The organism is Arthrobacter sp. HY1533 (assembly GCF_027568515.1).
Classification (GTDB): Bacteria; Actinomycetota; Actinomycetes; order Actinomycetales; family Micrococcaceae; genus Specibacter.
In genome coordinates this window covers 1-189,883 of record NZ_JANKZF010000013.1, presented here as the reverse complement: position 1 = coordinate 189,883, position 189,883 = coordinate 1, and the positions used below count along the sequence as shown (strand labels likewise).

173 protein-coding genes, 2 pseudogenes and 1 riboswitch are annotated in these 189,883 nt (G+C 65.7%); of the genes and pseudogenes, 94 read left to right on the top strand and 81 right to left on the bottom strand.

Features of this window, described 5'->3' with window-relative positions; all coding sequences use genetic code 11:
- Positions 1-171: 171 nt before the first annotated feature.
- Complete coding sequence (locus PCK14_RS11825) at positions 172-849, bottom strand: Crp/Fnr family transcriptional regulator (protein ID WP_038465875.1); 678 nt, start codon at positions 847-849, stop codon at positions 172-174.
- A gap of 241 nt (positions 850-1,090) precedes the next feature.
- Here PCK14_RS11825 and PCK14_RS11820 point away from each other — a divergent pair, with 241 nt between their 5' ends.
- Complete coding sequence (locus tag PCK14_RS11820; RefSeq protein ID WP_269938685.1) at positions 1,091-2,275, top strand: MarP family serine protease; 1,185 nt, start codon at positions 1,091-1,093, stop codon at positions 2,273-2,275.
- Here the strand turns inward: PCK14_RS11820 and aroQ are convergent.
- Entirely contained in the window at positions 2,272-2,730 is a 459-nt protein-coding gene (aroQ, locus tag PCK14_RS11815) for a type II 3-dehydroquinate dehydratase (RefSeq protein WP_269938684.1), read from the bottom strand. The two genes, PCK14_RS11820 and aroQ, sit on opposite strands and share 4 nt — an antisense overlap.
- A gap of 92 nt (positions 2,731-2,822) precedes the next feature.
- Positions 2,823-4,799, bottom strand: a complete 1,977-nt coding sequence (gene acs, locus PCK14_RS11810) for an acetate--CoA ligase (RefSeq protein WP_269938683.1) — start codon at positions 4,797-4,799, stop codon at positions 2,823-2,825.
- Between the two features lie 350 nt (positions 4,800-5,149).
- On the opposite strand from acs, the gene PCK14_RS11805 reads away from it, so the two are divergent.
- Genes PCK14_RS11805 through PCK14_RS11795 form a run of 3 tightly spaced genes read left to right on the top strand, consistent with a single transcriptional unit; the run spans position 5,150 to position 8,010 of the window.
- Complete coding sequence (locus PCK14_RS11805; protein WP_269938682.1) at positions 5,150-6,502, top strand: hypothetical protein; 1,353 nt, start codon at positions 5,150-5,152, stop codon at positions 6,500-6,502.
- Positions 6,503-6,505: 3 nt separating this feature from the next.
- On the top strand, positions 6,506-7,312 hold the full coding sequence (gene nth / locus PCK14_RS11800) for an endonuclease III (RefSeq protein WP_269938681.1): 807 nt from the start codon (positions 6,506-6,508) through the stop codon (positions 7,310-7,312).
- Positions 7,313-7,314: 2 nt separating this feature from the next.
- Positions 7,315-8,010, top strand: coding sequence for an NUDIX hydrolase (locus tag PCK14_RS11795; protein ID WP_269938680.1), 696 nt, complete (start codon positions 7,315-7,317; stop codon positions 8,008-8,010).
- A 34-nt stretch (positions 8,011-8,044) separates the two neighbouring features.
- Here the strand turns inward: PCK14_RS11795 and PCK14_RS11790 are convergent, their stop codons facing one another.
- The 3 genes and pseudogenes from PCK14_RS11790 to PCK14_RS11780 all read right to left on the bottom strand — a co-directional run bounded on the left by PCK14_RS11790 (position 8,045) and on the right by PCK14_RS11780 (position 11,522).
- Positions 8,045-8,698 (bottom strand): amidohydrolase, encoded by a 654-nt coding sequence (locus PCK14_RS11790; RefSeq protein WP_269938679.1) that lies wholly within the window; start codon positions 8,696-8,698, stop codon positions 8,045-8,047.
- A 44-nt stretch (positions 8,699-8,742) separates the two neighbouring features.
- Positions 8,743-9,630 (bottom strand): annotated as a pseudogene (locus PCK14_RS11785) (amidohydrolase); the annotation flags it as partial.
- A gap of 170 nt (positions 9,631-9,800) precedes the next feature.
- The gene (locus PCK14_RS11780) at positions 9,801-11,522 is read right to left on the bottom strand and encodes a bifunctional 3'-5' exonuclease/DNA polymerase (RefSeq protein WP_269938678.1); all 1,722 of its coding nucleotides are present in this window, start codon (positions 11,520-11,522) and stop codon (positions 9,801-9,803) included.
- A 119-nt stretch (positions 11,523-11,641) separates the two neighbouring features.
- Here PCK14_RS11780 and ssd point away from each other — a divergent pair, with 119 nt between their 5' ends.
- From ssd to PCK14_RS11745, 7 genes are all read left to right on the top strand, one after another.
- Complete coding sequence (gene ssd / locus PCK14_RS11775; protein WP_269938677.1) at positions 11,642-12,910, top strand: septum site-determining protein Ssd; 1,269 nt, start codon at positions 11,642-11,644, stop codon at positions 12,908-12,910.
- Complete coding sequence (locus PCK14_RS11770) at positions 12,907-14,229, top strand: TadA family conjugal transfer-associated ATPase (protein ID WP_269938676.1); 1,323 nt, start codon at positions 12,907-12,909, stop codon at positions 14,227-14,229. Before ssd ends, PCK14_RS11770 begins: the two co-directional genes overlap by 4 nt.
- Positions 14,226-15,095: a type II secretion system F family protein gene (locus tag PCK14_RS11765; RefSeq protein WP_269938675.1), complete on the top strand. Its 870-nt coding sequence runs from the start codon at positions 14,226-14,228 to the stop codon at positions 15,093-15,095. Before PCK14_RS11770 ends, PCK14_RS11765 begins: the two co-directional genes overlap by 4 nt.
- 179 nt (positions 15,096-15,274) lie before the next feature.
- Positions 15,275-15,691 carry a type II secretion system F family protein gene (locus PCK14_RS11760; protein WP_269938674.1) on the top strand — a complete coding sequence of 139 codons (417 nt, stop codon included), beginning with the start codon at positions 15,275-15,277 and terminating at the stop codon, positions 15,689-15,691.
- A gap of 166 nt (positions 15,692-15,857) precedes the next feature.
- Entirely contained in the window at positions 15,858-16,157 is a 300-nt protein-coding gene (locus PCK14_RS11755; protein ID WP_269938673.1) for a DUF4244 domain-containing protein, read from the top strand.
- Between the two features lie 8 nt (positions 16,158-16,165).
- Positions 16,166-16,651, top strand: coding sequence for a TadE family type IV pilus minor pilin (locus PCK14_RS11750; RefSeq protein WP_269938672.1), 486 nt, complete (start codon positions 16,166-16,168; stop codon positions 16,649-16,651).
- Positions 16,638-17,003 carry an Rv3654c family TadE-like protein gene (locus PCK14_RS11745; protein ID WP_269938671.1) on the top strand — a complete coding sequence of 122 codons (366 nt, stop codon included), beginning with the start codon at positions 16,638-16,640 and terminating at the stop codon, positions 17,001-17,003. The genes PCK14_RS11750 and PCK14_RS11745 overlap by 14 nt, the downstream gene beginning before the upstream one ends.
- A gap of 19 nt (positions 17,004-17,022) precedes the next feature.
- Here PCK14_RS11745 and PCK14_RS11740 read toward each other — a convergent pair whose 3' ends face one another.
- Complete coding sequence (locus PCK14_RS11740; protein WP_269938670.1) at positions 17,023-19,353, bottom strand: DEAD/DEAH box helicase; 2,331 nt, start codon at positions 19,351-19,353, stop codon at positions 17,023-17,025.
- Positions 19,354-19,431: 78 nt separating this feature from the next.
- The gene (locus PCK14_RS11735; RefSeq protein WP_269938669.1) at positions 19,432-20,142 is read right to left on the bottom strand and encodes a GNAT family N-acetyltransferase; all 711 of its coding nucleotides are present in this window, start codon (positions 20,140-20,142) and stop codon (positions 19,432-19,434) included.
- 76 nt (positions 20,143-20,218) lie between these two features.
- On the opposite strand from PCK14_RS11735, the gene trhO reads away from it, so the two are divergent.
- From trhO to proC, 7 genes are all read left to right on the top strand, one after another.
- On the top strand, positions 20,219-21,112 hold the full coding sequence (gene trhO / locus PCK14_RS11730) for an oxygen-dependent tRNA uridine(34) hydroxylase TrhO (protein WP_269938668.1): 894 nt from the start codon (positions 20,219-20,221) through the stop codon (positions 21,110-21,112).
- A gap of 77 nt (positions 21,113-21,189) precedes the next feature.
- Positions 21,190-22,857: a DUF7059 domain-containing protein gene (locus tag PCK14_RS11725; protein WP_269938667.1), complete on the top strand. Its 1,668-nt coding sequence runs from the start codon at positions 21,190-21,192 to the stop codon at positions 22,855-22,857.
- Positions 22,858-23,055: 198 nt separating this feature from the next.
- Positions 23,056-25,830 carry a type I DNA topoisomerase gene (topA, locus tag PCK14_RS11720; RefSeq protein ID WP_269938666.1) on the top strand — a complete coding sequence of 925 codons (2,775 nt, stop codon included), beginning with the start codon at positions 23,056-23,058 and terminating at the stop codon, positions 25,828-25,830.
- A 317-nt stretch (positions 25,831-26,147) separates the two neighbouring features.
- Positions 26,148-29,582 (top strand): family 20 glycosylhydrolase, encoded by a 3,435-nt coding sequence (locus tag PCK14_RS11715; RefSeq protein WP_269938665.1) that lies wholly within the window; start codon positions 26,148-26,150, stop codon positions 29,580-29,582.
- Between the two features lie 112 nt (positions 29,583-29,694).
- Entirely contained in the window at positions 29,695-30,681 is a 987-nt protein-coding gene (locus tag PCK14_RS11710) for a Ppx/GppA phosphatase family protein (protein ID WP_269938664.1), read from the top strand.
- A 6-nt stretch (positions 30,682-30,687) separates the two neighbouring features.
- Positions 30,688-31,545 carry a sugar phosphate isomerase/epimerase family protein gene (locus PCK14_RS11705; protein ID WP_269938663.1) on the top strand — a complete coding sequence of 286 codons (858 nt, stop codon included), beginning with the start codon at positions 30,688-30,690 and terminating at the stop codon, positions 31,543-31,545.
- Positions 31,546-31,882: 337 nt separating this feature from the next.
- The gene (proC, locus tag PCK14_RS11700) at positions 31,883-32,719 is read left to right on the top strand and encodes a pyrroline-5-carboxylate reductase (protein WP_269938662.1); all 837 of its coding nucleotides are present in this window, start codon (positions 31,883-31,885) and stop codon (positions 32,717-32,719) included.
- Positions 32,720-32,866: 147 nt separating this feature from the next.
- Here the strand turns inward: proC and PCK14_RS11695 are convergent, their stop codons facing one another.
- The 5 genes from PCK14_RS11695 to PCK14_RS11675 form a co-directional block, all read right to left on the bottom strand.
- Entirely contained in the window at positions 32,867-33,481 is a 615-nt protein-coding gene (locus PCK14_RS11695; protein WP_442864710.1) for a methylated-DNA--[protein]-cysteine S-methyltransferase, read from the bottom strand.
- Complete coding sequence (locus PCK14_RS11690; protein ID WP_269938660.1) at positions 33,481-34,062, bottom strand: RNA polymerase sigma factor; 582 nt, start codon at positions 34,060-34,062, stop codon at positions 33,481-33,483. Before PCK14_RS11690 ends, PCK14_RS11695 begins: the two co-directional genes overlap by 1 nt.
- Complete coding sequence (locus tag PCK14_RS11685; protein WP_269938659.1) at positions 34,035-34,526, bottom strand: methylated-DNA--[protein]-cysteine S-methyltransferase; 492 nt, start codon at positions 34,524-34,526, stop codon at positions 34,035-34,037. The genes PCK14_RS11690 and PCK14_RS11685 overlap by 28 nt, the downstream gene beginning before the upstream one ends.
- 63 nt (positions 34,527-34,589) lie before the next feature.
- Entirely contained in the window at positions 34,590-35,228 is a 639-nt protein-coding gene (locus PCK14_RS11680; protein WP_442864709.1) for a potassium channel family protein, read from the bottom strand.
- A 40-nt stretch (positions 35,229-35,268) separates the two neighbouring features.
- A complete protein-coding gene (locus tag PCK14_RS11675; RefSeq protein ID WP_269938700.1) occupies positions 35,269-36,645 on the bottom strand; it encodes a TrkH family potassium uptake protein in 1,377 nt (458 codons plus the stop codon).
- A gap of 175 nt (positions 36,646-36,820) precedes the next feature.
- Here PCK14_RS11675 and PCK14_RS11670 point away from each other — a divergent pair, with 175 nt between their 5' ends.
- The 3 genes from PCK14_RS11670 to gdhA all read left to right on the top strand — a co-directional run bounded on the left by PCK14_RS11670 (position 36,821) and on the right by gdhA (position 40,339).
- Entirely contained in the window at positions 36,821-37,969 is a 1,149-nt protein-coding gene (locus PCK14_RS11670) for an acetoin utilization protein AcuC (RefSeq protein ID WP_269938657.1), read from the top strand.
- A gap of 61 nt (positions 37,970-38,030) precedes the next feature.
- Complete coding sequence (locus PCK14_RS11665) at positions 38,031-38,837, top strand: ArsR/SmtB family transcription factor (protein ID WP_269938656.1); 807 nt, start codon at positions 38,031-38,033, stop codon at positions 38,835-38,837.
- A gap of 161 nt (positions 38,838-38,998) precedes the next feature.
- A complete protein-coding gene (gene gdhA / locus PCK14_RS11660) occupies positions 38,999-40,339 on the top strand; it encodes an NADP-specific glutamate dehydrogenase (RefSeq protein WP_269938655.1) in 1,341 nt (446 codons plus the stop codon).
- A gap of 98 nt (positions 40,340-40,437) precedes the next feature.
- Here gdhA and PCK14_RS11655 read toward each other — a convergent pair whose 3' ends face one another.
- From PCK14_RS11655 to PCK14_RS11625, 7 genes are all read right to left on the bottom strand, one after another.
- Complete coding sequence (locus tag PCK14_RS11655) at positions 40,438-41,484, bottom strand: LacI family DNA-binding transcriptional regulator (RefSeq protein WP_269938654.1); 1,047 nt, start codon at positions 41,482-41,484, stop codon at positions 40,438-40,440.
- Positions 41,485-41,652: 168 nt separating this feature from the next.
- Positions 41,653-43,419 (bottom strand): glycoside hydrolase family 3 protein, encoded by a 1,767-nt coding sequence (locus PCK14_RS11650; RefSeq protein WP_269938653.1) that lies wholly within the window; start codon positions 43,417-43,419, stop codon positions 41,653-41,655.
- Positions 43,416-45,740 carry an alpha-L-rhamnosidase gene (locus PCK14_RS11645; RefSeq protein WP_269938699.1) on the bottom strand — a complete coding sequence of 775 codons (2,325 nt, stop codon included), beginning with the start codon at positions 45,738-45,740 and terminating at the stop codon, positions 43,416-43,418. Before PCK14_RS11645 ends, PCK14_RS11650 begins: the two co-directional genes overlap by 4 nt.
- A 44-nt stretch (positions 45,741-45,784) precedes the next feature.
- Positions 45,785-46,669, bottom strand: coding sequence for an ABC transporter ATP-binding protein (locus PCK14_RS11640; protein ID WP_269938652.1), 885 nt, complete (start codon positions 46,667-46,669; stop codon positions 45,785-45,787).
- Positions 46,670-46,672: 3 nt separating this feature from the next.
- Positions 46,673-48,502 carry a dipeptide/oligopeptide/nickel ABC transporter permease/ATP-binding protein gene (locus PCK14_RS11635; protein WP_269938651.1) on the bottom strand — a complete coding sequence of 610 codons (1,830 nt, stop codon included), beginning with the start codon at positions 48,500-48,502 and terminating at the stop codon, positions 46,673-46,675.
- Positions 48,499-49,440, bottom strand: coding sequence for an ABC transporter permease (locus tag PCK14_RS11630; protein ID WP_269938650.1), 942 nt, complete (start codon positions 49,438-49,440; stop codon positions 48,499-48,501). The genes PCK14_RS11635 and PCK14_RS11630 overlap by 4 nt, the downstream gene beginning before the upstream one ends.
- 117 nt (positions 49,441-49,557) lie before the next feature.
- Positions 49,558-51,102: an ABC transporter substrate-binding protein gene (locus tag PCK14_RS11625; protein ID WP_269938649.1), complete on the bottom strand. Its 1,545-nt coding sequence runs from the start codon at positions 51,100-51,102 to the stop codon at positions 49,558-49,560.
- 312 nt (positions 51,103-51,414) lie between these two features.
- Between PCK14_RS11625 and rhaI the strand changes: the two genes are divergently transcribed.
- The 7 genes from rhaI (at position 51,415) to PCK14_RS11590 (ending at position 59,329) form a co-directional block, all read left to right on the top strand.
- Complete coding sequence (gene rhaI, locus PCK14_RS11620; protein WP_269938648.1) at positions 51,415-52,581, top strand: L-rhamnose isomerase; 1,167 nt, start codon at positions 51,415-51,417, stop codon at positions 52,579-52,581.
- Between the two features lie 3 nt (positions 52,582-52,584).
- Positions 52,585-54,720, top strand: coding sequence for a bifunctional aldolase/short-chain dehydrogenase (locus PCK14_RS11615; protein WP_269938647.1), 2,136 nt, complete (start codon positions 52,585-52,587; stop codon positions 54,718-54,720).
- On the top strand, positions 54,717-56,177 hold the full coding sequence (locus PCK14_RS11610; RefSeq protein ID WP_269938646.1) for a rhamnulokinase: 1,461 nt from the start codon (positions 54,717-54,719) through the stop codon (positions 56,175-56,177). The genes PCK14_RS11615 and PCK14_RS11610 overlap by 4 nt, the downstream gene beginning before the upstream one ends.
- Before the next feature lie 227 nt (positions 56,178-56,404).
- On the top strand, positions 56,405-57,415 hold the full coding sequence (locus PCK14_RS11605; protein WP_269938645.1) for an acetylxylan esterase: 1,011 nt from the start codon (positions 56,405-56,407) through the stop codon (positions 57,413-57,415).
- 199 nt (positions 57,416-57,614) lie between these two features.
- Positions 57,615-58,733 (top strand): 3-deoxy-7-phosphoheptulonate synthase, encoded by a 1,119-nt coding sequence (locus PCK14_RS11600; protein WP_269938644.1) that lies wholly within the window; start codon positions 57,615-57,617, stop codon positions 58,731-58,733.
- A 146-nt stretch (positions 58,734-58,879) separates the two neighbouring features.
- On the top strand, positions 58,880-59,116 hold the full coding sequence (locus PCK14_RS11595; RefSeq protein ID WP_269938643.1) for a helix-turn-helix domain-containing protein: 237 nt from the start codon (positions 58,880-58,882) through the stop codon (positions 59,114-59,116).
- Between the two features lie 114 nt (positions 59,117-59,230).
- A complete protein-coding gene (locus PCK14_RS11590; RefSeq protein ID WP_074712200.1) occupies positions 59,231-59,329 on the top strand; it encodes a 30S ribosomal protein bS22 in 99 nt (32 codons plus the stop codon).
- A gap of 103 nt (positions 59,330-59,432) precedes the next feature.
- Here the strand turns inward: PCK14_RS11590 and PCK14_RS11585 are convergent, their stop codons facing one another.
- Positions 59,433-60,245, bottom strand: a complete 813-nt coding sequence (locus PCK14_RS11585; RefSeq protein ID WP_269938642.1) for an HAD family hydrolase — start codon at positions 60,243-60,245, stop codon at positions 59,433-59,435.
- 130 nt (positions 60,246-60,375) lie between these two features.
- Between PCK14_RS11585 and PCK14_RS11580 the strand changes: the two genes are divergently transcribed.
- Positions 60,376-60,705: a glutaredoxin family protein gene (locus tag PCK14_RS11580; protein ID WP_269938641.1), complete on the top strand. Its 330-nt coding sequence runs from the start codon at positions 60,376-60,378 to the stop codon at positions 60,703-60,705.
- Between the two features lie 75 nt (positions 60,706-60,780).
- Complete coding sequence (locus tag PCK14_RS11575; RefSeq protein WP_269938640.1) at positions 60,781-61,485, top strand: redox-sensing transcriptional repressor Rex; 705 nt, start codon at positions 60,781-60,783, stop codon at positions 61,483-61,485.
- A gap of 21 nt (positions 61,486-61,506) precedes the next feature.
- Here PCK14_RS11575 and PCK14_RS11570 read toward each other — a convergent pair whose 3' ends face one another.
- From PCK14_RS11570 to PCK14_RS11560, 3 genes are all read right to left on the bottom strand, one after another.
- On the bottom strand, positions 61,507-62,208 hold the full coding sequence (locus tag PCK14_RS11570; protein WP_269938639.1) for a hypothetical protein: 702 nt from the start codon (positions 62,206-62,208) through the stop codon (positions 61,507-61,509).
- A gap of 157 nt (positions 62,209-62,365) precedes the next feature.
- Positions 62,366-63,049 (bottom strand): hypothetical protein, encoded by a 684-nt coding sequence (locus PCK14_RS11565; protein ID WP_269938638.1) that lies wholly within the window; start codon positions 63,047-63,049, stop codon positions 62,366-62,368.
- A 132-nt stretch (positions 63,050-63,181) separates the two neighbouring features.
- Positions 63,182-63,739, bottom strand: a complete 558-nt coding sequence (locus PCK14_RS11560; RefSeq protein ID WP_269938637.1) for a YceI family protein — start codon at positions 63,737-63,739, stop codon at positions 63,182-63,184.
- A 164-nt stretch (positions 63,740-63,903) separates the two neighbouring features.
- On the opposite strand from PCK14_RS11560, the gene PCK14_RS11555 reads away from it, so the two are divergent.
- The 6 genes from PCK14_RS11555 to PCK14_RS11530 all read left to right on the top strand — a co-directional run bounded on the left by PCK14_RS11555 (position 63,904) and on the right by PCK14_RS11530 (position 70,222).
- Positions 63,904-64,566 (top strand): histidine phosphatase family protein, encoded by a 663-nt coding sequence (locus tag PCK14_RS11555; RefSeq protein WP_269938636.1) that lies wholly within the window; start codon positions 63,904-63,906, stop codon positions 64,564-64,566.
- A 116-nt stretch (positions 64,567-64,682) separates the two neighbouring features.
- On the top strand, positions 64,683-65,270 hold the full coding sequence (locus PCK14_RS11550) for a TlpA family protein disulfide reductase (protein WP_269938698.1): 588 nt from the start codon (positions 64,683-64,685) through the stop codon (positions 65,268-65,270).
- A gap of 16 nt (positions 65,271-65,286) precedes the next feature.
- The gene (locus PCK14_RS11545; RefSeq protein ID WP_269938635.1) at positions 65,287-66,042 is read left to right on the top strand and encodes a cytochrome c biogenesis CcdA family protein; all 756 of its coding nucleotides are present in this window, start codon (positions 65,287-65,289) and stop codon (positions 66,040-66,042) included.
- Positions 66,042-67,763 (top strand): cytochrome c biogenesis protein ResB, encoded by a 1,722-nt coding sequence (gene resB, locus PCK14_RS11540; protein ID WP_442864706.1) that lies wholly within the window; start codon positions 66,042-66,044, stop codon positions 67,761-67,763. Before PCK14_RS11545 ends, resB begins: the two co-directional genes overlap by 1 nt.
- Positions 67,763-68,836: a c-type cytochrome biogenesis protein CcsB gene (gene ccsB, locus PCK14_RS11535; RefSeq protein WP_269938634.1), complete on the top strand. Its 1,074-nt coding sequence runs from the start codon at positions 67,763-67,765 to the stop codon at positions 68,834-68,836. The genes resB and ccsB overlap by 1 nt, the downstream gene beginning before the upstream one ends.
- Positions 68,837-68,968: 132 nt before the next feature.
- Positions 68,969-70,222: an alpha-L-fucosidase gene (locus PCK14_RS11530; protein ID WP_269938633.1), complete on the top strand. Its 1,254-nt coding sequence runs from the start codon at positions 68,969-68,971 to the stop codon at positions 70,220-70,222.
- A 14-nt stretch (positions 70,223-70,236) separates the two neighbouring features.
- Here PCK14_RS11530 and PCK14_RS11525 read toward each other — a convergent pair whose 3' ends face one another.
- The 4 genes from PCK14_RS11525 to PCK14_RS11510 form a co-directional block, all read right to left on the bottom strand.
- Positions 70,237-70,698: a hypothetical protein gene (locus PCK14_RS11525; protein ID WP_269938632.1), complete on the bottom strand. Its 462-nt coding sequence runs from the start codon at positions 70,696-70,698 to the stop codon at positions 70,237-70,239.
- Positions 70,699-70,798: 100 nt separating this feature from the next.
- Positions 70,799-72,436 (bottom strand): ABC-F family ATP-binding cassette domain-containing protein, encoded by a 1,638-nt coding sequence (locus PCK14_RS11520; RefSeq protein WP_269938631.1) that lies wholly within the window; start codon positions 72,434-72,436, stop codon positions 70,799-70,801.
- A gap of 238 nt (positions 72,437-72,674) precedes the next feature.
- Positions 72,675-72,793: riboswitch (SAM riboswitch) on the top strand.
- A gap of 127 nt (positions 72,794-72,920) precedes the next feature.
- Positions 72,921-73,589, bottom strand: coding sequence for an NADPH-dependent F420 reductase (locus PCK14_RS11515; protein ID WP_269938630.1), 669 nt, complete (start codon positions 73,587-73,589; stop codon positions 72,921-72,923).
- Positions 73,586-74,644: an LLM class flavin-dependent oxidoreductase gene (locus tag PCK14_RS11510; RefSeq protein ID WP_269938629.1), complete on the bottom strand. Its 1,059-nt coding sequence runs from the start codon at positions 74,642-74,644 to the stop codon at positions 73,586-73,588. The genes PCK14_RS11515 and PCK14_RS11510 overlap by 4 nt, the downstream gene beginning before the upstream one ends.
- 141 nt (positions 74,645-74,785) lie before the next feature.
- Here PCK14_RS11510 and PCK14_RS11505 point away from each other — a divergent pair, with 141 nt between their 5' ends.
- Positions 74,786-75,301 (top strand): MarR family winged helix-turn-helix transcriptional regulator, encoded by a 516-nt coding sequence (locus PCK14_RS11505; protein ID WP_269938628.1) that lies wholly within the window; start codon positions 74,786-74,788, stop codon positions 75,299-75,301.
- Between the two features lie 10 nt (positions 75,302-75,311).
- Here the strand turns inward: PCK14_RS11505 and PCK14_RS11500 are convergent, their stop codons facing one another.
- The gene (locus PCK14_RS11500) at positions 75,312-76,328 is read right to left on the bottom strand and encodes a LacI family DNA-binding transcriptional regulator (protein ID WP_269938696.1); all 1,017 of its coding nucleotides are present in this window, start codon (positions 76,326-76,328) and stop codon (positions 75,312-75,314) included.
- Between the two features lie 261 nt (positions 76,329-76,589).
- Here PCK14_RS11500 and PCK14_RS11495 point away from each other — a divergent pair, with 261 nt between their 5' ends.
- From PCK14_RS11495 to PCK14_RS11475, 5 genes are all read left to right on the top strand, one after another.
- On the top strand, positions 76,590-77,819 hold the full coding sequence (locus tag PCK14_RS11495; protein WP_269938627.1) for a sugar ABC transporter substrate-binding protein: 1,230 nt from the start codon (positions 76,590-76,592) through the stop codon (positions 77,817-77,819).
- Between the two features lie 64 nt (positions 77,820-77,883).
- On the top strand, positions 77,884-78,852 hold the full coding sequence (locus PCK14_RS11490; RefSeq protein ID WP_269938626.1) for a carbohydrate ABC transporter permease: 969 nt from the start codon (positions 77,884-77,886) through the stop codon (positions 78,850-78,852).
- Positions 78,853-78,861: 9 nt separating this feature from the next.
- Positions 78,862-79,722, top strand: a complete 861-nt coding sequence (locus tag PCK14_RS11485) for a carbohydrate ABC transporter permease (RefSeq protein ID WP_442864705.1) — start codon at positions 78,862-78,864, stop codon at positions 79,720-79,722.
- 52 nt (positions 79,723-79,774) lie between these two features.
- Positions 79,775-80,563, top strand: a complete 789-nt coding sequence (locus tag PCK14_RS11480; protein ID WP_269938625.1) for a ThuA domain-containing protein — start codon at positions 79,775-79,777, stop codon at positions 80,561-80,563.
- The gene (locus PCK14_RS11475) at positions 80,560-81,708 is read left to right on the top strand and encodes a Gfo/Idh/MocA family protein (protein ID WP_269938624.1); all 1,149 of its coding nucleotides are present in this window, start codon (positions 80,560-80,562) and stop codon (positions 81,706-81,708) included. The genes PCK14_RS11480 and PCK14_RS11475 overlap by 4 nt, the downstream gene beginning before the upstream one ends.
- Positions 81,709-81,775: 67 nt before the next feature.
- Here PCK14_RS11475 and PCK14_RS11470 read toward each other — a convergent pair whose 3' ends face one another.
- From PCK14_RS11470 to PCK14_RS11460, 3 genes are all read right to left on the bottom strand, one after another.
- Positions 81,776-82,429, bottom strand: coding sequence for a GntR family transcriptional regulator (locus tag PCK14_RS11470; RefSeq protein ID WP_269938623.1), 654 nt, complete (start codon positions 82,427-82,429; stop codon positions 81,776-81,778).
- A 147-nt stretch (positions 82,430-82,576) separates the two neighbouring features.
- Positions 82,577-83,236 carry an NAD(P)-binding oxidoreductase gene (locus tag PCK14_RS11465; protein WP_269938622.1) on the bottom strand — a complete coding sequence of 220 codons (660 nt, stop codon included), beginning with the start codon at positions 83,234-83,236 and terminating at the stop codon, positions 82,577-82,579.
- 31 nt (positions 83,237-83,267) lie between these two features.
- Positions 83,268-84,359, bottom strand: coding sequence for an NADH:flavin oxidoreductase/NADH oxidase (locus tag PCK14_RS11460; RefSeq protein ID WP_269938621.1), 1,092 nt, complete (start codon positions 84,357-84,359; stop codon positions 83,268-83,270).
- A 106-nt stretch (positions 84,360-84,465) separates the two neighbouring features.
- Here PCK14_RS11460 and PCK14_RS11455 point away from each other — a divergent pair, with 106 nt between their 5' ends.
- The gene (locus PCK14_RS11455; RefSeq protein WP_269938620.1) at positions 84,466-84,804 is read left to right on the top strand and encodes an ArsR/SmtB family transcription factor; all 339 of its coding nucleotides are present in this window, start codon (positions 84,466-84,468) and stop codon (positions 84,802-84,804) included.
- A 93-nt stretch (positions 84,805-84,897) separates the two neighbouring features.
- Positions 84,898-85,905, top strand: coding sequence for a 1-aminocyclopropane-1-carboxylate deaminase (locus tag PCK14_RS11450; RefSeq protein ID WP_269938619.1), 1,008 nt, complete (start codon positions 84,898-84,900; stop codon positions 85,903-85,905).
- Positions 85,906-86,110: 205 nt separating this feature from the next.
- Here PCK14_RS11450 and PCK14_RS11445 read toward each other — a convergent pair whose 3' ends face one another.
- Entirely contained in the window at positions 86,111-87,310 is a 1,200-nt protein-coding gene (locus PCK14_RS11445; RefSeq protein WP_269938618.1) for a hypothetical protein, read from the bottom strand.
- Between the two features lie 362 nt (positions 87,311-87,672).
- On the opposite strand from PCK14_RS11445, the gene PCK14_RS11440 reads away from it, so the two are divergent.
- From PCK14_RS11440 to PCK14_RS11415, 6 genes are all read left to right on the top strand, one after another.
- Positions 87,673-89,397 (top strand): ABC transporter ATP-binding protein, encoded by a 1,725-nt coding sequence (locus tag PCK14_RS11440; RefSeq protein WP_269938617.1) that lies wholly within the window; start codon positions 87,673-87,675, stop codon positions 89,395-89,397.
- Entirely contained in the window at positions 89,397-91,142 is a 1,746-nt protein-coding gene (locus PCK14_RS11435; RefSeq protein ID WP_269938616.1) for an ABC transporter ATP-binding protein, read from the top strand. The genes PCK14_RS11440 and PCK14_RS11435 overlap by 1 nt, the downstream gene beginning before the upstream one ends.
- Before the next feature lie 132 nt (positions 91,143-91,274).
- On the top strand, positions 91,275-91,424 hold the full coding sequence (locus tag PCK14_RS11430; protein WP_269938615.1) for a hypothetical protein: 150 nt from the start codon (positions 91,275-91,277) through the stop codon (positions 91,422-91,424).
- Positions 91,425-91,498: 74 nt separating this feature from the next.
- Positions 91,499-92,548 (top strand): LLM class flavin-dependent oxidoreductase, encoded by a 1,050-nt coding sequence (locus PCK14_RS11425; protein ID WP_269938614.1) that lies wholly within the window; start codon positions 91,499-91,501, stop codon positions 92,546-92,548.
- A 255-nt stretch (positions 92,549-92,803) separates the two neighbouring features.
- A complete protein-coding gene (locus tag PCK14_RS11420; RefSeq protein WP_269938613.1) occupies positions 92,804-93,265 on the top strand; it encodes a hypothetical protein in 462 nt (153 codons plus the stop codon).
- Between the two features lie 22 nt (positions 93,266-93,287).
- A complete protein-coding gene (locus PCK14_RS11415) occupies positions 93,288-94,895 on the top strand; it encodes a DUF5671 domain-containing protein (RefSeq protein ID WP_269938612.1) in 1,608 nt (535 codons plus the stop codon).
- Between the two features lie 20 nt (positions 94,896-94,915).
- Here PCK14_RS11415 and PCK14_RS11410 read toward each other — a convergent pair whose 3' ends face one another.
- Positions 94,916-95,323 carry a RidA family protein gene (locus PCK14_RS11410; RefSeq protein WP_269938611.1) on the bottom strand — a complete coding sequence of 136 codons (408 nt, stop codon included), beginning with the start codon at positions 95,321-95,323 and terminating at the stop codon, positions 94,916-94,918.
- 239 nt (positions 95,324-95,562) lie between these two features.
- Between PCK14_RS11410 and PCK14_RS11405 the strand changes: the two genes are divergently transcribed.
- Positions 95,563-97,236: a ribonuclease J gene (locus tag PCK14_RS11405; RefSeq protein ID WP_269938610.1), complete on the top strand. Its 1,674-nt coding sequence runs from the start codon at positions 95,563-95,565 to the stop codon at positions 97,234-97,236.
- A gap of 313 nt (positions 97,237-97,549) precedes the next feature.
- Positions 97,550-98,515 carry a sugar-binding transcriptional regulator gene (locus PCK14_RS11400; protein WP_269938609.1) on the top strand — a complete coding sequence of 322 codons (966 nt, stop codon included), beginning with the start codon at positions 97,550-97,552 and terminating at the stop codon, positions 98,513-98,515.
- On the opposite strand, the gene PCK14_RS11395 is transcribed toward PCK14_RS11400, so the two are convergent.
- Entirely contained in the window at positions 98,505-99,041 is a 537-nt protein-coding gene (locus PCK14_RS11395; protein WP_269938608.1) for a VOC family protein, read from the bottom strand. The genes PCK14_RS11400 and PCK14_RS11395 overlap by 11 nt on opposite strands.
- 548 nt (positions 99,042-99,589) lie before the next feature.
- Here PCK14_RS11395 and PCK14_RS11390 point away from each other — a divergent pair.
- The 5 genes from PCK14_RS11390 to PCK14_RS11370 are packed head-to-tail and all read left to right on the top strand — an operon-like array spanning position 99,590 to position 104,330.
- Positions 99,590-100,453 (top strand): ABC transporter substrate-binding protein, encoded by an 864-nt coding sequence (locus PCK14_RS11390; RefSeq protein ID WP_269938607.1) that lies wholly within the window; start codon positions 99,590-99,592, stop codon positions 100,451-100,453.
- Positions 100,408-101,253, top strand: coding sequence for an ABC transporter permease (locus PCK14_RS11385; RefSeq protein WP_269938606.1), 846 nt, complete (start codon positions 100,408-100,410; stop codon positions 101,251-101,253). The genes PCK14_RS11390 and PCK14_RS11385 overlap by 46 nt, the downstream gene beginning before the upstream one ends.
- On the top strand, positions 101,250-102,041 hold the full coding sequence (locus PCK14_RS11380; protein ID WP_269938605.1) for an ABC transporter permease: 792 nt from the start codon (positions 101,250-101,252) through the stop codon (positions 102,039-102,041). Before PCK14_RS11385 ends, PCK14_RS11380 begins: the two co-directional genes overlap by 4 nt.
- A gap of 38 nt (positions 102,042-102,079) precedes the next feature.
- On the top strand, positions 102,080-102,883 hold the full coding sequence (locus PCK14_RS11375; RefSeq protein ID WP_269938604.1) for an ABC transporter ATP-binding protein: 804 nt from the start codon (positions 102,080-102,082) through the stop codon (positions 102,881-102,883).
- A 19-nt stretch (positions 102,884-102,902) separates the two neighbouring features.
- Positions 102,903-104,330, top strand: coding sequence for a sulfatase-like hydrolase/transferase (locus PCK14_RS11370; protein WP_269938603.1), 1,428 nt, complete (start codon positions 102,903-102,905; stop codon positions 104,328-104,330).
- A gap of 197 nt (positions 104,331-104,527) precedes the next feature.
- Here PCK14_RS11370 and PCK14_RS11365 read toward each other — a convergent pair whose 3' ends face one another.
- From PCK14_RS11365 to PCK14_RS11335, 7 genes are all read right to left on the bottom strand, one after another.
- Entirely contained in the window at positions 104,528-105,568 is a 1,041-nt protein-coding gene (locus PCK14_RS11365; protein WP_269938602.1) for an NAD(P)-dependent oxidoreductase, read from the bottom strand.
- Entirely contained in the window at positions 105,568-106,536 is a 969-nt protein-coding gene (locus PCK14_RS11360) for a cyclase family protein (protein ID WP_269938601.1), read from the bottom strand. The genes PCK14_RS11365 and PCK14_RS11360 overlap by 1 nt, the downstream gene beginning before the upstream one ends.
- 216 nt (positions 106,537-106,752) lie before the next feature.
- A complete protein-coding gene (locus tag PCK14_RS11355) occupies positions 106,753-107,136 on the bottom strand; it encodes an RNA-binding S4 domain-containing protein (protein ID WP_269938600.1) in 384 nt (127 codons plus the stop codon).
- A 108-nt stretch (positions 107,137-107,244) separates the two neighbouring features.
- Positions 107,245-108,246, bottom strand: coding sequence for a sugar phosphate isomerase/epimerase family protein (locus PCK14_RS11350; RefSeq protein WP_269938599.1), 1,002 nt, complete (start codon positions 108,244-108,246; stop codon positions 107,245-107,247).
- A 3-nt stretch (positions 108,247-108,249) separates the two neighbouring features.
- Positions 108,250-109,476 (bottom strand): Gfo/Idh/MocA family protein, encoded by a 1,227-nt coding sequence (locus PCK14_RS11345; protein ID WP_269938598.1) that lies wholly within the window; start codon positions 109,474-109,476, stop codon positions 108,250-108,252.
- Positions 109,477-109,487: 11 nt separating this feature from the next.
- On the bottom strand, positions 109,488-110,594 hold the full coding sequence (locus tag PCK14_RS11340) for a Gfo/Idh/MocA family protein (RefSeq protein WP_269938597.1): 1,107 nt from the start codon (positions 110,592-110,594) through the stop codon (positions 109,488-109,490).
- A gap of 6 nt (positions 110,595-110,600) precedes the next feature.
- Positions 110,601-111,335, bottom strand: coding sequence for a sugar phosphate isomerase/epimerase family protein (locus PCK14_RS11335; protein WP_269938596.1), 735 nt, complete (start codon positions 111,333-111,335; stop codon positions 110,601-110,603).
- Positions 111,336-111,474: 139 nt separating this feature from the next.
- Here PCK14_RS11335 and PCK14_RS11330 point away from each other — a divergent pair, with 139 nt between their 5' ends.
- The 8 genes from PCK14_RS11330 (at position 111,475) to PCK14_RS11295 (ending at position 120,541) form a co-directional block, all read left to right on the top strand.
- Positions 111,475-112,722 carry an ROK family transcriptional regulator gene (locus PCK14_RS11330; RefSeq protein ID WP_269938595.1) on the top strand — a complete coding sequence of 416 codons (1,248 nt, stop codon included), beginning with the start codon at positions 111,475-111,477 and terminating at the stop codon, positions 112,720-112,722.
- A gap of 5 nt (positions 112,723-112,727) precedes the next feature.
- Positions 112,728-113,801 carry a LacI family DNA-binding transcriptional regulator gene (locus PCK14_RS11325; protein ID WP_269938594.1) on the top strand — a complete coding sequence of 358 codons (1,074 nt, stop codon included), beginning with the start codon at positions 112,728-112,730 and terminating at the stop codon, positions 113,799-113,801.
- 346 nt (positions 113,802-114,147) lie between these two features.
- Positions 114,148-115,452 (top strand): ABC transporter substrate-binding protein, encoded by a 1,305-nt coding sequence (locus PCK14_RS11320; protein WP_269938593.1) that lies wholly within the window; start codon positions 114,148-114,150, stop codon positions 115,450-115,452.
- A gap of 100 nt (positions 115,453-115,552) precedes the next feature.
- Positions 115,553-116,527, top strand: coding sequence for a carbohydrate ABC transporter permease (locus tag PCK14_RS11315; RefSeq protein ID WP_269938592.1), 975 nt, complete (start codon positions 115,553-115,555; stop codon positions 116,525-116,527).
- Positions 116,520-117,359 (top strand): carbohydrate ABC transporter permease, encoded by an 840-nt coding sequence (locus tag PCK14_RS11310; RefSeq protein WP_269938591.1) that lies wholly within the window; start codon positions 116,520-116,522, stop codon positions 117,357-117,359. The genes PCK14_RS11315 and PCK14_RS11310 overlap by 8 nt, the downstream gene beginning before the upstream one ends.
- Positions 117,360-117,786: 427 nt before the next feature.
- The gene (locus PCK14_RS11305; protein WP_269938694.1) at positions 117,787-118,875 is read left to right on the top strand and encodes a Gfo/Idh/MocA family protein; all 1,089 of its coding nucleotides are present in this window, start codon (positions 117,787-117,789) and stop codon (positions 118,873-118,875) included.
- Positions 118,876-118,877: 2 nt separating this feature from the next.
- Entirely contained in the window at positions 118,878-119,621 is a 744-nt protein-coding gene (locus tag PCK14_RS11300; RefSeq protein ID WP_269938590.1) for a ThuA domain-containing protein, read from the top strand.
- The gene (locus tag PCK14_RS11295; RefSeq protein WP_269938589.1) at positions 119,618-120,541 is read left to right on the top strand and encodes a TolB family protein; all 924 of its coding nucleotides are present in this window, start codon (positions 119,618-119,620) and stop codon (positions 120,539-120,541) included. Before PCK14_RS11300 ends, PCK14_RS11295 begins: the two co-directional genes overlap by 4 nt.
- Here the strand turns inward: PCK14_RS11295 and PCK14_RS11290 are convergent.
- From PCK14_RS11290 to aceA, 5 genes and pseudogenes are all read right to left on the bottom strand, one after another.
- Positions 120,519-120,719 (bottom strand): PDZ domain-containing protein, encoded by a 201-nt coding sequence (locus tag PCK14_RS11290; RefSeq protein WP_333474357.1) that lies wholly within the window; start codon positions 120,717-120,719, stop codon positions 120,519-120,521. The two genes, PCK14_RS11295 and PCK14_RS11290, sit on opposite strands and share 23 nt — an antisense overlap.
- Before the next feature lie 264 nt (positions 120,720-120,983).
- Positions 120,984-121,609: pseudogene (locus PCK14_RS19315) on the bottom strand (S1C family serine protease); the annotation flags it as partial.
- A 167-nt stretch (positions 121,610-121,776) separates the two neighbouring features.
- Positions 121,777-122,481, bottom strand: a complete 705-nt coding sequence (locus PCK14_RS11280) for a DsbA family oxidoreductase (protein ID WP_269938588.1) — start codon at positions 122,479-122,481, stop codon at positions 121,777-121,779.
- A 198-nt stretch (positions 122,482-122,679) separates the two neighbouring features.
- A complete protein-coding gene (aceB, locus tag PCK14_RS11275) occupies positions 122,680-124,335 on the bottom strand; it encodes a malate synthase A (protein ID WP_269938587.1) in 1,656 nt (551 codons plus the stop codon).
- Positions 124,336-124,446: 111 nt separating this feature from the next.
- Positions 124,447-125,769, bottom strand: a complete 1,323-nt coding sequence (gene aceA / locus PCK14_RS11270; RefSeq protein ID WP_269938586.1) for an isocitrate lyase — start codon at positions 125,767-125,769, stop codon at positions 124,447-124,449.
- Between the two features lie 192 nt (positions 125,770-125,961).
- Here aceA and PCK14_RS11265 point away from each other — a divergent pair, with 192 nt between their 5' ends.
- The 6 genes from PCK14_RS11265 to PCK14_RS11240 all read left to right on the top strand — a co-directional run bounded on the left by PCK14_RS11265 (position 125,962) and on the right by PCK14_RS11240 (position 131,677).
- Positions 125,962-127,458: a helix-turn-helix domain-containing protein gene (locus PCK14_RS11265; protein WP_442864703.1), complete on the top strand. Its 1,497-nt coding sequence runs from the start codon at positions 125,962-125,964 to the stop codon at positions 127,456-127,458.
- 120 nt (positions 127,459-127,578) lie between these two features.
- A complete protein-coding gene (locus PCK14_RS11260; protein ID WP_269938585.1) occupies positions 127,579-128,178 on the top strand; it encodes a DMP19 family protein in 600 nt (199 codons plus the stop codon).
- 10 nt (positions 128,179-128,188) lie between these two features.
- Positions 128,189-128,707 carry a GIY-YIG nuclease family protein gene (locus PCK14_RS11255; RefSeq protein ID WP_269938584.1) on the top strand — a complete coding sequence of 173 codons (519 nt, stop codon included), beginning with the start codon at positions 128,189-128,191 and terminating at the stop codon, positions 128,705-128,707.
- Positions 128,708-128,853: 146 nt separating this feature from the next.
- Complete coding sequence (locus PCK14_RS11250; protein WP_269938691.1) at positions 128,854-130,746, top strand: FAD-binding monooxygenase; 1,893 nt, start codon at positions 128,854-128,856, stop codon at positions 130,744-130,746.
- Between the two features lie 60 nt (positions 130,747-130,806).
- The gene (locus tag PCK14_RS11245; RefSeq protein ID WP_269938583.1) at positions 130,807-131,157 is read left to right on the top strand and encodes a PadR family transcriptional regulator; all 351 of its coding nucleotides are present in this window, start codon (positions 130,807-130,809) and stop codon (positions 131,155-131,157) included.
- Positions 131,150-131,677 (top strand): hypothetical protein, encoded by a 528-nt coding sequence (locus PCK14_RS11240; RefSeq protein WP_269938582.1) that lies wholly within the window; start codon positions 131,150-131,152, stop codon positions 131,675-131,677. Before PCK14_RS11245 ends, PCK14_RS11240 begins: the two co-directional genes overlap by 8 nt.
- A 21-nt stretch (positions 131,678-131,698) precedes the next feature.
- Here the strand turns inward: PCK14_RS11240 and PCK14_RS11235 are convergent, their stop codons facing one another.
- On the bottom strand, positions 131,699-132,580 hold the full coding sequence (locus PCK14_RS11235; protein WP_269938581.1) for an alpha/beta fold hydrolase: 882 nt from the start codon (positions 132,578-132,580) through the stop codon (positions 131,699-131,701).
- A 62-nt stretch (positions 132,581-132,642) separates the two neighbouring features.
- Between PCK14_RS11235 and PCK14_RS11230 the strand changes: the two genes are divergently transcribed.
- The 7 genes from PCK14_RS11230 (at position 132,643) to PCK14_RS11200 (ending at position 137,462) form a co-directional block, all read left to right on the top strand.
- A complete protein-coding gene (locus tag PCK14_RS11230; RefSeq protein ID WP_269938580.1) occupies positions 132,643-133,197 on the top strand; it encodes a TetR/AcrR family transcriptional regulator in 555 nt (184 codons plus the stop codon).
- A gap of 200 nt (positions 133,198-133,397) precedes the next feature.
- Positions 133,398-133,835, top strand: coding sequence for a VOC family protein (locus PCK14_RS11225; protein WP_269938579.1), 438 nt, complete (start codon positions 133,398-133,400; stop codon positions 133,833-133,835).
- A 58-nt stretch (positions 133,836-133,893) separates the two neighbouring features.
- A complete protein-coding gene (locus tag PCK14_RS11220; protein WP_269938578.1) occupies positions 133,894-134,556 on the top strand; it encodes a uridine kinase in 663 nt (220 codons plus the stop codon).
- Positions 134,557-134,595: 39 nt separating this feature from the next.
- A complete protein-coding gene (locus PCK14_RS11215; RefSeq protein WP_269938577.1) occupies positions 134,596-135,081 on the top strand; it encodes a GNAT family N-acetyltransferase in 486 nt (161 codons plus the stop codon).
- A 50-nt stretch (positions 135,082-135,131) separates the two neighbouring features.
- Positions 135,132-135,647 carry a putative immunity protein gene (locus PCK14_RS11210; protein WP_269938576.1) on the top strand — a complete coding sequence of 172 codons (516 nt, stop codon included), beginning with the start codon at positions 135,132-135,134 and terminating at the stop codon, positions 135,645-135,647.
- 89 nt (positions 135,648-135,736) lie between these two features.
- Positions 135,737-135,988, top strand: a complete 252-nt coding sequence (locus PCK14_RS11205) for a hypothetical protein (protein ID WP_269938575.1) — start codon at positions 135,737-135,739, stop codon at positions 135,986-135,988.
- Between the two features lie 178 nt (positions 135,989-136,166).
- Positions 136,167-137,462: an amidohydrolase family protein gene (locus tag PCK14_RS11200; RefSeq protein WP_269938574.1), complete on the top strand. Its 1,296-nt coding sequence runs from the start codon at positions 136,167-136,169 to the stop codon at positions 137,460-137,462.
- Between the two features lie 3 nt (positions 137,463-137,465).
- Here the strand turns inward: PCK14_RS11200 and PCK14_RS11195 are convergent, their stop codons facing one another.
- Positions 137,466-137,672 carry a hypothetical protein gene (locus tag PCK14_RS11195; protein ID WP_269938573.1) on the bottom strand — a complete coding sequence of 69 codons (207 nt, stop codon included), beginning with the start codon at positions 137,670-137,672 and terminating at the stop codon, positions 137,466-137,468.
- 308 nt (positions 137,673-137,980) lie between these two features.
- Here PCK14_RS11195 and PCK14_RS11190 point away from each other — a divergent pair, with 308 nt between their 5' ends.
- Positions 137,981-138,805: a VOC family protein gene (locus PCK14_RS11190; protein WP_269938572.1), complete on the top strand. Its 825-nt coding sequence runs from the start codon at positions 137,981-137,983 to the stop codon at positions 138,803-138,805.
- Here the strand turns inward: PCK14_RS11190 and PCK14_RS11185 are convergent.
- The 11 genes from PCK14_RS11185 to PCK14_RS11135 form a co-directional block, all read right to left on the bottom strand.
- Positions 138,802-141,576: an AAA domain-containing protein gene (locus PCK14_RS11185; protein ID WP_269938571.1), complete on the bottom strand. Its 2,775-nt coding sequence runs from the start codon at positions 141,574-141,576 to the stop codon at positions 138,802-138,804. The genes PCK14_RS11190 and PCK14_RS11185 overlap by 4 nt on opposite strands.
- A gap of 72 nt (positions 141,577-141,648) precedes the next feature.
- Positions 141,649-142,410, bottom strand: a complete 762-nt coding sequence (locus PCK14_RS11180) for a peptidase M56 family protein (protein WP_269938570.1) — start codon at positions 142,408-142,410, stop codon at positions 141,649-141,651.
- Positions 142,407-143,006, bottom strand: coding sequence for an RNA polymerase sigma factor (locus tag PCK14_RS11175; RefSeq protein WP_269938569.1), 600 nt, complete (start codon positions 143,004-143,006; stop codon positions 142,407-142,409). The genes PCK14_RS11180 and PCK14_RS11175 overlap by 4 nt, the downstream gene beginning before the upstream one ends.
- Before the next feature lie 170 nt (positions 143,007-143,176).
- The gene (locus PCK14_RS11170) at positions 143,177-144,247 is read right to left on the bottom strand and encodes an endonuclease/exonuclease/phosphatase family protein (protein ID WP_269938568.1); all 1,071 of its coding nucleotides are present in this window, start codon (positions 144,245-144,247) and stop codon (positions 143,177-143,179) included.
- 114 nt (positions 144,248-144,361) lie between these two features.
- Positions 144,362-145,144: an HpcH/HpaI aldolase family protein gene (locus PCK14_RS11165; protein ID WP_269938567.1), complete on the bottom strand. Its 783-nt coding sequence runs from the start codon at positions 145,142-145,144 to the stop codon at positions 144,362-144,364.
- Positions 145,129-145,914: a 2-oxo-hept-4-ene-1,7-dioate hydratase gene (hpaH, locus tag PCK14_RS11160; protein WP_269938566.1), complete on the bottom strand. Its 786-nt coding sequence runs from the start codon at positions 145,912-145,914 to the stop codon at positions 145,129-145,131. Before hpaH ends, PCK14_RS11165 begins: the two co-directional genes overlap by 16 nt.
- 11 nt (positions 145,915-145,925) lie before the next feature.
- Positions 145,926-147,017 (bottom strand): 3,4-dihydroxyphenylacetate 2,3-dioxygenase, encoded by a 1,092-nt coding sequence (hpaD, locus tag PCK14_RS11155; protein ID WP_269938565.1) that lies wholly within the window; start codon positions 147,015-147,017, stop codon positions 145,926-145,928.
- Positions 147,014-148,513 (bottom strand): 5-carboxymethyl-2-hydroxymuconate semialdehyde dehydrogenase, encoded by a 1,500-nt coding sequence (gene hpaE, locus PCK14_RS11150; RefSeq protein WP_269938564.1) that lies wholly within the window; start codon positions 148,511-148,513, stop codon positions 147,014-147,016. The genes hpaD and hpaE overlap by 4 nt, the downstream gene beginning before the upstream one ends.
- The gene (locus tag PCK14_RS11145) at positions 148,510-150,021 is read right to left on the bottom strand and encodes a fumarylacetoacetate hydrolase family protein (RefSeq protein WP_269938563.1); all 1,512 of its coding nucleotides are present in this window, start codon (positions 150,019-150,021) and stop codon (positions 148,510-148,512) included. Before PCK14_RS11145 ends, hpaE begins: the two co-directional genes overlap by 4 nt.
- A gap of 159 nt (positions 150,022-150,180) precedes the next feature.
- Complete coding sequence (locus PCK14_RS11140; RefSeq protein WP_269938562.1) at positions 150,181-151,398, bottom strand: aminotransferase-like domain-containing protein; 1,218 nt, start codon at positions 151,396-151,398, stop codon at positions 150,181-150,183.
- A gap of 44 nt (positions 151,399-151,442) precedes the next feature.
- Positions 151,443-152,120: a TetR/AcrR family transcriptional regulator gene (locus tag PCK14_RS11135; protein ID WP_269938561.1), complete on the bottom strand. Its 678-nt coding sequence runs from the start codon at positions 152,118-152,120 to the stop codon at positions 151,443-151,445.
- A gap of 227 nt (positions 152,121-152,347) precedes the next feature.
- Between PCK14_RS11135 and PCK14_RS11130 the strand changes: the two genes are divergently transcribed.
- From PCK14_RS11130 to PCK14_RS11115, 4 genes are read left to right on the top strand one after another with little or no spacing between them, the layout of a single operon-like run.
- On the top strand, positions 152,348-153,313 hold the full coding sequence (locus PCK14_RS11130; RefSeq protein ID WP_269938560.1) for an ABC transporter substrate-binding protein: 966 nt from the start codon (positions 152,348-152,350) through the stop codon (positions 153,311-153,313).
- Positions 153,314-154,216 (top strand): amino acid ABC transporter permease, encoded by a 903-nt coding sequence (locus tag PCK14_RS11125; protein ID WP_269938559.1) that lies wholly within the window; start codon positions 153,314-153,316, stop codon positions 154,214-154,216.
- Complete coding sequence (locus tag PCK14_RS11120; protein ID WP_269938558.1) at positions 154,216-154,974, top strand: amino acid ABC transporter ATP-binding protein; 759 nt, start codon at positions 154,216-154,218, stop codon at positions 154,972-154,974. Before PCK14_RS11125 ends, PCK14_RS11120 begins: the two co-directional genes overlap by 1 nt.
- On the top strand, positions 154,971-156,116 hold the full coding sequence (locus tag PCK14_RS11115; protein ID WP_269938557.1) for an amidohydrolase: 1,146 nt from the start codon (positions 154,971-154,973) through the stop codon (positions 156,114-156,116). Before PCK14_RS11120 ends, PCK14_RS11115 begins: the two co-directional genes overlap by 4 nt.
- A 74-nt stretch (positions 156,117-156,190) precedes the next feature.
- Here the strand turns inward: PCK14_RS11115 and PCK14_RS11110 are convergent, their stop codons facing one another.
- The 8 genes from PCK14_RS11110 to PCK14_RS11075 form a co-directional block, all read right to left on the bottom strand.
- Entirely contained in the window at positions 156,191-157,624 is a 1,434-nt protein-coding gene (locus tag PCK14_RS11110; protein WP_442864702.1) for an NAD-dependent succinate-semialdehyde dehydrogenase, read from the bottom strand.
- Positions 157,625-157,721: 97 nt separating this feature from the next.
- Positions 157,722-159,344 (bottom strand): amidohydrolase, encoded by a 1,623-nt coding sequence (locus PCK14_RS11105; RefSeq protein WP_269938555.1) that lies wholly within the window; start codon positions 159,342-159,344, stop codon positions 157,722-157,724.
- Between the two features lie 9 nt (positions 159,345-159,353).
- Positions 159,354-161,021 carry a thiamine pyrophosphate-binding protein gene (locus PCK14_RS11100; RefSeq protein ID WP_269938554.1) on the bottom strand — a complete coding sequence of 556 codons (1,668 nt, stop codon included), beginning with the start codon at positions 161,019-161,021 and terminating at the stop codon, positions 159,354-159,356.
- A gap of 10 nt (positions 161,022-161,031) precedes the next feature.
- Positions 161,032-162,762 carry an amidohydrolase gene (locus tag PCK14_RS11095; RefSeq protein WP_269938553.1) on the bottom strand — a complete coding sequence of 577 codons (1,731 nt, stop codon included), beginning with the start codon at positions 162,760-162,762 and terminating at the stop codon, positions 161,032-161,034.
- Positions 162,755-163,825, bottom strand: a complete 1,071-nt coding sequence (locus PCK14_RS11090; protein ID WP_269938552.1) for a C-terminal binding protein — start codon at positions 163,823-163,825, stop codon at positions 162,755-162,757. The genes PCK14_RS11095 and PCK14_RS11090 overlap by 8 nt, the downstream gene beginning before the upstream one ends.
- Positions 163,815-164,618, bottom strand: coding sequence for an amino acid ABC transporter ATP-binding protein (locus PCK14_RS11085; protein WP_269938551.1), 804 nt, complete (start codon positions 164,616-164,618; stop codon positions 163,815-163,817). The genes PCK14_RS11090 and PCK14_RS11085 overlap by 11 nt, the downstream gene beginning before the upstream one ends.
- The gene (locus PCK14_RS11080) at positions 164,615-165,349 is read right to left on the bottom strand and encodes an amino acid ABC transporter permease (protein ID WP_269938550.1); all 735 of its coding nucleotides are present in this window, start codon (positions 165,347-165,349) and stop codon (positions 164,615-164,617) included. The genes PCK14_RS11085 and PCK14_RS11080 overlap by 4 nt, the downstream gene beginning before the upstream one ends.
- A 44-nt stretch (positions 165,350-165,393) precedes the next feature.
- A complete protein-coding gene (locus tag PCK14_RS11075; RefSeq protein WP_269938549.1) occupies positions 165,394-166,239 on the bottom strand; it encodes a transporter substrate-binding domain-containing protein in 846 nt (281 codons plus the stop codon).
- 225 nt (positions 166,240-166,464) lie between these two features.
- Between PCK14_RS11075 and PCK14_RS11070 the strand changes: the two genes are divergently transcribed.
- Positions 166,465-167,382 (top strand): Lrp/AsnC family transcriptional regulator, encoded by a 918-nt coding sequence (locus PCK14_RS11070; protein WP_269938548.1) that lies wholly within the window; start codon positions 166,465-166,467, stop codon positions 167,380-167,382.
- Positions 167,383-167,460: 78 nt separating this feature from the next.
- Here the strand turns inward: PCK14_RS11070 and PCK14_RS11065 are convergent, their stop codons facing one another.
- Together PCK14_RS11065 and PCK14_RS11060 are read right to left on the bottom strand one after the other, a co-directional pair.
- Positions 167,461-168,657 carry a hypothetical protein gene (locus tag PCK14_RS11065; protein ID WP_269938547.1) on the bottom strand — a complete coding sequence of 399 codons (1,197 nt, stop codon included), beginning with the start codon at positions 168,655-168,657 and terminating at the stop codon, positions 167,461-167,463.
- Positions 168,658-168,930: 273 nt separating this feature from the next.
- The gene (locus tag PCK14_RS11060) at positions 168,931-169,869 is read right to left on the bottom strand and encodes an NADP-dependent oxidoreductase (RefSeq protein WP_333474356.1); all 939 of its coding nucleotides are present in this window, start codon (positions 169,867-169,869) and stop codon (positions 168,931-168,933) included.
- Positions 169,870-170,066: 197 nt separating this feature from the next.
- Between PCK14_RS11060 and PCK14_RS11055 the strand changes: the two genes are divergently transcribed.
- Positions 170,067-170,816, top strand: coding sequence for an alpha/beta hydrolase (locus tag PCK14_RS11055; RefSeq protein WP_269938689.1), 750 nt, complete (start codon positions 170,067-170,069; stop codon positions 170,814-170,816).
- 36 nt (positions 170,817-170,852) lie between these two features.
- Positions 170,853-171,701 (top strand): tryptophan 2,3-dioxygenase, encoded by an 849-nt coding sequence (gene kynA / locus PCK14_RS11050; protein ID WP_269938546.1) that lies wholly within the window; start codon positions 170,853-170,855, stop codon positions 171,699-171,701.
- Positions 171,702-171,703: 2 nt separating this feature from the next.
- On the opposite strand, the gene PCK14_RS11045 is transcribed toward kynA, so the two are convergent.
- The 4 genes from PCK14_RS11045 to PCK14_RS11030 all read right to left on the bottom strand — a co-directional run bounded on the left by PCK14_RS11045 (position 171,704) and on the right by PCK14_RS11030 (position 176,454).
- A complete protein-coding gene (locus PCK14_RS11045; protein WP_269938545.1) occupies positions 171,704-172,879 on the bottom strand; it encodes an alpha/beta hydrolase in 1,176 nt (391 codons plus the stop codon).
- A gap of 16 nt (positions 172,880-172,895) precedes the next feature.
- Positions 172,896-174,284, bottom strand: a complete 1,389-nt coding sequence (locus PCK14_RS11040) for a DUF3100 domain-containing protein (protein WP_269938544.1) — start codon at positions 174,282-174,284, stop codon at positions 172,896-172,898.
- Positions 174,281-175,531: an amidohydrolase gene (locus PCK14_RS11035; RefSeq protein ID WP_269938543.1), complete on the bottom strand. Its 1,251-nt coding sequence runs from the start codon at positions 175,529-175,531 to the stop codon at positions 174,281-174,283. Before PCK14_RS11035 ends, PCK14_RS11040 begins: the two co-directional genes overlap by 4 nt.
- 68 nt (positions 175,532-175,599) lie before the next feature.
- Positions 175,600-176,454, bottom strand: a complete 855-nt coding sequence (locus PCK14_RS11030) for a MurR/RpiR family transcriptional regulator (RefSeq protein ID WP_442864708.1) — start codon at positions 176,452-176,454, stop codon at positions 175,600-175,602.
- 277 nt (positions 176,455-176,731) lie between these two features.
- Between PCK14_RS11030 and PCK14_RS11025 the strand changes: the two genes are divergently transcribed.
- Positions 176,732-177,337 (top strand): hypothetical protein, encoded by a 606-nt coding sequence (locus PCK14_RS11025; protein WP_269938542.1) that lies wholly within the window; start codon positions 176,732-176,734, stop codon positions 177,335-177,337.
- 79 nt (positions 177,338-177,416) lie between these two features.
- On the opposite strand, the gene PCK14_RS11020 is transcribed toward PCK14_RS11025, so the two are convergent.
- Positions 177,417-178,334 (bottom strand): hypothetical protein, encoded by a 918-nt coding sequence (locus PCK14_RS11020; protein ID WP_269938541.1) that lies wholly within the window; start codon positions 178,332-178,334, stop codon positions 177,417-177,419.
- A gap of 228 nt (positions 178,335-178,562) precedes the next feature.
- Here PCK14_RS11020 and PCK14_RS11015 point away from each other — a divergent pair, with 228 nt between their 5' ends.
- The gene (locus PCK14_RS11015) at positions 178,563-179,297 is read left to right on the top strand and encodes a queuosine precursor transporter (RefSeq protein ID WP_269938687.1); all 735 of its coding nucleotides are present in this window, start codon (positions 178,563-178,565) and stop codon (positions 179,295-179,297) included.
- A gap of 108 nt (positions 179,298-179,405) precedes the next feature.
- Here PCK14_RS11015 and PCK14_RS11010 read toward each other — a convergent pair whose 3' ends face one another.
- A complete protein-coding gene (locus tag PCK14_RS11010; RefSeq protein ID WP_269938540.1) occupies positions 179,406-180,095 on the bottom strand; it encodes a hypothetical protein in 690 nt (229 codons plus the stop codon).
- Positions 180,096-180,246: 151 nt separating this feature from the next.
- Here PCK14_RS11010 and PCK14_RS11005 point away from each other — a divergent pair, with 151 nt between their 5' ends.
- Positions 180,247-181,404: a sensor histidine kinase gene (locus PCK14_RS11005; RefSeq protein ID WP_269938539.1), complete on the top strand. Its 1,158-nt coding sequence runs from the start codon at positions 180,247-180,249 to the stop codon at positions 181,402-181,404.
- Positions 181,401-182,054, top strand: coding sequence for a response regulator (locus PCK14_RS11000; protein WP_269938538.1), 654 nt, complete (start codon positions 181,401-181,403; stop codon positions 182,052-182,054). Before PCK14_RS11005 ends, PCK14_RS11000 begins: the two co-directional genes overlap by 4 nt.
- Here PCK14_RS11000 and tgt read toward each other — a convergent pair.
- Both tgt and PCK14_RS10990 read right to left on the bottom strand, forming a co-directional pair.
- Positions 182,051-183,367, bottom strand: coding sequence for a tRNA guanosine(34) transglycosylase Tgt (gene tgt / locus PCK14_RS10995; RefSeq protein WP_269938686.1), 1,317 nt, complete (start codon positions 183,365-183,367; stop codon positions 182,051-182,053). The genes PCK14_RS11000 and tgt overlap by 4 nt on opposite strands.
- Positions 183,368-183,554: 187 nt before the next feature.
- Positions 183,555-185,006, bottom strand: a complete 1,452-nt coding sequence (locus PCK14_RS10990; protein ID WP_269938537.1) for an MFS transporter — start codon at positions 185,004-185,006, stop codon at positions 183,555-183,557.
- Between the two features lie 137 nt (positions 185,007-185,143).
- On the opposite strand from PCK14_RS10990, the gene PCK14_RS10985 reads away from it, so the two are divergent.
- Entirely contained in the window at positions 185,144-185,632 is a 489-nt protein-coding gene (locus PCK14_RS10985; protein WP_269938536.1) for a MarR family winged helix-turn-helix transcriptional regulator, read from the top strand.
- A 15-nt stretch (positions 185,633-185,647) separates the two neighbouring features.
- Here PCK14_RS10985 and PCK14_RS10980 read toward each other — a convergent pair whose 3' ends face one another.
- From PCK14_RS10980 to PCK14_RS10970, 3 genes are all read right to left on the bottom strand, one after another.
- Positions 185,648-186,364 carry an SRPBCC family protein gene (locus PCK14_RS10980; protein ID WP_269938535.1) on the bottom strand — a complete coding sequence of 239 codons (717 nt, stop codon included), beginning with the start codon at positions 186,362-186,364 and terminating at the stop codon, positions 185,648-185,650.
- A gap of 224 nt (positions 186,365-186,588) precedes the next feature.
- Positions 186,589-187,128, bottom strand: a complete 540-nt coding sequence (locus PCK14_RS10975) for an NUDIX hydrolase family protein (RefSeq protein WP_269938534.1) — start codon at positions 187,126-187,128, stop codon at positions 186,589-186,591.
- A gap of 67 nt (positions 187,129-187,195) precedes the next feature.
- Positions 187,196-187,762 (bottom strand): VOC family protein, encoded by a 567-nt coding sequence (locus tag PCK14_RS10970; protein WP_269938533.1) that lies wholly within the window; start codon positions 187,760-187,762, stop codon positions 187,196-187,198.
- Between the two features lie 48 nt (positions 187,763-187,810).
- Between PCK14_RS10970 and PCK14_RS10965 the strand changes: the two genes are divergently transcribed.
- From PCK14_RS10965 to PCK14_RS10955, 3 genes are all read left to right on the top strand, one after another.
- Positions 187,811-188,410: a YdeI/OmpD-associated family protein gene (locus tag PCK14_RS10965; RefSeq protein ID WP_269938532.1), complete on the top strand. Its 600-nt coding sequence runs from the start codon at positions 187,811-187,813 to the stop codon at positions 188,408-188,410.
- A gap of 67 nt (positions 188,411-188,477) precedes the next feature.
- Complete coding sequence (locus PCK14_RS10960; RefSeq protein ID WP_269938531.1) at positions 188,478-189,077, top strand: YdeI/OmpD-associated family protein; 600 nt, start codon at positions 188,478-188,480, stop codon at positions 189,075-189,077.
- 78 nt (positions 189,078-189,155) lie between these two features.
- Positions 189,156-189,773 carry a YdeI/OmpD-associated family protein gene (locus tag PCK14_RS10955; protein WP_269938530.1) on the top strand — a complete coding sequence of 206 codons (618 nt, stop codon included), beginning with the start codon at positions 189,156-189,158 and terminating at the stop codon, positions 189,771-189,773.
- The last annotated feature ends 110 nt before the right edge of the window (positions 189,774-189,883 follow it).

Sequence of the window (189,883 nt, the reverse complement as noted above, 5' to 3'; positions counted from 1 at the left end):
CGGCGAGGACCGCCGCCATTTCCGCGGCAACTCTGGATCCCCCACCAGATCCAACTTTTTCGTTAAAGACGACACGGTCGTTGCAACTCCTAAAACTAGGTGTTGCAACGACCGCTAGAACTCGCCCCTTCGCAGTGAAGGTGACGGCCCGCCGTCGTAGTGTTGCAGAGGCTAGCGCGAGCGCTGGCGCAGGCGGTTGACGTCCAGGATGACCACCGCGCGGGCTTCCAGGCGCAGCCAGCCACGCTGGACGAACTCGGCCAGGGCCTTGTTGACGGTTTCGCGTGAAGCGCCGACCAGCTGGGCCAGCTCTTCCTGGGTGAGCTCGTGTGCCACCAGGATGCCATCCGTTGCGGGACGGCCAAAGCGGTCTGCCAGGTCCAGGATTGCCTTGGCAACGCGGCCGGGAACGTCCGAGAAGACCAGGTCGGACAGGTTGTCGTTGGTGCGGCGCAGGCGGCGGGCCAGGGCCTGCAGCAGCTGCATCGAGACCTCGGGGCGGTTGCGCAGCAGCGCGTTGAGGGACTCGTTCTTCAGGCCGGCCAGGCGCGTCTCGGAGACGGCGGTGGCGGTGGTGCTGCGCGGTGCCGGGTCGAAGAGTGCCATTTCGCCGAACAGCTCGCCCGGGCCGAGGATGGCAACGAGTGACTCGCGGCCGTCGGAGGACGTGCGGCCCAGCTTCACCTTGCCGGAAACGATGAAGTAGAGCTGGTCGCCCTGGTCGCCTTCACGGAAGACCGAAGCGCCGCGGGACAGATCAACCTCTGCCAGTTCGTCCGTCAAAAGGCGGAACGCCTCGTCGTCGAGCGTGGCAAAAAGTGGGGCCCGGCGCAGTACCTCGATGTCCATGAAAACTCCTTACAGTATGTAGCTAATCAGTTCTGACCTAACACTGATTGTTTCAGAACTTTTCAGTTTTTGTGACCAATTTGGCATTGCAGGCGTTCGTTGTCAGCATATTGGCAGTTTGGCCCCCTGAAAAGCCCAGCCAACGCCCTGCCAGCACCGGTACCATGGGCATCCGGGGTGCGGCTTGCGTCCCGGGGCGAAATATATTCGGGCGTGGGCCCGGGAGGAGCTGTGCGCATCGGTGTTTGGTTTCTCGTGGCTTGATGCGATTTTGCTCGTGTGGCTGCTCTGGCAGCTGATCTACGGCCTGAATTCAGGGCTTGTGGCGGGTTTGGCGGGTCTGGCCGGATTTGTGGCCGGCGCCGTGGGCGCCTTTTTTGCTGCGCCGTTTGTGAGCCAGTTTGCCCCGAGTCCGGGCTGGCGGACCACAATGGTCATTGGCTCAACCATCCTGCTGATCGCCCTGGGCCACGGCCTGGGCATCAAGCTCGGGCGGTCCATCGGCCGTGGTGTGAAATCCGACTCCATTCGCGCGGTGAACCGGATTTTGGGCGGCGCCCTGAACCTTGCGGTCGGTGCATTGGTGATTTCCATGCTGGCCTTTGGCGTGTCAAACCTTGGCATCCCGGCAGTCTCAAAGCAGCTGGGCGAATCGCAGGTCATCTCCCGGATTGACGCGCTGACCCCGGATCCCGTCAAGTCGGCCGTGGCTCAGTTGCGGTCCCTGGTTCTTCAGGAGGGCATCCCGGCCCTGCTGAACCCGGACGGCAGCAACGTTGATGTGGCCGCCCCGGACGCCGACACCAACACGGCAGCATGGAACAATGCGGCAAAGTCCGTCATGAAGATTTCCGGGACGGCGTTCCAGTGCGGACAAAACCAGACCGGCACCGGGTTCGTGGTCTCGCCGGGCCGCGTGTTGACCAATGCGCATGTTGTGGCCGGGGTGGCCATGCCCGTGGTGCAGACCCAGGAACAAGGCGCCCTGCCTGCCCGCGTGGTGTACTTCGACCCCGTGCAGGACCTGGCCATCCTGGCCGTGGACGCGCTCAATGCCGCGCCGCTGCCCACCTCCGGGACGGTTCCGGCCAACACCGCCACGGCCTTTGCCGGGTACCCGCTTGGCGGCCCGCTGCAGCTGCGGCCGGCAACGGTGCTGTCTTCCGGGCCCATGATGGTCCCGGACATCACCGGCGGCAACAAGTCGCTGCTGCAGGTTTACCAGCTGGCCGGCAATGTGCAGTCCGGCAACTCGGGTGGCCCGCTGTTGGATGCCGCAGGGCGTGTCGTGGGCGTCGTCTTTGCCAAGGCAACCTCCACCGACAACGTTGGCTTCGCGCTGACCATGGAGGAGGCTGGGCCCGTCATTTCCGCCGCGCCCATGCTCAACAGCGCGGTCGGTTCGGGCACCTGCAAGGTGGGCTAGGGCAGCACCTTGTCCAGGTAGTTCACGGCAAGTTCGTAGCCGTGAATGCCCGCGCCAACAATGACCGCGTTGCAGACGGCCGACAGGTACGAGTGGTGCCGGAATTCCTCACGCTGGTGCACATTGGAAATGTGGACCTCCACGGCCGGCAGCTCCGCGGCCACCAGAGCGTCGCGCAGCGCCACCGAGGTGTGCGTGTAGGCTCCGGCGTTGATGATGATCCCCACTGCCGTGCCGCGCGCGGCGTGGATTGCGTCCAGCAGGGCGCCCTCATGGTTTGACTGCAGGCAGCTGGCACTGAAGCCGGCAGCCTCGGCAGCTGCGGTGGTGAGGCGTTCGACGTCGGACAGGCTGGCCGAGCCGTAAATGGCAGGTTCGCGCGTGCCCAGGAGGTTCAGGTTGGGGCCGTTGAGGATGAGCAGGGCGCCGCGGCCCGCGCTGGTGGTTGAGGTCATGGCTTAATAATGCCCTTAAACCACGCTGCCCGGGTCTCGACGGGCTCGACCACCGGTGGTCGAGCCCGGGACCCGGGCAGCGCTTCGTTGAACTAGGCCTTCAGGGACGCCGCGATCTGGTTCATGACCGTGTTGTCGGCCAGGGTCGAGGAGTCGCCCACCTCGCGGCCCTCGGCCACATCCTTGAGCAGTCGGCGCATGATCTTGCCGGAGCGGGTCTTGGGCAGTTCCGGCACCACCAGGATGGTCTTCGGCTTGGCGATGGGGCCGATCTCGCGTCCCACGTGGTTGCGCAGGGTGGTGACGATGTCGGCGTCCTCCACGGCTGAGCCGCGCAGGATCACGAACGCCACAACGGCCTGGCCGGTGGTCTCATCGGCTGCACCCACCACGGCTGCCTCGGCCACCGAGGGGTGGCTGACCAGGGCGGACTCGATCTCCGTAGTGGAGAGGCGGTGGCCGGAGACGTTCATGACGTCATCCACGCGGCCCAGGAGCCAGACGTCGCCGTCCTCGTCCCACTTGGCGCCGTCGCCGGCGAAGTACATGCCGTCGAAGCGGGACCAGTAGGTGTCCTTGTAGCGGTCGTTGTCGCCCCAGATGCCGCGCAGCATGGACGGCCAGGGTTCGCGGATCACCAGGTAGCCGCCGTGCCCGTGCGGGACGGATGCACCGAGCTCATCCACCACGTCCACGGCGATGCCGGGCATGGGCACCTGGGCCGAGCCGGGCTTGGTGCTGGTGACGCCGGGCAGCGGGGCGATCATGATGGCGCCGGTTTCGGTCTGCCACCAGGTGTCCACGATGGGCGCGTTGTTCCCGCCAATGACGCGGCGGTACCACATCCACGCCTCCGGGTTGATGGGTTCGCCCACCGAGCCCAGCAGGCGGATCGAGGAGAGGTCGTACTTGGCGGGGATGTCCTCGCCCCACTTCATGAACGTGCGGATGGCCGTGGGAGCCGTGTACAGGATGGAGACCTTGTACTTCTCCACGATTTCCCAGAAGCGGCCCTGGTGCGGGGAGTCCGGGGTGCCCTCGTACATGACCTGCGTGGCGCCGTTGATGAGCGGGGCGTAGGTGACGTAGGAGTGGCCGGTGACCCATCCGACGTCGGCCGTGCACCAGAAGACATCCGTCTCGGGGTGCAGGTCAAATACGGCGCGGTGCGTGTACGCGGCCTGTGTCAGGTAGCCGCCGGTGGTGTGCAGGATGCCCTTGGGCTTGCCCGTGGTGCCTGAGGTGTACAGGATGAACAGCGGGTGTTCGGAGGCGTGGCCCACGGCGGTGTGCTCGGCCGACGCCGTGCCAACCGTGTCGTCCCACCAGACGTCGCGGCCCTCAACCCAGTTGACGTCCTCGCCGTTGCGCTTGACCACAACCACGTTCGTCACGGAGTGTCCCGGATTTGCCAGGGCCTCGTCGACGGCGGGCTTGAGTGAGCTGGGCTTGCCGCGGCGGAACGTGCCGTCCGCGGTGACAACCAGCTTGGCCTCGGCGTCGTCAATGCGCGAGCGCAGGGCGTCGGCGGAGAAGCCGCCGAAGACCACGGAGTGGATGGCGCCAATGCGGGCACAGGCCAGCAGCGTGATGACGGCCTCGGGGATCATGGGCAGGTAGACGGCCACGCGGTCGCCCTTGGCCAGGCCCAGGGATTCGAAGGCGTTGGCGGCCTTCTTGACCTCTTCGGTCAGCTGCGCATACGTGTACGTGCGGGTGTCGCCGGGCTCGCCCTCGAAGTGGATGGCCACGCGGTCGCCGTTGCCGGCCTCCACATGGCGGTCCAGTGCGTTGTAGGCTGCGTTGATTTCGCCGTCCTCGAACCAGGTGGCGAAGGGCGGGTTGGACCAGTCAAGGCTCTTGGTGAACGGCTTGGACCAGGAGAGCAGTTCGCGGGACTTCTCGGCCCAGAAGGCGGGGCGGTCGGCATTGGCTTTGGCGTACTCGCCGGCCTGCACAATCGCATTGGCCGCGAATTCGGCGCTTGGCTCAAAGTGGCGGTTCTCCGTCAACAGGTTTTCCAGTGCGTCACCGGACTGGTTGTCCGCTCCGGTTGTGTCGAAAGACATCTACTATCCCTTCAATTCCATCTTGGCTGGTCCCACCCGTTGCGCATCCGCGCGGCACACTTCACTTCATCTTTTCGTAGAAGGGGTGGCACTGCGCGGAATGGTTGCCGGGGACAACGTCTGTTCCAGCTTTAACTGTAGCGCGTCCCACACTGCGGCGTGTCCGCCGTCACAGGCGGCGGGGCCAGTGGTTGCGAATCTGCGCCCAAACGCCAATTTTGGGTTCGGGGAGGCGATGGGCAGTTCTGCCCATTGCCGTCATTTTGCCCCCAAATGGCTGTGGCTCGCTAGTGTTGCCTGCCTGCGGTAACTAGGCTGGGAAGCAATCGTGACAACTGAGGAGTAAGACCATGACAGAGCAACACACGCCTTCTACCCAGGCCGCCACTGGCCCTGTGGCAGTCAGCAACGCTGCTGTTGGCCCCCTGACCATCCGGGACTTGGCCGTCCTTGGCTCCGTTGCCATCATCTTCGTCGCCTCGCTGGTGCCGATGGTTGTGACGCTTGTCGGCAGCCTGAACCTGTGGAACCTGGCCAGCCTGTTCTACATCGGCATCGGCGTCATCCTGCCGCTGTCCGTGGGCGGCTTGTTCCTGGCCCGCCGGCTCAGCCCCGAGGTCAAGGTGCGCATCGGCTCGCTCTCGATTGACCAGTTTGCCTCCGTGGTTGCCTCCATCGCCACGTTCTTCTTCTTCACCGGCACCGTGAGCAGCTTCGGTGTTGCCTACCTGGTGGGCCTGGTGGGCTCGTTGCTGCTGCTCGCCTCCACCGTGTGCGCGCGCTGGATTCCGTCCCTGGCCTCCGACTTTGCCGGCCGCGCCGAAATCCCCGCCCATGTGGTGGCGCGCGACGCCGTTCCTGCGCTCAAGCGCCCCGCAGCAGCCAAGCCCGTGCCCGCCCCGGGTGCGCCCGGTGCATTGGGTGTGCCGGCGGTTCCCGGCGCACCCAACGGAGCCGGCGTTCCGGCGGCCCAGGGCGCGCAGGCCCATTGGGCCACCCCGCAGGCCAACACCAGCCACACGGCGGCCGGCCAGATCTTCACCCCGGCTCGGGAGAATGCCCCCGTTGTGGGCACCCAGGGCACGGCAGCAGCCCTCGCGGCCGCCGCCGGAGTTGCCGCAGCCGGTGCAAACTCGGCTCCCGCCGCCTCTGCCGCCCAGCAGTCCGCCACCCAGGCGGCAACGGCTGCCGGCCCCGCGGCAACCGCGTCCGCACCGGCGGAACAGCAGCCGGCCGCGGCAGCAGGCAACATTGCCGCCACGAGCGCCATCAACACCGCGCCGGCAGCCAGCCAAACCGCGCCCGCCCCGTCGGCCGTGAACGCAGGCGCCAACGCCTCCGCGGCAGCTGTGCCGGCCGCCGTCGCCCGTCCCCAGGAAGGCGCCGTTGCCGAGAGCATGGCGACCACGCTGAACCCGCAGGTGGCCGAGCCCGCCCCGGCCCCGGCCCCGGCCCGCGAGAGCATCGCCGCCACCGTGGACCCTGCGCCGGCCGTCGTGGCCGAACCGTTCTGGTTCGCCGTGGACCGCCCGCAGAACACGATTGATGAAAAGACGCGCCAGTTCGCGTTCAAGCTCATGCCCGGCGCATGGATCCTGGCGCTGGAGGACCGCGGCAACAGCTTCCTGGTCCAGGACAGCCATGGCAAGACAGGCCTGCTGCTGGACCTGGTGGGGATCGAGCGGGCCTCGGACAGCCAGTAGGCCATGCCCGTCCCGGCCGACGAATCGGTCCTGGCACTCAAGCGCAGGGCCCGGAAGATCAACCGCGAGCTGGCGGAGCTGTACCCGTACGCGCACGCGGAACTGGATTTCCGGAACCCCTTTGAGCTGCTCGTGGCCACAGTGCTGTCGGCGCAGACCACCGACATCCGCGTCAATGCGGTGACCCCTGCGCTGTTTGCGCGCTTCCCCACCCCGCTGGCCATGGCCCAGGCACCCGTCATGGAGCTTGAGGAGCTGATCCGGCCCACCGGGTTCTTCCGGGCCAAGGCCGCGAACTTGCTGGCCCTGGCCAACCGGATTGTCGATGAGTACGACGGCGTGGTCCCCGGTTCCCTCGAAGCACTCGTCACGCTCCCGGGAGTGGGGCGGAAAACGGCCAATGTGGTGCTGGGCAATGCCTTCGGGGTCCCCGGCATCACCGTGGACACGCATTTCATGCGCCTGGCCCGGCGCTTTGGCTGGACTGAATCCACTGACCCCGTGCGCATCGAGGCCGACGTTGCCGCCCTGTTTGAGCGCCGCGACTGGACCATGCTCTCGCACCGGGTGGTGTTCCACGGAAGGCGCATCTGCCACGCCCGCAAGCCGGCCTGCGGCGCCTGCCCCATCGCGCACCTGTGCCCCGCGTACGGGGAGGGCGAGGTGGACCCCGCGAAGGCCACCAAGCTGCTCAAGTACGAGCTGGCGCCCGGCCAGGAGGAGCTGCTTGCCCGGATGCTGGCCGACGTGGACAGGGCCGCCGAGTACCGGCAAGAGTCCCAGCGCGCCGCCCGGAACCCGGAATCCTAGCCATGGACGCGCGTGCGGACCTGGCGGCCCTGGTGGGGAAGGCAGCAACGGCCACGGCCCTCCTTGACAGCCTGGGGCGGGGCCGGCCGGGGCCGTGGCAGGTGCCGATGGACCCCGCCAGGAGCCGGGCCGCCGCCGTGCTGATGCTGTTTGGCGTGCTCGACGGGGTGCTGGCCGCCTCGGACCGGCCGCTTGCCCCGGCAGACCTGGACATCCTGCTCATTGAGCGGGCCGCGACCCTGAGCAACCACCCCGGCCAGGTGGCCTTCCCCGGCGGGGGAGTGGACCCCGGGGATGAATCCGAGGTGGCCGCCGCGCTGCGGGAGGCCCGGGAGGAGACGGGGCTGGACCCGCTCGGCGTCGACGTGCTGGGAACCCTGCCGGCGCTGCCGCTGCCCGTCAGCAACTTCATGGTGACCCCCGTGCTCGGCTGGTGGGCGCGGCAGACTCCCGTGGACGTTGTGGACTACGGCGAATCCGCCCAGGTGTTCAGGGTCCCCGTCCATGACCTGCTGGACCCCGCAAACCGCGTCATGACAGTGCTGTCGCGCGGCGGGTACACGTACCGTGGCCCCGCCTTCACCGTCAAAGGTGTGGTGGTGTGGGGGTTCACGGCGGGGATCCTGAACTACGTTTTCCAGGAATTGGGCTGGGCCGTGCCCTGGGACGAAGGCCGCGAGATCCCCGCCCCCATCTGAGCATCCGGCTGGCCTGGTTCCGCTTCAGCCGGGCTCAAGGCCGGCGGTAGACCGTGACACCTTCCTTGATGGTTTCCAGGACCTTGATGTCCTGGACCGTGCCCGGGGCCGCCGTGAGGGGATCGGCGTCGAGCACCACAAGGTCCGCCAGCAAGCCAACCTTGATCATGCCCTTGCGGTCCTCCTCAAACAGCTGGTGGGCCGGGCCCGTGGTCAGTGCCTGCAGGGCCTGGTAGGCGCCGACGCGTTCACCGGGACCCAGGGTGTGGCCGGTCCGGGTGGTGCGGTTCATGGCCGTTGACGCCATGAACAGCGGGTCCAGCGCCGTCACGGGGAAGTCGCTGTGGTTGGACACCCGGAGGCCGGCCTCCAGTGCTGACTTCATGGGGCTGATGAAGGCCGCCTTCTCCTCGCCCACATTGGCCCGGTGGACGTCGCCCCAAAAATACGTGTGGTTGGTGAAGTAGCTGGGCGTGATGCCCAGGCGCAGGTAGGCCGGCAGGTGGTCCGGGCGCTGGAACTGGGAGTGGATTGCGACGGTGCGGGCGTCGCCGGCCGCCGTGGCCCCGGCCCGTTCGACGGCGTCGATGAGCTGGTCAATTGCGGCGTCGCCGTTGACGTGGGCATACAGCTGGACGCCGTGCGCCAGGGTGGTGGCGACAATCTGCGCGAAAACCTCAAAGGGCATGGTGGGTTCGCCGCGCCAGTCGGGGTTCCCACCAGGCCGCCGGTCAGGTAGGGCTCGCCCATGAACGCAGTGCGGCCCTGCGGCGAGCCGTCCTGCAGCACCTTCAGCCCGGCGATCTTGAAGCCGTTGCGGTAGCTGCCCGTGGGGTAGGCCGGATTGCCCAGCCATTGCGGGGCTTCGACGAACGAGCCCAGTGCCGCAATGTCAAGGTAGAGGAGCCCCGCATCTGCGGCTTCCTGGAAGAGGTCCAAGTCGGCGACGCCGGAAAAGCCCTCCTGGGCGTGGGTGTAGCCGTGGGAGGCGTAGTCCTGCTGCACGGCATCCAGCAGGGCCAACTTGTCCTGTGCGCCCAGGACGGGGAGCTTGGGGGCCACGAGTTCCAGGTAGGCCGTCTCCATGAGCAGCCCGGCCGGGCGTTGCGTTCCGGGCACCCGGGCAATGACGCCGCCGGCAGGTGTGGGCGTGTTCTGATCGATGCCGACCCAGGCCAGCGCCGCGGAATTCAGCACGATCCCGTGGCTGGAGACGTGGACCAGCATGAGCCGGTGGTCCGGGAATCGGGCGTCGAGGTCGGCCGCCGTGATGTGCCGGTTCTCGGCCAGGGCCTCCTGGTCGTAGCCGTAGCCGACGATCCACCCGCCCGGTGCCGTTCCCTGGGTTTTGCCGAACGCCTCCAGGGTGTCAAGGACCGATTCAATGTCGGAGCATCCGCCCAGGGGTGGCGGGCCCACATTGACCCGGTCCGCAAGGTCGAACGCGGCGGACAGGTGGCTGTGGGCGTCAACGAAACCCGGCAGCAGGGCTGCCCCCGCGAGGTCGCGGACCTCGGCCGAAGGGAACAGCCGCCGGGCCTCCTCGACGCCTCCCGTGAAGGCAATCCTGCCGGAGCTCGTGACGACGCACTCCACATAGCTGGGCTCAGGACCGTCCATGGTCAGGATGCTGCCATTGAAAAACAGCTGCTCCGGATGGACGCCGCGCGGCCCCCTGGCAGCTTTCACTTCCAGGTTGACTGCGGCAAGGCCAGGGTTGGGCGTCGTCATGCAGGGGAGCCTTTCGTTGATTTCCACGGGACCCGGGCGCCGGCCGGATCAGGCGCGCCCTACTTGGCGTCAGCGTAGCACTGCACCACTGTGACGTTGACGGGAAACTCCAGGGGGATCTTCCCGAAAATGAGGTCGGTGGCGGCCCGGGAGGATTCGTGGAGAATCCGGGTCACTTCCTCCACCATGCCCAGGGGGCAGTGCACCACCACTTCGTCGTGCAGGAACGCCACCAGTTGCGGCGTTCCGCCACCGGGCGTGCTTGCGGCGGGTTCTGCGCCCGGCAGGGCACGCAGCCGCCGCCGCAGTTCGGCGAGCCAGCAGCAGGCCCATTCGGCGGCCGTCCCCTGAACCACAAAATTTCGGGTGAAGCGGCCCCTGCTGCGCGCGATGGACTCGGCGCGGCGCTCTTCCTGGGCGGATTCGCTGCGCTGCCCGTCCCACCACTCCTGGGTGACGGCAGGGGTGCTGCGGCCCAGGTGTGTTGAGACGCTGGCCCCGCGCTCCCCGGCCCGGGCCGCCTGCTCCACAAAGCCCAGTGCGCGCGGGTACATGCGGGCCAGCTGGGGCACCAGCCTCCCGGACTCGCCCGTGGTGGAACCGTAGATGGCACCCAGGAGGGCAATCTTGGCCATGCTGCGGTCGCCGCCGAAGCCCTGGGCGGCAATGCCCGCGTACAGGTCCTTGTTGTGGCCCGCGGAGTCACTGCCTGCAGCAGCCATGGCGGTGTCTTGTGCCAGTGCGGCCAGGACCCGGGGCTCCAGCTGGGCGGCGTCGGCGACAATGAAGGTGTATCCGGGATCTGCCACCGCGGCGCCCCTGATTTGGGCAGGGATCTGCATGGCGCCGCCGCCCCGTGAGGCCCACCGCCCGGAGACCACGCCGCCCACCACGTACTCGGAGTGGAAGCGGCCGTCGCGGACCCATTGCCGCAGCCAGTTCCAGCCGTTGGTGGTGAAGAGCCGGCTGAGCTTTCGGTAGGCCAGGAGCGGTTCGATGGCCGGGTGGGTGAATTCCTGCAGTTCCCAGCTGCGCGTTGACTTGGCGTCGATTCCGGCGCGGTGCAGGGCCTTGATGAGGTCCTGGGGGGAATCCGGGTTCAGCGACGGGGCGTTCAGGGCGGTGCGCAGCACCCCCGCCAGGTCCTCCAGCTTGTCGGGGCGCGAGTGGCCGGCAGGTTCCGGGCCGAGCAGTTCATCGAGCAGCCTCCTGTGCAGGTCTTCTCTCCAGGGGATGCCTTCATACTGCATCTCCGCGGCCACCAGCGCACCTGCGGATTCCGCACTGAGCAAAAGTGAGAGCCTGGCCGGGTGTGTGGAGGAATTGACGGCGCCCCTTTGGGTGCCGAGTTCCTGCACAACATTGTCCAGGTCCCAACCACGCGGGCCGGCCTGCGTTCCGGGCGCGTCAAACAGGCTTTCCTGGCCGGACACGCCCCCGAACAGGCCGGCACGGGGAGGCTCCAGTTCAGGGGGCACGGGGAGCGCGTTGGCAGCGTAGCCGGTGGTGGCGGCGTATTCGGAGTTGCGCAGGATGTTCTGGCACAGGGCAAGGTCAAGGCATTTTTCCACCCGGACCTGTGCTGCGAGCAGCTCGGGGTACCAGTTGGCGGCCCGGTCCCACACCCAGCGGGGATGGTGCTCGGCTTCCAAGTCCCGCACGGCATCGGCCAGGCCGGGGCGCGCAACGGTCAGGGCGGCAGAGGCGGGCGTCCCGTCGTCGTTCCTGAGCTGGATCCCCGCAGTGGACGGGGCGGGGCCCGTGGCCAGCAATGCGTACATAAGTTCTATTCTCCACTGGAAGGCGCCTTTGTTCCTCCACAGGCGCAGGCGCGCGGCGACTCATCCACATTTCGGCCGGAACGGCGGACAGTTTCCGCCGTTGGAGGCAGGGTTGGCCCATGAGACAACGCCACAAGCCCCCCGGCAGCCGGTCCTCGGATCCCTGGCTGCCACAGCGGGGCACCACTGTCCTTTTGTTGTCGGCGTCCGCCGATTTGCAGGGCGCGGTGGGCCGGGTGAGTGCCGCGGCGTCGGTGGAACTCATTGTTGGCGGACTGGAGCACGCTGCGGGGCGCTGGTCCGACGTCGCGGCAGTGCTCGTTGATGCACACGAGCCTGTGGATGCGGCCGTGGGAGCCGGACTCGCTGCGTGGCGCGGCCCCACCGCCGTGGTTGGTTTTGCCCGGGACTCCCAACGGGTGTGGCAGCAGGCCGAGCGGCTCGGGGCGGACCGGGTCGCGATACTGCCCGATTCTGCCCCGTGGCTGGCCAATTTCCTGGGGTGCCTGCGAAACCCCGACGTGGGGGCCGGGGTGGTTGGCGTGGTGGGCGCCTGCGGAGGGGCAGGCGCCTCCACCCTGGCCATCCTCGTGGCGGCGGAGGCCGCCAGGCGCGGCAGCCGCACCTTGCTGGTGGACGGTGACCCATGGGGTGGCGGCCTGTGCACGGCGCTTTCCGCCGGGGACGTGCCGGGTTTGCGCTGGCCTGAACTGCTGCACGCCTCGGGATCGATCAACCCGGAGCAGCTGGCAGCCTCGCTCCCGCAACTTGCCGGGGTGTCCCTGCTGTCGTGGGGTGGGCCCCGGCAGGATTCCCTGGCCCGTGCGGCAGCTCCCGGCATGCAGCCTCAGGACAATGCGGTGCCGGATCCAGCCGGCTGCCGGACCGCCGAGGGGGAGGTCATGCGCGCGGCACGGGGGGCGTACGGGCTCGTGGTGGTGGATGTGGGGCGGAACCCCGGGGCCCTCATCTCCATGGCGCGGCAATGCAGCGGATTGCTGGTGGTGGTGCCGGCCCAGCTTCGTGCCGCCTCGGCGGCACTGCAGATGATGGACTCGCTGCCGCCCATGCCGCTGGGGGCCGTGGTCCGCGATCCTCTCGGTGAGGGGCTGGACGCCGCCATGGTTGCCGCGGCCGTGGATCTTCCGCTCGTGGGCAGGCTGCCCCGGCTCAGGGGCGTTGCCGAGGCGCTGGAAGCCAGGCGCCTGCCCGAATTGCTGCGCCGCCGGCGGGTGGGTGCCCTGCTGGGCGGCATCCTCGGGTGGATGTCCGGGGACGGTCTGAACAACCCCCGCAAGGACCGTTCCGCCGTTGTCCACGGGCCGTCCGCTGGTCCACGGTTGGCACCCCTCGGGCCGGCTCCCCTGCGAGGGGGCGCGGGACCATGAGTGCGCAGCCCAACCCGGAGCTTTCCGCGCAGGGCCCGTGGGACGGTGGCATCGATGCGCAACTGCTGGAGGTGGTCCGCCGCCGGGTCCTGGCCCAGGCCGGGCCCGTGACGGAGCTGCAGGTTGCCGCTGCCGTCAGGGAAAGCGGCCGACTGCTCGGGGCTGCGGGGTCGCTGGTGGCCATGGAGCGCATCTCGGCGGAACTCAATGGCCTGGGACCGTTGCAGGGACTGGCCAACGATCCTTCCGTGACGGACATCTTTGTCAATGCCCCTGACTCGGTGTGGCGGGACAGGGGCGCAGGGCCCGAACGGGTCGAAGCCGTTTTTTCCGGCGAGGCAGAGCTTCGGGCGCTCGCCGTCCGGCTGGTGGCCAGCGGCGGGCGAAGGCTCGACGAAGGCAGCCCTTGCGTGGATGTCAACCTTGCGGCCGGCTACCGCGTCCATGCCGTGCTGCCGCCCATCTCGGCCACGGGCACCCTGCTGTCCATCCGGATCAAGCGCCGGAAGCACCTGTCGCTGGCGCGCATGGTTGACGCCGGGAGCGTGGACCGGCTGACCGGGAGGGTCCTGGATGCCATGGTGCGAGGGCGACTGAACTTTCTCATCAGTGGCGCAACAGGTGCCGGCAAGACCACCCTGCTTTCTGCGCTGCTGGGGCTTTGCCCCGCCAACGAGCGGCTGGTTCTCATTGAGGACGCAGCCGAACTCGAACCCGCCCATCCGCATGCCGTGACCATGGAGGCGCGGCACGACAATGCTGAAGGGGCGGGTGCCGTGGACCTTGCCGAACTGGTGCGCCAGGCGTTGCGCATGAATCCCGGACGGCTCATTGTGGGCGAATGCCGGGGCCGGGAAGTCCAGGAACTGCTCATGGCCATGAACACCGGGCACAGCGGGGGCGGCGGAACCATCCACGCCAACAGTGCCGAAGACGTCCCCGCCCGGCTTGCTGCACTGGGGGCGCTCGCCGGCATGGCACCCGAGGCCGTGTTCCTGCAGGCGGCCAGCGCCCTGGACGTCGTCATCCACATGGCCCGTGTCGAAGGCATGCGGACGGTTGCCGAGGTTGGCGTGGTGGAGCTGAGCCAGGGACGCCTGTTGGTGGTGCCGGCGCTTTCCCTGCCCGGAATCCCTGGAAGCGGGGGACATGCCGCACACGGGAGCGCCGCGCAGCGGGATGCGGACGGCCAAGGGGCACCGGCAATGTTGCGGGGGCCCGGATGGAAGGCGTTGGCGGAACGGCTGGGCTTGGACGCGGAATCCCCTGTGGCCGCCAGGGCCGGCAGGGTGGCACACCGCGCCGGCGGCGGGTCATGAATGTCTCCTTGGCCCTGGTGCTGATGGGCGCAGCCTGCGCTCTCACCGTCGTGCGGCGGCAGGGCTGGCACTCGGACCGGCGGCACCCGCCCCGCTCCCGCCGACGGCTGTGGCCCAGGCCGGGGGTGCCCGCGCCGGAGTCGCTGCCGAGGCTGGTGCGGCAAATTGCCTCGCTTCTTGCCGCAGGGCGCACGGGCCCCGCCTTGTGGAGCGACCTCGCACAAGTCCTCATGGTGGAGCAGGGCCGGGTGCGCAATCCCGGACCCCGCGGTTCGCCGGGCATGGCCGGTCACGCGTTTCCCCGTGGACGGTTCGACACTGGACAGCAGGGCCCGGACGCGACCCTGGCCCTGGTGCTGGCTGTTGAACGGGCGTGCAGCCTGGGCCTTCCCGTGGCGCCGGCCCTGCGCAATGCCTGCACCGCGGCAAGCACAGGGCGGGCACCGCAACCGTGGCCGGTGATGCCACAGGAACAGCAACGGATGTGGCTGGATGTGGCTGCGTGCTTTGACGTCTGTGCGGCCAGCGGGGCACCCGTCGCCGAAGTCCTGGGGAGGCTGGCCGCAACGATCGAGGCCGAGCATGATGCCGCGGCGTTGCGTGAGACGGCGCTCGCAGGCCCCCGTGCCACAGTTCGCCTGCTGAACTGGCTTCCGTTCATGGGGTTGGGACTGGGCATGGTGATGGGAGTTGACCCCGTGGCCGTGCTGCTTGGCAGTCCTGCCGGTTGGTTGCTTCTTGCCGCAGGACTGGGGCTTGCCGCCGCTGGAAAGGCGTGGTCCTCGGCCCTCATTGCGGCCGCAGCCCGGCCGGCGGAAAGCCACGCCAGGACCGCAGCGGTGACGTCCTCCGGGCGGCGGCGTTGAGCATGGGGCCCGCCGCCATCCTTGGTCTCGCAGCGCTGGCCTGCGTGCTGCTGTGGGGACCGGAACCTGCCGGCCACGACAAGCCAAGGGCATGGCCCGCCGGGGGTGGCCGGCGAAGGGCCTCGTCCGACGATGCAGCGGGCGGGGCGGGGAATACCCGCGTTGGGGGAGTGGCCTCCGTGCCGCTCCTGTTGGAGCTCCTGGGCGCGGCGCTGGACTCCGGACTCACTGTCCAGGGGGCATTGCGCGTTGTTGCCAATGTTGCGGACCTAGGGATCCGGGAGGGCTTGTTGCGGGTCGTGGCCGGGCTGGAGATCGGGGCCTCGTGGCAGAGCTCGTGGGAGGGAAGCCTGGGGCGCGGCGACATTGCCCGCATCCACGAGGCCCTGAGTTTTGGCGCCTTGACGGGTGCCCCCGCCGCTCCGATCCTGTACGCCGAGGCCCAGCAGCACCGGACGGCTGCCGGCCGTCTCGCGGAAAAGCGCGCCGCAGCACTCGGGGTCAAGCTGGTCCTCCCCCTGGGGCTCTGTTCCCTGCCGGCCTTCATTGCGCTGGGGATTGTGCCCGTCGTGGTGGCCATGGTTCCTGCGTTCTAAAACCGTGGCGAACCGCGATTCATCCACAGGCAGGGCTGGCTGCCGTTTCATCCCCCATCTGCCGCAGGTGCCTTTTGCGCCCGGCCCCAGCCCGCAAGAGTTGTTGCAGGAGACCTGGCCATTGAGCCGGCTCCGCCAATGAGGCAACTGGAAGCAAGGAGCTGAAATGAACAGCAATGAAGCTTTGCACGGAACGGTCCCTGCGAACGCCGCCGCCGGGGACAATGTCAGGGAGATCTTTCCCGGCGCCAGCAGCAGCCGGCCGGTGGCCAACCACCCACGGCACATGCCGCGGATAGGGAGCCGGCGGCTCGGGGGCACCCTGGATGCGGGAATGGCCACGGCCGAGTACGCCATCGCAACATTGGCTGCCGTGGGATTTGCGGGCCTGCTCGTGGTGATCCTCAAGAGCGATGAGGTGCGCGGCTTTCTCATGAACATCATCCGCACCGCATTGAGCATGTAGCTGCGGGCATGAAAACGATGGCGGCCAAGTGCTGCAGCGGGCTGCGGAGGACGGCGACGGGCCAGCGCGGCTCGGCGACCGCCGAGCTTGCCATCGCCCTGCCGGCCGTCACGGCGCTGCTGGCCCTGCTGTTGCTGGGTGTTTCCGCCGGACTGCTGCAGCTTCGCCTGGAGGAAGGTGCCCGTGCCGGGGCCCGGGCACTGGCCAGGGGGGATGCCCCGGCGCAGGTGGTGGAAATTGTTGCACGGGTAGCAGGGCACGGGGCCAGCGTCACGCTCGGCAACGACGGCGGCTATGCCACGGTGATCGTCCTGGGCCGGGTCGGAGGCGTGTTGTCGGGGCTGGTCCCCTGGGAGCAGGAGGCCCGGGCCAGCACGCGCTCGGAGCCGACGTCGAGTCCTAAGCCGGGTGTGCGGACTCTTCCCGGCAGCAATGCCGCAGCGGGCCAACGGCCGGGCCGGGGAGCGGCAGGAACCCTCCGTGAACCGGGATGAAGCTGGGGCAGGCACGGTCCTCATGGCCGGACTGGCACTGGCCATGCTGCTGCTTCTGGCAGTGGTCCTGGGGTTGGGGCAGGCCGCGGTGGCCGCGGCCAAGGCAGCCAAGGCCGCCGATCTCGCCGCGTTGTCGGCGGCCGATGCATACCGGGGCCTGACCCCCGGAGACCCGTGCGATGCCGCCGCCGATGTCGCGGCGCGCAACGGCGCGGTGCTGACGGCCTGTTCCCTTGGCGGCGACCTTTCCGTCCTGGTGGAAGTGTCTGTGGGATCGCCCCTGCCGTGGCCGGCGACGGGTCTGGCCAGGGCCGGCCCCCCACCCGACACCGTCCAACCGGGCAGCCACTGACGGGCTCCGCCCCGCCCGTCTATGCGGGGGCGTTGTTGAGCAGGATCTTCAGCAGCAGCACAGCGCCAGCTTTGTCCAGGGGGTTGTTCTTGTTGCCGCACTTGGGCGACTGCACACACGACGGGCACCCGGAGGGGCATTCGCAGGCCTCGATTGCCTCCATCGTCGCCCGCAGCCAGACACGGGCCATCTCGAATCCGCGCTCCGCGAATCCGGCACCTCCCGGATGGCCGTCGTAGACAAACACGGTGGGCTGCCCGGTGTCCGCGTGGATGGCCGTGGACACCCCGCCGACGTCCCAACGGTCGCTGGAGGCCACGAGTGGGAGTAGCCCGATGGCCGCATGCTCGGCCGCATGCAGGGCTCCGGGGAACTGCGGTTCCACCAGGCCGCCGGCCAGCATGGTGGCGTTGTCGAGGGTGAACCAAACGGCCTTCGTGAACAGGTCCCGGGCCTCCAGCTCCAGCGGCTCCTCACCCAGGACCTCGTTGGAGATCAGGGCCTTGCGCTGGAACGACACCACCTGGGTGCGCACCTGGACCTGCCCGAAATGCATCTCCACGGGCCCCCAGAGTTCGTGCCGTTCCGATTCCACGACCTCGATCTGGGTGACGTCGCGGGCCGTGGTGTAGAAATCCGGGGTGCCCCGGCGCACCAGGGCGCAGTGCTCGGCCTCGTTGAGCTCCAGCACCACATAGCTGGTCCCCTGGTGGACATAAATGGCGCCCGTGTGGGCCTGGTAGTGCGACTGGGGGGACCCCATGGTCCCCAGCAGGGCCCCGGTGTCGGCCTCAATGATGTTGATCGGCCCGCCGCCGTCCTCGCGCAGGTTGACCATGGCGGCGGCGCTTTGCGGATGCGTCCAGAACCAGCCGGCCGGGCGCCGCCGCAGGTATCCCTGGGCCACGAGCTTGTCCAGCAGGGCCGGGGTGCTGGCATCGAAGATGGCCAGGTCCTGGTGCGTGATGGGCATTTCGGCGGCAGCCGCGCACAGGTGCGGGCCCAGCACGTAGGGGTTGGCCGGGTCGAAGACGGTGGCCTCGACCGAGCGGTCGAATATGGCTTCCGGGTGGTGGACAAGGAACGTGTCGAGCGGATCGTCGCTGGCCACGAAGGCCGCCAGCGCGTCCTGGCCTGCCCGCCCGGCCCGGCCGATCTGCTGGAAGAACGACGCGCGGGTGCCCGGCCAGCCTGCCACCAGAACGGCGTCGAGGCCTGAAATATCGATGCCCAATTCGAGTGCGGAGGTGCTGGACACACCCAGCAGGTCCCCGGCGCGGAGGGCCTTCTCAAGCTCCCGCCGCTCCTCCGGAAGGTATCCGGATCGGTAGGCGGCCACCCGTTGCGGCAGGCTGGCGTCCACGTTCTCAAGGAGCCTCTTGGTGACGGAGGAAATGGTTTCCGCACCTCGCCGGGACTTGATGAACGCGATGGTGCGCACGTGCGAGGAGACAAGGTTCGCCAGCAGGTCAGAGGTTTCGGCGATGGCTGTGCGCCGGGACTTGGCCCCGTTTTCGCCCTTGAACTCGGTCAGCTCCGGTTCCCACAGGGCCACGGTCGTGGCTCCGTGCGGGGAACAGTCGCGGTCCACGGTGGTGGCAGGCGCCCCGATGAGCCGGGAAAAGGAGGCCCCGGGATCGGCCGAGGTGGCCGAGGCGCCAATGAACACAGGGTTGGCCCCGTAGTGCGCGCAGATTCGGCGCAACCGGCGCAGCAGCACGGCCACGTGGGAGCCGAACACGCCGCGATAGCTGTGGGCCTCGTCGATGATGACAAATTGCAGGCGTTTGAAGAAGCGCGCCCACCAGGTGTGGTTGGGGAGGACGCCAAAGTGCAGCATGTCGGGGTTGCACAGGATGAAGTTGCTGTGGTCGCGGATCCAGCGCCGGTCGGCCGGGGCGGTGTCCCCGTCATAGGTGGCTGCGCGCAGGGTGGGCAGCTTCAGGGAATTCAAAGCGGACAACTGGTCGGCGGCAAGTGCCTTGGTGGGGGAGAGGTACAGGGCCACAGCCCCCTCGCCCTCCAAGAGACCCGGGTTGGCGGCCAGGCGCAGCGCCGCCCGGTGGATGGCGTCGAGCGCGGGCAGCTGGTAGGCCAGGGACTTTCCTGACGCCGTGCCGGTGGCGATGACTGTGTGTTCGCCCCGGTGCGCGGCCTCGGCACCCTCGATCTGGTGCTGCCACGGCTGGTCCACGCCCACAAAGGAGTATGCGCCGACGATGTCCGGGTGCACCCAGCCGGGCCAGGGCACGTGCACGGCCTGGCGCGCGGGTATCCGGTGGACATGCTGCAGCTGGGGAGGGGCTGTGCCGCCGCCCAGCAGCGAGATCAGCGAATCATTCGTGGACACCCCCTCATTGTGCCACCGGGGGCCGGGTGTGCAGGCGGAGAGGCCCGGTGGCCGTGACGGCCTGGCCCCCAACAGCTGTTACGGCGCCATCTCCGCCAGCCGCTCGCGGGGAACCAGGACTGTCATGGTGCCCAGGCTGCGCCAGCCAAGCTTGCCGTACAACCGTTGGCCATCGGTGCTGGCCAGCACCACTCCCGTGGTGACCGGATGGGCCTTGGCCCGGGCGGCCAGGGTCTTCATCATCAACATGCCGTAGCCGCGCCGGCGGTGGTGGGCCTGGGTCTGAAGGGAGTCAAAGACGGCAAAGTCGCCGTAGATGCCGACGCTTCCGCTGGCCAGCACAGTTGGCCCGCGCATGATGGCGGCGAAGAACCTCACCTGGGCCGCCGAGGCATTGTGCCGCCCGCCGATCCTCTTGACCACCAGCGACAGCTCCGGATCGCCAAGAAAGGGGTCCTGGTTGTCCTGGGTGTCCATGGAACAGGCCATGAGCTTTTCCGAGGTGGAGACCATGCCGAGCCCGGCCGCATGTGCCATTTTCACGTAGGCATGGACGTTGGGGCCTATGACGCACAGTGTCCGCCTGGGCAGTGCGGACACTTTGGCGGCCAGGGTGGCGAAGTCGAGCGGGGCGGGGTCGCAACTGAAGTACTCCCACTCACCGCCCCGGTCCGGGCGCATGGCCGCCCAGTATCCGGGGCCGGCTGTGGTTTGGTAGCTCCGCAGCGCGCTCCAACCGGCAAACCAGGCTGCTGCATGGTCCTCAAGCTCCGTGGAAGCAACCGTCATGTTTAAAGCCTATGCCCGCCGAGACCACGGTCGGTGCGAAGACCCCCGTTTGGTCGCGCAAAGTAGGCTTTAATACGTGGCTTTGAACAAAATTGTGCTCTTTTACGGCTTTACCCCCCTTTCAGACCCGGACGCGATCCGGCTGTGGCAGCGCGCGCTGTGCGAAAAACTGCGGCTCAAGGGACGCATCATCATCTCCAAGGACGGCATCAACGCAACCGTCGGCGGAGACATCAATGACCTCAAGCAGTACCTGAAGACCACGCGGGAATACCCCGGCTTCAAGAACATGGACATCAAGTGGTCCGACGGGACCGGTGACGACTTCCCCCGGCTGAGTGTCAAGGCCCGCGATGAAATTGTCAGCTTCGGCGCCCCCGGCGAACTCAAGGTTGATGAAAACGGCGTGGTGGGCGGTGGCACCCACCTCAAGCCGGAGGAACTGCACGAACTGGTTGCCGAGAAGGAATCCAAGGGTGAGGAAGTCGTCTTCTTCGACGGGCGCAACGCCTTCGAGGCCCAGATCGGCAAATTCAAGAACGCCATAGTCCCCGACGTCGACACCACCCATGACTTCATCAAGGAACTCGACTCCGGCAAGTACGACGACCTCAAGGACAAACCCGTTGTCACGTACTGCACCGGAGGCATCCGCTGCGAGGTCCTCAGCTCACTCATGGTCAACCGCGGCTTCAAAGAGGTCTACCAGATGGACGGCGGCATTGTCCGGTACGGCGAAACCTTCAAGGACAAGGGCCTGTGGGAAGGCTCCCTCTACGTCTTTGACAAGCGCATGCACATGGAATTCAGCGACGAAGCCAAGGAGATTGGCCACTGCATCCGCTGCGAGCAGCCCAGCAACAAGTTTGAGAACTGCTCCAACCCGAGCTGCCGCAACTTGAACCTGTACTGCGCGGAGTGCGCCAGCGCCCCGGAAACACTGCTCTGCCCGCAGGGCTGCACCGACTGATCCCCACCCCGGTGATCGAGCCTGTCGAGATCTGGGTCTGGACAAGCCCAGCCACCGGAACTCGTTAGGCTGGATGCATGACTGACTTCGCCACCGTGCCCGACGCCCCGCGCAGCGACAACCTTCCCGTCCTGCAGGCCCTGGCCGCAGACCTGGCCGCCATCAGCTACACGGTCGACGGCGTGGCGCAGCTCCTTGGCGAGGACGCGAACCAGGCGCTGGGCCGGGACCAAACGGTGCCCGCGGCCTTGGCCTTGCGCGGCAACACCAGCCCCTTGGCCACGGCCGTGCGGTTTTGGCTGCTGGCGGAGTCGGTTTCCGCCAATGACCTGGGACTTGCCGTTCCAGGCACTGGCGTGGCCGCGCTGATTTCGCTGGGCCTGGCCGAAGCCGATTTTGATGCGGCAGACCAACTGGGCGACGCACACGACGAGAGCCGCCCGCTTGTGGTGCGGGCCGCCGTCGACCTGCGGCCCTACGGCTGGCCGGCCAGCGAGGAGGGCGGCAACGACACCAACCTCTGGGTGGCCAGCGATCTCGGCGCCCACCAACGGCCCGGCGTCCTGCGCAAGGACCACGTCCTGGGCATTGGCCAGGCATCGCTCACCTTGGCCCAGGGCACCATGCGCCGCAATGTGGAACGCGCACTTGACCTCGGCACGGGCTGCGGAATCCAGCTGTTCCACCTGCTGCACCACGCCAGTACAGTGGTCGCCACCGACATTTCCGAACGCGCACTCGCTTTCACCCGGTTCAACCTCCTGCTCAACGCCCCGGCGCTGGGCCTGGACGCAACCGACCTGGACGCGGACAACCCCGACGCCCGCGTCTCCCTGCGCCTGGGCAGCCTGCTCGAACCCCTTGAAGGGGAGCGCTTTGACTTGGTGGTGTCCAACCCGCCGTTCGTCATCACCCCCCGCCACCGCGGCGAACAGAGCTCGGAGCAGTTCACCTACCGCGACGGCGGCATGGCCGGAGACGCCATTGTGGAGTCACTGGTGCGTGGGCTTCCGGGCATCCTGAACCCGGGCGGAACGGCGCAGATGCTGGGCAACTGGGAGATCTCCGGCGCCACGGCGGACGACGGCGGCACCCCCGTTGAGTGGCACGGCCGCCCCTCGCAGTGGCTGGCACCGGGCACGGAAGCCTGGTTCATCCAGCGCGAGCAGGTTTCCCCCGGCGGCTACGCCGAGACCTGGCTGCAAGATGCGTCACAGGGCCGCGACTCGGTGGCCTACGCCAACGCCTTTGAGGACTACCTGCTCGATTTTGCCTCACGGGACGTTTCCGGGATCGGATTCGGCTACATCCTGCTGCGCCGTCCGGCCGCCGGCGAGGCCGCCGGGGCGCCGCGCTTTGAAGAGATCCTGTACCCGATTGAGCAGCCTGTTGGACCGCACCTGGCCGACGCCCTCGAAAGGGGGCAGTGGCTCAAGGCCCACCCCGAGCTGACCTTCGAGTACCTTTTGGTGGCCCCCGACGTCACAGAGGAACGCCACCAAAAACCTGGTGCAGAGCACCCCGGGGTGATTCTGCTGCGCCAAGGTGCAGGGCTGCGCCGCACCAACCTGCTCAGCACCGAGCTGGCCGGGTTTGTGTCCGCCTGCGACGGGGAGCTCACCGCCGGGCAAATCATCGGCGCCCTCGCGGTGCTGCTGGAACGTGCGGACGGTGAGTTTGCCGACAACCTCACCGCCGAGGTCCGCAACCTGGTGCGGGACGGTTTCCTGCTGCCCGCCAACTGACGCGCAGGGGCGGAATCCGCCGGCCCGCCGGGCCGTTTCCAGGGGTGGCCGGCCGGTGGAATGGCCGCATGGAGTCCGCCTGTGGCTGGTGGGTTTTTTCTGCGGGTTTCCCAAGCAATGCGCGTTCGCGGTAAAAATATGGTGAACTAAGCTCTTGGGGACGCCGTTCGTCCACCTTTCATTCCCTGTAGGAGTACCGTGCCCAGCAAGGCAGCAGCCAGCAAGCCCAAGACCGGCAAAAAGCTCGTAATTGTAGAGTCCCCTGCCAAGAGCAAGACCATCGCCAAGTACCTGGGCGAGGGTTTCGTCGTCGAAGCCTCCATTGGGCACATCCGCGACCTGCCACAGCCTTCCGAGCTGCCTGCGGAACTGAAGAAGTCCTCGATCGGCAAGTTCGCCGTCGACCTTGAAAACAACTTCAAGCCTTACTACGTGGTCTCCCCGGACAAGAAGAAGAAGGTGGCAGAGCTCAAGGCGCAGCTCAAGGACGCCGACGAACTTTACCTCGCAACTGATGGGGATCGCGAGGGCGAGGCCATCGCGTGGCACCTGCTTGAGGTGCTCAAGCCCAAGGTGCCCGTGCACCGCATGACATTTGCGGAAATCACCAAGGAGTCGCTTCAGCGTGCCATGGGCAACCTGCGCGAGCTCGACACCGACCTGGTGGACGCCCAGGAAACCCGCCGCGTGGTGGACCGCCTGTTCGGCTACGAGCTCTCTCCCGTGCTGTGGCGCAAGGTGGCGCCCAAGCTTTCCGCCGGACGTGTGCAGTCCGTGGTGACGCGCATGGTGGTTGAGCGCGAACGTGAGCGCATGGCCTTCCGCTCGGCCAGCTACTGGGACCTGGCCGGCACCTTCACCCCGGAAACGGGCGAGTCGTTCGGCGCCAAGCTGGCCGCCGTCGACGGCAAGCGCGTTGCCTCCGGCCGTGACTTCAATGACAAGGGTGAGCTCACCGGCAAGAATGTGGCGCACCTTGATGAGGTCGCCGCCCGCGCCCTCGCCTCCGCCCTGCAGGATGTTGAATTCTCCGTCCGCTCGGTTGAGCACAAGCCGTACACCCGCCGCCCGGCCCCGCCGTTTACGACGTCGACCCTCCAGCAGGAGGCCGGCCGCAAGCTGCGCTTCTCCTCCAAGTCGACCATGTCGACCGCCCAGCGCCTGTACGAAAACGGTTACATCACGTATATGCGTACCGACTCCTCCTCACTGAGTGACGAGGCCGTCAACGCTGCCCGCAGGCAGGCATCCGAGCTGTACGGCCCGGAGTTCATCCCTTCATCCAAGCGCGTCTACGCGAACAAGAGCTCCAACGCGCAGGAGGCCCACGAGGCCATCCGCCCCGCCGGCGACTCCTTCCGCACCCCTGCCCAGGTGGCCAGCGCCCTGCGCGGCGACGAATTCAAGCTCTACGAGCTCATCTGGAAGCGAACCGTCGCCTCCCAGATGGCTGACGCCAAGGGTTCCACGGCCACCATCAAGCTGGGTGCCACGGCCGCCGGCGGCACCGCCGACGGCCAGGACGCCGAGTTCTCGGCCTCCGGCACCGTCATCACCTTCCGCGGCTTCCTGGCCGCCTATGAGGAAGGCCGCGACGAGTCCCGCAACGACTCCGACGATTCGGACCGCCGCCTGCCCAACGTCAAGGAAAACGACGCCCTGACCGCCGCGGACGTCAACGCCAACGGCCACGAGACGTCCCCTCCGCCGCGCTTCACTGAAGCGTCGCTGACCAAGGAAATGGAAGAGCGCGACATCGGACGCCCGTCCACCTACGCCTCCACGCTGTCCACCATCATGGACCGCGGCTATGTGCGCAAGCAGGGTTCCGCCCTGGTGCCCAGCTGGATTGCGTTCTCCGTGGTCCGCCTGCTCGAGCTGCACTTCACCGACTATGTGGACTACGAGTTCACGGCCGGCATGGAAACCGGTTTGGACAAGATCGCCAATGGCCAAGACAAGGGCTCGGACTGGCTCAAGCGCTTCTACTTCGGCGACGACCACGATGCCGGCCTGCAGAGCATTGTGAACAACCTGGGTGAGATCGATGCCCGCGACATCAACTCCATGCCCATCACCGACACCCTGGTGCTGCGCGTGGGCAAGTTTGGCCCGTACCTTGAAAGCACGGTTCCCACCGTGGACCCCAAGACGGGTGAAATCATCGAGGCCGCCCGCGCCAATGTTCCCGAGGACCTGGCGCCGGACGAGCTCACGCCCGCCAAGGCGCAGGAACTCATGGACACTGCTGCCCCGGAGGAGCGTGTGCTCGGCGTCGACCCCGAATCGGGGCACACCGTTGTGGCCAAGAATGGCCGTTACGGCCCGTACGTCACGGAGGTCATCCCCGAGATGACGGCCGAGGACATTGCGAACCAGCCCGTTGAGTACTACAAGAACGGCAAGCCCAAGCCGCCGAAGAAGCCCGTCAAGGCCAAGCCGCGCACGGGCTCACTGTTCAAGGCGATGAGCGTTGACACCGTCACCCTGGATGAGGCGCTGGCCATCATGAGCCTGCCGCGCGTCCTGGGCGCCGATGCCGAGGGTGAGGAGATCACCGTCCAGAACGGGCGCTTCGGACCGTACCTGAAGAAGGGTTCGGATTCCCGCTCCATCGGCACGGAGGAGGAGATCTTCACCATCACGCTGGAGCAGGCGCTGGAAATTTACTCCCAGCCCAAGCAGCGCGGCACCCGTGCGGCTGTCCCGCCTCTGGCCGAGTTCGGCGACGATCCGGTTTCTGAGAAGAAGATCGTTGTGAAGGAGGGCCGCTTCGGACCCTACATCACCGACGGCGTCACCAACATCACCGTTCCCCGCGGCACCGAGGTGGAGGACCTGACCCGGGAAACCGCCATCGAGCTGCTCGCCGACAAGCGTGCCCGCGGACCGGTGAAGCGCACGGCAAAGGCCCCCGCCAAGAAGCCGGCCGCCAAGGCACCGGCAAAGAAGAAGGCACCGGCCAAGAAGTAGTTCCGGCTCCGCCAGCATCCCAAAGAGCCCCGCACACCACGTGCGGGGCTCTTTTGTGCCCGGAGATGGCGCGTCGAAGCCCTTCACCGTCCCCGGGGGCGTCCCCGGCCGGGCGGAAGCAAGCAGTGACGAAGTGAGAAAATGTTTGAAGATGTTCGGTTTGCCGCAAATGAGATCGGTAACATCTGGATTAAATTCGATGATACCCGTAACATAGCTCACGAAGTCTCGATCTGTGGTGCGCATCACTCCTGGGGTGTTCGGCCGTTTGAAGGGGACTCAAGTCCAAACGACAAATCCAGCTTTCACGGGGAGATATGAAAAATCGCCAACGAAGAGGCCGCCATGCGGTTGTCGCGGCACTGACCGCTGCAGCCCTGGCCCTGGCCTCCACCGCCGTCGCCCTTCCAGCCGCCAACGCAGCGCCCGCCCCGGCACTGGCCCCGGCCGTGCTGGCCGTTGCCGCGCCGTCCGGTTCGGTGCCGCTGACGCCCCAGGGGGCTCCGCAGACAATTCCCGGCCTCTCCTCATGGACCGCGGCCGCAGGTGAGTTCACCCTCGGTGCGGGCGCCAAGGTGATCGGGGCAGATGCCACCCTGACGGGCGATCTCGCCACTGCCCTGTCCAGCGTCCTGGGCCGCACGGTCGCAAGGGCCGCCACCGGCGCCATTGCAGGTGACCTGGAAGTGGCCGTTGACCCGGCCCGCACGGCAGCCCTGGGCAAGGAAGGCTACGAACTGGTAGTTGGTGACACCATCAAGGTCACGGGTGCCACCGCCACGGGAGCCTTCTACGGCACCCAGACCATCCTGCAGCTGCTGGCCCAGGGCAACAAGGTCAACAAGGGCACCTCGATCGACGTTCCGCAATATGCCGAGCGCGGCGTGGGCCTGTGTGCCTGCCAGCTCACCATCTCCATGGAGTCGCTGGAGCGCACCATGAAGGACATGGCGTACAACAAGCTCAACCAGCTGTGGCTGGAGACCAAGCTCAAGTCCGATGCGTACCCGAAGGCCAACTTCTGGGCCTACTACACCAAGGCCGAGGCCGCCCAGATCACGGCGTGGGCCAAGAAGTACCACATTGAGCTGGTCCTGGAAGTGAACTCACCCGGGCACATGCGCCCCTGGCTCTACGACTACCCCGAACTGCAGCTGGTCAACAACGCCGGCAACAAGAAGGTCGAGCAGCTGGACATCAGCAAGCCCGAGGCCTTCACCATGGTCACCAAGCTCGCCGACGAATATGCCGCAGCCTTCCCGGACCAGCCCTACTGGCACATGGGCGGCGACGAGTACATGATGGGTGACAGTTACGCCAACTACCCGCAGTTCGCGGCCTTCGTGGCTGCCAACCCCGCCATCTTCCCGGCCGGCTCCGGCCCCGGCGACGTCTTCATCTGGTTCATGAACAAGGTCAACGCCCACGTCAAGGCCACAGGCAAAAAGCTGCGCATCTGGAACGACGGCGTGCCGTCCACCAGCACCATTCCCCTCGACAAGGACATTGTGGTGGAGCACTGGCTGAACTCCGGCCCCACGCCCCAGGCACTGCTCAACTCCGGCCATGACGTGCAGAACTCCGCCCAGGCCCTGTACTTCAACCGGCCCGGCAACTACACGGTGAACCTGACAGGCCTGTGGAACTCCGGCTGGACGCCGCGCACCTTCGACGGCGGCACTACAGTCACCGACGTCGCCGGCGGAGGCAAGGTCATCGGAGCCAAGCTCTCGGCGTGGCCCGACAACACTCCGGCAGCCACCGAATCCCAGGTGGAGGAGCAGATCTTCGCAACCACCCGGTTCCTGGCGCAGGCAACATGGGGCGGCCCCAAGCCCACCGCCGATTTCGCCAAGTTCACCGCACTGAGCACCACCTTGGGCCGTGTACCCGGCTACGAGAGCTACAACAGGACCCCTGTGGGCAACGGCGGCTACACCATTTCCACGGCCGGAAAGTCCGTCAATGGCAGCGGCTTGGGCGTCTCGGTTTCCGCCGCGGCCAACGAAACCTGGACGCTGGCAGCCACCAGCGACCACTACTACAAGTTGACCGCAGCCAATGGAAAATGCCTGGCGATGGCCGGCGGCGTTCTCTGGCTGCAGGCCCCCATGCAGCAGGACCTGGCCCCGTCGCTGTCCAATTGCACCACCAGCGACCGCGAGGTCAACAACCTGCAAAAGTGGGAGATCCTCAAGGTTGGCAACGGCTTCAAGATCCGCAACGCCATCACCCAGCTCCCGCTCAGCGTCAACACCGCCGGCGCCCTGACCCAGCAAGCCCACGACATTGTCCCGGCGAGTGTCTTCACCCTGACAGGCGAGGTGTCCACAAGCGTCACGGCCCCCGCCCGTGTGGTGGCTGGCGCCCCCGCCACCATCACAGTTGCCGTGGACAACCGGACGTCCACCGGCATTACCGCAGCGGTGGTCACCCCGGCAGCTCCTGCCGGTTGGACCATTTCCCCGGCGTCGGCCACCGTTGGCGACGTTGCCGCAGGCACGGCCAAGACGGCCACATTCACGGCGACGCCGTCAGACAGCGCTGCCTACGGAACCTTCACCGTCACCGCAGCCACCGCCTACATGGCTGGCGCCGAAGTGAGGGTCAGCAACTCAAGTGCCTCGGGACTGCTGTCCTGCTCTGTTGCACCCCTGCGCCCCGTGGCTGCAGTGGTGGACAGCTTCAACAATGGCGGGGGCGAGGTAACCCCGGGCACCAACGCCATTGACGGCAACCCCAACACCTTCTGGGGAACCCCATGGACGCCGTCCAACGTTCCCCTGCCGCACACCATCACGGTGGACCTGGGCAAGGAAGCGAACATTTGCGCCGTCAACGAGCTGCCCCGCCAAGGCACCTCATCGGGTGCCGCAAACGGCCGCATCAAGGGCTATGAGATCTACATCAGCAAGACCGCGGGCGAACAGGGCACCAAGGTCGCCGAAGGCGTCTTCCCGAACGCCGCTGCCCTGCAGACGGTTGTGCTGCCCGCTCCTGTCGCAGGCCGCTATGTCACCCTGAAGGCCCTGTCGGAGCAGTCGGGCCAGCCCTGGACCACCATCGCCGAACTCACGGTTGATGCCGCCGATGCCAAGGTTGAACCGACCCCGACGCCGACCGTTGTTCCGACGGTTGAGCCCACCGCGACAGCCACCGCCACCCCTTCGGTCGAACCGACGGTTGAGCCGACGGTCGAGCCGACGGTTGAGCCGACTGTCGACCCGACTGTGGAACCGACGGTTGAGCCGACTGCCACGGCCACGGTGGAGCCGACCGTGGATCCGACGGTTGCGCCCACCACGGCCACCACGTCACCGACCGCGAGCAAGACGGCCGGCGCCTCGGTGTCGTCGAAGGAAATCCAGCAGGGCCAGGTGCTGACGTTCACCGGTTCCGGCTTCCAGCCGGGTGAGAACGTCCGCGGCACCGTGCACAGCGAACCCGTGGACCTGGGCGTGGCCCTGGCTGACAAGGACGGCAATGTGACCTTCACGTGGAAGGTTCCGGCCAACTTTGCCGCCGGTGCGCACACGGTGACCCTGTCCGGGGAAACCTCCAAGCGCACCGTTGAGGCACGCTTCACGGTGGTGGCTTCCGGCAGCATTCCTGCCAGCAGCCCGGCCACCAGCGATGAGCTGGCCAGCACGGGCTCTGCCACCACGGCACTGTGGGGCGCGGCCCTGCTGATGGCCCTGCTTGGAGCAGGAATTGTCATGGGCAACCGCCGCCGGGCAGGCCTGCACAAGTAGACCGCCAGGCAACCAGCAACAGGGGCCGCCCTGCGGTGAAGACACAAAAATTGTTTCTTCACCGCAGGGCGGCCTTTGCCATGGAACGGGCCGGAGGGAGAATAATGGCCCTATGAGATTAGGCGTGCTAGACATTGGCTCCAACACCGTCCACCTGCTGCTTGTTGATGCCCGCCCCGGTGCCAACCCGGTGCCGTTCGCCTCACACAAGCGGGCGCTGAGCCTGGTGAAGTACCTGGACGCCGAAGGTAACATCACCGACGAGGGCCAGCACGAGCTCATCGAGTTCATCCTCGAGGCCTGGGAATTCGCGGCCAAGCACAAGGCTAAGGACCTTCTGGCCTTTTGCACCTCCGCCATCAGGGAATCCACCAACGGCGCCGAGGTGCTGGCCCGCGTGCAGCACGAAACCACCATCCGCCTCACCGAACTCACCGGCGAGGAAGAATCGGCCATGACATTCTTCGCCGTCCGCCGCTGGCACGGCTGGGGTGCCGGGACCATCCTGAACCTGGACATTGGCGGCGGATCCTTTGAAATCTCCCAGGGATCCAACGAACTTCCCGACCTGGCCCACTCCGTGCCGCTTGGGGCCGGGCGGCTCACCCGCGAATGGCTGGCGGAAGACCCGCCCACGGCCAAGAGCATCAAGGCGCTGCGCAAGTACATCAAGGCAACCTTGAAGGAGCCCATCGCGGCCACGAAGGCACTGGGCACGCCCAACATCGTCACGGGCTCCTCCAAGACGTTCCGGGCGCTGGCGCGCATCACCGGGGCGGCGCCGTCGTCCATGGGGCCCTATGTGCGCCGCGAACTGCACCTGAGTGACCTTGGCCTGTGGTCCCAGCGGTTGTCGGCCATGTCCTCGGCGGACAGGATGTACCTGCCCGGCGTTTCCGAGGCCCGCGCACAGCAGGTGCTCGCCGGTGCCATGGTGGCCCAGAGCGCCCTGGAGCTGTTCGGCGTCACCCACATGCAGATCAGCCCCTGGGCGCTGCGCGAGGGCCTGATCCTGCGGCGCCTGGACCAGCTGGTGCTGGATGGCCCGCTCGAGCCGCCGGCCCATGTTGCCAAGCTGCGGAACTCGGAAGCAAGGTAGCCGGACATGAGCCAATCACCCGATCACCAGCCCAGCAGCGCTGCCCCGGATCCGTCAGCGCCGGAGCCTGCGCGCAAGCCCATCCCCGTGGCGCTCTCCACAGCCTCCGTGTACCCGCTCTCGGTCCATGACGGCTTTGCGGTGGCCGCAGACATCGGGTACGACGGCGTCGAGGTCCTGGTCACGCACAACGGCGACAGCCAGGACGCGTCGGCCCTGAACCGGCTTGCCGAACGCTACGACCAGCCCATCCTGGCGATCCATGCGCCCACGCTGCTGCTCACGCAGCAGGTGTGGGGGAGTGCCTGGAACAAGATCCAGCGTTCCGCGCAGATGGCTGTCGATGTCGGCGCCGAGGTTGTTGTGGTGCACCCGCCGTTCCGGTGGCAGAACGACTACGCCGAAACATTTGCGCACGGCGTCCGGGACGTGGCCGAGGCCTTTGGCATCCGGATCGCCGTGGAAAACATGTATCCGTGGCGGGTCCGCGGCCGCGAGGCCATGGCCTACCTGCCGCACTGGGATCCCGTTCCCCTGGACTATGCGGATGTCACCTGGGACTTCTCCCACGCGGCCTCGGCCGGTGCCTCGAGCCTGGATGCGGTGCGCGCCCTGGGCAGCAGGCTGCGGCACATTCACCTAACCGACGGCATCTCGCCGTCCACCAAGGACCAGCACCTGATCCCCGGCCACGGCACGCAGCAGTGCGTTGAGGTGCTCCAGCACATTGCCGCCAACGGGTTCGACGGCGCCGTGGTCGCAGAGATCTCCACCCGCAAGGCCAAGGGGGCGGGGCAGCGTGAGGAATGGCTGGCGGAGACGCTGGAATTTGCCCGCGTGCACCTGGGGCAAAACGCGCCGTAGGGCGCCGGTGGTCGAGCTTGTCGAGACCCGCGAGCCCGGTGGTCGAGCCTGTCGAGACCCGCGTTAAATGCGAAATCGCCGGAGATGCTGCCAGTGGATGGGGGAAACACTGGCGAGTTCTCCGGCGATTTGACTGGTCTTCAGGACAAGACCAGTCCGATCATCACTCGCACCCTTATGAGGTAATTAAGAGACTACGGTTGGCAATTGAGAATAGCCGGGGCGCCAGCTGTGCGTTTGCCATTAAGCCGTACGGGAGTGGCGGCAGGGGGTTGCGCGTGCGGTCCGAGGCTGCCGGCCGGTTGCATGCGGTGCCGCGGCAAACAATGATGGAGGCATGATGACAAAGATTGTGTTTCTTGGCTGCGGTTCCATGGGTGAGGCCATTCTGGCCGGAATGCTGGCGGCCGGGACCTCCCCGCAGTCCGTGGTGGTGACGGTCCGGCGCCCCGAGCGGGCGCACGAACTGGCCACCCGGCACGGTGTCACGGCCCTGGCCTCCAACGAGGAAGCCGAGGCCAACGCCGAAGCCGTGGTGGGTGCCAACGTGGTGATCCTGGGCGTGAAACCCGTGGGGATCGTGGATCTTTGCCGTGAAATCGCCGGAGCGCTCGACTCCAATGCCGTGGTCATCAGTGTGGCTGCCGCCGTGTCGCTGGCCCAGCTGGAAGGCGCCCTGAACCCCGGCCAGCCCGTGGTCCGTTCCATGCCCAACACGCCCCTGCAGGTGGGCCGCGGCGTCGTGGCACTGTCCGCCGGGTCCTCCGCCGACGAGCACCACCTCGCGGCCGCACATTCCGTTTTTGACGGTTCCGGCGTGGTCCTGGACATCCCCGAAGACCAGCAGAACGCCGTCTCTGCCATCAGCGGATCCGGCCCGGCCTACGCTTTCTACCTCGCCGAGGCCATGGCCGCGGCGGCAGCCGAATTCGGCCTGTCACCGGAGATCGCCCAGATCCTTGCCCGCGAAACCGTGGCCGGTGCCGGCATCATGCTGGCCGAGCCCGGCGCCAACGCCACCGCCCTGCGCCGAGCCGTGACCAGCCCCAATGGCACCACGGAGCAGGCCATCGCCAGCTTCGACCGCGACGGGCTGCCTGCCATCATCAGCACCGGCGCGCAGGCCGCAGCCGCCCGGGCGGCAGCAATCACCGAAGAGCTCGCCGCCAAGTAACCCTCCCTCACTTTCCGGCGTGTTTTCCCGGACGCTCCCTCACTTTCCGGCGTGTTCTGCCGGACGCTCCCTCATTTCCCGAAAAGAAGTGAGGGAGCGTCCCTGAAAACACCCCATGTTCTGAGGGAGCGTCCTGGCGGGGTGGGGCTAGGCTGCTGCTGCCTCCATGGCCAGCAGCAGCGCCTTTGCCTCCGTGCCGCCCAGGTAGGCGCCCTGGCTGCCGTCGGAGCGAACCACGCGGTGGCACGGCACCACCAGCGGCAGCGGATTGCGCGCACACGCCGTCCCCACGGCCCGCACGGCCCGCGGGCTGGACGTCATGGCCGCCACCGCCGCGTAGCTCGCCGTGTGCCCGTAGCCAATCTCCGGCAGGTGCGCCAGCACCTCGCGCCGGAAGCCCTTGGCAAGCCGGAAGTCCAGCGGCAGGTCAAATACCCGCCGCCGCCCGGCAAAGTACTCTTCGAGCTCCCGGGCCGCCGCATCCAGCCGGCCCGGTGCCCGCAGAACGCGGGGGCTGACGGAGGTGGCCAGCTGTTCCAACACGGCATCCAGGCCCTCGCTGGCGAACGCCACGCGCAGCAGTCCCTCCGGCGTCCCGGCCAGCAGCAGTTCCCCCACAGGGGAATCGACCGTCCGGTACGCCACGTCCACGAGCCCGTCCGCAGTGGCGGCCTCCCGGAACGCGGCACCGAGGCGCTCAAGTGCCGCACCCTCGGCGGCGGCGAATCCCTCAAGCCCGGCCGGCAATTCCTTTTCCAGCATCATGTCCAGTCCTTGTCCTCATGCGCCAGCAACACGCGCAGCGCCTTCATTCCGTCGGCCGCGGCCCGGCGTGCGGCCACCTCCGAATTTCCCAGCAGCCCCGCCACGTCCGCATGGCGCAGCCCGGCCAGGTGGTGGTAGACCACAGCCTCGCGCTGCGTCCGCGGCAGCCGGGCCAGGGCCGCCCACACGGTGCCGGCGGTTTCGCCGGCCTCCACGGAGCGCACGACGGCGTCCCCGTCTCCCGGCCCTTCGTCACCCATGCGGTCCACGGGTTCCGGGACACGGGCGTTGCGGCGGTGGTGGTCCACGGCCTTGTTGCGGGCGATCGTGACGATCCACGCCTCGCGGTTCCGGACATCTCCTGATGACGGATACACCCTAAGGGCCGCAAGGAAGGTTTCCTGCCAGACGTCGTCCGCGTCGACCGCGCCAACCAGAGCCCGGCATACCCGCAACACGGCCGCCCCGTGCCGCGACACGAGCGTCTCAAAAGGAGGCAACGCCGACCCGGGCGGCGCCGGATGCACGGCATCGGCGGCGGTGGAGTCCACTAGAACAGTGCCTCGGTGTGCGTCCATGCGGGGTTCTCCAGCTCCAGCAGGAACTGTTTGCTGTCCAGGCCGCCGGCGTAGCCCACGAGCGATCCGTCGGCGCCCACCACCCGGTGGCAGGGCACGATGATGCTGATGGGGTTGCGGCCGTTCGCCGAACCCACGGCCTGGGCCATGGACGGATCGCCCAGCATCGCCGCCAGTTCACCGTACGTGCGCAGCTCCCCGAAGGGGATCTCCCGCAGGGCGGCCCAGACCCGGTGCTGGAACTCGCTGCCGGCAGGCGCCAACGGAACAGAAAATTCCCTGCGCTGCCCGGCAAAGTACTCGCCCAGCTGTTCCGCTGCGGCGTCCAGGACGGGCGAACCGGAAACCCGTTCACCGAACGTCTCCAAAGCCGGGCGGCGCTTGTGCACCGCCATGTACACAGCCGCCAGCCCGGCGTCGTTCTCCACCGCCGTCAGCGGGCCCAAGGGGGAATCAAAAACCATGTGTTGCATCATCAAAAAAACACCTCCTGCCCGGTAGACGCAGCGCGGCCCAAAAACGTGAGGTCAGGGCCGCGCGGCGAAGCGTTCCAGCAGGTCGACGTAGCCGGACACAATGAGCATGTCGCGGCTGGAGACGCGGGTGTGCGGCTGGGCGTAGGTGAAGTCCTCGCCCGGCGACTTCACGCCAACCACCGTCACGCCGTACTTGGAACGCACCTTGGACTCCTCCAGCGTGAAGCCCTGGGTCTCCTTTGGCGGGTACATTTTCACGATGGCGAAGTCGTCGTCGAACTCGATGAAGTCCAGCATGCGCCCGCCCACCAGGTGTGCGGCGCGGACGCCGGCGTCGGCCTCGGGGTAGATGACGTGGTTGGCGCCGATGCGGGTGAGGATCTTGCCGTGCGACTGCGTGATGGCCTTGACCCACAGGTGGTCGATCCCCAAATCCACCAGGTTCACGGTGATGAGCACGCTGGATTCAATGGACGTTCCCACACCCACGACGGCGGAGCTGAAGTCCTGTGCCCCGAGCTGGCGCAGCGCGTCAATGTTGGTGGCGTCGGCCTCCACCACGTGGGTGAGCACGCCGGCCCACTTCTGCACCAGGGCAGGGTCGCGCTCAATCGCGAGCACCTCGCGGCCCTGCTTGACCAGCTGGTGCGCGGTGGCGGCGCCAAAGCGGCCCAGGCCGATGACCAGCACGGGGGCATTGTGCGGCGGGCGGTTGTTGGAGTCTGTTTTCTCAGCCAATGATGGGCCTCTCTTCCGGGTAGTGGAACAGCTGGCGTCGCTGGCGCAGGGCCAGGGCAGCTGCAAGCGTGATGGAACCAACGCGGCCAAAGAACATCAGGGCGCTCAAGATATAGGCGCCCGACGGCGGGAGCTCGGCGCTGAGCCCCGTGCTCAGTCCCACGGTGGCGAACGCCGAGATGGTTTCAAAGAGCACCCTGTCCAGGCTTTCGCCGCTGATCGCCAGGAGCAGGCCGGTGGCGATCATGACAAACGTTGCGCCCATCATGATGACCGAGATGGCCACGCGCATGGTGCCCTGGGGAATGGTGCGCCCGTAGATCTTCACGTCGTTGTCGCCGCGGGCCTCGGCCACGATGGCCAGGAACATCACGGCCAGCGTGGTGACCTTGATGCCGCCTGCCGTGGAGGCCGAGCCGCCGCCCACAAACATCAGCGCGTCCGTGAGCAGCATGGTGGAGGAATTCATGGCGTTCATGTCCACCAGGTTGAAGCCCAGGGACCGGGTCATGATCGAGGCGAAAATGGAGTGTGTGACCTTGTCCCCGGTGCTCATGTTGCCAATCGTGGCGGGGTTGGTCCATTCCATGGCGCCCCAGAGCAATGCACCGGCCACGAGCAGCATGATGGACACCTGGACGGTGAGCTTGGCGTGGAGCGTCCACTTCTTGAAGCGGAAGCCCGTGGCAAGCAGGACCATCATGACGGGGAAGCCCAGGCTGCCGATGAAGCCGCCGATCATCAGCGGGGTAAGGATCCACAGATCGGCCTCGTAGGGCACCACGCCGTCGGAATGGGGCGTGAAGCCGGCGTTGTTGAAGGCGGAGATGGAGTAGAAGGTGGCATGCCAGATCGATTGGGGGAGGGACTCGCCCAGGATCAGGAAGCGCGGTGCCAGCGCCAGGGCCAGGATGATTTCGACGGCCACGGAGGTGCTGATGACAATGCGCAGCAGCGTGCCCACCTCGCCCAAGCGCCCGGCGTTCATGGCCTCCTGCGCGATGAGCTTGCCGCGCACGCCCAGGCGCTTGCTCACCATGAGGGACATGAGGGAGGCAAGGGTCAGGATGCCCAGGCCGCCCACAAAAATGCCGATCAGGATGACCAGCTGGCCAAAGAAGGACCAGTGCAGGGCCGTGGAAACTGTGGTCAGGCCCGTCACGCACACGGCCGAGACGGCCGTAAACAAGGCGTCATGAAATTCCGTGGCCTGCCCGTCGCGGGCGGCCACAGGCAGGCACAGCGTCAAGGTGAAGGCAAGGATGACGAGCGCAAAGACAATCAAGGCCAGGCGTGCGGGGGAGCTGTTGGCGACGCGGTCCACGAAGTCGCGGACGCCCACCACCACCCTCAGCGGCCAGCGGGGCATCCCGGTGGTAAGTGTTGAATTGGAAGCCACCGCTGTCCTGCCCCTCCTGCCGTAAAGTGCTGCCATGCCGCGGATACGGCAATCGTGGCCGGACTTCGATAGCCTGTGGTGGATGTCATCCATTGCCAGCTCAGGGCCAGCGGCCGTCCCGACCAGCATAGTCTGCGATGCGGCCATGTCTGCGTACAATTTTGGCCCCAACCACCCCATGTCGCCAAAGCGCCTCGACCTTACGGCCACGCTGGCGCGCGAGCTGGGAATCCTCGACCTGCCCCAGGTGGACGTTGTGCCTGCCTATGTGGCCTCCGACGACGAGCTGGCCGCCGTGCACGACCGCGACTACATTGCCGCCGTGCGCCGCGTGGGGGAGGACCCCACACGCAGCGATCCGGACCGTGGGCTCGGCACCGAGGACGACCCCGCCTTTGCCGGGATGCACGAGGCCAGCGCCCGCCTGGCCGGCGGATCGCTGGTGGCCGCCAGCGCCGTCGCCAGCGGTGCCGTGACGCGGGCCGTGAACTTCGGCGGCGGGATGCACCACGCCTTCGCCGGGCGGGCGGCCGGCTTCTGCATCTACAACGACGCCGCCATGGCCGTGCAGCGGCTCCTGGACTCGGGTACCTCCAAGGTTGCCTACATAGACATTGACGCGCACCACGGCGACGGCACCGAGAGCATGTTCTGGAATGATCCCCGCGTGCTGACCATTTCGCTGCACGAATCCGGCGTGACGTTGTTCCCCGGAACGGGATTTTCCAACGACATTGGCGGCCCGCAGGCACAGGGTTCGGCGGTCAACGTTGCCCTCCCCGCCGGGACCTCTGATGCAGGCTGGCTGCGGGCCTTCCACGCGGTGGTTCCGCAACTTGTGGAGGCGTTTGGGCCCGAGGTCATTGTGAGCCAGCACGGCTGCGACTCACACCGCAGCGACGAGCTGACACACCTGAACACCTCAGTGGACGGGCAGCGGGAGGCGGCCCTGAGCATCGCGGCGCTGGCCGACAAGGTCTGCGGCGGGCGCTGGATAGCCATGGGCGGTGGCGGCTACAGCATTGTCAGCGTGGTGCCACGCGTCTGGAGCCACCTCATGGCGATTGTGGCGGGGCGGCCGATTCCGCTGCGGACCGCCGTGCCGGAGACCTGGCGCAGCTACGTGGCGGAGAAGTACGGAATGGTGGCCCCGCTGCTCATGGGCGAGGACGCCGACACCTGGTGGCGCTCTTGGGAGGTGGGCTACAACCCCTCCGATGCCCTGGACCGGACAGTCATGGCCACACGTAAGTCGGTGTTCCCGCTGTACGGGCTCGACCCGTGGTTTGACTGAAAGGACCGCGCGCCGCGGCCCTCAAGATGCCGTGGCGGGCATATGTCGCTAGGGTAGTGGGATGGTTGCAGAAAAAGTCTTTGCGGTTATTGCCGAAAGCACCCGACGGGACATCCTCGAAGCACTGGCACAGGAGAGCAAGGCTGTGGGCCAGCTGGTCGATGAACTGGGGGTTTCACAGCCAACAGTTTCCAAGCATTTGCGCGTGCTGCGTGAAGCCGGCGTGGTGACCATGCGGGCCCAGGGCCAAAAGCGCTTCTACGGCATCAACACCGAACCCCTTGAACTGGTTTCGGCATGGCTTGACTCACTCGGGGCAGCCGCAGTCCCTGCCGCCGTAGCCCCCGCAGTAGCGGCGCCCGCGGCCCAGGCACCCGCGGCGCAGGCCGTGCGTCCCGCAGCCAAGGCAGCCGAAGCGGGCAAGGGCAGTGCGCCCGCACAGTCGAACGGCCATGAGCGCGCCGGTGCCGCCCACGTTGGCGTCGCAACAACCGTCGCAGCAGTGCCCGGAGCTGCCGCACAGGCCAGCAGGCCCGCCACGGCCGGCGTTCCCACGCAGGCATCCCGCCCCGCAGCCGCCACCGCAACCCCGGCACTGCCCCGTGTGGGAGCAGTGCAAACCGCAGCATCGGCCCCTGCCGCGGGCACACGCCCTGCTGCCGTGGCGCCTGCTGCCGTGGGGCCTTCCGCCGGCGGCACGGCGACCGGGACTGTCACGCGTCTGGCTCCAGCCATTGTGCAGTCGAACGACGTCGACGGTGGCATGCAGGGACAGATCAGCCGCAGCGTGGGCCGCGCGGCGAACAAGGCAGTGGATTTGCTGGCCAACCTGCCCGCACTGCCCAAGCTGAGGCGCAAAAAGGACTGAAAATCACTCCCCTTGGGGGCCTGCTCGGGATGATTCGGAACGATCATGCATATAGTTTCGATTTGTGAGAATAATTAGCTGAAGCGGCACGGTGACTGGAAAATTGTTGGTGAGCATATTTATGCGCCAACTTTCGGCGCCTCACCCTTTTCAGGAGACTCATGGATACCAGGCTGGAAGCCATCCGGGAGCAAGTTTTGGCCCGCAACCCCGGGGAAAAAGAATTCCACCAGGCGGTTTTGGAAGTATTTGAAAGCCTCGGCCCGGTTCTGGATAAGCATCCAGAATTCGTCGACGCAGCCGTGCTCCAGCGCCTGTGCGAGCCAGAGCGCCAGATCATCTTCCGCGTGCCGTGGATGGACGATTCCGGCCGCGTCCAGATCAACCGCGGTTTCCGCGTTGAGTTCAACTCGGCCCTCGGCCCGTACAAGGGCGGCCTGCGCTTCCACCCCTCGGTGTACCTGGGCATTGTGAAGTTCCTCGGCTTCGAGCAGATCTTCAAGAACGCACTGACCGGCATGCCCATCGGCGGCGGCAAGGGCGGTTCCGACTTTGACCCCCGCGGCAAGTCCGACGGCGAAGTCATGCGCTTCTGCCAGTCCTTCATGACCGAGCTGTACCGCCACATCGGCGAGTACACCGACGTCCCCGCAGGCGACATTGGTGTTGGCGGCCGCGAAATCGGTTACCTGTTCGGCCAGTACAAGCGCATCACCAACCGCTACGAGTCGGGTGTTCTGACCGGCAAGGGTGTTGGTTGGGGCGGATCCCTGGTGCGTCCGGAAGCCACCGGCTTCGGCACCGTCATGTTCACCCAGGAAATGCTCAAGACCCGCGGCTCCTCGCTGGACGGCCAGCGCGTGGTTGTCTCCGGTTCCGGCAACGTGGCCACCTTCGCCATTGCCAAGGCCCAGCAGCTCGGCGCCAAGGTTGTTGCTTGCTCGGATTCCTCCGGCTACATCGTGGACGAGAACGGCATTGACGTGCCGTTGCTGCGCCAGATCAAGGAAAAGGAACGCGGACGCCTGAAGGAATACGCCGTTCGCCGGGGCGCAGCCGTCAGCTACGTCGAGGGCGGCTCCGTCTGGGACGTCAACGCTGCCGTGGCCCTGCCCTGTGCAACGCAGAACGAACTCAACACCGAAGCGGCAACCCGCATGGTGAAGAACGGCCTCGTCGCCGTCGCCGAAGGCGCCAACATGCCTTCCACCAGCGGCGCCGTTGCCGTCTTCCAGGAAGCCGGCATCCTGTTCGGACCGGGCAAGGCAGCCAACGCCGGCGGCGTGGCCACCTCCGCACTGGAAATGCAGCAGAACGCCAGCCGCGACGCCTGGACGTTCGAACACACCGAGGCCCGCCTGCAGCAGATCATGGTCGGCATCCACGACCGCTGCGCAGAGACCGCGGACACCTACGGCTCTCCCGGCAACTACGTGGTCGGCGCCAACATCGCCGGCTTCGTCAAGGTTGCCGACGCCATGCTGGCACAGGGCTTGATCTAAGCTCAGCCATCTAGGCTCCGCCTAAAAACTGACCCGCAGAAAACGGCGAGAATCACTGTAAAATCGTGTATTTTCGCCGTTTTCTGCGGGTTTGTTTTTTAATGTGTTGGTGTCTGGGCTACAGAGCTGCCACGAACTACCAGTTCCGGCTTGAAAACCACCTGTCGGTGCGCGCCAGGCGTATCGACTTCCTCGCAGAGCAGTTCGACGGCTGTCCGGCCAAGGAGTTCTGTCGGCTGCCGCACCGATGTCAGGGGAACTACTGCGGATGAAGCGAAGTCGATGTCGTCATAGCCGACCAGGGCCACGTCTTCCGGTACCCGGATTGTGCGAAGCATTGTGAGTGCCTGCAGAACGCCGAGCGCCAGCAGGTCATTTGCACAGAATATGCCGTCGGGCATCTGGGCGCGTCCTCGTTCGACAAGGTGTTCGCCAGCCGCCCGGCCCTGAATTACCGTCAGCGCGTCACGCTCCAACACTTCAAGTGTCACTCCGGGGAATTCCGCGACGGCTGCCTGGGCACCTGCCAGTCGGTCAGCGACCTGGTGGATGCCCACGGGGCCGCTCACATACGCCAGACGCCGTCGGCCCTGATCGATCAGATGCCGTGCCGCCAGATAGCCTCCGGCCACGTCGTCGACAGCAACAGAGCTGTACTTTTCCGGGTCCTCCTTCCGATCCACCAAGATGGGAACCACACCTCTGTTCCGGAGGGCGTCCAGCCGGTCAAGGTTCGCATCGACAGGGGAAATGAGCAGTCCCAAGACCCGTTGCTGCTCAAAGGAATCGATGTGCCGGGCTTCCCTGGCGGCGTCGTGCCCGCTGTTGCCCAGGAGCACCAGGTTGCCCCGTTTCATGGCTTCGTCCTCGGCGCCCCGGGCGACGTCCATGAAGAAGGGGTTTCCGGCATCCAGGACGATCTGTCCGATCGTCCTGCTCTGGCCGGCACGCAACTGACGGGCAGCATCGTTGCGAACGAAGCCCACCTCGCGAATAATCTTCAGGACCATCTCCCGCTTGGCTGGTGCCACGCGTTCCGGGTGGTTCAGGACATTGGAGACGGTTCCCACTGCGACTCCGGCACGCCGGGCCACTTCGGTGATGCTGACGGCACGGGCCGCGACGGGAGAATGCTGTTGAGCCATGGTTCGTTCCTCGCCAGGGGTAGGAGTGCAAGACTTCAATACCCCACCATACTTTGAAACGTGCGAAAACATGTCCGCTGGGCCGTGGGGCCGGCCATGTCCGGGCCCCACGACACAACAGGTGACGCTACGCGAGCGGGTGAGACCGCCCGTGCGTTGCCCGCCGGATCAGCCTTTCCCGAGCGGTTGGGAGTGGCCATAGGCATAGAGTGGATTGGCCGTGTCAGATGGGACGTCCGTCCGTGAGGCGAGGACGGCGTCCATGCTGCTGGGCAGTTCGAAGGGCAGCGTGCCCTCCGGCCGGGTGTGTCCTGACAGTACTCGGGCAAGTGCCGCGTCGGAGACACCAAAGACGCCCAGGATGGCTTCGCAGAGCGGTTCGATGGGAGTCAGCACCGCAGGCCGGTCCAGGTTCACCACCAGCACGACCTTCGTCTGGGAGGCCAGCTCCGTGATTCTGGAAATCACATCGTCGGCAAAGTCCAGGCTGCCCGCGTGGAAGGCTGCTTCAAGGAAGAGTTCATCGCGTGGGGTGAACGGTGCGTTGAGCCTGACGATTGCCAGATCTGCCGCCGAGGGTTCGGATACCAGCTGGGCCGATCCAACCAGGCTTTGGCCGTCCATGTTCTCAACGAACACCCTCATGTCCGGGTCAAGGGGCAATAGGTCTTGGCTGGGCGCCTTCAGCACCACCACTGAGCGGGCTTGTGCTTGCAGTCCTGCCTCTTGGAAGAGTGGATTCCCCGCGATGGAAACGGCTGCGTCCTCGTCCACGAAGGGGTTCTCGAACAGTCCCAGCTCGAACTTGACCCGCAGCAGCCGAGTGACGGATTCGTCGATCCGGCTTTCGCTGATTTTGCCCTCGGCCACCAGCCGAACCAATGCTTCCGGGCATTCTTCGCCGCCGAATTGGTCGCATCCGGCGTCAACAACCTTGATCATGCGGTCTTCCATGGAGAGGTGTTCCACACCCCATGCGCGGGCAGGCAGGAATTTTCCATAGATCGTGCTGTCGTTCAGGAGGCCCCAATCTGTGCAGACGACCCCGTCGTAGCCGAGCTCCTTGCGGAGGAGCCCGGTAATTATTTGACGGTTGAAGCCGAACCCCACCTCTTCAACGGCCTCGCCGCGTCTCTTGAGCCCGACAGGCATCCCGTAGTAGGGCATGACGGCGCTTGTTCCGGCTGCCAGCGTGGCACGGAAAGGATACAGGTGATAGTCGAAGTTCTCGCCCGGATACACCTGTTCGCGGCCATAGGGAAAGTGCGGATCCTCGCCGTCGCGCTGCGGCCCCCCGCCGGGGAAATGCTTGGTCATGCAGGCAACGCTCGACGGGCCCACGGTCTTGCCCTGGAATCCTTCCAAATAGGCCACGGCCAAGCGGGCGGACGTTTCCGCGTCCTGCCCGAAGCCGCCGTACTGGCGCGCCCACCGGGGCTCGGTGGCCAGGTCAATGCTGGGATGAAGGGCCGCACGGATGCCAACCGCCAGATACTCCTGGCGGGCGATGTCAGCGAACCCGCGCACTGTCTCCTCGTCGCCAAGGGCGGCAAAGCCAATGGCCTCGGGCCAGGCTGAGAAAAAGCCGGCCGCGAAGGAAGCGCCCATGTTTTCCGCTGAGGCGTGGCGTGGATCGGTGGAGACTGTGACGGGAATGCCAAGCCGCGTCGATGCCGCCAGCTCCTGCATGCGGTTGTGCCAGCGGGCAGCAAGCCGGGCTGAGGGCAGCTGGTGCACATTGAAATGGCTCAGGAAGCCTTGGGTGATGAGCGCCTCCGTCCCGTGGTCCACGAGGTCTGCGGACTCCTCGCCGGGCTGAACCATGCTGATGGAATGAAACATCAGGCCGGCCTTTTCGGCCAGCGTCATACGGCCCAGCAGGTCCGCCACGCGTTCCTGGACCGGGCGGTCCGGGTTCAGATAGATTGCCTTCACGCTTCTGTCCTGGAGCTGGGTGCGGCTTCGAGCAACTCTGCCTCAGCAGCCGGACCTGTAAAGGCATGGGTTCCGGATCCCACTGTGACAGAGTCCAAGCCGGGCAGATCAACGTCGGCCGTGACGCCGTCGGGGACTGTCGCCTGGACCTGGAGGTTCCCGTCTTCATCGAGGTGCCATTCCACAGCAACAACTCCGTGCGGGGACTGCAGCGACACACTCGCTGACGTCAGGCCCGGTCCGGGACGCGGCGCAATACGGACTTTGGCGTAGCCCGGTTCCAGCGGGCTCAGCCCACCCACAACCTTGTGCAGCCAGTCTGCGACGGCGCCCAGCGCATAGTGGTTGAAGCTGGTCATTTCGCCAGGATTGATGGTGCCGTCGGGCAGCATGGAATCCCAGCGCTCCCAGACAGTGGTTGCCCCCATCTTCACCGGGTAGAGCCAGGACGGGCACTCCTCTTCCAGCAGGAGCCCGTAGGCATCCTCGATGTGGCCAGTGTCCGACAACGCGCCAGTAATGTAGGGAGTTCCAGCGAAGCCCGTGGAAACACGGTAGCCGTTGGCGCGAACCAGTTGGGAGAGCCGGGTTCCTGCCGCGGCGACCTTTTCGGGGCTGTCCAGAACGTCAAAGGAGATGGCCAAAGCATAGACAGTGGTGCTGTCGCTGTGGATGATCCCGTCCCCGTCCACATAGTGGGTGTTGAATGCCTGCTTGACCCGGTCGGCCAGTGCCTGAAAGTGTTCGGCATCGGCAGGGCGCCCCACGATGGCCGCAGCCTTGGCGGTCAGGATCGCGGTGTGATACATGCATGCGGTGGCCACCACACCCTTGTCGGCCTTGGCGGCTATGGGGTTTTCCGGCGGGGCATCGGGATCGAGCCAGTCTCCGAATTGGAAGCCAGTGTCCCACAGGCCGCTCTCCGACAGCAGCCCTTCGACGCGACGGGTGTGCGCCGCCATGGAATCGAACTGTAGTTTCAGGACCGAGGGATCTCCATAGGCTTCCCAGAGCGCCCACGGTACCCAGACTGCGGCCTCGCTCCACAATGCGGTGGATTCCGGGGCAGGGAAATGTTCCGGGTGGACGTCGTACTTGAGAATGTCAGGGACTGTGAAGGGAACCAGCCCGTTCTGTGCCTTCTGTTCAGCGGCCAGGTCCAGCAGCCAGTCCTGCAGGAAGTCCTTCACGTCGAAGAGGAAGGCGGCGGTCGGGGCGAAGACGGCGATGTCGCCAGTCCAGCCAAGGCGCTCGTTGCGCTGGGGGCAGTCAGTGGGAACATCGAGGAAGTTTCCGCGAAGTCCCCACACCACGTTGCGGTGCAGCTGATTGACCAATTCGTTGGAGCTCTCGAAATGGCCTGTGCGTTGCAGCTTGGTGTGGACCACAACGGCGTCAACGGCGCCGGCGGCCGAGTCGGTGGTCAGCTCGCCAGGCCAACCATCGATTTCTGCGTATCGGAAGCCGTGGAAGGTCTTGGTCGGTTCAAAAACATCCCGTCCGCCGGACAGGATGAATCTGTCGGTGGCTTCGGCCGTCCGCAGCAGGCGCGTGCCCAGCTCACTGTCCTCGAGCACCTCCGCGTGCCTGACGGTGATGGTGGTGCCGGCTGGGCCCTGGACGGTGAGCTTGATCCAGCCCACAAGGTTCTGCCCGAAATCGAGCAGGGTTTTGCCTGTGGGGGAGGAGAAGACGTTGACGGGCGTGAGTTCCTCCTGCCGGGTGACGGGAGGGGAAACGGGATCTGCCAAGCGGTTCACATCAAAGTCCAGAACGTGCGTACCTGTCCAGGATGAACCTGCAAAGCCAGGCCGGGCCCAGTCGTCGTCGATCAACCGGGCGTCTATGGTCTGCCCGTTGTAGAGATCGTTGGCCAGGGTCGCCGACGGGCCGGCCCGCCACGAGGAGTCGCTGGCAACCGTGTGGACAAATCCATCGGCGAATTCGATGTCCAGCTGGCCGAGGAAGCCCAATTCCTCCCCGTAGAAGCGGCTGCCGCCGTTGAAGCCGAGGAAACCGCGGTACCAGCCATTGCCCAGTGACACGCCCAAGGTGTTCTCCGCCTGCAGCAGTGGCGTGACGTCATAGCTGCCGTAGCGCAGACGCCACTCGTAGGAACTCCAGCCCGGGCTCAAGACCTCATCGGTGACTGGCTGGCCGTTAATAAACGCCTCGAAAATGCCCAATGCGGTGGCACGAAGCTTTGCCGACACGATGTCGCCATGGCCCTTCGGCAGGCTGAAGTCCTTGCGCAGGAGCGGGGCGCCTGCGAAGTCATCGTCGGAGGCGATCATGGTGGCGGTCCACGGGGTTTGGCTCATGGTGGGCAATTTTTCCTTTGTATCGAGGATGGTCTGGTTGTTCGTCATGCGACCCACATGTCCTTGTTGCCGCCGCCTTGTTCGATCTGTTGATCCTGAAGGTCCAGGAGACGACGGCGTTCGGCGCGCCGGCGTTCCTGTTCGAGCGGATTGGCGACAGGGGCGGCCATCAGCAGGCGCTGGGTGTAGGGGTGCTCGGGCTGCTCGGAGATCTGGCGGGCGGTGCCAATCTCGGCGACCGCGCCGTGGAAAAGCACTGCAATGCGGTGGCTCATGCGCCGCACCACGGCCAGGTCGTGGGTGATGAAAAGATAGGCCACGCCTGTGCGCTCCTGGATTTCAAGGAACAAATCCAGGACACGGGCCTGTGTGGACAGGTCCAGGGCGCTGGTGGGTTCATCGCAGATGATGAGTTTCGGGGACAGGGCCAACGCGCGGGCAATGGCGATGCGCTGGCGCTGACCTCCAGAGAATTCCCTGGCCAAACGCTGGCCCGCGTTGCCTGGCAAGTTCACGCTCTCCAGGAGGCTGCGGACTTTCTCGCGGCCCTGCCTCCGATCAACCCCCTGCAGGGGCTCGGACAAAATGTCCTCGATCGTCATGGCCGGATTCAAGGATGAGTAAGGGTCCTGGAAGACGGCCTGAATGTCCTTCGCGGAGCGTCGCCGCTCCCTGGGCGACATTTGGCCAAGATCCTTTCCCTGAAAGGTGATCGAACCCGAGGTCACAGGTGCGAGCCCCAAGACAGCGCGGCCTATTGTGGTTTTGCCCGATCCGGATTCTCCGACCAAGCCGACAGTTTCTCCCGGGGCGATGTCCAGGGAAACACCGCGGATGACCCGAATTGGCTCCTTTCGGAAGCCGCGAACGGGAAAACTGACGTGTAGATCCCTGATCTGAAGGATGGCGGAACTAGGTGATGATGACATGGATCAGGCTCCTTGGGCTGGAGAAGAGGTCAGGGGATCGCGCAATGTGGAGCCGTCGAGCGTGGCACCTAAAAGCATCCGCGTGTATTCGTGCTGTGGGGAGGCGAACAGTTCGGCCGCGGAGTTGGACTCCACGATCCGGCCGTGCTGCATGACGCTGACTCGATCGCAAATGTCAGCGACCACGCCGAGGTTGTGGGTTACCAGGATCATGCCGATCTGCCGTTCACGCTGCAGCTCGCGCAACAGCTCCAGTACCTCGGCCTGGACAGTCACATCGAGGGCTGTGGTGGGTTCGTCGGCGATGATGAATTCCGGGTCCCCTGCAATGGCGCCGGCAATGAGTACGCGTTGCGCCATGCCCCCGGAAATCTGGTGTGGATAGGAATTAAAGGTTCGCTCCGGATCGTTGATGCCCACCCGCGCCAGGAGCTTGAGCAGATCTGCCTTGGCCTGCTGACGGCTGATGTCCTTGACCGCCCGGAGTCCGTAAACCAGCTGCTTGCCGATGGTGAACGTCGGGTCAAGGTTCGACATGGGTTCCTGCGGGATGTAGCCAATCTTTTTCCCCAGCAGGCTCTTCTGCAGGCCCGGATCGGTGAGCAGGTTTTTCCCGTGGTACAGGACCTGGCCGCGCAGGACCAGGGCCTGTTTCGGAAGGATGCCCAGCACAGAAAAAGCGGTTTGTGACTTTCCGGATCCGGATTCGCCCACCAGTCCGTGAATTTCGCCCCTCTGAACGTCAAGGTTGACCCCGCGGACCACCTCCGTGATGGTCGTCGCGGAACTTGGGTAGCCGATCACCAGATCGGTGATGGACAGGTGTGGATCTGCGCCACCGCCCTGTGCCGCCGTGGTGACTGCGTCCCGGCTCGGAGCCGGCGTCGAAGAGGTGTAATCCCTTTGGATCTGGTGGAGCGCCTGCGCCTTAAGGGTGTGGCTGCGGGACCCGGCCGCATGCAATCCGTCTCGAATCGAGTTCCCCAACAGCGCAAAGACGAGGATGGTCACCGTCACCAGCAGGGCTGGCCACAGGACGTTGATTCCGGCGAGGTAGATGTTGTTGAAGGCTTCGCGCAGCATTCCGCCCCACGAAGGCCTGGTGGGATCGCCCAGCCCGAGGAACTCCAGGCCGGCTTGAATGCCGATACCAGCCCCAAGGACAAACGAGCTTTGAATGATGATCGGTGCGCGCACCGCCCGGAGCACGTGCCGGGAAATGATTCGAAAGTCCGACAAGCCCGAAACTTTGGCAGCATCGACGTAAAGCTCGTTGCGGACATTCACCACCAGGGCACGGACCAGCCGGAAGTAGGAGGGGGCAATCAAGACGCCGAAAACGGCCATGGCAACAAGGATGTTCGGGCCGATAACGGCGTACAAGGCGATCAGCAGCGCGAATCCTGGCAAGGCCAGGATCACATCGGCAACCCAGCTGGCGACTGAGTCAAACCAGCCGCCGTAATATCCCGCGACGAGCCCGGCGGATGCGCCAAGGAGCAGGGAGACCACCAGTACAACACAAGCGGCGATCAAGGTGCTTCCCGTGGCGAACATCAGTCGGGAGAGAATGTCCCGGCCGGATGCGTCGCCACCCAGGGGGAAGCTGCCGCTGAACGGGGGCGCATTGGTCTGGGCAAGATCAGTGAAACCCGGATCAAAGGGTGCGAGCCAGGGCGCCGAGGCACCGAAAATGACGATGGCGAGCAGAACGATTGAGCTGGCCAATCCGACAGGGGTCTTCAGGATCAGGCGAAGCACTGACTTCTTGTCGGTTGAAGCTTCCTCGGCAGCCACCGCGGCCGCGGGTGTGGTGAGATTTTCGACGCTCATGAGATCCGCGCTTTCGGGTTGACCCAGCCATTGACAAGGTCAACGATGATGTTCACTACTACAACGACAATGACGATGAACAGGACGTCCCCCATGACGGCCGGTATGTCCCCCTGAAGGGCGGCGCTGCCAATGAGTACGCCCATGCCGGGCAGCGCAAAGACCTGCTCAATCACGATGACGCCTCCCATCAGCGCGATGGTCTGAAGCGACAGGATGGTCAGGCCGGGGCTGGCGGCGTTTCGCAGCGCATGGCGGAAGATGATGTGACGGTCGGGGATGCCCCGCGTGCGAAGGGTGCGGATATAGTCCTGGCCCAGAACGTCAAGCATGGCCCCGCGGAATTGCTGGGCGGAGTTCGCCACGGCCCCGATGAGGACAGCAAGCACGGGCAGAACCAGGGACCGCGCCCAAGCAGCAGTGTCATAGTCAAAGGCCACGTATCCCGTTGCCGGGAACAGGGGGATGGTCAGTGCGAACATGAAAACAAGGCCGATCGCAATGACGAAGTTGGGGATCGCGGCACCAGCCACGGAGACAAACTGCAAGGTGCTGTCCAGCCATCCGCCACGCACGGCTGCGGCAACACCGACGATGACGCTGATCAGCATGGTGAAGAACAGCGAAACGAGAACAAGGGACAGCGTCACCGGTATGCGGGTGGCGAGCACGCTTGTCACTGCTTCATTGGTGAAGTAACTGACCCCGAGATCGCCCTGAAGGAGATTGCCCAGCCACTTGAAGTACTGAAGCAGCACCGGTTGGTCCAGCCCCAGCTGTTGGACCTTTGCCGCCACCTGTTCTGCGGTGGCGTTCTGCCCAAGAACCTGGCGGGCAATGGCTGTCCCGTTGTTGAAAATCAGCATGAAGGTCACCGCCGTCACGACGATGGTAAGCACCAGGCCGGAGAGGATTTTTCTTAGTAGAAACTGCAGCATGTGTGTTCCTTTGGCGCACCGGGTGTTACCGGGCAGCTGGAGTTGTTGATTATTTGGCCCGGCCGCAGGGCCGGGCCAAACCGTATTCGGGCCGGGATGACCCCGTGCCGTTGCTGCCTACTTGGCGGTGAACGTGAAGAGGTACGGGACCACGCTGCCGAGAACAGGGCTCGCGGCGGTGGCCTTGTCCGTGGCGTAGAAAGCTGTCGGCAGGGCCCACGGTGAAAACCATGCGTTGTCGATCAAGAACTTGTTGATGGCCTGGGCGTTGGCCTTGGCTTCTGCGCCCTTGAGCGTCTGGGCCTTGTTGATCAGCGGGGTGAGTGCCGGGTCCTGGTCCTTGGTGATGTTCCACACTGCATCGGGGGCGAGGGCCTGGACGATGTCCCACAGGGCCGTTCGGGATTCCAGGGTGAAGAAGAAAACGGGGTACTTGCCACTGAGAATTTCCAGGATTGCGGTTCCCCCGGACAGCTTCTTTTCTGTCACCCGGATGTTGAGCAGGCCAAGCTGCTGGGTGATGATCGGGTTGGCGTAGTCCAAGCCGTTGAGCGAAGGAATGGTCAGGTCGAAGCCGTCACCGAAGCCGGCCTCAGCCATGAGCGACTTGGCCTTTTCAACGTCAAACGGGTATTGGTTGATGGCGTCCGGGAGGAAAGCCTCACTTTTGTCGTTGAAGATTTGATTTGTGACTGAACCGTTCCCCTGGAACAAGGCCTTGATGATCCCTGCCCGGTCGAAGACCATGTTCATGGCCTGGCGAACCTTCACCTGGCCCAGTGCGGGGATCGTCTTGCCATTCCGGTCGCCCAGGAACAAACCGGCCCAGTTGACCTTGTTCTCCACCAGGTTTAGTCCGGATCCCTTGAGCTCGGCCGACGTTTGCGAGGTTGCCGGCGCGGCGTTGACCTGGCCAGACTTCAGGGCACTGACACGGGCTGTGATGTCCAGGAGGATCTTGAAGGCAACCTTCTCAAACGGGAATGCGTCCTTGTTCCAATAGTTGGGGTTTCGCACGAACGAGTATGTTGCGCCAGTTGTGGTTGCCGCCGCATCCAGTGTGTACGGGCCGGAGCCGACGGGCATTTGATCCCGGTTGGCGGCAGTCAAGGACGCCGTGCTGGCAACGATGCCGGTGGACAGGCACATGAACGTGGGCATCAGGCCGTTTGGCTCGGGCGAAGTCAGCACCAATGTTGTGGCATCTGGTGCCTCGACGGTCAACTTGGCAACGCGGCTGGCGTCGGAACCGCCTCCGGTCTTCATGTGCTCGATGGACGCCTTGGCCGCAGCGGCGTCGACGGCGGTGCCGTCCGTGAACTTGACCCCGGCGCGCAGCTTCATGGTGAGGACAGTGTTGTCATCATTCATCTCGAACGATTCCGCCAAGTTGGGAACGATTTCGCCGTCCGGGTTGTACTTCAACAGGGTGTCCCAGACTGCTTGCCAGATCTGGACAACTGTGCCGCCACTTTGCTGCTTTGCGGGATCGAAGCCGATGTAGTCGGCATCCACGGCCAGTGTCAGGGTCTTGTTGCTGGCGCCACCATTGGCACCCCCGGAGGCGTCCTTGGGCGAGCACGCGGCCGCCGACAGCATCACAGCGCTCAGCCCCGTGAAGAGGATCGTCTTACTAAAATTGCGCCGGCTTAGCTCGGTCATGTTCTCTCCTATGGCTGTTCCCGGGGGACTTCATTGTCCGGGAGAAGGTCAAATTGTGGGCCCCCGAGGGTTCGGGAGGGGGAAATGTTTGAAACGTTGCAAAATCAAGCAAACATGATGCCTGTCACAAAGTCAACTCTAAATTTCACATGGGAGGCCTGCCCTTGGAGGGTGGCCCATTGGCTTCCTGTCCACACCTTGACAGGGTCGCGAAGGCCGGGCTACATTTCCAATGAAACGATTCAAGAAGGGTGGCCGGAGATTGAACCGACACCATCAGCGGCAGCAGCCAAACGTATGGAAGCGAAAAACATGACTAATTTGACGGCCGAATTGGGCCGCTTGGATGACTTGGCCATTGAAGTGCCTTCGTGGGCATACGGCAATTCCGGCACGCGTTTCAAGGTGTTCGGCACGCCGGGCACGCCCCGCACCGTGCAGGAAAAGATTGCTGACGCGGCTCAAGTCCACAAGCTGACGGGTCTTGCCCCCAGCGTTGCCCTGCACATCCCGTGGGACAAGGTCGAGGACTACGACGCCCTCAGTGCCTATGCCGCGGACCTGGGAATCGGCCTGGGCACCATCAATTCCAACACGTTCCAGGACGACGACTACAAGTTCGGTTCCCTCACCCATGTGGACGCGGCAGTCCGGCGCAAGGCCATTGACCACCACTTTGAATGCATCGATGTCATGGATGCCACGGGATCACGGGACCTGAAGATCTGGCTTGCCGACGGCACCAACTACCCCGGGCAGGGGGACATGCGCGGCCGCCAGGACCGGCTGGCTGAATCCCTGCAGCAGATCTATGCCCGCCTGGGTGATGACCAGCGTTTGGTGCTGGAATACAAATTTTTTGAACCGGCGTTTTATCACACGGATGTCCCGGACTGGGGCACGTCCTACGCGCATACCTTGGCCTTGGGCGAGAAGGCGAAGGTCTGCCTGGACACTGGCCACCATGCCCCAGGCACCAACATCGAGTTCATCGTGGCGCAGTTGTTGCGCCTGGGCAAGCTTGGCTCCTTTGACTTCAATTCCCGCTTCTATGCCGACGACGATCTCATTGTGGGTGCGGCTGACCCGTACCAGCTGTTCCGTGTCATGTATGAAGTGATTCGTGGGGACGGACTGGGCGGCGACTCCGAGGTGGCCCTCATGCTGGACCAGTGCCACAACCTGGAGGAAAAGATTCCCGGCCAGATCCGCTCGGTGCTCAACGTCCAGGAAATGACAGCCCGCGCCCTGCTCGTGGATCGGGTTGCCCTTGCCGAGGCGCAGAACGCAGGTGACGTGCTGGGTGCCAATGCCATCTTCTCCGACGCCTTCTACACCGATGTCCGCCCTCTCCTGGCTGACTGGCGTGAATCCCGCGGACTGCCCGCAGACCCGATGGCCGCTTTTGCCGCCAGCGGCTACCAAAAGAAAATCAACGACGAGCGCGTGGGCGGCACCCAGGCCGGATGGGGTGCCTAAGAAATGACCAACGCAACAAGTACGACGCCGGCGCCGGCCGCCGCGGAGCAGGGCGCCGACACTGTGGCCGCCTTGATTGCCCGTTCCAACCGCCTGGGCGCCGACAAGCGAAACACCAACTACGCCGGCGGCAACACCTCCGCCAAGGGCACAACGACTGACCCCGTCACGGGCGAGCCGGTGGAGCTTTTGTGGGTCAAGGGTTCCGGCGGGGATCTTGGCACGCTGACGGAGCCGGGTTTGGCCGTGCTGCGCCTTGACCGCCTGCGCGCCCTGGTCAACACGTACCCCGGGGAAGACCGCGAGGACGAAATGGTCGCGGCCTTTGACTACTGCCTGCATGGCAAGGGCGGGGCTGCGCCGTCGATCGACACGGCCATGCACGGATTGGTTGATGCCGCACACGTTGACCACCTGCATCCGGATTCCGGCATTGCGATTGCCACTGCGGCCGACGGCGAGGAGCTGACGGCGAAGATTTTTGGCCCCAAGGTGGCGTGGGTGCCGTGGCGCCGTCCCGGCTTCCAGCTGGGCCTGGACATTGCCGCCATCAAGGCCGCCAATCCGGAGGCCGTGGGAGTGATTTTGGGCGGACATGGCATCACAGCCTGGGGCAACACCAGCGGTGAGGCCGAAGCCAACTCCCTGTGGATCATTGGGACGGCCGAGGCGTACATCAATGCGAATGGCCGCAAGGACCCGTTCGGTGGGGCGTTGCCCGGCTACGGTGCCTTGCCCGAGGCTGAGCGAAAAGCGAAGGCTGCCGCCCTGGCGCCGACCATTCGCGGCTTGGCGTCCACGGACAAGGCGGCCGTGGGGCACTTCAGCGACGACGTGGCGGTGCTGGAGTTCCTGGCCTCGTCAGAGCACCCGCGCCTGGGTGCCTTGGGCACCAGCTGCCCCGACCATTTCCTGCGCACCAAGGTCAAGCCGCTCATCCTGGATTTGCCGGCGGATGCGTCAGTGGAGGATTCCCTGGCCCGGCTGAAGGAGCTTCACGCCGAGTACCGTGCGGACTATGCCGCCTACTACCAGCGCAACGCGGCAGGTCCGGTGATCGAGCCTGTCGAGATCCAATCCGAGGATTCGGCCAGCGCAACCACCCAGTGGCCGGCCATGCGCGGCGCGGATCCGGCCATTGTTTTGGTGCCGGGCGTGGGCATGTTTTCCTTTGGGGCCAACAAGCAAACGGCCCGGGTTGCCGGGGAGTTCTATCTCAACGCCATCAACGTCATGCGCGGTGCCGAGGCACTTTCGCGCTATGCGCCCATTGACGAATCGGAGAAGTTCCGGATCGAGTACTGGTCCCTGGAAGAGGCCAAGCTGGCACGCCTGCCCAAGCCGAAGTCCCACGCGAGCCGCATCGCCTTGGTGACGGGTTCGGCGTCGGGCATTGGAAAAGCCATCGCCACCCGCCTCGCCGCGGAAGGAGCCTGCGTTGTCATCGCGGACCTGGACCTTGAAGCGGCGCAGGCAGTGGCCCTGGAGCTCGGAGGCCCCGACGTGGCCATTGGCATCCGTGCCGATGTCACCGACGACGCCGCCGTGCAGCAGGCAGTGGACGCCGCGGTGCTGGCGTTCGGCGGGCTGGACCTGGTGGTCAACAACGCCGGGCTGTCCATCTCCAAGCCGTTGCTGGAAACCACTGAAATGGACTGGGACCTGCAGCACAACGTCATGTCCAAGGGCTCCTTCCTGGTCTCCAAGGCCGCTGCGAAGGTCTTGATCGAGCAGGACATGGGTGGGGACATCATCTACATTTCCTCAAAAAACTCCGTGTTTGCCGGACCCAACAACATCGCCTACTCCGCTACCAAGGCCGACCAGGCCCACCAGGTGCGCCTGCTCGCGGCCGAACTGGGCGAATACGGGATCCGCGTCAACGGCATCAACCCCGACGGTGTGGTCCGCGGCTCCGGAATTTTTGCCGGCGGCTGGGGCGCCAAACGCGCAGCCGTCTATGGCGTGGATGAGGAGAAACTGGGTGAATACTACGCCCAGCGGACACTGCTCAAGCGCGAGGTTCTGCCGGAGAATGTGGCCAACGCGGCCGCCGTGCTCACCAGTGCCGAGCTCTCCCACACCACGGGCCTGCACATCCCGGTCGACGCCGGCGTGGCAGCAGCCTTCCTGCGATGATCGCGTTGTTCGCCGCCGTCGACATTGGGGCGTCCTCCGGCCGCGTCATTGTCGGCAGCATCGGCGGCGGCGCGGTGCAGCTGGAGGTGGTGCACCGCTTCCCCAACGGCGTCATTGAGGTTGCGGGAAGGTTGCACTGGGACCTGGCCGGGCTCATGGCCCAGGTCCTGGAGGGGCTTGCGGCGGCCGCGGACCATGCCGCCGCCGTGGGTGGGAGGATCGCCAGCATTGGGATCGACACCTGGGCCGTGGACTACGGGCTCGTCGATGCCCGCGGCGCACTGGCAGGGCCTCCGTTCAGCTACCGCGACGGGCGCGGCGCCAGGCACGTCGCCGGTGTTCATGCGTGCATCAGCCCGGAACGGCTCTATGAAACCACCGGCCTGCAGCACCTGCCCTTCAACACCATCTACCAGCTGGCCTCCGAACAGGACCTGGCTGGTAGGCAGGCGTTGCTGATCCCTGACCTCATCGCCTTCACGCTGACAGGTGTCCGGCGCAGCGAGGCCACCAACGCCTCCGCCACGGGGCTCTTTGACGCCGTGGCGGGGGAATGGGCCACGGAGTTCCTCGCCGCCCTGGAGCTGCCCGCGGACTTGTTCCCGCCGTTGATCCAGCCAGGGGAGACCATCGGCACCCTCCGTGCGGACATTGCCGCACGCACGGGGCTGCCGGCAACAACGGCCGTGGTGGCCGTGGGCAGCCATGACACCGCCTCAGCCGTGGCAGCCGTTCCCGCCAACGGCAGGAATTTCGCCTACATCTCATCCGGAACGTGGTCGCTGGTAGGGGTGGAACTCGATTCACCCGTGCTCTCCGAAGCGAGCCGGCTGGCGAACTTCACCAACGAACGCGGGGTGGATGGAACCATCCGCTACCTGCGCAATGTTGGTGGCTTGTGGCTGCTCAGCGAGTCCATGCGCGAATGGGCGCAGGAGGCGGCCGACGCCGGGTCCCCGGCATCGGCGCCCGGCCTCCTTGAGCTGTTGGCGCGGGCGGCGGCGGAGCCCGCCGGCGGCCCGCTCATCGACGTGGATTCGCAAGAGTTCATCGCCCCGGGCGGCATGCCCGGGCGCATCAACGCCGCGGTGCACGCCAGGGGAGGGACGTTGGAAACCCGGCCCGCCGCCGTCGTGCGGTGCATCCTGGACAGTCTTGCCGCAGCCTACGCAACAACCGTCCGGGACGCCGTTCAGCTGTCGGGGCAGCCCGTGGAGGTTGTCCACATTGTGGGCGGCGGATCTCAAAACGAGCTGCTATGCCAACTCACGGCCAACGCCACGGGCCTGCCCGTCATCGCCGGGCCCGTGGAAGCCACTGCCCTGGGCAATGTCCTCATCCAGGCCCGCGCGGCTGGAGTGGCCCCCGAAACGCTGGCGGGACTGCGCGGCCTTGTTGCGGCCAGCCATCCGGGCATCCACTACGAGCCGCTCGCCGTCGGGGAACTCTCCGGTTGACCGGCCTCCTGGCCGCACAACCGCACCTTTCCCGCTCACACGTGGGGTCCTGACCGCCTATGAGCGGGAAAGGTGCGGCCAGGCGCGAAAGGTGCGGCCATGGCCGGGGGCAGCTGCGGGAAATTCCGCGCTCATTTCAGCCACAAAACAAGAGCTGGGACGTAGGATGTCTAGGTAAGTGTTTGTCCGGCGCCGGAGCCGGGCCCGACTGAAACGGAAGCTGCACCATGCCCCAATTCGACCTGCCCCTCGAAAAACTTCAGGCATACCAGTCCGCGGCCGTTGAGCCTGCCGACTTTGACGCCTTCTGGGATGCCACGATCTCCGAGGCCCGCGGGTTGCCGCTGGACGCAAGCTTCACCGCCGTGGACAACCTGCTGACTGTCATTGACAGCTTTGACGTGAGCTTTGCAGGCTTTGGCGGGGACCGGGTCTTGGGCTGGCTGCACCTGCCGGCCAACCGCACCCCCGGCGAGAAACTGCCCGTCGTGGTCCAGTACATTGGCTACTCCGGCGGCCGTGGCATGGTCCAGCAGGACACCGCCTGGGCGCAGGCCGGCTACGCGCACTTCATCATGGACACCCGCGGCCAGGGCTACGGCGGGCTGCTCGGCGACACTCCCGACCCCCACGTTTCCGCCGGCGACGTGGCCCACCCGGGCCTCATGACCCGCGGCATCGCCAGCCGCGACAGCTACTACTACCGCCGCACCTACGTGGACGCCTTCCGTGCCATCGAAGCGGCGCAGTCACACCCGGACGTCGACGCGGCCAGGGTGATCCTGACCGGCATCAGCCAGGGCGGCGGGCTGGCCATTGCCGCCGCGGGCCTGGCAGCTGGCCGGCTCGACGGCGTTATCGCCACCATGCCCGACGTCCCGTTCCTGCAGGACTTCCCGCGCTCCATCGACCTGGCCGTCCGCGGGCCGTACCCGGAAATTGCCGCGTTCCTCAAGCGCCACCGCGCCTCTTACGCGGACTGCCTCGAGGTATTGAACTACTTTGACGGCGTCCACCTGGCCCGCCGCTGCACCGCCCCGGCGCTGTACTCCGCGGCCGGCCAGGACGATGTCTGCCCCGCATCCACCGTCTACGGATCCTTCAACGGCTACGGCACTCAAACGCCCCAAAAGCCCGCAAAGGACATGGTCTACTACCGCTTCAACAACCACGAAGGCGGGCAGGAACACCAGTGGCTTGCGCAGCTGCGTTACGTGGCCGATTTGCTGGCGGGATAATTTCCGGCGTATGGTGTGGGCATGACAAACCGTTGGTATGCGTATTTTTCGTTGGCTCTGGAGGGGCCCGCGTCTAACTGACACGCATCCAACTTCCTTCAGAGCCAACAGGACAGAGAAAACTTTTCTCTGTCCTTCGCCATTTCCGGCGGGCATCTGAAAAGGGGCTCGCTGACAGCCCAACCTAGGAATTCTTCCCATGAGCATCACAGCAGCAGAAACAACCGGCCAGCCCGCCACCGCAAACCTGCGCGTCAGCCACTTCACCGAACTGCCGTCGCCGGCCCAACTGGCAGAGAAGCTGCCGCTGGATGCGCACACGGGCAACGTCGTCGAACGCGGCCGCGACCAGGTCCGGGCCATCATGGACGGCGTGGACGACCGCCTCCTGGTGGTGGTGGGCCCGTGCTCCATCCACGACCCGAAGGCCGGCCTGGAATACGCCCGCCGCCTGGCCGCCACGGCCAAGGAGCACGAGGAAGACCTGCTGATCGTGATGCGCGCCTACTTCGAAAAGCCGCGCACCACAGTGGGCTGGAAGGGCCTCATCAACGATCCCGCCCTGGACGGCAGCCACGACGTCGCCACAGGGCTGGGCATGGCACGGGACTTCCTGCTCGAGGTGGCCAAGCTGGGGCTGCCCACGGGCACGGAGTTCCTGGAACCCATCAGCCCCCAGTACACGGCCGACCTCATCTCCTGGGGCGCCATCGGGGCCCGCACCACCGAGAGCCAGATCCACCGCCAGCTCACCTCGGGCCTGTCCATGCCGGTCGGCTTCAAGAACGGCACCGACGGCGACCTGCAGGTTTCCCTCGACGCCTGCAACGCAGCCAGTGCAGCGCAGTCTTTCCTCGGGATCGACGGCAGCGGCCGCGCCTCGCTGGTCAGCACGGCCGGCAACCAGGACACTCACGTGATCCTGCGCGGCGGACGCAAGGGCCCCAACTACAAGGCCGCCGACGTTGCGGATGCCTCTGCGAAGGCTGCCGCGGCAGGGGTCAACCCGCGCCTGATCGTCGATGCCAGCCACGCCAACTCCGGCAAGAGCCACCACCGCCAGGCCGAGGTGGCCCTGGAAATTGCCGCCCAGTTGGAGACCGGCGACGATTCCGCACACACCATCGCCGGCATCATGCTGGAAAGCTTCCTGGTTGGCGGGGCCCAAAGCCTGAACGTCGAGGAAGTCGCCGCCGGCACGGCCAGCCTGGTCTACGGCCAGTCCGTCACCGACGCCTGCATGGACTGGGATGTCACAGCGGACGTGCTGGCCCAGCTGGCCGGCGCCTCGCGCACCCGCCGCGGCGCCGCAGCCTAGCCGGCCGAGCGGTTCCGCTGGCGGCCATTTGAAAGAACATCTTTCACACTGGCACCTTCTGCCCCTAGAGTTGGACACGAGGGGCGGAAGGGGCCGCATCCGCCAGCCGAATTTGGATCCACCGAAAATGAATACCGAGGGCAGCCATGGCGCAGGAGCAGGATTTCTCCAATGTGAACTTCTTGACGGTTCAAGAGGTGGCCGGCCTCATGCGCGTCTCAAAAATGACCGTGTACCGCATGGTGCACGCCGGCGAGCTGCCCGCCGTGCGCTTCGGGCGCTCCTACCGGGTCCCGGCCAACGCCGTCGAACACTACCTGCAATCGGCAGTGGTGGATGGCACAGGGACGCATGGAACCCCCGGTTCGGCGCATACAGGGTAAAGGCGGTACCCTAGGAAAGATCCATTTTCGGCTTTGACCGATTCCTGAGATCGGTCGACCTAATCGTTTACGGCCTCAATCGAGGTTGTTCTATGCAGTTTGTGAGGAACTTTCATGGGTTCAGTAGTTAAGAAGCGCCGCAAGCGGATGTCCAAGAAGAAGCACCGCAAGCAGCTGCGCAAGACGCGTCACCAGCGTCGCAACAAGAAGTAAATCTTCTTTCATAGCGCAAAACACTCGTTCACCCCTGCAGTGGGCGGGTGTTTTTTGCATTCCAGGCACGACGGCGGCTGCCGTCTCGGGTGCCCGGCGCAGCTCAGCGCTTGCGGACCATCGAGATGCCCTTCCACAGGCCGTAGACAACGCCCACGCCGGTGGCTGCCTTCAGGCCCAGCGTGGCGGCGCGGCGGCCGGAGCGGAAGTCGTAGATGGGCCAGTTGTTCTCCCGGGCGTGCCGGCGCAGCTTGGCGTCCGGGTTGATGGCCACGGGGTTGCCCACGGCGGTCAGCAGGGGAATGTCATTGAAGGAGTCGCTGTAGGCCCAGCAGCGGGCCAGGTCCAGGCTCTCGCGCTCGGCCAGGGCGGTGACGGCGCGGCCCTTGGCCGGGCCGTGCAGGATGTCACCGACGATCCGGCCCGTGTAAAGGCCGTCCTCAACCTCCGCCACGGTGCCCAGCGCGCCCGTGAGGTTCAGCCGTTCGGCAATGACGCCGGCCACCTCCACGGGGGTTGCCGTCACGAGCCACACCTGGCGGCCGGACTTCAGGTGTTCCTGCGCCAGGGCCTTGGTGCCGGGCCAGATCTTCGAGACGATCATCTCGTCATAGACCTCTTCGCCCAGCTGGCGGACAAAGTCGGAGCTGATGCCGGCGGCCAGTTTCTGTGCGGAGTCCTGCACGGAATGGACGTCGTCCATGTTCTCCCCGCGCATGATGAACTTGGCCTGCTTCCAGGCGAAACCGGCGGCGTCACGGAGCGTGAAGGCGCGTTTTTGGTACATCTTGCGGGCAACATGGAACAGGCTGGCACCCTGCATCATGGTGTTGTCCACGTCGAAGAAGGCTGCCTCGCCCTGGTGCTGCACAGCAGTCGAGGAGGCCTCGGCACTGTTGGGGGTCACGTCGGGCATGGAACGAGTCTAGTCAATCCTGCCCCGGTGGGCCCCACCGCCACCGGCCTGTTTCGGTTAACTGTGGTGAAACTTTCATTTCCGGCGCCGCGCTGTGACCGCTGCGCCGGGGTTGGGTACCGTTGTTGGCATGGAGAATCCCGCAACAAGCCCCGCCCCGCCCGCCTCCGCTGTTCCGCTGGTGGAATTGCTCACGAGGTCCGGCTGCCACCTGTGCGAGGACGCACGCACCGTGGTGGCAGGGGTGGCCGGCGGGCTGGGCCTGCCCTGGCGCGAGGTGGACATCGAGGCCGACGCCGGCCTCACGGCCCGCTACGGGGAGGAAATCCCTGTGGTCCTGGTCGACGGCGTGCCGCGGGACTTCTGGCAGATCGACCCCGTGCGGCTGCACACCATCCTGGCCCGGGCCACGGGCGCAACCCAGCCTCCCGCTTTTGGCTCTGGCGGGGCCACGTCCTAGAGTTGTTGAAGGCCACGGCAGGCGTTGCAGGCACCCGTCCAGCAACCGCGCCCGGCCCGCCTGAGAATGTGGAGAGTGGTCTTGATCCCAGCGCAGAACCCGCAGGAGCGCCCGGCCGAACCGGCCCGTGAGCTCCCGCCTGCCACGGTGTCCAGGCTGACGCTGTACCTGCGAACCTTGAACACCCTGCTTGCCGAAGGGGCCGAAAGCGTCTCATCGGAGGCGTTGGCCGAGTCTGCCGGCGTGGGGTCCGCCAACGTCCGCAAGGACCTCTCCCACCTCGGTTCCTATGGCACCCGAGGGGTGGGCTACGACGTCGCCAACCTCAGCAGCCGCATTGCCCAGGCACTGGGCCTGACACACGAATGGCGCGTTGCCATTGTCGGCGCCGGAAACCTGGGCCGCGCCCTGGCGCGCTACGCCGGCTTTGAATCCCGCGGCTTCCACGTTGCGGCCCTGCTCGACGCGGACCAGATGGTCATTGGCACGGAGATCGGCTGGCTGCGCGTCAGCGACGTGGCGAACCTGGAGCCCGTGCTCGCATCGACCCGCGCCAACATGGTGGTGCTGGCACTGCCGGCGGCCGTGGCGCAGGGGATCTGCGACCGTGTGGTGGCTGCCGGCGTGCACAGCATCCTCAGCTTTGCCCCCGTGGCCCTGAGCGTCCCGGAACATGTGAACCTGCGCAAGGTGGACATGGCCACGGAACTGCAGATCCTGGCCTACCACGCCCAGCGCCTGCAGGATCCGGGGCTGGATGCGGACCGCCCCGGCGCCTAGGCTGCCCAGGGCGGGAACGCGTCAGCGCTTGAGTGCTTCCCTGCGGCCCTTGTGCTCAAGGAAAAATTCCTTGGCGGGCGTGCGGTAGAGCAGGAACACGCCCACCAGGCCCAGCGCCACCTGCACGATGACAAGCGGGTTTGCCTGCGCCAGGAAAACCAGGGACAGCCCGCCCAGCACCAGGGCAGTGGTCCTTGCCCAGCCGCTTCCGCGGCGGATTTCCCGGGCCAGCCAAAAGTAGGTGACGGCCATGGCAAGGCTGAGCACCAAGGCAAGGAACAAGACCGTGTTGACCACTGTGGGGTCCGAATACAGCTCTTCCACGCCGGGCGTGCCGGCCATGGCATCCAACAGCACCTGAAGGACGGCTGCCTTGGCCGCCGGCACAAGCAGCACCACCATCAGGGCAACCACCGACAACGCCTGCATGATGCCGGCCAAAGTGATCAGCCGGACGGCCGTGCTGACCTGGCTGGGCGGGGCCAGGTGCGGCAGCGGGCCGGATGGTGTCCCCGCCTGTGTGCCGCCAAAGCCCGGGTAGGAGACTGCCGGCGGAATGTTCTGCGGCGGGCGGCTTGCGTTCTGCGCGTCCTTGACGTCCTGAGGCGGTTCCCATCCGGCAGGGGCGTACTGGCCGTACCGCGGGACGCCTGGGGCAATCTCGCCGTAGCTCCCCGGGAGGGGAGTGGGACGCTCTTGGGGTTCTTCACCGGGGGTGCTCATGGCAGCTGCTCTTTCACTTCTGTTGCGTCCCCGGCGAACCGGGCTGGTGCGCTCAGGTGGCCAGGGAATGGGAATGGCCGCGCCGGGTGTTGCTTAAACCCTACGCGACCTCCCCTGCTGCAACCACCCGCCCCGCGGGGGTGCACCGTGGCGGGAACTAGCGGCCGCCCACGGCCCGCGACTTGAGCCAGGCCGAGGACTCCGGCAACCACATGAGCACGGCCGCCACAATGCCCAACAGGCCGGTGCCGCTGGCGCCGAGGGGGACAAGGACAAGGCTCACCACCACCATGGCCGACAACGCCAGCCGGGCCCATTGCATGCCCTCCTTGAGCTTCATGGCGCAAATGACAACGGCCACCATCACGGCCAGGCTGATGAGCGAGCTGACAAAGCCCCGTGCGGCCGATCCGGAGCCCAGGCCCAGGAACACCAGGGAACCCAGTAGGCCAAGGATGTTGAACAGGATGCCAAGGGCGGCCGTGACCAGCCAGATGATGTAGGAAATCTTCAGCAGCTGCGGCAGTCCGGCGGTCTTGAAGATTCCGGAGAAACCGCCAACGGGCATGACCTCGTTCATGGAGCGGGGCATGTCCTGGGGCATTTCAAACTTGAAGTCGCCGGCAGGCGGGGGAGGAGGTTGCTGCCCCGGTGCCTGATAGCCGGGAGCCTGGTACTGCGGCGGTGCCTGGTATCCCGGCGGCGGCGCCTGATATCCGGGCGGAGGGGCGGCGGCTCCCGGCTGTCCGGCCGGGGGCGGTGCCCCGTAGCCGGGCGGTGGCTGGTTTCCGGCGGGCTGCTCAGGCTGTTCGGGCCCGGGGTACGGCTGCTGGTTGCTCATGGTCAAAACCCTAGCGGTGCCGGGAACGCTTGCATAGAACCGTCCAACCGCGCAAAAAATGCCGGCCCGCAGCATTTAAGCGCGGGCCGGCATTTTTCGGCGGGCCACTGGGGGCCAGCCATGGGGTGAAGGTTAGGCGGCCTTGACGAAGGCAACATCCAAGGTGATGGTGACCTTGTCGGACACCAGCACGCCGCCTGCTTCCAGGGCTGCGTTCCAGGTCAGGCCGAACTCCTTGCGGCTGATCACGGTCTTGGCCTCGAAGCCTGCGCGGGTCGCACCGAAGGGATCGACTGCCACGCCGTTGAATTCGCCCTTGAAGGTGACGGTCTTGGAGATGCCGCGGATGGTCAGCTCGCCAGTCAGTTCAAAGTCTTCCTCGTCGCCGCTGACGGCGGAGGATGCGAAGGTCAGGGTGGGGAAGGTTTCCACGTCGAAGAAGTCGGCGCTGCGGACGTGGCCGTCGCGGTTCTCGTCGCCCGAGCTGAAGCTGGCGGCCTGGATGGTGGCGGTCACGGAGGAATCGGCCAGGGTCTCGCCGAGGTTCAGGGTGCCCTCAATGGCGGTGAACTGGCCGCGGACCTTGGAGATGCCTGCGTGGCGGACGGTGAAGCCCACGGTGCTGTGTGATGCGTCAAGGTTCCAGGTGCCCTGGGCCAGGCCGGTGGATTCAATGGTTGTTGCTGACATGTGGTTCTCCTCGAAAATGATCTTGCAATGCGGGAGGACCGGCCGGTCGGCGATCCTTCATGCTGCATAACCATGCGTTTGCATCTATCTATTCCCGGGATTCCAAAAAACTTTCCCGGGCCCGGATTAACCCCTTGTTCGCCTTGTTTGAGAAACTGGGAGGCATGTCCCGAGAAACTGTTCATCTTCTGCGCCACGGCGAGGTCTTCAACCCCGACGGCGTGCTCTACGGCCGGCTCCCCGAGTTCCACCTTTCCGAGCGCGGCCGCGCCATGGCGGTGATGGTTGCCGAGCACTTCGCCGCCCTGAAGAACGACGGCGGCGCACCGGTCTACCTCGTTGCCTCACCGCTCACGCGGGCCCAGGAAACTGCGCAGCCCACGGCCGAGGCGTTGGGCCTGGACATCGTGACCGACCCGCGCATCATTGAGGCCGAGAACCACTTCGAGGGTCTGGTCATGAGCAAGGCAGAGCTGCGCAAGCCCAAGCACTGGCCCTACTTCGTGAACCCCTTCCGCCCCTCCTGGGGTGAGGCCTACGCGGCCCAGGCCGAACGCATGCTGGAAGCGGCACGCGATGCCCGCCGTCGTGCGTTTGAGATTGGCGGCGACGGCGCACAGGCCATCATGGTCAGCCACCAGTTGCCCATCTGGGCCACCCGGCGCAGTGCCGAGGGCAAGCGCCTGTGGCACGACCCCCGCAACCGAGAATGTACACTCGCCTCCCTGACGTCCCTGACGTTCGACGGCGATGACATTGTGGACGTGACGTACAGCGAGCCGGCGGCCGTGCTGCTGCCCGGAGCGGCAACCACGCCGGGCGCCTGAGACCGGCGGCACACAGCTGACAATCAGCTATTCGACGTAGCGTAGAACAAAATGCCATCCCTGCGATTGCCGGGGTGGGCCCCATGAGACGAAAGACTTGCGTCGTGACTTCCTCGATGAGCCGCAGATCGCTCCTTGCCGCCGGCGGCGCCGTGCTGGCAGTGGCCCTGGCCGCGTGCACCAGCAATGACCCGCTCGCAAAGCAGGCCAGCGCGGGCGACAACAAGAACTACATTGCCGGCGACGGCTCCGTGACGGAGTACGGTGTGGCGGACCGCAAGGACCCCGTGCAGTTCAAGGCGGCCCTCTTTGACGGCTCGGCCGTGGACTCGACCAAGTTCGCCGGCCAGGTCACCGTGCTGAACTTCTGGTACGCCGCCTGCGCGCCCTGCCGCGTGGAAGCCCCCGATATGCAGGCCCTGTTCACCGACTTCAAGCCGCAGGGCGTGGAGTTCCTGGGTGTGAACGTGCGTGACGAGAAAGCCACGGCCGAGGCCTTCGAGCGCAACTTCGGCCTGGGCTACCCCAGCATTGTGGACAAGGACGGCGGCGTGCTGCTGGCCATGACCCAGTACGTGCCGCCCGCGGCCGTGCCCACAACGCTGGTCCTGGACAAGAAGGGTCGCGTCAGCGCCCGCATCCTCGGCGTCGCCGAAAAGGGCACGCTGAAGGCCCTCATCACCTCCGCCCTGGCGGAAAACTAGCGGCCGCACCACCTCCATGAACAATCCCTTCGCCGAGACAGTGCTCAGCGGCTCCATGCTGCTGGCCATGCCCGTTGCCCTGCTGGCCGGGCTGGTCTCCTTCCTTTCCCCGTGCGTGCTGCCCCTGGTCCCCGGCTACCTGGGCTATGTGAGCGGGCTCAGCGGCGCCGACCTGCAGGACCAGCGCCGCGGACGCATGTTTGCCGGCATTGGCCTGTTTGTCCTGGGCTTCTCCGTGGTCTTCATGCTCATTGGCGCCGTGTTCGGCCAGCTCGGCGCATGGCTCATGGGGCCCGACGCCGCCTGGGTCACCCAGGTGCTCGGCATCGTGGTGGTCCTGATGGGTGTGGTGTTCCTGGGTGGCTTGAGCTGGTTCCAGGGCGAAGCCAAGATCCACGCCAAGCCTCCGGCCGGGCTGTGGGGTGCCCCCATCCTGGGCGTAACCTTTGGACTGGGCTGGGCGCCGTGCATCGGCCCCACTTTCAGTGCCGTGCAGATGCTGGCGTTCTCGGACGGGCCCAACGCGGCCAAGGGCGCCTTCCTGACGTTTATTTACTGCCTGGGCCTGGGCTTGCCGTTCCTGCTCATCGCGCTCGGTGCGCGCAAGGGTCTGGGTGCACTGGCGTTCTTCCGCAAGCACCGCCGCGGGCTGCAGTACTTTGGCGGCGGCATGCTGATTGTGCTGGGCCTGCTCATGGTCACCGGGCTGTGGGGAACCTGGATCAACCAGTTGCAATTTTGGTTTGCCAATGAAGTGAGATTGCCAATCTAATGAAAGAGACAGCAGTGGAAGAACCCAAGACCGGGGCCCCGAAGGGCAAGGCGCCCAAGGGCGGCGGGGGAGACGTAGCGCTGCCGCAGCTCGGTTTCCTCGGCATGGTCCGGTGGGCCTGGCGGCAGTTGACCAGCATGCGCACGGCGCTGTTCCTGCTGCTCATGCTGGCCGTGGCCGCAGTTCCCGGATCGCTCTTCCCGCAGCGCCCCTCGGCCCCGGCGGAAGTCACCCAGTACCTCAAGGACAACCCCACCTCGGGCCCCATCATGGACTGGTTCAAGCTCTTCGACGTCTACTCCTCGCCGTGGTTTGCCGCCATCTACCTGCTGCTGTTCACCTCCCTCGTGGGCTGCGTGCTGCCACGTGCAAAGATCCACTGGAAGGCCATGCGCTCGGCCCCTCCGCGCACCCCCAAGCGCCTGTCCCGGCTGGCCGAATACGGCACGGTGGAAATCCCCGCCGGCAGCGGCATCGACGCCGAAACGGCCGTCAAGGACGCCGCAGCCATCCTGAAGTCACGCCGGTACCGGGTGGACATCCGGGACCTGGACACCGACCGGCCCTCCGTGGGTGCCGAAATTGGCTTCCTGAAGGAAGTGGGAAACCTGGTTTTCCACACCGCCATGATCGGTGTGCTGGCGGCCGTGGCCTTCAGCGGCCTGTTCGGCTACAGCGGCCAGCGCGTGCTGGTGGAAGGCGAAACGTTCGTCAACACGCTCTCCAGCTATGACACGTTCACCCCCGGAACCAACTTCGCGGACGAGAAGTTGAGCCCCTATTCGCTGCAGCTTGACCGCCTGGTGGTCAAGTACGACCGCTCCACGGAGGCCCACTACGGCCAGCCGCTGGACTTCAATGCCACCCTGACCGTCAAGGACGGCCCGGATGCCGAATCGGAGACCAAGACCCTGAAGGTCAATGAGCCCGTGGCCGTGGGCGGCACCAACGTGTACCTGGTGGGCAACGGTTACGCACCCATCGTCACGGTCAAGGACGGCGAGGGGAACATTGCCTTCCAGGGTCCTGTCATCACCATCCCCACCGACGGTGCGTACACCTCGCTCATGGTCATCAAGGTTCCCGACGCCAAGCCCAAGCAGCTCGGCTTTGTGGGCTTCTTCCTGCCCACCGCGCTGTACGACGACAAGGGTGTGGCCTTCGGCTCCGACCCCGACCCGTTCAACCCGCAGCTGAACCTCAACGCCTACACGGGCGACCTTGGCCTGGACAGTGGCGTGCCCCGCAACGTCTACACGCTGGACACGTCCAAGATGACGGAGATCAACTCCCGCAACGTGGACGCCGGCGGCATTGTGCTGGCACCCGGGAAGAGCTACACGCTGCCCGACGGCAACGGAAGCATCAGCTTCGACGGGATCAAGCGCTTCGCGGCCCTGGACATCCGGCACGACCCGGGCCAGGTCTACGTGCTGGTCTTCGCCGTGCTGGCCCTGGCCGGGCTCATTGCCTCGCTGTTCCTGAACCGCCGCAGGGTCTGGATCCGCACAGGCAACCACCCCGACGGCCGCACCATGGTCGAGTTCGGCCTGCTGGCCCGCGGTGAGGACCACCGCCTGGCCGGCGAATACGCCGCCATCAACAAGGCCCTCCACGAAAAATGGCTGGTGCCGATGGAGGCTGCAGGGCAAAATGGGGAACAAGGAACAACCAACGACGACTCCGCACAAAGCGCCACCGCGGCAAGTAAGGACCAGTAATGCCAGAGATCAATGAAGGCTTTGCCATGCTCAGCGAGCAGCTCATGCTCGTGGCCGGGATGGCCTACGCGGTGGCGCTATGTGCCTACGTCTGGGACCTGGTGACCTTTAGCCAGGCAGTCAAGAAGGGCCTTGCCGGAGCCACAACGGCTCCAAGCGAAGCCGCCCTGGTCGGGGCTGGCGCACGTGGCGCGGCAGGCCAGGACCTCGGTGCCGGCCCGCAGGACCGCGGCATCCGCCCCAGCTCCAAGACGCACAGCGGATCCGACGGCGTGACCGCCGGGGACTCCATGCGCTACGGCAAGGAACGCCGCGTCGTGGCCCGGGTGGCCGTGGCCCTGACAGTTGTGGCCGCCGTCGTGCAGGGCTTTGCCGTGCTGTTCCGCGGCCTGGCCGCCGGGCGTGTGCCGTGGGGCAACATGTACGAATTCTGCACCACCGGCTCCTTCGCCGTGGCCTTGGTGTTCCTGCTGGTGCTCACCCGCCGTGACCTGCGCTTCCTGGGCACGTTCGTCATCGGCCTGGTGCTGGTCATGATCGTTGCCGCATCCATCAGCTTCTGGACCCCCGTGGGCCACCTGGTGCCGGCGCTGCAGAGCTACTGGCTCATCATTCACGTCTCCATTGCCGTGCTGTCCTCGGCGTTCTTCACGCTCACTTTTGCCATGTCGGTGCTGCAGCTGTTCCAGTCCAAGCGTGAGGCGGCCATTGCGATGGGCAAGAAGGACAAGGCGCCCGTCATGCGCCTGGTTCCGAACGCGCTGAGCCTGGAAAACCTGTCCTACCGCATCAACGGCATCGCCTTTGTTGGCTGGACGCTGACGCTGATGTTCGGTTCCATCTGGGCCGAAAAGGCGTGGGGCCGCTTCTGGGGCTGGGACACCAAGGAAGTCTGGACCTTCGTGATCTGGGTGGTCTACGCCGGCTACCTGCACGCCCGCGCCACCAAGGGCTGGACCGGGACGCGTGCCGCCTGGCTGTCGATCGTGGGCTACCTGTGCGTGGTCTTCAACTTCACCATTGTGAACCAGTACTTCTCCGGCCTGCACTCCTATGCCGGTGTGGGCAGCTAGTCACCTTCGGGCGCCCTGCCTGTTCTGACCTGCGCCAAACTCGGGCCGGGTTGTACGCATAGCACTGTTATGCGGACAACCCGGCCCGAGTTGTACGCGGATCAGCACGCCAGCGTGTGAAAGGCTGGTGCCATGCACTCTGTGATCCCCACCCCGGAACAGCTCGCCTGGCAGCGCGACGGCCTGGGCGTGTTCTTCCACTTTGGCCTGAACACCTTCCACGGCAAGGAATGGAGCGACGGCACGCTTCCCGCCGCCTCCTTCAACCCCACGGAGCTCGACGCCGAACAGTGGGTCCAGACGGCGGCCTCCATGGGAGCCAAGTACGTGGTCCTGACGGCCAAGCACCACGACGGTTTTTGCCTCTGGCCCACCGCCACCACCGACTACTCCGTGGCCTCCTCACCCTGGCGCGGAGGGAACGGGGACGTTGTTGCCGAGGTGGCAGCGGCCTGCCGCAAGCACGGCATCAAGCTGGGACTGTACCTGTCGCCCTGGGACCGGAACGCGCCCAGCTACCCGGACGCGGACGCGTACGACGAGTTTTACCTGGCCCAGCTGCGCGAGCTCTGCAGCAACTACGGCGAGCTGGCTGAGCTGTGGTTTGACGGAGCCGGCTCGCAGGGCCGCGAATACGCCTGGGACCGGATCAGCGCACTGATTGCGGAGCTGCAGCCGCGCGCCATGGTGTTCAACATGGGCGCGCCCACCATCCGCTGGGTGGGCAACGAGGACGGCCTGGCCGCCGATCCCGTCCGCTACGTGGTCACCGAGACGGAGTTTTCCAACTACACGGTCCACTCCGCCGCGCTCACCGAGGCCCTGTACCTTCCGCCCGAGTGTGACGTCTCCATCCGCCGCGGCTGGTTCTGGCACCCGGACGACGCCCCCAAGGAGCTGGACCACCTGCTGGCCATTTACTACCGGTCCATTGGCCTTGGGGCGAACCTTTTGCTGAACCTGCCGCCTGATACGCGCGGGCTCATCCCCGAGGAGGACGTGAAGCGGGTGGCGGAATTCTCAGCCGAAGTACGACGCCGTTTCGCGGCTCCGCTGCCTGCCTCGCTTCGGGCGCTGGGTGGCGGGAAATGGGTGGCCAGCTTCGCCGCGCCGGTCACCTTCGACCACCTCCGGCTTGAGGAAGTACTGGAGAATGGCCAGCGGATTGCCGGCCACCGCATCTTCGCAGAAGCCGGCGAGCTGCTGGTGGATGCCGGCACCGTGGGCTCGCAGCGCATCCATGCCTTCAAGGCCGCCACCGCCCGTGAGCTTGTGATCCAGCTCGAGGGTGAGGAGCCGGAACTGGCCTCCGTCACGGCGTACCTGGCGGGCGTGGAGACCGTCCCCGAGATCAAGTACCTGGCCCCGACGGAGGCTCCCGACTGACAGCTGCGGCGGGGCTACTTCATGCCGCCCTTGCGGAGGCCCGGCCTGGTGTATGTCCGTGCCAGCAGGGCCAGGGCCACCGCGGCCACCATGAGGCCAAAGTCCCGCAGCGCCACGTCGTAGAACCCCGGATAGCTGAGCAGGTTGACGATGATGCCTGCCAGCCACAGGGCCACCACGTAGGCGGCGTAGCGTGGGCGCAGGGCCATGGAGACGGCCGCAATGACCTCCACGACGCCGATCGCCATCATGGTCCCCTGTGCGGTCAGCGGTGAGAGGTTCGCGATCCAGGGGGCCAGGTAGCCCTCCCAGTTGGTGAGGACGTTGAAGAACTTGTCCATGCCCATGATGAGCGGGATGGCGATGAAGCCGATCCACAGGAGCAGGAACGCCCCATAGGCGGGCTCGGCCTTGGCCCGGGCCAGTGCGTGGGAGGTCCATCCGGTGGGCGGGGCGGGGATTGAATGCGATGCCATGACTCCTCCATCTAAAAACGTTGTCTATGTTTTTAGAATGCGCCTGCCGGTGCCGCTTGTCAACGGCCACTTTTGCGCCTTGCGTCCCCGGCCGGGCGGCCTAGAGTTCCTTTAGCTGCCCGTTGTCCACGGCCCACATGGTGTCCAGGGTGACGTTTTCCAGCAGCCGGCGGTCATGCGTGACCAGCAGCAGCGTGCCTTCATAGCTTTCAAGCGCCTCTTCAAGTTGCTCAATGGCGGGCAGGTCCAGGTGGTTGGTGGGCTCGTCCAGCACCAGGACGTTGACGCCGCGTGCCTGCAGCAGCGCCAGCGACGCGCGGGTTCGCTCACCGGGGGACAGGGCACCCACGGGGCTGGTCACCTGGTCCGCCTTCAGCCCGAACTTGGCCAGCAATGTACGCACCTCGGCCTGGTTCATTTCCGGCACCAGCGTCTCGAAGCCGTCGCCCAGCGGGGTCCCTTCAGGGAACTGGCTGCGGGCCTGGTCAATCTCGCCGATGGCGACGTTTGCGCCCAAGGAGGCGACGCCGTCGTCGGGGGAAATGCGGCCCAGCAGCAGCTTCAAAAGGGTGGACTTTCCGGCGCCGTTGGGGCCCGTGATGCCGATCCGCTCGCCGGCGTTGACCTGTGCGGACACCGGGCCCAGGGTGAAGCTGCCCTGGCGCACCACCGCGGCGTTCAGGGTGGACACCACTGTGCTGGAGCGCGGCGCGGCGCCGATGCTGAACTGCAGTGCCCATTCCTTGCGGGGTTCTTCGACTTCCTCCAGGCGTGCGATCCGGGACTCCATCTGCCGCACCTTCTGGGCCTGCTTTTCGGAGGACTCGGAGCTTGCCTTGCGGCGGATCTTGTCGTTGTCGGGGGCCTTCTTCATGGCGTTGCGGACTCCCTGCGAGCTCCATTCACGCTGCGTGCGGGCGCGCCCCACGAGGTCGGCCTTCTTGTCGGCGAACTCGTCGTAGGCCTCGCGGGCGTGGCGCTTGGCAATGGCGCGCTCCTCGAGGAAGGAGTCGTAGCCGCCGTCGTACACGGCCACCTTGTTCTGCGCGAGATCCAGCTCAACCACGGAGGTGATGGTGCGGGCCAGGAACTCGCGGTCGTGCGAGACCAGGACCACGCCGCCGCGCAGGCCCTTGACGAACTCCTCGAGCCGGGCCAGGCCGGCCAGGTCGAGGTCGTTGGTGGGTTCGTCGAGCAGCACGATGTCGAAGCGGCTCAGCAGGAGCGCAGCCAGCGCCACCCGGGCGGCCTGCCCGCCGGACAGGCCGGTCATCCGGGCATCGGGGCCAACGTCCAGGCCCAGTTCGGCCAGGGTTGACGGGATGCGGTCGTCCAGGTCGGCGGCGCCACAGGCGAGCCAGTGGTCCAGGGCCGCAGCATAACGGTCATCGTCCGCCGAATTGCCGGATCCCAGGGCCTCCGCGGAGGACTCCATGGCTTCTGTGGCTGCGGTGGCACCCGTGCGGCGGCCAATGTAGTCGGCCACGGTTTCGCCCTCGAGGCGTTCGTGCTCCTGCGGCAGCCAGCCCACAAAGGCGTCCTGGGGTGCCGTGCTGACGGTGCCGCCCTGCGGGGTAGCAGCTCCCGCCAGCAGGCCCAAAAGGGTTGACTTGCCGGCGCCGTTGGCCCCGACCACGCCAATAACGTCGCCGGGTGCCACCGTAAAGGAGAGGTTGCTGAAAAGGGTGCGGTGGGCGTGGCCGCCGGAAAGGTCCTTGGCCACAAGTGTTGCGCTCATTAGTCCATCTTAAGTTGCTGCGGGCGGGCCGGGGGACCGGGCGGCGTGCATCTCACTCGCGGGAGCCGCCGCGCATGTCCCCGCTTTGCGCGCATGTCCCTGCATACGCGCAAAGCGGGGATGTACGCGCTGGCAGGCAACCCCGCGTCCGGCTCGAACGCAGCGGCCATGGGGAATGTTGCCGCACATGACGGAAGGCTTGGCGGCAAGACCTGCGGCGAGCCAGACTGGTGAGCAGAATCATGAGTCCCGACCATGCGGCCCTGGCCGGTCGGGCGGCAACCCTCGCAACCATAGTGGGGTGCCCCAGGTGACGATTCGACGCCGCCGGCACCCGCCGGGGCGTAAGTATGGCGGGATGCTGCAGCGCCCGCACGCCACAACAAGCACGGAAAGCGCGTACGGCCCAAGGTGATGCCAGGCAACAAGTCAGCGAAGCCGGCAACCCTTGGGCCGCATGTGCCGTGTCCGGCAACAAGGCACGTCAGCGCGCGGGCGTGAGGTCCATTTCCGCGCCGGCGGCGTGGGCCAGCAACTCTGCCTGCAGGCCGGCCTCGTCATAGCTGCCGGTGAAGATGGGGGTGCCGGGCTCGAACGCCGCGCCCCTGGCGAGGGATCCGGCGTCGACCGCGTCAAAGCCCAGGCGCTCCACGAACTCCAGTACCAGGGCGCGGGTGTCGTCATGGTCGCTGGCCACCGCCAGCGCACGCCGGTCCGGGGCGCCGGCGGGGCGGGAGTCCAGCTCCAGCTCGTGGTAGCCGATGTGGTTCAGCGACTTGGCCAGGCGCGCGCCCGGGATGTGCGCGAGCACCATTTCCGAGCTTGACGGGGCCTCATCCAGCTCCGGCATGTCGCCGTTGGTGTCGCGCCAGTAGTTCATGGTGTCCAGGACCAGCTTGCCGGACAGGGCGGTCGGGTCCAGGGTGCGGAATTTGTGCAGCGGCACTGACAAGACCACCAGGTCCGCCGCGGCCATGGCCTCGGCGGCCGTGACGGCCTCCGCGCCCGGCGCCATGACGGAGATGATCAGGGAAATGTCCTTGGGGTCCCCGGACGCTGCGATCAGCACGCGGTAGCCGGCCTTGAGGGCCTGGCGGGCCACGCCGGTCCCCACCTTGCCTGCGCCCAGGATGCCAATGGTTGTGGTGCTCATGCCTTGTTCTCCTTTGTGCTGCCCAGTTCGGCGTCGATGAGTGGCTTGACCTCGGTGCCGAGAAGCTCGATTGACTTCAGGACATCCTTCTGCGGCACGGAGGCCAGGTCCATCTGCAGGATGTGGCGGTCGTGGCCCATGTGTTCACGGGTAAGCAGGATCTTCTCGGCCACCTGCTCAGGGGTCCCGGCGTAGATGCCGCCCTTGGGTGCGGTCTGCATGTCAAAGCTGATCCGGTTCGGGGCCGAGAAGCCGCGTTCGCGGGAAATGCCGTCCATGAGGTGGCGCCAGTACGGGTAGAAGGTGTCCTCGGCGCCGCTCTTGGCGACAAGTCCGACGGCGCTGACCCCCACCTTGAGTGCCTTGGCGCTGTGCCCGGCCTGCTCCGCCTCGGCACGGAACAGCTGTGCGTGGCGGGCAAAGCTGCTCACTGCGCCGCCCAGAAGTGCGTAGATGACATTGGTGCCCAGACGTGCGGCCCGGACGGTGGAGCCGGGGGTGCCGCCCGTGGCAATCCAGATGTCCAGGTCGTTGCCCACGGGACGCGGGTAGATGGTGGCGTCATCCAATGCCGGGCGGAACTTGCCGCTCCAGGTGATGGATTCCTCCTTGCGGCCGGCCTCGTTCAGTGCCAGCAGCAGGGCAATCTTTTCCTCGTAGAGGGCCTCGTAGTCGTTCAGGTCGGCGCCGAAGAGGGGGTAGGACTCGATGAAGGAGCCGCGCCCGGCAGTGAGCTCGGCGCGGCCGCCGGAGAGCAGGTCAATCGTGGCGAACTGCTGGTAGACGCGGACGGGGTCCTCGGTGCTGAGCACTGTCACGGCCGAGCCGACCTTGATGTTCCTGGTCTGTGCGGCAGCCGCGGCAAGCACTGGAACCGTGGCCGAGACGGCGAAGTCGGCACGGTGGTGCTCGCCGATGCCAAAGTAGTCAAGGCCCACCTCGTCGGCCAGCCGGGCGCGCTCCAGGAGGTCCGCCATGCGCTGCTCGCTGCTGACGGTTGCACCAGTGACGGGGTTCTGGTGGACGTCCCCAAAGCTGTAAACGCCGAGTTCCATGAAGTGCTCCTTGTGGTCTGCTTGCCTGCTGCTGCCATGATGGTCCGGCCTGTTCGTCAGCCCCATTATGTGTTGTTCTACAGATCATCTTACTCAAATATGATCTGTTGTAAAGCGCAGAAGTCCGTTATGATGGGTGGCATGAGCAACACTGCAATGGCCACACAACAGCACGCCAATCCCCGGGAAGACTTTGGCTGGACCCTTGGCGTCCTGGTGCGCAACTACCAAAATGCCTCCACGGCTGCCATGGGGGAGTTCCCGCATGGCGCCCGCGGCTACCAGGTCCTTGTTGCGGTGGCCAGCGGCGAACAGCCCAACCAGCTGGCCCTGGCCCAGCACCTGGGCATCGACAGGACCGTCATGACGTACCTGGTGGATGACTTCGTCAAGGCCAACCTTGTTGAACGCCAGCTGAACCCGGCCGACCGCCGCGCCCGCATGGTGGTTGCCACGGAGACGGGACTGGCCATGCTGGCCGAGCTGCAGCGCAGCGTGGCCACAGCTGAAGAGGCTGTGCTGGGGGCGCTTGAAGCTGAGGAGCGTGCGGTGTTCCGGTCCCTGCTGCGCCGCATTGCCTGTGAAACCCCGGACGTCACCGACCATGATCTTGGCGCCTGCGCAGCCGTCGAGGAAATGCTGGGCACGGGGAAGTAGCTGCTGGCCGTCAGTCGCCTAGTGAGCGAGCCGGGCCCAGTGTGGAGCCGGGATGGAAGCTGCACTTGACCAGGCGTTGGGGCAGCGGGGCGTCCTGCTGCTCAATCCGTTCAATCAAGGCGTCCACGCCCAGGCGGCCCAGCTCATCGGCCGGTGAGGCGAGTGTTGTCAGTTCAGGTTCGGCCATGCTTGCCGTGTCCAGGGACGAGGCGATCGAGATGACGGAAACGTCCTGGGGCAGGCGGAGGCCGCCGCGTTGCAGACCAGCCACAAATCCCGGTCCGGCATCCTCGTTCAACAGCAAAACGGCCGTGGTCTGGGGGTAGGATTCGATGAATTCCCGCGCCAATGCTCGGCCACCTTCGGATGACGCCGCGCCGCTGACCATGACCCCCGTCAATCCCCGCTGAGCCGTCACTTCCCCGAAAGTGGTTCGGGTCCGCGCTATGGGTCCGTAGCCGCCCAGCAACTGGTTGCCGGTACCGCCGTCGATCAGCATGAAATTGGTGTGCCCAAGTTCCGTGAGGCGGTCAATGGCGTTTTCCACTGTGTGTTCAAAGTCGACGTCGACAAAGGGGATTCCCGAGGTGTCGCGGGTCCGGCCTATCAGGGCAAAGGGGACGTTGCTGCCGGTCAGCTCCGGGACCCGGGGGTCGTCAAGTTGCACCTCCATCAGCACGGCACCGTCCACCAAGCCCGACGACGTTAGCTCGGAGACGGCCTCGGCCTCGTTGCTCATGGGCCACAGCACGAGTGTGTAGCCGCGCAGGCGGGCCTGATCGGCGGCGCTTGTGAAGAATTGCATGGATGTTACCGAGAACCGGTGCTGGAGTGCCGGATAGAGCAAGGCCACCACATTGGTCCGGCCGCGGGCCAGGGCGCTGCCTACGGCATTGCGGCGGTAGCCAAGATCCTTCATGGCCGCTTCCACCTTGGCGCGCGTTTTGGGGGACACGGGCTTTGAGTTGTTGATGGTGAAAGAAACCGTCGCCAAAGACACGTTTGCCAAGTTGGCCACGTCCTGCATGGTTGCCAAGCGGTTCCTCCCTCATACAAAGCCAGCCGGCTGGCTCACACACATACTGACGCATGCCAGGCAAAAAGTAAAGCGCTTTAAAATGTGCTTGACAGGCGCCCCATTGCCCCGGCATGATCTATCTCACAGGAAAAGTAAAGCGCTTTACTTTTTCCTATGCCACCCCGCGGAGCACGGGTCACAACATCTTTTCTGTGCGTTGAGCCAACAGCTGCGCAACGTAGTAACACCACAACGAGCAAAGGAGCCAACGTGAAGAACCACAACAAGAAACGATTGACAAAGGCCTTGGCCATGGCAGCCCTGGTCCCCTTCGTCCTGACTGCCTGCGGCGGAGGTGCGGGCGCCGGCAGCGGTGGCGACGCCTCGACCTTGACCCTGATGGACTACTACAACAATGAGCCGGACAACCTGGCCATCAAGAAAGAGATCGAGAACTGCGCCGCGGACATTGGAGTCACCATCGAGCGCGAAGCGGTTCCCGGCAAGGACCTCATTCAAAAGGTTCTCCAAAAGTCCTCCTCCAAGACCCTGCCCGACATTTTGATGCTGGACAATCCGGACCTGCAGGAAATTGCGGCCACCGGTGGACTTGCCCCGCTCAGTGACTTCAACGTGGACACCTCAGGATTCGCCCAAGGCATGCTCGACGCCGGAACCTACGAAGGTGAAGTGTACGGCCTGGCTCCCACAGCCAACACGCTGGGCCTGTTTTACAACAAAAAGCTGCTGGCCGCGGCCGGCCTGAAGCCCCCAACAACATGGGATGAGCTCAAGAGCACCGCCTCAGCATTGACCAAGGGAAGCCAGTACGGCCTGGCCTTCTCCGGCATCGCCACCTATGAGGGGGCATGGCAGTTCCTGCCGTTCATGTGGACCAACGGCGGCAGCGAAACCGAGCTGAACTCCACAGCGAACAAGGAAGCACTGCAGCTCTACAAGGACCTGGTGGACAGCGGCGCCACCTCCAAGGGTGTCATCAACTGGGGCCAGGGCGACGTCAAGGACCAGTTCATGGCCGGCAAGGCCGCCATGATGATCAACGGCCCTTGGCAGATTCCCGCCCTCAACGAAGACCCCTCCCTCGAATGGGGCTCCGTTCAGGTACCCGTCAACAAGGCAGGCCAGACGCCCACGGCACCCCTGGGTGGGGAAGTATGGACCGTTCCGCAAACGGGAAACAAGGCCAAACAGGCCAAGGCTGCCGAATTCATCAGCTGCTTCACCAAGGGGGACACCCAGATCGCGCTCGGCACCCAGCGCTACACGGTTCCCACCAAGCCCGAACTGGCCAAGGAATACATTGCCAAGATGCCTGACATGGCCTCCTTCACCGAGCAGATTGCCAACGCCCGCTCGCGCACGGGAAACCTTGGCACCGAATGGCCCAAGGCAGCAACCACCATTTACACGGCCATCCAGCTGGTCCTGACGGGCAAGGCATCAGTGGATGATGCCTTCACCCAGGCTGCCAAGGGCTAACGCCGCCACCATTTCGACGCCGGTTCCACGGCCCCAGGGCTTTGGAACCGGCAGAGGAGCCACCATGACTTCCCTTTCAACAGACACACCCGCCGTGTCCAGAACGCTGTCCGCCAGCAGGGCCGAGGCACCGGCGCCAAGGCCGAGGCAGAGCTTTTGGGCCCGCGAAAACATTGCCAAGATTCTCTTTGTGGTTCCCGCAGGCATCTACATGCTCCTGTATTTTGGCTACCCAGTAGTCAAGAACCTGGTCATGAGCATGCAGGACTACACAACGAAGACCTTCTTCACCGGCGAGGCCCCCTGGGTGGGGTTCCAGAACTACGTCACCGTCATCACCTCCAACTTGTTTGGCCCGGCGCTGCTCAACACGGCACTGTTCACTGTGGCGTCCATTGTCGGCCAGTTCGCCATTGGCCTCGCGCTGGCATGTTTCTTCAACCGGAAGTTTCCGCTGAGCCGCTTCTTGCGGGCCATGCTGTTGCTCCCGTGGCTGCTGCCGCTCATCGTTGCCAGCGCAACGTGGCGTTCCATCCTTGACCAGGATTCGGGCATTCTGAATCAGTTCCTGGGCACCGTGGGCATTCCCGCCATTCCGTGGCTGACAAGCCCGGATGTGGCGCTGATAGCCGTCATCCTTGTCAACATTTGGGTGGGCATCCCCTTCAACGTCACGTTGCTGTATGGCGGGCTCCAGGACATCCCCGCGGAACTCTATGAGGCCGGACAGCTCGACGGCGCCACGGGATGGAAGGCGTTTCGCCACATCACCTGGCCCAACCTTCGCCCCGTTGTCAGCGTCGTCCTGATTCTCGGCGTCGTCTACACCATCAAGGTTTTGGACATCATCCTGGGCCTGACCAACGGCGGCCCGGCCAACTCCACCCAGACCATTGCCGTGCGGTCATACCAGGAATCCTTCGTCAATTTTGAGTTCGGGGTGGGTGCAGCATTCTCCAACATCCTGATCATCATTTCCCTTGTATTCGCCGTCATCTACCTGCGGGCCAATCGCCGCGCCGTCGATGAGTAGGAGATCGTCATGACTGCTCCAACCCTGAACCCAGCCGGCGTCCACGCAAGTGCTTTGCGCCGTCGAACAGTTAAGACACGGACCTCCACAGTCCTGGGAATCCTGTTCCTGGCTATCATGTTGTTCCCCATTTATTGGATGGTCAACGCCTCGCTGCAACCCTCCGGCAACACGCTCTCGGCAGACTTCTTCCCGTGGAATCCCAGCTTCGCCGGCTACGAGAAAGCCATCGCCGATCAGGGCAAGAACCTGCTGACAAGTCTTGTCATTGCCCTCGGCACAGTGGTTGTCACGCTCGCCATAGCGGCGCCGGCGGCCTACGCCCTGGCCCAATTCAAATTCCGTTGGATTAGTTGGGCGCTGCTGGCCATCCTGATTGCCCAAATGATCCCGGGTGTTGTCATTGCCAACGCCCTGTACGCCGCCTACAACAACCTGGGCCTGCTCAACTCCATCCCCGGCCTTGTCCTGGCCGATGCCAGCCATGCCATTCCGTTCGCCATCTTGATCATGCGCGCATCGATGATGAGCATTCCGGCGTCGATCATTGAGGCGGCGCGCGTGGATGGGGCAGGACAGCTGCGGGCCTTTGTTTCCATCGCCATGCCCATCGCCAAGAATGCGCTTATCACGGCAGGGCTCTTCGCTTTCCTCTTTGCCTGGAGCGACTTCCTCTTTGCCCTGACGCTGACCACAACGGATGAGGTCCGGCCAGTGACGCTGGGAATCTACCAATACCTTGGCACCCAGGTCTCCAACTGGGGCGCAGTCATGGCCACTGCCGTGTTGTCGTCACTGCCGGCCATTGTGCTGCTGGTGGTTGCACAGAAGTACATTGCAGCCGGCGCCACCGGTGGGGCCGTCAAGTAGCCCAAACAACCATTTCTCCTTTGCTAGCCACACTGACAAGAAAGTGATCACCATGCCAGAATTTGCCAGCCCCCAGACCCCCATCAAAGTAGTTGTCTGGGGCGAAAACCGGCACGAACAAGTTGAACAAAAAGTCAGGGACATCTACCCCCAGGGCATGCACACCACCATCAAGGAAGGCATCGAGGAGAACCTTGGCGCCGGCGTCAGCGTCACAACCGCCACACTCGATGACCCGGAACACGGGTTGAGCGAGGAAGTTCTTGCCGATACCGATGTGCTTCTCTGGTGGGGACACGCAGCCCACGCGGAGGTATCCGACGAAGTTGTTGAGAGGGTGCACCGGCACGTCCTGGCCGGCATGGGCCTGCTGGTGTTGCACTCAGGTCACTGGTCCAAGATCTTTGGCAAATTGATGGGCACCTCCTGCACGCTTCGCTGGCGTTCGGAGCAGGACCGGGAATTGGTGTGGACGGTAAACCCCAGCCACCCCATCGCCCAGGGTGTGCCGCACCCGTTCATCATTCCGGCCCAGGAAATGTATGGCGAGTTCTTCGACGTACCCGCCCCCGACGAGCTCATTTTCCTCTCCACCTTCACGGGAGGCGAGGTGTTCCGCAGCGGAATGACGTACAGGCGCGGATTCGGCAAAATCTTCTTCTTCAGCCCGGGCGATCAGGACTACCCCGTCTACCACCAGAAGGAGATCCGCAAAGTCATTTCCAATGGCGTTGAATGGGCCAAGACAGTCCGCCCGGAGCGCGCCGATCCGGTGCTGTTGCGCTATGAAACGGAAGACTTTTACAACGGCCGCAGCTACCAGGGAGCCATGGAGAATTGAGCACATTTACCGCATTTGAGACCGCCGGGCCGCTGCGCCTGGTGCAGGTCGGGGCCGGGGGCATGGGGCAGGCATGGCTTGACACGATCGCCGCCAACCCCGACGTGCAACTCGTGGGCCTGGTCGACCTGAACACCGACGCTGCCCAGGCAGCACTCGAGTCCCGCGGACTGCAGGACGTGGTTGTCGGCACCAGCGTCAGCGAGGTTGCCGCGGCAACGGGGGCACACGCCGTCGTCAACGTCACGGTTCCCGTGGCCCACCATCCGGTCAACGTTGAAGCCATGTTTGCAGGGCTGCCGGTGCTGTGTGAGAAGCCTGCGGCACCCACCGTGGCGCAGGCACTCTCCCTCGCAGCGAGTGCGGAGGTGAGCGGGCAGCTGCTGATGATCAGCCAGTCACGCCGCTACTTCAACTCGCTCACGCAGCTGAAGGCGGTGGCCGGGGAACTGGGCGACATCGGCGTCATCACCACGGAGTTCTTCAAGGCCCCACACTTTGGTGGCTTCCGTGAGGAGATGGACCATGTGCTGCTGCTGGACATGGCGATCCACCCGTTCGACGCCGTGCGGCACCTGACGGGGCAGGAACCCGTCAGCGTGTATTGCGAGGAGCTCAACCCGAGTTGGAGCTGGTTCAAGGCCGACGCCGCTGCTACCGCCATCTTTGAGTTCGCTGGCGGGCTCCGCTACGTGTACTCGGGCTCGTGGTGTGCCGACGGCAAGGAAACCTCGTGGAATGGCAGCTGGCGTGTGAATGGTGCGAGGGGGACTGCGCTGTGGGACGGTGACAACGCACCGACCGCCGAGGGCGTGGAGGGTGCCGCGCTGGAAATTCCGGCGTCCCTCGATGCCCCGGAGCAGATTGCCGGGTCACTTGCGGAATTTGTGTCTGCGGTGCGCACCGGTAACTTGCCCAACGGTGAGATTCACTCCAATGTCCACTCACTCGCCATGGTTGAGGCCGCCGTCCAGTCCGCCGAGACCGGCCAGCGGGTGCGCATTGACGACGTCATCGCAGCCGCCTACACGCAGGCACTGGAGTCCGAGCGAAACGCGGACGTGAAGGCCGCGTTGGCGGCTTGGGGATCGCCCCAGGCGCGGCTGTCCGGCTCCGGCGCAAGGTCCAGGGCGCTCAGCAGCTAGCGGCCTGCAGCCCAGTCGCGGGGGAGCGGCCAGCACCGTTCCCCCGCGTGGACTGGGTTCGCCCGCCTCAGCTTTCCGCCGGGGATCCCAGCGAAAGCCAGTTCTCCCGCGTGGCGATTGCGGCGGCATCGGCATCCCCGGTGGCGGCCAACTTGATGATCTCGGCGTGCGCGGTGACTGAATGCAGCGCGGCCTGGGAACTGAAACGTTGCCGCTCGACCCTCCGCAGCACCGGCATGGCCTGCTCCAGCACAAGGGGGACCATCTCGTTGCCGCAGGCGCCCACCATGGTTGCGTGGAACTCGTCGTCGGCAGCCAGGGCGGCATCGGCGTCGTTGTCCTTGATGGCCTCGGCGAAGCGCGCATTGGCGCCGGTCATGGCAGCGAGGTCAGAGGGAACCAGCAGCGGCACGGCCAGCCGGGCCGCCAGTTCGTGCATGGCCGCAACCACCTGCTGGGCGTTGACCGTGGAGCCCGGGTCCAGCGGCGCCACCATGGTGGCCCTGCCCGGCTGGGAAACAATCAGGCCGGCCCGTTCCAGGCGCAGCAGGGCCTCGCGGATCGGCGTGCGGCTCACGCCCAGCCAGGCCTCCAGCTCGGGATCGCGCAGGCGCTCGCCGGGGGCAAAGGTGCCGTCAACAATGGCGTCGCGGATGGATTCGTAGACGTCGTTGCGCAGCAGGGACCGCTTGTGGAGTCCGGCCGGCGGGGGAGTGGGCATGCAACATAGGATATATCGCCACCGGAACGCGGGCCCGAAGGCGGGCTCCGCGACGGGTTCGCACCAGCTGGCCCGTTTCCTCCTGGGCACTAGGACGCAAAAGTCCTGCACCAGGACTTCTTGGTGCAGGACTTTAGGTTTAAGAGCCTAGGCGCGAGCCGAGGCTACTTTGCTTACGGCCTCTGCGACTGGAGTGTCACCGTCGGTCAGCTCGACGATGACCCGGGACAGGGCTGGGTTGTGCAGGGCTGCGTCGATAAAGGCAGCGATGTTGTCGCGGCGGACGTTGCCGTATTCGATGGCAACTCCTGCTTCAACCATTCCGTTCCCGGGCTCGTTGGTCAGGAGTCCTGGGCGGACGATGATCCAGTCCAGGGTGGTGTGCGAGAGGTAGATGTCGGCCGTCTTCTTGACGCGCATGTAGTGCTCAAAACCTTCGCCAAGGCCGTTGCCGCGCTCGGATTCGGGGAAAGCGGATACCAGCACGAAGCGGGCCACGCCGGCGCGCTGTGCGGCCTCGGCTGCCTTCTCGAGACCCTTGCCGTCAATGAGGGAGGTCTGCTCCATGCCCGTGCCATGGGCGCCGGCTGAAAAGACCACAGCCTGGTGCCCCGAGAACTTCTCGGCCAGAACTTCGACCGAGTCGGCGATCAGGTCGCCGACCACCGGTGTGGCACCGGTTTCAGAGATGATCCCGGCCTGTGCGGGATTTCTGTGCATGCCGGTCACTGCATCGCCGCGCTGGGTCAACAGCTTCGCGAGCCGATGGCCAACGCCGCCGGCAGCACCGATTTGGAAGATCTTCATGGTTGGTTCTCCTTCTGGTTCCGGCGCAAGACTAGAGCGCGTAATCGTACTGAACAATGAAGCGGGGGCTGGCGCCCAGCGCGACGGCGGCATTGTTGGGCCATGACGCGTCTCGCAGAAGGGCCCGTCCGAGGAAGATGGCATCAGCCTGGCCCGAGGACACCAGCTCCTGCGCCCACTGCGGATCGTCGATGCGTCCGACCGCCGCCACTGGCAGTGCGGATTCGCTCCGGACTTGTGCCGCCAGGGCAGTTTGATAGTCGCGGGTGTGTGGGATGGGTGCTGGCTCAAGGCCGCCGGAGGATCCGTCGATGAGATCAACCCCGCGCTCGCCGGCCCACCGTGAGAGCTGGATGGAATCGGTCACGGTCCATCCTTGGCGGTCGTTCGAGTCGTCCTCGCTGATCCAATCCGTGGTGGAGATCCGCAGGAACAGGGGCAAGTCTTCCGGCCAGATTGCGCGCACCGCGTCGATGACTTCAAGAACGATCCGAGCGCGGTTCTCCAGGCTCCCGCCGTATTGGTCTTGACGCCGGTTCGACGCCGGGGAAAGGAAGGAGTGCAGCAAGTAGCCGTGGGCTGCGTGGATCTCAACGACCTGAAAACCCGCCAGGAGGGCGCGGCGGGCACTGTCAGCAAAAGACTGTACGAGCTCGCCGATTTCCTCAACCGTCAGCTCACGTGGTGCCGGATGGCCTGGGAAGCTGTCCAGGCTTGGTCCGACTGTTGTCCAGCCCAGCTGGTCTTCGTTCAGCGGAGCCCCGCCAAGCCAGGGCCGGTCGATTGATGCCTTTCGGCCCGCATGGGCAAGCTGGATTGCCGGCACAGCGCCGGCCGCCGTGATTGCAGTGGCCAATCGAGTAAAGCTCTCGATCTGATCATCGCTCCACAGCCCCAGGTCAAAGGGTGAAATTCTTCCGTCGGCGCGAACGCCGGTGGCTTCCAGCATGACCAGTCCGGCGCCGCCCGCAGCGCGGGAAGCGTAGTGACTCAGGTGAAAATCTGTGGGCCGTCCCGCCAGCGAAGGCGCCGGGTCGGCGGCGTAGGTGCACATCGGTGACATCCACACACGGTTCGGGATGGTGAGCTTCCGTAGCTCCAGGGGCTCGAAAAGCTCAGCCATTTGACACTCCATTCACATTCAAAACTAGTACGAGATCTTTCGTACTACGAAATTTATCGTACAATAGAGTTCTACGTCAACCGAGCAACCAGGAGACTGATCGCGGATGCGCAATCTCATTCACCCCGAGCAGAATGAGCTGAAGTTGGACGCGGTGCTGTCCGCATTGGCCGATCCGGTGCGTCGGCGGATCGTCAGTCAGTTGTCGGATGGCCATGACGACCAGGCCTGCATCGCCTTCGAGCTACCGGTTAGCAAGTCAACCTCCACGCACCATTTCAGGGTTCTTCGTGAGGCCGGCGTGATCGAACAGCGCTACCAGGGCACTTCGATACTGAACACCTTGCGTGAAGCGGACCTTGAGGCAAGGTTCCCGGGCCTGCTCCCGTCAGTTCTGGTCGCGGCCCGTGGTGATCTTCTTCCCATCGGCGATCTTCCGCTGTAGCCCGTGCTCTAACCATTGACAGGGACGTCTTCGCGGTATGCAATATATTGCATACTAAAAGTTTGAATTCCCCACCGCGTGGATAAGGACGTCATGGCCCTCTCAGATTTTGAACGCTACCCGCTGACCTTCGGCCCCAGCCCCATCCATGATCTGTCCCGGCTCAGCGCACACCTTGGCGGTGCAAAGATCTGGGCCAAGCGCGAGGACGTGAACAGCGGCTTGGCTTTCGGTGGCAACAAGACCCGCAAGCTGGAGTACATCGTCCCGGATGCCATTGCACAGGGCGCGGACACCCTGGTCTCGATCGGCGGCTACCAGTCCAACCACACGCGCCAGGTGGCGGCCGTCGCCGCGAAGCTGGGCATGAAGGCACGTCTGGTGCAAGAAAACTGGGTCGACTGGCCGGATCCGCTCAGTGACCGCGTGGGCAACATCCAGCTCTCCCGCATCATGGGCGCCGACGTCCGTCTCGACTCGGCCGGTTTCGACATCGGCATTCGCAGTAGCTGGGAGCAGGCCATCAAGGAGGTCCAGGATGCCGGCGGAAAGCCGTACCCCATCCCGGCCGGAGCCTCCGAGCACCACTTGGGCGGGTTGGGCTTCGCCAACTGGGCCTATGAAGTGGAAAAGCAGGAGGCGGACATGGGCGTCTTCTTCGACACGATCATTGTCTGCACTGTCACCGGCTCCACCCATGCCGGCATGATCGCCGGGTTCGCTGGCCAGGACCGCCCGCGCCGTGTCATCGGCATCGACGCCTCCGCCACGATCGAGAAGACCCGGGCGCAGGTGGCCCGCATCGCCCGCCACACCGCGAAACTCATCGGGCTGGGCCGCGAACTTCGCGACGAGGAAATCGACGTCAGGGAAGGCTGGGCTGGCGACCTGTACGGCATCCCGGTGGAGTCCACCATGGAGGCCATCCGTCTCTCCGGATCCCTTGAGGGCATGATCATCGACCCCGTCTACGAGGGAAAATCCATGGCCGGCCTTATTGATCTGGTCCGCAGCAAGGACATTGCGCCCACGAGCAACGTCCTCTATGCGCACCTCGGCGGACAGCTCGCTCTCAACGCCTACAGCGGCCTGTTCCGCTAGGCCACCCCGCGTCCAAGCACGACGCCGGTCACTCGCCGTCCCCTAACGCTCCCTCACCAAATGGGCTCCATGGCGAGACGCTCCCTCACTTCTTGGCGTCATTTGTACGACGCTCCCTCACCTGCGCCCGGGCACCTGCCGACGCCACCCCTCATAGTGAGGGAGCGTTAGCGTGAAGTGCCCCAAAAGTGAGGGAGCGTTGGATTCAGGGTTGTGGCGCGGCCTCCTGCGGAGCGGCCGCGGCCTGCTCGGACTCGAGCCGGTCCAGCTTCGCCTCGTAGTGCCGCTGGCGCCGGGCCTCGGCGAGCAGCTCGGTCCAGTACGCGGCCTCCCTCGCGCCATCGACGCAAGCCACCAGGCTGCGGATGAGCCGGTTCTTGGGGCGCGCGGCCAGCCTGTACTCGAGCGGGGTCATGTGTGCCGACTGCGGCTTCCGGAAGAGCAGCAGCAGGGAAGGCACCAGCCATAAAAAGTAGCTGAGCAGCGACATCAGCACATGCGCGTTCTGCGTGGCCGCGGCGGTGAGCGGGCCGGCCACCACCAGCAGCACCACCACGAGCAGCACCCCGGCGTAGGCCAGGCCCACGCCGGGGTGCGGATTGCTGCGGTAGAGCGAGACGGCCAGCGCGGTCACTGCGGCGGTCGCAACACCGAGAGCCGTCAAGGCCAAGGCGGCAAGGACAATCCGCAGGGGCGTGAATCCGCTGTGCAGGACCAGGGAGACCAGCGTGATGGCCAAGCCGCTGCCGGTCCACCACACCACTCGCTGGAGAATTTTCCCGCGGTCCACGCGGATCCGGTTCCGGGAAGCGACGCCCCACATGCGCTCCCACCGGTGCGTGTGCAGGCGCATGGAGGTGGTGAGGTGGAATTCGTCCACCTCGCGCTGCACCGCGGTGTCGCGTTGGCGGACCACGGAGAAGATGACCAGCATCAGGCACAGCATGCCCAGGAAGAACTTGGGCCCGGAATCGGGGTCGTCGGGCAGAAACGCCACGTTGTGCAGGGCCATCCACATGGTGGCCGCGGCCGCAATGCCCACCAGCAGCGTCAATAGTTCCAACAGTTCATCCAGCGCCATGACCTGCGATTCATTCGCCATGCCCAGCGGATTCCGCCCGCTGAACACGAGCGCCACAAGGGTGGTTGCCGTGGCGCTGATGATCCAGCCCAGCGAGTCAATGCCGAAGTTGAAGGTTTCGGGGTTGGTGAAAGGGGCAAGCACGCGTTCCGTGAAGCGGGCCCACACCACGTTGAGGTCACCAAACTGCGCCACGACCGCCGTGTTGAGCGGGTGGTGGATCTGCAGGATCAGCAGGCACAGCAGCCAGCCCAGGAACAACAAGGTGAAGATCTGGCGGCGCTGGCTGCGTTTCTCACGGTGAAAGTCGGAGACGGCAAGCATTGAATGTTCCTGACCCGTGCCCACGCATCCCCCTTGCTTGACCGTATCTTCGTGAGCCTAGCCCAACGCCTGCCAATTTTCAGGGCACGACGGCGCCCGCCGGGCCGGGCGTTGTCCTCACGTGCGTGAGTGGGCTAGGGTGAATCTTTGTGAGATAGACAAGGCAGCCCCAGCCCGCGCAGATCGCCCCGCCTCGCAGCGGACGGCTTGATCGCGCCAAGTCCGCCTGCCAATCACAAATCACCAAGAAGGCCGTAGTGCGCTCGTTTCCCTATAAAACCGCCAAAAAACCAGACCTCCGTTCCCCTGGCAGATACCTGCTGTGGCTGGCCAGTGAACAGCGCGGGACACTTCTTGTGGCCATGCTGTACGGCATCATTTGGACGCTGTGCCAGGCGTTCACCCCCTACATCCTGGGCCAGGCCATCGACCAGGGCATCCTGCCCGGCGACTTTGGCAGGCTCTCCTTCTGGGTGGGCCTGCTCGTGGCGCTCACCCTGCTGCAGTCCGTTGCCGCGACGCTGCGCCACCGGGCCTCCGTGAGCAACTGGATGCAGGCCGCCTACCGTTCGGCCCAAACCGTGGGCTACAAGGTCACCCGCAGCGGCGACGCGCTCCCGCGGAAATTCTCCACGGGTGAGGTGGTCTCCACCACCGCCTCCGATGCCATGCGCATCGCCGAAATTTTCGACGTGGCCGCCCGCCTGGCTGGTTCCGTTGCCGGCTACCTGCTGGTGACCTTCCTGGTCTTCCAGACCTCCTGGCAGCTGGGCCTGGTGGTGCTGCTGGGCGTGCCGTTCTGTGGCGCCATGCTGCTGTTCGTCATCCGTCCCCTGCAGCGCCGCCAGAAGGAACAGCGGGAGGCCGCAGGTAAGATGACGGCACTGGGTGCGGACACCGTGGCCGGGCTTCGCGTTTTGCGCGGAATCGGCGGCGAGCACATCTTCGTTGACCGCTACCGGGAACGCTCGCGTGAAACCCAGCTGGCCGGCAACAAGGTGGCCTACTCGCTGGCCGACCTCGACGCCGTCCAGGTCCTGGTGGTGGGTGCCTTCAGTGTGGCCTTCACCTGGATCGGCGCGCTGCAGGCCGTGTCCGGGCAGATCGAGGCGGGCCAGCTCGTGGCGCTCTACGGCTACGCTGTCTTCCTGGTTTCGCCCATCCGCACCGCCGCCGACGCCGTGTCCCGCTTCATCCGCGCCCACGTGGGGGCACGCCGCATCATCGACGTGCTGGCCACCCCGTCGGCCGTGCACGACGCCGGCCCAACAGTTCCGGCGCCCGTCTCACCGAGCGCTTTGCTTGACTCGGACTCCGGCGTGGTGGTGGCCCCGGGCGGGCTGAGCGCCATTGTTTCGGGGGACCCTGCCGAGTCCGCAGGCCTGGCCCGGCGGCTGGGCCGTTTCGAGGACGCCGTGCTGCAAGAGGCCGAGGTGCGCTGGGGCGAGGCTGCCCTGCACCTGATGCCGCTGCGCGAGGTGCGCTCGCGGATTGTGGTCTCCGACGCCGAGCCCCAGCTGTTCACGGGCACCCTGCGCGAGGAGCTGGACCCGGCCGGGCGGCACAGCGACGAGAAGATCATGGCCGCCATCCGCGTGGCCAGCGCCGGTGATGTCCTGGACGGGCTGGAATACGGCCTGGATGACGAGGTCACGGAAAAGGGGCGCGGCTTCTCCGGCGGCCAGCGCCAGCGCCTCACACTGGCCCGCGCCCTGCTGACGGAGGCCGAGGTGCTGGTGCTCGTTGAGCCCACCAGCGCCGTCGACGCCCACACCGAGGCAAGGATTGCGCAGGCCCTGCGCCGCAAGCGAGGCACGCCCGGCCACACCACAGTGGTGGTCACGGCCAGCCCGCTGCTGCTCGGCGCCATGGACACAGTGGTGTTCCTGAAGGACGGCAAGCTGCACGCCCAGGGCACGCACCGGCAGCTGCTGGAGACAGTGCCCGACTACCGCCGCGTGGTGGTCCGGGGTGAAGGCATGGATGGGCACGGCACGTCTGCCAACGGCACTGCCGCGGACGCCGCGGTGGGCGCCAACGCAACAAACGGCGTCGGACATTCCAACAACAACGGAGGGGAAGAGTAATGGCCGGGACCATGCTGCCCGTGGCGGATTCCGCCCAGGTCAAGGCCGAGGGGCTGCGACTGCTGCGCATGCACCAGGGGCCGCTGGCCGCCGTCGTTGGCCTCTACGTGGTGGCCGCCGTGGCAGGCCTGGCCGGACCGTTCCTGGTGGGCCGGCTCGTTGACGCCGTCAGCGAAGGCACCACAGCGGGGTTCGTTGCCCTGGTCGCGGCAGGCCTGGCCGGCTTTGTGCTGGTCCAGACAGTGCTGGCCAGGCTGGCGCGGCGAAAGGGCATGGTGCTCGGCGAAAAGGTGTTTGCCCAGCTCCGCGAGGAGTTCATGGAGCAGGTCACCTCGCTGCCGCTGTCCACGGTGGAAAAGGCAGGCACCGGCGACCTCGTCTCGCGCACCACCAACGACGTCGAATCCGTCTCGCACACGGTCCGCTTCGGCGTGCCGCAGGTGCTGGTGTCGGTGGCAACCATCGCCCTGACGGCCGCGGCCGCCTTGCTGACAAGCCCGCTCGTGGCGCTCGCGCTGCTGGTGGGGGTGCCCCTGCTGGTGCCGGTCACGCGCTGGTACCTCAAGCGGGCCACGCCCGGCTACCTGGCCGAACGCGAAAGCTACGCCGGGCTCAACGGCGCCATCACCGAGACCATTGAGGGCGCCCGCACCGTGGACGCACTGAGCCTCGGCGCGCACCGGCGCGGCCGGATCGATGCCGCCCTGAGGAACTGCTTTGAGAAGGAAAAGTACACGCTGGGCCTGCGCACAGTGCTGTTCCCCGCCGCCGAGTTCTCCTTCTGGCTGCCCGTCGCCGCCGTTCTGCTCTGGGGCGGCTGGCTCGCCTCGCAGGGCACCGTCACCACGGGCATGGTGGCCACCGTGGCACTGTATGCCATGCAGTTGATCGACCCCGTGGACACCCTCATCATGTGGATTGATGAGATCCAGGTGGGTGCGTCGTCGCTGGCCCGCATCGTGGGCATCCGCAATGTCGACGCGGACCGCACGGCCACGGATGCCGTCCCGGCCGGGGAGGAAATCCTGGTGGACAAGGCCCGCTACGCGTACCGGCCCGGGCATGACGTGCTGCACGGGATCGACCTGGAATTGGTGCCGGGGGAGCGGCTGGCCATGGTGGGCCCGTCCGGCGCGGGCAAGTCCACGTTGGGCCGGCTGCTCGCGGGCATCCACGGGCCCACGGCAGGCTCTGTCACGGTGGGCGGCGTGCCGCTCGTGGACCGTCCCCTGGATGAACTGCGTGGCGAGGTTGCCCTGGTGACCCAGGAACACCACGTGTTCGTGGGCACGCTGGCCGACAACGTCCGCCTGGGCAAGGCCGGCGCGAGTGACGCCGAGATTGAGAAGGCCCTGGCCGACGTCGGCTCCCTCGCCTGGGTGCGCGCCCTCCCGGACGGGCTTGCCACGGAGGTCGGCTCGGGTGCGCACACGCTCACCCCGGCCCAGGCGCAGGAGTTGGCGCTGGCCCGCCTGGTCCTGGCCGATCCGCACACGCTCGTGCTGGATGAGGCCACGTCGCTGATCGACCCTCAGGCCGCGCGCGACCTCGAGTTCTCGCTCAGCGCCGTGCTTGAGGGGCGGACGGTTGTGGCCATTGCGCACCGGCTGCACACAGCGCACGACGCCGACCGGGTGGCAGTGGTTGAGGCCGGACGGATCTCGGAGCTTGGCTCGCACGACGAACTGGTTGCCAAGAACGGCTCCTACGCCGCGCTGTGGCACTCCTGGCGCCAAGACGCCTAGCAACGGCGGACGCCCTGTTGCCGTTGGCCCGCCCTGTCGCGGCGGCGGCAACAGGCGTAACGTTCAGGAAAGGGGGCACGCCGGACCGCCCCGGCCCGGTGCGAAGAGCTTTCAATGCAAGAGGAGTTCGCCGTGCCTGACAAGCAGCCGCACCACCATGAACACAAGAAGATGGACAAGGGCCACGCCATCAAGGCCAAGCGCGCCGAGAAGAAGGCCCGGGGTGCTGCGGATGAGTCCGCGGACCCGGTGGCCCATATCACCAAGAAGAACAAGCAGTAGGGGAAGCGCGGGCCGCGGCCGGTCTATATGCGTATGCATGGAATAGTCCGGCCGTGGCCTGTGTTGTGCCGAACATGGAAACAACTTTCAAGAAGCGCATAGGCTTCCTGTCCTTCGGCCACTACGGGACGGGCCGCGGCTCGCAGACCAACACGGCCGCCGATGCCCTGCACCAGGCCATTGACCTGGCCGTGGCCGCGGAGGAACTGGGCATTGACGGCGCATTCTTCCGCGTCCACCACTTTGCCCGCCAGCAGGCGGCGCCCTTCCCGCTCATGGCCGCCATTGCCGCGCGGACCAGCCGCATTGAAATCGGAACTGGCGTCATTGACATGCGCTACGAAAACCCGCTGTACATGGCAGAGCAGGCCGCGGCCACGGATCTCATCAGCGACGGCCGGCTGCAGATCGGTGTGAGCCGTGGTTCACCCGAGCCCGCCGCCAATGGTGCGGCCGACTTTGGCCACTACCCGCTCGACGGCGAAACTGTGGCCGACATGGCCAGGCGCCACACGGCGGCGTTCCTCCACGCAATTTCCGGCGCCGGCATTGCCGAGCCCGGCCAGCACGCCTACATGGGCGGGGAGCGCCTGCTGCGCATTGAGCCGCAGTCGCCGGGCCTGTCCCAGCGCATCTGGTGGGGCGCCGCCACGCGCGACACCGCCGAGTGGACGGCACGCCAGGGCATGAACCTCATGAGCTCCACGCTGCTCACCGAGGACACCGGCATTCCGTTCCACCAGCTTCAGGCCGAGCAGATCCAGCGCTTCCGGGACGCATGGGCGCAGGCCGGCCACGGCTTCACACCCCGCGTCTCGGTCAGCCGCAGCATCATCCCCGTGGTGGACGACGTGGACCAGATGTACTTCGGGCTGCGCGCCCAGGCTGACAGCAGCGACCAGGTGGGCATCATTGACGGGCTGGTTTCACGTTTCGGCAAGAGCTACATTGGCGACCCCGCCGAGATTGCCGCTGAACTGGCTGCCGACGAGGCCGTGCAGGCAGCCGACACCCTCATGCTGACCGTCCCCAACCAGTTGGGCGTCGCGTACAACACGAAGATGCTGGAAAACATTGCCAAGCACATTGCACCGGCGATCGGCTGGGAACCGGCCAGCGCCTAGCGCAACAGCGCCACGAAGAGCCGAGTGCCGCCGTCGTGCATGAAAAGTACGACGACGGCACCTGGCTTTGGCGGATGGGGCCGGCTCTGCGGTGGTGACGTTACGGCGGACCATCGGGGAGTGTCTGATGTGGGGCCAGGGAAGCAATCACCATGAAGCGCAGGCCATGACGGAAAGGTGCCCCAATGGCGCGGGAAACCGGTTGAATGGCCGGAGGTGATAGGTGCGCAGTGATTTCAGCTGCATAATTGGGGCATGGAAGGCCTGCCAAGGGATGGGAACCGCACGCCGCTGATTCTGCTCGGCATTACGGTGCTGTTGGTTGTCGCCGCGGTCGTGCTGGTGTTCACCCGCGGAACCAGTGCCACGGTGGATCCGAATTCCCCCGAGGGTGTCGTGCAAAGCTATGTCACTTTATTGCTGGCGGGCGACCAAGAACAGGCTGCCGCGTTGCTGACGGCCCAAGCAGCCAATGACTGCCCGGTCGGGGCGAATCCTGGCCAGTCGAACGTCCGCGTTGCACTACTGTCCACGACGCTCACAGGCTCCGGCGCTACGGTCCTGGTTTCGATCACCGAAACGAGTGTCCGAGGCCCCTTCGGAGTGGGCGGTTCAGGGTACGAGGATTCCTTCACGCTAGTTCCGCGGCAGGATAGCTGGGCCATCAACTCCGCACCTTGGCCGCTGCTGGCCTGTACCGAGGCAGGGGTGAAGTGAGATGGCCGCCTCCCCGCAAATAATGGGCGTACAGGCCGCGGGCGCGCTGCCGACGGTGCGACGCCTGATTGTTTACATTCTCTTCTTTACACTCGTCACAGTCGCGGCCATTGGTGCCTCGGGGCTGCTGGCACTTGTTGTGGACCCCGGGCAGCTGGCAGGGACCGACCGCACATCCGCACTGGCCCGGTCGATCGCGTTCCTGGTCATCGCGGGCCCGCTGGCAATGCTGCTTTGGCGGGCGCTGTCCAAAAGGCTGGGGCAGCCGGCTGAATCCGGGGCTCCCGCCTGGGGCCTTTACCTGGCGGCGATGTATGCCACGGCCCTGACCACGGCAAGCACCTCGCTGTTTTCCCTCCTGGGCACACTGGCCTCGGGCCATACGGGAGGCTGGGCGCAGAACTTCGCGCGGGCGCTGGTCTGGTGCGGGGTCTGGTGGTGGCACCAGCGGATCTGGCGCAACGCCCGGATCACGCCCCGGGTCCTCGCCAACCTGCCCGGGATCCTGGGCAGCTGGTACGGCCTGGTCGTGGGCTTCACCGCGGTGGCATTTGCCTTGTCGGCGCTCTTTTCCGCAGCGCTTGGCACGTTCTTCCCCGCACCCTCGATCGGCAGCCCCTGGTGGACGGGCATACTGGCGCAGTTGCCATGGATCGCCGGCGGCCTGGCCGTGTGGTGGTGGCATTGGGTGCGCAGGGGCATGGGGTTGGTGCGCGGCGGGTTCGCCGATGTTGCACTGGTGCTCGTGGGTGTCTTGGGTGCCGGCGCCGCAACGCTGGGCGGCACCGGGTACCTGCTGTACACGCTGGGCAATGCCGCACTCCGCGGTCCATCGCTGCAGCTGCTTTCTCCTGCACCGTTGGCGCTGGGAACGGCACTTGCCGGGGCCCTGGTCGCCAGCCTCGCGCCGCATTGGTTTGCAGGACGCCTGCCCAGCACATTGGAAGCCGGGCGCCAGGTGGTTTCCGGGCTAGGCCTGGCAGCGGCTGCCGCGGGGCTCGGGGTCTGCGTCAACGCAGCACTTGCCGCACTGGCTCCGCCGCTGGCCGGCGACAACACCCAGAGCCTGCTGCTTGCCGGTGCGATCTGGCTGGTGCTTGGCGGACTGACGTGGTGGCGGGCCTGGCGTCCTGGGCAGCCGGCGGATCCGCGCGCGCGTAGGGTCTACCTCGTCGCGGTCTTCGGCATCAGCGCCGTGGTCGCCCTGATCGCACTGCTGGTGGCGGGATTCCGGATCTTCGAGTTCCTGCTGGATCCCGACCGACTGGCCTCGGGCCTGCTTGACTCGGTCCGTGCGCCAATCGGGCTGCTCACGGCAACCGCACTGGTTTCGGTGTACCACTTTGTTGTATGGCGGGCGGACCGCACGGTGCTGGAAACCACCGACACCCAGCGGGATGGCGCCCTGGAGTCGATCCTCCTGGTGGCCGGAGGCGACGCCGATCCGCTCCGTGCAGCGTTGGCGAAATCGACAGGTGCCCGTGTCCGGCTGCTGGCCAGGGCCGGCGACGAATACCAGGCCACCGAGGAAGAGCTGGTCGCGGCAATCGCCTCGGTGGATGGTGCGGGCCCGCGGATCATGCTGCTCATCGACGGGCCCGGCTCAGTGCGGGTCATCGAACTGGAATAGAAGCTTGAATTCTTGGGCTTTCAGTCCATGACTGCGGCCACGGCCTCGATCTCCACCAGCTGGTCGTCGTAGCCAAGCACGGTGACGCCCATGAGCGTGCTTGGCGCGTCGTGCTCGCCGAAGGCCTCGCGCACAACATTCCAGGCTGACACAAGATCCGCCTGGCGTGATGACGCAACCAGCACGCGGGTGCTGATGACGTCCTCGATGGTGGCCCCGGCCGCGTTCAGTGCACCCACCATGGTTTCGATGCAGGCGGCTGCCTGGCCGGCGTAGTCTCCAACGGCCGCCGTCGTGCCTTCGCAGGTCAGGGGGCATGCGCCCGCCAGGAAGATCAGGCGGGCGTCTTTCGGGGCGGTCGCGGCGTAGGCGTACTGGGCAACATCCGCCAGGGTCTCGGAACGGATCAATTTCACGGCACTGGTCATGCCACCGATTGTTGCAGACGCACCGAACCCGTTTCACGGAACCAGCTGCCGCCGTCGTGCCTCAGAAACAGGCACGGCGGCAGCTGGATTTGGCCCTCCGGGCACGGTGGTAAAATCGGGAGCGGAGCAATCCCCCTTAACTTTTAGCGACATTGGACCACCATTGGCCGAATGCATCGCACAAGATGGCAGCGAAATTCCGCCGCCAGCCGCCCACCACACCCTAGAGTCGGGAACCCATGAGAAGAACCGCACACCAGACCCCGCCCGCCCTCGCCGACGGTGCAATGCGCATCGTGGCCCTTGGTGGATTGGGGGAAATCGGCCGCAACATGACCGTCTTCGAATACGCCGGAAAGCTGCTTATTGTTGACTGCGGCGTGCTCTTCCCCGAGGAGCACCACCCGGGCGTGGACGTCATCCTGCCCGATTTCTCCTACCTGAAGAACCGCTGGCAGGACGTGGTTGGCCTGGTGCTGACCCACGGCCACGAGGACCACATCGGCGGTGTCCCGTACCTGCTCAAGCACCGCGGCGACATCCCCGTCATCTCCGCCAAGCTGACCCTGGCCTTCCTGAAGACCAAGCTCGAAGAGCACCGCATCAAGGGCAAGATGGTCCAGGTCAAGGAAGGCGACCGACGCAAGTTCGGCCCGTTCGACGTTGAATTCCTGGCCGTCAACCACTCCATCCCGGACGGCCTGGCAGTTGCCATCCGCACGCCTGCCGGCCTGGTGCTGGAAACCGGTGACTTCAAGATGGACCAGTTCCCGCTGGACAAGCGCATCACCGACCTGGCCGGCTTCGCCCGCCTGGGCGAGGAGGGCGTGGACCTGTTCCTGCCCGACTCCACCAACGCCGAGGTCCCCGGCTTCCTGGCGGCAGAAGCCGACCTGATCCCGGCCATCGACCAGGTCATGCGCACGGCCCCGCGCCGCGTCGTGGTTTCCAGCTTCGCCAGCCACGTGCACCGCATCCAGCAGATCATTGACTCCGCCCACAAGTACAACCGCAAGGTTGCCTTCGTTGGCCGTTCCATGGTCCGCAACATGGGCACCGCCCGCGAACTGGGCTACCTGAAGATCCCGCGCGGCATGCTCGTCGACGCCAAGGAACTGGAGCGCATGGCCCCCAACAAGGCAGTGCTCATCTGCACCGGTTCACAGGGTGAGCCCATGGCCGCACTGGCACGCATGGCCAGCGGCGACCACCAGATCAACCTGACCGACGGCGACACCGTGCTGCTGGCCAGCTCGCTGGTTCCCGGCAACGAGTCCTCGATCTACCGCCTGATCAACGACCTCACCAAGCAGGGCGCCAACGTTGTCCACAAGGGCAACGCCAAGGTTCACGTCTCCGGCCACGCCAGTGCCGGCGAGCTCGTGTACTGCTACAACCTGGTCCGCCCGAAGAACGTCATGCCCGTGCACGGCGAGTACCGCCACCTGAAGGCCAACGCCGAGCTGGCCATCCGCACCGGCGTGGACCCGAAGAACGCGTTCATCGTTGAGGACGGCACCACGATCGACCTCAAGGACGGCGTCGCCAAGGTCACCGGCAGCGTTCCGGCAGCCTACGTCTACGTTGAGAACATGATCCCCGGCGCGGCAACGGAGGAGTCCCTGCAGGACCGCATCCGCCTGGCCGAGGACGGCGCCGTCACGGTGTTGCTCATCGTCAACCCGGACACCGGCAAGATCGAGGAAGACCCCGAGTTCTTCTCCGTCGGCTTCAACATGACGGACAAGGACATCGAAAAGGCCATCGGCATCGTCGAAAAGACCCTCACGGGCCTGCGCGGCGAGAAGACCGGCCCCGGCGCCGAGAAGGCCGTTGCCCAGGGCCTGCTGCGCTGGTCCGACCGCTCGCTGCGTCGCAAGCCCGTCTACACGGTCATCATCGTCGAGGCGTAAGCCACCCGCTTTTCGCTCGGCCCACGTGCCGCCGTCCGTGCTTTCAGGCACGACGGCGGCACGTGCGTTTAAGGGGTGGCTCACCTTGTGCTGGACTACTGCGCGGCCCCGCCCCTCAGACGCCGCACCACTTAGTGTCGTGTTTTGCCGAACGCCGCACCACCTCGTGGGGAATTTCATGGCGGCATCGGCCCGCAATTTCGCCAAGGCGGCCGGGTGGGCCGCGTCGCGATCTGGACATCATTCTGCGCGGCAGATCCACCGGATTAGAATCGATGAAACGGGAATGGAGACCTACCAGAAAGGGAATCAGATGGTGAGTGAGCATGCCAGGCGCAACGACCTGCTCATCCAGAAGATTGCCTACATGTACCACATTCAGGGCCTGACGCAGGCTGACATAGCGTCATCGGTCAACTTGTCCCGCGCCACTGTTTCCCGGCTGCTCTCCGAGGCACGACGCCGCGGAGTGGTGCAAATCCGCATCGGCCCACCCATCGACCGCCTGCCGAAACTGGAGAAGGAAGTCCAGAAGCAATTCGGTCTGGCTGGATGTGTCATTTCCATGGACCGGCCGCAATCGCTTCAGGAGCGGGCCAACCAGCTTGGCTATGTAGCTGCCCGCTACTTGGAGGCTTCCCTGTCAGGAGCTGTGCAGCTTGGCGTGGCGGCCAGCCGCACCCTGGCGGCAGTGGCCTCGGCTCTGGAGCCGAAAGCCGACTCCGAGCTGACCGTCGTCGACCTTCTGGCCTGCCCGCCCAGGGTGGACCGGGACAGCGACGAGCGGAACCATGTGGGTGAAAACATCGCACGGCGTCTCGGGGCGGACTTCAAGCCGCTGCCGGCCAATTTCGTCTACCGGGAAGCTGCGGCAAGGGACAGGGCCATGGAAATGCCGGAAGTCCAGGCCGGGCTTGAGTGGGCGAGGGCCAGCGATGTTGCCCTGCTTGGATTGGGCTCGATGCAACGTTTTGATGGAACGGGAAGCTACAGCCCGGTGTCCCCTGCTGCGCTTGCCGATCTGCAGGGCCTTGGCGCCGCAGGCCACCTGTGCGGCCATTTCTTTGACGCCAGGGGAGTGGAAGTGGAATCCGAGCTGTCCTCCCGGATTATCGGCATATCGTTGCCGGAACTGCTGGGGATTCCCCGCCGTGTGATGGTGGTGGCAGGTTCCCCGAAGGTGGGATCGCTGGCGGCCGCCATCCGGGGTGGATTCGTCAATGAACTGGTGACTGACGAATCCACCGCCAGGGAATTGCTGGCAACAGCTACCCGTTGACACCAAACTTTTCGCGCGGGTCAATGACCGGGTACCCGGGCGCCACTGGCACGGCGATGCCCTGGTCAAAAATGTCCAGCCGCCGCTGCCGCCCGACCTCCTCGCTGTGCTGGGTCAGCAGTTCAATGATGTTTCCGTCAGGGTCGGAAATATAGATCTGCTCCACAAAGTCATCCCTGACCCGAGGGCCGCCAACCCTGGATTCTCCGCGCTTGGCCAGCGCATCCAGGAATGGCTCAAATGAATCAACCATGACGGCAAAGTGGCTGCAGAGTCCCGTGCGCAGCTCGTCGTGGTCCCAAACGATCGATTCCTTCTTGAGCTTTCCCGGGGTGCTCTCCTGCACCACATGCACTTCCACATTTCCGTTGTGGAAATAGGCCCCGTGAAAAACAAAGTCGGTGGGGCGGATGATCTCCGTAAACCCCAGGGCATCTACGTAGAAATCGCGTGTGGTCTGGAGATCCGAAACGACGAGGCATACGTGGTGCATTGCCATTTTGAACGACATAGTGGAATTTGCCATTTCAACTGCTTCCTTGAGGTTGATGGTTTCCTTTTGAGTATCCGCCGTCAAAGGCCCCACAAGAACAACTCGGCCACTAATTCCCCGAAGCTGAACAAATGCTCGCCGTACCGGGACATTTGACGGCTCGGCGTTCAAACCGAGCTCGGCCACCGCCCGGATCGAGAGCCCAGCGGAGGCCAAATGTGCCGAATCACGAGACTTTGTTCATCATTGCCAATATTCAACAATGCGGGGTTCACAGGCCCGTGATTGAACTTGATACTTGAGGCAGTCCAAGAGAACAAACGATTTCGAGAGCCCCTAATTGAGGCGGCCTCCTGTGAGTCGGCCGGCCTCGTGGCATATCCGGCCATGTGGCCAGGCACCAATGAAGCCGGCAGAAGAACATATTCGTATTTCGGTATCCACTGAGGAGTTCCCACATGAAGCAATGGCGCTTGCGTGTTGCAGCAGCACTTTTTTCCATCCCCCTCCTGGCTGCCGCCACGGGGTGTTCGCCCTCAAACACGGATGCGTCTCCGTCCGGTGGGGCCGCAGGATCGGGCATGCATCTGAAGGTTGGCGTGGTCCCGGGCATTGATGTTGGCCTTTTGGACATCGCAATCGAGAAAGGGTACTTCAAGGATGAGGGTCTGGAGCTTGACCTGACCGACGTTCAGGGGCCGCAGGTTGTGACCGGCGTGGTTTCGGGTCAGTTCGATCTGGCCTACGCCGCGTATGCGCCGCCGCTGCTTGCACTGGCGAGCGGCACCAAACTCAAGGTGGTCTCCGGCCTTGCAACCATCGGGGCCGAAGGCCACAATGGCGGAACACTGGTTCGCAGCGATGCGGGCATCTCGCGCTGGAAGGATCTGCAGGGCCGCACGGTCGCGGCAACGTCGCCTCGGTCGCTCACAGCCCTGACGTTGCAGGCCGCCATCAACAAGGCCGGCGGAGATCCTTCAAAGCCCGTGAAGATCGTCCCCCTGCCGCAGGCCCAAGTTGCCCGGGCAGTCTCCGAAGGCACCGTCGATGCTGCCGCCGTTGCTGCACCGTTTGATGTCCAGGGAACCGAACAATTCCCCAACCTGAAGATTCTGGGCGACTCGACCGCGTTCGTTCTGCCCGAGGGCTCTGCCTACACCGGCTTCTTCACCACTGACAAAGTCCAGGGCTCCATGGGGGATGCAATCAAGGCCTTCCAGGCCGGCATGGTCAAGGCTGTTGAGTATGGCAATGCCAATCCCAAGGAAGTGAAGCTCAAGGGCGCTGCACGCGCAGGCCTCGACGAGGCCCAGGCTCTTACCCTTCCGGACTCACATTTCTCCGTGGATGTGGATGCTGCCAGCCTTCAGATTCTGGTTGACGCCATGGTCCAGCAGAAATGGATCACCAAGGCACCGGATCTCGCCAGCTTCGTTACCGGGTGATGCAAGTGCAGAATCAGCGCTCATTGACATCCAACAGATGGGTCCGGCTCGGCATCAGCCTGGGTGGGGTTTTGGCATTCTTCATCCTGTGGGAAGGTGCCAGCCGAACAGGGTGGCTGCGCCCCGATGTTGCTCCCTCTTTCATGGACACGGCAGCGGAACTGGGCAGCCTCCTCCCGCAGAGTGACTTCCAGGCAGCAGTCCGCGACACCTTGTCGGCGTGGCTGTTCGGGTTCGCCGTCACGGCCGCCTTGGCAATCCCGATCGGTTTGCTCTTCGGAGCGAATCCTTGGGCATGGAAGTGGTTTCACAGCACATTTGAAGCGGTGCGACCCATTCCACCGATTGTGCTGTTGCCGCTGGCCATTCTGGTCATGGGATCCGGCCGGTCGTTCACCACAGTCATGATCGGCCAGGGCGTGTTCTGGATCATCCTGCTCCAGGTGACCTATGGATCAACTGTGATCGCGCCCGTCGCCTTGGACACGGCCACCGTGTTCAGGGTTGGCCCCTGGCGTCGCTACCTGATATTCCGCCTTCCGTCGGCTGCTCCCATCATCGCGACGGGACTTCGCATTGCTGCAGGCATCTCCCTCGCGGTGGAGATCATGAGCGAATTGATCGGCGGCGTCCCGGGTGTCGGGCAGCTTTTGATCTCCGCCCAGGCCGGCAATGACCTTCCGCTCATTTATGCGTTGACGGGGTTCACCGGCCTGCTCGGGTTGATCGTGGCAATCCTGTTTCGTGGGCTGGAACGGTTTGCCCTGAAAAACCATGGACCCAAAGGTGGTGCAGAGTGAAAGAAATTCTCCTGGCGGTCAGGCACAGCAGGTGGCTGAAGTTCATTGCCCTGCCACTGGTGCTCATTGTGGCCTACCAACTCTGGGCCAGCAGTGCACAGAGTCCCTTCTTTCCCACGGTGGGCGTCATAGCTGTCGCCTTTGTGGAGACCTGGGGCGGGGATGGGTTCGTGGAAAATGTTGTTCCGAGCCTGACAAACCTGGCCGTCGGGTACATTTCCGGTGTGATTCTGGGCCTGGTCCTAGGAGTTTTGCTGTCAAGGATGACAGTGGTCAGAATCGCCGTAATGCCCATAGTTTCCTTCCTGCTGGCGCTCCCGGCGGTGGCACTGGTTCCCCTGTTCATCACTGTTGCCGGCATTGGCCCTGCCATGTCCCAAAGCATCATTGCCTTCGCTGTCACGCTGTACGTTCTGGTTAACACGGTTGACGGCCTGGTCAAGGTCGACAGCGGCCTGGTTGACGTCAACCATGTGTTTAGGATTCGGGGATGGCGGCAGATACTGCTGGTGCTTTTGCCTTCCATTGCCCCCCGCTTGCTGGGCGCTGGGCGTGCAGCATTGTCGCTCTCAATCCTCATCATGGTCGTCAGCGAAATGGTGGGGGCGTCCGCGGGAATCGGCGCAGTGACGCTTTTGTCCCAACAGTCATTTCAATACTCAACCATGTGGGCCGGCATGGTGATGGTCGCGGTATTGGGCATCGGGCTCAACGCCCTGTACCTCATGTTTGAACGACCCATGCTCAGGCGATCCGGCATTTCGCCAATGGCCAGAACTATTAAGTAGGGACAACCACCATGAATAATGTTCACCAGGAATCCGCAATGGCCAGTTCTGCCAGCCGGACATCCCTCGTCGAAGTTTCGGACCTGTCCATCACCTACGACGGACGTTTTGGGAAGCACCTTGCCGTCAGCGGCGTGAACTTTGATGTCAGGCCCGAGGAGCTCATTGCCCTTGTTGGACCGTCAGGCGCGGGCAAGACAACCATCCTCCGATGCATCGCCGGACTCCTGTCACCGGACGGCGAGGACAGCATCAAGGTTGACGGAAAACCGATCAAAGGCCCAACAGAGGGCATCTCCGTTGTGTTCCAGGACTACAGCCGTTCGCTGCTGGCTTGGTTGACGTTGCAGGGCAACGTCATGCTGCCACTGAGGGCACAAGGTGTGCCGAGGGCGGAAGCCAAGAAGCGCGCCCGTGAGGCGTTGGCCGATGTGGGCCTCGGCGGGAAAGAGACGTGGCATCCATGGCAACTGTCAGGTGGCATGCAGCAGCGCGTCGCCATCGCAAGGGGACTGGCCTGCAATCCCCGAATCTTGTTGATGGATGAACCCTTCGCTTCTGTCGATGCACAAACGAGGATGGACTTGGAAGACCTGGTCCTGAAGATCAAGAACGAATTCAAGATTTCCATCATCGTTGTCACGCACGACATTGACGAAGCCGTCTACCTGGCGGACAGGGTGGTGGTCTTGTCCAAGTCGCCCTCCACGGTCAGTCGCATCCTCGATGTCGACTTCCCGACGCCCCGGACACAGGAAGAAACCCGGGTTCTCCCGGAGTTCGGTGAAATCCGCGCTGTCGCGCTGGACTTGGTCCGGCATCCCAAGACCGAGACCGTCTAGCCAGCCCAGGAGACCCATCATGAAACTCAGTACCGTCCCCGATCGGCGGGAGCAATGGCTTCGGCAAGAGCAGCCGTTCAAGGCATCAAAACGAGACCGTCCGGCACAACCAAACGTCATTTTCATCTTTGCCGATGACCTCGGCTGGGGCGACCTGGGCTGCTACGGCTCCCTGCACAACGACACTCCAGTCCTGGACCAGCTGGCAGCAGACGGGGTCAGGTTCACCGACGCCTACGCAGCCTCCCCCACCTGTTCGCCTACCCGTGTGGCACTCTACACAGGCCGATACCCGGGACGGCTGCCGGTGGGCCTGGAAGAACCCCTGCTGAGCCGCGACGCCGAGCATGGAATACCGGCCCAACACCCAACATTGCCTTCAATGCTGAAGGACACCGGCTACCAAACGGCCATGTTCGGAAAGTGGCATTGCGGTTGGCTGCCGTGGTTCAGCCCACTGGACATAGGGTTTGAACGCTTCTTCGGGAACATGGACGGTGTCCTTGACTACTATGGACACGTCGACAGCAAAGGCATGCCTGATCTATATGAGGGCAAAGAGCCAGTTGAGGTGGTGGGCTATTACACCGACATCCTGTCCGACAAATCAGTGGACTACATCCGCACCCGGGACACCTCGAAGCCTTTCTACCTGCAACTGAACTACACGGCCCCCCATTTCCCCTGGGAGGCACCGGGAGATGAAGCGGTCAGTGAAAAGGTCCTCGCCGCCATCGACACCAAGGGGGCCCGGGGAATGTTCCACTTTGAGGGCGGGTCCAGGGACACGTACAGGCGCATGATCAAGGCCATGGACGACGGCATTGGCCGGGTACTGGAGGCCGTCGACGACGAGGGCATCCGGGACAACACCATAATCATTTTCGCTTCCGACAACGGCGGCGAAAGGTATGCCTTCCTGTGGCCATTTGTCGGCGAGAAGGGGGACCTGGAAGAGGGCGGGATCCGTGTGCCGTTCCTGGTCAGGTGGCCGGCCGCACTCGACGCCGGTCAGGTCAGTGGGACGCCTGTCGTCACCATGGACTGGACGGCAACCATCCTCGACGCCGCCGGAACTGCACCCCACCCAGACAAGCCCCTCGACGGGCAGTCGCTGCTGGGCTGGCTGGTGGACGGGAACAGCGAACCCGAGGATGCACTGCTCTGGCGCACCCGGGGACAGGGGGCGGTCCGAAAGGGCAGGTTCAAGCTGCTTCATGACCGGGTGGCGAAACCCCTGTGGCACAAGGACGACGACTTTGCAGGTTCACGCACACGCCTGTTTGACCTGGGCACAGATGACCGTGAAAAGGCAGACGTTGCTGAAATGCATCCCGAGGTGGTCCAGGAATTGCTTGGGTTGTGGCGGACCCTTGACGCCGAGCTGATGCACTATCCGGAGCACGAGGAAGTCGAGTTGGAACAGGGAAACGGGTTGGCCGACTGAAGGGCGCACCCATCGAACGCTACGCGCGTTGAGAAGGCCAGGTTCCCCGTTCACGCGGGGAACCTGGCTTTTGCCGTTGCTGCCGTCGGATGCAGCGAAACCGGGGCAAACGGAAATGGACTCCACACCCTCAAGGTGTGGAGTCCATTTCCTTGCTTGCAGGGCAGGCGCCGTTGGCTGTCCTGCAGGTCTTGCGCCTACGCGCTGGTTTCGGCGGCAGCCTGCCAGCGGCTGAGCTTGTCGTTGAAGGCTGCCGTCTCGGCAACGTCCCGGTTGACGATGAACGGAGGCGCGATTCCGGATGCCACGTTGATGATGGCACGGACGCAGCTGGAACCGTTCCCCAGCGACATCTCGTCCGTCCAGGCGAGGCAGTGCGGCGACAACGTCACGTTCTCCAGGTCCAGAAGCTCGTTGGCCACGGGCTCTTCCTCAAACACATCCAGGCCGGCAGCGGCGATTGTTCCGTTCTGCAGCGCCCTGATCAACGCCTGCTCGTCCACAATGGGCCCGCGCGCAATGTTGATCAGGGACGCCGTTGGCTTCATCTGGGCGAAAAGCGCATCGTTGACGATGTGGTGGGTTGCTTCGGTCAGCAGGGCCATGATCACGAGGGCATCGCAGTTTTTTGCCACGTCCTCCAGGTCCATGAGCTCCACACCGATCTCCTGGGCGCGTTCCGGCGGGCAGTAGGGGTCGTAGCCGATGCACCGGACGTCGAACGGTTCAAGCAGCCGGATCAGTTCACTGCCGGTATTGCCCACGCCGAGGAATCCGATTGTCTTGCCGGTCAGTCCGGTGCCCATGTAGCTTTCCCGCAGCCCCCACTGCTTTTGCCGCACCAGGCGGTCCTTGACCACTGTGTGGTGCCCCACCGACAACAACATTGACAGTGCCGCCGTCGCAACGGGCCGGCGGGCGCCGTCGGGGGTGATGGTGGCTGCCGTGCCTGCGCGGGTGCACGCCTCGAGGTCGACGGCGTCGTACCCCACACCGAAGCGGGCCAACAGTGCCGGGGGATTGGCAACGCCTTCGAATGACGCAGCCGTGACCGCCGGCGCAGCGTAGAGGATCGCGTCATAGCGCTCCATCTGCTCCGGGGTCAGTGTGGGCTCCAAGGCATCCATGTACTCCCAGGGGATCCCCGCGGCGTCCAGTCCGGAAAGCCCAATGTCGCCCCAGACGTTCTTGCCGTCTGCGCCAAGAAAATCCCTGGAGATTCCGACCGAGAATGTCATTAGAACACCGCAATCGGGTTGACCGGGGAGCCGGTTCCGCGCGGAATGTTCAGGGGCGCCACAACGAACATGAAGCGGTAGCGTCCCTCGTCCTTGCATGCCTGGCCCAGGGCCTCGAGGTCGAGGTTGTCCAGCAGCGGCAGCCCCATGGCTGTGATGGCAAGAATGTGGACGGGCGAGTGGATGCCCGGTGTGGGGGACGGACGCACATCCGAATCCCCGTCGCCGCCCAGCACGCTCGGGCGGCGCTCGGCAAGGAGCGGCATGCAGTCAACGTGCAGCCCGGCACTTGAGTTGGAAGGGTCCCAGACGCCCCATTCACGCTGCCGGCGGAAGTGCCCGGTCCGGATCAGGACGGCGTCGCCCGGCTGGATCTTCACGCCAAGCTTTGCCTCCGCCGCCAGGATGTCCTCAGCGCGGATTGCCGTCCCCGGCTCAAGCCAAGGCTCGTCGAACAGGACAGTAAAATCGAGCAGCACGGCAGGGGTGACCAGGGTGCCAAGCTCTGTGACGGAACCAAAATCCGCACCAACGGCTGTGACGACGTCGCGGGAATTGTTCCCGTCGTAGAGCTGGCCCTTGTAGGCAATGTGGCTCAGTGCGTCCAGGTGGCTGACCGCCTTGCCGTGGTAGTCAACGCCAATGAAGTCCTTGTTGCAGGATGGCTCCGGGGCCTCACGGACGCCAAGGTCCGTCATGTAATGGAGGGCAGGGTTGGCGTTGCCAGGTCCGCTGGTGGTGTTCCACGGCAGGGCCATGGCCACCGTCCGTCCACTCTTGACCAGTGACGCAGCCTCGATGGCCGCTGCCGGGCCCACTGCCTCCCAGGCGCCTGCGGACGGGTTTTCATTCCGGCCCCAGGTCTTGACCTGTTCAAAGAGCTGGTCGAATTCCTGCTGCGAAACGGCGGGCCCGCCAATTGCAGCTGTTTCATCGGTTAAATCATCAGTGGCTTCGTGAGGCCGCATGCCTGGGCTCCTTGGTGACGCGGGATGAATAGGTGTACGCGGCACCGGACAATCACTTGAATGTGAGGCGCCACACGCAGCCTAAAACACCCCATGACCGCAACGGGAGGTTATTGGGACAAAAGCCAGCAAGTTGGACAATTGACGCCATAAGGCGAATTAAGTTGGGCACAACGACCGTTGTTGAACCCACGGTGGCATGGCCGCCGCGGGCCCTTAGTGGTCCCCGCGGAGCCGGTCCATGTCGCGGCGGTCCTTCTTGGTGGGGCGGCCGGTGCCGCGGTCCCGCTGCGGCAAGCCCAGGGCCGGCAGCACGGGGCGCGGGGGAGTGTGGTCGGTGAAGCAGTGCGCGGCAGCCTCGGCCCCAACGCGCTTGTTGATCAGGCGGCGGACTTCCAGGATCCGGTCGTAGCCGGGTTGGCGGACGCGGATCGTGTCACCCGGGACAACGGTTTGCGAGGCCTTCGCGTTGGCATCGTTGAGCTTGACGTGGCCGGCGCGGCAGGCCGCCGTGGCCATGGAACGCGTCTTGTAGGCACGGATGGACCACAGCCATGCGTCGATGCGCACGGACGCTGGCTCGCTCTTGGGAATGCTCATGGTGCCATCCACTCTAGCGGGGCGCGCCGAGTCTGACGGAACGCTGCGGCGGAGACGTTGCGCAACGTCTCCGCGGGCAGCTTTCCGTCAGACTCGGCGCAGGAGAGGTCAGCCCTGGTTGCTGAACGCCGCGTCGAAGGACAGTGCGGACGGGGCAAAGTCGAACTTCTTCAGTGCTGCGAGGGCCTCGGGTGCGCCCTGCAGCCGGTCCATGCCGGCGTCCTCCCACTCGATGGAGATGGGGCCGTCATAGCCAATGGCCGTCAGTGCGCGGAAGGACGATTCCCAGGGCACGTCGCCGCGGCCCGCGGAGACAAAGTCCCAGCCGCGGCGCGGATCGCCCCACGGCAGGTGCGAGCCCATGACCGTGTTCCGGCCGGTGGGGCGCAGCTTCGTGTCCTTGCAGTCAACGTGGTAGATCCGGTCCTTGAAGTCCCAGATGAAGGAGACCGAGTCGATGCCCTGCCACATGAAGTGGCTGGGGTCCCAGTTCAACCCGAACGCCTCACGGTGCCCGATGGCTTCCAGCGTCCGGACGGTGGTCCAGTAGTCGTAGGCGATTTCCGAGGGGTGGACCTCATGGGCAAAGCGCACGCCGCACTCGTCAAAGACATCAAGGATGGGGTTCCAGCGGTCGGCAAAGTCCTGGTAGCCGGCCTCGATCACTGATTCCGGGACGGGCGGGAACATGGCCACGTACTGCCAGATGGAAGAGCCCGTAAAACCGACAACTGTCTTCACGCCCAGGGCCTGGGCCAGCCGGGCGGTCAGCTTCATTTCCTCGGCCGCGCGCTGGCGGACACCTTCCGGGTCCCCGTCGCCCCACACCTTGGAGCCAACAATTGCCTGGTGGCGGAAGTCAATGGGGTCATCGCACACCGCCTGGCCCTTCAGGTGGTTCGAGATGGCCCACACCTTCAAGCCGTAGCCCTCCAGCATGGCGAGTTTGCCGGCGACGTAGCCGGGCTCGTCCCAGCGCCATGGGTCCAGGTGGTCGCCGGAGCAGGCGATTTCCAGGCCGTCATAACCCCACTCGGAGGCCAGCTTGGCCACTTCCTCGAGGGGCAGGTCGGCCCACTGGCCGGTGAACAAGGTGTACGGGCGGGCCATGGTTCAGTCCTTTGACGAGGGGATGGAAACGGTTTCGACGGTTTCGATGGTTTCGACAGGCTCAACCACCGAGACCACCGATGCCGCCGAGACCACCGGGACGGTGGCGCCGCCGGCAGCGGAGGATTCCTCAATGGCTGCCAGGACCTGCTGCACGCCCAGGCCCTCCTCGAACGACGGCGAGGGGTCGGTCCCGTTGGCAATGTGCAGCAGGAAGTCGCGGATCTGGTGGGTGAAGCTGTGCTCCCAGCCAATCACATGGCCCTGCGGCCACCAGCCGGAAATGTACGGGTGCTCCGGTTCGGTGACCAGGATGCGCCGGAAGCCCTGCACCTCGATCGGCTCTGAGCCGTTCAGGTAGTGCAGCTCGTTGGGGTTCTCCAGGTTGAACGTCAGTGACCCGGCCGTGCCATAAACCTCCAGGCGCAGAGCGTTCTTCTGGCCCAGCGCCACCCGGGACACGTCAACGCTAGCCACGGCCCCGCCGGCCAGGGACAGCGTGGCCCAGGCGGCGTCGTCGACCGTTACGGGTTCGGGCCCCTCGGGGCCGGGCCGCTCAGTGGTGAAGGTGTGCAGCCGCCCAGACACCCCGGTGACGGCGTCGCCCAGCAGGTGCTGGACCTGGTCAATGGCGTGTGAGGCGATGTCGCCCAGCGCACCCGAGCCGGCGGTTTCCTTGCGCAGCCGCCACGTCATGGGGGCGTCGCCGTCGGCCAGCCAGTCCTGCAGGTACGACGCGCGGACCTGCCGGACGGTGCCCAGGCCGCCGTCGGCAATGAGCTTGCGGGCCAGGGCGAGTGCCGGGACTCGGCGGTAGTTGAAGCCCACCATGGAGCGGACGCCGGCGGCGCGGGCGGCCTGTGCCGCGGCCACCATGGTCTCCGACTCGGCCATGGTGTTGGCCAGCGGCTTCTCCACCAGCACGTGCTTGCCTGCGGCCAGCGCCGCAACGGCTATTTCCGCGTGCAGCCAGCCGGGCGCACAGATGTCAACGATGTCGATGTCCTCGCGCGCAATGACCTCCCGCCAGTCCGTGGCCGATTCGCTCCAGCCGTACTTGGCGGCTGCCGCGGCCACGGCTTCGGCATTGCGCCCCACCAGGACCTTCTGCTCAAAGGCGGGAACGTCGAAGTGGTTGGCCACGGTGCGCCAGGCGTTGGAGTGCGCCTGGCCCATGAACGCATAGCCGATTGCGGCCACGCCAAGCGGGCGGGACTGGGGGGAGGTCATGTGTATTTTTCCTAGAGGGTTGCTGCGGTCGGGTTCCAGTCCACGGGCACGGGCTCGGAAGCCGGTGCCGTGCTGGCCACGGTGACAAATTCGCCGCTGTCCACGGATTCGGTGATGGAGACCATGGCATCAAGCACGTGGTAGGCCAGCTCGCCCGTGGCCCGGTGCGGGACGCCGGCGCGGATGGCGCGTGCCATGTCCAGCACGCCCAGGCCGCGCCCGTCGGCGGGGCCCTCGGCCGCAATGGCGGTCCAGTCCTCCTCGCCACGCTTGCACAGCTTGATCTCGCCGTCGAAGTTGTTCGGGTCCGGCAGGGAGATGGTGCCCTCGGTGCCTGTGATCTCCACAAATCCCATGCGGGCCTTGGGGGACTCGAAGCTGTAGACGCTGTGCGAGGACGCGCCGGATTCAAACTGTGCGATGGCGCTGACATGCGTGGGAACCTCGACGTCGAACACCTCGCCTTCCTTGGGGCCGGAGCCCACCGTGCGGGTGGGGAATGCGGTGCTTCCCACGGCGGCCACCTTGGCGATGGGCCCGAAGGCCTGCACCAGGGCAGTCAGGTAGTAGGGGGCCATGTCGAACAGCGGTCCGGCGCCCTGCTGGAACAGGAATGCGGGGTTGGGGTGCCAGGATTCGGGGCCCGGCGACTGGAACATGGTCAATGCCGTGAGCGGCGTGCCGATCTCACCGGCGTCGATGAGCCGGCGGGCCGTCTGCAGTCCCGCACCAAGGAAGGTGTCGGGGGCGCAGCCCAGGCGGACACCAGCGGCTTGGGCTTCCTTCAGCAGGCCCAGTCCGCTGTCGCGGTCCAGGGAGAACGGCTTTTCCGTCCACACGTGCTTGCCGGCGCGGACGGCCGCGGTGGCCACCTCCACGTGGGCTGCCGGGATGGTCAGGTTCACGATGATTTCGACGTCGGGGTGGTTCAGCGCTGCGTCAACGCCGCCCGAAACCTCAATGCCGTATTCCGCGGCACGCGCTGCGGCGGCTTCCTCAAAGAGATCCGCAACTACCAGGACCTTGACGTCCGGGAAGGTTGTGAGGTTGTCCAGGTACTGCTTGCTGATGTTTCCGGCGCCGATGAAGGCTACGCCGACGGGTCCTGTCTTAGCCATTGGGGATCAGGCCTTTCCTGCATTGAGGAAGGCAAGGCTTGCGGCAATGCCCTCGAAGATGTCGCCGGCGTAGTCGTCAAACTCCACGACCCCGACCTCCAGGTGCTTGGCCGCGCCAATGACATCCCAGATGGGAACCTCGCCCTGGCCCGCGGGCAGCTGGGCGGAGGTGTCCGTGTTGAGCGGGCCGTCCTTGATGTGAATGTACTTCACGCGCTCGCCCAGCTTGCCAAGGATGTCCACGGCGCTTTCCCCGCCCACGGACACCCAGTAGGTGTCCACCTCCAGGACCAGCTCGGGGTCAAGCAGGGTTTCAAAGTACTCAAGGGCCGTGGTGCCGTTGATCTTGGACTCCAGTTCCCATGCGTGGTTGTGGTAGCCAACGCGGACGCCGTATTCGGCACCCTTCTTGGCTGCCGCGTTCAGGCCGTCGGCAATCTTCTGGATGTCCTCTTCGGTCTGCCACTGATCGGCGGGAATGAAGGGGTCAATGACAGTGGTGATGCCGAGCTTGTTGGCTGCGGCAAAGATTTCATCCTGGTCGGCGCTGAGCAGGGGTGCGTGGCCGGACGGAGCGGTGATGCCGTGCTGCGCAAAAGCTGCGGCGAGGGCGTCGGCCGTGGCCGCGAAGTTGTAGGGTTCAACCTTGGTGAAGCCAAGTTCGGCAACGCGGGCAATGGTGCCGGGAAGGTCTTCCTCAAGGGGCTTGCGGACCGTGTACAACTGCAGGGAATACGTCATTGAAAACTCCTTGAAGGCATGAATGTGTGTCCACAAATCAACCTAGGGGAACTTTTGACGATGGTCAAGCAAAAGTTTGCGAAACACGCCCCCTTTCTCGGATTGTGACAGATGTAAGCCCGCGTGCTATTTATTGGGCATGCCAAAGTCACCAGTCCAGCCACGCCCGCGACAAGCCGCCCCCAGCCCGGCCGGCCCTGCTGCCGCGGAGCCGTTCAGCCACTCACGGGCCGGTGACGTCTTCCAGATCCTGCGTGACGGGCAGGCACGCACCCGCGCCGAGCTGGCCGAAATCACCGGACTGGCCCGCTCCACCGTGGCGGCGCGCATCGAGGCACTCAGTGCCGCCGGACTCATCGGCCCCGCAGGTGAGGCAGTCTCCTCGGGCGGGCGTCCGCCGTCGCGCTTTGCCTTCCACCCGTCATCGCGGGTGATCCTCGCCGTTGACGTTGGTGCAACGCACGTCCTGATCGCCCTGACGGACCTGGGCGGGCGCGTTCTCAGCGAGTTGCGCGAATCCATGGACGTCGCGGCCGGCCCCACCGACGTGCTCGACGCCGTGCTGGAGCTGTGCACGCAGGTCCTCGCCCGGGCCGGGCGCCACGAACGCGAGCTGGTGGGCATCGGAATTGGGCTGCCCGGCCCCGTGGAGCACTCCACCGGGCGGCCGGCCAGCCCGCCGATCATGCCCGGCTGGGACGGCTTTGACGTGCCGGAGTACGTGCAGCGGCGCTTCCCCACCGAGGTGCTGGTGGACAACGACGTGAACATCATGGCGCTGGGCGAGCGTGCGAACTTCTGGCCCGACGCCCAGGACCTGCTCTTCATCAAGGTGGCCACCGGCATTGGCGCCGGCATCATCAGCGGCGGTTTGCTGCAACGCGGCGCGGACGGCACGGCCGGGGACATTGGCCACGTGCGGGTGCCGCGCGGCGGCGAGGTGCTGTGCCGCTGTGGCAACTACGGCTGCCTGGAGGCCATGGCATCGGGCCCGGCGGTGGCCGCGGCCCTCAACGCCGGCGGTGTCCCGGCAAATACAGGCGAAGACGTGCTGGAACTGGCCCGCCGCGGAAACCTGGCCGCCATCCAGGCCATGCGCCAGGCGGGCCGCGATGTGGGCGATGTCCTGGCGGCCTCCGTGAACCTGCTGAACCCTTCCGTCATTGTCATTGGTGGCGGGCTGTCCTCGGCCGGCGAATACCTCATGGCCGGGGTCCGTGAGATCGTCTACCAGCGCTCACTGCCGCTGGCCACGGCACGGCTGCGGATTGTCCAGTCCATGGCCGGGGACCACGCCGGCGTGCTGGGTGCCGGGCGAATGGTGGTTGACCACGTGCTGTCCCCGGCGTCGGTGGAACGCCTGGTCACCGCCCACGCGCAGGCCTGATCAAGGTGGCATCCCCCTCCGCCGGCAAGGTGACCATCAGCGACCTGGCGCGCCGGCTCGGCATCTCCAAGGCGTCGGTCTCCTACGCGCTGAACGGCCAGCCGGGGGTCAGTGACTCCACCCGCGCCCGTGTCCTTGAGCTGGCCGGCGAGCTGGGCTGGTACCCCAGTTCCAGCGCGCGGGCACTGTCCCAGTCCCGCAGCGACGTGGTGGGAATTGTGCTCTACCGCGATCCCGAACAGATCGGTGCGGAGCCGTTTTACATGAGCATCCTGGCCGGCATTGAGGGCGTTCTCGGCGCCCGCGACATGAGCCTGATGCTGCGCATGGTGGACCCCCTCACCGTTCCCGAAGGGCAAAACCGGGACCTGGCCGTCTACGAGAGGTGGGCGGGGGAGGGGCGTGTTGACGGCGTCATCCTCTTTGACCATGTCCGCGAGGACCCCCGCCCGCCACTGCTCGAGAGCCACAGGCTCCCGTATGTGCGGCTGGGTGTCGGCCCTGAAATTGCCCCGTCGGCCCGGAATTCCAACCTCACCGTGTCTCAGGCGGTGGATGTTGCCACAGTGGTTCAGGCGCTGCACGAGCGCGGGCACCGGCACGTCGCCTTCGTCTCCGGCCCCGTCGAGCTGTTGCACGAGGAGACCAAGTCGGCGCAGATTGTGGATCAGGCCGCCCGCCTGGGCATGACGGTTGTGCTGTGCCCCGCCGACTATTCCGCGGACGACGGCGGCACGGCCACCATCGCTGTCATGGCCGGGCTCGCGCCGGGGTCGCCCGAGTTCCCCACGGCGGTCATCTATGGCAACGACCTCATGGCCGTGGGCGGGCTGCAAGCCCTCAAGCGCCTGGGTCTTGACGTTCCGGGGCAGGTTTCGGTGTTGAGCTGGGATGACTCCATCCTGTGCAGGCTGAGTTCCCCCGGAGTGGCCGCGCTGGGACGCAATGTGGCGGACCTGGGCCGGAATTCCGCCCTGCTGCTCCTGGACCTGGTGGCCGGCCATGAGCCGCGCAACATGGCGGCACAGCCCGGCGTCCTGCAGTTGCGCGAGAGCCTGGGCAACAACCCCTTCGGATAGCTGCCGACGTCTCGGCGGCACCCAAACTGCGATAACGAATCAATAACAAACGCCCAACAGTGAACCGGTTCAGTTACTCTGGTTACATCGCCTTTTGTGGGGCAAAAATGCCTGGATTCCGGGCAACTTTGGCCCCCATGGCTCATTTCCACGGGCCAATATCCGCCACCGCGGCCTTCCTTGAGATGCCTCGAATCAATATGTTAGGAAATATTTCACGACTTTTGATTGACCATCGTCATAAGTTCATCTAGGTTTGGTTTCACGTCGGGTGCCACGAGTTTCGGCGCCCGCCATTTTCGAAGATTTGCGGATATTCCCACCCACAGACAAGGAAGTCACGGAAGTGAAATTACGTACTTTTGCCGCAGCAGCGGCCATTGCGGCACTGACCATCACCGCCACCGGATGCAGCGGCGGCAGCGATGCCGGCTCGGGCAGCTCGGACGGCAAGACCCTGACCTACTGGGCCAGCAACCAGGGCACCAGCCTGGACAACGACAAGGAAGTTCTCACCCCGCAGCTGAAGAAGTTCGAGGAAGAGACGGGCATCAAGGTCAACCTTGAAGTCATCGGCTGGAACGACCTCCAGACCCGAATCCAGACCGCCGTGACCTCCGGCCAGGCACCCGATGTGCTGAACATCGGCAACACCTGGGCTGCCTCGCTGCAGTCCACCGGCGCGTTCATGCCCTTCGATGACGCAGCCTTCACCGCAATCGGCGGCAAGGACAAGTTCGTCAAGACCGCCATGGACACCGGCGGCGTCCCCGGAGAGGACCCCACGTCGGTTCCCCTGTACGGCCTGGCCTACGGCCTGTACTACAACAAGGCCATGTTCAAGGATGCCGGCCTGACCCCGCCCACCACCTGGGAAGACATGGTGGCCGCCGCCAAGAAGCTCACCACCGGTGACAAGCACGGCTTCGCCCTGGCCGCCGGCAGCTACACCGAAAACTCCCACTTCGCGTTCATCAACGCTGCCCAGAACGACTCCGAATTCTTCGATGCAGAGGGCAAGCCCACGTTCACCTCGGACGGCGTGGTCAACGGCATCTCCCGCTACCTGGACCTGATGCAGACGGACAAGGTGGTTGACCCGGGCAACGCCCAGTACGACAACGCAACCAAGGCCGTCAACGACTTTGCCAACGGCAAGGTTGCCATGATGCTCAGCCAGAGCAACGCCAACAGCTCCATCGCCTCCCAGGGCATGAAGGATGATGCCTTCGGTGTTGTGGCCTACCCTGCCCCCGCGGGCGCCAAGGAAGTGGCCACCATGGTGGCCGGCATCAACATGTCCATCTTCAAGAACACCAAGAACAAGGACTCCGCACTGCAGTTCGTGAAGTTCATGACCAGTGAAGCCACCCAGGCCGCCCTCGACAAGCCCTTCGCAGCCCTGCCCGTGCTGGCCGGGGTGACGCCGAGCTTCACCGACAACGCCGAACTCGCCAAGACCTTCTCCGACATTTACGAGAACAAGTCCAAGCCCCTTCCCCTGGTCGCTGCCGAGGACCAGTTCGAGAGCACAGTGGGCAAGGCCATGAACCAGATGTTCGCCACGGTTGCCTCCGGCGGCACCGTCAGCAAGGACGACATCAAGGCTGCGCTGACCACGGCGCAGGAAGCAGTTGAAGCAGCGGGATAGCACCTCCGAGCAAGCTGCACAGCACTACCGGCGGCGGGCTGCCACAGGCACCCGCCGCCGGGCCCCTCAACTGTTCATGAAAGAAAGGTGAGTGTTCGCAGTGTCTGCAACCACCGCCATAAAGAAGTCCGACCCCGCTCCTGGGCCAGCCGGCAAGAAGGACCGCCAGCCCCGCCGTGCCGGTTGGTGGCTGCCCTACGCGCTGCTGGCCCCCGCCGTCATCTTTGAACTCGTCATCCACGTCATCCCCATGCTGACAGGCATCTGGATGAGCTTTCTCAAGCTCACCAAGATGTTCATTGCCAACTGGGGCAACGCACCGTTCGTTGGCCTGAAGAACTACCAGGTCGCCCTGGACTTCGACTCCTCCGTGGGGCTGGGCCTGCTGAAGTCCTTCGGCGTCACCGTCGCCTTCACCGTCCTCGTCGTCGGCCTGTCCTGGGGACTGGGCATGGCCGCTGCGGTGGCCCTGCAAAAGACGTTCCGCGGCCGCGCCATTTTCCGCACCCTGTTCCTGATCCCCTATGCCCTGCCCATGTACGCCGGCGTCATTGCCTGGAAGTTCATGCTGCAAAAGGACAACGGCGCCCTGAACCACCTCATCTTTGACAACCTGGGCCTGCCCGGCGACAAGCCCTTCTGGCTCATTGGCGACAACGCCTTCGCTGCCGTGGTCATCGTCGCCATCTGGCGGTTGTGGCCCTTCGCATTCCTGATGCTGATGGCCGGGCTGCAGTCCGTCCCCGCCGATGTCTACGAGGCCGCTTCCGTTGACGGTGCCAAGCCGCTGCGCCAGTGGTGGAACATCACGCTGCCCATGCTCCGCCCGGTCAACATGTCCCTGGTGCTGGTCATGTTCCTGTGGACTTTCAACGACTTCAACACCCCGTTCGTCCTGTTCGGCGGATCCCAGCCGCCAGCCGGCGACCTGATCTCCTTCCACATCTACAACGCCTCATTCCTGACCTGGAACTTCGGCTCCGGTGCCGCCATGTCAGTGTTGCTCCTGCTGTTCCTGATGGTTGTCAGCGGAATCTACGTTCTCTTCATGAACCGGAGGAAAGACAATGCATGACACAACCGGAACCAAGGTCTTCAGGGTCGCCACCATCACCCTGCTCAGCATTTTCACCATCATCCCGATCTACGTCATGGTCATCTCCGGCCTGAAGCCCCTGCAGGATGTGCAGGGCGCGTTCTCGTGGTGGCCCACCACCTTGACCATCCAGCCCTACATCGACATGTGGAAGACGGTCCCGCTGGCCGACTACTTCGTGAACTCGGTGATCGTCTCCACCGTGTCCACGGTGCTCTCGCTCATCATTGCCGTCTTCGCCGCCTACGCGGTGTCCCGCTACACGTTCCGCGGCCGTTCCCTGTTCTCCGGAGCCGTCCTTTCCACGCAGATGCTGCCAGGCGTGCTGTTCCTGCTTCCGCTGTTCCTGATCTTCGTGAACATCAACACGAACTTCGGCGTCCAACTGGTGGGAACCCGCGCGGGGCTGATCATCACCTACCTGACGTTCTCGCTGCCGTTCTCCATCTGGATGCTCGCCGGGTACTTCAACGGAATCCCGCGTGAGCTCGACGAAGCCGCCAAGGTGGATGGCTGCGGTCCCATGCGGGCCCTGTTCAAGATCATCCTGCCCACGGCGCGGCCCGGCCTGGTGGCCGTGGCCATCTACAGCTTCATGACCAGCTGGGGCGAGGTCCTGTTCGCGTCCGTCATGACCACCGACGCCAACCGCACCCTGGCCGTGGGCCTGCAGCTCTACTCGACGCAGACCAACGTCTACTGGAACCAGATCATGGCCGCCTCCGTGGTGGTCAGCATCCCGATTGTCATCGGCTTCCTGCTCCTGCAGAAGAACTTCGTGGCAGGGCTGACCGCTGGCGCCGTGAAGTAATCCCCACCAGCTCCCCAGTCTCGTGCCTCGACTGGGGCCCCTCGCTGGCGTGGGCCCAGCAACCAGCTCGCAGTCGCGGGCCTCGACTGGGACCCCTCGCTGGCGTGGGCCCAGTAACCGGGTCCCAGTCTCTAGCCTGTCCGAGTACGACGGCGGCACCCGGGTGGGTCTCCCTGACCCACCCGGGTGCCGCATCCCTTTTGGTGGTGCAGTGGCAAAAGATTCCGGCGCCAGTGGGCCCCGCATGAGCGTTCCGGCGCACCGGCCAGCAAATTGCTGTCTCGTCATGTGGACACTTTTGATTGACCGTAAATTTAAGTTCGATTAGGTTGGTCAAGAGAGCGTCGTCTTCATGGCGCACTGTGAATTGACCGTCCGGGTTACGGGCCGTTTTCAGCCATCAAGAAAAGGTAATTGAGTGAGTGATATGACTGTGCCGGCAACCCTCAAGGTTGGTGTTGTGGGCGTTGGCTGGGCAGGCCAGCAACACATCGAGGCGTTCAGCAACGTGGCCGGGGTGGAGGTTGTTGCCGTGGCCGGCATGGAGGCCGAACTCCTGGCCCAGCTCCAGGCCCAGTACAACATCGCCCATGGCTTTGCCCGCTGGGAGGACCTGCTGGAACTGGACGGGCTGGACGCCATCAGCGTTGCCGTTCCCACCTTCCTCCACGCACCCATCAGCATTGCGGCCCTGGAACGCGGGCTGCATGTCCTGAGCGAAAAGCCGCTGGCCCGCAACGGTGAGGAAGGTGCGGCCATGGTTGCCGCGGCCCGCCAGGCCGGCCGCGTCCTGGACGTGGTGTTCAACCACCGCCGCCGCGGAGACATCACAAAGCTCAAGACCATCATCGACGACGGCGAACTGGGCCGCCCCTACTACGCCAAGGCCTCCTGGCTGCGACGCCGCGGGATCCCCACGCTTGGCAGCTGGTTCACGAGCCCTGAACTGGCCGGTGGCGGGCCCCTGGCCGACCTCGGCGTGCACGTGCTGGACTACGCACTGCACCTGCTGGGCGAGCCCAAGGTCATCTCTGTTTCGGCGTCCGCGTATTCCGAATTGGGGCCGCGTGGACTGGGCGGTGGCAGCAATTTCACGGCTGCATCGGCCAACAACAAGTTTGAGGTCGAGGACTTCGCCTCGGCCTTCATCCGCCTTGAGGGCGGTGTCACCCTGGTGGTGGAGGCTGGCTGGGCCAGCTACCGTGACCCCGCAGACCTGATGGACTTCCGCGTCTACGGGACCGACGGCGGTGCCGAACTTCGGGTTGCCCATTCACTTGAAGTCGCGGACTCCGGGCTGAAGATCTTCACCGACAAGGAAGAGGTCAACGCAGACTATGCGGCCGAAGTTCCGGCCGACGGAAACCACCAGGCCGTGGTGGACGAGTTCATTGCGGCCATCCGTGGCGGTGAAGAAGTTTGGGGCGAGTACGACGGCTCTGTGGCGCTGACCCGGGCACTGATCATTGACGCATGCTACAAATCCGCACTCGAACAGCGTGAAGTGAGGCTCTAACCATGGCTGAAAAACTCAACATCCTGGTGTGGAACGAAGGCGTCCACGAACTCAACAACGAACCCGCCACCATCGGCAGCATGTACCCCACAGGCATGCACGGCGCCATTGCGGAGTCGCTGCGGGAGTTCTACCCCAATGCCAACATCACCACCGCCACCCTGGCCGACCCCGAGCACGGCCTGAGCGAGGAAACCCTGGCCACGACCGACGTGGTGCTGTGGTGGGGCCACATTGCCCACGACGCCGTCTCCGAGGAAGTGGTTGAGCGCATGCAGCGCCACGTGCTCGGTGGCATGGGGTTGGTTGCGCTGCACTCGGCGCATTTCGCCAAGATCTTCACCCGCCTGCTCGGCACCACCTGCTCGTTGAAGTGGCGCAATGAAGGTGAACGGGAATTGGTGTGGACCGTCAAGCCCTCCCACCCGATCGCAGCGGGCATTGAAAGCCCCATCGTCATCCCGGAACAGGAAATGTACGGGGAACTCTTCGACATCCCCGAGCCCGACGACCTGATCTTCATCAGCTCCTTCACCGGGGGAGAGGTGTTCCGCTCCGGCGTCACCTTCTCACGCGGCAAGGGCAGGATCTTCTACTTCAGCCCCGGCGACCAGGAGTACCCCGTCTACCACCACCCCCAGGTGCAGCGGGTCATCGCCAACGGCGTCGGCTGGGTGGCACAGCCCGGGCAGCACCGCCAGCAGCCCGAAGTGACCAATCCGGCCCGCGAATCGTTCCTGCCTTGAGCCGCCGGCTGCGGCCCGGCCAACGAGCTGAGCTGCAGATCATCGAGGTCGAGACGGGCGCGGCGACGCTCCGTTTCTCCTCCGACGAGCTGTTGTTTGAGGCGCCGAACTGGAGTCCCGACGGGAAGAGCCTGCTCATCAACGGGGACGGTCGCCTGTTCCGCCTGGCGGCCGAGGGGACCGGCGGGCTTGAGGAAATTGGGCTGGGCGGCATTGCCGAGATCAACAACGACCACGTCATCAGCCCCGACGGCGCCACGGCCTACGTCTCCAGCGAGGATGGCCACATTTATGCGGTCGGCCTCGACACCGCAACCGTCGACGGCGGTGGCCGGGATGCGCCGCGCCGCGTCACGAATGACAACGGTGCGGGCTTCCGCCACTACCTGCACGGGGTGTCCCCGGACGGCGGAACCCTGGCCTACATTGGCCTCACCGTGGACGGCGGGAAAGTTCGCACAAACGTGTTCACGGTCCCTGCCGCAGGCGGCCCGGACATCCAACTCACGGATGACGACTTCCCCGACGACGGCGCCGAGTTCTCGCCCGACGGGGCATGGATCCATTTCAATTCCGAACGCGGCTCAAGCGTGCCGGGCCATGCGCAGTTGTTCCGCATGCCGGCAGTAGGCGGCACCCCGGAGCAGCTGACCTTTGACGAACAGGTCAACTGGTTCCCGCACCCTTCACCGGACGGCTCAAGGATTGCCTTTGTCAGCTTCCCGCCGGGAACGCTGGGGCACCCGGCGGACGTGCCCGTCGTCGTGCGGCTTCTGGAGAAAAACGGCACCGTGCGGGAGCTGGCCCACGTTTTTGGCGGGCAGGGAACCATGAACGTGCCCAGCTGGTCGCCAGACGGCCGCAAGATCGCGATTGTCGCCTACCCCTTGGCGGAAGCTACGGAATGGTCCCCAGGGTGAGGTTGGTGGTGGCTGTCTTGCCGCCGCGCACATAGCTCACCTTGAGGGTGTCCCCGGCCTTCCTGGCCAGCGTGACTTCCGTCAGGACCGCGATGCTGGTGGCCGGCCGCCCGTCCAGGAGGGTGACGATGTCGCTGCGCTTCAGCCCGGCCTTGTCTGCGGGGCCACCTGGCTCCACGGACTGCAGGTACAGGCCGTCCTCCACGCCAAAGTGCTCTGCGGCCTCGGGCGGCAGCGGCACGGCGCTCACACCAAAGTAGGGGTAGGCCACCTTGCCCGTGTCGATGAGTTGCTCGGTGATGCGGGCCGCGAGGTCAATGGGGATGGAGAACCCAATGCCCACGCTGCCGCTGGCCACCTCGAGCTCGTTGGGGATGGTGGCGATGGCACTGTTGATGCCTATCAGCTTCCCTGCGCAGTCAACCAATGCGCCGCCGGAGTTTCCGGGATTGATGGAGGCGTCGGTTTGGATGGCGCCCACCAATATGGCGGTGGAGTCGTCGTCGCTCGGGACGGGCACGTTGCGGCCCAGTGCGCTGACAATGCCTGAGGTCACCGTGCTGGAGAGCCCCGGGGAGCGCCCAGCGCAACCACCGGCTGACCCACCAAAACGTTGGCCGACTTGCCCAGTTCAACAGTGGGCAGGCCCTTGCTGGACTTGACCTTCAGGACAGCAAGGTCCGACTTGGGGTCACGGCCCACCAGCTCCGCCTCCGCGCTGTTGCCGTCGCTGAACAGCACCTCAATGGTGCCGCCGGTGGCCGCCGCGGAGATGACATGGTTGTTCGTCATGATGTAGCCCTCCTTGCGGACAATGACACCACTGCCCACGCCGCTGGCGTTGCCGTTGCTGACGGAGACGGTGACGACGCCGGGCAGCACGCCTAGGGCAACCTGGGTCGCGTCGCAGGTGCCGGCCACGGATGCCGGTGCGGCTGCCGGGCGGGTGAGAAGCGTGCCGATCCAGCCACCCGCAAGTCCTGCCACAAGCGCAAGGGCCACGGCAGCCGCGACCACTGCGGGGAGAGGAAGTCGCCTGAACCAGGCAGGGCTTTGCGGTGTTTGCATGGGATGCTCCGATCGAAAAAGGCCGCCGGGGCGGTGGAATTCCCCATGCTACGTCATGCCGTGCCCGGCCAGCGGCAGCCCGGGCCGGTGCTTGCAGGGGACACAGAAAGGGCCGGCCGGAAGAATCCGGCCGGCCCTTTCGGCACTTTGATCAAGGAAGGCAACGCCTAGATGGCGCAGCCGTCCGGGCCGCACGCCTCGGCGTCGGAGCCGCCGGCGGACACCATGGTCAGCGGGTTGGCTTCCTGCCACGCCTGCTCGAGCGCCTGCGCGAACAGCTCGGCCGGCTGCGCGCCGGACAGGCCGTACTTGCGATCGATCACGAAGAACGGAACACCCGTCACGCCCAGGGCGCGGGCCTCGGCGAAGTCGTGGCGGACGTCGTCGGCGTACTTGTCGGTGTCCAGCGCCTCGTTGATGTCGGCGGCGGACAGGCCGGCGTCGGTGCCCACCTTGACCAGGGCCTCGCGGGCACCAATGTCCACGCCGTGCTCAAAGTGGGCCGAGAGCAGGGCTTCCTTGACGGCGTCGCCCAGGCCGTTTGCGGCGGCCAGGTGCAGCAGCTGGTGGGCGTTGAAGCTGTTGGCCACCACCACGTCGTCGAACTTGTAGTTCAGGCCTTCACCGGCAGCCTGCTCGGTGACGTGGGCAAACATGCCCTTTACCTGAGCCGGGTCCATGCCCTTGCGGTCGCTGAGGTAGCTCAGCTCGGTGCCGTCGTAGTGCTCGGGGATGGTGGGGTCCAGCTGGTAGCTGCGCCACTGCACCTCCACGGAATCCTTGTGTGCAAAGCCGTTCAGGGCGGTTTCAAAGCGGCGCTTGCCAATGTAGCACCAGGGGCAGGCCACGTCGGACCAGATCTCAATCTTCATACTGGCGGCAACGGACGGGCTTGGCGGATTATTCCAAGACGTTGCTCACACAGGCTCGCTCCCCGGCCGCCCCCACAGCTCGAAGGCCCGACCACCGGATCGGTGATCGAGCCTTTCGAACTCGGAAATTATGGCTGCCCCGCCGGGACCCGGATCTCGGGCCTGCAGTGGCGTCGCGTCCAGCTGGGGCAACCAAATCTATGCTGCCGCGAGCTGCCGTTCGCGCTGCTCGGCGTGGGCGTGCAGGTAGTGCTCGTAGGCGGAGGTGGTCAGGAAGGCCGGGAACTCCTCGCCCAGGGCCACGGCTTCAAAGATTTCCAGGGCGTCCTCGAAGCGGTCCTCGTCAAAGCGGGGGAGCCGGGCGAATTCCTCCTCCAGCAGCTCCTTGACCCAGTCGTAGGTGATGAGCTCGCCCGTGTCGGTGATGGCCTGGCTGTGGATCCACTGCCAGATTTGCGAGCGGGAGATTTCCGCTGTGGCGGCGTCCTCCATCAGGTTGTTTAGGGCCACGGCACCGTGGCCGCGCAGCCAGGACTCGATGTACTGGATGCCCACCCAGAGGTTGTCGCGGATGCCCTGCTCGGTGATGTTGCCCTGGGTGGCCTCAACGTTCAGCAGGGCCCTGTCGTCGAGCTCCACGTCCTCACGCGTGCGGCTGAGTTGGTTCGGGTTCCAGCCCAGGGCCTCGTCGAAGACCTCCATGGCAACGGGGACCAGGTCGGGGTGGGCCACCCAGGAACCATCAAAGCCGTCATTGGCCTCGCGGGTCTTGTCCGCCCTGACCTTGGCCATGGCGTTCGCGTTGGCCTCCGGGTCGCGGCGGTTGGGGACGAACGCCGCCATGCCGCCGATGGCCATCGCCCCGCGGGTGTGGCAGGCGCGGACCAGCTGCTCGGTGTAGGCCCGCATGAACGGGGCCGTCATGGTGATCTGGTTGCGGTCCGGGAGCACGAAGCGCGGGCCGCGGGTGCGGAAGTTCTTGATGACTGAAAACAGGTAGTCCCAGCGGCCGGCGTTCAACCCTGATGCGTGGTCCCGCAGTTCGTACAGGATTTCCTCCATCTCGAAGGCGGCCGTGATGGTCTCGATCAGGACGGTTGCGCGGATGGTGCCCTGTGGGATGCAGAGCAGGTCCTGGGCTTGGATGAAGATGTCGTTCCAGAGGCGTGCCTCGAGGTGGTTTTCAATCTTCGGCAGGTAGAAGTACGGGCCCTTGCCCTGGGCGATGAGCCTCCGGGCGTTGTGGAAGAAGAAGAGGCCAAAGTCCACAACGCCGCCGGCCATGGGCTTGCCGTTGATGAGCAGGTGCTTTTCCGGCAGGTGCCAGCCGCGGGGGCGGACCACAATGGTGGGCAGTTCCTCGGCCGGAGCCAGCTTGTACTCCTTGCCCTCAGGGCTGGTGAAGTCGATGCGCCGCTCCAGTGCATCAATGAGGTTGAGTTGGCCGCGGATCACGTTGCCCCAGGTGGGTGTGGAGGAGTCCTCCATGTCGGCCAGCCAAACCTTGGCGCCGGAGTTGAGGGCGTTGATGGTCATCTTCCTGTCAACCGGGCCGGTGATTTCCACGCGACGGTCTTCCAGGCCGGGGGCCGGGGGTGCAACGCGCCAGCGGGGATCTTCCCGGATGGCGGAGGTTTCTCGCAGGTAGCGGGGGTCGGTGCCGCTGAGGATCTGGGAGCGGCGGGTCCGGCGGGCTGCCAGCAATTCGGCACGCCGCGCCGTGGTGGTGCGGTTCAGTGCTGCGATGAAGTCCAGGGCCTCGGGGGTGAGGATCTCTTCCTGGCGGTGGATGGGCGGTGCTGTCAGGGTGATGCCGTTGAACGTGATCCCGTTCAGGCTGTTCGTTGAGTTCATGGGAGTTCTCCAAGTCTTGGGGCGGTGGTCGGGCCTGTCGAGATCTAGACCTCGAGAGGCTCCTGGTCTCGACAGGCCCTCGGTCTCGACAGGCTCGACCACCGGGAAGTGTTAGTGGAACTGCTGGGCTTCTGTGGAGCCGGCCAATGCGAGGGTGCCGCTGTTAGGGTTCAGCGCTGTCGCCACCAGGTCGAAGTAGCCTGTGCCCACTTCGCGCTGGTGCTTGGTTGCGGTGTAGCCGCGGGATTCGGAGTCGAATTCACGCTCCTGCAGTTCGACGTAGGAACTCATGCCGTTGCGGGCGTAGCCATGGGCAAGATCAAACATCGAGTAGTTAAGGGAGTGGAAACCAGCCAGGGTGATGAACTGGAATGTGTATCCCATGGCGCCGAGCTCCCGTTGGAACTTGGCGATGGTTGAGTCGTCCAGGTGCCTTTTCCAATTGAACGACGGCGAGCAGTTGTAGGCGAGCATCTGGTCGGGGAATTCGGACTTGACGCCTTCGGCAAACTTCGCCGCGTGCTCGAGATCCGGGGTTCCGGTTTCCATCCAGATGAGGTCGGAGTGGGGTGCGTAGGCGAGGGCCCTGGCGATGGAGGGCTCCAGGCCGTTCTTGACGTGGTAGAAACCCTCGGCCGTGCGCTCGCCGGTCAGGAAAGGCTGGTCGCGCTCGTCCACGTCCGAGGTGATCAGGGTGGCCGCCTCGGCGTCGGTGCGGGCAATGATGACCGACGGGACGCCGGCGACGTCGGCCGCGAGCCTTGCCGCGTTCAGCGTGCGGACATGCTGGGCCGTGGGGATCAGGACCTTGCCGCCCAGGTGCCCGCACTTCTTTTCACTGGCCAGCTGGTCTTCCCAGTGGACACCCGATGCGCCGGAGTCGATCATGGACTTCATGAGCTCGTACGCGTTCAGCGGGCCACCAAAGCCGGCCTCGGCATCGGCAACAATGGGCACCAGCCAGTCCTCAACGCTCTGCTTTCCTTCGGAGAACTCAATCTGGTCCGCACGGAGCAGGGCGTTGTTGATGCGGCGGACAACCTTGGGCACCGAGTCAACGGGGTACAAGGACTGGTCGGGGTAGGTGTTGCCGTTGGAGTTGGCATCGGCGGCGACCTGCCAACCGGACAGGTACACGGCCTTCAGGCCGGCCTTGACCTGCTGGACTGCCTGGTTGCCGGTCAGCGCACCCAGTGCGTTGGTGTAGCCGCCGGGTGCTGCGCTGCGCAGCTGCTTCCACAGCTTTTCGGAACCGCGGCGGGCCAGTGTGTGTTCTTCCTGGACCCGGCCACGGAGGCGGACCACATCGTCTGCGGTGAAGGTGCGCTCCACGCCGTCCCAGCGGGGGTTGGCTGCCCACTCGAGTTCAAGGGCGGCCGCAGCCTCGGTGTTGCTCGGCTCCGGCGTCGTTGCGGGGTCAAATGCTGCGGTCATGGTGTTCGCTCCTTTGCGGTGTGGATCCCGTGGTCTCGGCGGCGTCGGTGCCTCGGTGGTTGAGCCTGCCGAAACCGAGAGAACCTTGGGATCCGTGGTTCTTCTTCGTGATTTCAACTATTCAGTGGTTTTCAAGGGGTATCTAGGGGCAAATGCTGGAAAGATTCGCACTTCTTCACGTATCCTCAAGAAATGAGCAATGTGGGCTGGAACACAGGTGAAATGCGGGAGCCGCGCGGCGGCAATGCGGCCGCGAACGGCGAACTGGACGTCATTTCACTCGGGCGCCGGGTGCGGCACCTGCGCAAGGCGCAGGGCATGACCCTGGATGATCTGGGCGTAAAGGTGGGCGCCGCGCCGTCGCAGCTTTCACTCATCGAAAACGGCAAGAGGGAACCCAAGCTGGGGCTGCTTCAGGGACTCGCCGGGGCACTCGGAGTGGGGCTTGAGCAACTGCTGGGGGCCGAACCGCCCAGCCGGCGGGCAGCACTGGAAATTGAGCTCGAACGGGCACAGCGCGGACCGCTCTACCAGTCGCTGGGACTGCCCACGGTCCGCGTCAGCTCGCGGCTTTCCACGGAGGTGCTCGAGTCCCTGGTGGGCCTGCAGCATGAGCTGGAGCGCCGGCTCGATGAGCAGTCGGCCACCCCGGAGGAGGCGCGCCGGGCCAACAACGAGCTGCGCATGGAAATGCGCGAGCGCAACAACTACTACCCGGAGATTGAACGGCAGGCGCAGGAGCTGCTCAAAGCGGTGGGCCACGACCGGGGGCCGCTGTCCCACCACGTGGCCGCCGACGTGGCCGAGCACCTTGGATTCGACTTGCACTACGTGGGTGATTTGCCCCATTCCACACGCTCCGTGACGGATTTGAAGAATCGAAGAATTTATCTCACACACGGCCAGCGCGCCGACCATGACCCCCGTTCGGTGCTGCTGCAGGCGCTGGGGCACTACGTCCTGGGGCACCAGACGCCCACCGACTACTCCGACTTTCTGCGCCAGCGCGTCTACACCAACTACTTTGCCGCTTCCCTGTTGATGCCCGAGCGGGCCACTGTGGACTTCCTCAAGGAGGCGAAGGCGGCCAAGGAGCTCGCCATTGAGGACATCCGGGATGCGTTTGCGGTCTCCTATGAAACGGCCGCGCACCGTTTCACCAACCTGGCCACCGAGCACCTGGGCATCACCACGCACTTCCAGAAGGTGCACGAGTCCGGCATCATCCACAAGGCCTACGAGAACGACGGCGTGAACTTCCCCGCCGACCACACCGGAGCCATCGAGGGGCAGGCCGTGTGTCGTTTCTGGACCTCGCGTGCCGTCTTTGACGTTCCGGACAAGTTCCGCGCCTTCAACCAGTACACCGACACCGCTGTGGGGACCTACTGGTGCACGGCCCGCACCGAGCGGCATTCCTCGGGCGAATATTCGCTGAGCATCGGCGTTCCCTATGAACACGTCAAGTGGTTCCGGGGCCGGGAAACCACTGAACGCTCCAAGTCCCGGTGCCCTGACCCGGGCTGCTGCCGGCGGCCACCGGCGGAGCTTTCGGCCGAGTGGGCCGGCAACGCCTGGCCGTCCACGCGCGCCAACTCGCACCTGCTCGCCGCCATGCCGCAGGGGGCATTTCCCGGCGTGGACGAGACCGAGGTGTACCGTTTTCTGGCCGCACACGAGGGACGTTAGGCGGCGCACACCAACATTCCACGGTTCTTCGCCTGACGTTCACCCTGCGCTGATGCTGCGGCCAGGGCCCGGGACATAACTTGAAGGGGTCAGCAACACCCCAAGAGCAAAGGAACTTCCATGGCCGCGCACCGCATACCCGTTGTCCTGACCACCGCCGGTGCCGCCGGCAACAATGAGGACGTGGTGGGCGACAACGTCTCCGTGGTCAACGCCATGAACCGCTCCCTGGTGGGCACCGATGACATCGCGCCCAACGCCCTGCGCAGCTATTTTGTGGACTTTTACATCACCCAGGCTCTCGACGGCGGATTCGCCCAGTATGCGTTCATGGCACCGGATCGGGCGGAGCTGGACCGCTGGGTGCGCGAGGGTCTTGCGGCCATGGGGGCGGCGGCCCACCTGGAACTGTTTGACCGCTGTGCGGGGCTGTACGACCGAATCGCCGAGGACGAGCTGGAGGGCTTCCTTGGCGACGGGGCCGGAAGCCTCCGCTCTGACGGTGCCGCGGCAATGGACGATCTGGACGCGGAATTTGAGGACCTTTTCGAGGATGAGGATGTCACGGGCCTGAACGCCGCATGGCTGCGCGGGCAGCCGTGCCTGCTGGTGCTGGACGAGCCCGGGCTGGCCGCCCACATTGCCGAACGGGCGGCCGGGATCTTGGACCTGGAGGAACGCCGTGACGCCGGGGATTCCTCGGGCGCAGCCTTGCCGTAGGGTCAATCCCATGAAAGATCTCAAATGGACAGCCAAGGCCCCTGCCAAAGCATCGTGGCAGGCAATGCCCTTCGCCCCCGGCGTGTACAAGATTTACCTGACGGGGGCGCTGCCCAAGGATGTCGACTGGCCCGCGGAGCTGGCACCGCTCAAGCGCGGCGACCTGCTGTATGTAGGCAAAGCCACGAACCTGCGCAGCCGGGCCAAGCACCACGCCGTGCAGACGTCCAAGTCCACGTTCCGCCGTTCGCTGGCGGCCATCCTGGGCCTGCAGTCACAGTGGCATGGCCGGTCCGCGCATCTGCGGCTGACGGACGTGGATGAGGAGGTGCTCAGCCTCTGGATGGAGAAGAACCTGGGCATGCAGTTTGCCCTGGCAACGGACCCGGAGTCCCTGGCAGAGCTTGAGGATGGCCTGCGCGAGGAGCTGTGCCCGCCGCTGAACCGCGACGCGCGTACCCCGGAGCAGCTGCACGTCTCGGCCGTCGCGGCCGTTGCCCACCGCAACGCCCTGCGCGACAAGGGCTAATCGGCCAAGGCGAGGTCCCGGCGTCGGACTTAGTCCATGGACGACGCCGGGACCTCGCCTTGGGTGCGCGGCGGCACCCCTTGATTGGCGCCCCGAACTGGCACATGATGATCAAACAGATCAGGCGTGCGGAGGGAGTGGCGAAGGTGCAGTTCCACCAGCACGGCTATGTGTCCGGGGACCCGCGCATCAAGCCCGCGGCCGGAACCGGGATCGACCGCCCGGCGGAGCTGCCGGAGCTGATGGATGTCCTGATTGTGGGTTCGGGGCCCGCCGGCATGGTCACGGCGGCCCAACTGGCCGCGTTCCCGGGGATCAACACCCGCATCGTGGAGCGCCGCGGCGGGCGGCTGGAGATTGGCCAGGCCGACGGCATCCAGGCCCGCAGCGTGGAGACATTCCAGGCATTTGGCTTTGCCGAAAGGATCATCGCGGAGGCGTACCGGATCACCGCGACGGTCTTTTGGAAGCCGGACCCGGCGGACAGGTCCACGATTGTCCGGGCTGCGCGGGCGCCGGATGACACCACGGGCATCAGTGAATTCCCGCACTTGATTGTCAACCAGGCACGCGTGCTGGACTACTTTGCCGAGGTCATGGCGTACTCGCCGGCACGGATCAAGCCCGACTACGGCTGGGAATTCCGCAGCCTGTCCATCGACGAATCCGCTGACTACCCCGTGGCCGTGACCCTGGTGGGCACCCAGGGTGAGTCGTCCGGCGTCGAACGCGTTGTGCACGCAAAGTATGTGGTGGGCGCGGACGGGGCACACAGCCCGGTTCGGGAGTCGATCGGGGCCCGGCACAGCAGCGTGCATGCGAACCACGCATGGGGCGTCATGGACGTCCTGGCGGTCACGGACTTCCCTGACATCCGCTCCAAGTGCGCCATCCAGTCCGAGGATGGCGGCAACATCCTGCTGATCCCGCGCGAGGGCGGCTCGCTGTTCCGCATGTACGTGGATTTGGGCGAGGCGGAAGTGGATGGGAGCCACAGCGTCCGGAACACCACCATTGAGCAGATCATTGCAAAGGCGAACAAGATCCTGCACCCGTACACGCTGGACGTGAAGAGTGTTGCCTGGAACAGCGTCTACGAGGTGGGGCATCGGCTGACCGACAGGTTCGACGACGTCCCGCTGGAGCAGCTCGGCACGCGGCTGCCGCGGGTCTTCATCACCGGCGACGCCTGCCACACGCACAGCGCCAAGGCGGGGCAGGGCATGAATGTCTCCATGCAGGACGGCTTCAACCTGGCCTGGAAGCTCGCCCACGTCCTGGAGGGCTTGAGCCCGGCAAGCCTGCTTGCCACGTACTCGGCCGAGCGGCAGGTCATTGCCAAGAACCTCATCGATTTTGACCTCCAGTGGTCCAAGCTGATGGCCATGCGGCCCGAGGACATGGAGGATCCCACCGAGTTGGAGGACTTCTATGTGCGGACCTTCGAGTTTCCGGCGGGCTTCATGACCCAGTACCAGCCGTCAATGATTGTCGCCGGGGATGGGCATCAGGACCTGGCCACGGGATTTCCTGTGGGCAAGCGGTTCAAGTCGGCGCCCGTGGTCCGGGTGGCGGACGCCAACCCGGTGCAGCTGGGCCACCACCACAGGGCCGACGGGCGCTGGCGCATTTACGTGTTCGCCGATTCCGCCGCAGTGGGGGATCCCTCGGCGCTTTCGGATTGGGCGCACTGGCTGTCGACCTCGGATGAGTCGCCGCTGCTCCGGTACACGCCCGCCGGTTCTGACATAGACAGTGTTTTTGACGTGAAGCTCATTGCCCAGCAGGACTTTGAGGGGGTTGACCTGCGCCGGGTCCCGGCCACGTTCATGACGCGGACCGGGCCATTCGGCCTCATCGACTACGAGCTGGTGTATGCCGCCGACCCGGCGAATGACATCTTTGAGGCCCGGGGCGTCAGCCGCGACGGCGCCGTGGTGGTTGTCCGCCCGGACCAGTACGTGGCGAATGTGCTGCCGCTTCAGGCGACCGGCGAGCTGGCGGAGTTCTTCGCGGCGATCATGCAGCGTAGCCGCTGATCCTTGGGGTTGTGCCCTTGAGCCCTTGCACCAATTCGGTATTTGTACTTTACTAATAGCATGTCAAGAATACAGGCCCAGCAGGATGCCCAGATCATCCGCTCGGCACTCCCGCTGCTCACCCTGACACTCATTGGGGAACGGGAGTCGTACGGGTACGAAATTGTTGAACGCCTCTCCAAGCTCGGCCTGGAGGTCTCCACCGGGCTTGTGTACCCCGTGCTCGCCAGGCTTGAGCGCGACCGGCTTGTCACCACCCGCTCCGTGGCGTCCAATAGCGGCCCACCCCGCAAATACTTCACACTCACCCCTGACGGGCAGGCTGCCCGCGCCTCGGCGCGCCAGCAGTGGCAGCTTGTGTCCACTGCTGTCCACAACGCCCTCACGCCGGAAGGAAACTCGGATGACTGATTCGCCTCACACCAAGGAACTGCGACGCCGCCTTCGCGACCGCATGCGAATTGAAACCTATCTGACGCGCCTGGAATGGCACCTCGAAGGAGTCATGCCAGGAGCCGAGCGCAAGGCCACCGCTGAAACACTGCGTCGGGAACTCATGGCCGACCCAAGGAACCTGGCCATGGCCCTTGCCGACCTCGGTGCGCCAAGGGTTCTCGCGGCGAGGTATGCCGATGAGGGGCAGCAGCGCCCGCAGTGGTCCATCGGAGTCATTGCCGCGGGAATTGCACTTCTTGCCTACTGGGCGGTGTTCCTGTCGTACACGGGAGGGATGCTCGCGGCGGTGGACAGTGCTGCGCCGGCAACAGCGCACTCCACTTTCCTTTTTATCCAGGTCGAGGCATTCTCCAGCGCCGACGGGTTCGGCATTGGCTGGACCAGCGGATGGGCCTGGCTCGTGGTTCCGGCCGCCATCGCCGCCATCGCATTCCTGGCAGGTTCCCGAGTCTGGCGGGCCCTGCCGCGAGGCTGACAGTGGCGTCATTCCGAGCTGTCAAGCCGCTCGTTCGAACCAGTCGACGGCCAGTTCAGCGACCGCAGCGGGCGCGTCGTCAGCCATGAAATGCGAGGCGTCGTCGACATAGCTGAATTCGGCATGATCGGCGTACCTGTCCGGATTGCCGCAGATGCGCCCCATGTTCTCCTCGGTCCAGGGGCGGTCGAGGCGGCCGAATGCGAAGAGGGTCGGCACCGTGAGCCGCCGGCGGCGGTAGACGCCGCGAGCCAGGCGCATGGCTTCAGGCAGGATCATGCGGCGGGTCAGCGGACGGACAGCGCCGTCGATCTCGGGCCGGCGCATCGGGGCAAGGTGCGCTTCGGCGGTTGCCTCCGGCATCGGGTGGGCGAGGTATGCCTCCGAAAAGACCCCTCGGAGCGAGGCGCCCGGACGATGCCAGATGAACCTGGGCAGGTGCCGGAAGCCCGCGGCGACTCTTGGGCTGAAGGTCATGAATCCCGGCGGAACTGAGAGCTCCACTGCCGTGAGCACTCGCTCGGGGTGGTCGTAGCTCAGCTGCATTGCGGTGATGGCGCCCATGTCGTGGGAGACGATGTGGGCGTGCTCTATGTGGAGTGAGTCGAAGATGGCGAGCAGGTCGCTGAGGCGGGTCTCGCGTTCGACGCGCGGGTCCTCGGCCACGGTCCAGCCGGCCCCACGCAGATCGGGGCAGTAGACGCGGTAGCCGCTCGCGGCAATGGCCGGCGCAATCGCGTGCCACTGCCACCAGTGCTGGGGGAATCCATGCAGGAGCACCACCGGTTCCCCTTCTCCGACGACAGCCAGGTGAGTATGCAGGCCTGGCGACTCAACCACAAGGTGTTCAAAGCCGAAAGCCTGCGGCAGTGGCGGCGACCAACTCGGTGTGGGCGTGTACATGGCAACTCCTTATTGCAGTGGAGATACTATGTTCATAGTAGACCTTGTGGAGAGGGGTGTCGATGGTGGCAACCACCCGGCAGCGCGCGCTCGAAGCGGCCGTGGAGCTGCTTGGCGCCGAAGGAATCCGGGCCCTGACCCACGCCCGGGTTGATGAACGGGCGGGCCTTCCGCTGGGATCGACGTCGAACTGGTTCCGGACCCGCCGGTCACTGATCGGTGGCGTTGTTGACTGGATCGCCGAGCAGGAGCGGGCCGACCTGGAACCAGCAGGCATGCCCGAGATTCGTGGGGTCGAAGAGCTGATTGACGGCCTGTGTGCCATGGTCGAGCTGCAGGCGGGGCCCTTTGCCGCGCGCACCCGCGCCCGCTACGCGCTCTTTCTGGAACTCGCCGGCGACCCTGGGCTTGGGGAGCCCCTGCGTAGGCAGCGCCGGGAATTCGAGAGGTGGACCGAGGGGATCGTCACCGCTGTCGGCATCATGGATCCCGTGCCGGCAACCAGGGCCCTCATGGCGCTTGGCGACGGACTGCTCCTGCACCGGCTCACTGTCGACCCGGGACTGGAGATGCGTCCCGCGATTGAACGCACCGTGCGTGCCCTTGCCGGCTCCTGAGCTACTCCACGCGCCCTCCCCAGCTCAAGACCCACGAAGGATATGAATGGCTCTAAATGCTGAGAGGGCAGGTGCGGCTCATTCTGGGACCCCAGAACCTCATCCTCGATGCGGGTGAAGCTGCCGGCGGCTGCGGGACCAGGCGCCCGCGTGGAGGCCCAGCTCTGGAATATGTTGGCCCGCCTTGGTAGCTTCAACGCATGGCCATCAAACTTGAGAACGTGGGCATCGCCGTTCGAGACCTTGAAGCAGCAATCTCCTTTTTTACCGATCTGGGCCTGACTGTCATGGGCCGCGACACCGTCAGCGGAGACTGGACGGACACCGCCGTCGGACTGGATGGAAACCACGCCAAGATCGCGATGCTCCAGACCCCGGACGGCCATGGCCAACTCGAGCTCTTCGAATACATCCACCCCCAGGCCATCGAGTCGCACCCAACCCGGCCCAATGACATCGGCATGCACCGGGTGGCCTTTTCCGTGGACGACATCGACGAATCCCTCGCCATAGCCGCCAAACATGGCTGCTATCCGCTTCGCGGCGTTGCGACCTACTCAGACATCTACAAGCTCACCTACCTCCGCGGCCCCAGCGACATCCTCGTGATGCTTGCCCAGGAACTAAAAAAGGCCTGACCCACCCATTTCCGCTGCGTGTGAGCCGACCAAGAGGACCTTCGTGAAAAATGGTGCCATGAAGGACTTCATGCAAGCACTGACGTGCGGAATTCTCGGGTCCATCGGCCCCGGGCACCGACTAGTTGCCGTGGACGGGGTCGACGGCAGCGGCAAGACCATTTTTGCCGCCAAGTTGGCTGCCCAGATCCGGGACCGCCCCGTCCTCGTCATCCACGCCGACGACTTCCTAAACCCCTCCCATGTCCGGCATGCCAAGGGACGGGCTTCACCGGAGGGCTTCTGGAATGACACGTACAACTACGCAGCCCTGCACGATCGGGTGCTGACGCCCCTCGGTCCGCACGGAGACGGATGGTATGTCCCGGCGTCGTACGATCCGGCGACTGACGGCACGATACCGGCGGAGGCCTGTCTTGCGCCGTTGAATGCATTGGTGCTGGTGGAGGGCATGTTCCTGCACCGTGACGAGCTAGCCTTCCGCTGGGATGTCTCGGTGTTCCTTGACGTCCCTTTCGCTCACACCGCCGCGCGCATGGCGGCCCGAAACGGCAGCAATCCTGACCCGGAACACCCAACGATGCGCCGGTACGTGGGCGGCCAGCGACTCTACTTTGAAGCGGCACGCCCGTGGGAGCGGGCCACGTTCGTCGTGGACAATTCCGACTTCACCTCACCAAGGATCATCCGCCCCGGAATGGCTTCAGCTGCCCGCCAGTGACGCCCAACTGGGCACTTGAGGCTGTGGCAGGATGTTGGGGTGAATAGCCTCAATGACAATGTGGAGCTGGCGGTGGGCTCCGATCCGCATGCCGTGCCCGAAGCGGCCCTGATCTGGGCCCGGGCCACGGCTGTGCGCGACCGGCGTCCCGAACCCGCCACGGGTGATGACAAGATTCCCGGGATTCAGCGGCGCCTCCGCCTGGAAGGAGCCAAGCTGCTCCTGGCCAGGCGCAACGGCAAATGCGTTGGATTCACGCTCTTTGCCCCGCGCGAAGAAAGCCTGGAGATCTTTTACCTTGCCGTGGATCCAGACTCGTGGGGCAGCAGCGTGGCATCGGCCTTGCTCGTCTGGGCGGAAAACCATGCGCACAGCATGTGCCGTGCCAGCTTGGAACTGTGGGTCATCAATGACAACGCGCGTGCGCTCGGCGTGTACGCGCGGGCGGGGTTTGTGGATGCCGGACAGGTGAAACGTGACGAGACTTCCGGCCAAATTGAGAGACGGCTGGTCAAGCAAATTTGAAGGTTCATCCCTTCGGCCGCCGCTACCTGTCGAGGGCGTAGGGTGGCCGCATGATCCTTCCCGCTGTCCGAGACCCGCGGTTGGTGAGCCTCAAGCGTGGCGGGACGCTCACCGAGGCAGACCACCGGTTGCTGGCGGTCTGGGCCGCCACCTGCGCCGAGCATGTGCTGCATTTGTTTGAGGAATCGAACGGCGGGGACTCCCGGCCTCGCGACGCAATTGAAGCGGCTTGGGCCTGGGCCCGCGGCGAAGCAAAGATGATGAACACCCGTGCGCTGGGCGGGCACGCCATGGGTGCGGCCCGCCCGCTCCGAGGCGCGGCGCGTTTTGCCGCCTACGCTGCCGGCCAGGCGGCGTGCGTGGCGCACGTTCCTGAGCACGATCTTGGTGCCGCTGCATACGCCATCAAGGCTGTTCAGGCTGCGGCGCCGCGGGGAATGGAGAAATCGGTGGGCCTGGCAGAGCGAGATTGGCAGCGCCAACAGATTCCCGGCGGACTCTACGACCTGGTTCTCGAGGACCAGGCCCGCCGCAACGGCATTTGCTGGTCCGTGTTTGGCGATTGACAAAGCGATGGACCCTAGCTGGCTGCTCCCCACGGGGGTAGGGTGACGATAAATGATTCATTCGCGATTTATTGGGGGAGTTGGCAATTGTGAAGAAGCTACGGAAACTGCCACTGTGGGCGCTCATTCTCTCACTCTGCGTGGCCGCCGCATCAGCGGCTTTCGTTGTCAGCGGCATTGTCAACGCAGTTACCGGTGCAGGGTCAACGCAAGTTTTCTTTGACGCTGTCATTGCCGGCGCACTGGCACTCGCTGCATGGTCCGTGGCCGTCAAAGGAAACCCCGAGCTGTCGCGGCACAGCGAAGTCCCGCCCAACCGTCGCAGCCCCCTCGATTGGTGACTTCGGCTGCCCAATATCCTCGATAGTCTTGGAAGATGGCAGCCGGCTTCGGGTGCACATTGCTGTTCCCGGTGACCGAGGACCAGCTTCGCCAACTGTCCCGGTAGTGGTTGCAATGCCTGGCAATCCCCAGCCCATCCACGGGCCGTCCCAGGGCGGCGGGCGGAGAGGAAACCCCATGGCCAGTGCAACAACCATCGTGAACGCGAGGGTGTTCGACGGGACACAACTGCAGGAATGGACCTCGGTGCGTTTCGTTGACGGTCTGATCACTGAATGCTCTGTGGACTCCGCTGCCCAGGCAGGCGACGAGGTGATTGACGCCGCGGGCGGCACCCTGCTGCCGGGGCTGATCGACTCCCACGTGCACTTGGTTCCCGGCGCCCTCGAACAATCGCTGACCTTTGGTGTCACCACCGTTCTGGACATGTTTAGCAAGCCTGAGTTGGTTGCGCGGGCGAAGGAGCAGGCCAGGTTCCGCTCCGATCTGGCTGATGTGCGGTCCTCGGGCATCGGAGCCACCGCACCCGACGGGCATCCGTCCGCGATGTACGCGCCATTCCCAACCTTGACGAGTGCCTACCAAGCCGAGCAGTTCGTTGCGGAACGGCTTGAGGAGGGCTCCGACTACCTGAAGATCATCTCCGGAACCGGTGGGCTGTGGCCCTCGCTGGATTCCGAAACCATCAACGCGCTCACCGCCGCCGCGCACGCCCGGGGCCTGCTCGTCGTCGCCCATGTGAGCTCGACGGCGGGTGTCGAGCAGGTGGTGTCCGCCGGCGTCGACGTGCTTGCCCACGTTCCTGCCGACGCCGAGATGGACCAGGCGCTCGTTGCGCGCATTGCCAGGGCCGGAATCGCTGTCGGCCCGACGCTGGCCACCATCGAGAACACGCTTGGTGAAGCTGGCGGAGCGGCGGTGGCGGCCGACCCGCGCCTCGCAGAATTCCTGGGGGAGGCGTGGGCGCACAGGCTCAACTCCGGGGCGCCGAGCCTGGGTGGGCGCGCAATGCCGCCCTACTCACGCGCCGAAGGCAATGTACGGCTGCTGGCGGCGGCCGGTGTCACGCTGCTGGCGGGCACGGATGCGCCGAACCCCGGGACCGTGTTCGGGGCCAGCCTGCACAGGGAACTGGAACTCCTGGTTCGGAGCGGGCTGGGCCCGGCACAGGCCCTGGCCGCCGCCACATCGGAGCCGGCCCGGGTATTCGGCCTCAGCGACCGGGGACGCGTGGCGGCTGGGTTGCGTGCAGATCTGGTCCTCGTTTCCGGGGACCCGCTGCAGGACATCACCGCAAGCCGCTCCATCGAGCGGATATGGCGCGGCGGCACGGCCTGTGATCGGGGCGCGTTCGTGGCAAGCGCCGCCGAAACGGAGCAACTCGACGCGTTCGACGCCCAAGTTGCCAAGGTTGTGGCGGCCGTGCGCGAGCGCAGGTCAGACGTTCGCCCGGGGCGCACGGCAAAGTCATGAGGTTCAACGGCGTCGGACGAGCCTGAAAATGAGCGGCAGGGCCACAAAGCCGAGCAGCCAGGCTGCGCCGCCCCACACCAGTGCATCGCCCAGGAATGCGAGCCAGTTGTAGTCGGTGGGGACCTGTTCCAGGCCGCTCTTTCCGCCTAGCCCCAGCGCCACCTCCTGGGGGTAGTCAACGTAGGGGGATTGCGAGTGGTCTTGGGCCATCCACGGAAGCGGAAACCCAAACTCGACGGATCCAAGGTCGGCCTCTGACCTCACTGTTGTCGTATTGGCCAGGCAAATCCACCAACTCACCACACAGCCGAGGACCAACGCGCCCAGCAATCCCAATGCAGCGCCCAGCGTCGAGCGTGTCGGGGCGTCGGCCGGGGGAGACTGGTGGGGAAATGGCATGGCCCAAGGCTACCCGTCGGAGCGGCACCGAATCGCGAAGGAAACGGCGGCTTGAATCCGGGGTACCCGGACGGTCCCATCCTCGCTAGGCTTTGGGCAAGGACGGGAGCGGGATTTCTATGCAACGAACCTACCCACAGGGCGTACCGAGCTGGATCGACACGGAACAGCCGGACGTCGACGCGGCAATCGAGTTTTACGGTGGAATCTTCGGTTGGACATTCCAGGACGTCATGCCGCCTGACGCGCCGGGCCGCTACCTGATAGCCAGGCTCGATGGCCAGGATGTTGGCGGGATGGCCGGCACACAGAAAAGTGCCGCGGCGTGGAACACGTACATTGCCGTGGACGACGCCGATGCCTCCTCGGCTCGGCTGCTCGCCGCAGGTGCAAAGCTGGAATCGCCTCCGGCCGACGCGGGGGAAGGCGGTCGCGGGGCAGTCCTTTCCGACCCTGAAGGCGCCGAATTCCGCATTTGGCAGGCCAGGCGGCGCATGGGGTCACAGGTGGCCAATGTGCCAGGGGCCTGGAACTTCAGCGATCTCCACACCTCTGATTCCGGCGCCGCGATCGCGTTCTACGGCGAGGCGTTTGGCTGGCAGGTTGATGACCTCGGCTTCGGCAAGCTCATCCGCCGGCCCGGCTACGGCGACCACCTTGAGGCGACCATCGATCCCGGCATCAGGGCGCGACAGGCCAATGTGGCCACCCCGTCTGGCTTCGAGGACGCCATTGCATGGATCGCGGACGCGGCCCCCAATGAACCACCTCGCTGGCATGTCTCCTTTACCGTGGCAGACCGGGACAAGACGGTGGCTGATGCCGAACGGCTCGGTGCCACCGTCCTGGGCCAAAGCGACGACTACTGGACCCGCTCGGCCCTAATCCGCGACCCCCAAGGCGCCGTGTTCACCGCCAGCCAGTTCACGCCCCCGTCCTCCTAGCGGAGACTTCGATCAAGCCACTGGCGCAGCTGCGCCTCCTCGCCGCTGCCCGTGGTTCTCAGCCGCAACAGGGGAATGTGGTGGGTGGCGCAGATGGCATCTTTGAGTGCATCCCGCCGCGTCTGCGCCGGGTTGTTTTCATGGAAGGCGAACCCGTCAACCTCGATCGCGAAGGCCAGCCTGTTCGTGATGCGGTTGTAGATAACAAAGTCCAGAGTCGTGGCGCGGTGCCCCACATAGGCCGCCTGGTCTGCCGTCAGCCGGGTCTGATCAGGGAGCAGATCGCGCAGGACCACCTGGTTCGTGGCCACGAAATCGGTGTACGCGTCCTCCGCCAACAGATCTTGGAGCACTGTCCAGACAATGTTTTCAGAGGCGAATTCGGAGGTTTGGATCAGCCGGGCGGCCAATTGATTCAACCGCGGTGAGTAGTCCCGGTAGAGCAGGTCGAAAACCGAGATGATGGTGCTGTCCACCACCTCCTGGCCCGGATTGTTGTACTGGATCCAGTGGACCAGGTCCCGAAGATTGCGGCTCTGTGGCAGCATGTTGTGGGTGGTGACCAGCACGAACTGCTTGGCGGCCCGTGACACGGCCACATTGACCAGGTGGGGATCGTCCACGAAGTCCAGGGCCTTCTTGTTGGACTCCTGCCCGTCCAGCACGGTGCTCATGATGACGATGTCCTTCGCGCGGCCCTGGAACTTGTGGACAGTGCTGGACTGGATGCCCGCCAACTGCTCGGAGAACTTGCCCGCCTGCTGCCGGTAGGGTGTGGCAATGCCAATCTTGTCCGGGTCCACGTCGGCAAAGTATTCCTTGATGACCTCCTGGGCCACCACATCAATCTCGCGCTGGTTGCTCCGGCCAGGTTCGTGGTGCACCCGCATGTGGTTTCCCGGGGTGGTGCGCACTATTCTTAGCGGCTGCACCCCGGCATCAGAGGACGTGTAGGGCACCAGCTGTCCGTTGTAGAACTTCTTGTTGCAGAAACTGATGATGGCCGGATCGCAACGGTAGTGCTCGCGGAGCATGGTTCGGGGGAGGCTCTCGCCGTGCAGGGCGATCATGGACGACAAGATGTTGTGCTGCACATAGTCATAGGCGGTCGCCGGTGCGGGGCCCGCGCCGGAACCGGCCTCGGTGTCCGGGATGTGCTGGAGTTGCTGGAGATCGCCCACAACGATCACGTTCCGGGCATTCTTCAGGGCCAACCCCGCGGTAAGGAGGTCCACCTGGGAGGACTCGTCGATGATCAGGTAATCGAGCAGGAAGCCCCGGGGCAGGCTGTTTCCCAGCGAATGGCAGGTGCTGAGGATGACGGGGTAGTCCAGGACGAACTTCCCGAAATCCTGCTTGTACCTGGCGGGGCTGAAGACCGTCCGTGGAATTTGGGCATAGCGCCGATGCAGCAGGCCACGGAGTGCCTGGTTGGAAAGCCGCCGTTGTTCCTGGGCCAAGGCACTCATGTCGGCATTGGCCAGAGCCTGCTCTGCCTCAACAATCCTTTGCTCCAACTCATTGATCTTGTTCCCGTAGTACGCCCTTTGCAGTTGCAGTACGGTGTCAGTGCTTCCCGGGTCAATGCCTCTCGTGGAGCCGTACTGGAAGTATCTCCTGATGCCTTGAACCAGTCGCCGGACGGGGTTCCGCTCTGCACGGGAGAGCGCCGTTTCCGCCAGGAAGTCCAAGATGCGCCCGGACGGCCGCTTCAGGAGCCGGTGCCCCTCGAGCCCGGACGGGCTGTGGCTCTCAAAGTGCTGCTGGAAGTGGCGGAACTCGAGCTGGTACGCATCGTGCTCCTGCCGCAAGTGGGCAAGCTGCAGCTCCGTTTCCTGCAACACCTGCAGACGGCGGCCGACGTCGGCAATTTGCTCCGCCGCCGGCAAAGGCTCGGCACCGGCTCCCAGCAAGCTGTCAATATGTGCGTTCCTGGCATCCTGGCCCTCAAAAAACTCGGCTCTCTTCTCACTACGCCCCAATCCGGCCACCACATGGCCGAACCCTTCGTCTTCAAGCTTTTCCCTGACGTTGTCCACCGCTGAGTTGTTGTAGGAAACGATCCCGACCGTCGCCCCGGGCGTGGCAATGATGTTGGCAACCAGGTTCAGGATGGTCTGTGTCTTGCCGGTGCCCGGCGGCCCGTCAATGACCGAAACGGTGTTGGCCAGGCATGTGCCGACCGCCTCGCGCTGGCTCAAGCTGGCGGAAAACGGGAAAAGCAGGGTGCCTGGCGTTGTTGCCGGTTCAATGGCCGCCCCGCTGAGGAAACTGCCCAGGGCACTCTTGGAGTCGACAAAGCCCAGCCGTTCATAGGACAAGCCGAGCGGGTCCGTCGGGGCGAGTCCGGCCACGATCCTGCGCCAGTAGCTGAGAATGTCCGCGGCCCGGGGCAAGGCCGTGGCGTCTTGGCGGAATTCCACCTCGTGGTCAGGCCGGCTGGCATAGCCCTCCCCGCTGTCAGTCGTGTAGACGATGTGCCACCAAGATGCATCCGGGCCATCAAATCGCCAGGCCTCGACGGCGTTCTCCCACATGGCCCCGCTGACAGCCACGCGCATTCCCGCGGCCAGCGGCCCTCCTGCCGGGTTGCCCACGACAGCCACGTTTTCCGTACGGTGCTTGTATTCCTTTTCGCCGCGGGCGGAGCGGTAGGTCAGCCAGGTGTAGCCCGGGTCTGTGCGCACCTGAAGCACGTCGGAGGACTTGTCGGCGAAGGCCCCGCCGCCACTTGGCCGGACAAGGACCGCCTGGCGTCGCGGGTCTGTCACGGCGGCTCCTTGCGGCTCGGTTGCTGCTCCTGGCTCGAAGTCTACGCACACCGCCTGGCCGGAAACGTCAGGCTATGGGCCACCCAGGATGAATTCGCCCACGCGTGTTGTTCCGTCGGATTCGTAGACCGGAACACTGACCGACTTTCCCTTGTGCTCGTTTTGCCAGGCGATGGCCTCCTCGGGGCTCTTGAAATCAGCTCCGCCGGCGTTGTCCAGCTCGGCGCTCCGGGCGTAGCCAACTTTCCCGTTGCTTGCGACGACGGCGATCAAGTCCGGGGTGCCGTTGCCGTTCTGGACGCCATAACTTTCTCCCCGGGCATTGGTGCCCCATTCGGTGGTGGTTTGCCGCACGTAGCTGGCCTTGAGACTCCAACGTGCGGCCGGGTCCGCCGTGATGGTGATGGTGTGCTGGCCCGCAGAAACGGGAATGCTGTAGCCGCCGCTGAAGGACCCGGTGCCAACATCCGAGTCGGAACAGACAATGCTGGCGCCGTCCTCGAATGCCAGCCGGCCGGGGGAAAGGCAGGTCAGCTCGATGGCAACATTCGTGACGCCCTCGGGAATGGGGCCCAGGTCAACGGTGGCTGACCCGGTGTAGCTTCCGGTCACCGGCGCGGCCAGCGGTGTGACGGCATCGCCGCCGGGAAGGGTGAGAATTCCGGCCGCGGCAGCTCCAATCCCGCCCAGCAGGCCGGCCCCGGCAAATACCCCCGCCCCCATCCACAGCCGGCGGCGCCGTCGCATCCGGGGCAGGGCAGACTCCTCTACCCGGGACACCAGAACGCGGCGCAGGGCCTTGCTGAAAGTGTCGTCTGCGCCTTGTTGGTTCATGGCAGTTCTCCGTTCATCATCGGTTGCCGGGCCCCGTGGCTTGGTTGGCCCATGGCGCCCTTGAGCCGCTCACGGGCCCGGAACAGCCGCGTTTTGGCGGCCGACGGCGTCAGGCCCAGCACGGTCGCCGCAGCCGCAACCGTGTAGCCCTCCAATGCCACCAGCGAGATCAGTTGCTGATCCATCGCACCAAGGCCGCGCAGCGCAGCCGCCAGCTCGTGGTCAACAGCCTCGAGGGGGTTGCGCAAGAGAACCTCCTCCAGGGGATCACCGGCGTCGTCCGGCCGGGGGAGCGAGTTGAGAAGCTTGCGGTAGCGGAAGGCCGACCGTCGCGAGTTGCGGGCCACGTTGGTGGTTGTCACCAGCAACCAGGGCAGAATCGAACCGTCCACCAGCCTCACCCTGTCCCTGCGACGCCACAGTTCCAGGAACGCCGTGGCCAAGACGTCTTCGGCGTCATGGCGCCCGGGGCAGAGGCGGTGGGCGTGGCGGAAAACCCGGTCCCTGTGCCGGTCGAAAAGCAGGCCAAAGGCGTCGCCGTCGCCATTGAGGCTGCGCGACCAGAGCTCCCCATCGCTGAACTGGTTGTTCCCCATGCCCTGTATTGTCCGGCAGGAGGCGAAAGGTTTCAGGCAATCGGCGGCCAGCACCATTCATGCCGTGGCGGCAGTGTTGATTAACCTGCAGCGCCCACGGAACCTTGCCGGGAAAGTGGCAATGTTCCGTGGGCGCAGAAACCGGCGGCTGGACCGCCGGGCGGACAGCGTTAGCGGCGGACCGTGTAGCTGGCCAGGACTCCCTTGTGGTCCGTGGGCCACGGCGCATCGGCCAGCAGGAACTCGTCCTTGCCGGGCTCAACCACGCGCTGGTTCCGAACGATGGTTGCGCGCGGTCCCACCACGTGTGCATCCGTCAGCTTCAGCCGGGAATCGGGGTGGTGGAAAACGTAGTCAATGCGGTCCCGCTCATCAGCCTCGGGCGCCCAAGTCAGGACGCTCACGGGGGAATTGGGGTTGCTGGCGGGCCACGTGAATCCAGGGTGGGTCACGGGGTTCGGGTGCTGGCGACGGTAGGCATCCACGTATCCGGCATCTTCCAGTGCCTGCGTGGAACCCCAGCGCAGGACCACGCCATTGTGGTCGAACAGCTGCGCGGTGCGGTGCGTCCAGTCCAGTGTTGAGGGCTCATTGAAATCGCCGCCCAGAATCACGGCGCGTCCAAGGTCGCGCTCCTTTGCCGCGTCGGCGATGAACTGTGCGATCACCTGGGGGCGTCCGGAGGCCTCATTGACCCGGTGCACTGCAGCCGCATCGGTCACCGGGCCGCTGGGAATCTTGTTCCAGCCGTACTGGGAAAACTCGCCGCTGGGCGAGCCCGGGCCATAAGCGCGGGGCAGGTACGTTGCGTACCACCGGTACTGCAGGTGGGCTGCGTAGGCTGCGATTTCAACGGAACCCACTGTCACCACCGCCTTGGCCATGTAGGGAAGCGAGGTCGCCTCGCCGATGGGGTACGCCGAGATGATGGCGTTGTCCCCGGTGATCCGGTACTGAAAACTCAGTCCCTGGGCATTGAGCTTGGCCACGATGCTCGGCGTGGTCTCATTGGCTTCCGGGATAAAGACCAAGGTGGCGCCGGATTCCTTGATGATGTCCGCGATCATGCCGACGCCGCCGGCGATCTGCTTGCCGCCGTGCCAGGCATTGAGCACCAGGACCTTGAGTGTGCTCTTGGACGGTGCTGCCGTTGCCGTGGCGGCTCCCGCCACGGAAAGTGCGCCTAGTGCCGCGGCGCCGGTAATTCCTCGAACGATGCTGCGGCGTGAAACCTGGTTCATTGATGACCTTCTTTGGTGGATTGGGTTTCACACGCTAGCAGGACTGAATGATCGTGACTGGCAACTAGTGGTATGCGTCAAATTAACTCAAAGTGAACATTAATCGCCGCGCCGCTACTGCGGAATGTAGGCGGCGGCCAGGCCCTCGCTGCCGCGGGCCAGCAGCGTGACGTCGGCGCCCACCAGGATGAAGTCAACCCCGGCATCCAGGTAGTGCCGCGCCGTGGCTGGCGCAAAGGCGTTGACGCCCACGGGCTTCCCGGCAGCTTTCGCCGCCGCTATGCAATGTTCGACGGCGGCCAGCACCTCGGGGTGTTCCTGCTGCCCCAGCCAACCCATTGAGGCGGCGAGGTCGGCCGGGCCGAGGAAGACGCCGTCGACCCCGTCCACGGCCAGAATCCCGGCCACGTTGTCCACGGCCTGCGCAGATTCCAGCTGCACCATGACGGTGATGGTGGACGATGCCTGCCCCGCATAGTCCGGGAACCGGTTCCAGCGTGAGGAGCGGGCCAGGGCCGAGCCCACCCCGCGCACACCCTCCGGCGGGTACCGCGTGGCAGCCACGGCCGCCGCAGCCTCGGCCGCAGTGTGGACCATGGGGATGAGCAGCGACTGCACGCCGATGTCCAGGTACTGCTTGATCACCACGGTGTCGTTGACCGGCGGGCGGACCACGGCCGTGACGGGATGGCCTCGCACCGCCTGCAGTTGGGCCAAGATGCCAGGAAGCCCGTTGGGTCCGTGCTCGCCGTCAATCACCACGGCGTCCAGGCCCGAACCGGCACAGATCTCCGCCACGAGCGCGCTGCCCGAGTTCACCCACATGCCCACAAGCGGCCGGCCGGCGGCTGCGAGCGCATCCTTGAGCGAGGGGTCGGGGGTTACTGGAAATGGCATGTGATGGTCCCCAGCCTTCCGTAGTCGGCAAAAATGGTGTCGCCCCGGCCAAGCCACAGCGGGCGGGTGAAGGAGCCGGCCAGGATGATCTCCCCGGCCTTGAGCGCTTCCCCGTGGGCGGCGAGCTTGTTGGCCAGCCAGGCCACGCCCGACGCCGGGTGGTTCAGCACGCCCGCGGCCACGCCTGTCTCTTCCACTACCTCGTTGCGGAACAGGATGGCCGCGGCCCAGCGGAGGTCCACGGCGTCCGGCTGCACGGGTGTTCCGCCCACCACCATGGCGCCCAGGGCTGCGTTGTCACTGATGGTGTCCACAATGGTCCGCCCTTCCATCTCAATCCGGGAGTCCAGGATTTCCAGGGCGGGCACCACGTACTCGGTGGCGCGCAGCACCTCGGGCAGGGTCACATCCGGTCCGTGGAGGTCCTCCTTGAGCAGGAACGCCAGCTCCACCTCGATGCGCGGATGTGTGTAGGCGGCCCAATCCACGGTGCAGCCGTTCTCCAGGATGGCGTCATTGAAAATGACGCCATAGTCCGGCTCCGTGATGCCTGTGGCCTGCTGCATGGCCCGCGACGTCAACCCGATCTTGTGTCCGGCCACGACCCTCCCGGCCGCTTCGCCGCGTTCCCGCCACAGCTTTTGCACCCGGTACGCGTCCTCCACGGTCATGCCCGGGTGGCGGGCGGTCAGCAGCGGCACGGGGGTCCGGGTCCGCCCGGCCTCCACGAGCTCGTCGGCGATTGCCTCAATCGTGGCGTCGTCAAGCACGCCCGGCCCCGTCACAGCTGCCCGCCCAGCTTGAAGCCCCGGTTCTCGCCGGACCCGCCGCCGCCGGACCCATCCGCGGGCGGCCGTGTATACGAGAAGCCGTCGGCGCCCACCGTGACGTCCTGCTCGGAGCTGCCTGCGGCCCTGCGCAGGGGCTGGAGGTTTCCGTCCAGGTCCAGGACCCGGGAGGCGTTGGTGTACCAGGACGGGACTACGGGGTTGCCCCACCAGTCGCGGCGCTGGTTGTCGTGGACGTCCCAGCTGACCACGGGGTTGTCGGGGTCGCCCGTGTAGTAGTCCTGCGTGTAGATCTCCACGCGGTGCCCGTCCGGGTCAAGGATGTACAGGTAGAACGCGTTGGACACCCCGTGCCTGCCAGGGCCGCGCTCAATCCGGTCGGAGATGCGCAGGGCGCCCATCTTGTCGCAGATTTGCAGGACATTGTGTTTCTCGTGCACGGCGAAGGCGAGGTGGTGCATGCGCGGCCCGTCGCCGCCGGTCAGTGCTGTGTCGTGGACTGTCTGCTTGCGGTGCATCCAGACCGCATAGGTGGTTCCGGCGTCGTCCCGGATGTCCTCGGAGACACGGAAACCCAGCCCCTGAAGGTACTTTTGGCCGGCCTCAACGTCGGGGGTGACCTGGTTGAAGTGGTCCAGCCGGACCAGTTCACCGGCGCTGTAGAGATCGTAGCGCTGGGTCAGCCGCTCCACGTGGGTGGTCTCGTAAAAGAACTCGTAGGGAAACCCCAGCGGATCCTCCACCCTGACGGCGTCGCCAATGCCCTTGGTGAAGCCGTCATTCCGCCGCTCCGTGCGGCAGCCCAGCTCCCTGTAGTAGGCCTCGGCCAAGTCGACGTCGGCCGCGGTCCGCACCCGGAAGGCTGCCACGGCGGTTGCTGCCACGGGCCCCTGCCGCAGCACCAGGTTGTGGTGGATGAACTCCTCCAGCGTGCGCAGGTGGATGGTGTCCGCATCCTCGCAGGTGACATGCAGGCCCAGCAGGTCCACATAGAACGCTCGGGAGGCGGCCAGGTCCGTCACCACGAGTTCCATGTAGGCGCAGCGCACAATGTCCGGGGCGGGGGTGGGGATGGTGCCGGTCATTTGGCTGCCCCGAATTTGGGTGTGTCCACGTGGCCCAGCGTGATGTGGACTGCCTGTTGCTCCGTGTAGAAGTCGAGGGAACGGAAGCCGCCCTCGTGGCCCAGCCCCGAGGCCTTGACCCCGCCAAAAGGCGTCCGCAGGTCCCGCACATTGTGGCTGTTCAGCCACACCATGCCGGCCTCCAGTCCCTGCGCGAAGGTGTGGGCGCGGGTAAGGTCGTTCGTCCACACATAGGCGGCCAGGCCGTACTTGACGCCATTCGCCAAGGCCAGCGCCCCGGCGTCGTCCGCAAACGGGGTGATGGCAACCACGGGGCCGAAGATCTCCTCCTGGAAAATCCGCGCGTTGGGCCGCACATCGGCAAACACCGTGGGGGAAACATAGTTGCCCGTCTCCAGTCCGGCGGGGCGGCCACCGCCGGCCAACAGCCGGCCCTCTGATTTGCCGATGGCCACGTACTTCATGACCTTGGCGTAGTGCTCGGGGTGGACCAGGGCGCCCACCTCGGTGCGCGGATCGTGGGGGTCGCCCACCACAATGTTCCGGGCCCGGGCCGCGAACTTCTCGCAGAACTCGCCGTAGATGCTGCGCTCCACGAGGATGCGCGAGCCGGCCGTGCAGCGCTCGCCGTTGAGCGAGAACACGCCGAACAGGGCCGAATCGACCGCGGCGTCCAGGTCAGCGTCGGCGAAGACCACGCACGGGCTCTTGCCGCCCAGCTCCATGGACAGCCCCTTCAGGTTCGGGGCCGCATTGGCAAAGATGGTCTGCCCCGTGGTGGTCTCGCCCGTGAAGGAAATCAGCGGCACGCCCGGGTGCTTCACCAGGGCGTCCCCGGCCTCCTCGCCCAGGCCGTTGACCAGGTTGAAGACGCCGCGCGGCAGGCCGGCCTCCTCGAAGATGCCGGCCCACAGGGAAGCCGACAGGGGCGTGAACTCGGCCGGCTTGAGCACCACTGTGCAGCCGGCGGCGAGCGCGGGCGCCAGTTTCCAGGACTCCAGCATGAACGGCGTGTTCCACGGGGTGATGAGCCCGGCCACGCCCACGGGTTTGCGGTTGACGTAGTTGATCTGCGCGCCGGGGACCTTCATGGCGTCGTCGAACTGCGCCACCACCAGGTCCGCGAAGAAGCGGAAGTTCTCCGCCGCGCGCCGCGCCTGCCCGCGGGCCTGGGTGATGGGCAGGCCGGTGTCGAAGGTTTCCAGCTCGGCCAGCCGGTCTTCGCGGCCCTCGACGGCGTCGGCAATACGGTTCAGCACGCGGGCGCGCTCGCGGGCCTTCATTTCCGGCCATGGCCCTTCCCGGAACGCGCGGGTGGCTGCTTCCACGGCGCGGTCAATGTCCGCTTTTTGCCCTGCCGCGGCCGTTGCGTAGTTGCTGTTGGACACCGGGTCCAGCACATTGAAGCGCTCCCCGCCTGCCGAGTCCACCCAGGCGCCGTCAATATAGTGCTGCAGCTGCGTGGGGAGACTGTCAGGGATGAAATGGCCGGTCATGGCTGGGCCTTCCTGTTCGGATGTGTTGCCGCCCAGTCGCGGAACCGGGCCCGCCACTGCGCGTCCAGGGGGAACAGGCCCTCCACGCCGTGGCCATCTGCCACCATGGCGGCGATGAATTCCTCCTCGTGTTCGGCGGCGATGGCGGCGTCCGCCACTTCCTCCGCGTACGACGGCGGGATGACCAGCACGCCGTCGTCGTCGCCGACAATGATGTCGCCGGGCTGGACGGTGGCGCCGCCGCAGGAGATGGTCAGGTCCGTGTCCCACGGTATGTGCTTGCGGCCCAGGACGGCGGGGTGGGCCCCGGCATGGAAGACGGGCATGTCCAGTGCGGCCACGGCGGCAATGTCCCGCACGCCGCCGTCGGTCACGATGGCCGCGGCGCCCCTGACCTGGGCGCGCAGGGCCAGAACGTCGCCCACGGTTCCGGCGCCCGTTTCGCCGCGGGCCTCCATGACCAGCACGTCGCCGTCGTTGAGGGTGTTGATGATGCGTTTCTGGGCGTTGTAGCCGCCGCCGTGCTGGGCGAAGAGGTCTTCGCGGTTGGGCACGAAGCGCAGTGTGCGGGCGGTGCCCACGATCCGCAGGCCCGGCCGGGTGGAAGCCAGGCCGTCGATGCTCACGTGGTCCAGGCCGCGCTTGCGCAGCTGGGCGCTGAGGGTGGCGGTGCCAACGGATTCCAGCTTGAGGCGCAGCGTTTCAGCAAGGGCGGGAGGCGCGCCCTTGGCCTGTGCGGGCGGGGCGGAGGATGCAGTGGGGAGCCCGGCGGCCTCCGCCGAGCCCCAGGCCAATTCGCGCTCGGCATCGGTGGCCCGGGGGACACTGCCGTACGGGGCCATGGGTGTCTGGCCCTGGACCACAGTGGTGCGCAGCCTGCCGGTGGAAAGCCCCATGACGGGGACGTCCACCTCCACCTCCACCACGTCCCCCGGCAGGGCAACGGAGGACCCTGCCGGGGTTCCCGTGAGGATGATGTCGCCGGGTTCCAGCGTCATGAGCTGGGACAGGTCGGCCACAATCTGGCTGAAGGGAAACAGCAGCCCTGCGCTGCTGTCCTCCTGGACGGGGCTGCCGTTGAGCCAGGTCCGGACGCGAAGCCCGGTCGGGTCAATGCCCGCGGCGGGGATGAGCCCGGGGCCAAGCGGGGTGTAGCCATCGCCGGACTTGGAGCGGACGTTGGAGCCCTTGTCCGCATACCGGAGGTCGTGGACGCCCAAGTCGTTGGCCGCCGTGACGAAGCCAATGTGCGCCCAAGCATCGGCGGGGCTGACGTGGCGGGCTGCGGTTCCCACCACGAGGGCTATCTCCCCTTCAAAGGCCAGCAGTTCACAGCCGGCCGGGCGTTCCACCTGCGCCCCGTCCAGGCTCAGCGAGGAGCTGGCCTTGAGGAAATAGGACGGCTCTTGCGGGGTGAGGCCACGTTGTTCGGCGCGCGAGCGGTAGGCCACATGGACGGCAATGACCTTGCCAGCCTGCCTGAGCGTGCCTGCTGAGACCTGTTCCAAGAATCACTCCGATGTGTTTCTCGCATGTTGCGCCGCGGCCGGTGCCGGCCGCGGCGGGGAAGCAGGTCCCCCGCCCCAAGGGGCCGGGGGACCACATGCTCTAGCTTCCGCCGCCACCGCCGCCGCGTCAACCATGCCCGGCCGGGCGCGGGAGGTCTTCTATGCCAGGGTTGCCATGGCTGCGCCGAGCCGGCGGATGCCTTCGCGCAAGGATTCCTCGCTCTCGAAGGAGAAGGCGACACGGAACTGGTTTTCACCGGCTGCATGGGCGAAGAAGGCGCTGCCGGGGACAAAAACCACTCCGGAGTCGATGGCCGGCTGGAGCAGGGCCTCGGTGGAGATGCCTTCGGGCAGGGTGATCCAGGTGAAAAAGCCGCCGGTGGGCCGGGTCCAGGTGGTGCCGGCGGGCATGTATTCCGCCAGGGCGTCAAGGGTGGCCTGGCAGCGGCTCGCGTAGGTGCGGCAGGCGTCGCGCACGTGCTGGCGCCAGTCGAACCCGGAGATGTAGCTCTCCACCAGCATCTGGCTCAGCACCGACGGGCAAATGGTGGTGGCCTCCGCCGCCAGCTGGAGGCGCTTGCGGACCTCTGCAGGGGCCAGGACCCAGCCCACCCGCAGCCCGGGGGAGAAGATCTTGGAGAAGGAGCCCAGGTAGATCACGTTCTCGGGGTCCAGGGTGTGCAGGGCTGCCTTGTAGCTGCCATCGAAGCTGAGCAGCCCGTACGGGTTGTCCTCCACAATGGCGATGCCCTCGGCGCGGGCAATGTCCACAATCTCCTGCCGGCGCCCCACCGCAAGGCTGGTGCCGGCCGGGTTGTTGAAGTTGGGGATGGTGTACAGGAACTTGATGGTCTTGCCTGCGGCCTTGAGCGAGGCAATGGCGGCCCGCAGCTGTCCCGGCACGAGACCTTCCTCATCCATGGGGACCTGGACCACCTCGGCCTGGAGCCCCTCGAAGGTGCCCAGGGCGCCCACATAGCTGGGCCCCTCGGCCAGGATCACGTCGCCGGGGTTGCAGAACAACTTGGTGATGAGCTCGAGCCCCATCTGCGAGCCGGAGGTGATTTGCACGTTTTCGGGATCAGCCTCGATGCCCTCCAATGCCATGACCTCACAGACCAGGGCCTGGAGTTCCGGGGTGCCGGCGCCGGAACCGTATTGCAGCGCCTCGAGCCCGCGTTCGGAAATCAGGCTGTGCGCCATGTCTGCAATCCGCTCCAGCGGCAGCCCGGCAAGGTCCGGGTTTCCGCCGGCCAGCGAGATCATGTTTGGCTGCATGGACACCTCGAACACCTCGCGCACGGGGGAGGGGTGGTAGCCCTCGGCCCGGTCGGCAAAGCGGAGGGTGTGCAGGGAGATGCTGGCGGTCTCTGTCATGGCGTCCTTTGTGGAGAGAAAGTGTGGGGCGGCGGTGTGCACAGCTAGAGGGCCGGTTCCTTGAGTTCAAGGTCCCGGCGGACAAAGCTCTGTTCATCGATGCCAAATTCGTGGGCGGCGAAGCGCCGCAGGGTGTCAATCATCTTGGCCGGGCTGCTGTCGTAGATGCCGTTCAGGGCCTGGATGGCCAGCCCGTCAATGACCGCAAGCAGCAAGGTGGCGAGAACCTCCGGTTCATGGAAGGGCTTGATCAGGCCCTCCTGGACGGCCTCGTCCAGGGTTTCCTCGAAGATCCGCCGCCATGCAAGCAGAGTGTTGGCCACATGCACGCGGATGTTCGGGTCCTTGTGGGCCGCCGAGTAGACCTCGATCCAAAACCCCCAGGCCTGTTCAAAGGTGGCCTCGCCCTCCACGGCAAATGTCAGCAGGTCGTGCAGCCGTTCAAGGGCCCCCGTCCCGGCCGAATGGATGGTTTGCCATTCCCTGACGGACGCCGTTGTCCTGTATTCAACGGAGGCCAGCACCAGGCGCTCGCGGGTGCGGAAATGGTGCTGGATCATGCCCACGCTGAACCCTGTCGAGTCGGAGACGGCCCCGAAGGTGCAGCCCTCGACCCCTGATCCGGCGATGATGTCCGCCGCGTGGGCGGCAATGGTTTCACGCCGCTCGGCGATGGCCTCGTCGGTGACGGCATGTGTTCGCTTGCGTTGACCCGGATTCATGGTTCTCCCTTGACGTTGCGCGAATGGATGCCCGCGCACGGATGGTTTCAGCCTAGCTGTGCAGCGCCGGGGCGGATCTGCGCCCCGGACTGTGTTCCGGCAAGCCGCGGCAATGCCGGCTGCCAACGGGGCTCTTTGTTGCGGACAAGCCTTGACAGTGTCCCCCGTCACACAAATAATAAGTTACACATATTATTTACACAACCCTACATTCTGCCAATGGAGACATGATGAAGAAGAACCCCCTCCTGACCAAGACCGCATTGCTCCTGTCGTCAGCCCTGCTGGTTTCTGCGCTGGCCGGGTGCACCAACTCAGAGGCGCCGGAGCCGGTCAGCGACGCATCGGGGGGAGCCGCCGTGGCGCTGGGGGCCGGAGGGCAGGACGCGGCCAAGGCCGTGAAGGCCGACCCCGCTGTCCAGGCGCTGTTGCCGGAGGGCATCAAGGCCGCCGGGAGCATGAAGCTCGTGACCGATCCGACCTATGCGCCCATTGACTTCACCGACAACAGCGGCAACATCATTGGCCTCGAGCCGGACATGGCCCTGGCCGTGGCCAACAAGATGGGCATCAAGATTGAAATCACCAAGGGAGACTTCAACGGCATCCTCGCAGGCCTGGAGTCCAAGCGCTACGACGCCTCCTGGGCTGCCTTCTCCATCACCCCGGAACGCACGGCCGCAGTGGACATGGCCAGTTACATGAAGGGCGGCACCTCCGTCATCGTCAAGAAGGGCACCGAAGGCGACTTCCACGAGATCCTTGACCTGTGCGGCAAGACAGTCACCGCACAGACCGGCACCACCCAGGCACTGACAGTCATGCCAAACTTTGAAAAAGCCTGCACCGATGCGGGCAAGAAGGCCATCACCCCGCTGCTGCTGCCGCAGCAGGACAGCGCCAACCAGGCCATTGCCTCCGGCCGGGCGCAGGCCATGCTGGCCGACAACGCGCTGACGGCCTACTACTCACAGATCCAGCCCGACGCCTTTGCCCAGGTTGACTCCATCCTGGTGGACCCGTCCCTGGTGGGCGTCGCCATGGCCAAGGGCGACGGCAAGCTGGTCAAGGCCTTCTCCGCAGCCATCCAGTCCCTCATGGAAGACGGCACCTACGGCAAGATCATGGGCGCCTGGAACCTTGCCCCCTCGTCAATCGAGAAGTCGGAAATCAACCCCACGGTGGTGGGCTAATTGGCTGAATCAACGCTGGAGGTGCCCGTGGAGCGTTCCCACGATTTCCTGTCCCTGACCACCAAACCGATCCTCAAGCGGCGCCGCCCGGGCCAGCTTGCCGCCGTCGTCGTGGTCCTTTTCGCCATGGTCTACGGAGTGTGGACGCTGTTCACCAACCCCGGCTTTGGCTGGCCAACCGTGGGCAAGTACCTCTTCGACAAGCGCATCCTGGGCGGCCTGCTGGTCACCCTGGAGCTGACAGTCATCGCCATGGTGATCGGCTTTGTGGTGGGGCTGGTGGTGGCCGTCATGCGCATGTCGGACAACTGGCTGCTGCGTGCAGTGTCCGGCGCCTACATTTGGTTCTTCCGTGGCACGCCCCTGCTGGTCCAGCTCCTGTTCTGGGGATTCGCGGCAGTCCTGTTCCCCAAGATCGGGCTGGGGATTCCGTGGGGCCCCACCTTCATTGAATGGAACACCAACGACGTCATCTCGCTGTTTGCCGCCGCAATCCTCGGGCTGGGCCTCAATGAAGGCGCCTACATGGCGGAGATTGTCCGGGCCGGACTGCTCAGCGTTCCGGCAGGGCAGTCGGAAGCATCCCGGGCCATGGGCTTCAGCCGCCTCAACACCCTGCGCCACGTGGTGATCCCCCAGGCCATGAAGGTCATCATTCCGCCTGTGGGCAATGAGGTCATCTCCATGCTCAAGACAACGTCGCTGGTCATTGTGATCGGTGTGGGCGACCTGCTCTACAACACCCAGCAGATCTACGCCCAGAACCTCAAGCAGATCCCGCTGCTGATTGTTGCCAGCCTCTGGTACATCCTGCTGACCACCATCCTGACCATGGGGCAGTCCCGTCTGGAAAAGAAATACTCCAAGGGCAACGCCCTCCTGCTTGGAAAGGCCCAAAGATAATGTCAACCGTGCAGTTTCTCAACGTCCACAAGAGCTTCGGGCCGGTGGAGGTCCTCAAGGGCATCAACCTCACGGTGCAGGAGCAGCAGGTGGTCTGCCTCATTGGCCCCTCCGGATCCGGAAAGTCCACCCTGCTGCGCTGCGTCAACCACCTGGAAATGACGACGTCGGGCGCCATCACCGTGGGCGGGCGCATGATCGGCTACGACGTCCACGGGGACCGGCTCCGGGAGGCGTCGGCGCAAGAGATCGACAGGCGCCGCTCCAAGATCGGCATGGTCTTCCAGTCCTTCAACCTCTTTGGCCACATGACCGCCAAGGAGAACGTGATGTTTGGCCCCGTCAAGCTGTTGAAAATGGGGAAGAAGGAAGCCCAGCGGCACGCCGAGGAACTCTTGGCAAAGGTGGGGCTGGCCGACCGCATGGACAACTACCCGTCCCAGCTCTCGGGCGGCCAGCAGCAACGCGTGGCCATAGCCCGGGCACTGTCCATGAACCCGGACGTCATGCTCTTTGACGAACCCACCTCGGCACTGGACCCGGAACTGGTGGGCGAGGTCCTGGACGTCATGAAGCAGCTGGCCCGCGACGGCATGACCATGATTGTGGTGACCCACGAGATGGGCTTTGCCCGGGAGATGGGTGACGTGGTGGTGTTCATGGACAACGGCGTGATCGTGGAACAGGGCGACCCCCGGGAGGTGCTGGGAAACCCGCAGCACGAACGGACCAAGTCCTTCCTGGCTAAGGTCCTGTGAAGGCCCGGGTTGAGCAGGGGCTGCGGGAGAACTTTGCCGCCGTGACGGCCTTCAGCCACAAGCTGTACCGGAATCCCGAGCTTGGGTTTGCGGAGTTCCAGGCGGTCAAGTGGCTGGCCGAGGAGCTCGGAAGCATCCCCGGGGCGCGCGTGCAGGCAGGGCTCGGGGCGCTGCCCACGGCCCTCAAGGCAGAGGCCGGATCGGGTCCGCTGGTCCTGACCATCTGCGCCGAATACGATGCCCTGCCCGGCCTGGGCCACGCCTGCGGCCACAACGTGATTGCCGCCGCCGCGCTGGGCGCCTTTGCCGCCCTGGCCCCCGTGGCGGACGAGCTGGGCATGACAATGCGCCTGCTCGGCACCCCGGCCGAGGAAAACGGCGGCGGCAAGGTCCTGATGCTGGAACAGGGGGACTTTGCCGGCACCCACGCCGCCATGATGATCCACCCCGGCGACGTGGACGAGGTGGAAATGCTTCCCTACGCCTGTGCCGGCTACAAGGTGTCCTACCTTGGCCGTGGCGCCCACGCCTCCGCCGCACCCTGGGAGGGGATCAACGCACTGGATGCTGTGACGGTCGCCATGACCGCGATCGGCCTGGCCCGGCAGCAGCTTGAGCCGGGCCAGCAAATCCACGGATATGTTGCTTCGGCCGGGACCGCGCCCAATGTCATCCCGGACCGTGCCACGGGGGAGTGGATGGTCCGTGCCCACGATGTTGATTCCCTGGCCAGGGCCACAGCGGTCCTGAAACGGTGCATGGAGGCGGGCGCGCTGGCAACAGGCGCCACCCTGGAGATGGTCCAGGACGGCCCCGTCTATGCCGAATTGCGCACAGACCTTGCCATGGCCGGGCTGTTCGCCGCCAATTCGGCGCGCCTGGGCCGGCCGCTCACGCCCGCCGGGCGCCGCGGGGGCTCCACCGACATGGCCAATGTGTCCCACGAATACCCCACCATCCACCCCATGATCAGCCTGGGCGAGGGCTGCCCCGGCATCCACGACAGCGCCTTTGCCGACGCTGCAGCATCGGCACTGGGGGACCAGGTGGTGTGGGACGGCGCCCTCGCCATGGCCTGGACGTGCGTGGACCTGGCCACCGACCCCGCACAGCGCAGCCGGCTGCTGGCAGGCCAGGCCTAGCTGCACAAAGGCGTGGGCCCGGGCCGTGGAAATCACGGCCCGGGTCCACGCCTTTTCTGTGTGGCGGGCGGAAATCAGCCAGCCACGTACAGCAGCTGCTTGTTGACGAACTCCTCCATGCCCAGCGGGCCCAGCTCCCGGCCGTAGCCCGAGCGCTTCACACCGCCGAACGGCATGTCCGCGCCTTCCCCGGCGGCGGCATTCACTGCCACCATGCCGGAGTTGATCTGCTGGGCCACGGCCAGTGCGCGGTCCGCATCGGGTGCGAACACGGCGCCACCCAGCCCGTAGTCGGAGTTGTTGGCCAGCTCCACTGCCTCGGCGTCGCTGGAGACCTTGTAGACAACCACCACGGGGCCAAATAGCTCCTCGCTGAAGGCGCGCATGCCCGGCGTGACGCCGCTGAGCACTGTGGGTGCCAGGTAGGCGCCGGCCTGCCCGGCCCTCGCCCCTCCGGCGTGCAGGATTGCGCCCTTGTCCACGGCGTCGTTGATTTGCGCCAACAGGCCCTCAACGGCAGTCTCGGATGACAACGGAACGTACGTTCCGGCGTCGTCCCCCGTGGGGTTGCCCGGGGCCAGTGCGGCGGCCTGGCCGGCCAGCTCGGCCACGAACTCGTCGTGGATGTTGTCCATGACGATCATTCGCTTGTTGGAGTTGCACGCCTGCCCGGCGTTCTCCATGCGCGTGGCAAAGGCTGCCTGCGCGGAGGCCTTCACATCGTCGCTGGCCAGCACAATGTAGGGGTCCGAGCCGCCCAGTTCCAGGACCACCTTTTTCAGGTTGCGCCCGGCAATCTGGGCCACGGCGGCACCGGCCCGTTCGGAGCCGGTGAGGGAAACACCCTGGATGCGGGGATCGGCAATGATGGTCTCGATCTGGGCGTGGGAGGCAAAGAGGTTGATGTAGGCGCCGCGCGGCAGGCCGGCGTCGAGCATGAGCTGCTCCATGGCCAGGGCCGAACGGGGGCAGTTCTCGGCATGCTTGAGGATGATGGTGTTGCCCAGCACCAGGTTTGGGGCGGCAAAGCGGGCCACCTGGTAGTAGGGGAAGTTCCACGGCATGATGCCCAGCAGCGGGCCCACGGGGCGCTTTTGGATGACGGCGCGGGCTCCGTTGATGGCCTTGATGGGCTGGTCCGCGGCCAGGCCCGGGCCTTCCTGGGCGTAGTAGTTGAAGATCTCGGCCGATAACTCGGCCTCGCCCACCGATTCGGACAGGCGCTTGCCCATCTCCTCGGTGATGATGGCGGCCAGCTGGTCCTTGCGTTCCTCGAACAGTTCGGCAATGCGGCCAACGACGGCGGCACGCTCACCAATGGGGGTGGCACGCCAGAGCTGGTAGGCGGATTCGGCGGCCGCGAGGGCCTCCTGCACCTGGTCATCGGTGGCGGTGGGGAATTCTTCCACGACGGCCCCGGTGGCCGGGTTGACCACCCGGTAGCGCAGGGCGGCGGGGCTGTTTTGTGTTGGCGTCTGGGACACGGAAGGGCCTTTTCTTTCAGTCATCAACATCCGGCGCGGTGCCGGCTAACAAGGTGTGGATACGGCACAGGGCCGGACCGGCTTGGTGGCCGGTCCGGCCCTGCGCTCATGGTGCGCCAGTCTACTGCCCGGCGGCCTTGGGATACCAGACCCGCCCGGCGCCGGGGGCGGCCGAGTAGTCGGGCCAGGCGAACTCCACCGGCGGCATGAAATCGGCCGGCAGCAGCGCCGGGCTCGGGTCCTCCGCGGTGCGTTGGGAGAATTCGGCCTTGGCCGCATCCACCAGCTCGGGGCGGGTCAGCAGGTCCACGAACGTGCCGGCAATGGTCTTGCCAGCCACATCGATCGTGGGGTCAATCGTGGCAGGGATGCCGCCGAGGGCGTTCATGACCCAGCCCGGGTAGGCGCCCTGGCCCGGAGCCGGCTTGAGCGCAGGCCGGGACACGTAGAAGCGGACGGTGGGCGCGTAGTGGGTCATTTCCACGTAGTCGTCGCTGGTCCAGTTCTTCTGCCACGGGGCCAGGTGCTCGCGCAGTGCGGCCTCGGCATCCTGCGGGCTGATGAGGGCCTCGCACTCGTCCAGGAACGGCTTGTCCATGGGCTCCATGCCCAGGGTCTGCTGGATTTTCTGGGCCGCGGCAATGGCCTCGGAGCCGTACTGCGGGGCGCCCACCTGCTCCAGGTTGTTGTACAGGGCCTGCGCCAGCACATGGTTGGTGCGGCCGGGGCGGTTGCGGGCAACCCACGTGGTCTCCAGCCGGCAATGGGCCAGGGCCGCCGCATGCTCGGCGTTGCGGTCCAGGACGGCCAGCACGTGCTCGGCCATTTCCAGGGTGGGGCAGCGCCAGGAGTACTGGATCTGCGCTATCCGGGCCGGCAGGTTGTCGGCCGTGGCCTGTCCCTGCGTGAAGATGGCGTCGGACAGGGACCAGCCGCCAAAGCTGGGCAGCATGGCATCCTGCATGACGCGCGTGGACGTGTACATGCTCATCAGGGCAACGTTGGCGCCCGGGGCGCGCGCCGCAGAGTGCGAGGCCGGGATGGGCGAGTTCGGGTTGGCGGACAGCTGCCACGTCTCCGGCTCGTCGCACACAAACGTGAAGACCTTGCTGTAATAGCTGCCGCACTGGGTGTCCCAGCGGGCCGTGTTGCACAGTGGCAGCATGTAGAACGGGTGGAAGCTGACAATCGCGTCCACGCCGTCGTAGTATCCGCGCAGGCCGTGGACCACCTTGGAGCCCTGGACCTTCTCGGCCGGCTCGCCCGTGTACTTCAGCGTGCCGGCGATGCCGTGGACCTCCATGGCGTGCTTCGTGCCGAGCAGGCCGGCGAGCGTTGAGATGCCCAGCGCCGAATGCGGGTCCGTGTGCCCGGGTGCGTAGGGGCTCAGGCCCTCGCGGGGTTCAGGGTCCGTTCCGGCGGACTGGCAGTTGCCGGGCACGGCGTCGTATTCGGCATACGTCAACAGCACGGGGCCGCCGTCGCCGTGGGACCACTCGGCGCTAAACGCCGTGGGCATGCCGGCGCTGCCGGCCTCCACCGTGAAGCCCTCGGCGCGCAGCAGCTCAACGTACCACTGGGCCGACTTGTACTCGCGCCAGGCCGGCTCGGCCAGCTCCCAGATGTGCTTGTGCCAGACGGACAGCCTGTCCATGTTGGCATCAATCCACGCCTGCGCGGTGCCCTTGGCCGCCTGGCTGATCTCCGTGCCGGCGGTGCTTGACTGTGTGGGGGTGAGTGTCATTGCTGCGTCCTAGTTTGAGGCTGCCGGGGCGGCGTACGAGAAGAGTTCCACGGGCACATGCAGCACGTGCAGGCCGCGTCCCTCCACGGCGCTGCGCAATGCCGGGGCAAAGTCCGCGGCGTCCGTGATGGCGTGTCCCGTGCCGCCAAAGGCGGTGGCCAGGGCTGCCCAGTTGGGCTGGACCAGGTCCACGCCCACGGCCGGGATGCCGCGGTCGGCCTCGTTGGAGCGGATTTCGGCGTAGCCGCCGTTGTCCACGCACACCACCACCAAGTCCAGGCGCTGCTCCACGGCCGTGATCATTTCCTGCACGGCGAACATGAGGGCGCCGTCGCCCAGGATGCACACCACGGGGCGTTCCGGCGAGGCAACCTTGGCGCCGATCGAGGCCGGCAGTCCGTAGCCCAGCGTGGCGTAGGCCGGTGTGTAGAGGAAGGAGTGCGGAGATTCCTGCGGGATGAACGACGCCGTGCCCAGATAGGTGATCTGCGAGGAGTCCCCGCCCACAATGGTGTTGGCGGGCATCACGGAGGCGGCCAGCTCGGCGATGCGGCTCAGCTCGGGGGAGAGCGCCCGGGCCTGGGCGCGCAAGGCTGTTTTCAACTCTGAAAGGTCGACGGCGGCACGCGCCTGGCTGCCGATCGCGCCCAGGAGCTGGCGCAGCACGGCGCCGGAATCGCCTGTCAGGGCAATGTGGGAGTCGATGTTCTTGTTGGCCTGCGAGGCCAGGATGTCGACCCGGATCACCTTGCCCCGCGGGGCCAGCTTGCCGCCCCACATTTCAGATTCGCCCACCTTGGAGCCGACCACCAGAAGCACGTCGGCGCCGTCGCACAGTTCCTGGGCGGCGGGCAGGCGGATGTCCGAGCCCAGGGACAGCGGGTGGGTTTCGGGCAGGGCACCCTTGCCGTTGAGCGTGGTGACCACGGGGGACTGCAGCAGTTCGGCCAGCTCGGCCAGGGTGCGCCCGGCCGGGATGGAACCGCCGCCGGCCAGGATTACGGGACGCACTGCCGCGGCCAGCAATGCTGCGGCCTCGGCGACGGATGCGGTGTCGGCTTCCTGGGCGGCCCGGCGCGGCTTGGCCTCGAGCAGTTCAGCGGGGGCGTCGGACAGGCTCTCGAGGATGTTCAGCGGCACCTCGATGTGCACGGGGCGGGGACGGCCGTAGCGGAAGATTTCGAAGGCGTCGTGGATGGCCTGCACGGCCTCGCTGGCCGAGTGGACGCGGCGGCTCCATTCCACGATGGCACCGGCGGCAGCCGTGGAATCCTTGGTCTCGTGCAGGGATCCGATGTCGGCGAACTCCTCGCCCTCCGGGACGCCGGGGGAGAGGATGACCAGCGGCCGGGACTCGCAGTACGCGGTGCCCGCGGCCGAGAGGGCGTTCAAGAGCCCGGGGCCGGAGGTGGTGATGACCACGCCGGGCAGGCCGGTCTGCTGGGCCCAGCCGTCGGCGCCGTAACCGGCGCCCTGCTCGTGCCGGGTGGTGACGGGGTGGATGCCCAGGGGTGCCAGGTGGCGGTAGAACTCCAGGTTGTGCGTGCCGGGGATGCCGAAGATGGTGTCCACGCCGTAGTTGCGCAGCGTCTTCAGGATGGCGTAGCCGGCGTTGTTGGTGACGGGCACCGGTGCCGCGGTGCTTTCAGCGGCGGGGGCTGTGGCTTGTGTTTGCATGGGTGCGGTCCTAGGAGTTCACGGAGTAGAGGGAGGGGAGGGTGGCGGCCAGGGCGGGTTCGTCCAGTTCTGCGGTGAACTGGCAGCTGCCCCCAATCCAGGTCTGCAGCACGCCGATGGCTGCAATGGACTCGGCGGCGGTGGCCAGCGGGTCCTGCGCCAGCACGGCGAAGTCGGCCTTCTTGCCCACGGACAGCGAGCCGAGGTCATCCTCGCGGCCCAGTGCAGAAGCCGCGTTGATGGTGTGTGCGGCCAGGGCGTCGGCGGCCGTGATGCAGAGGTTGTCCGGGCCCAGCTTGTGGCCGTTGCGGGTCACGCGGGTCACGGCGGCCTGGATGGCCTCGAGCGGGCGCGGTTCGGCCACGGGTGCGTCGGAGCTGATGGCCATGGTGACGCCGGCGTCAATGAACTCGCCCAGCGGGTTGAAGCGTTCGCCGGGGGTGCCGATGGCCTGCTGCACGCCCTCGCCCCAGTTGTAGTAGTGCTGGGGCTGGTTGACGGGGCGGATGCCGGAGGCAGCCATGCGCGTGATCTGCTCCCTGGTGGGCAGCCCGCAGTGCTCGATCCGGTGCCGGGCGTCGGCGTCGGGGCGTTCGGCCAGGGCCGACTCGATGGCGTCGATGACCATCTCAATCGCGGTGGGCGACTGTGCGTGGGTGGCCGTCTGCAGCCCGGCACCGTGCGCCTTGCTGATGAGCTCCTTGTATGCGGCGGGCTCGTGGTAGAGCTGGCCCGTGCGGCATGGGTCGCCCACGTAGCCGTCGGGGAAGTAGGCGGTCCAGCCGCCCAGGGTGCCGTCGGCGTACAGCTTGATGCCGGCGAAGCTCAGGTGTGCGTTGCCGAACTGGCCGTGCAGGCCCATGTCCAGGGCGTCGTCGAGCAGGTGGGAGAGCAGGTACATGCTGACGCGGACCTTGAGCTGGTTTTCCGCGGCCAGGCGCAGGTACATGTCGAACTCGCGGCGGGAAACCTGGGCGTCGCCGATGCTCGTGACGCCGCCGGCAAGGAAGCTCTCCTGGGCCACGCCGAGCTGGCGCAGGTGCTCCGCGGGCTCGTCGCCGAGGTGGAAGTTGGGGCCGTGGTGGCCGATCTTGACCCCGTCAACGCCCGTGAGGATGTTGCAGGCGGCGTCGGAGAGCTCGCCGGTGAGCTCCCCATGGCCGTCACGGAAGAACTCGCCGCCGTCGGGGTTGGGGGTGGCGGCCGTGATGTTGTTGATGGCCAGCGTGTGGGAGTTGACCACGCCGCCGTGCCCGGAGGCGTTCATGAGGTACACCTCGCGGTCAAGGGCCACGGCGTCCAGCTCAAAGCGGGTGGGGTGGCGTTCCTCGGCCAGGTTGCGGTGCTCGTAGCCGTAGCCACGCACGGGCAGGCCGTTCGGGATGGCCTTGGCGGCTTCCTGGAGCAGGGCAACAATTTCCGGAATGGTGGAGGCCTTGTCCGGGCCGCAGTCCACCCAGCTCATCATCTGCCCGTACATGAGCGGATGTGCGTGGGCGTCGATGAAGCCGGGCACAATGGTGGCGCCGGGGAAGTCGCGGAAGTCAGGGTATTCGCTTCCGTGGGCCGCGGCTGCCTCGCGGCAGTGCGCCAGGGTGCCGACGGCGGCAATCTCCGGGCCGATCATCAGGAATGCCTCGGCGGTGGGCTTTGCCGGGTCCATGGTGTGGATGCGCTCGGCGGTGACAATCACTGCACGGTGCCCAAACGGGCGGCTTTCAAAGGCGTTGAGTTTACGCATGGTCTTCTCTCCCGGCGGTCGGGGTTGCGGATGGGGTGTGGGGGAGCTCGGCGACGGGGGAGTCGGGGCGTCCACCGGCCAGCCAGGCGGCCACGTTCTGGGCCTGCTGGCGCACGTACTCGCCCTCCGTGAAACCGGAGTAGTAGGCCACGTGCGGGGTAATGAGGATGCGGGGGCTGCCCAGCAAGGGGTGTCCGGCCGTTGGCGGCTCAGCATCCAGGACGTCCAGGCCCGCCCCGGCGAGGTGGCCGGCGTCGACCGCGTTGCGCAGGGCCTGCGAATCAACCAGGGCGCCGCGGCTGACGTTGAGCAGGAAGGAGCCCGCCGGCATGCCGGCCAGGAATCCGGCGTGGACCATGCCGGCCGTTTCCTCGGTGAGCGGCATGTGCAGCGAGAGCACGTTGGAGGTGGCCTGCACCTCCTCGAGCGTGGTTCGGCGGATGCCTGCCGAGGCCAGCCGCTCCCGGATCTCCGGGGTGTCCGGCAGCACGGGGTCGTAGCCCACGATCTCGCCAAAAATGGTCTTGGCCATGTCGGCGAAGCGGGTGCCGATGCGGCCCAGGCCCAGGATGCCCAGCCGGGCCTGGCTCAGGCGCGGCGGAACCAGGGTGTCCCGGGCGTTCCAGTCCCCGGTCTGCACGGCATTGCTGTAGAACGGCAAGTTCCGCACCACGGCGAGCGCCAGGGCCAGGGCGTGGCTGGCCACTTCCTCGGTGGCGGCACCGGGGATGTTGGTGACCCAGATGCCGCGCTCGCGGGCTGCATCAACGTCAATGTTGTTGAAGCCCATGGACAGCAGCGCAATGATCCGCAGCGCCGGCATGGCATCCATCATCTCGGCGGTGACGGTTGCGTAGCCCACCAGCAGGGCCGTGGCGTCGTGCGCGGCGGCCGTGATCGTGGCCGGGTCCGTGCTGTTGAGGTAGTCGACGGCGAAGCCGGCGTCGGTGAGGACGCGCACCCCGTGGCGGAAGTCGACGTCGTCCATGTCCGTGTAGACGGCCCGGAGAACCTGGGCCGGGGTGGTGGCGGGGCTCTCGAGGAGTGCGCGGTCAGTGGACATGGCTGAGGAACTTCCTGGTGCGTTCGTGCTGCGGGTTTTCAAAGAACTGCTCGGGTTCGGCCTGCTCCACGATGACGCCGCCGTCGAACAGGGTGACCTCGTCTGCCACGCGGCGGGCAAAGCGGACCTCATGGGTCACCACGATCATGGTCATGCCGGACTCGGCCAGGTTCTCCATGACCTCCAGGACCTCGCCCACCAGCTCGGGGTCAAGGGCGGAGGTGGGCTCGTCGAAGAGCATGACGGAGGGGTTCATGACCAGGGCGCGGGCAATCGCGACGCGCTGCTGCTGCCCGCCGGAAAGTTCGGACGGGAAGTGCTCGGCGCGGTTGTCCAGGCCCACCTTGGCCAGCATGTCGCGGGCCTGCGTGCGGGCTTCGTGGTGCGAGACGCCCTTGACGCTGGTCAGGCCCAGCATGACGTTGCGGACGGCGCTCAGGTGCGGGAACAAGTTGAAGCGCTGGAAAACCATGCCCACCTCCTGCCGCTGCACGGCCAGCGCACGTTCGGGCAGGTGCAGGGAGCGGCCCTTGTGCTCCTTGCTGCCGATCCGGGATCCCTTGAGCAGGATCTGGCCGGAATCGGCCGGTTCCAGCAGGGCCATGAGGCGCAGCATGGTGGACTTGCCGGAACCCGAGGGGCCCAGGACGGCCTTGACTTGGCCCTTTTCAATGTCGAATTCGACGCCCTTGAGCACGGGGTTGCCGTTGTAGCTCTTGTGGAGGTCCCTCACCTGGAGGATGGGTTGCTTGGTCATGGAACGCTCCTGCGGCGTTTGGGTGAGTGTGCTCATGAGATGCCCACCTTGGTCTCGATGCTGGCGTCGGGCGTGGTTGTGGTCTTTGCCTTGGAGGTCCAGGCGAACTTCTTCTCCACCATGTTTTGGATGAGGGAGAGGATGGAGACGATCACCAGGTAGTACACGATGGCCGCTGCATAGTATTCGGCGTAGCGGAACGTGATGTTCACGCCCACCTGGGCCGTGGTGAGCAGCTCACGCAGCGAGATCACGGAGGCCAGCGAGGAGTACTTGACCAGGCCGATGAACTCGTTGCCGGTGGGCGGAAGGGCGATCCTGATGGCCTGCGGCAGCACCACCTTGAACATGACCTTGGCGGGGGACATGCCCAGCGCGCGGCCGGCCAGGGCCTGCCCCTCGTCAACGCTCAGCAGGGCGGAGCGGATGATCTCGGACATGAAGGCCGCTTCCACCAGGCCCAGGCCCACGGATGCTGCAATGAATGGCGAGAACCAGTCGGCCCGCAGCGCCGGGAACATCTGCGGCAGGGCGTTCCACATGATCAGCAGCACCAGCAGTGCCGGGATGGCGCGGAAGAACCACACGTAGAAGTGGGCAGGCGCCCGCAGGTACGGCTGCTTGGCCGTGCGGCCGATGGCCATGAAGAAGCCGATGACGGTGGCCAGGATGAGCGAGACGATGGCGACGGCCACCGACAGGCCTGCGCCCTTGATGTAGTCGGCGCTGACCAGCTGCGCGAAGAAGATATTGGGATCAAAAAGCATTATCTATGCCCTCTCAAGAAGATTGGTGGACGGCGCGGATGCGGCTACTTGACCTCGAGGATGGAGGTGTCGAGGTTGTACTTCTGCGCAATCTTGCCGAGCGAGCCGTCGTCCTTGAGGGCCTTGAAAGCGGTGGCGATGGCGGGCGTCATGGTGCTGCCCTTCTTGCTGAAGACGCCGAAGGTGGTGTCCGGGTCAAAGACTTGGCCGGCCATTTCCAGCTTGCCCGCGTTCTGCGTCACCATGTAGGCGGCGGCAACGTTGGTCTCCACCAGGACGTCGGCCTTGCCGTTGAGCACGGCCAGGACGGTGTCGGAGGTCTTGGGGTATTCGGTGAGTGCCGGGGCGTCCTTGCCCGCGGCCTTGCACTCTTCGCCCATGGCCGTGATGGTGGCGGCGTTGCTGGAGGCAGCCTGGGCCACCACCTTGCGTCCGCACAGGTCCAGCTTGCCCTTGAGCTCGCCGACCAGGCCGGGGGCAGCCAGGGCTGCCGGGCCGGCGTTCATGATGGGTGCGGCGTCGGCAACCTGCAGGCGGGCCGGGCTGGTGTAGAGGCCGCCCAGGATCATGTCGCAGCGCCCGCTCTGCAGGCCGGGCATGAGCCCGTCAAAAGAGGTGACCTCGAACTTGACCTTTACACCCCAGTAGTCGGCCAGTGCGCGGCCGGCGTCGGCATCAAAGCCCACGATGTCGCCGCCTGAACCGTCCGCGTAGTACTCCAGCGGAGGGTACTCCGGGTCGATGCACAAGGTGACCTGGCCTGCCTTGACCAGGTCCTTGGGAGTGTTGGAGTTTCCGGTTGCAGCTTCGTCCCCCGAAGCAGCTGAACAGCCGGAAAGTGCCAGCAGGCCGATGGAGGCTGCGGCAGCAAGTTTGAAGAAGTTCGCCATTGTATTTCTCCTGTGAAGGGTGGTGCGGCACGGTTGCCGCACCGGTGGGGGTGACTAAACGATTGTGTGACACAGCCCACCCAATGTCAACATATTTTCAGCAGATGAGACGATTTACCTTAAATCTGCACGATTGATTGCTGATTTGATGAACAAGATTTCAGAATCCAATGAGTCGAAGTAAATTTTTGACCGAAACATCCGATGTACTGATATAAAGATGGAATGAACCAACTGGACACATTGCTGGTGCACCAGCTGCAGGCCGATGGACGGGCCTCCTACAGCGACCTGGCCAAGTCGGTGGGGAGCAACCGCGCCATGGTTGCCTCGCACGTGAATGAACTGCTCGCCTCGGGCAAGGTCAAGGTCATTGCGGCCGTGCACCCGCGCGTCCTGGGGCTGGAGGTGCTGGCGCACCTGTCGGTGCAGCTTTCCGGTCCCAGCGAGCCGGTCCTGCGCGGCATTGAAACCCTCGATTCGGCCGTCTACATCTCCGAAACCACGGGAACCCACCAGGTGGTCGTGGAAATCCGCCTCGGCACCATGGGCCAGCTCTATGAGACCGTGGCGTTCATCAGCGGACTTCCGAACGTGTCCGCCGTCAACGTGCTGCTGTACGAGCGGGTCATCCGCAGCTTGTTCCTGGGCGAGGAGCCTGTCCTGGAGCGGTTGTCCCTTGACCAGACGGACATTGACATCATGCGCATCCTGCAGCACGACGGACGCAGGGGATTCGCCGAGATTGGCGAGGCCATCGGCGTCTCCATGAGCACCTGCCGCTCCCGGGCGCTGCGGCTGCTGGATGCAAACATCATGCAAATCGGCGCCATCACCCGCCGCGAGGGGACCAGTGACGCCATAGTGTTCGGTTGCGGCATCGCCCTGGCCGGCAACGCCTCGCAGGAGGTCGTGGACCTGCTCGCCGAGGTGGAGGGCGTGGAATTCGTGGCCCGCACCATTGGCCGCTACGCCATGGTGTGCACCATTGCGACGAGTTCGCAGCTGGAATACAACCACGTGGTGGCCCGGATCAGGTCGCTGCCGGGAGTCCGGCACGTGGAGACGTGGCTGCACACCAGGATCGTCCAGGAGCGTTACGAAAACACCCTCGACCAGCTGGAGACGCTTGGGGGCCGCTAGCTGTTTGCTTGATAAATTTCCGCGGGCGCCCCCCACCTTCCACGTGGAAGGTGCGTGCCGCCGTCGAACTGGGGGAAATCAGTCCTGTTCGGGCTGCTGCGCCTCGGCGCCGGGGCCGGTTGCGTTGATGGTGAAGTCGTCCTTGAGCATGTCGAAGACATCGATGCGCCAGGCCGGCGGGACCTCGACGAATTCGCCCACGGCGACCAGGCCCTCCTCCGCCCAATGGGCAATGTTCTGGGCGATCGCCAGCACATCGGGGTCGGCGGCGTCCGGGTTTTCGAGGGCCTCGATGAGCAGCGCGGCGGCGGGTGGCTCCTCCGATGCTGCCTGGGTCAGCCAGTCGGCCATGTCCAGGTGCCACTCCTCGTAGACGCCCTCCTCGGTCCCCTCGAGGGTGACGATGTAAATGAAGTGGCCCACCAGGTCCGCCACGGCCTGGAGCATGTCATCCTCGGCGTCCAGGGCCTGTGCCTCCGGCGTGGGGCGGAGGTGGTTGTCCTCGACGGCCACCAGGCCGGCCATGTTCAGCAGTTCCCAGTACAGGGCCAGCCGGGCGGAATTGCGGTCCTCGTCGGTGGCGAAGTTGGCCGCGGCGGCGAGCTTGCCGATTCCGCTGTGGGACAGGGCGGCAATGGCGTCGGGGTGGTCCGCCATGGTGCCTTCATCCGTCAGCTCGCGGCCGTCGCCCAGCCACGCAAGCAGGGCAAGCGAGTTCTTCCAGAGCGGGGAGTTCACGGCCGTTTCAACGATTTGCTCACGGCTGAGTTCCGGGATGAAGACGTCGGCAAACTCCCAGTCCCCCGGGGACACCTCGCCGGATTCTGCCAGCGGCCCGCCGGTCTGCTTGCACGCCTCGAGAACCGCCTGCAGCTCCTCCGGGGCGCCTGTCCACAGATGGGCTGCCGCCAGGTAGTTCACGTAGTCGCGGACGCCGCTGCGCATGCCCATGACGCCCATCGGGTTGGCGTCAGCCATGACGTCCATGACCTCCTGGACCGCCGCCGGCACCAGGGCCGTGGGGTCAACCTGCGGCTCCACGATGCGGTACATGTCGAAGAAGTCGTCAAGGATCAGCAGGCTCATGTCGATTGACGGCTCCGGGCGGCCCTGGGCTTCCAGCCAGTCAGCGAATCCGGGCGACAGGGCCAGCATGGCGCGCTCCAGCCGGGCCTCGGCCGAGGTCACGGCGGTGGAACGGGTTGCGGCGTCGGCGGCCGCCTTGGCGGGGTTGCCGAATCGGGACTTCTTGGTGCTCTTGGGCTTCTTGGCCACTGCAATCCTTGGGTTTCGTGGGAAGGTTCCCTACAAAGGTAGCCCCAAAGCCCCTCAACGCCGCATCACTTAATGTCGGCTTTCCCGTGACGCAGCACCACTTAACGTCGCTTTTTGGCCAACGCCGCACCACATCCTGGGCCCGTCGGGAAGGTGCGGGCCCTGGGTGGTGCCGCGTTGGCGGAAAGGGGACATCTAGTGATGCTGCGTCGGGAAAAAGGGGACGATAATTGATGCGGCGTCGGAGGAGCGGGAGGGGGTGGAGGGGGTTTGTTAGGCGGTGAAGGGGGTCAGCACGATCTTGCCCGAGCCGTGGCCGGACATGCTCGCCGTGAATGCGGCGGCGGCTTCTTCCATGGGGAAGGTCTGGCCAACGTCGACGCTCAGCTTGCCGGCCTCGACCAGCGCGCTCAGCTTCTCCAGTTCGGCAGCTTCGGGGCGGACCCAGATGTACTGCCCGCCATGCTGCAGCACCGTCCAGTCGGCGATCGAGGCGAGCTTGCCGCCTTCCTTGAGCAGGGCCAGGGAGTCCTCCAGCACTCCGCCGGCGAAGTCGGCCACGGCGTCGACGCCTTCCGGGGCCAGTTCACGCACGCGCTCCACGAGGCCGGCGCCGTACTCCACGGGCTCGGCGCCGAGTTCACTCAGGCGGCTGTGGTTCTTGGCCGAACCGGTGGCGATGACGCGGGCGCCGGCCAGGGTTGCCAGCTGGATGGCGAAGCGGCCAACGCTGCCGGAGCCGTTGTGGATGAGCAGGGTCTGGCCCGCTGCCACGCCCAGTGCGTTGAGCGTGCGCTGGGCGGTCAGCCCGGTCAGGGGCAGAGCCGCGGCCTCTTCCCAAGACAGGGCGGCGGGCTTGTGTGCCACGAGGGCTGCCGGCAGTGCCATGAGCTCGGCAAAGCTGCCGCCCTGCACGGAATCGCGGCGGCCGTAGGCGTAGACCTCGTCGCCCACCTTGAACTCCGGGGTGTCAAAGCCAACGGCCTCCACCACGCCGGCCACGTCCCAGCCCGGGACCACAGGGAAGTGCACGTCCATGAATGGGTCCAGTCCGCCGGACATGATCTTCCAGTCCACAGGGTTCACGCTGGCCGCCTTGACCCGGATAAGGACTGCGCCCGGCCCCACCTTGGGTGTGGGCAGTTCGCTCTGCTCCAGGACCTCGGTGCCGCCGTACTGTGCGTAGCTCATGGCCTTCATGGTTGAACTCATGGGAGTGGTTCCTTTCCGTGGGTGAAATCTTGCTCTGTAGTGGCAAACCAGCGGAATATGCCGCTGATTCCCACTTTCAAAACTTTTTGTACCGGACAGTCCACAACTTTCGGTGTTGACGGGGCCCAGAATCCGCGGAATCCCGCGCCCGCAGAAGCCTTTTGCCGGGTCGGCACTAGGCTTCCACTATGAGCGAGATCACCGCACAGCGCTACAGCTACGGGGGAGATGCTTCCCAGTGGGCAGAGCTGTACCTGCCGCACGGGCCAGCAGTGGCCGGTGTCGCGGTGGTCATTCACGGCGGCTACTGGCGCAGCGCCTACGCAGCAGACCTGGGTGCGCCGCTGGCCGCCGACCTGGCCCGGCACGGGGTGGCTGCCTGGAACCTGGAGTACCGCCGCATGGGCAACGGCGGCGGCTGGCCCGCCACCTTCGAGGACATTGCCCACGGCATCGACGCCCTCGCCGTTGCGGCAGAAGAACACGGCCTTGACCTGGGCTCCGTGGTGGTTCTGGGCCATTCGGCCGGCGGGCAGCTGGGCGTCTGGGCCGCCGGGCGTTCCGCCTTCCCTTCCGGCGCGGTGGGTGCCCAACCCGCGGTGGAGGTGACCGGCGTCGTCAGCCAGTCGGGGCTGCTGAACCTGGCGCAGGCGCAGCAGTTGGGGCTCAGCAGCAATGCCGTGGCCAATCTGCTGGGGGAGAACGTTGCCCTGGCCGACCCCATGTCCGCGATTCCCCTACATGTGCCGGTGGTGGCCGTCCATGCCAAGCACGACGCCGACGTCCCCGCCTCCCAGAGCGAAAGTTACGTTGCCGCTGCGGTTGCGGCGGGCGCCGATGCGCGGCTGGTCTGGGTGCCGGGGGACCACATGGACTTGATCGACGTCCATTCGGAGTCGTACGCCATCTGCCGGGATCTCGTGTTGGGGCTGCTGGGCCGGGCGTAGGGTGGACGGGTGAGCGCATCGGCAAAAGGACAAGGCATGCCCAAGAACACCCGCAAGATCGAATCCGGCATTGAGACGGACTTCAGCGACAAGATGAGCTACGGCAGCTACCTTGCCCTGGACACGCTGCTGAGCGCCCAACGGCCCGTCAGCAAGCCCGAACACCATGACGAGATGCTGTTCATCATCCAGCACCAGACCTCCGAGCTGTGGCTGAAACTGGTGCTGCATGAGCTGCGTGCCGTGCGCGCCTACCTCATGGAGGACAACCTTCGGGCGGCCATGAAGGGCGTGGCCCGGATCAAGCACATCCAGCGCTCCCTCACCGAGCAGTGGAGCGTGCTGGCCACGCTGACGCCCAGCGAATACGCGCAGTTCCGCGGTGACCTGGGCTCCTCCTCGGGCTTCCAGAGCTACCAGTACCGGGCCGTGGAGTTCCTGCTGGGCAACAAGAATGCCGGCATGCTGAAGGTGTTTGCCGGGGACCAGGTGGCCCAAGAGCTTCTCGCCGAACTGCTGGAAAGCTCCAGCGTCTATGACGAGTTCCTGCGCCTTCTGGCGCGCCGCGGCTTTGCCGTCCCCGCCGAAATCCTTGACCGCGACGTCACCCGCGCCCACGTGTTCAACGCCGAACTGGTGCAGCTGTTCAAGGTGGTCTACGAGGACCCGGATGAACATTGGGACCTGTACGAGGCCTGCGAGGAGCTCGTTGACCTGGAGGACAACTTCCAGCTGTGGCGTTTCCGGCATATGAAGACCGTCATGCGCACCATCGGCATGAAGCACGGCACGGGCGGCTCATCCGGCGTGGGCTTCCTGCAGCGCGCCCTGGACCTGACGTTCTTCCCGGAACTGTTTGCCGTGCGGACCGAAATCGGCCAGTAGGCCTACGCCGAGGGGGTCTTTTCCGTTTCCTTTTCGCTGCGCTCGGCCCAGCGGCGCTTGGCAGAACCGTCCAGGGCGGCCTCCACCCAGCGCCCCATGCCGGCGTACGCCCGGGCCCTGATGTCGGCGGGGGAGAGGAAAACGTCGTGGAAGGCCCCCGGTATCCGGTGCAGCGTCACGTCCTGCCCCAAATCCAGCGACCGCTTGGCCACGGCGTCAACATTCAGCACCACATCCGCAGCCAGCGCGGTCGATGACCACTTGGGCTGCAGGTAGCTCTTGTCGGAGAGCATGACCAGGACCGGGGCCGTGACGTCGAAGCCGCGGGCCAGCTGCGCCTGTGCCTGGAACACGGCATTGAGGAAAGCGGGCGTCACGGGGAATCCGCGGTCCGGGCGCCATTCGGAGGAGTACTCCCATTCGCCGTCGTACTTCTTGGAGACGGCGCGGGTGTAGAAGCCGGGGTCGATGGGCGGCAGCGGCGCCAGCGGCTTGAACTTGGTCCTTGCCTGGATCAGCGGCGCCACCATGGCCCGCCCCACCTCGCTGGCCTGGAACTCCAGCCACGGGCTGTTGAGCACGACGGCGGCCGCCGCACCCGGGTGCCGGGCCGCCCACAGGCTCAGTGTCAGCCCGCCGGTCGAGTGGCCCAGCAGGACCAGCGGCCGGTCGCGGGGAGCCGGCGGGGCCGCTTCGGGGTGGTCCCGGCCGGCCAGGGCGTCGAAGGCCCGGCTGAGCCGGTGCCGGGCCTCCTCCAGGAACGCCGCCTGGAAGCTTTGTTCGTCCGCGGCTTCCTCGGGGGCCGGGAGGTCCAGGGCCTCCTCGGTGACCGCGCTGCGCCCCATGGCCGCAAGCGCGGCGGCGATGTCGGCGTCGTACTCGGTGAGGGCCGAGACCTGCCCGGGCACCTGGCCCGGGCGCAGGCTGCGGCCGTAGTTGTGCAGGTCCAGGGCGTAAAAGCGGGCCCCGGCCCGGTGCCAGAACTCGGCCAGTTCCCGCTGGAAGAAGTAGTCCGACCAGCCGTGGACGTACAGGACGTCGGCCCCGGCCAGGGAACTGGCCTGCCACGGCGGGGCGTCCCCGGCGTAGCGCACCAGCGTGGCCGGGGACCCGGCGGGCAGGTCAAGCGTCAGCTGTTCAAAGTCGGGCCCGAGGACGTCCTGCTCCCAAGTACTCATGCCTCGATGCTAGCCGCTAGGACCAGTAGCCCAGCGCAAACTCGGCGATGACCACCGAAAGCAGGAACGAAGCCGTGATCGCGACCAGTCCCACGGGGATGATCTTCCAGCCGATGTTGCGCAGCAGCGGCACGTCCTTGCCCAGCGACAGGCCAGCAAGGGTCAGCATGACGGTGGCAATGGACAGGAAGTCCACGGCGGACACCAGCTTGGTCAGGGATTCCGCGGCGAAGAACCACGGGCTGGAAACGTAGGCGCCGATGGTGGTGATCCAGATGATCGCCGAAATCTTCCGCGACACCTTGGCCAGGAACAGGCCCAGCAGCACCAGGCCCATCAGCACGGCGTAGCCGCCGAACACGTTCCAGTGCAGGCCCTTGGCCGCGACGGATGCCGTGGCCAGGCCCAGGACGGCCAGCACACCCAGGGACAGCCACAGCGGCAGCTTGACCTCGGCGGAGGACTGGGCCACCCTTTCGCGGAAGGAGCGGTTGACGTCGTCGTCCGCAGAAGCGGAAGCGGAAGCGGCAGCGGTTGCGGTGGTGGAGGCGGCGGCCGGGGCAGTGGCACCCGAGGCGGAAACAGTTTCGAGGGCTGCGGCCGCGCTGCGGCGGGTCAGCAGGCGGTAGAAGCGCTCGGCCAGCGGCAGCGAGACGTACAGGCCAACGTACACGCCCAGGATGGTGGTGATGAGGTTGGAGACGGCGGCCATGCCCAGAATGGCCTGCTGGTCGGCCGGGTAGGCCTCGATGATGCTCGCGGCGGAGGCAGCCATCATGGAACCGGAGCCAACGCCGGCACCCATGGCCAGGGCCAGCGGGTTGAAGATGTTCCAGTTGGCCACCAGGGAGGTCAGCAGCGTGATGAACACGGCGCCAAAGAGCGTGCCGAACACGTACATGGCCAGGACGCCGCGGTACTGGTCGGAGTCGGCGCCGTACTTTTCCGAGACCATGGCGAACGACGGTTCGCGGTCAAGGGAGAACGTGGCGCCCACGGTGGCCTTGCCCATGCGCAGCAGCACGGCCAGCGGCAGGGCCAGGAAGACGGTGCCCAACAGGTGGCCGACCTCCTGCAGCAGTAGGGCCGGGCCGGCCTTGATGAGGACGGGCAGGCTCGGGCCGATGTTGAAGGCCAGGCGTGCCACGAGCAGCATCACGGCGACGCCCACCAGGGCCGAGGCCACCTTTTGCAGGTTCAGGCCCAGCGGCTTGAACTTCTGCACAGAGATCAGCAGGCCGGCAATGAGTCCCCAGACCATGGGGAAGATGACGATCGAGCCGATGCCGACGTTGATCTTGGCGGAGCCGATGAGTTGCACGGCGACGGCGATGATCAGTGCCAGCAGCGCAATGGGCAGGGTTTCCTTCATGCCGGCCTTTGCCGGTGCCGTGGTGGTGCTCATGCTCGTGTTCCTTCGGTTTCTGCAGGGGTGGGGGTGCCTGCCGCGGTGGCGGCGTTGCGGTGCGCGGCGGCGATGAAGCGGCTGCGCTGCTCCGGGTTGCTTGCCGCGCCGGCGGCCGTCCAGGCCAGGGCTGTGGCGGCCTCAAACATGACGTCGTACGCCTGCGGAGTGTCGGCCAGGGCGGCGAAGGCGTGGGAGTGGATGGGCACGTTGGCGCCCGGGATGCTCAGCCACGGATGGAGGCTGGGGATGGCTTGGGAGATGTTGCCCATGTCGGTGGAGCCGCCGCCGAGTCCGGCAGCCGGTGAGGTGTCCTTGCCGAAGTGGTCCATGGCGGCCGTCCAGTGCGCGGCCAGCTCGTCGTCCTGCAGGAGCGGCTCGTACAGGGGCTCGGTGGACTCGAAAACCAACTCCGTGCCGGTGGCCAGCGCGGCGCCCTCAAAGCAATTACGGACGCGGACCAGCAGGGATTCGTACTCCGGCAGGGTGAAGGCACGGCACTCGAATTCCACCACGGCCTTCTCGGGGATGATGTTGGTGACGTGCCCGGCCTCGGCCACGTACATGGCCACACGGTGGTCGCCCGGGATCTGCTGGCGCAACAGGCCCACGGCCACCTGGCTCAGCACGGCGGCGTCGGCGGCGTTGACGCCCAGGTGCGGTGCGGCCGCGGCGTGGGCGGCCTTGCCGGTGAAGGTGGCGCGGTACCGGCCCACGGCCTGGGCGCTGGTGCCGGCCGGGTTGTAGGTGATGCCGTCCTGGACGGGGTGGACCATGAGTGCCAGCCCCACGCCGTCGAACGCGCCGTCCTGAAGCATGAGGACCTTGCCGCCGCCATGCTCCTCGGCGGGCGTGCCGATCGCCTTGAGCGTGATGCCCAGCGCGTCGGCGTGCGGGGCCAGGGCCAGCGCCGCAGCCACGGAGGCGCCGGCGATCAGGTTGTGCCCGCAGGCGTGGCCGATCCCGGGCAGGGCGTCGTACTCAACGCACAGGGCAACCGTGAGCTCGCCGCTGCCCGCCGTGGCGGTGAAGGCCGTGGGCAGCCCGGAGGTGCCGGTCTCGACGTCGAAGCCGCCCTCGCGGAGCAGCTCAACAATCGCTGCGGAGGAGCGGACCTCCTCGAAGGACAGCTCGGGGTCGGCGTGGATGGCGCGCGCCAGCTGATGGACTTTTTCGCGCCAATGTTCGACGCCGGTGGCCAGCTGGGCGTTCAGCCCGCCTTCGCTTGGGATGGTGTTGTTGCTCATGGGTGGGGTTTCCTTGCGGGGACTTTGGGAGCGGGTTTGGGGGAGGAATGGGAGGGGACGGGCCGGCACTAGTCCAGGTGGATGTCCAGGTCCGCCCACAGCTGTTGCGAGCGGCGGATGGCCTCGCGGCTGCGTTCCGGGTGGGCCGCCTGCATGCCGGCAAGCAGGGCGTAGACCACCGAGGTGGTGGCCGTGACGGACTGGAAGAAGGCGATGCCTTCGGACGGGACCACCAAAAGGTGCTCCGCAATGGCGGCCAGCCGGCCGCGGCGCATGTCGCTGATGGCCAGGATCGTGGCCCCGGCCCGGTGGGCGGACTCGGCGGCGGCGATCATTTGGCCAATGGAGCGCCAAATGTTGATCACCACCACAACATCGCCCGGACCCAGGGTGTTGGTGCTTGTGACGAGGTGGACGCCGCCGCGGCTTTCCAGGGTGATGGGGTAGCCCATGGTGGCGCCGAGGTGGGCCATGACGCCGGCCGGGGCGGCGTAGGAGCCGTGGCCGAGCACCAGGATGGACTTGGCCGCGGCGAGCGTGGCAATGGCCGCATCCACCTCGGCGGGGTCGTTGGCATCCAGCGTCAGTCGGAGGTTTTCCATGTCCCGGGCCAGTGCCGCGCGCAGCGGGCTGATGTGTTCGCCGTGCTGCACAAGGGTGTCTTCGGTGGAGATCTTGACCAGGTAGCGGGAGCGCAGTTCCCGCTGCAGGTCAGGCCAGCCCTGGAAGCCCAGGTTCTGGGCGGTGCGCACCACTGTGGAGTTGTTGACCTCGGCCCGCCCGGCAATCTCCGCAATCTCGGCGTAGGAGGCCAGCTGCGGGTTGCGGATGATCACCTCGGCCACCCTGCCCTGCGCCTTCGGCAGTGCGGTGCCGGCCATGATGTCATCAAGCCAGTCAACGCCGGGGCCATTGAGGTCCATGCGGGTGGCGGATTGCGCCTGTGTTGTGTGGGTCACTCTGCAATTATGATTGCACAAATGTGATTTGCGCAATCCCAATTGCAAAAGTCCATCAGGTGGAACGGTGTCGCCGAAAGCACAGTGCCCGCCCGGGGACTTGGGGCGGCGGCTGTGCCTATGCTGGGATTGCGCCCCGGTGCGGCCCAGCACGGGCGGCCTGTGGCGCCTGGATCCAATGCAATTTTTTGACATGGCAGCGCACCGGGGACGTGCGCGGCTTGAGGAAAAGGGTGGCGAAATGGCGTTGTGGCAAGAGGATTTTCACGGTTGGGCCCAGGCCTGGGCAGCGGTTCAGAACCTGGAGGCGGCCGTGGACGGGGACGTGGCCACGATTGGCACCCGCCAGGTGGTGAGGTGGACACCCGGGGCGGACGCGCCACTGCCTGGTGAGGGTGCCGAGTTGCTTCTGGCCACCGATGATCCCGCCGCAGCCGCTGGCTTTGCCGCTGCCAACGGCCTGCACGCCGGCCCAGGGCTGGTCCTGCTGGCTGCCCAGACCGACGACTTGGACCTGGTCCCGCAGCTGCCTCCGGAGGCCAACTTGGCCGAGGCTCCCATGGAAAACTACGACCTTGTGGAGATCGCCCTGTTCGACCGCCCCGTGGCCCGTGGCCGCCTGTCCGTCAACGGAGACCTCGGCGTGTTGGCCGGGCTGTCGGTTGACCCAGGCCACGAGGACCTGCTGCTCCAGCTCGAGCAGGCCATGGTGGCCGGGCTGGGCGAGGAGGCGTTCACCCACGGGGCCGGCACGCTTTTCCTGGTGGCCGGGGAGGACCAGGCTGCCCGCTTCGCAGCGGAGGAGGGCTGGAGCCGGGTGGCCCAGCTGCTCAGCTTCACCCGCTAAGAACTGACCCGACCACAGGAAAAAGCACGACGTCGGCACCTGGCCAGGTGCCGGCGTCGTGCCCTTGCTGTGAGTGCCGCTAAGGCTGGTGCTCCATCATGAGCCGCTTGTTTTCCGCGAAGGACTCCGCCGTGCCCTCGTCGAAGGCCGTGCAGTTGCGTCCCACGAGTGCCTCGACGGCCTCCTCGATGCGCGGCGTCTCTGCGGGCTGGCCGGCCTTGATCCGGCCCTTGGCGTCGACCACAATGTAGCCCCATTCGTACAGGGCGTCACAGCCGAGGGCACAGGTGAGCATGGCGTTGTGCTCGAAGTCCAGGCGCTCCTCGTCGGTGCTGTCCGGGCGGGGCTTGATGTGCCCGGCAATGAGCAGCCGGGCCGGGAACTGCTCCCCGCAAATGGCGCAGGGAGCGGTCAGGCGCCCGCGCAGCAGGTTCTTGCGCAGGTGGGCCTGTTCCAGGCGGATGGTGGTCAGGGTCTTCTTGTCGGGCTCGTCGGCGCCCCAGGCACTGCCGGGCAGGCCGCGCAGGCTCGTGGCGGACGACTGCGGGGCGGTGACCCCGGCCTCGGCCAGGAGCTCCTGGCCCTCTTCCGCGCTCAGCGGTGAAATGTAGCGCTGCTGCGGCTTGCCGGCGGCATTGAACGGCTTGGGCTCATCGGTTTCGGGTTCCTCGGTGCCGGTGATGTCCGCGGCACGCTCACGGTGCAGCTGCAGGTTTTCGGCCAGCGGGTGCGTCCGGACAAGCCAGCCCATGTTGGGTTCGTCGGGATGTTTTTCGTAGCCTTCGGGCCGTGGGCTGTCCTGCCACCGCTCCAGGACCACGCTGACCGCGCGCACATAGGGGCCAAAGTAGTTGAACACCACATCACCCTTGCGCAGCTCCTTGATGAGCTCGCGGGTGCCGTCCGGGTCCCCCTGCGGGTCGGGACAGCTCCAGAGCGTCCCTTCGTGGATGGCTGTTTCATAGTTGCGGCCATGGCTGACCCACCAGTACTTCATTGAGCGACTCCTTGGCTTCACTTGCGTTGGCGTTCGTCGTTCATTTCAGGGTAGCGCCTTCGCCGCCGGCATGCCCGTTGCCGGCGAAGAAAATTGGGGCGCCCCGTGCCGGCCATGGCAGAATGGAGGGTGGCCCGGGTGCAGACGGGCCCAGTGATAATACAGCCGGCCGGCCCCGAGGGGCGCGGCATGAGCGAACCACTTAGCTACAGAAATCCGAGACTCAACATGTCCCCGCTGCAAGGCAATGCTTCGGCAACCCCCGTTAAATCCCCAGGCTCCGCCGCCCCCACCTTCGCCGCCGTCGGAAGCCCGTACTTTGGGATCCTGCTGGCGTGCATGGCCGTGATTGTGATCCTGTCCAACATCGGCGCCTCCAAGGGTGTGCAGTTTGGCCCCATCATCACCGACGGCGGCTTCTTCCTGTTCCCCTTCGCCTACATCCTGGGCGATGTGATCAGCGAAATCTACGGCTTCAAGGTCAACCGCAAGGCCATCCTGACCACGTTTGCCCTGTCCATCTTCGCGTCCCTTTGCTACTGGGTCATCATCGTGCTGCCCGGCTTCACGGACGACTACGGCATGGCCAAGCAGCAGGCCCTGCAGGATGCCCTGGGCCCCGTGCCGCAGATCGTCCTGGCCAGCCTGCTCGCGTTCCTGGCCGGCCAGACCGTCAACTCCTTGATCATGGTCCGGCTCAAGGCACGCCACGGGGAACGCAAGCTCTGGGTCCGCCTCATGGGCTCCAGCGGCGCCGGCGAATTCCTGGACACCCTGATCTTCTGCGCCGTGGCCGCGCCCGTGATCGGCATCGTGGGCTTTGGCATGTTCGCCAACTACGTACTGGTGGGCTTCCTGTACAAGGTGGGCGTGCAGTATGCGCTGATCCCCGTCACCTCGGCGGCGATCGGATGGTTCAAGCGCCACGAACCGTCCTACGTGGCAGCTGCTCCGGCGGCGTAGCATTTCGCCGAGTCTGACGGAGAGGTGCTGCTGGAGACGATGCGCAACGTCTCCCTCGCAGCGTTCCGTCAGACTCGGCGCACGGGGTCCGCTTTCCTCAACGCCCGGTCACGTCCGCGGGGCCCTGTTGGCCGCCGGATCCACCGGTGCGGCCACGGCTCCAATGGTCAGGTGGGCGCGAACAGCCATGGCCATCGGCACGAACGTTGCAAACAGGGCCACTGCCCCAACTATGGTTGCCACCGGCCCGCCAAGGAAATTGCTGACGGCAAAAACCACGGCAGCGACGGGAACCCACACCGGCACGGCGCGGGCCATGCGCAGTCCCAGTGACAGCAGCAGCGTCCCGAGCACCAGGCCTGCCAGGAACACCCAGAGCAGGATGCTGCCCAGAATGTAGCCGTCCTCGGCCGCGACGAATTTTTCCACAGCATCCGCGGAAAGCCCGGCGTCTGCCCCGGATCCCAGCACGCCAAAGAACAGGGCAAAGTGCCCCACTCCGACGGCAAGGCCGGTGGCCAGCAGCAGTGATCCTGTCACTGTCAGTGTGTGTCCGCGGGCGGGGGCGGCTGCTGCAGCGGCCAGGATCCCGGGGATCCACAGGATTGGCCCGGCGATCGCCAGTGCCGCGGCCAGCAGCCACATGCCGGGGTTGCCGGAAACCATGGACAGGAGGGCGCCGAAGCCGTCGCCCTCCGGCTGGTTTGCCAGTGCCACGAAGTTTCCGGCCACGAGCGTGGCGGTGCCAAACAGGATGCTGACGGCGGCAATGTTGCGGTCCAGCCATGGGATGGTCATTGGATTCACCTTTCTGAAATGCACTTGAACTGACGGCTCCAGCATGGTGCCGCCGCCCTTCGCGTGCGTCAGCACTCCGGGTGAACTTTGGCCGTGCGCATCCGCCAAATGGGGGACGACGGCGTCAGCACCGCAGCCCTACACTGGGGGCATGGCCCGCTTGATCGCCGCTTGGCGCAGTGCCCGCCCGGGAGGTTTTCCGGCTCCGGACCTGCTGCTGTGCGGGTTCCTGCTGGCCGTGGCCCTGGCGTCCGTGATTTCGGGACAACCCGATGAAGGTCCTGCCGCGGTGACCATTCCGGCTGCTGTTGTCATGGCCGGATCCATTGCCTGGCGGCGCAGGGTGCCACTGGTGCCAGCCGTGGCCTGTGCCGCGGCCAACCTGTTCCAGTCGTGGCTGGCCCAGATGCCAGGGTCCCTGTGGTCGCTGGTGGTACTCGCCATAGCCATGTACTCGGTGTCTGCGTGCAGCACAGAGGCCATGGCCGCGGCCTGTGGGGGCCTGCTCCTGGCGGCGTTGCTGGCAGGGGAATGGCTAGGCGGCGGTTCCGACTTCTTGTTCATTGTGCTGCTTTTTGGCGGCATCTGGTTGCTGGGCCGCGCCGCAAGGATCTGGCGCAGCCGGCTCACCCACCAGCAACTGCACGAGCGCGATGCTGCAAGGTTGGCCGTGGCAGAGGAGCGCCTGCGCATTGCCCGGGAGCTCCACGATGTGCTGGGCCACAGCATGAGCGTCATTGCCGTGCAGGCCGACGCCGCCCAAGCTGCCCTGGACCGGGCACCGGAACTGGCCCAGGAACCGTTGCGGGTCATCCATGCCACGGCCCGCGGCTCCCTCGCCGAAATCCGCGCCTTGCTGGACACCTTGCACAATGATGACGCGCAGGATGGGCCCGGGCCCGGCCTGGCCGAACTGCAGTCGCTGCTGGACGCCGGCCGGCTCGGCGGACTGGAGGTGTCAGGCAGCATCGGCGAGCAATTGCCGCAGTTGTCTCCGGCCGCAGGCTTGGCGGTCTTCCGTGTTGTGCAGGAATCGTTGACCAATGTCCTCAAGCACGCCGGCCCCGTCCCGGCCAGTGTGACCGTCACCCCCGATGGTCCCGGCGTGCGTGTCGAGGTCCGCAACGGACCAGGCGCTGGTGAAGGTGGCCGGGCCCCGTGGGCTCCCTCGGGCTATGGCCTGCAGGGGTTGCGGGAGCGAATCCGGCAGGTCGGGGGCAGTTTCTCGGCCGGTCCCGGGGACGACGGCGGCTGGCTGGTTGCCGCCGTCGTCCCGGCCGTCGCCACATGGCAGGGGACCGATCCATGACAACAATCCTGCTTGTGGACGACCAGCAGCTCATCCGGGATGGCTTCAAGCTCATGCTCAACCTCGAGCCGGACCTGGATGTGGTGGGCGAGGCTGCCGATGGCAGGGCGGCACTGGCATTGGCGGCACGGCTGCATCCCGACGTGGTGCTCCTGGACATCAGGATGCCCGTCATGGACGGGCTCGAAACCACCCGCAGGCTGGCAGCCGCACACAGCAGCGCCGCGATCCTGGTGCTGACCACCTTTGACCTGGACGAGTATGTGTACCAGGCACTGCGCGACGGCGCTCGCGGATTCTTGCTCAAGGACGCGCCGCGGGAACAGCTGGTCCACGCAGTCCGGGTGGTGGCCGGGGGTGAAACGCTACTGGCCCCGGCCATCACACGCAGGCTCATTGAACGCTTTGTCCGGCGTCCGGCGGGCGGGCAGCCTCCGGCGGTGGCGGCGCCGTTGACCGAACGTGAGCAAACAGTGCTTCGACTGCTGGCCCACGGACAATCCAACGCTGAAATGGCCGCCGAGCTGGTACTGGGCGAGGCCACCGTCAAGACCCACGTGGCCCGGATCCTGGCCAAGCTAGGCGTGCGCGACCGCGTCCAGGCGGTGATTGCCGCCTATGAGAGCGGATTCGTTGAACCCGGCGCCTAGCGGTTCGGGTAGTACCGGCGCAGGGTCTCGGCCTTGAACTCGAAGAACGTACCGTCCTCAATGGCGAGGCGGGCGTCGTCGACCATTTTCACCACGAAGCGCTCGTTGTGGATGGAGATCAGCGTGGCCGACACCATTTCCTTGGCCTTGAACAGGTGGTGGATGTAGGCGCGCGTGTAGTTCTGGCAGGTGTAGCAGTCGCACTCCTCTGACAGCGGGGTGAAGTCGCGCTTGTACTTGGCACCGGAGAGGTTGAAGCGGCCATCCGGGGTGTAGAACGCCGAGGTGCGGGCCACGCGGGTGGGGGAGACGCAGTCAAAGGTGTCGGCGCCGTTTTCAATGGCCGTGAAGATGTCGTCCGGTTCCGAGATGCCCAGGAGGTGGCGCGGCTTGTTCTCCGGCAGTTCCTCGGAACACCAGCGCACAATGGTGCCCAGGTTTTCCTTCTCGAGCGCCCCGCCGATGCCGTAGCCGTCAAAGTTCATGTCACCCAGATCGTGGGAGGCCTTGCGGCGCAGGTCCTCGTACTGGGCGCCCTGGATCACGCCGAACAGGGCCTGGTAGGGCTTGCCCACGCGTTCCTCGGTGAGGCGGAAATGCTCCTCGATGCATCGCAGCGCCCACAGCCGGGTGCGCTCCAGGGACATTTCCTGGTAGCCGCGGGAGTTCAGCAGCGTTGTCAGCTCGTCAAAGGCGAACATGATGTCCGCGCCGATCTTGTGCTGGACCTGCATGGAAACCTCTGGCGTGAAGCGGTGCATGTCGCCGTTGAGGTGGGACTTGAACCAGACGCCGTCGTCGTCAATGTGTGCCAGGCGCTCCTTGCCCACGGCCACGGAATCGTCGGCGCCGGCCTGCGGCGAGGCGGCCGCGGCGTCCATGTTGATGACCTTCTTGAAGCCCGAGCCCAGGCTCATGACCTGGAATCCGCCGCTGTCGGTGAAGGTGGGGCCCTGCCAGTTCATGAAGCTGCCCAGCCCGCCGGCCGCATCCAGGATGTCCGCTCCGGGCTGCAGGTACAGGTGGTAGGCGTTGGAGAGCAGTGCCTGGGCGCCGAGTTCCGTCATGGATTCGGGCAGCACTGACTTCACCGTAGCCTTGGTGCCCACAGCGATGAACGCGGGGGTCTTGATGGTGCCGTGGGGCGTGGTGATGACGCCGGTGCGGCCCTGGAACTTGCCGCCGTTTTGCGCAACAGCGGCCTCGTCGGGGGAGCACGTCTCGTTCAGCCGGGTGGTGACCTCGAAACTGAATTCGGCCTGCGACGCCGGCCCGCCGGGGGTGGTGTGGGGTTCGGTGGTGTGCGCTGGCATGAGGAGATCCGTGACGGTTTCTGGGGTGGGCATTGTTCCATATTGCCAGTCTTTGCAGCCTCCCACAGCACCGTGTGAGAAGAACGACGGCGTTGCCTGCCTCACGCAACACGGCGCCACCAAGGCGTTCCCCCGCTCCGCAACGCAAAAGAACCGGACAGGGGGAACGCTTTTCCTGCCGGGGGCCTTAGCGCTTGGCGTCCACCAATGGGGCTGCCTGGGCCGCTGCGGTTTCGACCTTCTTGCGCGGAATGAGCGCACCCAGCACAACGGCGACGGCCGCGGCCAGGATGGCGATCAGGAACGTTGTGTGGAAACCCTCCAGGGTGGGTACTGTTGCCGGCCCGATGGACATGGTCATGTTGGCCAGGACCACGCCCATCACGGCGGCCGAGGTGGACGTGCCCACGGCGCGCATGAGTGAATTCAGGCCGTTGGCGGAGCCTGTCTCCTGCAACGGGACGGCGCCCATGATCAAGGCGGGCATGGCGGCGTACGCCAGGCCAATGCCTGCACCGATGATCATGCCGGCGGCAATGACATGCCACACGGCGTCGGTCAGGAAGAGCGCCAGGACGTAGCCGGCGCCTATGACAATGGCGCCGGCGATCAGGGTCACCTTGGGGCCGCGGCGGGCCGACAAGCGTGCCGACACAGGGGAGAGGGCCATCATGACCAGGCCGCCCGGGGCCATGGCCAGGCCGGCCTGGACCATGGACAGTCCCAGGCCGTATCCGGTGGCGGTGGGTGCCATGAGCAATTGCGGGAAGGCCAGGCTCATGGCGTACATGGCGAAGCCGACGGCGATCGAGGCGAAGTTGGTGAAGAGTACCTGGGGGCGGGCGGAGACGCGCAGGTCAACCAGCGGTGCGGGGATGCGCAGCTCGAAGATGCCCCACAGGACAAGGATGACCGCGGCGGCGGCAAAAAGCCCAAGCGTCAGGGCGCTGCCCCAGCCCCAGTCCGAACCCTTGGTAATGGGCAGCAACAAGGTCACGAGCCCGGCGGCAAGGCCCGCCGCGCCCACGCCGTCGAACCTTGCCGGCGTGCGCAGCGTGGACTCGGGGAGAACCACAAGAACCAGCACGAGAGCCAGGACGGCCATGCTGGCTGCAGCCCAAAACAGGACGTGCCAATCGGCGTTCTGTGCAATCAGAGCTGAGATGGGCAGTCCAATGGCACCGCCAACGCCCATGGTTGCGCTGATGGTGGCCACGGCCGAGCCAACCTTTTCGCGGGGCAGTTCGTCGCGCAAAATGCTGATGCCCATGGGAATCACGCCCATGGCCAGGCCCTGCAGGATCCGGCCTGCCAGCATCATGCCGAGCGAGCTGGTGAGCGCGCAGATGATGGAACCCGCGACCAGCAGCGCCAGCGAGATGAGCAGCATGCGCCGCTTGCCGAAGATGTCGCCCAGGCGTCCGGCAATGGGCGTGACAATGGCGCCGGCCAGCAAGGTTGCGGTGATGATCCATGAGGTGTTGGTGGCGGAGGTGTGCAGGAGTGCGGGCAGCTGCGGGATGAGCGGCACCACGATGGTCTGCATGAGCGAGGCAACAATGCCCACGAATGCCAGGACGGCGACGGCGGCGCGTGGCGAGGGCGATTTTTTGCTGGGTGTTGAACTGATTTGACTCACTGGGCTCCTGAACAAGGGACTGCGGCACGCAAACGGCGCTATTGCATCATACAATCACTTTGCACAATGCAAACAAATTGCATGACGCAATGGCTTGCTAAGCTTGAACCGAGGCCCGCCCACACCCAGGGAGACACATGACGGACGCCGACGATTCGGTAAGGCAGTTGCAATGCGAGCTCATGTTGCTGTCGCGCTATCAGCTGCGTCCCCAACCCCGGGACGTGCCCATGATTGAACGCTCGGCCTATTTGCTGCTGAGCCGGCTTGAGCTGGTGGATCCAATGACGCTCAAGGAGCTCTCGCATGCCTTGCGCCTTGACACCTCCACCGTGCATCGCCAGCTGGGTGCGCTGTTGCGCTTGGGGTACGTGGAATACGTTCTGGGCGCCGCAGGCGAGGTGGCCCGCCGTGTAGCTCCCACCAAGGAGGGCTTGGCTGCCCTGGTTCAGACAAGGTCAAGCAACGAAGCCGGGCTCCGGGACGTCGTGGGCACGTGGCCCGAGAAAAAGCGGCAGCAGCTCATGCTGCTGTTGCGGGAGTTCAACCAGGATGTGGAAACCATCGAGGATGCGCCTTGGCCGCGGCTCGGGGATGCCCCGCCGCAGGGGGCTGCCCAGGGCTGAAGCAGGGGCGGGGTGTCATTCGTCGGGGAAGTGCTCCTCCATGAAGCCGTCCCACTGGGCGCCGATGGCCTCGAACGCGGCCGCACCAAGGCCGTATGTCGAGGCGATGACCATGGCCCCGGGGTGTTCACGGATGCCCTCCACCCTGTCCTGCCGGGCCAGGATGAGCAAGCCGTCGCCGTGCTCGGCGTAGTCCTCAACTGTCAGTCCCAATTGGCTCTCACTGCGGTAAAAGACCTTGCCGGAAAGCGTTGCCCCCGTGTTCAGGGTCAGCTCATACGGTTCGCCGGGATCGGGCAGCCAGCCGGTGTCGATGCCCAGCGCATCCCACAGCTTGGCGTGCGCGGCACTCAGGCCGTCCACGTAAATGGTGCGCCGCGGCGTCTTGGGGTGGTGTTCCAGCGCGAACTTCAGCTGCTGCATGAACATCGACCACCCGGCGGTGATGTCGGCGTCGTACTTGGCCCACTCGCCCGTGGCCACGCCGCGCGTCATGGTCAGCAGCGTGCCGTCCGGGTGGGGCTCCAGGACGAAGACGTCACCCATTTCCAGCTCAAGGCGCAGGTGGTCGCCGCCTTCGGTGACGTTGGACTCGTAGATCTGCTTGATCTCCGCATCCAGCCCCTCCATTTCCCAGCCGTGCCACTGGGCAATGCGGGCGGGCTCGCGGAGCATGCGCCAGACCTGCTCGGCGTCGGCATTGACAAGGACTGAGAGCTGGGTGGTCTCCATGGTTGGTAATCTACGCCGGAACCGCCCAACGGGCTAGGGTGCCGCGCGGGCGCCCATTCGGTTGTCCATGGCCGACGCCGGCAACGCACCGTCCGCGCGCAACGGAACTTCCGCCGTCGTGCTTCATAGGTGAGGGAGCGTCGGCCGAAACGCGCCTAGAGGTGAGGGAGCGTCGGCCGAAACACGCCTAGAAGTGAGGGAGCGTCGGTGGTGGGGGAGGCTAACTAGCGGCCCAGACCTGCGTAGGAGATGGCCTGGCGGACCAGGGCGCCGCGGCCGCCCACGAACTCGGCCTGCACGCCGGGGCTCAGGACCTCCTCGGGGCTCATCCAGGTCAGCTCCAGGGCATCCTGGCGAGGTTCGCATTCGCCCGTCACGGGGATGACGTAAACCATGGCGACCGCATGCTGGCGCTCGTCCGTGAATCCGGTCTGCGACGGGGAGGGCAGGTATTCGGCCACAGTGAACGGCACGGGGCTAACGGGCAACTGCGGGAACGCGAGCGGGCCCAGGTCCTTTTCAATGTGCCGGATCAGGGCTGCGCGGATGGTCTCGCGGTACAGCACGCGCCCGGAAACCAGGGTGCGGACCATGGAGCCTTCCTCGTCCGCCTGCAGCAGCAGCCCCACCTCGTTGACGTAGCCCAGCGGATCCAGTCGCACCGGAACGGCCTCCACGTAAACCATGGGAAGCCGGTTTCGGGCCTCGTACAGGTCCTCGTTGGACAGCCAGCCGGGATAGGGATCGGGTGTGCGCACGCTCATACCTAAGTTCTACCCCATCCCCGCCGTGCGCGCCGCCTCGGCCGCGTGAATGTGCGGTGAAAATCCGTCACTGCGGCGCGGCACTGCCCGACAGGCGGGTGATTTCAAGGTCGACGCCGGACACCGCGCCCGCCGCCGTGGCCACGAAGCCGCCGTTCTTGGCACGGAACAGGGCGCCGCCGCCGGGGCGTTCCGCGACCAGGCGTGCGCCGATGTCCGCCAGGACCTTGTTCGCGGCTGCCGGATCCGGGGTGCGCCACGTGGCCGTGACGGCCAGCGGCGTGTCCTCCGCAGGCAAGCGCAGGTCCGTGGAGGGATCCGCCAGGAACGTGAAGCCGTCGGGGGCAGTGACGCGGGCGGTGCTGCCATGCCGGGAGTCGACAAGTTTCGCTGCCGTTCCGTCAGCGAGGGTGCGCCGGACAAAGATTTCGCAGTCGCGCACCTCAAAGCCGAGGTTCGTGGTGCCGTCCTCCGGGCTGCCCGCCTCCGCCGCGTGCACGCCCACCTTGCCGCTGCCGGAGTCGAAGACCCGCCAATTGCCGTGGTTCTCCACGCAGAGCAGCCCCTGGGCCTGAAGATCTGCGCTGAACTCGTCGATCCTGGAGGTGAAGTGGATGGGGCGGACGCGCAGCATGGTGTCTCCTGGTGGTTCCGGGTGTCAAAGCAATATTAGTGTTGAGCCATGGCCGAACTTCCTGAACTGCTGCTGCCCGATGCCGCTGCCTGGCGCGAATGGCTGGTGGAACACCACGAATCCAGCCCCGGCGTGCGGCTGGTCCTGCACAAGAAGGGCGGCGACGTCACGGAGCTGACATACGCTGCGGCACTCGATGAGGCCCTCTGCTTTGGCTGGATCGACGGCGTTGCCGGCAAGCGGGACCATGCCAGCCAACGGCGCAGATTCACCCGGCGCACCAAAACCAGCAAGTGGTCCAAGATCAACGTGGGCCACTTCGAGCGGCTCTCGGAGGAGGGCCGCATGCGCCCGGCCGGGGTGGCCGTCGCGGACGCCGCCAAGGCGGACGGGCGCTGGGAAGCCGCCTATGCGGGGCAGGCCAGTGCCGTGGTCCCGGACGATTTGGCGGGCGCCATTGCAGCCAATCCGCAGGCCCAGGCCATGTTTGAGGTGCTGACAGCCACCAACAAATTTGCCCTGATCAACCGCACCATCAGCGTCAAGACGCCCGCCGTCCGGGCCGCCAATGTTGAACGGCTTGTGCAGATGCTGGCCCGGGGCGAGACGCCCTACCCGCAAAAGCGCCGGCCCGCCGCCCAAGGCTGAGGATTCCGGTCCGCCGAAGAACCGCCCCTGGCTGACGCCGTGTGCGGGATGGCACTACCGTTGAGCCATGGCCGAACTCCCTGAACTGCTGCTGCCCGATGCCACTGCCTGGCGCGAATGGCTGGCGGAGCACCACGACTCCAGCCCCGGCGTGCGGCTGTTCCTGCACAAGAAAGGCGGCAACGTCACCGAACTGGACTACGCCGCGGCACTCGATGAAGCCCTGTGCTACGGCTGGATCGACGGCGTCGTTGGCAAGCGCGACGACCACTCCTTTGTGCGCCGCTTCACCCCGCGCACCAAGGCCAGCAAGTGGTCCAAGATCAACGTGGGCCATTTCGAGCGGCTGTCCGAAGAAGGCCGCATGCGCCCGGCCGGGGTGGCCGCCGCGGACGCCGCCAAGGCCGACGGCCGCTGGGAGGCCGCCTATTCCGGGCAGGCCAGCATCGAGATGCCGGCCGACTTTGCCGCAGCCATCGCCGCCAGCCCCCGCGCCCGGGCCATGTTCGAGGTGCTGACCGCCACCAACCGCTACGCGTTCCTGTACCGGATTGCCAACGTCAAGACCGAGGCCGCCAGGAAGGCCAACATCGCCCGCTTCGTGGCCATGATGGAATCCGGCGAAACCCCGTACCCGCAAAAGCGCCGGCCCGCCGCGGACAGCTGAACCTTCCGGGGGCCGGCGCCGCCCGGCCCATGCGGCCCGGCTCTGGCGGTGCCGGGCGGGTGCAACTAGCGTTGGTGCATGATCGAGCTTCCCGAACTGTTGCTCCCCGGCGCATCCCCCTGGCGGGCCTGGCTGGCGCAGCACCACGCCTCCAGCCCCGGCGTGCGGCTTGTCCTGGGCAAGAAGGGCGGCACGGTCACGGCACTGGACTATGCCGGCTCGCTCGATGAGGCGCTGTGTTTTGGCTGGATCGACGGCGTGGTGGGCAGGCGCGACGCCGGCAGCTACTTCATCCGGTACACGCCCCGGACCCGGACCAGCCAGTGGTCCATGAACAATGTGGACAGGATCGGGCGCCTGTCCGCCGCTGGACTGCTGGAGACTGCCGGGCAGGCCGCCGTCGACGCCGCCAAGGCCGACGGCCGCTGGGAGGCGGCCCACGCGGCCCGGGCCGCGGCAGACATGCCGGCCGAGCTGTCCGCAGCCATCGTGGCGAACCCCGCGGCCCAGGCCATGTTCGGGGTGCTCACGGCACTCAACCGCCAGGTGCTGGTGTACCGCGCCGCGACCGCACTGGCAGATGCGGATCCGGAGGCGGGGGCCGTGGCGGTTGCCGGCCTCGTGGACATGCTCGCCGCGGGGGAGGCGCCGTACCCGCAGAAGCGGCGGCCGCAGGGCCTAGGGCGTGTCTCTTAGAGCGGTGAGCCAGATGGTGAGGGCGCGGAGAACGGCTCCGTCTCGGTAGGTAGGGGCGAGTTTGTCGTAGCGGGTTGCCAGAGCGCGCCATTGCTTGTAAGTGTTGAAGT

Coding starts and splice junctions, on each gene's coding strand:
- PCK14_RS11045 (WP_269938545.1), bottom strand. CDS start 172,879: ATGAGTACTTGGGAGCAGGACGTCCTCGGGCCCGACTTTGAACAGCTG.
- PCK14_RS11210 (WP_269938576.1), top strand. CDS start 135,132: ATGATCCTTCCCGCTGTCCGAGACCCGCGGTTGGTGAGCCTCAAGCGT.
- PCK14_RS11560 (WP_269938637.1), bottom strand. CDS start 63,739: ATGTCAGCAACAACCATTGAATCCACCGGCCTGGCCCAGGGCACCTGG.
- PCK14_RS11670 (WP_269938657.1), top strand. CDS start 36,821: ATGTCTGCGTACAATTTTGGCCCCAACCACCCCATGTCGCCAAAGCGC.
- PCK14_RS11260 (WP_269938585.1), top strand. CDS start 127,579: ATGGCCGCGCACCGCATACCCGTTGTCCTGACCACCGCCGGTGCCGCC.
- PCK14_RS11310 (WP_269938591.1), top strand. CDS start 116,520: ATGCATGACACAACCGGAACCAAGGTCTTCAGGGTCGCCACCATCACC.
- PCK14_RS11470 (WP_269938623.1), bottom strand. CDS start 82,429: ATGCCCACTCCCCCGCCGGCCGGACTCCACAAGCGGTCCCTGCTGCGC.
- PCK14_RS11175 (WP_269938569.1), bottom strand. CDS start 143,006: ATGGGGAACAACCAGTTCAGCGATGGGGAGCTCTGGTCGCGCAGCCTC.
- PCK14_RS10975 (WP_269938534.1), bottom strand. CDS start 187,128: ATGAGCGTGCGCACACCCGATCCCTATCCCGGCTGGCTGTCCAACGAG.
- PCK14_RS11510 (WP_269938629.1), bottom strand. CDS start 74,644: ATGGAACTCGGCGTTTACAGCTTTGGGGACGTCCACCAGAACCCCGTC.
- PCK14_RS10970 (WP_269938533.1), bottom strand. CDS start 187,762: ATGCTGCGCGTCCGCCCCATCCACTTCACCTCCAGGATCGACGAGTTC.
- PCK14_RS11595 (WP_269938643.1), top strand. CDS start 58,880: ATGGCGCAGGAGCAGGATTTCTCCAATGTGAACTTCTTGACGGTTCAA.
- PCK14_RS11120 (WP_269938558.1), top strand. CDS start 154,216: ATGTCAACCGTGCAGTTTCTCAACGTCCACAAGAGCTTCGGGCCGGTG.
- PCK14_RS11640 (WP_269938652.1), bottom strand. CDS start 46,669: ATGTCATCATCACCTAGTTCCGCCATCCTTCAGATCAGGGATCTACAC.
- PCK14_RS11305 (WP_269938694.1), top strand. CDS start 117,787: ATGACTGTGCCGGCAACCCTCAAGGTTGGTGTTGTGGGCGTTGGCTGG.
- PCK14_RS11035 (WP_269938543.1), bottom strand. CDS start 175,531: ATGAGCAACAACACCATCCCAAGCGAAGGCGGGCTGAACGCCCAGCTG.
- PCK14_RS11330 (WP_269938595.1), top strand. CDS start 111,475: ATGCCAAAGTCACCAGTCCAGCCACGCCCGCGACAAGCCGCCCCCAGC.
- PCK14_RS11515 (WP_269938630.1), bottom strand. CDS start 73,589: ATGAGCACCACAACCATTGGCATCCTGGGCGCAGGCAAGGTGGGGACC.
- PCK14_RS11825 (WP_038465875.1), bottom strand. CDS start 849: ATGGACATCGAGGTACTGCGCCGGGCCCCACTTTTTGCCACGCTCGAC.
- PCK14_RS11070 (WP_269938548.1), top strand. CDS start 166,465: ATGAACCAACTGGACACATTGCTGGTGCACCAGCTGCAGGCCGATGGA.
- PCK14_RS11300 (WP_269938590.1), top strand. CDS start 118,878: ATGGCTGAAAAACTCAACATCCTGGTGTGGAACGAAGGCGTCCACGAA.
- PCK14_RS11015 (WP_269938687.1), top strand. CDS start 178,563: ATGTCCCCGCTGCAAGGCAATGCTTCGGCAACCCCCGTTAAATCCCCA.
- PCK14_RS11095 (WP_269938553.1), bottom strand. CDS start 162,762: ATGCGTAAACTCAACGCCTTTGAAAGCCGCCCGTTTGGGCACCGTGCA.
- PCK14_RS11255 (WP_269938584.1), top strand. CDS start 128,189: ATGAAAGATCTCAAATGGACAGCCAAGGCCCCTGCCAAAGCATCGTGG.
- PCK14_RS11480 (WP_269938625.1), top strand. CDS start 79,775: ATGCCAGAATTTGCCAGCCCCCAGACCCCCATCAAAGTAGTTGTCTGG.
- PCK14_RS11110 (WP_442864702.1), bottom strand. CDS start 157,624: ATGACTGAAAGAAAAGGCCCTTCCGTGTCCCAGACGCCAACACAAAAC.
- PCK14_RS11415 (WP_269938612.1), top strand. CDS start 93,288: ATGGGCGTACAGGCCGCGGGCGCGCTGCCGACGGTGCGACGCCTGATT.
- PCK14_RS11280 (WP_269938588.1), bottom strand. CDS start 122,481: ATGAAGATTGAGATCTGGTCCGACGTGGCCTGCCCCTGGTGCTACATT.
- PCK14_RS11365 (WP_269938602.1), bottom strand. CDS start 105,568: ATGACATTCTCGGTCGGAATCTCCAGGGATTTTCTTGGCGCAGACGGC.
- PCK14_RS11460 (WP_269938621.1), bottom strand. CDS start 84,359: ATGGCTGAGCTTTTCGAGCCCCTGGAGCTACGGAAGCTCACCATCCCG.
- PCK14_RS11715 (WP_269938665.1), top strand. CDS start 26,148: ATGAAAAATCGCCAACGAAGAGGCCGCCATGCGGTTGTCGCGGCACTG.
- PCK14_RS11410 (WP_269938611.1), bottom strand. CDS start 95,323: ATGACCAGTGCCGTGAAATTGATCCGTTCCGAGACCCTGGCGGATGTT.
- PCK14_RS11005 (WP_269938539.1), top strand. CDS start 180,247: ATGGCCCGCTTGATCGCCGCTTGGCGCAGTGCCCGCCCGGGAGGTTTT.
- PCK14_RS11605 (WP_269938645.1), top strand. CDS start 56,405: ATGCCCCAATTCGACCTGCCCCTCGAAAAACTTCAGGCATACCAGTCC.
- PCK14_RS11395 (WP_269938608.1), bottom strand. CDS start 99,041: ATGGCAAATTCCACTATGTCGTTCAAAATGGCAATGCACCACGTATGC.
- PCK14_RS11425 (WP_269938614.1), top strand. CDS start 91,499: ATGGAAACAACTTTCAAGAAGCGCATAGGCTTCCTGTCCTTCGGCCAC.
- PCK14_RS11435 (WP_269938616.1), top strand. CDS start 89,397: ATGGCCGGGACCATGCTGCCCGTGGCGGATTCCGCCCAGGTCAAGGCC.
- PCK14_RS11180 (WP_269938570.1), bottom strand. CDS start 142,410: ATGAACCAACAAGGCGCAGACGACACTTTCAGCAAGGCCCTGCGCCGC.
- PCK14_RS11090 (WP_269938552.1), bottom strand. CDS start 163,825: ATGTCCACTGACCGCGCACTCCTCGAGAGCCCCGCCACCACCCCGGCC.
- aceB (WP_269938587.1), bottom strand. CDS start 124,335: ATGAACTCAACGAACAGCCTGAACGGGATCACGTTCAACGGCATCACC.
- PCK14_RS11635 (WP_269938651.1), bottom strand. CDS start 48,502: ATGAGCGTCGAAAATCTCACCACACCCGCGGCCGCGGTGGCTGCCGAG.
- PCK14_RS11075 (WP_269938549.1), bottom strand. CDS start 166,239: ATGGCGAACTTCTTCAAACTTGCTGCCGCAGCCTCCATCGGCCTGCTG.
- PCK14_RS11750 (WP_269938672.1), top strand. CDS start 16,166: ATGAAAACGATGGCGGCCAAGTGCTGCAGCGGGCTGCGGAGGACGGCG.
- PCK14_RS11085 (WP_269938551.1), bottom strand. CDS start 164,618: ATGAGCACACTCACCCAAACGCCGCAGGAGCGTTCCATGACCAAGCAA.
- PCK14_RS11590 (WP_074712200.1), top strand. CDS start 59,231: ATGGGTTCAGTAGTTAAGAAGCGCCGCAAGCGGATGTCCAAGAAGAAG.
- PCK14_RS11375 (WP_269938604.1), top strand. CDS start 102,080: ATGGCCAGTTCTGCCAGCCGGACATCCCTCGTCGAAGTTTCGGACCTG.
- PCK14_RS11610 (WP_269938646.1), top strand. CDS start 54,717: ATGATCGCGTTGTTCGCCGCCGTCGACATTGGGGCGTCCTCCGGCCGC.
- PCK14_RS11490 (WP_269938626.1), top strand. CDS start 77,884: ATGACTTCCCTTTCAACAGACACACCCGCCGTGTCCAGAACGCTGTCC.
- PCK14_RS11335 (WP_269938596.1), bottom strand. CDS start 111,335: ATGACGTATTCCCTGCAGTTGTACACGGTCCGCAAGCCCCTTGAGGAA.
- gdhA (WP_269938655.1), top strand. CDS start 38,999: ATGGATACCAGGCTGGAAGCCATCCGGGAGCAAGTTTTGGCCCGCAAC.
- PCK14_RS11100 (WP_269938554.1), bottom strand. CDS start 161,021: ATGCAAACACAAGCCACAGCCCCCGCCGCTGAAAGCACCGCGGCACCG.
- PCK14_RS11265 (WP_442864703.1), top strand. CDS start 125,962: ATGAGCAATGTGGGCTGGAACACAGGTGAAATGCGGGAGCCGCGCGGC.
- PCK14_RS11805 (WP_269938682.1), top strand. CDS start 5,150: ATGACAGAGCAACACACGCCTTCTACCCAGGCCGCCACTGGCCCTGTG.
- PCK14_RS11080 (WP_269938550.1), bottom strand. CDS start 165,349: ATGCTTTTTGATCCCAATATCTTCTTCGCGCAGCTGGTCAGCGCCGAC.
- rhaI (WP_269938648.1), top strand. CDS start 51,415: ATGACTAATTTGACGGCCGAATTGGGCCGCTTGGATGACTTGGCCATT.
- PCK14_RS11060 (WP_333474356.1), bottom strand. CDS start 169,869: ATGAGTTCAACCATGAAGGCCATGAGCTACGCACAGTACGGCGGCACC.
- PCK14_RS11165 (WP_269938567.1), bottom strand. CDS start 145,144: ATGCCATTTCCAGTAACCCCCGACCCCTCGCTCAAGGATGCGCTCGCA.
- PCK14_RS11790 (WP_269938679.1), bottom strand. CDS start 8,698: ATGCCCTTTGAGGTTTTCGCGCAGATTGTCGCCACCACCCTGGCGCAC.
- PCK14_RS11530 (WP_269938633.1), top strand. CDS start 68,969: ATGCACTCTGTGATCCCCACCCCGGAACAGCTCGCCTGGCAGCGCGAC.
- resB (WP_442864706.1), top strand. CDS start 66,042: ATGAAAGAGACAGCAGTGGAAGAACCCAAGACCGGGGCCCCGAAGGGC.
- ssd (WP_269938677.1), top strand. CDS start 11,642: ATGAGACAACGCCACAAGCCCCCCGGCAGCCGGTCCTCGGATCCCTGG.
- PCK14_RS11030 (WP_442864708.1), bottom strand. CDS start 176,454: ATGGACCTCAATGGCCCCGGCGTTGACTGGCTTGATGACATCATGGCC.
- kynA (WP_269938546.1), top strand. CDS start 170,853: ATGCCCAAGAACACCCGCAAGATCGAATCCGGCATTGAGACGGACTTC.
- PCK14_RS11755 (WP_269938673.1), top strand. CDS start 15,858: ATGAACAGCAATGAAGCTTTGCACGGAACGGTCCCTGCGAACGCCGCC.
- PCK14_RS11505 (WP_269938628.1), top strand. CDS start 74,786: ATGAGCAACACTGCAATGGCCACACAACAGCACGCCAATCCCCGGGAA.
- PCK14_RS11520 (WP_269938631.1), bottom strand. CDS start 72,436: ATGAGCGCAACACTTGTGGCCAAGGACCTTTCCGGCGGCCACGCCCAC.
- PCK14_RS11570 (WP_269938639.1), bottom strand. CDS start 62,208: ATGAGCACCCCCGGTGAAGAACCCCAAGAGCGTCCCACTCCCCTCCCG.
- PCK14_RS11240 (WP_269938582.1), top strand. CDS start 131,150: ATGACTGATTCGCCTCACACCAAGGAACTGCGACGCCGCCTTCGCGAC.
- PCK14_RS11550 (WP_269938698.1), top strand. CDS start 64,683: ATGAGCCGCAGATCGCTCCTTGCCGCCGGCGGCGCCGTGCTGGCAGTG.
- PCK14_RS10960 (WP_269938531.1), top strand. CDS start 188,478: ATGGCCGAACTCCCTGAACTGCTGCTGCCCGATGCCACTGCCTGGCGC.
- PCK14_RS11370 (WP_269938603.1), top strand. CDS start 102,903: ATGAAACTCAGTACCGTCCCCGATCGGCGGGAGCAATGGCTTCGGCAA.
- PCK14_RS11625 (WP_269938649.1), bottom strand. CDS start 51,102: ATGACCGAGCTAAGCCGGCGCAATTTTAGTAAGACGATCCTCTTCACG.
- PCK14_RS11770 (WP_269938676.1), top strand. CDS start 12,907: ATGAGTGCGCAGCCCAACCCGGAGCTTTCCGCGCAGGGCCCGTGGGAC.
- PCK14_RS11230 (WP_269938580.1), top strand. CDS start 132,643: ATGGTGGCAACCACCCGGCAGCGCGCGCTCGAAGCGGCCGTGGAGCTG.
- PCK14_RS11765 (WP_269938675.1), top strand. CDS start 14,226: ATGAATGTCTCCTTGGCCCTGGTGCTGATGGGCGCAGCCTGCGCTCTC.
- PCK14_RS11630 (WP_269938650.1), bottom strand. CDS start 49,440: ATGCTGCAGTTTCTACTAAGAAAAATCCTCTCCGGCCTGGTGCTTACC.
- PCK14_RS11390 (WP_269938607.1), top strand. CDS start 99,590: ATGCATCTGAAGGTTGGCGTGGTCCCGGGCATTGATGTTGGCCTTTTG.
- PCK14_RS11445 (WP_269938618.1), bottom strand. CDS start 87,310: ATGCTTGCCGTCTCCGACTTTCACCGTGAGAAACGCAGCCAGCGCCGC.
- PCK14_RS11485 (WP_442864705.1), top strand. CDS start 78,862: ATGACTGCTCCAACCCTGAACCCAGCCGGCGTCCACGCAAGTGCTTTG.
- PCK14_RS11235 (WP_269938581.1), bottom strand. CDS start 132,580: ATGTACACGCCCACACCGAGTTGGTCGCCGCCACTGCCGCAGGCTTTC.
- aceA (WP_269938586.1), bottom strand. CDS start 125,769: ATGACCGCAGCATTTGACCCCGCAACGACGCCGGAGCCGAGCAACACC.
- PCK14_RS11190 (WP_269938572.1), top strand. CDS start 137,981: ATGCAACGAACCTACCCACAGGGCGTACCGAGCTGGATCGACACGGAA.
- PCK14_RS11345 (WP_269938598.1), bottom strand. CDS start 109,476: ATGACCTCCCCCCAGTCCCGCCCGCTTGGCGTGGCCGCAATCGGCTAT.
- PCK14_RS11675 (WP_269938700.1), bottom strand. CDS start 36,645: ATGCCCCGCTGGCCGCTGAGGGTGGTGGTGGGCGTCCGCGACTTCGTG.
- PCK14_RS11585 (WP_269938642.1), bottom strand. CDS start 60,245: ATGCCCGACGTGACCCCCAACAGTGCCGAGGCCTCCTCGACTGCTGTG.
- PCK14_RS11690 (WP_269938660.1), bottom strand. CDS start 34,062: ATGGACGCACACCGAGGCACTGTTCTAGTGGACTCCACCGCCGCCGAT.
- PCK14_RS11000 (WP_269938538.1), top strand. CDS start 181,401: ATGACAACAATCCTGCTTGTGGACGACCAGCAGCTCATCCGGGATGGC.
- PCK14_RS11600 (WP_269938644.1), top strand. CDS start 57,615: ATGAGCATCACAGCAGCAGAAACAACCGGCCAGCCCGCCACCGCAAAC.
- PCK14_RS11220 (WP_269938578.1), top strand. CDS start 133,894: ATGAAGGACTTCATGCAAGCACTGACGTGCGGAATTCTCGGGTCCATC.
- PCK14_RS11405 (WP_269938610.1), top strand. CDS start 95,563: ATGAGAAGAACCGCACACCAGACCCCGCCCGCCCTCGCCGACGGTGCA.
- PCK14_RS11010 (WP_269938540.1), bottom strand. CDS start 180,095: ATGACCATCCCATGGCTGGACCGCAACATTGCCGCCGTCAGCATCCTG.
- PCK14_RS11465 (WP_269938622.1), bottom strand. CDS start 83,236: ATGAAGATCTTCCAAATCGGTGCTGCCGGCGGCGTTGGCCATCGGCTC.
- PCK14_RS11580 (WP_269938641.1), top strand. CDS start 60,376: ATGGAGAATCCCGCAACAAGCCCCGCCCCGCCCGCCTCCGCTGTTCCG.
- PCK14_RS11135 (WP_269938561.1), bottom strand. CDS start 152,120: ATGAATCCGGGTCAACGCAAGCGAACACATGCCGTCACCGACGAGGCC.
- PCK14_RS11615 (WP_269938647.1), top strand. CDS start 52,585: ATGACCAACGCAACAAGTACGACGCCGGCGCCGGCCGCCGCGGAGCAG.
- PCK14_RS11565 (WP_269938638.1), bottom strand. CDS start 63,049: ATGAGCAACCAGCAGCCGTACCCCGGGCCCGAACAGCCTGAGCAGCCC.
- PCK14_RS11665 (WP_269938656.1), top strand. CDS start 38,031: ATGGTTGCAGAAAAAGTCTTTGCGGTTATTGCCGAAAGCACCCGACGG.
- nth (WP_269938681.1), top strand. CDS start 6,506: ATGCCCGTCCCGGCCGACGAATCGGTCCTGGCACTCAAGCGCAGGGCC.
- PCK14_RS11705 (WP_269938663.1), top strand. CDS start 30,688: ATGAGCCAATCACCCGATCACCAGCCCAGCAGCGCTGCCCCGGATCCG.
- PCK14_RS11385 (WP_269938606.1), top strand. CDS start 100,408: ATGGATCACCAAGGCACCGGATCTCGCCAGCTTCGTTACCGGGTGATG.
- PCK14_RS11200 (WP_269938574.1), top strand. CDS start 136,167: ATGGCCAGTGCAACAACCATCGTGAACGCGAGGGTGTTCGACGGGACA.
- proC (WP_269938662.1), top strand. CDS start 31,883: ATGATGACAAAGATTGTGTTTCTTGGCTGCGGTTCCATGGGTGAGGCC.
- PCK14_RS11130 (WP_269938560.1), top strand. CDS start 152,348: ATGATGAAGAAGAACCCCCTCCTGACCAAGACCGCATTGCTCCTGTCG.
- PCK14_RS11500 (WP_269938696.1), bottom strand. CDS start 76,328: ATGCAGGACGTGGCCAACTTGGCAAACGTGTCTTTGGCGACGGTTTCT.
- PCK14_RS11020 (WP_269938541.1), bottom strand. CDS start 178,334: ATGAAGTACTGGTGGGTCAGCCATGGCCGCAACTATGAAACAGCCATC.
- PCK14_RS10965 (WP_269938532.1), top strand. CDS start 187,811: ATGGCCGAACTTCCTGAACTGCTGCTGCCCGATGCCGCTGCCTGGCGC.
- PCK14_RS11420 (WP_269938613.1), top strand. CDS start 92,804: ATGGAAGGCCTGCCAAGGGATGGGAACCGCACGCCGCTGATTCTGCTC.
- hpaD (WP_269938565.1), bottom strand. CDS start 147,017: ATGACCGGCACCATCCCCACCCCCGCCCCGGACATTGTGCGCTGCGCC.
- PCK14_RS10980 (WP_269938535.1), bottom strand. CDS start 186,364: ATGGAGACCACCCAGCTCTCAGTCCTTGTCAATGCCGACGCCGAGCAG.
- PCK14_RS11695 (WP_442864710.1), bottom strand. CDS start 33,481: ATGCTGGAAAAGGAATTGCCGGCCGGGCTTGAGGGATTCGCCGCCGCC.
- PCK14_RS11355 (WP_269938600.1), bottom strand. CDS start 107,136: ATGAGCATTCCCAAGAGCGAGCCAGCGTCCGTGCGCATCGACGCATGG.
- PCK14_RS11040 (WP_269938544.1), bottom strand. CDS start 174,284: ATGAGCACCACCACGGCACCGGCAAAGGCCGGCATGAAGGAAACCCTG.
- PCK14_RS11225 (WP_269938579.1), top strand. CDS start 133,398: ATGGCCATCAAACTTGAGAACGTGGGCATCGCCGTTCGAGACCTTGAA.
- PCK14_RS11245 (WP_269938583.1), top strand. CDS start 130,807: ATGTCAAGAATACAGGCCCAGCAGGATGCCCAGATCATCCGCTCGGCA.
- PCK14_RS11025 (WP_269938542.1), top strand. CDS start 176,732: ATGGCGTTGTGGCAAGAGGATTTTCACGGTTGGGCCCAGGCCTGGGCA.
- PCK14_RS11645 (WP_269938699.1), bottom strand. CDS start 45,740: ATGAGCCAAACCCCGTGGACCGCCACCATGATCGCCTCCGACGATGAC.
- PCK14_RS11455 (WP_269938620.1), top strand. CDS start 84,466: ATGCGCAATCTCATTCACCCCGAGCAGAATGAGCTGAAGTTGGACGCG.
- ccsB (WP_269938634.1), top strand. CDS start 67,763: ATGCCAGAGATCAATGAAGGCTTTGCCATGCTCAGCGAGCAGCTCATG.
- PCK14_RS11170 (WP_269938568.1), bottom strand. CDS start 144,247: ATGAACCAGGTTTCACGCCGCAGCATCGTTCGAGGAATTACCGGCGCC.
- PCK14_RS11340 (WP_269938597.1), bottom strand. CDS start 110,594: ATGGCTAAGACAGGACCCGTCGGCGTAGCCTTCATCGGCGCCGGAAAC.
- PCK14_RS11195 (WP_269938573.1), bottom strand. CDS start 137,672: ATGGCCCAAGACCACTCGCAATCCCCCTACGTTGACTACCCCCAGGAG.
- PCK14_RS11685 (WP_269938659.1), bottom strand. CDS start 34,526: ATGGTTTTTGATTCCCCCTTGGGCCCGCTGACGGCGGTGGAGAACGAC.
- PCK14_RS11360 (WP_269938601.1), bottom strand. CDS start 106,536: ATGCGGCCTCACGAAGCCACTGATGATTTAACCGATGAAACAGCTGCA.
- PCK14_RS11710 (WP_269938664.1), top strand. CDS start 29,695: ATGAGATTAGGCGTGCTAGACATTGGCTCCAACACCGTCCACCTGCTG.
- PCK14_RS11450 (WP_269938619.1), top strand. CDS start 84,898: ATGGCCCTCTCAGATTTTGAACGCTACCCGCTGACCTTCGGCCCCAGC.
- PCK14_RS11795 (WP_269938680.1), top strand. CDS start 7,315: ATGGACGCGCGTGCGGACCTGGCGGCCCTGGTGGGGAAGGCAGCAACG.
- tgt (WP_269938686.1), bottom strand. CDS start 183,367: ATGCCAGCGCACACCACCGAACCCCACACCACCCCCGGCGGGCCGGCG.
- PCK14_RS10955 (WP_269938530.1), top strand. CDS start 189,156: ATGATCGAGCTTCCCGAACTGTTGCTCCCCGGCGCATCCCCCTGGCGG.
- PCK14_RS11140 (WP_269938562.1), bottom strand. CDS start 151,398: ATGACAGAGACCGCCAGCATCTCCCTGCACACCCTCCGCTTTGCCGAC.
- PCK14_RS11105 (WP_269938555.1), bottom strand. CDS start 159,344: ATGACACTCACCCCCACACAGTCAAGCACCGCCGGCACGGAGATCAGC.
- PCK14_RS11350 (WP_269938599.1), bottom strand. CDS start 108,246: ATGGCCCGCCCGTACACCTTGTTCACCGGCCAGTGGGCCGACCTGCCC.
- PCK14_RS11555 (WP_269938636.1), top strand. CDS start 63,904: ATGTCCCGAGAAACTGTTCATCTTCTGCGCCACGGCGAGGTCTTCAAC.
- PCK14_RS11780 (WP_269938678.1), bottom strand. CDS start 11,522: ATGTACGCATTGCTGGCCACGGGCCCCGCCCCGTCCACTGCGGGGATC.
- aroQ (WP_269938684.1), bottom strand. CDS start 2,730: ATGACCTCAACCACCAGCGCGGGCCGCGGCGCCCTGCTCATCCTCAAC.
- hpaE (WP_269938564.1), bottom strand. CDS start 148,513: ATGACCGGCCATTTCATCCCTGACAGTCTCCCCACGCAGCTGCAGCAC.
- acs (WP_269938683.1), bottom strand. CDS start 4,799: ATGTCTTTCGACACAACCGGAGCGGACAACCAGTCCGGTGACGCACTG.
- PCK14_RS10985 (WP_269938536.1), top strand. CDS start 185,144: ATGACGGACGCCGACGATTCGGTAAGGCAGTTGCAATGCGAGCTCATG.
- PCK14_RS11655 (WP_269938654.1), bottom strand. CDS start 41,484: ATGGCTCAACAGCATTCTCCCGTCGCGGCCCGTGCCGTCAGCATCACC.
- PCK14_RS11525 (WP_269938632.1), bottom strand. CDS start 70,698: ATGGCATCGCATTCAATCCCCGCCCCGCCCACCGGATGGACCTCCCAC.
- PCK14_RS11440 (WP_269938617.1), top strand. CDS start 87,673: ATGCTGTACGGCATCATTTGGACGCTGTGCCAGGCGTTCACCCCCTAC.
- PCK14_RS11400 (WP_269938609.1), top strand. CDS start 97,550: ATGGTGAGTGAGCATGCCAGGCGCAACGACCTGCTCATCCAGAAGATT.
- PCK14_RS11725 (WP_269938667.1), top strand. CDS start 21,190: ATGACTGACTTCGCCACCGTGCCCGACGCCCCGCGCAGCGACAACCTT.
- PCK14_RS11735 (WP_269938669.1), bottom strand. CDS start 20,142: ATGACGGTTGCTTCCACGGAGCTTGAGGACCATGCAGCAGCCTGGTTT.
- PCK14_RS11545 (WP_269938635.1), top strand. CDS start 65,287: ATGAACAATCCCTTCGCCGAGACAGTGCTCAGCGGCTCCATGCTGCTG.